The following is a 228,105-nucleotide window of genomic DNA, read 5'->3' on the forward strand; positions in this document are numbered from 1 at the left end:
CATTTGAGGCCGTCGATATCCCCAGTAACCAGGCCGAGCTGGCTGCTATCATGGAAATGGCCCGCAAAGGCATGGATGAGACCGCCAGCCTGCCGCAGATCGCACAGGGCGAGCAGGGCACAGGGGTCACCAAAACCGCCCAGGGCATGGCGCTTCTGATGAACAGCGCCAACGTCGTGTTCCGGCGCATGGTCAAGAACTTCGATGACAATGTGACGGTGCCGATGATCCGGCGCTTCTATCACTGGAACATGCAGTTCAACAGCAAGGAAGAGATCAAGGGGGATTACGAGGTCGATGCCCGCGGCTCCTCGGTGCTGCTGGTGCGTGAGATGATGGCGCAGAACCTGATCATGATCGCCCAGATGTTCGGTGACCACCCAATCTATGGGAAGTGGCTGAAGCACGACAGCCTTCTTAAGCAGATCTTCCGCGCCCACATGATCCCGGCTGATGAGATTGCCAAGTCCAAGCGTGAATACGAGCAGGATGCCGAGAAGGAGGCGAAACAGCCTGACCCTGCCGCAGCGGCGATGCAGGCAGAGTTGGAGCTGAAACAGGCAGAGATAGAGTTGCGCCGGGAGGAGATCGCAAACAAGCGCGAGATCGCCAACCAGGAAGCCGACACCAGGCGCTACATCGCAGAGCGCAACTTCGACGCCCAGATGGAGAAGCTGTCCGAGAGCATGAACATCAGCCGCGAGCAGCTGAACGCCAAACTGGTGGACGCTGAAGCCGAGCGCGAGGCGCGGGAACGTGGTCTGGCGGTCGAGGTGGCCGAGAAGCACCGCACCGGCGTCAGCGCAGGAGGGGCCATCTGATGAGGGTCGATCCGCATAGCGCTGAATGGAAGGCGATGCGCAAGCTGCTTGAAAGGCGCATCGAGGAACAGAAGAAACGGCTGGTGGGGCTCACTGATCCCATCATGATCCACCGGGCTCAGGGTCGCGTCATGGAGGCGAATGACCTGATCGAAGAGGTGGAGCCCAGCACCACACAGAACTCCTGACCGGACGCGCGACGGCGCCTTCGGCATGAGCAAGGGCGAAAGCCCTCTCCCCGCACCGGCCGCCCCCAGGGGCCGCCTTCCGTAACCGGCCGCGCCACTGCGCCGCCGTAATGAATGAGTGCATCATCCAATGAGCAACAAAAGCGACTTTACCGCGCCCGCCGATGAAATGGCCGGCGACACCCAAACCACCGACGAAGAACAGATCTGGAAAGAACTGGACGCCGAGGAAGGCACCGCCGCCGAAGAGAACGACTTCGAGGCCGCGGGCGACAACAAGGCACCAGAGGACGACGCCCTGGACAGCGACAAGGCCGATGAGGCTGGTGGAGCAGAACAGGACGATGGTCAAACCCAGGATCAGGACATCCCGGAGGACGATGGTAGCGGCGAAGGTGCCAAGACGCCTGAAGATGACGCCCAAGCCCCCACGCAAGATGAGCTGCGGGAGCGCGCCGAAAAGTCGGAGCAAAAGTTCCGTTCGGAGCAATCCCGTTCGATAGCACAGCAGAAACGCGCAGACCGGCTCCAGAAAAAAGTGGAAGCCCTTGAACGCCGCCTGAAGACCAAAGATCAACCCAACAAGGAGCGCGAAGAGCGCCTGAACGCTGTCTCCGAAGAATACGGCGATGTCGTCAACCCGCTGGTGGATGAGGTGAAAGACCTCCGCGGCCGGTTGAACGATCAGTCGGAAGCGGATCAGCATCAGCTGGAAGAGGCCAAAGCAGATCTTGCAGACCTGCAGGCTGCCGAGACCACCAAATTCGAAAAAGAGCACGAGGACGGCCTGGACGTTATTGCCCAGAACCCCGGCGTGTTCCGAGATTGGATTGTGGACCAGCCGAAGATCGTTCGGGACGCCTACCAAGCAAACCTCAATGGGATGGTCGATGGAACTGGGGCCGCGATGGTCGTTTCCCGTTTCAAAGCTGCGCTGAGCGAAGCCGCGGCAGGGGCTGAAACCCAAAACGAGACTGAAACCGACACCCAGTCTCATTCCGACACAAAGCTCGCAAGCCGCCGCAAAAGGCAGCTCGACGGCGCCAAATCCGCCCGGTCCACATCCTCTCAGAAAGCCGCAGGTGATATTCCGCCTGATACGGACGACGAAGAGGCGTTGTGGAAATACTGGGACCAGAAGGACGCCAAAGGCTGATCCGCACGACGGCAGAGAAAGTCTAAGGACACACTGTCATGAGCACCACCAAATCCACCTCCACGGGCATCTCCCAGCGTACCAACGTCTGGGCGGCCCGGGAAATGCTGAAGCACGCGGCTCCGGTCACTGTGCTGGAGAAATTCGGCAAAGCCATCCGGATGCCGAAGAACAAGAGCACCACGGCCAAGTTCCGCCGACCCAAGGTGTTCGCCGCGGTGACCACGCCGATGGTCGAGGGTGTGACCCCTACCACCACCGCGTTCCAGTATGAGGACGTTTCCACCACCCTGAACCAGTACGGCATGGTTGTCGGTATCACTGACGTGATCGAGGACACCCATGAAGATCCGGTTCTGCAGGACGCCACCGAGCAAACCGGCGAAAACCTGGGCCGCACCATCGAGGCGCTGACTTACGGCACCGTGAAGGCCGGTACTTCGGTTTTCTACGCCAACGGCTCCACCCGCTCGGGCGTGAACACCGCGATCTCGAAGAACAAGCAGCGCGCGGTGACCCGGTATCTGAAGGCCCAGAAGGCCAAGAAGATCACCCGGATGCTGTCTGGTTCACAGAACTACCAGACCAAGCCGATTGAGGCCTCCTACATTGCGGTGGCGCATACCGACTGTGAGTCGGACATCCGCAATATGACAGGCTTCACCCCGGTGGCTGAATACGGCCAGCGCCAGCCGCTCTGCGAGGAGGAAATCGGTTCGGTTGAGGATGTCCGGTACATTCTGTCGCCGGATCTGGATGCCTTCCTGGGGGCAGGATCCAACACGCTGAACGGAATGGTCGCAGCAGACGATACCAACGTCGATGTCTACCCGGTCCTGTACTTCGGGATGGACGCCTATGGTGTGGTCGCAGTCCGCGGCGCCGGTGCGGTTTCTCCGACCGTGATCCCGGTCAACCAGAAGACCAAGGACGATCCGCTGGGCCAGCGCGGCTATGTTGGCTGGAAGACCTGGTTCGCATCGCTGATCTTGAATCAGACCTGGATGGCCCGCCTCGAAGTTGCGGTCACCGACCTCTAAGTCTGACCTGACAGGGGCCCAAGCGGCCCCTGTTTTCGTTTCACCCTGAATTGAAAGGAGACCCCGCTATGAGCAAGGGTCATTTCGCCACTGGGACCGTGGAAGGCACCGGTTCGGCAATCAACGTGGAGCTTGGCTTCACCCCTGACTATGTGCGCCTGATCAACATTGATGGTGACGCCACTCTGGACTGGACTTCCAGCATGACCAACGGCGAGGGCTACAAGACCGTCGCTGCGGGGGCCAACGCCCAGGTCGGCACCGGGGGCGTCACCCCCTACGCGGGCGCTGAGGCGTCGGCCGCAGCAGGTTTCACCATCGGCACCGATGCCGACGTGAACGTCTCAGGTGAAACCCTCATGTGGGTTGCCTGGGGCAAGGAATAACCTTCCCACCCACCACCTGATCGGGGCGCTTCGGCGCCCCTTTCTTATGCCGAAAGGAACAATTGATGAGCAAACCGGATCAAGCGGCCTATGAAGCCGCTGTTGCCACGCTGACCGCCGAGGACATGACCGCCGACGGCCTGCCGAAGATGAAGGCGCTGAATGCCGCACTGGCCGCTGCTGGCATTGATGCGATCACCGCCGACGAGCGCGATGCCTTCGTCGGCGATGAGGACAATCAGCCCGCCGCCGAAGAGGGTGCTCAGGATGAGGCCGGCTCCGAAACAGCGCCCGCCGGAAAGGTGAACCTCACCCTCAACGACGCCCCGTGCGACCCCCTCCCGCTGTACGTCCACGGCTGCGGCAGCTTCTCGCTGCGCATCGGACAGACACTGGAGGTGCCGCGTGAAGCATTGGACGCCCTGCACAACGCCGGTGGTGTGGATTTCACCGTAGAGGAGATTGAACAGTGAGCGGACTTCCCGTCGAACACGTCGCCATCAGCAAGGCCAACCTCAAACAGCTGCAGGACTTTGCCGGCATCATGATGGGGCTGGATGTCTCTCAAGACGCGAAAAAGGCTGACATCATCGCGCTGATTGAAGCCGCCGGCTGGTCCAAAGACACCATCCCCACGTTGAAGAAATCCTCGGATATCCCCGTGGTCAGCGATGCCGATGGCAAGCCGCGCCCCCGTTCGTTCCAGCACGAGTTCGGCGGCAAAGAACGCGAATGCGTTGCGATCATGATCCCTGAAGAGGACAAGCCGGGCGGCAGTGAGCCAGTTCCGGTTGCCTGCAATGGCGTGCCTCTGTGGATCCCGCGGAACAAACGTGAGGTGATCCCGATGGAGTACGTTGAAATTCTCGAAAACGCCGAAATGTTCGTCTACCCGCAGCTCTCAGCAGCTGCCACCATGCAACAGATGGAAATGGGCCTGCGTGAGCCGCGCGTGGTGAAGCAGTACCCGTTCTCCTACGTGGCGTAACCAGCCATGAGCACCTACCTTCAACTGTGCCAGGACGCGGCCCGTGAAAGCGGGACCGTCTCCAACATCGGCCAGCCTGAGACCACCGAGAACCAGACCGGCCGCCTGCTGCGCATATTGAAGTGGGTGACGAAGGCCTATGAGGATATCCAGCGCTCGCAGAACGCCTGGCGCTGGATGCACGCGGACTTCTCAGCGGAAACCGTGGCTGCGGTGCAGCAGTATGATGCCGAAGCTATGGGTATCAACGAGCGGTTTTCGCGCTGGGTAGTCCACGACGATGACGGTGATAACCAATTCTCGATCTACAAAACCTCTGAAGGGCAGGTGACCGAGGGTTTCCTGAATTTCGTGGACTGGGCCTGGTTCCGGCGCAACCTGATGACGGGCGGCCAAGCGAGCAAGCAGGACAAGCCCTACTACTTCTCGATCGACAACGAGAACAAGCTGCGCCTCTGGCCGACGCCCGACGCAGCCTACACGGTGCGCGGGGTTTACTATAAGGCCCCCCAGTCACTGGCTGCGGACGCCGACACCCCAGAGATGCCCGCAGAGTTTCACGACGTGATCGTGTGGCGCGCACTTATGCTGCTCGGCCAGTTTGATGAGGCATTCAATCAGATCGGCGGCTGGAACGCGGAATACACGCGGATCATGGGCGAGCTTCGGCTGCACCAGCTGCCGCGTATCCAGGTGCGGAGCACGTTGGCCTGATGACCCAGCAGCAGCAAAACATCGTTCTTCAGGGCGGGCTGGACATCGTGACGCCGGCCAACCAGGTGCCGCCAGGCTTTGCCATCGCCGCGCAGAACTACGAGAGCGAGGCGCGCGGCTACCGGCGCGCGGACGGCTACGAGCGGCTGGATGGCCAGCCGAAGCCCTCTGAGGCTTCATACTGGCTCCTCGCCTTCGACCAGGGCAGCACTGCCATCAGCGAGGGCGACACGCTCACGGGGGCCACTTCCGGTGCCACAGGCGTTGTCCTTGAGGATCCGACAGTCAGCAGCGGCAGCTGGGCCGGGTCTGATGCTGCGGGCGAAGTGATCCTCTACAACGTTTCGGGCACCTTCCAGGATAACGAGGCCGTCCAGGTCTCCGCTTCCACTGTCGCCTATGCAGACGGTACAGCAGTTGAAAACGGCGCCAGCGACGATGCCAACGATGACGCCTATCTGCAATCCGCGATAGAGAAGCGCCGAGCCCTGATTGCCGCGGTTCCCGGTTCCGGCGGAGTGCTGGGGATCTGCACCTACAAGGGCGACATTTACGCTTGGCGCAACAACGCGGGCGGCACTGAGGCCGTCATGCACAAGGCTATCGCTTCCGGTTGGGCGGCGCAGAGCTTGGGTCACATGATCGACTTCACCGCGGGCAACAACGCCGCAATGGTGGAGGGCGAGACCGTCACCGGCGGCACCAGCGGGGCCACGGCGACCGTGGAGCGCGTAGGAATGCTTGCTGGGGCGTGGGGTGGCTCCGGCGCTGGGTATCTGGTCCTATCCGGCATTTCAGGCACTTTTCAAGCCGCTGAAACGCTCACAGGAGGAACATCGGGAGGCACCGCCACCGCCAGCGGCGCACAGGCGGCCATAACGCTGCCTGCGGGCGGAAAATACCGCGCCGTGAACCATAACTTCTTCGGAACCTCCAATCTGGAGCGGGTCTATGGGGTGAATGGCGAGGGCCCGGCCTTCGAGTGGGACGGCACAGTCTTCGCGCCGATCCGCAAGAATATCTCCGCCAGCCTTGATAAGCCGCAATTCGTGGCGGTTCATTCAAACCACCTGCTGACCGGATATGCGGGCGGCTCGATCCTCTATGCGGGGACAGGGGAGCCATTGGACTCGCGGGCAGTGGCCGGGGCAGGGGAAATCGGGTTTGGACAGGATCTGACCGGTCTGAAGTCTTCGACCCGCACCGCCACGATCATCACCGGCCGCACCCGGATCGGGTATCTGCAGGGCAATGACACCAGCGATTTCGTCCTCAGCTTCCTGTCAGAAGATTCTGGTGCCGTAGCCGATACGCTTGAAGTGGTCGGCCAGCCATACTTCCTGGACGACCAGGGCGTGCGCAGCATGAGCGCGGCCCAGACCTTCGGGAACTGGAAGGTTGGCACCGTCACGCAGCTGATCGAACCTATGATCCGCGCCAAGAGGGAAAACGGCATCATCCCCGTTGGCGCGCTGCGAGTGCGCGGCAAAGATCAGTACCGGCTGTATTTCACCGATGCGACCTGCATCAGCCTCTATTTCGGCCGCAAGAACCCAGAGGCGATGCCGCTGCTGATTGGCTTCACGCCCACTGTGGTTGTTTCGGGCGAGGACGGCAGCGGCAACGAGATCCTGCTGGCCGGTGCCGATGACGGCATGGTCTACCAGCTGGACAAAGGCACCTCAGCAGATGGGGTTGCGGTGGATGCATATCTGCGTCTGTCATTCCTGCATCAGAACGCACCGACCACAATGAAACGATATCATCGTGGGGTGCTGCAGGTTTCGGACGGTGGTTCCGACATCAGCCTGACCTATGCCAGCGACTTCGATTTCGGGAACCCGGACATTCCATCCGGTTCTGAGGCCGGGCTTTCGTTCAAGGGCGGCGGCGGGTTCTGGGATACTGCCTTCTGGGATAACTTCTATTGGGACTCCGCGGTCCAGGGACAGGCGGAAATGGAGCTGAACGGCATCGGTCAGAATGTCTCAATCGCCCTGGCTTCTGAGGCAATCTACGAGAAGCCTCACGTCCTGTCCTCCCTCACCATAAATTATACTCCGCGGAGGTCGATCCGATGAGCAACGACTATTTCAACAACACCGCTCCCATTGGCCGAAACTCCAAGGCTCGTTCTGCTGAGATCAGGTCGAAGTTTGATGCCATCGCCGCCGGCTTCGCAAAGATTCCCAGAAAGAACGACCTGGAGCAGGGCAAGGCGACCTTTGCCGCGGGAGTTGGCAGCGCGAACACCTACACCGCTTCAATGCCCGCACCGCTAACCGCCTACGCCGCTGGACAGAGGTTCAGCATTCAGATCCCAGTAACCAACACTGGAGCTTCCACGCTGAACGTGGACAGTCTGGGCGCGCGCGCGATTAAGCGGGTAGATGGAACCGATGTGGAAGCCGGTGACCTGACCTCGGGCGACATTTCGGATATGGTCTATAACGGCACCAGCATGGTGCTTCTGGGTGCTTATCGCAGCCACATGGCGGGCATGGCCGCGAACCTGGGCGCCAACTTGGTGTTCTCCGGCAATCCGTCCTTTACCGGCTCGCCTGATTTCTCCAACGCGGGGAACAAAAGCACCATCCGCAGCGCTCTTGGTCTTGCCATCGGCACCAATGTTCAGGCCCAGAATGCCAAGCTGCAGTCCCTCTCTGGGCTGTCTGGGGCCGCCGACAAGCTGCCGTATCTCTCCGGTGCAAGTACCTTTGCCCTGGCCACGCTGACCAGCTTCGGGCGGAGCCTGATTGACGATGCGAATGCAGCGGCCGCACGCACCACATTGGGGCTCGGAGATACTGCGACCAAGACGGTGCAGGGCAGTTGGCTGGATGCCACTCTGGGGAAGGTTCTGACTGCCGGCGCATTTGGCTGGGGGCACGATGCCGCCAGTGGATCGGCAAACACTTTTGCAGGCACAAAGCTTTCGGCGATCACTGTCACCGGCCTTTACCGGTATGCCAGCACTCACACTGATGCGCCCAGCACCGCGGGCCTGCTGATGCATCTGAACCGGATCCCCAGCAGCGCTGCCGGTGGCATGGTGCAGGTTGCGTTCGGCAACAACGGTGAGATGTGGACCCGTCCGAGTAACGGCACTGCTCCGGTTACATTCTCCGCTTGGCAGAAGGTCGCTATTGACGGGCAGTCGGCGAACTTCCTCTCTGCGGTCATCGGTCAGGGGCAGGCCTCGGACATCCCGCTGGCGTTGTACAGCTCTGACTCCTCCTGTTTCCTTTCTTTGAACGACGGCGCTACTTCCAGTGCGGGAAGTGTTGCGGTTGTGGCGACTGGTGACGATCTGAAGCTGCGCGCGGGTGGGGGCAATCACGTCACTATTCTTGATGGCGGCAACGTGGGGGTGGGCGTAGGTGTTCCTGTGTACCGACTGGATGCAAACGGGACTATGCAGGTCATCGAGAGCGACGATCAGTCTGTATCCCGCATCGCTAATACAAACAGTAGTTTCTCCAAGGATTTGAGCTTCTGGTTTCCGTCTCGTGCAGCCTCCCCAGACTGGAACTTCCTGCTGGCCCGCTCCGGCGGCGGGTCGGGTGATGCGGAATTCAAGCTGTCCGGTGACGGCCTTGGCAGTTCTGACTTGGGGTGGCAGGGCGGTGGCGCGGACTACGCGGAATACTTCGAATGGGATGACGGCAACCCGAACGGTGAGGACCGGCGCGGCTTGTCCGTGGTTCTGATGGGCAGCAAGATCCGCCCTGCCCAGTCCGGTGAAAACCCAATCGGTGTTGTTTCGGCAAACCCGTCGGTGGTCGGAGACGGTGATATGGACCGTTGGAAAGGCAAATACCTGCGTGACGAATTCAACGCCACCCTCTGGGAGGATTACGACGTCCTGTCCTGGATTGAGAGCATTATCGAGAGCGAAACAGTTCGAGAACAGGCCACAGAGGGTCAGGAGCGCAGTCGCGAAGTGATCGAGGTGGTGGGCGGTGAAGCCGTTCGCAAAGTGATCACCGAGACAATCCAAGTGCCGCTGTTTGATGAGGTGCCGTTAGTAGACCAGGAAGGCAACAGCCTGGGCACTCACCGGGCGCCGCGCATGGCGGATGTGCAGCGCGAAACCACCAAAGAAGTGCAGCACAGCTACGCCGCTGATGAGGTGCCCGAGGGGGTGATTGTCCCAGCGGATGCTAAGCGTGTGATCCAGAAGCGTCGCAAACTGAACCCGGATTATCACCCGGGCGAAGCATACACTCCGCGTGCTGACCGGCTTGAATGGGACACTGTGGGCCTGATGGGCAAGCTGCGGCTCTGTTGCGGGCAGCCGATCGGTGATCGCTGGATCAAGATGCGGGATATCTCCGCTGATGTTGAAGAATGGCTGGTGAGGTAAGTTCCATGGATGAAACTGGCTTTGTAGACTGGCTGTCCTCCTGGACAGGCGGCGCGGCCACCACACTGATCGGCGCTACTGTGGGGCGTCTGATGTGGCATTCCGGCGAGGTGCGCAAAGGCGCCCGGCGTTTCTTTGGCCCCGAACTGCTGTGGGAAATCCCCGTTGCAGTCGGAATGGCCATCATTGGAGAGAGCATCGCCAGCTATCTGGAGGTCGGCCAGCCAGTATCCACCGGGATTGTTGCCTTTGCCGCCTACATCGGGCCGCGGGGTGCTGAAGTCTTGCTGACGAAGTGGCTCAGTCGAGCCAAACCGTAAAACCCAGTCATCACCGAACTAAACCGACCCTGCCTTGAGCGGGGCTTTTCGCGTTGGAGGTATCATGAGCATTGATTATCGCTGGGTTCAGGCCCGGCTGCGCGAGCTTGGGTATGAACCCGGCCCGATCGACGGTGTGCGCGGTCCTCGCACCGACGCGGCGGTTGTGGCATTCAAACGATCGATCGGATTCCGTCCACGCTCTTTTATCGGCCCTCTGACACTGGAGGCACTGCAGCCGACCCCGGATCCGGAGCGCATCCGTTTGCCGTGGATGCAGGAGGCGGCGAAAATCCGCGGCCTGCATGAACAGCGCGACACAGCCAGGCTGCGCCAGTGGTTCGATAAGTCTGTGAGCTGGATCGACCCGCGGGAAATCCCCTGGTGCGGCGCCTTCACGGCGACATGTCACCGGCTAGCCGATCCCCGGATTACACTTCCAGAAAACCCGCTTGGCGCGCGCAATTGGCGGGACTGGGGCCAGTCCACTGATCCCGTTCATGGTGCCACGCTGATCTTCTGGCGCGTCTCCCGGAACAGTTGGCAGGGCCACGTCGGTTTCTACCACGGCGAAGACACCACCCATTACCACGTCCTCGGCGGTAACCAGTCCAACGCCGTCACCGTCCGCCGTATGGCAAAGGATCGCCTTCTGGCATCCCGCTGGCCCATTGGCGTGCCCGTCTCCGGGCGGCAAATCCACCTTTCACCGGGCGGCATGCCCATCAGCAGAAACGAGGCTTGATATGAGCAAAGTATTCAACGGGCTATCCGTCCGCATGGTGGCCTATTTCATCTTCGCAGCGGTCGCGGGGCAGGGCATCGCAATCTTTGACCCCGTTGCCGGCACGCTGACCTTCCACATCGACCAGATGGAAACGCTGCTCAGTGGCGTGGCTGGCTATGTGGCGACCTTTGGCATCGGACGTCTGGCAAAGGCGCGCGGCGGGTCGTCCTGATGCTGGGCGAGCTGATTGGCGGTTTCTGGGGATACCTGGCTGCCGCCGTTGCCGCAGCGGCCGGCGTCGGCATTACGTTGTTCGGCCGCTCCCAAAAGATAAAGGGGCGGCAGGAAACCTACATTGAAGCAAAGGCGCGAGATCATGAAAAGGCTTCTGAAATCCGTGATCGTGTTGAGCACGATCTTGATGACCGGGTGCGCCGGTTTGACGACGCCGGCTATCGAGACTGAAACGGTAACCGAGGCAGAGCTTTGCCGCCAATGGGGGGCATCGTTACCAACCCGGTCCCGAAACGACACCTCGCAGACACAAGACGAGACCCAGGAAGCATATGCGGCGTTCTCGCTGGCCTGTCCGCTCTGGGAACATCTGATCCCCTAACTTCAAACTTCACAGGAGGCCGCTATGGCTGTTCAGGATGTTTCCAAGCTGCAGGAACGGCTGCAGCGCCATACCCAGGCGAAACCTGGGCAGCAACCCATGAGGCAGACAATGGCACCGGAGGGGGGCTTTGCTGCCGCTGCGGGCATGAAATCCGGCGGGCAGAGCCTGTCGATCACCAGCGCGCCGGGTGGCGGGTTCGGGGCTGCCCTCGGCGGCGAGAAGAAGACTACCGATGTTTCGGACATCGCGGGCGAAATGATGAAGGGCGACAATGCCCTGATGACCCGCGCCAAGACGCAGGGTCTGCAGACCGCTAACCGCCGTGGCATGCTGAATAGCTCTGCCGCCGCCGGCGAGAGCATGAATTCGGTACTCGACAAGATCGTGCCGATGGCGAGCCAGGAGGCGCAACAGCGCCACTCCGAGGTGATGTCAGACCGTGAGGCCGGGCACCGGATGCGCGAGAACGAGCAGCAGTTCGGCTTCCAGTCGGCCTTGTCCAAGCAGGATGCGTCGCAGCGTTCGCAGCTTTCGGAGCAAGAGTTCGGCCAAGCTTCGCAACTGTCGGAGCAGGAGTTCCAACAACAGTTTGGCCTTTCCCGTGAGGAGTACCGCCAGCAGCTGGAAATTCAGAAACGGGAGCAAGGGCACCAGAAGGACCTGTCCCGCCAGGAGTTCGGCCAGGCATCAAGCCTGTCGGATCAGGAGTTCGAACAGCAGTTCAAAATGTCCCGTGAGGAATACCGCCAGCAGTTGGAAATTCAGGAGCGCGACCAAGGCTTCCAGAAAGAGCTGTCGCAGCAGGAATTCGAGCAAGCGAGTTCCTTGTCCGACCAAGAGTTCCAGCAACAGTTCGGTCTTTCCCGCGAAGAATACCGCCAAACGCTCAATCTGCAAAAGGACGAGCAGAAGCACCAGCGCGGGATGCTCAAGCAGGAGCTGTCCAACTCCCTGAAGCTGTCCCGTGAGGAATTCCGCCAGCAGAAAGGCCTGTCCAAGCAAGAGTATCTGCAACAGCTGGGGCTTTCGGAGCAGGAGTTCGAGCAGGCGTCCCAGCTTTCCGGTCAGGAATTCAAGCAGCAGATGGGGATTTCTAAAGAGGAATACCGTCAAGCGTTGAACCTGCAGAAGAGCGAGCAGAAGTTTGAGCGGGGTATGTCCGACAAAACATTCGGACAAGAAAAGTCGCTTCAGAAGATGCAGCTGGCCTCGGAAAAGCAGCTGGCGAAGATGGATGCCAACACCCGCAAGCAGCTCATGAAGATGGAGTCGGACATGCGCGAGAAGCTGGCGACGATGGACGTGGACATGCAGACCCAGGAGAACATGGGCAGCATGATTACCTCCATGAACGGCCAGTATCAGGAAGCGGTGAACACGATCCTTAGCAACCCTGACCTGTCCGCAGAAGAACGCAATGACATGCTATTGTCGGCTGGTGAATTCCTCAATCACCAGGTCGATCTGGTGGAAGACCTTTACGGAACCGAAGTCGACTGGCTGAAAGGCGCCTTTGACATATCTTCCCCGAAGACGAAAAAAGACGACGAGGAAAGTGAAGGCGACAACGGAGACGAAGGCAGTGGTCCTTCCGAGGGTGACAGGAGGGGTGATCAGGTCTACCGAAATGGCGGTTGGCGGTACGTCGGGAAGTAACCGATGGTCACAATCCGCGCCGCCCGGTTTGCCGACATCCCGGAAATCACCCGTCTCTGCAGGCTTGCTCTGGAAAAGTCTCACTACTGCCCGCGCTTCGGTTTGGACAAGGACGCCCTGAAGCGTGTGGCGCTGGAGTGCATCGGACAGCACAGCAACAAGCCCGGATCCGGCCGCATCGTGGTGGCCGACAACGGCGATCAGCTGGAAGCACTGTTCGTCGGCTTTGTGCGACCGCTCTATGAATGCCTGTCTGCGCTTATTGCCAGTAACCTGATCTGGTACGCGCAGCCCGGCGCATCGGCACGCTCTGCAATGGGCGTGCTGGATCATTTCACCGAATGGGCTGACCGGGCCGACTATCCGGTGCTTCATCGCTACGGCGTCTCCGACGCCATTACCAACCACAACGCTGTTGGCGCGCTGCTGACCCGCAACCGCGGGTTCCGGCTGGCTGGCGGGTTCTACGAGAAAGGTATTTGACATGGGTGCAGTTATTCCAGCCCTCGCCACCCTCTTTGCGCCCGCGGCGGCGACCACGGCGGCAGTCGGCACTGGCGCTGTAGCCGCAGGCGCAGCTGCAGGGGTTGGGGCCGGGGCATCAACCATCGGGGCAATAGCTGCCGGGGCCAGTACCGGCGCGATGGGCACAGCGGCTGCGGGCGGCCTGTTGGGGTCCGGGTGGCTGGGCACCATAGGCGGTGGCCTGGTTGCTGGTCTTGGGCAGGGCATGATGGCGAAGCAGGAAGCCAAGGATGAAGAGCGCCGCGAACTGGAATCCGAACAGCGCCGCGAGGACAGCTACAAGGGTGTTGGCCAGTCCATGCGCTTCTGGGAACAGGATAGTCTGGGTGATGACGAAAACCCGAATGCGGTTGATCCAGGGTTCCAGCGCGCCGACGCGAATTCCAACGAAAACCTGCGGGTCGGTCAACGCGAAAACCCGGCCCGTATGGGTGAGAAGTTCCGCAATCGTAAAGCCAGCCGCCCCGAGCGGTTCCGCTATGACCGCGCCGCCGGTCAAATCGTACCGGCATAAGGAGCAGCAAGATGAACGGATTTGCACAGGCCCTTGGCGGCCAGCAACACAAGGAGCAGCCCGGGCCGCCGCAGGATGCAAAGGCACCGCAGGTTCCAGGGACCGAGCCGAAGCAGGCAACCCCGGAACAGCAGCGCGTTTACAACCGCTTTGTCGGCCTGAGTATGGCAATGCTGTGGAGCGAGAAGTTCATGGCCAAAGCCGCGAAGATCATCAAGGCGCATCCGAATGAGACGGATGCAATGGCGATGATCGGCGCGACCATCGTGCAGCGCGTGTTCATGGCGGCGGACGATCAGGGCGAACCAGTGCCGCCGGAGGTGCTTCTGCACGGCGGGCTTGAAGTGATGAACGAAGTGGCGACCTTCGCGCAGGCTGCCGGCGTTCAGGGTATCGAACCTGACGAGATTGAAACCGCCTACTACCTGGCCGCCGATAAAGTGCGCGAAGGCCTCATTCAGGCTGGAAAGCTGGATCCGCAGGAGCTGGCCGGGCAGTTTGAGCAGATCAAGGGCATGGCCGGTGAGGAAAAGCTGGCAAATGTTCAGGGCCGGCTTCAGGGCGCGCAACAGAAGACGCAGGACGCGCTTCTGAGCCGAGGCAAGGGTCAACAGCAGCAGCAAGGGGCGGCGGTATGAGCTACTCATTTGCAGGAGCCTTGCAGGGTTTGGGCGGCAGCATGATGAAGCTGGCCGATGAACGCCGGAAGATGGCTGACGACCTCTTGAAGATGGAGAAGCAGGCCGAGTTGGATGTCCAGGTGGCAGAAGGCCGGGCTGCGGCGACCGCCAAACACCGGAAGGGTGGGTCGGGCAAAGGCAGGACGGGATCCGGCCGTAGCGGCCGTGCCCTGTCCAATACCGAGTCCGACAATTTGTCCCGCATCCACAAAGACTATGTGGAGAACGGTGTCTTTGAAGGGCAGGCGCCGACGCTGGGCGAATTCGAGGCCCAGGTGGAGCGCGTGTTGCCGGAGGCCGGCTCTCTTTCACAGGCCGCCGAAATGGCGCGGGGCATGTGGGGTAGCGAGGAGGTCACATCCACCGAGTTGAAGGAACGTCACGCGCTCAGCCCGGCGCGGATCTGGGATGATGATGGAAAGTATGAAGAGACCAGCACGGACGTTCGGTATGGCTTCAAGGGCGCACTGGGCGGCGATGCCCCAGGCAACACCCCGGCGACACCTCCAACTCAAACGCAACCATTTGGGGCGGCTGCCGCATCACCGGCTCCGGCCACTGATGGCCCGGACCCGGCCCAGGTTCTGGCGGACGCCAAGGCTGCCATTGAGCGTGGCGCCGACCGCGAAGCTGTGAAGGCGCGTCTGCGTGAAATGGGCATAGAAGCGGAAGGTCTCTAAGTGGGCATTTTTGACGACCTGATCCCTGATCAAACCGAACCGGCCGCCCCCTCTGGAGGCGGCTTTTTTGATGATTTGATCCCGGTGGAAGATTCCGCTCCCGAGAACTCTTTGCGACCCGCGTCCCGACCCATTCCGGAGGCAACGGAGCCGCGCCGTGCGTCGTTGGATGAAACTGACGACGCTCGATCGTTGCGCGGTTTCGGCCGGTCCACCTATGACAGCGGTCTGGTTGATCGCCCCGAGATCCCTGGTGCCGACAATCTCGCAAACATCGGCACCGTTGACGAGCAACTTGCCGAGATGAGGGAAGAGAAACCAGAGCAGGACCCCGATGCCCCCGGCTTTCTGGAAGGTAACGCTGTTGGCCGCGCGATTAAGCGTGGCGGCTTGCGTGCCGCCTCATCGCTGCCCACCGGCATGGGCATCAGCGATGCTACAGCTCTTGCCGACTCCGCGCTTACCGATCCGCAGATCATCGCGGACACCGTGAAACAGGCAACTGGTCTCGACCAGCTTCCTCGGGGGATTGATTTATCGACGCCGGAGCGTGCCGCCCAAGCCATCATCGAAATGGGGTTCAGCGCCGACCGGCCCGGCATCTTCCGCCAGATCTACGAGGAGCGCAGTCGGCGCGCCGGTGATGCCCGCGCCAACCCGGACAAGTACCGCCAGCGTGCCGAACTGAACTTTTCGACCGGTTCCGACCTGATCGGGCGCGCCAATGCGTTGCCTATGTCACAGACCGCGGAGCGGATGCGAACAGCCCTGGCCAAGGACACCACTGTCGGTGGCACCATCGCGGCCATGCTCGATGATCCCGCAGCAGCAGCAGCTTTTCTGGGCGAGATCGGGATCGAAAGCGTTCCTGCCATTGCTGGTTCAGCAGCCGCTGGTTTGGCCACCCGCAGCCCAGGTATCGGTGCTGCTGTCATGGGGGGCGGTGCCGTTGCTCAGGAATTCGGCGCATCGGTGAACGAGTTCCTGCGGGAGCAGGGCGTCAAAATCGAAACCCGAGAGGATGCGATTGCCGTTTTGAACAGTCCCGATCTTATGCGGGCTGCTGGTGAGCGCGGGATGACGCGCGGTGTTGTGATCGCGGCCTTTGAAGCAATGGGGCAGGGCGTGGCCGCCAAAAAACTGCTGCACAGCAAAGTCGGCAACGCCTTGATGCAGACTGCTGTCCAGGCCTCAGCAGGAGCTGGTGGCGAAGCCGTGGCCAGGGCTGCTGCTGGCCAGGAGATGAGCGGCCAGGATATCCTGATTGAGGGCCTGGCCGAAATGGTCACCGCCCCGGTGGAGGTAGGAGCCGCGGCGCTGTCCAAGGATGGCGCTGAGGCTGATGCTGATCGCATCAACAGCCCGCGCCTCACTGAGACCGACCGGGCCAGCCCGCTGCCTAACGCCACGATTGACGACGGCAAGGCGATCATTGACGACCTTCTGAGCGGGAAAGCCCCGGCGCTTCCCGCAGCCCCGGCGGAAACTGCCGCCCCGGAGGTGCCTGCCAGCGCCGCTGTTGCTTCAAAACGCCCCGAGGCACCCGCTGTCGCCCTTGGGCAGCCGGAACGGGATGCTGCGCCCCAGCAGACCGCCCAGCCGGTGCAGCCGAGCGTTCAAAGCGAAGCGCCGGAGATGCCTGGCGCTAATGCCGATACCGAGATCCTGCCCGTGATGGACGAAAATGGCCGCGAGACCGGCGAATTCGTCCAGTGGGATGCCGCGACCGGCCGGATGCAGAAAGTATCCCCCGACACTCCCCCGCAGATCGACACCACCCCCGCGGCCCCGACGCAGGCCGTGCAAGAGGAGATTGCGCCCCGTGAAGAGCCCGCGACCCGTCAAGACCTGGACCAGCCTCAAGCCGCTGATGCGGCGCCTGATGCGCCCACTGGCGCCCCTGCGGAGACGGGGGCGTTCCAAGACCTGATCCCCCAGAAGCCCAAGGTGCCCAGCAAGACTTCCCTGCACAAACGCCCCGTGGCAAATGAACTGAAATCCCGCGGCTTGTCGGTGAAGCCTGGTTCTCCACTGGCCCAGGAGCTCAAGTCGCGCGGTATTACCGCTCGGAGCCATCCTGGTCTGTTCAATCGCGATGGGGTGAGTGACTTGGACAACCTGCCGGCGCAGGAGTGGGGTGATTACCGCCACCAGATCGGCGAGGACGGCAATGGGTACCTGAACCGGCAGGGGATCATTGACGCGTTGGAAACCGAGATGCGTGGGGCGCCGGTGCGCGCAGGCGTGCAGGCGGATCTTGCCGAAGAGCAGTCCGCCCGGAACGCGGCCGAAGCAGAGGCCCGTTTTGAGGCCGCCGACCCCGATCCGCATGAGATAGATCTGTCGCATATCCCTGATGCTTCTATCGTCATTGCGCACCCCGAGGAGGACATCTCCACTCCGATCGAGCGGATGGACCATGTAAAGCGAAACGTGGATACCATGTTGCGCGAAACCGGGATCGCCGATGCTGTGCCGACGAAGATGCGGCAGGACATCATCACCGTGCTGAACCAGCGTGGCGGAAACGTTGAAGACGCAGTATGGTGGAACCTCCACAGGAAAGCAGATGGACATGCAGAACAAACTGCCGAGCCGGACCTGGCTGACAGACCCGCAGACAGGCAAACAGAGCGAAGCGGCGATGTTGCACAAGAAATTCCGGGCGATATTGGACGATCCGAAGGCGAGCCCGGAACGCAAAAAGGAAGCCCAGCAGTCGATTCAGATGATCGACGGGTTGATGGACGCCAAGCGCAAGTCACAGCAGCTGCCGAAGTAAACGAGGCTGCCGCCGAAGCGCGTCGGGTCGAACCCGCCCCGCTGCCCTCTATCCCGGCTGATCTGCCGCGTCAGGCAGCAAAGACCTTCCCCAGCATCAAGGAGGCCGCGCCGCTTCCATTCGGGCCTTCTTCGATCCGCCCGCGGTCTATTGCAGAAGGGAAATCCCTTTACCGGGAAACCAGCCCGGACGCGCTGGACGACATTCTGCGCGTAGACGGCCAACCCGACGCCATGCGGACCTTTGTCACAGACAACCGGGATCTGGCAATCGGGCAGGGCGGCAACAAGGGCGTCATGCTCACCTTCCGTTCTGACAGCCTGAGCGGCGAGGTGCATCAGAAGCCGGGCACCACCGCGAAAACGGGCCAGGAGTACCGCACCGACATGCGCGTGGCCCAGGCTTTGGCGAAAGTGGAAATCCCCAAAGCCATGTTGAAGCAGGTCCGCGGCTTGTCGGCGCGCGTCCTCAAGCGGGACTTTGACCGCACCGAAGCGGGAGAAACCGTGGTCTTCACCCGCAAGGGGTATCAGGATCCGGAGCCTGCACCGGCAAAGCCCTCGCCGAAGGAAACGCCTTCAACCGAACGCACCGAGGCCGGCGAGCAGGCAGTGATCCCAGGTGCCGAGCAGAGCGATGAGCGCAGCGCCGAGGCCCGCGAGGCGGATCAGCGCCGTGAGCTGGAAGCCCGCCAGCAGCAGAGCAAGAAGGGCACCACCGTACCTCAGGACGATGCCGGGCCGCTGTTCGACACCCAGGGCAACATGCTCGACACGCAGAAGGCCCGCCAGCCTGATGCCGACGCAGCGAATGCACCTGAACCCGCCCCTAAGCCCAGCAAGACCCAAAAGCGCCTAGCCGACATTCTGCGCGAGGAATGGACCGTGCGGGAGGATCTGCCCGAAGACGCCAACGACGAGTTCATCGTTGCCACAAAACGGGTGCAGGACGCCCGCCGTGCCCTGGCCGACGAATTCGGGGAAGATACGGCAAAATCGGCGCTGGAGGAGATTGAGGCCGGGTACAAGCCGAAGCCAACTGCGGAACCTGTGCAGGAGCGCACGGATCAAGAACCGGTCAAGAAAGAGCGCATCGAAGATTTCGGGGAGAAGATCGGCGGCGCCCGCAAGGACATTGCGGACAAGACCGGCCCGCGCGGCAAGAAGGCCAAGGCCGGCAGCGCGCCCGCCTGGCGCAAGCGCTACGAGGTGAGCGAGATCGTTGCTGACACCGGCGACAAATCCAAGGTCGGCAAGTGGGTCATCACAGAGAAGAAAACCGGGCGCCAGATCCGCGACGGATACCGGGTTAAAGGGTTCGACAGCGAGGCTGAGGCCGAAACTGCCATCCCGCTCTATGAGGTGGCGCGCAACCACCGCGTTCGCTCCAGAGGCGACGGTTTCTCGATTGATCGCGTTACTGGCAAGCGTAGCCACACCTTCAAGGACGGCTTCAAGACCCGCGAGGAAGCGATGGAATACATGGCTAAAAATGCCGTGGAGATCATCGAGACCGATATGCGGCTTGATGACCGCATCCACCCGGCATTGGAAGAGGCGCTGCGCGCTGGTGAGGAGCGCCGCGCGGGCGGCCGGGACGTGACGCCGCAGGATTTCTCTGAGGTGTTTGGGTTTCGCGGCGTGGAGTTCGGCAAGTGGAACAATGCTGCTGAGCGACAGCATATCCTGAACCAGGCCTTCGATTCCTTCCTCGACCTGTCCGAAATCCTTGGTGTGCCGCCTAAAGCGATTTCCCTGAACGGGGATCTGGCGTTGGCCTTCGGTGCCCGCGGGCATGGCCTGACTGGCGGCCGGGCCCACTATGAGCGCAACTATGGTGTCATCAACCTGACCAAGATCCAGGGTGCGGGGGCGCTTGCGCATGAGTGGATGCATGCAGCCGACCACTTCTTCGGTCGTCAGGACGGCAAAGCGTCTTCCGAGAAAATCACCAACGACCGCGGTGACAAGGTATTCGACGCCAAGGACCAGGGCAAAGATTACGCTTCCCACGGCTTCCAGTACCGCAAATCCGGCGTCCGCGAAGAGGTGCGGGAGGCCTACAAGGCGGTGATGCAGGCGATTGCCAAGCGCAAGTCCGAATTCAAGGAGGATGTCAGCACCCGGGAGCGGATCGAAAGCCGCACGGCTGAGCAGCTGGAACAGAAGCTGAAAAGCTTCCGCGACTATCTGGCGCGCGAGGAGCAGTATGCCCGCAAGCAGGCCCCGGCTACCAAGGCGCAGCTCCTGAAGATCGACAAGCTGATCAAGCAGATCCAGGACGGGAAACTGGGCGAGAAAGAAGTGGCGCCCACCAAGTCGCGTTCTTCCTTCCCGCCGATGTTCAACGAGCCTGTGATGAAGCTGGCGGAAATTTACAAGGAAGTGCGCGGGCGGCAGGCATACCGTAAGCATCAGGGCCGTGACACTGGCCCGGCGGTGGATCTGCAGCACGCGATCGAGGCCAAGCTGAGGGCCGATCAGTTCCTGGCTGATGCCAAGAAACAGAAGGTGAAGGAGAAGACCGTCACCACCGAGTTTGTTTCCGAGGCATGGAAACTGGATCAAGGGCGGGCATCGGCCTATTGGGCGACCAACCACGAACTGATTGCCCGGGCCTTCGAAGGCTATGTCTATGACCGGCTGAAGGACATCGACGCACGCAATGACTTCCTTGCCTATGAGAAGCACAACTTGCTTCCCGAATACATGCTTTTCAATGTGAAGCCGTATCCGGAAGGGAAGGAACGCACGGACATCAATGCGGCCTTCCGCAGCCTATTCGACACCATCCAGACCGAGGAGACAGACAAGGGCGTGCGGATGTATCAGCGCCAGGATCCTGTGTTGGTTCTTGAGGGGGATGAGATTTCCGGGAGTGACATCCGTGAGCTGCGCAAGTCTGCGCAGGCATGGTTCAAGGGAAATCTGCTAAACACTACTGCAACGACCAGGGATGGCTGGGAAGTACGTTTCAACAATACCGGGCTGCGCAAGGTCACGTCGAAAGGCGATGAAATCCTGCGCTATGTTCCCGCGATCCGGGAGATTGTTGAGCAAGGTGAGATTGTCGAAACCCGACCCGGGAACAGGGCAGGGATCAACGCCGTCCATGTGCTTTCTGCACCGGTGGAATTGGCAGGTGAAGTCAGGAATGTGATCGTTTCCATCAGGGAAATGTCTGATGGGCGGTTCCATTACGATCTGTCGCTGAGCCGGGATCAGGGCGGGAAGGCCCGGCCTTCTCAGGCCGAAGGGGGTCCGATGCACGCATCGCCCTCACCTGTTTCGAATCAGCCTTCCCTAGAGATCAATCTGGGGTTTGAGACAGAAAAATTCAACCGCCGCGCCAACCCGGCAAAGCTGCAAGATCTGCTGCCTGACCTGAAGGCACGCCTGAACAAGCTGATGATCCGCGGCGTGGATCTGTCGATTGATCCGGACATGCGGGAGCAGGGCGCCGTGGAGTTCGGCCCCGAGGGCATCGAGATCCTGATCGGCAACACGCTCGACGGCATGAACACCGTGAACCACGAAGCTATCCACATCCTGCGCCAGCGCGGGCTGTTCTCGGATGCGGAATGGAACGCGCTGGCTGCCGAGGCCGAAAGCCGCTGGATGGCTGAGTTCGACATCGAGGCGCGTTATCCGGATCTGTCTCAAGAGGCACACATTGAGGAAGCGATTGCAGAAGCCTTTGCCGCCCATGCTGACGGTCGCGCTGCCAAGGGCCGTCTGAAAACCATCTTCGCCAAGATCCGGCGCTTCTTCCGCGCAATGAAGGAGGCGCTGGCCGGGCAGGGCATCCGCAAGCCCGAGGACATCTTCGAGGCGGTGGAGCGCGGCGAGGTAGGCTCGCGTGACGGCCGCGTGACCGGCGAGGAACTGCTGGCGGTGAAGCACCAGCGCCCGTCTGCCGCAGTGCGCACGCTGAAGCCCGCAGGCGTGCAGGCGACGGCGGTATCCACTCATTCGGCTTCGATCCCGGACGACACCCGGTTTGAGCGGTTCCGCCGGCTGGTTCAGGATCGAATGCTGGTTCTGCGCCGGATGTCGGAGGCCACCGAGAAACAGACCGGGCAGCACATCCGCAAGGAGGAAGACCCGTACTTCGCTGAGGAGCGCTACAGCGGCAGGGTCGGCTACCTGTTGGACGAGATCGAGGACAATTATACCAAGCCCATCATCGCCCTGATTGCCGAGCGGCCGATTAAGATCGCCGACCACAAGGGAAAAGTGCGTGAAGGGGCCGAAGCGGTGAGCCTGTGGCTGATGGCGCGGCACGCAAAGGAACGCAACGCGCATATCGCCTCTATCAACGACCAGATGCCCGATGGCGGTTCCGGCCTGACCAATGCCGAGGCCAATGCCATTTTGCAGCAAGCCGGCGCAAACCGGTCCCGGCTGGACCAGATCGGCGCACTGACGGACAGGCTAGGCAAGGAGATGATTACCGCCCGGGAGGCAGCGGGCCTGCTGAGCGCGCAGGAAGCCCACATGTGGCGCACGATGTACAAGCACTATGTGCCGCTGCAGAAATTCGCAGAGGATGACATGTTTGACGGCGTGGTGAATGACGCCCGGACCGCGATGGGCCGCAAGTTCAGCGTCAAGGGCAAGGAAGGGCAGAGTGCTCTGGGTCGCAGCACTGAAGCCTTTGATCCTCTGGCCACCCTGCTGACACAGGCGATGGAAGTGACAGTTCGGACTGAAAAGAACCAGGTCGCGAAGGTGATGTACAACTTTGCGGTTCGCCACCCTAACCCTGCGATGTACGAGATCACTCAGCCGGAATCCCAGCGGTTCTACAACAAGGCCACCGGCAAGGTGGAAACTCGTGTTGTGGGCCCGGCGTCCCGGCAGTTGGCTGAAAACGAAATGGCCCTGAAAGTGGATGGCAAGGAATACCGGATCACTTTCAAGGATCCGCGCCTAGCCGAGGCCTTGGGGCAGCTGGGATCGAATGAGATGGGCAAGGTGACGGCCGTCGCCAGCCTGTTCTCACGCTATTTCAGCACCATCAACACCATGTTGTCACCGCCCTTTGTGATCGTGAACGCCCTCCGCGACATGATGACGGCGCAGGTGAACCTTGGGGCATTTGGCGGCGACATCCAAGGCAAGCTGCGCAAGTCTGCAATGCGGGACTGGGTGAAGGCTATGCGCGGCAGCCATCGCGGGCTCCGCGGCAAGACCGACACCGAATACGCGAAATGGTTCAAGGAGTATTCTGAGGCCGGCGGTCGCATCCATTTTTGGAAAGTGGACAACCCAGAGAGCCAGAGCCTTGATTTCGGAAAGCGTGTAAAGCGGGCTTCCCGCGGCAAATTGACGGGCACGGTATCAAGACTGGCGCTACCTTCAACCCGCGACAACCCGGCGCTGAGCGTGATCGAGACCGTCAACATGTCGGTGGACAACGCGGTGCGCCTGGCGACCTATGCCGAGGCCCGACGCAATGGCTGGAGCAAGGCTGATGCCGCCAGCCTGGCGAAAAATTTGACGGTCAACTTCAATCGCCGCGGCGAGATCGGCGCCACGATGAACGCATGGTATCCCTTCGCTAATGCAGCCATCCAGGGTTCCCATGTGATCCTGAAGGCGATGAGGTCGAAGCAGGTCCAGGGCATTGTCGGCGGCATGGTTCTGTTTGGCTTTGCAAACGATCTGCTTGCAGCGATGCTGTCGGGCGAGGATGAGGACGGAGAGCTGGAGTATGATCAGCTGCCGTCCTATGTCTCAGAGCGTAATATCATCGTGGCAACACCGCTCACGGAAACTGGATACGTGACGATCCCGCTGCCCTATGGCTACAACGTCTTTTTCTTCGCCGGGCAGCAGATGGGTAAGATGATCCGCGGTGTGAAGTCTCCTGACGAGGCGGCCGGTCAGCTTTTGAAGGCGACCGTGGGCGCGTTCTCTCCCATCTCCGGGGAAAGCGGCTTTGAAATGCTGGCGCCGACCGTGCTGGATTTCGCAAATGAGTTCGACAACAACCGCGACTGGCTGGGCCGACCGATCCGGCCCGAAAACCCTTATGGCGACTATGGCCCGCAGTCCTACAAGGAGTTCAACGCCAGCGCGCCGTCCCGCACTGTGGCACAGGGGCTGAACACTCTCACGGGCGGGTCTCCATTGGAGCCGGGTCTGATCGACGTTTCTCCCGAGTACATCGACCACTTCTTCAAGTTTATGACGGGTGGCGCCGGCCGTTTCGCCGGACGTGTCTACGGGCTTGGAGAACGCGCGGCAGAAGGAACTCTCGGTGATGTAGAGGCATATGAGGTGCCGCTTGCTCGCGTGCTGTACACTGAGGCAGGTGACTTCCTGAACCAGAACAGATACTTTGAATTCCGCGAAGCTGTTCAGGAAGCCCGCAAGCAGCGGAAACTGTCCGAGGAAATCGGCTACCCCATGACGCAAGAGATGAAGGATCTCAATGCTCTATGGGTCACTCTGCGGCAGACGGAAAAGCAGCGAAAGGTCGTCAGCGGGCAGATCAACGCGATCTATTCCAATGAAAGCCTGAATGCACGAGAACGGGAACGAAGGATGAAGCCTCTTAAAGACCGCAGAAACGAAATCTATCTGCGGTTCAACAGGAGCTACATTGACAGAATGGGGCCGCAAGCCGAGTGAAGATCAGCAATTTCATATTGGGCGGCACCGTCGCCATATGTCTCTATCTGGCTTACTCGGTGGGGCACAATCAGGGACTAAAAGCCGCCCCTGAATATCTGGCTGCTAAGCAGCTTGAAGATGACCGGAACGACGCTTTCTGGGAGAAGATGGCGGAGTTGGAAACGCCCGAGGATGTGGTGTGTACCCGCATATTCGAAATGGTTGAGGATATGAGGGTTCCTGGCGACTATGATGATCGGGATCCCGACCAGTTCCAGTAGAAGTTTCCTGCCCCACAATGACGAAGCCCCCGGTGTAGTGCCGGGGGCCTTTTCGCGTTTCAAGAGGGGGTGTAGATCACCCATTCCTTGCGAGGCCGGTCTAAGATGGCACAGCTTTCAGCAGTTACGCCTTTCGGCGCACGGTACTTTTCTGGATCTTCCATGAAGGCTTTGTGTTGCGGGACACCGCAAGGCGGCAAGGATACCAGCTGCCAGCCTTTCTTGGCCATGCACTGGCGCAGCACCTGCCAACGAAGACCAGAATTCACATCAACGGTATAGGTCTGACCACCTATAACCTGACCGCCGTTCGAGATGCAGGAGTTGGTCTGCGGGTTGCAATTTAGGTAAGTTGGCGTGGTGTAGGTAGGAGTGCTTCGGACCTGGTTGCTCGCCGGCACTTTCTGAACCGCTTCTACTTGGCAGTCGAGATCATGCGATAGGCTGGACACATGGGGTTTGTTCGGCTGGAACCAGAGGGGAACTGTAGGCGCCGCGCATCCAGAAAGGAGTAGGGCGGAAAGCACCAGTTTTTTCATGTAGGGTAATCTTTCGTTTCGAAAACAATCTACACGAGAATATGCATTGAATTATTTTTCACAATCCCCAAGCGACCGGAGCGCATCCGCGGCCGCTTTGTAACCGGGAAACCCATAGTCGGCGTGCATCTTGTCATAGAAGGCGATCCAGGGCAGTCGGCGGTCCTCTCCGAATTCATCCGCCCAGACTTTGCCGGACAACCGCACGCGCCCTCTTTCAAGCCGCTCTGCCTTCATTCTTCCAGATCCTTCATTCCATTGGCGTATGCCGATTCCATTGGATTGATACCGATGTCCCATGACAGGCGCGACTCTGTTTGCCCGGCCATGCCGCAGTTGGAGCAGCGGAAGGTCATCGGCTTCATCCGCTTCCAGCGTTCTATCGCGCGCTCGTCGGTGACTTTGGCAAAGTGCCCGCAGGCGCATGTAACTTGGATGGTCAGCATGTCAGTTTTCCCGCCTCTCCCTCGCCCTGGATTCTCACCTTTTTCGGGAATTCGAACGTCAAAACTGCGGTACACCTTGCTCATAACTCATTGAAACTTATGAGGCGGTGTCTTGCTGGTGCGGTACACCTTTCACGTTGAAAACACTTAACTTTTTAGGTGGCGTGGTAGGCCCGGCAGGATTCGAACCTGCAACCAAAGCGTTATGAGCGCTCTGCTCTAACCGTTGAGCTACAGGCCCGCCATGGTTTCGTGGTTAGGAAATGGGGCGGGCGAGGTCAAGCGGTGATTGCAGGCCGCGCCGGTGAATTTGCCGTGCGGGGCCGGTGCAGTGCCTCCAGCCGCGCCACCGTGTTCTCGATGGTCAGATCCCGGCGCCGGTCCGGGGTGCGGCGGGAGGGGTAGACGGCAAAGACTTCTTTGAGCGGCGCCTCATAGCCGGGCAACACCAGTTCGTATTCGCCAGCGGCAAGCTGCGCCTCGATCATGAAGCGGGGCGCGCGGGTAAAACCGGTACCGCTGCTGACGGCCCGCATGATCAGATCCGGGTCATCGGCGGTAAAGCCGACCTGCACCGGCGCCGGAAACTCCTGCCCGCCGCGGCGCAGCGGGAAGAAACCGCGGGTCTGGTCCTCGTGGTGCTGGATGAATTTGAGCCGCTGCAGGTCTTCCGGTTTCTGCGGGCGGGTTTCGCGGTCCAGATATTCCGGTGTGGCAAACAGCACCGTTTCCAAGGTCGAGATCTTGCGTCCGAACCCGTCGGTATCCCCCAGCCGCCCGGTGCGGATCGCCAGATCGTAGCCTTCGCGCACCACGTCGACCAGCCGGTCCTCGAGCCGCATCACGATATTCAGGTCGGGGTGCTGCTGGTTCAGCTCCAGCAGCATCGGGCCGATCACGCTGCGGCCCAGGAAAGAATTCACACTGACGCGGAAGGTGCCCGATACACTGCCCTCCAGCGCGTCCAGCTCTGCCGTCATCCGGTTGTAGCCGGACAGCAGCGTCTGCGCGTGGCTGTAGATCAGATCGCCCGCACGGGTGGCATGAATGCCCTTGGCGGTGCGGTGCAGCAATTGCTGGCCTGTCAGGGTCTCCAGTTGCTTGATCTGCTGGCTGACTGCAGATTGGCTGATACCGCGGCGCTGAGCGGCCCGGTTCAGGCTGCCTTCGTCCAGGGCAATGGTAAATGTCTCAAGCAGGGTGAACCGGTCCATCGGATGCCTATCAGTGTTGCTTATAACTGCTATCGGATCTGCTGGGCTGTAAGTACCGGACCATCAGGGTTATTTCCGGCTCACAGGAAAATTCTCCTCAATTGGATATCGGAGTTTCTTATGACAATCAATCGCAGGGTATTTTTGAACGGGCTGGCGGCGGCTCCGGCGGCGGCATTGGCAGGCGGGTTTTGGGGCGGCGGCTCTGCTATGGCTGCGTCAGGGGCAGCAGAGGCGGCGCCAGTTACGCATTCTTTCACTTTGGGAGATGCCCGGATCACGGTTCTTCTGGACGGGCATCTTCCCCTGGGGACGCAGCTGTTCAATGATTACGACGCGGCAAAAGCCGAACCCATTCTGGCGCAGGGGCTGCACCGGGTGCAGGACGGCGCGCTGCAGATCCCGGTCAACGGCTATCTGGTGGAGCGCGGCGGGCAGAAGCTGCTGATCGACACCGGCACTGCCCAGTTGATGGGGCCGGGGCTTGGCGCACTGGGCGCTGGGCTGGCGGCAGCGGGCGTGACGCCTGAGAGCATCAATACGGTGCTGCTGACCCATATTCACCCGGACCATTCCGGCGGGCTGATCACCGCGGACGGAGCCGGGGTTTTTGCCAATGCCGAACTGGTGGTCGCGCAGCGGGAATGGGATTTCTGGCATGATGACGGGATCCTGGCCGGGGTGCCCGAGGCTAGCCGCGGCTTCTTTGACATGGCCCGCAATTCCGTGGCGCCTTATGCCGGCCGGCTGAAATTGCTGCAGGGAGAGGAAGAAGCGGCTCCCGGTTTCACCGCGCTGGAGCTGCCGGGCCATACGCCGGGCCACACCGGCTTCATGCTGGATGCGGGCGGCGAGGGGCTGCTGTTCTGGGGTGACCTGATTCACAGCGCCGCGCTGCAATTTGCCCTGCCGGACTGGACCGTCGCATTTGACACCGATCCGGCGCAGACGGCGGCGACCCGGCGGCGGATGCTGGACCGGGCGGCAGCGGATAATCTGCTGGTCACCGGTGCGCATCTGGATTTCCCGGCGCTGGGCCGGGTGCTGCGCCAAGGCGATGCCTATGCCTATCAGGCGGCACCCTGGCAGTTTGGTATCTGAGATTGGCGATACTGTCGTGAAAACCACCCTGCTGCGCCGTCCGGGATGGCGCAGCAGATTCCCTAGTTCCCTTCTGATGCGCCTTGCGCTAAAGGCTGCGCAACCGATTTGAAGGAGCCAAGTGATGACCAGCGGCAAGAACGGCTTGACCTATGCAGACGCAGGTGTGGACATTGATGCGGGCAACGCCCTGGTTGACCGGATCAAGCCGGCCGCCAAGCGCACCAACCGCTCTGGCGTTGCCAGCGGGCTGGGCGGCTTTGGCGCGCTGTTCGACCTGAAGGCTGCTGGATACAATGACCCGATCCTGGTCGGTGCCACCGATGGTGTCGGCACCAAGCTGCGGATCGCCATCGACACCGGCGTGGTGGACGGCGTTGGCATCGACTTGGTGGCGATGTGCGTCAATGATCTGGTCTGCCAAGGCGCCGAGCCGCTGTTCTTTCTCGACTATTTTGCCACCGGCAAGCTGGAAACCGAAGTTGCGGCACGCATCATCGAAGGCATCGCCGAGGGATGTGTGCGCTCGGGCTGCGCGCTGATCGGCGGTGAGACGGCTGAAATGCCCGGCATGTACCCGGAAGGCGATTTCGACCTCGCAGGCTTTGCTGTCGGCGCGATGGAGCGCGGCACGGCGCTGCCCGAAGGCGTGGCCGAGGGCGACGTGCTGCTGGGTCTGGCGTCCGACGGGGTGCACTCCAACGGCTACTCATTGGTGCGCAAGCTGGTAGACGTTTCCGGCCTCGGCTGGGATGCGGACTGCCCGTTTGGCGAAGGCACCCTGGGCGCCGCACTGCTGACCCCGACGCGGCTCTATGTCAAACAATGCCTTGCCGCGGTGCGGGCAGGGGGCGTGCATGCGCTGGCCCATATCACCGGCGGCGGCCTAACAGAAAACCTGCCGCGGGTGCTGCCCGAAGATCTGGGCGCCGACATCGACCTGAACGCCTGGGAGTTGCCGCCCGTGTTCAAGTGGATGGCAGAGACCGGCAATATCGCCGAAGCGGAAATGCTGAAGACCTTCAACTGCGGCATCGGCATGATCCTGTCGGTTTCTGCCGACCGTGCTGACGCTCTGGCTGAATTGCTGACAGCTGAGGGCGAGACCGTTGCGCGCCTGGGCACGGTCACCGCTGGCGCCGGCATGCGTTATACCGGCAAGCTGCTGTGAGCCATAAGAAGGTCGCCATACTGGTTTCGGGCGGGGGCTCCAACATGGTGTCCCTGGTTGAAAGCATGACTGGCGATCATCCGGCCCGGCCCTGTCTGGTGCTGTCCAATGATGCCGAAGCGGGCGGTCTTAAAAAGGCCGCTGCCGCCGGAATTGCCACCGCAGCTGTTGATCATAGGCCTTTCGATGGCGACCGTGCTGCCTTTGAGGCGGAGCTGGTGAAGCCGATTCTGGAGGCTGGCGCCGATATCGTCTGCCTCGCGGGTTTCATGCGGGTGCTGACCGCCGGATTCGTATCGCAGTTCGAAGGCCGGATGCTGAACATCCACCCCTCCTTGCTGCCGAAGTACAAGGGCCTGCATACCCATGCCCGCGCGCTGGAGGCCGGCGATGTTGACCACGGCTGCACCGTGCATGAGGTGACGCCGCGCCTGGATGACGGCCCCATTCTGGGCCAGGCACGGGTGCCGGTTCTGGAAAACGACACGCCGGATGCGCTGGCGGCCCGGGTTCTGGTGCAGGAACACCTTCTGTATCCGGCCGTGCTGCGCCGCTTCGCCGCGGGAGATAAGACGCCGGTTCAGCTGGGTTGAAGCCCGGTTGATTGCATTGCCCGGGACAAGCGCGTATCACGTCCCGGCCCACATGAGATTGAAAAGCCGGAATTTATGAAAACTCTGACCACCACCGAAGACCTGCAGGCCTTTTGCGAAACCGCCGCACAGTATCCTTATGTCACGGTGGATACCGAGTTTTTGCGGGAACGGACCTATTATTCCAAGCTCTGCCTGATCCAGCTGGCCTTTGCAGGCGACGGCGAAAATGATGCGGTTCTGGTTGATCCGCTGGCCGACGGTATTTCGCTGGAACCGCTTTATACGCTGTTCCGCGACGAGAGCGTGGTCAAAGTGTTCCACGCTGCCCGTCAGGATCTGGAAATCTTCTGGGTCGATGCGAACGTCTTTCCCAAGCCGCTGTTCGACACTCAGGTGGCGGCGATGGTCTGCGGCTTCGGCGATCAGGCGGGCTATGAAACGCTGGTGCGCAAGATCGTCAAGCTGGGCGTCGACAAGACATCGCGCTTTACCGACTGGTCGCGCCGCCCTCTGAGCGAGGCGCAAAAGACCTATGCGCTGGCCGATGTGACCCATCTGCGCAAGATTTATGAGTTCCTGGCCGCGGAATTGCAAAAGAGCGGACGCGCCCATTGGGTGACCGAGGAACTGCAGGTGCTGACCGACCCGGCGACCTATGACATTCAGCCCCAGGACGCTTGGAAACGGGTCAAAACCCGGACCTCCTCGGGCAAGTTTCTGGCGGTTGTGCGCGAATTGGCGGCGTTCCGCGAAACCTATGCGCAATCCAACAATGTGCCGCGCAACCGGGTGTTCAAAGATGACGCGCTGGTGGAACTGGCCTCGACCAAACCGCGCAATCCCGGCGATCTGGGCGGATCCCGTCTGCTGCTGCGCGAGGCGCGCAAAGGCGCGATTGCCGAAGGTATCCTGGCGGCCGTGGCCAAGGGCGCTGACTGCCCGCCCGAAGACCACCCCAAGATGGACCGCAGCAAGGAAAAGCTGCAGGTAAACCCGGCTTTGGCGGATCTGCTGCGGGTTCTGCTGAAGGCCAAGACCGAAGCAGAGGGCGTGGCGGCCAAGCTGATCGCACCCAGCGCGGACCTGGACGCGATTGCGGCGGGGCTGCGCGATGTTCCGGCCCTTAACGGCTGGCGGCATGAGGTGTTCGGCGCCGATGCGCTGCGGCTGTGTGACGGCAAGATCGGTCTTGCCGCCAAGGGGCAGGACGTAAAGGTTGTGGAGCTTTAAGACGCCCCAGCCGCTGTAAGCAATTCTAAAAAAAGAAAAACGCCCGCAAATCCTGCGGGCGTTTTTCTTATCGGTCGATCTTGAAATCAGCGGCGGCGGCTTTCGCGGGCATTCTGCGCGCCATTCACACGCACGGTGCGGATACCGGCCAAGTCCTGATTTGTGACAGTGCGGGCGGCATGGATGGTGCGGCTGAATTCACTGCCGGTTGCGGTGCTGGTTTCCGGGTAGACCACCCGGAAATCCAAGCTCAGGACGCCCTCTTCACTGACGTCGGCGGGGCGCAGAACAACGTCATAGGCGCCCTGGCGGCTGGCAATGGCCGTTGCATAGATGATGGCGCCGGATGCGGTGCGTTCGATCCGCATTTCGGTGATCTGGCCGGCCAGGACAGTGGTGTCTTTGGGCTCAGGCCGGGCAAAGATGCCGCGGGCATTGCTGTCTTGCGGCAGCAGCGGGTTGGTGTTTTCCGCCACCGGCGCTTCGGCAGGCGCGGAGCTGCCGAACCAGTTGGACGGGTTGATCCGCGACTGTTTCCAGCCGCCGCAGCCTGCCAGCATCAGCGCGCAGGCCAATGTAAGAGCCAATGGTTTATGCATCTGTCCCCGCCCATTCAAAATGTCTTTGCAACGGATTACCTGATTGGCCGCGGCTTGAAAAGCGGTTGAAATGGGGCGGGCTGGGGCTTAGGTGCTGATCTGCACCGGATGCGGGTTTTGAGGATGGACGATAATGGCCACTGCCGCCTTTGAAGAGATCGTGGAAGACTTTGAGTTCATGGAGGACTGGGAGGACCGCTACCGCCATGTCATCGATCTGGGCAAGGCGATGCAGCCGCTGGACGACGCGCTGAAAGTGCCCGCAACCAAGGTCGACGGCTGCGCCAGCCAGGTCTGGCTGCATGCCACGATTGACGGCGGAGAGTTCCGGTTCGACGGCGACAGCGATGCGATGATTGTGCGCGGACTGATTGCGGTGCTGCGCTGCCTGTACAATGGTCTGGGGTATAAGGACGTGGTGGCCGTGGATGCCAAGGCAGAGCTGGGACGGCTTGGGCTGAACGATCATCTGTCTTCGCAACGCTCAAACGGGTTGCGGTCGATGATCGAGCGGATCCGCGAAACCGCGATGGCCCAGGCCTGAGGCAGCAGGGCGAGGGGCCGGCCCCTCGCGCTCCCCGGAGTATTTCAGGAAAGATGAAAGGCTAGCCTGCCCAGCCTGAAAGCGTGATTTCCAGATCGCCATAGCCGGTGTGGCGGTGTTCGAATTCCAGACCCATGCGGTCCGCGCATTCGCGCGCCTTTTCCACCAGCTTGGGGTCGCTGATCTGCGACTGGTAGACCAGTTTGGTGTAATTGCCGAACACCATGTCCCGCAATTCTGGGTTCTTGTCTATGCCCATTGGGCGCCAGATAAAGGCATCGAATTGCTTGACCAGGAAATCGGTCAGGTAAAAGGCAGTGATTTCGCCTGCATCCGCATGGGCGGCGAAGGCCTCATTGCCTTCAAAAAAGGAATAGCAATGCGGGCCTGCCACCATTTCAACGCCCAGCTCTGCGCATTTGCGTTCCAGCGCACCGCCGGTTCCGCAATCAGCATAGACCACGAAGATCTTGTCATAAACGGCTGAGTGTTTGGCTACGGCGCCGTCCACGGCATCGACAATCTGGTCCGGATAGAGGTGCAATTTTGCGGGCAGGCAAGTGAGGTCGATGTGATCCAGCCCGTTTTTGTCCTTGATATCAAGGATCTCGCGCGCAAGCGCGCCGCAGGCGATCAGCAGGATGCGGCCGGTTTTCTTTTCAGGGGCAGCCAAGCCCTGTTCGGTGAGGGATGTTTCCTCAAGCGTCCGCCCGGTGGGGGGGCGGAAGGCAGCCCGCTCGGTCAAGCGGGCTGCGCGTCCTTTGCGTGCCAAATCAGGCGCTCATCGAGTTGTGCTTGCGGGCCACCATATCCTTGGCCATTTCCACAGCCACGGCGGCGTCACGGCAATAGCCGTCGGCGCCGATTGCCTTGCCGAACTCTTCGTTCAGCGGCGCGCCGCCAACCAGCACGATGTAATCATCACGCAGGCCTTGCTCGACCATGGTGTCGATCACCACTTTCATGTAGGGCATGGTGGTGGTCAGCAGAGCTGACATGCCAAGGATGTCCGGCTTGTGCTCTCCCAGGGCTTCCAGGTAATTTTCGACCGGGTTGTTGATCCCCAGATCGACAACTTCAAAGCCCGCGCCTTCCATCATCATCGAAACCAGGTTTTTGCCGATGTCGTGGATGTCGCCTTTGACGGTGCCGATTACCATTGAGCCGACCTGCGGGGCGCCGGTTGCAGCCAGCAGCGGTTTCAGGATGGCCATGCCGCCCTTCATCGCGTTGGCCGCCAGCAGAACCTCGGGCACGAACAGGATGCCGTCGCGGAAGTCGGCGCCAACGATGGTCATGCCGCCTACCAGAGCCTTGGTCAGAACATCATACGGCGCCCAGTCGCGCGAGAGAAGAATGCCAACGCCTTCTTCGATTTCCTCTTTGAGACCATCATAGAGGTCGTCAAACATCTGCTGAACAAGTTCCTCGTCATCGAGTTCCGACAGGATGATGTCTTCTTCGTCCGACATTCGCATATTCCTTGCTTACGGGGCGGCGTGCCTCGTGTTGGCCTAGTTTTGGGACTTTTGTGACAGAATGACGCCCCGGGACTGCATTGTTTGCGACATAGCTATTGTCCGAACCGACGTATAAGAGGAAATTCGATGATTTGGTAATGCGGATTATGCATGAAAATCTTCAGTTCTGCGCATTTGTTCTTTATTTGTTCTTGCTGCGGGTGCATAGTGCGGCAATGCCTTATCATGACGGTTCCCAGCCCATGCGACGCAAAGCGCGTGCCAGTCTCAGCAATGCGGCAGGGCGGTTCGATTTGGACCGTTGCCAAGTAGATGAAGGCTGGTTGCCAGAACCGGATACGGAGGTGATTCCCACTGAAGTGCGGCACGAGACGGCGCGGTCGCTGATCAGTTACAACCGGTCGCCGGATCTGCCGTTTGACCGCTCCATCAACCCTTACCGGGGCTGCGAGCATGGGTGTATCTACTGTTTTGCGCGGCCCAGCCATGCCTATCTTGGCCTGTCGCCGGGTTTGGATTTTGAGACCCGGCTGGTCGCACGCCCCAATGCGGCTGCGGTGCTGCGCAACGAACTGTCGGCGCCGCGTTACAAGGCTGCCGTGCTGGCGCTAGGCACCAACACCGACCCGTATCAGCCGTGCGAGCGGGACCATCGCATCACCCGCAGCTGCTTGGAGGTGTTGCGGGATTTCAATCATCCTGTGGCGATCGTCACCAAGGGTGCGATGGTGGAGCGGGACCTGGATATCCTGGCGCCGATGGCAGCCAAAGGGCTTGTGCGGGTGGGGGTTTCCGTTACCACGCTGGATCCTGACCTGTCCCGCCGGATGGAGCCGCGGGCCCCCTTGCCAGCCCGGCGGCTGGCTGCAATCCGGCGGCTGACGCAGGCGGGGGTGCCGGTGCGGGTGATGACCTCCCCTGTCGTGCCGGGGCTGACCGATCATGAGCTGGAGGCGCTGCTGGCAGCCGGGGCGGAGGCGGGTGCGGATGCCGCCAGCTGGATCATGCTGCGGCTGCCGCGGGAGGTGTCGGAGCTGTGGCAGGAATGGCTGGCCAAGCACGAGCCTGGCCGTGCGGCCAAGGTGATGGCGCGGTTGCGGGAAATGCATGGCGGGCGCGACTACGACCCGCGCTGGGGCCACAGAATGCGCGGCGAGGGGCGTTATGCCGAAATGATTGCGCAGCGGTTTAAGGCAGCCTGCCGGCGGCTGGGGCTGAAGGAGCGGACACCGGATCTGCGATGCGATCTGTTTGCCAGGCCGCCGCAGCCGGGCGACCAGCTGGCGTTGTTTTGATCCGCCTTTGATCCTGAGGAGCGGCTTTTTGTGTTAGGCTGTGATCCTTCATGATTGAAAGGAAGGTGTGCTATGACTGCTGTCGCAGTAAAGGCACGTGTCACCGGCCGCGTGCAGGGTGTGGCGTTCCGCACCTGGGCCAGGGCAGAGGCGTTGCGCCACGGCCTGTCCGGTTGGATCCGGAATGAGCCGGACGGGTCGGTGCGGGCGTTGCTGATGGGGCCGGCCGCCGGCGTCGCCGATATGGTGCGCCGGATGGGCCACGGGCCTGGCGCTGCCGCGGTGAAGGATGTGTTGACCGAACGGACAGTTCCCGACCCTGAAGTGAGCGGCTTCACAATCGTCCGCTAGGCCGGTGTGAACAGGCGGCTGGCGTCATATGCTGGGGCTTGCTGCGCAAGTAATACGGGCGGTCGCGCAGATAACATGCGTGTGGCGGCAGGACATCCTGAGGGATTGTGAGGCGCGTTGGAGCCCAAAACAGGCTGAGCAATAAGTACCGAGCGCCGCAAGGCAATTGCGGTGCTCGGTACTTTGCATTCCGGTGCTTCCACTGGCCGCGCTATAGTCCGCGGTGGCGGTGGCCCGAAAGGTCAGGCGCGGCGACGGCGGCGCGAGCGGCGTTCACCGCCTGGGTTAGCGTCTTCACCGGTGCCGTCGCTGTCGGAGGTGAAGGGGCCAAGCACTTCGACGATTTTCTCAAGAGCCGGGCGGTCGCCGCGCAGGCGGCTGTCCAGGGCGTCGCGCATTGCGCGCAGATGATCCGGCATGGTGCCGCAGCAGCCGCCGATGATCCTGGCGCCCGAGTCGCGGGCCATCACTGCGTATTCCCCCATCAGCTCGGGCGTGCCGTCGTAATGAATGTGGCCGTCGACATATTTCGGGATGCCGGCATTGCCCTTGGAGATGATCGGGCGCTCGGTTCCCTGCGCGGCAAAACCAAGCACAGTGCGCAGAATGTCCGACGCGCCGGTGCCGCAATTGGCGCCAAAGGCCAGCGGAGCATTGTCGAATTCCTCCACTAGCTGGGCGAGATCCGCCGAGGTCACACCCATCATGGTCCGGCCTGCGGTGTCAAAGCTCATGGTGCCGCACCAGGGCATATCCGCCAGTTTAAAGGCCTCAGCCGCGGCGCGGAATTCTTCCGGTGCCGAAATGGTCTCCAGCCACAAAACGTCGGCGCCGCCCTCCTTCAGGGCGTCAGCCTGCTCATGGAACATCTCGACCGCCAGGGCATGGGACATGTCACCGATAGGTTCAAAGATTTCTCCGGTCGGGCCGACGGAACCGGCCACGGCGATTTTGCGTTCCGCCTTGTCTGCCACCTCGCGGCCCAGTTCGGCAGCAATGCGGTTCAACTCGCGCACGCGGTTCTGAGCGTCATGCAGTTTCAGCCGCGCGGCGGTGCCGCCGAAGCTGTTGGTCAGGAACAGGTCGCTGCCCGCATCAACCGAGCCCTGGTACAGCGCCAGAATTTTCTGCGGTTCGTCCACGTTCCACAGTTCCGGCGCATCGCCGGACTGCAGGCCCATGGCGAACAGATTGGTGCCTGTTGCACCATCCGCCAGCAGAGCGTCTTTGGTTTCCAGCAGCTGTTTGAAAGTGTTTGTCATCTGTTTCATCCCGTGTCAGCAGGCCGCCCGGGCGGGCAGGGCGGCAAATCGGTCTGTGTCCCCTGTCTCATGCCGGGCGGGCAAGGGCAATTTCATTTTCTTCATCTTCATTATGAGCGGGCGCTGCGGCGGCTGCGGGCTGCACGGCGGGCGGGCGGTGCACCAGGCGCAGCAGCTCGCCGATGCAAAGCGCCATCTGCAGCCAGCTGGGGGCTGCCATATAGCGCGGCTCCCACCTTGGCGCAAAACTGGCCTTGAACCGGCGCAGACCCCGGTCCACGCCCTTGGCCAGGCGGTGACCGGGCACGGCTGCCAGTGACAAGCGCGGGATACTCTCGGCTGCGGCGGCAGCTATGCCGGCCCGCACCAGCGCATGGCCGGTCCCGTCCGGAACATCAGGGCGCATCCGGATCAGATCCAGGCACCATTCGCGGGCGGATGTGTGAAAGCTGGCAAAGCCGATCAGCTGCCCGCCCCGGAACGCCAGGATCACTTCCTGAGCGGCCAGATAGCCGGGTTCAAACCGGCCCATCGTGGTGCCATAGGCGGCACCATGGGCCGATTGCCAGGCTGCATCGGCGTCCCGCATCTGATCAAAGGGCAGCCGGGCCGGGCCGCGGCAGACCTCAATGCCTGCTTTCTCCGCATGACGCAGTTTGCGGCGCAACTGGCGGCGGGAGGAACCGCCCTCGGAGAACTTAAGCGGGTTTAAAACCGCGTCTTCGGCGATCCGCAGGACGCGCCAGCCGGACTTGCGGGCGTGCAGCGCACTGCGTCCGCTGCATTTGTAATAGCAGGCGGCGGCGTTGCGGGTTTGGGCATGGCGGGCCAGCGGAGCAAAGGTTTCGGCTGCAAGGCCTGACAGCGGATCAAACAGCGCAATCGATGCCTGCGGGCTGTCCAGCAGCGCAATCCGGTTCAGGCCAAACATCTGCACATGGCCGCCGTTCTGCCGGATAATCCCGGTTTCAGAGCATGCCCGGCTGCGGGGCAGGGCGGCTGGCGGCAGGCTGCGGCTGCCCATAAGGTCTGTATCGCCAGCGGCTGGAACCCTTGCCGGCAACAGTCCGGGAAAGATCATCAGCAAGGCGGCCAGAACCGCCGGCACTGCATAATAGACCAGACGGAAGGCCAGCAGCCCGGCGATCAGACTGTGGTCGGGGACCGCAGGCAGCAGCGCGCAAAGAGTCAGTTCAAACGGGCCGGCCCCGCCGGGGGCTGACGACACAACTGCAAACCCCAGCGCAATCGCATATACCGTAAGCAGCTGCGCCCAGGAGATCTCAATTCCGCCCGGCAGCAGCAGCCACAACGCTGTGCCGGCGGAGGCGACGTCGACGGCCGCCCAGAACCCCAAAGCGGCCATTGCGGTCAACGAGGGCCAGCGCAGCCGCAGCCGGAACAGCGGTGTTTGCGGATGCAGAAAGCTGAAGGCCGAAACGCTGGCGGCGGCAGCCAGGATCACACCGCCAGCCCAAGCCAGGCCCGGCGACGGCGGCGCCAGGATCAGCGCGGCACCGCAGATTACCGAAAGTGCTGCCAAAAATGTGACAGCCACCAATGCTGTGAGCTGGCCCGCCTGCAGCGGCGACAGGCCGGGCAGCAGGCGCCAGCGGGCATAGCTGCCGGTGATCAGGCCAAACCCGGCAGTCTGCGAAAAAGCGATGGCGGCCATGCCTGCGCGCCGCGCCGCAGGACCATCCATGCCGGTGCCAAGATGGCGGTGGGCCACGGAATCATAACGTCCCAGCGCCCAAAAGCTGAGGCCGGTGGCCAATACGGCAGCCCCCCACTTCCAGGCGGGCAGACTGCCCAGGATGGCGCCAAGTTCCCGCATCGGTGGCAATTCGGTCTTTGTTTGCAGCAGCCAAAGACATCCCCCCATGACAAGAAAAGGCAGGGTCAGCCGGATCAGCCGCACAGCCGGCCTGGGGGCGGTGGATTTTGAAAACAGCATGGCAATCCTTGGAAGGCAGCGCAAAAGGCCCTTGGTTGCCAGTGTACCGGGTGCTGTTTGCAGATCAGTTAACCGCTAAAACTGCGCTGATTACCGTAGTGGCCTTCCCTATCATTGGATAGGCAAGGCAGGCAGGGTGTTGCGGCAGCCGCATGGTGACGCTGCCGGCGGGCTCCGTGCCGGGAAGCGGCGGAAGGCGCCGGGCCGGACTGGCGGTCCGGCCGGGTGATCAGCTGGCTTCGCTCAGAATTTCTTCCTGCGCCTGCGGCATCAGTTCCTGCAGTTTGCCGCGGATCTGTGTTTCGCTTGCCTGAGAGCCGAGGTCGCCTGACAGCTTGCGCACGATATCCTCATGGCCGGCTTCCTCAAGATCAGCAGCAACGACGGACTGGGCGTAATCAGCGGCAGATGAGCCGCTTTTCCCCAGCAGCTCTGCCGCCCAAAGGCCGACCAGCTTGTTGCGCCGCGCACGGGCTTTGAACTGCATTTCCTCATCATGCGCGAATTTGGCCTCAAACGCCTGTTCGCGTTCGTCAAATGTAGTCATGACTGATCCTCATTAACCGTTTGCACCTGTCTAATGATAGGAGCATGATCCCTGCCGAGGGCAAGAAAAAACTGTTCTTGATAAAGCCTTTGTGCCCGGCGCAAGGAGGGCTGGCTGCCGCGGGCAGCGGTTGCCGCTTACCGGGGCTGCAGCTGCAGGGGTGTGATACCGTGCAGCAAGCTTGCGGCTGAAGCCCCCTTGCACTATGAGGGCGGCACATCGCAGGGCCGGATTCCCGGCATTGACCCGAAAGGCTCCCAATGGCGCGTCGCAAGAAAATCTATGAAGGCAAGGCCAAAACACTGTATGAAGGTCCCGAGCCGGGCACCATCGTGCAGTATTTCAAAGATGATGCCACCGCCTTTAATGCTGAAAAGCACGACGTGATCGAGGGCAAGGGTGTGCTGAACAACATCCTGAGCGAGTTTTTCATGCTGGGCTTGGGGCAGATCGGTGTGCCGACCCATTTTCTGAAGCGTTTGAATATGCGCGAGCAACTGGTGCGCAGCTGCGAGATCATTCCGCTGGAAGTGATTGTGCGCAATTATGCTGCAGGCTCGATCTCCAAGCGTTTGGGCATCGACGAGGGCACCCAGCTGCCGCGCCCGATTGTGGAATATTGCTATAAGGACGACGCCCTGGGCGACCCGCTGGTCACCGAAGAGCATATCGCCGCCTTTGGCTGGGCCAGCCAGCAGGACATGGACGACGTCCTGAGCCTGGCGCTGCGGGTCAATGACTTTCTGTCCGGCGTGTTCCTGGCCGTGGGCATCCGTCTGGTGGATTTCAAGATCGAGATCGGCCGCGTCTATGAGGGCGATTTCCAGCGTCTGGTGATCGCCGACGAGATCAGCCCGGACAGCTGCCGCCTGTGGGACGTGAAGACCGGCCAGAAGCTGGACAAGGACGTGTTCCGCCGCGATCTGGGCAGTCTGACCGATGCCTACAGCGAAGTGGCGCGCCGCCTGGGCGTGATGCCGAACAACCCGCCGGCGCCGGGCAAGCCGACGCTGGTCAACTAAGACGGTCCCGCCCTGCGGACAGGGCGGGATTTTGAGTATTTTTGCAAAGAAGAAGCCTGGATGGGGCTTCGCCACCGAAACCTGAGGGATGATGCAATGAAGGCACGGGTGCATGTGATGCTGAAGAACGGGGTTCTGGATCCGCAGGGCGAGGCAGTGCGCCACGCGCTGGGGGCCTTGGGCTTTGACAAGGTTGAAGGTGTGCGGCAGGGCAAGGTGATCGATCTGGATCTGGCAGACGGCGCTACCGAGGCAGACGTGACCGCAATGTGCGAAAAGCTGCTGGCCAACACCGTGATCGAATCCTACAGCATCGAGCTGCAGTGATGAAGGCGGCGGTAGTAGTCTTCCCGGGTTCAAACTGTGATCGCGATTTGGCGGTGGCGTTTGAGCAGGCTGGTTTCGACGTGTCGATGGTCTGGCATAAGGACAGCGCGCTGCCGGAAGGTGTCGATATCGTTGGCGTTCCTGGCGGTTTCTCCTACGGCGACTACCTGCGCTGCGGTGCTATCGCGGCGCAATCGCCGATCTGCAAGGCTGTGGTCGCGCACGCAGATCGCGGCGGCTATGCCGTCGGCGTCTGCAACGGTTTCCAGATCCTGACCGAAACCGGCGTGCTGCCGGGCGCATTGCTGCGCAACGCAGGTCTGAAATACATCTGCCGCACCGTGGACCTGAAGGTGGCGACGTCTGAGAGCGTCTTTACCCAAGGGTACAGCGCGGGCGATGTGATCGGTGTGCCGATTGCCCACCATGATGGCAATTATTTTGCCGATGCAGAGACCGTCAAGGCGCTGCAGGACCAGGACCGGGTGGCCTTCACCTATGCAGACAACCCCAATGGTTCGGTTGCTGATATTGCCGGTATCCTGTCGGACAACCGCCGCGTGCTCGGCATGATGCCGCACCCGGAACGGGCCGCGGATGAAGGGCACGGCGGCACCGATGGCACGGCAGTGTTCCGCGCATTGGCGGGCATGGTCACTGCGGCGTGACTTGAGGATGCGGGGCGGCCGCAATAGGTATAGTTTATGACCGCCCCGCGCTTTGATGTGACCAAACCCAAGCGGAAGACCGGCTCGCGCACGATTTCGTGGCGCGCGCGGCTGTCGCTTGTGCTGTTCATGCTGGTGGCGGCTGTTACCGTGTGGACCACAAACCGGGCGCTGACCCACCGTTTTACCGAAAGCACCCGCAACCGGGCCGAACTGCGGCTGGCGCTGTATTCGGGCAACCTGCTGAGCGAGCTGCGCCAGCATGCGATTGTGCCGCAGCTGCTGGCGCGCGACCAGACGCTGATTTCGGCACTGCAATCCAATGACTTTTCCCTGTCCACCCAGCGGCTGATCTCTTTTGTGGATGAGATCGGCGCAGCCTCGATCATGCTGCTGGCGCAGGATGGCCGCACGGTGGCCGCAACCGACCGCAACCGGCTGGGCGAGACCCATCGCAATGCTGCCTATTTTGTCGATGCGATCCGGGCCAAGTCGACAGTGTTTTCGGTGATCCCGCGGGAAGTGGGCGGCTACCGTTTCACCTATTCGCGGCGGATGATCGATGCGACCGGTGTCCTGGGCGCGATTGTGGTCGAGGTGGACTTGCAGAAGTTCGAACGCGCCTGGGCCGGGATTTCCGACGCGGTTCTGGTCACTGACAGCACCGGCAATATCATCCTGGCCACCGAGGCCCGTTGGCGCGGGCTGCAGGAAGGCGATGCGCTGACCCTGCAGACGCCCGAGGGCGCCATTCAGCGGGCAATCCGCGCCACCACCGACTGGACCGCGCTGCCGCCGGACGCCTATCTTCAGGGCGAGGCGGTGATGCGGCTGGAAACCCGGGTGCCGTTCCAGGGCTGGCGGATGGCGTCCTTCACCACTTATTCCTCGGTGCGCGAGCGGGTTAACGCGGTGCTGGCGCTGGAAATTATGGGATTCGCCATCCTGCTGGCGCTGGCGTTTTATGCGCTGAGCCGGAAAACCGCGCTGCGCATGGCCTTGTTCCAGCGCGAGTCGGCAGAGCTTCGCGTATTGAATGCGCGCCTCCAGCGGGAAATTGCCGAGCGGGAACGGATGCAAAAGACCCTGGCCGTGGCGGAACAGAGCCTGGCGCAAAGCTCGAAACTAGCCGCCTTGGGGGAGATGTCGGCTGCCGTCAGCCATGAGCTGAACCAGCCGCTGGCGGCGATGAAAACCTATCTGGCCGGCGCCCGTCTGCTGCTCAACCGCAACCGTCCGGACGAGGCGCTGGCCTCCTTTGGCCGGATTGATGATCTGATCGAACGGATGGGGGCGATCACCCGGCAGCTGAAATCCTATGCGCGCAAGGGCGGCGATACGTTCAGCCCTGTAAACGTGGGCGATGCGCTGGCCTCCAGCCTGTCGATGATGGAACCGCAGCTGCGTCAGCGGCACGTGAAAATCACCCGGATTTTGCCCGAAGAACCTGTTATGGTGATGGGCGACCGGATGCGGCTGGAACAGGTGATGGTCAACCTCTTGCGCAACGCGCTGGACGCCACCAAATCAGTGGCCGACCCGGAGGTGGAAATCCTGCTGGCGGCGGGTGAAACGGCAACCCTGTCGGTGCGCGACAACGGGGTAGGGATCAACGACTTCGATGAATTGTTCGAGCCGTTCTACACCACCAAGCAGCCCGGCGACGGGGTTGGTTTGGGTCTTGCCATCTCCTCGGGGATCGTCAACGACCTAGGGGGACGGCTGACCGCCCGCAACGGCCAGAACGGCGGCGCGGTCTTTGAGATGCAATTGCCGGTCCTGGTGGACGGCATCGAGGCTGCGGAATGAGGCAGCCCCTGAAGATTAGGAGAGAACGCGCATGGCCCAGGCTATGAAAATCGCGATCGTGGACGACGAACAGGATATGCGGCAGTCGATCAGCCAATGGCTGGCATTGTCGGGTTACGACACCGAGACCTTCTCCAGTGCAGAAGAAGCGCTGAAGGTGCTGGGGCCGGATTACCCGGGGATCGTGATCTCCGACATCAAGATGCCCGGCATGGACGGGATGCAGTTCCTGAAAAAGCTGATGGGCAGCGATTCTGCGCTGCCGGTGATCATGATTACCGGCCACGGCGATGTGCCGATGGCGGTGGAGGCGATGCGCGTGGGCGCCTTCGACTTCCTGGAAAAACCGTTCAATCCGGACCGGATGTCGGAACTGGCCAAGCGCGCCACTGGTGCGCGCCGCCTGACGCTGGACAACCGGGTGCTGCGGCGTGAATTGTCGGATGGCGGCCAGATCATGAAGAAACTGATCGGCCAAAGCCCGGTTATGGAACGCCTGCGCGAGGACATCCTGGATCTTGGCCAGGCGGACGGCCATGTGCTGATCGACGGCGAGACCGGCACCGGCAAAACCCTGGTGGCGCATGCGCTGCACGCGGTTGGCAGCCGCGCGGGCAAGAAATTCGTGCTGATCTCCTGTGCTGCCTTGGAAGAGGAAGCACTTGCCAAACGCCTGTTCGGGCCGATGCAACCCGAAGACAGCATGCTTCCGGCAGTCGAGGAAGCCCGTGGCGGCACCCTGGTGCTGGAAGATATCGACGCGCTGTCTGAGACGTTGCAGGCCAAGCTGCTGAGTGTGATCAACGAGCAGGGCACCCCGGCAGAAACCCGGATTATCGCCATTTCCAACCTGCAGGAAGCGGGCAAGACCTGCGAAGACGCGCTGCGCCCGGATCTGTTCTACCGCCTGGCAGCATTGCGCATCACCGTGCCGCCGCTGCGCCAGCGCGGCGAAGATATCCTGACGCTGTTCACCCGCCTGTCCGAGCAATTCTCGGAAGAATACGGGTGCGAGGCGCCGCAGGTCAGCGCGCAGGAGGCGGCACAGCTGCTGCAGGCACCCTGGCCGGGCAACGTGCGCCAGCTGATCAACATTGCGGAACGCGCGGTCCTGCAGTCGCGCCGTGGCTCGGGCACCATTGCCTCGCTCTTGATGTCCGATCACGAGGAAATGCAGCCGGTGATGACCACCGAAGGCAAGCCGCTGAAGGAATATGTGGAAGCCTTTGAACGGATGCTGATCGACAACACCATGCGCCGCCACAAAGGGTCTATTGCCAGCGTGATGGACGAGCTGTGCCTGCCGCGCCGGACGCTGAACGAGAAGATGGCCAAATACGGCCTGCAGCGGTCCGACTATCTGGCGTAACTGCCGCTGCTGCTGTTTTCGGCACGGGAACCGACTGGGAAAACAAATGCTTGCGCGCCGGAGTTCTATTGGAACTCCGGCAGCCGGCTGAAAACTAACCACAATTTAATGCATTGTCTGCTATGGGCCGGCAGGTTTCATTTTCAATGCCTGTGGTGACGAATGTCCATTGTCATTACCTATCCACAGGCCTTATGCTGACCAAACGGGCCGGAAACCGGTGTATGGTTCCCCCGTTCTTATGAGTTTCGCTGACTGCGGTTTTTGTCCGGCATGATCCGAGAAAGCTGCAGTCAGACCGATTGGCCCTCTGAACTTTGGAGGGCAGTTTAGCGCCCAAGCCGGAATTTAAGCCGGTGCAGGGATAATGTGGCAGGGACGGGCAGCACCCGCCTGCCGGAGAAGAACCGCGATGACGCGCGCGAGAGCGAAAAGCACTGAGGCAGGAAGGCCGGGCATCGACCCCGGGACCACCTGCTGCACCGCGCCGTCCCAGATCGCCCTGACAAGACACCACCCGAAACGTGCGCGGCCGCCTGGAAACAAGAGGCTTGCGGACGCACAGGGCAGGTGCACCAAGGACACATGGCAAAGAAGATGCTTATCGACGCCACCCACGCGGAAGAGACCCGTGTTGTGGTTGTGGATGGAAACAAGGTTGAGGAATTCGACTTTGAATCCGAAAATAAACGCCAGCTTGCTGGCAATATTTACCTCGCAAAAGTAACCCGGGTCGAACCGTCGCTGCAGGCGGCGTTTGTGGACTATGGCGGCAACCGCCATGGCTTCCTGGCGTTTTCCGAAATCCACCCGGATTATTACCAGATCCCCGTCGCCGACCGTGAGGCGCTGATGGAGGAAGAGCGCGCCTATGCCGAGGCGATGCGTGCCCGCGACGAGGAAGACGAAGAAAAACCGGCCAAGCCCAAGCGGTCGCGCCGGTCCAAATCCGCCGCCAAGGCCGCCAAGACCTCTTCTGATGATGCAGTGGAAACCAAGGAGGTTGAGGCCTCTGAGGAGAAGACCGCTGAAATCGCCGGAATGGAGACCATCGACCTGAGCGACAGTGCTGAGGCCGGGGATGATCTGGCGGACGTGCCGGAAGGGTCCTCACCGGTGGAACATGTCGCGGAAACGCCGGTGGAAGAGCCGGAAGACGATGATGCGTCTGCACCTGAGGCAGCCGAAGCCGACGTGCCTGCCGGATCCGCTGAGACGGCTGGCGAAGAAGCACCTGCAGAGGCGGCAGCTGAGGCCGCCGTTGCCGAAGAGGCACCTGCAGAAACTGCGGAAGAACCTGCAGCCAAGGCTGAAGCCGGCTCCGAACCAGCCGCCGAAGCAGCTGAGGACGATGCAGAAACGGCCGCTCCGGAAGCCGCATCTGCCAATGCCGGTGCCGACTCCGCAGACAGCGGCGACAGCGATGAAGACGCGGGCGAAACCGGCCGCGCCGATGCAACCTCCAAAGATGACAGCATCGAATCCGTTGCCGATGAGGACGACAGCGAGGACATCCGTCCGCCGCGCAAGCCGCGTCCGCGCCGTTACAAGATCCAGGAAGTCATCAAAGTCCGCCAGGTCCTGCTGGTGCAGGTCGTCAAGGAAGAGCGCGGCAACAAGGGTGCGGCTCTGACAACCTACCTGTCGCTGGCTGGCCGCTATTGCGTGCTGATGCCCAACACAGCCCGCGGCGGCGGCATCTCCCGCAAAATCACCAACGCGGATGACCGCAAGAAGCTGAAGGATATCGCAACCGAACTGGACGTGCCGACCGGCGCGGGCCTGATCGTGCGCACCGCCGGTGCCAAACGCACCAAATCCGAGATCAAGCGCGACTATGAATATCTGCAGCGGATGTGGGAACAGATCCGCGAGCTGACACTGAAATCCATCGCGCCGGCCAAGATCTATGAAGAAGGCGACCTGATCAAACGCTCGATCCGCGATCTTTACAGCCGCGAGATCGACGAGGTTCTGGTCGAAGGCGAGCGCGGCTACCGCATCGCCAAGGACTTCATGAAAATGATCATGCCGTCCCATGCCAAGAACGTGAAGAACTACCAGGAAGGGCTGCCGCTGTTCGCCCGCTTCCAGGTGGAAAGCTACTTGGCAGGCATGTTCAACCCGACCGTGCAGCTGAAATCCGGCGGCTACATCGTGATCGGCGTGACCGAGGCACTGGTGGCAATTGACGTGAACTCGGGCCGGGCCACCAAACAGGGCTCGATCGAGGAAACCGCGCTGAATACCAACCTGGAGGCGGCTGAGGAAGTCGCCCGCCAGCTGCGTCTGCGCGACCTTGCCGGCCTGATCGTGATCGACTTCATCGACATGGACGAGCGCAAGAACAACGCCGCCGTCGAAAAACGGATGAAGGACAAGCTGAAGACCGATCGTGCCCGCATCCAGGTGGGCCGGATCTCGGGCTTTGGCTTGATGGAAATGTCGCGCCAGCGCCTGCGCCCCGGCATGATCGAGGCAACGACCGCGCCTTGCCCGCATTGCCATGGCACCGGTCTGATCCGCTCCGACGACTCGATGGCGCTGTCGATCCTGCGCCAGATCGAAGAAGAGGGCACCCGCCGCCGCTCCCGCGAGGTGCTGGTGCGCTGCCCGGTCTCCATCGCCAACTTCCTGATGAACCAGAAGCGCGAGCATATCGCCCAGATCGAGGCGCGCTACGGCCTGTCCGTGCGCATCGAAGGCGATCCGCATCTGGTCAGCCCGGATTTTGTGCTGGAGAAGTTCAAAACCGCATCCCGCGTGGTGCCTGCTGCGACTGCTCCGGTGGTGTCCGTTGATACCTCGATCATGGATCAGGTGGATGCTGAGGAAGCCAGCGAGGAAGAGGCAGAAGCTCCCGCAGCCGTAGAGGCCGCACCCGCCGCCGAAGAGGCTGAGCAGGACGACAAGCCCAAGCGCAAGCGCCGCCGCCGCCGCCGCCGGAAATCCGGCAATGGCGAACAGGGCCAGGATGGTGAAAACGGCGATGAGGCGTCTGACGAGCCGCAGCAGCAGGATGACGCAGCTGAGCCTGCGGAGGCTGCCGCCGAAGGTGAAGGCGCTGCCGCAGAAGAGGTGAAGGAAAAGAAACCTTCCCGCAGCCGCACCCGTACCCGGTCGCGCAAACCGAAGGCCAAACCGGCTGAGGCAGAAACCGCGGAGGAGGCTCCCGCCGCTGCGGAGACTGCCGAAGCTTCCGTGCAGGACGCCCCGGCCGCGGCTGACGCTGAGGGTGTCCCTGCAGCGGAAGCCGTTGCGCAGGCACCGTCAGAAGACGCTGCAAAAGGCGCACCAGCCGCTGCTGCCCCGGATGCTGAGCCTGCCGCGGACAGTGCTGCAGAAGCGCAAGATGCCGCTCCTGCAGAAGCCACTGCTCCGGCGGAAGCCACTGCTCCGGCAGAAGCCATTGCTCCGGCAGAAGTCACCGCTCCGGCAGAAGTCACCGCTGTTGAAGTGGAAGCTGCCCCGGCAGAACCGGTTGCCGCTGAAGCCGAGGCTGTACCGGAGGAAGAGCCTGTGGAGACAGAACCGGACGCCGCTGCCGAGGCGGTGGCAGAACAGCCTGCTGCAGAAGAGGCCGCCCAGCCGGAGCCCGCCCCCTCGCAAGAGGAGAAGCAGCCGGAACCTGCAATGGCCGTTGCTGCAGCTGAACCGGAACCGGCGGCACCGCCCAAGCCGAAACGCCGCGGCTGGTGGTCGGTTGGCAGCTGATTGCTAAGTGATAACTAATGGGAGAGGCAGGCCAAAGCGCCTGCCTTTCTTTTTTTGGCGGTACTGCCTGCGAAGGAAACGCAGCCGGCGGCGTGTCAGGAAAGCGCATCCTAGGGCGGGGCTTCGTTCGGAAGCCACGCGGTATCAACTCCGGAATGCGCGTTGAATTCCGTAGCTGTCCGGACAGGGCGCCAAGGCGCCTTTGGTCTTAGCTGCCCTTGCGGATCAGATAGGCTTGGTGGCCAGCGCCGTCGCTGTGGCCGAGGAATTCATGGCCCGCCTCATTGCAGAAATGCGGCACGTCAATCACCGCCGCCGGATCATCCGCCAGCAGTTGCAGCACATGGCCGGGCTGCAGCGATTTCAGCCGCTTGCGGGCCTTCAGGACGGGCAGGGGGCACAGCAGCCCGATGGCATCCAATGTCTCATTGATCTCGGTCATGGTGTGCAGATAAGCGGGATGTTTCATGCTGTCCACAAGGATGTGACCAACCCGCCCCGTGACGTTGGTCAATTGCTGGCATAAGTGTGGGACATGTTTGGAATCGAGATCATAGACGCAGGGCTGCTCCCTGCCATGCTGGTGGCGCTGCTAGGCGGCGTGATCAGTTTTCTGTCGCCCTGCGTCCTGCCGATTGTGCCGCCGTATCTGGCCTATATGAGCGGTGTCACCATTGGCGAGATGCAAGGCACCGGCGCAGCCCGGCGCAAGGCGGTCATCGCAGCGCTGTTCTTTGTGCTGGGACTGTCCACGGTGTTTCTGCTGCTGGGATTCACCGCCTCGGTGTTTGGTGCATTTGTGCTGAAAAATCAGGAGCTTTTTGCGCAAGTTTCAGGTGTGGTTGTGATCATCTTCGGCCTGCATTTCCTGTCTGTGTTCCGCATTCCGCTGCTGGACCGCGAGGCGCGGATGGAGGCGGGCGAGTCCGGTGGTTCCGCCTTGGGGGCTTATGTTCTGGGGCTGGCCTTTGCCTTTGGCTGGACGCCTTGCATCGGGCCGCAGCTGGGCGCGATCCTGTCTCTGGCAGCCTCTGAAGCTTCGGTCAGCCGGGGCACAATCCTGCTCGGCGTTTATGCCGCAGGTCTGGGCATTCCCTTTCTGCTGGCGGCGATGTTCCTCACCCGTTCAATGGTGCTGATGAACAAGATGAAGCGCCACATGGGACTGATTGAAAAGGTGATGGGCGGGCTGTTGCTGGGTGTCGGCATCATGCTGGTCACCGGGTTGTTCACCACCTTCTCCTGGTGGCTGCTGGAGACCTTCCCGGCACTGGCAACACTGGGCTGAGCCTGAGATGTTCAAGGGGGCCTTCGGGCCCCTTTTTCTTTTCCATTCCTGGCCTTACTCTTGCCGGAATGCGCTGTTAGTCTGGCCGCAGAACAAGGATGCAGGCCAAGGCGTGACACAGCAGGAGCACGGTCAACAGCAGGTGCGCAAGCGGCGGGTATTCTACATACCCGGCTATGATCCGATTCATCCGCGCCGGTACCGCGAGCTGTACCGCAAGGAAGGCACCGCGCAGGCCGGGATTTCCGGCTACAGCCTGTCACTGTCCCCCAAACAAACCAAAGGCCCCTATGGCTGGCACGTTGTGTCAGAGATGGATGGTCTTTGCACTGAGGCGGACATCGAGGTGCTGGTCTGGTCCGACATCGTGCGCGGCAGTATGGAGGCAACCATTCCCGGCACCTATTGGCAGCTATTGCGCACAGCCTGGATCTATATCTCCACAGGTGCACTGCGGCGGCTGATGCGGCTGCGCAAAGGGCCGGTGATCGCCGCGCTTTACCCGGTGGGGATGCTGCTGTTGCAAGCGTTTCTGGCGCTGCTGCTGGCCTGGGGTGTTGCCTATGCCTTTGGGACGGTGGCCGGTCGCGCCGGCCTTTCAGGTCCGGTAGCGCTGGCCATTGGCTGGGCCTTGGGTCTTGGTTGCGGCTGCGCGCTGCTGCGCTGGTTCAAAAAGCGGGACGGCAAGTTCTTCGCCTATTACCTGATGCATGATTATGCGCATTCCGCGGCCTCCCGCGGTGCCATCCCGCCGGAGATGGAAGCGCGGATGCGCGCGTTCCGCGCGCTGATCTCGGAGGCGCTGCAAGATCCTGATCTGGACGAGGTGCTGGTGGCGGGGCATTCCTCCGGCGCTCATGTTGGCGTGTCCGTCCTGGCGGATCTGATCCGCGCGGGTCTGCCGTTGAACCGGCCGGCATTGGGGTTTCTGACCTTGGGGCAGGTTGTGCCCATGGTGTCCTTCTTGCCGCGGGCCGAGCGTTTGCGGGCTGATCTGCAGTATCTGTCCCAGCGGCAGGAACTGGCCTGGGTCGATGTCACGGCACCAGGTGATGGCTGCGCTTTTGCACTGTGCGATCCGGTGTCGGTCAGCGGCGTCGCGGTTGAGGGCAAGCGCTGGCCGCTGGTGTTCTCCGCCGCCTTCACCCAGACCCTCAGCCCGGAACGCTGGCAACAGCTGCGCTGGCGGTTTTTCCGGCTGCACTTTCAGTATCTCTGCGCCTTCGACCGTCCTGGCGACTATGATTACTTCCGCATCACAGCCGGACCGCTGACGCTGGCGGAACGCTACAAGGACCGCAAACCGTCGCAGTCCCGGATTGATGCGGCAGTGTCGAAGTTCACGTCGGTGGCAGCTGAATGACCCAAGCCTTGCCGCCGAAACCGCCCGCACGCCCGGACCGCGTGTCGCTGTGGCGCTATGTGAAACTGTTCCGCCAGGATATTCTGTCGGCCCAGCCCGCGCGCCTGTACCGCGCCTGGATGGCCGAGTTCCGCACCCCGTTTTTCCGTTCCTTCCTGGTCAACCAGCCGGAGCTGGTGAAAGTGCTGCTGAAAGAGCGACCCGAAGATTTTCCCAAGTCGGACCGCATTGCCGAGGGGTTGAAGCCGTTGCTGGGGAACTCCGTTTTCCTGACCAATGGCGAGGCCTGGAAACGGCAGCGGCGGATCATCGATCCGGCCTTTGAAGGCGGACGGCTTAAGGACACATACCCGGCGATGCGCGCCGCGGCTGAGGCCGCAGTGGAACGGCTGAAGGAACGGCAAGGACTTGTCGAGATTGAGGAGGAAACGTCGCACGCAGCGGCGGATGTAATCTTTCGAACGCTGTTCTCGATCCCGATCGAGCATCAGGTCGCAGGACAGGTTTTTAGCCGGTTCCGTGACTACCAGCGCAGCCAGCCGCTGTTGAACCTGGCAGCCTTTGTCCCATTGCCGCGCTGGATGCCGCGGTTTTTCCGCCGCGGCACCCGCCGGAACGCTGAGGTGATCCGCGAGCTGATTGCACAGCTGACCCGCGAACGAATGGATGCCATCAAAGCGGGCACGGCACCGGATGACCTGGCCACTAAGATCATGACCACCCGGGACCCGGAAACAGGCAGCACCTTTGATACAGCCGAAATGGTGGACCAGGTCGCGATCTTTTTTCTTGCGGGCCATGAAACCAGCGCCTCGGCATTGGCCTGGGCGCTGTATCTGATGGCGCTTTATCCTGATTGGCAAGAGAAGGTGGCAGCTGAGGCCGAGGCGCTGGCGGATGAAACCTTTGCCGCGGTTTCAAAGCTGAGGGTCAGCCGGGATGTGTTCCGCGAAACCCTGCGGCTGTATCCGCCGGTGCCGATGATGGTGCGCGAAGCAGCCTGTCCGGAGCAGTTCCGAGACCGTGACGTGCCAAAGGGCGCGCAGATGGTGCTCAGCCCCTGGCATCTGCACCGGCATGAGCGGCTGTGGGAGAACCCGGATGGGTTTGACCCTTCCCGCTGGCAAACAGAGAACGGCAAGCAGTGCCAGCGGGACGCGTACATCCCTTTCTCGGCGGGGGCACGCGTTTGTACCGGCGCTGGGTTTGCCATGGTGGAAGGACCGTTGATCCTGTCGATGATCCTGCGCGCGTTCCGCGTAGCTCCGGTTGCGGCGCAGGTGCCGGTGCCCGTGGCGCATCTTACGGTGCGATCGAAGAATGGGATCTGGCTGCAGCTGTCGCGGCGTTAGCCAAGAAAATTGAATTTTCTTGGCAAATTTCTTCGAAGAAATTTGCATCACTGGATGATGCGCACGGCGTCCTGATTGCAGAAGATGACAACCTGACCGGCGTTTTCGACGGCTCGAAATCCACGGCGCTTAAGTTCGTAGTGAAAGCGGTCCCAGCCAAGCAGCCGTTCAATATCGCGCTTCTGGCGGCGGACAACACCGCCTTTTGCAGCAGCCTGGGACCGGAAAAGCTGCTGTATCCAGGCATCAGCGGTGAGAGGAACGGGCACAGGCATAGCAGCACGATGCCAAACCGCGGTTAACGTGCCCTTAACCGGTGCAGCACAAACAGCCTGATCGCTGAGGCCAATCCGCAATCCTCGCCGCGGGCTTCATCAATTCCGGCAGCCAAATCATTGATTGCACGGCCGTCCTGCGCGGCAATCTCGCGGAAGGCGTCCCAGAAGTCATCCTCCAGCGACACCGAGGTCCGGTGCCCGCGCAAGGTCAGTGAGTGCTTCTTGGGCCGGCTGTTCATTCGTCGCGCTTATGGTTTTCCAGGCGCCGGACGTCTTGCACATTGCGCGCCTTGTCCAATTCCTTTTCCGCCTTGGTCCGCCCGAAGGTCACGGCGTTCTGGTCAGCGCGGACCTTTTTCCCGGCCCGCGCTTTTTCCTTTCTGTACCGGTTCAGATTGACCGGGCCTGAACCGGAGCCAGCCATCAGTCCTTGGGGCCGATCATCTGTTCGGGACGGACCACGGAATCAAAAGTCGCCTCGTCCACGAAGCCAAGCGCGACCGCCTCTTCCTTCAGCGTGGTGCCGTTCTTATGCGCGGTCTTGGCAACCTTGGTCGCGTTGTCATAGCCGATGGTCGGCGCCAGTGCCGTGACCAGCATCAGCGACTCTTTCATCAGCTTGTCGATGCGCGGCTCATTGGCCTGGATGCCGTCCAGCATCCGCTCGGTAAAGCTGTCCGCCGCGTCACCCAAGAGCTGGATGGATTGCAGCAGGTTGTAGGACATCATCGGGTTGTAGACGTTCAGCTCAAAATGACCCTGCGAGCCCGCGAATTTGATCGCGGCATCATTGCCCATCACATGGGCGGCTACCTGGGTCAGCGCCTCGGCCTGGGTCGGATTTACTTTACCCGGCATGATCGATGATCCCGGCTCATTCTCCGGCAGGATCAGCTCACCCAGGCCCGAGCGCGGGCCGGAGCCGAGGAAGCGGATGTCATTGGCGATCTTGTAGCAGCTGCCCGCAATGGTAGCCAAAGCGCCGGACAGGAACACCATCGCGTCATGGGCGGCCAGTGCCTCGAACTTGTTCGGAGCAGTGACAAAGGGCAGGCCGGTGATTTCGGCCATATTGGCGGCGACGGTTTCGCCCCAGCCTTTTTGCGTATTCAGACCGGTGCCAACCGCAGTGCCGCCCTGTGCCAGCTCATAGATGCCGGGCATCGCAGCCTCGACCCGGGCCAGACCCTGGCGGATCTGATGCGCGTAGCCGCCGAACTCCTGGCCCAGCGTCAGCGGGGTGGCGTCCTGGGTATGGGTGCGGCCGATCTTGATGATGTCCTTGAACGCCTCGGCTTTTGCCTCCAGCCCTTCGGCGAGCTTGGTCAGGCCCGGCACCAGCACGTCGCGAACGGACATCGCGGTGGCAATATGCATGGCAGTGGGGAAGGTATCGTTGGAAGACTGGCCCATATTGCAGTGATCGTTCGGGTGCACCGGATCCTTGGAGCCGATCACGCCGCCCAGGATTTCAATCGCGCGGTTGGCGATCACCTCGTTGGAGTTCATGTTGGACTGGGTGCCGGAGCCTGTTTGCCACACCACCAGCGGGAAGTTGTCGTCGAACTTGCCCGCGACCACCTCGCTGGCTGCTTGAATAACGGCATCACCGATCCGGGCGTCCAGCTTGCCCGTGGCTTTGTTGGCCATGGCGCAGGCCTGTTTGATCACCCCCAGCGCGCGCACAATGGCGACAGGCTGCTTTTCCCAGCCAATGGGAAAATTCATGATCGACCGCTGGGTCTGGGCGCCCCAATACTTGTCTGCGGGGACTTCAAGCGGGCCAAAGCTGTCGGTTTCGGTGCGGGTTTCGGACATCCGTCTTCTCTCCGTTGAGTATGCGATTGTATGCCGTGTAGCCTGTGCCGGAATGCGGCGCAATTGGCCAGTTGCGCGCAGCATAGCCAAATGGCAGGTAAGGTATAGTGTCGAATTGGCGCAATCCAATCCATGCCATTGTCTCAATCCATGCTATGGTTACACTGCGTGGGACGGGGCGGGAGACGGGCAAATTTGTATCCGGAAAGGAATTGATCGTGCCAATCCGTCTGTGTGAAGTTCTGTCACTGAAATCCCTGGCCGTGCCTGCATTGGCCGTCTGTTTGCTGCTGTGCGGGGCCGTGCAGGGGATTGCTGCCGGTATTTCGCAGTTTGCCGGCGAATATTCCGGCAGCGTCGACGTCGTCAAGACAGATGGCGACACCGATCCCCGGGACATGAGCGTTATCATCCACGAGATGAAGAAGGGATTCACCATCAAATGGACCTCGACCACGGAAAAGGACGACGGCCGCAAAAAGACCAAGACCTATGAAATCGAATTCCAGCAAAGCGGGCGCAATGGCGTCTACTCTGCGGCAATGACACGCAATGTGTTTGGTCATGCGGTGCCGTTGAACCCGATGGAAGGCGAACCCTTCGTCTGGGGCCGGCTGACTGGCGAAACGCTGACGGTCTTTTCGCTGTTTATTCACCCGAATGGCGACTACGAGATGCAGCAGTATGACAGGACCCTGGCCGATGGCGGGCTGGATCTGGTTTACATTTCACGGCTGAACGGCGAACCGCGCCGGCGGCTGGAGACCTTCCTGGCCAGGCAATAGGCCAAGGAACAGGCCGGACATGAAAAAGGCAGCCGGACGGGCTGCCTGATGCTGCGCGATGGGTCAGCCCGCCTATTTGCGGAAGCTGTCCAGCGACACGACATCCGCGTCTTTCTTGTCTTCTTCCGCTGGCTCCTCGGCGCCGTCTTGTTCCTCAGCTGCATCCGTCACCGCGGAAAAGCCTTCCGGCTCTTCATCGGCGGACTCAAACCGCAGTCCGAATTCCACCGACGGGTCCACAAAGGTGCGGATCGCGTCATAGGGAATATAGAGCGGTTCAGGAGAATCGCCGAAGTTCAGTGTGACCGCAAAACCATCCTCATCCACGGTCAGATTGTCGAACCAATGCTGCATGACAACGGTCATTTCACCGGGATACCGGTCGGACAGCCAATCGGCCAGCTCCACATCCGGGTGGGCTGTGTCGAAGGTGATGAAAAAGTGGTGGTTACCGGGCAAGCCATTGTCGGAGATATCCTGCAGCACGGTCCGGATCAGGCCGCGCATGGCAGAGTGCATCAGGTTGCCATAGTCGATTTCACGGGACATGCAGTCACCCTTTGTTCATTTGTCCCCAGCATAGGAGATTCTGGCGGAAACAAAAGAGCAGCCTTTTCGCAGGATCAAATTTTATTGCGGTTGACGGTGCTTTGCGGGTATCGGCAGTCAGCTGATTGCAAACGGGAATTCCGCAACGGCCAGGCCGGCTGCTGCCATCACCGCCAGCAGCAGCAGCATATTGCCGCGAACCATCCAGGCGGCAAACGGCGCCAGCAGAACCAGCAGAACCGCGGTGCCGTTCATACTGCCCCAGACCGGCACAGGCATGTGCAGAATGCCTGCTTCAAACACCTGCGTTCCGGCAAAACCCACATGCATCATGAACCACACGGACAGGTTCAGAATGACACCGGCCACAGTCGCCGTTACCGCCTTTAGCGCCATGCCAAGCCGCGGATGCGCGGCGATACGCTCCACATAAGGCGCGGCGGCAAAAATCCACAGGAAACACGGCATGAAGGTCGCCCAAAGCGCCACCGCGCCGGCGGCCAGGAACAGCCCGGACCCGCCCTGCGTCAGACCTGCCAACATGGCGACAAATTGGGTGACCAGGATCAGCGGGCCAGGGGTTGTCTCGGCCAGGCCCATGGCATCAATCATCTGCCCGGCAGTGATCCAGCCGAATTGGCTGACCACGGTCTGGCTGATATAGGCCAGCACCGCATAGGCGCCGCCAAAGGTCACAACGGCGAGTTTGGAAAAGAACCAGCCGATGTCCGCCAGGAACCCCGCTCCGGACAGCGAAAGGGCAATCAGCGGCAACAGCCACAACCCGCCCCAGACTGCAATGGTGCTCAAGGTACTGCCATTGCGAGCAGGGGTGCTGTGCGCGGGGGCACCGGTGCTGCCATCCTTGCGCAGTAATCCAATGCAGGCGGCGGCCAGCACCACCAGCGGAAACGGCAGGTTGAACAGGAACAGTGCGGCAAAGCCGAACCCCGCCAGCGCCCAGTCCAGCGGATGGTGCAGGGCCTTGCCCGCCAGCCGCCGCAGCGCCTGCAGGATGATGACCACCACCGCCGCCTTGACCCCCAGAAATGCCGATTGCACCGCAGGCAGGGTGCCGTATTGCGCATAAAGCCAGACCAGCGCCGCAATCACCGCCGCCCCCGGCAGCAAAAACAGCAGCCCCGCCAGCAGCCCGCCGGCAGTGCCGCGCATCCGCCAGCCGGTATAGGTCGCCAGCTGCATCGCCTCCGGTCCCGGCAGCAGCATGCAAAAGGACAACCCCCGCAGGAAGCTGTCCTCGCTCAGCCACGGGCGGTCTTCAACCAGCTCCTTATGCATCACCGAAATCTGCGCTGCGGGGCCGCCAAAGCTCAGCACTCCGATGCGCCCGAAGACACGGAACATCTCCGTCCAGCTGGGATGGTTCATGCCTTGCGGTCCGCAGGCCAGTCGTGGCCTTCATTCTGGCCATCGCGGGCCCAGCGGTATAGCGCATCATATAGGGTCATGCCTGCCTCAAGCTGCTGATGGTCGCCTTTGTACTGGCGCGACAATCCGACCGATAGGGCCAAAAGCCCCGCCGCCTCGGGTGCCAGATCATGCCGGTTGGTGTCGGCGCCTCTCACAACCAGGGACAGCCTGTCAAGCGCGGGCGTTCTTAGGCCGAACTCATCCAGCATGGTGTCAAAAGTGCAAAGCGGTCCGCGATGGGACCAGAACACACCCTCGACATCAAACGGCGTGGCGCCAAAGCGGTCCGCAACGCCGGTAACCTCAGACGGCGAGACAAACAGAATGCGCGCCGTCGGATCCGCAAAGCGGCGGATCAGCCAGGGGCAGGCGATGCGGTCGATCTTGGGCCGGTGGCGGGTCACCCACAGGCTGCTGCCGCCCACCGGCGCGGGCAGGATGCTGGCGGGAATGCGCGGCGCATCTTTCAGGGCGCGCCAAGCATACATGCCGCCTTGCAAATATTCCGCCTCAATCCCGTCATTGCGCAGCCAGGCGGCCAGGCCTTGCGACAGTTTGATGCCCTTCTGGCAGATCACCACGCAGCGCCGCCCGTTCAGGCGGGCCTTGAGGCCATCAATATCCTGATGGGAATGGCGGAAAGAGCCGGGGATCAGAAAGGGATCCGCGGCAAAGTCTTCGTCAATGCAGATATCCACCAGAACCGGCGCATTTGGTGTGCCGATCAGACGCAAGAGCTGGGCAGGGGTGATTTCATTCGGGGCAGCCATAAGCATGTCTCCTCGCAAGCGAAGGTTAACATGCGAACCTTGGGCTTGTCGCCTCACGGGGCGTTCGCGGTTGTCCCCATAGCTACTAAGAACCGCATTTACGGCAGTCTTGTCAAGATTACGCAGGCCGGCAATGCGCCATCACTTCAACCGTTCGCCGGTCATGCATACAGCAAAAGCCTCGGGCGGCAACTGGCCCAGTTTCTCGAACATCCGGAAGTAATCCATGTTGGAGTGCAGTTCTGCGATCCTGCCATCCGCCACCCGCGCCATCACCTGACCGGTGATCTGGAAGGGCATACCATCACTTGGGTTGCTGGTGCGTACCAAAAGCCGGACGGTCACCCAGTTTGCGGTTTCCATTGCGTGGGTGAAAGTGACAGTCATCGGCCCCAGCAGGTTGCGCAGCGCTGCGACAACTTCACCATAGTCGCATTCCGGTTCCGCAAGGGCAGAGATTGCGCCGTAAATCAGCGTGTCCGGTGTCATCACCTCGGCAACAGCGTCCATATTGCCTTTGCACCAAACCTCTTCAAACCAGTAATGCAGCAGCCGGGTCAAAGGCATTTCAGCCGGGCATGCGGAGTCAAACGGGACCGCCATGGCCGGGGCGCACTCGGCTGAATGCTGCGGCAGATCGTGCGCAGGCGCCGCCCGGCGCGGGGATACTGCGGTAATCTCGGGTTCAATGATAGGTTTGGGCATTCAGTCCGGGGTGTGTTTGGGGCCGTGCAGGCGGCATCAAGGGCAGGCTGCCTGCAGACAGGCTGCTGTTCAGATGTGCCTGCTACAGGTGCCGCAAGCAGACTTAAAGCGCCAAAAAGGTGATTTTTGGCAGGGTGCCGTAACGGCAGCATCAACACAGGGCGGAAAGTGCAGGTTTCTGTTGCCAGGTACCTGCGAACCCCGCCTTACGCTGCTAGGCGCAAGGGCTTAGTTTCGGCGACATTAACAGCTTACGCTGCTACTGCCATTGCCGGAGCACGATTGTCATTTGCAATTGTACTTTTTGGGCCGGTACGGTGGCACCCCGCCGAGACAAAGCTAACCCCTTTAGACGTCCGTCGATCCTGTTTCGACCCCATGATCCCCAAATGAAGGATGTTTGGTGGAGTCGCCGGGTACCGCCCCCGGGTCCGATCCGTTTATTACGAGCGCGTTTATGTCCATAGCTCCACAAGGGAACACTGCGAATATAGGGGGGGATCAAAGGGAGTTAAAGGCCGAAAATCACACGGGCGGCATTTGGGCCGGGGCTGCTGTTGCGGATTTTGGCAAACAGGATGTGATCACCGCGCGGCTGCCCGTGCTGCAAACACGTCTGCGGCCAGTTTCCGGGTCTCGGTTTCAAGATCCTGCAGGCCGGACACCGCGGCCGGGCCGTCACCGCGCTCAATCGCGTCGGCAATGCAGGCATGAAGCGCAGTGATTGCGGCGCGGTCCCGTGCGGTAAAGGTAATGATGTTCATCAAGGGCTGCATTGCTTCCACCGCGCCGGCCAATTGATAAGACAGCACCGGGTTATGCGCCCCGTCCACCAGCGCCCGGTGAAAAGAGACATCCGAGGCGCAGAAGGCCTCATCGGTCAGGCCAGGCTGGTTTTGCCGGAAGATCTCCGTCCGCATGGTGGCCAGCTGATCCGGGGTGCGGCGCTGCGCCGAAAGCGGCGCGCAAGAGCGTTCCAGCGCATAGCGGGCTTCGCAAGCGGTATCAAAGCTCACCGCGTTCATGCTTAGCAGCAGGGTTGAGGTGGTGATCTGCTGCGAATAGGCGTCCTCAAAGCTGAGCCGGTTTACAAACGCCCCGCCGGTCGCGCCGCGCTGGGTGCGGATCAAGGACTGCGCCGCCAATCGTTTTAGCGCTTCCCGCACGGTGGAACGGGAGACCTGAAACTGCTCCGACAGCTCGCTTTCAGACGGCAGCCGCTCATCCACGATCAATGCGCCCGAGATGATGGCATCCTTGATAGCCTGCGCTATCTGAACCGAAAGATCGGCGGAACTGTTGGGGTCAATCTTCATTCTCAGGGCCCTGACGCAGCACTACGCCGGAGGTGTCCCGGCAAAAAATCATTTGTCTGACATTTAAAAGTCTGACATTTAAAACGTATGGCCTGAGTCGGGAGAAAGCAATGCTCGGATCATCCATGCGCAACGTTCTGTGGTTTGGGTTCCTTGATGATGTAGTCCATGAGCACCGGCATGGGGCCGGACATCATCACGGCAACGGGCCTCAAATCGCGGGTGCGTGATTATGGCCGGGTTTGGAACTTTGGCGGTAAGTCTGCGGAAATCTGCCCGATTGACTGGTCCGGTTCCAAGCAAAGGTGAAACCGGCGGGGGCGGTTCCGGCCGAATCCGCTGTTGGTAAACTATACTGTGTAACGCTCATATGGAGACTTGAGTTTGGCGAACATCTTTCCGTCCCGCCGCATCCGGCGCACGCCCTTTTCCAAAGGGGTCGAGGCCGCAGGCGTCAAAGGGTACACTGTCTATAACCACATGCTGCTGGCAACAGTGTTTGAAAGTCTTGAATACGACTGCGCGCACCTGAAGGAGCATGTGCAGGTCTGGGATGTGTCCTGCGAACGGCAGGTCAGCATCAAAGGGCCGGACGCGCTGCGGCTGATGAAACTGATCAGCCCGCGCGACATGGACCGGATGGCGGACGATCAGTGCTATTATGTGCCGACCGTGGATCACAACGGCGGTATGCTGAATGACCCGGTGGCGGTGAAACTGGCGGCAGACCACTACTGGCTGTCGCTGGCCGATGGCGACCTGCTGCAGTTCGTGCTGGGGATCGCCATTGCCAAGGGCTTTGATGTCGATATCGTGGAGCCGGATGTCTCGCCATTGGCTGTGCAGGGGCCCAAGGCTGACGATCTGATGGCGCGGGTGTTCGGCGATGCGGTGCGCGATATCCGCTTTTTCCGCTACAAACGTCTTGCGTTCCAGGGTGCCGAGCTGGTGGTGGCGCGCTCGGGCTGGTCCAAGCAGGGCGGATTTGAGATTTATGTCGAAGGGGCGGATCTGGGTATGCCCTTGTGGGATGCGCTGTTTGCCGCCGGGGAGGACATGCACGTCCGTGCGGGCTGCCCGAACACCATTGAACGCATCGAAAGCGGGCTGTTGAGTTACGGCAACGACATGACCCGCGGCAACACGCCATATGAATGCGGGCTGGGCAAGTTCTGCAATTCGCCCGAGGATTATGTCGGCAAGGCCGCACTGGCAGAACAGGCAGCAAACGGCCCCGCACGCCAGATCCGCCCGCTGGTGATCGGTGGAGAGATCCCGCCGTGCCTGGATGCTTGGCCGCTTTTTGCTGACGGACGCCAGGTGGGGCAGGTCGGCTCGGCCGTTTATGCGCCGGAGTTTGGAGTGAATGCGGCGATTGGGATGGTGGACAGGTCCCATTGGGTGCCGGGCACAGTGATGGAAGTGGAGACCCCGGCAGGAATGCTGCCCGCAACAGTTCAGGAGAGGTTCTGGCGGTAGGAGCGGGGGCGCTGCCCCCGCCGCGGCAGGCCGCGGCTCCCCCGGGATGTTTTTGGCCAGATGAACATGGGATCTGGCTGGGTTTTTTGGAAAGGGAATGTGAAATGTTCAATGCATTGGTTGTGAACAAGGACGAAGACAGCGGCAAGACGTCTGCCGCGGTACAGCCGCTTAGTTTGGAAGACCTGCCCGAGGGAGAAGTGACCGTGGCGGTGGAGTATTCCACCGTGAACTATAAAGACGGGCTGTGCATCGGGCCGGGCGGCGGGCTGGTGCGCAAGTACCCGCATGTGCCAGGGATAGATTTTGCCGGCACGGTCGAGACGTCCTCGGATGACCGCTACAAAGCTGGCGACAAGGTGGTGCTGACCGGTTGGCGCGTGGGCGAGGCGCATTGGGGCGGATACTCCCAAAAGGCCAACGTGCGCGCCGACTGGCTGGTGCCATTGCCTGAGGGGCTGGATACCCGCCAGGCGATGGCAGTGGGCACTGCGGGCTTTACCGCGATGCTGGCGGTGATGGCGCTGGAGGATCATGGACTGGAGCCCGGGCATGGTCCCGTTCTGGTCACCGGTGCCGCGGGCGGTGTCGGCTCTGTGGCCACCGCGATCCTGGCGAACCTCGGCTATGAAGTGGCCGGTGTCACCGGCCGCCCGGAAACCGCGGACTATTTGAAGTCCCTGGGCGCCACCCGGATTGTGCCCCGCGAGGAGATCAACGAGACCACCAAACGCCCGCTGGAAAGCGAAAGCTGGGCGGGCTGTGTCGATGCGGTTGGCGGCGCCATGCTGGCACGGGTTCTGGGGCAGATGAAATACGGTGCCTCGGTTTCTGCTGTCGGCCTTGCGGGCGGCGCCGGGCTGCCTGCCACCGTTATCCCGTTCCTGCTGCGCGGCGTGAACCTATTGGGCATCGATTCCGTCATGCAGCCTTATGACAACCGCCTGCGCGCCTGGGAGCGGATCGCCAAGGATCTGCCGATGGACAAGCTGGAGGCAATGATCCAACCCGCCGCCCTTAGCGACCTGCCGCAGCTGGGGGCGGATATCCTCAAGGGCCAGGTCAAGGGGCGTGTTGTGGTTGACGTGAACGGCTGAGACCTGATCGGATGGCAACAAAAGGCCCCGGTGCTTTCCCGGGGCCTTTTGCGTGTCAGTCATTGTATTTGAAGAAACCAACCGAGTTGCCATCCGGGTCGGTGGCATAGAAGAACCGCCCGGGCGGGATCTCGATAGTGGGGGAGACTACTTTGCCGCCGGCATCCGTGACCCGCTCCATCACATCTTCCAACTCGCCCTCAGCGGTCAGATGCAGCGTCGGGCCGCGTCCGTCGCCTGCCGGTTTGCCGGGATACAGATGCAGGGCAACGCCGGTTGCCTGGTCCGCAGGCTTGAACATTGCCATCGGGTTGGGACCGCTGGTGTCGATGCTCAATGCGGCACCGGTCACCTTGGAGTAAAACGTCACTGCTGCGTCCAGATCGCTGACGGGAAGCTCGCCCCAGACCAGGAAATCCTTGGGAGTATAGGCCATATCAAATCCTCCGTGTTTGCCTGCGGTCAGCATGACAGGCGCTGTTGTCAGTTTCTGGCATCAGCCTACGGTCCGGTGCATCCGCTGCAGCCAATGTGCTTGCCCGGCGCGGTGTGCGGAAATTCCAGCTTGCAGCCACGTACACCTTCGCCCAATCCTTGCGCAGGAGCGCAGCCTTGGCCGACCGCCTGCCAAGAACCGGGAACACCTGACCGGTGCGCGATTTGAGGAGACAGAAAAGCAATGACCGCATTGGATATTGATTTTGTCCGGGCCCAGTTCCCGGCCTTTGGCGAACCCGGCCTGCGGGATCAGGCGTTTTTTGAAAACGCGGGCGGCTCCTATACCTGCCGCCAGGTGATTGACCGGCTGACCCGGTTCTATACCCAGCGCAAGGTGCAGCCCTATGCCCCCTATGAAGCCTCGCGCCTCGGTGGCGCCGAGATGGACGAGGCCCGCGCCCGTCTGGCCGCGCTGATGGGCGTTGCCGCTGAGGAGCTGAGCTTTGGTCCCTCGACCACCCAGAACACCTATGTGCTGGCGCAGGCCTTCCGCAGCTTCATGAAGCCCGGCGAAGCCATCATCGTCACCAATCAGGATCACGAAGCCAACTCAGGCCCCTGGCGCCGTCTGGCCGAAGCGGGGATCGAGATCCGCGAATGGCGGATCGACCCGCAGACCGGCCATCTGGACCCGGCGCAACTGGAAACCCTGCTGGACGAAAATGTCCGTCTGGTCTGCTTCCCGCATTGTTCCAACGTGGTAGGCGAGATCAACCCGGTGCCCGAGATCACCGCCATGGCCCATGCTGCCGGCGCCTTTGTCTGTGTCGATGGCGTTTCTTACGCACCGCACGGGTTGCCGAATGTGAATGACCTGGGCGCTGATATCTATCTGTTTTCTGCCTACAAGACCTATGGCCCGCATCAGGGTATCATGGTGATCCGCAAGGCGCTGGGCGCGCTGCTGCCGAACCAGGCGCATTACTTCAATGCGGACACGCTCTACAAACGCTTCACCCCGGCAGGCCCGGACCATGCCCAGGTAGCGGCCTCGGCCGGCATGGCGGATTACTTTGAGGCCTTGGCGGCCCATCACGGCCATTCAGGCACAGCGGCGGAAACCGGCGCCTTTGTCCACGACCTGATGCGCGCGCATGAGGTTGCCTTGCTGCAACCGTTGCTGGATGCGCTAAAGGACCGTAACGATGTGCGCCTGCTGGGGCCCTCAACCGCAGAAAACCGCGCGCCCACCGTTGCCATTGCCCTGAACCGTCCGGCGGAACCGGTAGCTGCGGCCATGTCGGAATATGGCATCATGGCCGGCGGCGGCGATTTCTATGCTGTGCGCGCCCTTTCCGCCATGGGCGTTGATCCAAACGAGGGCGTGCTGCGTGTGAGCTTCACCCACTACACGTCCGAGGCAGAAGTGGCCAAGCTGATTGAGGTCTTGGACCGGATACTGTAACGCAGACAGGGCAAGGAAAGCGGCATGAACAGCAGTTCCCCGGTGATCTGGTGGATAAGGCGGGATCTCCGTCTTTGTGACAATCCGGCTCTGACGGCTGCTGCCGCGTCCGGTGCGTCCGTGCTTCCAGTCTATATCCTCGACGAACAGGACGAGGCGCTGGGCGCAGCGCCCAAGTTCCGCCTTGGGCTGGGGTTGGAGCATTTAGCACGGGAACTGGCCAGGGCCGGCTCCCGTCTGATCCTGCGCCGGGGCAACGCTCTGGAGGTGCTGCAGCAGCTGGCTGTGGAAACCGGGGCAGGGGCCGTGCACTGGTCCCGCCTTTATGATCCGCAGGCCATTGCCCGCGACACGGATGTTAAACAGCAGCTCTCGGCGCAGGGAATCACGGCCAAATCCCACGGCGGGCGGCTGTTGTTTGAACCCTGGACGGTCGAGACCAAGACCGGAGGCATGTACAAGGTCTACACCCCGTTCTGGAAGGCCGTGCGGGGCCGCAGCGTCAACAGCCTGCTGCCGGCACCCGCCGCGCTGCCGGCACCGGAAAACTGGCCCGCCAGCGAAGATCTCTCCGCCTGGAATATGGGCGCCGCCATGCGCCGCGGTGCGGATGTGGTCGCCCGCTACTGCCGTGTGGGCGAAGGTGCCGCGCTAAACCGTCTGGGCGAATTCCTTGAATTTTCTGTGGACGCCTACAAGGAGCGCCGCGACTATCCGGGCGAGGATGCCACCTCCGGCCTGTCGGAGAACCTTGCCTGGGGGGAAATCAGCCCGCACCGCATGTGGCACCTGGGCCGTGCGGCGATGGAGCGCGGCAGCCAGGGCGCAGAACATTTCCTGAAAGAGATCGCCTGGCGCGAGTTCGCCTATTACTTGATGTACCACTCACCGCATATGCTGACGGCCAGCTGGCGCGGCGAATGGCAGGCCTTTCCCTGGTCGCAGGACATTACGCGCCAGGTTCTGGCCTGGCAGCGGGGGCAGACGGGTTATGACTTCATAGATGCCGCCATGCGCGAACTGTATGTGACCGGCAAGATGCACAACCGGGCCCGTATGATCGTGGCAAGTTTCCTGACCAAGCATCTGATGACGCATTGGAAAATCGGGATGGACTGGTTTACCGACACGCTGGTGGACTGGGATCCGGCATCCAACGCCATGGGCTGGCAGTGGGTGGCAGGCTCCGGCCCTGATGCAGCGCCTTTCTTCCGTGTCTTCAATCCCAGCGGCCAGCTGGAAAAATTCGACTCATCAGGTGCTTACACGCGACGCTGGATTGCCGAGGGGCAAGGCAATGCAGCGCAACCCGCGCTGGATTTCTTTGACGCTGCGCCGCTGTCCTGGGAGCTGTCGCCGGACACTCCCCGCGCCAAGCCGGTGATCAGCCTGAAAGAGGGCCGCGACCGCGCGCTCGCGGCTTATCACGGTGCCCGTGAAAACCGCTAACGTATAGTTTTCTTGCCGGAAGGCCCCCTGCGGCCTAGCTTTTTCCTTGTAGCCAGTCCGTGTCTCACAGGGGGAAGCGCATGAAGCACACGTCCGTTGAGGGCCAGAAAGATCTGCCGCGCTACTTTGCTGCGGTGTTTGCCAAGGTGAAGGCCATGGAGGTCGGGCAGCTGGATATCCACCTGCCGGACGGGCGCATATTTTCCGCAAACGGGCGCGATCCCGGCCCCACTGCCGACTTGCATATCCGCAATCCCGACTGTTTTGCCCGGCTGATCCGCGAGGGCGATCTCGGCTTTGCCGATGCGTACCTGGAAGGCTGGTGGAGCACATCGGACCTGCAAGCCTTTATGGATCTGGTGCATATGGGCGCCAATACCGTCTATGACGGTTTCCCGGGCCAAGGCCTGGCACGCGCTTATGAACGCTTCCGTTTCTGGCTGCACCGCAATCACCGCAAACAGGCGCAAAAGAATATCTCGTATCACTACGACCTGGGTAATGACTTCTACGGGCTGTGGCTGGATGATACGATGACTTATTCCAGCGCCCTGTTCCGCAGCGGCCAGGACAGTCTGGAGGCGGCGCAGACCGCGAAATACGCCTCGATGGTGGATCAGATGGGGGTGCAGCCCGGCGACCATGTGCTGGAGATCGGCTGCGGCTGGGGCGGCTTTGCCGAATACGCCGCCGGTCAGCGGGGGCTGAAAGTCACCGGTCTGACCATCAGTCAGGAGCAGCTGAACTTTGCCCGGCAACGCATCGAAAAGACGGGACTTTCGAATCAGGTTGATTTGCGTTTGCAGGACTATCGCGATTGCCGCGGCACATTCGACGGCATCGCTTCAATCGAGATGTTCGAGGCCGTGGGGCAGAAATACTGGCCGGCGTATTTCAGCACCATCCGCGACCGGCTTAAACCCGGCGGCAAGGCGACGCTGCAGATCATCACCGTTGCCGACCGGCGCTGGGAGATTTACCGCAAAGGCGTCGATTTCATCCAGAAACACATTTTCCCCGGCGGCATGCTGCCGTCCCCGCATGTCCTGCGCAACCAGGTCGAACGGGCGGGGCTGGGCGTGGTGCGGTCGATTGAATTCGGCGACAGCTACGACCAGACTTTGCGGCGCTGGCACGACACGTTCAACGCCCGCTGGGACCAGATTGCCGGCTTGGGATTTGATGACCGCTTCCGCAAGATGTGGAACTTTTACCTCACTTCCTGCGCCGCGGCCTTTAAGACTGGCAATTGCGATGTAACGCAGATTACAGTTGCGCATCGCTGACTGAACTGGCCGCACGGATTGTAACCAGACATGCCCACCGGAGCCCGACTGACCGCCGCCTTTTGCCTTGCCTTGGTGGCGTTCTTTGTGTCCTTCCTGGTTATGCCGCTGATGCCCGAAGGCACCGATTTCGGCTATTTCGTGCATGTGAATGTGGCGCTGGGACTGCTGAGCGGCTGGATCTTCATGGGCAAACGCGCCGGCCGCGGGCTGGTGCCCGGTATCAACAATGGCCTGACCGGCATGGTGGTGATGGTGCTTTGGGCGCTGTTCATCCAAGGCACATGGGAGATGTTCCGCCTGGCCATGCGCCACCGCTATGGCGGCCCGTTTGAGGCGCTGTCGCAGATCTTTGTGATTGCACTGGAGTATTTCTTTGTTATCGCTGTGCCATCTGTACTGGTGCCATTGGCCGTGGGCGGGGTTCTTGCCGGTCTCGCGACCGAGAACGCCTCCCGCCGCTGGCGCTGAAACGTCTTCTTAACAACAGGTTGTAATCCGTGGCTGATCTCTTTTTCTTTGGCACGCTGCGCCATATCCCTTTGCTTGAACTGGTGCTGGGCCGCAGCGGTGCAGCGCTGAACGCGCAGGGTGCAAAATTGTCCGGCCATGGTGTCTATCAGGTGGTTGGCCAGCCGTTCCCAGCGATTGAGGCACGCGCCGGGGCCACGGCTGACGGCGTACTGGTACAGGACCTGTCGCCTGCCGATCTGGATGCGCTCAACTTTTACGAGGGCGGCTTCGGCTACGCGCTGAAACCGGTTTCGGTTCAGCTGGAGGACGGCAGCACCGCCCCGGCGGAGGTCTATTTCCCCGAACCCGGCCTGTGGCAAACCGCTGAGCCGTGGGATCTGGCGGCCTGGGTGCACAAATGGGGCGCGCTGTCCCTGCGCGCCGCTGAAGAGGTGATGTCTTATCACGGCCGCATGACCGCCGAAGAGGTGGCCCGCTGCTTCCCCTCGGTCCGCCGCCGCGCTGCCGCTTGGCTGGAGGCGCAGGCGCGTCCGGGTGATCCGGAGCATGACCTGTCAAAAGATGTGATCGTGCACAGCCACAACCGCGCCTACCTGAATTTCTTTGCGATGGAAGAAATGAACCTGCAGTACCGCCGCTTTGACGGCAGTCTCAGCCCGGTCATGGAACGCTCTGCCGCGATGGCAGGCCATGCGGCAGTGCTGCTGCCCTATGATCCGGTCCGCGATCAGGTGCTGCTGGTGGAGCAATTCCGCGCACCGCCCTTTATCATGGGCGAGGCGCACCCCTGGATGTGGGAGCCAGTCGCAGGCGTGATCGACCCCGGCGAGACGCCCGAGGACACCGCGATCCGCGAGGCGCAAGAGGAGGCAGGCGTCACTGTCCAGCGCCTGGAACCGGTGGCGCAGGTTTATCCGTCCAGCGGCGCACTGGCGGAATTCATTCATGTTTTCATCGGTATATCTGACCTTTCTGACGTCAATGGCGGCGGCGGTGTCGCCGGTGAGGGCGAGGATATCCGCAGCCAGGTCCTTAGCTATGACGAATTGATGCAGGGCGTGGATGCGCAGATCTATCAGGACATGCCGCTGGTCACTGCTGCACTGTGGCTGTCACGCCACCGTGAGCGGCTGCGCAACGCACCGTCCTGACTGCTTCGCGCCTTGTGAACGCCGGGGCGCTTAGTTACACCTTGGGGGAACGATCGAAAGGGATACCATGCGCATTGCACGCGATCTGGCTGATGCCATCGGCCACACACCTCTTATCCGCCTGAACCGCGTCAGCGAAGAGACCGGCTGCGAGATCCTGGGCAAGGCCGAATTCATGAATCCGGGCCAGTCGGTCAAGGACCGCGCCGCGCTCTATATCATCAAGGATGCCATTGCCCGCGGCGATCTGAAGCCCGGCGGCACCATTGTCGAAGGCACTGCCGGCAACACCGGTATCGGCCTGGCGCTGGTTGGCGCCTCGATGGGGTTCAAGACGGTGATTGTGATCCCGGAAACCCAGTCGGAAGAGAAGAAAGACATGCTGCGCCTGGCTGGCGCCCAGCTGGTCCAGGTGCCTGCGGCCCCTTACCGCAACCCCAACAACTATGTGCGCTATTCCCAGCGTCTGGCAGAGAAACTGGCCAAGAGCGAACCGAACGGTGCGATCTGGGCCAACCAGTTCGACAATGTGGCGAACCGCCAGGCCCATGTGGAAACCACCGGCCCGGAAATCTGGGAACAGACCAGCGGCAAGGTGGACGGCTTTGTCTGCGCGGTCGGATCCGGCGGCACTCTCGCCGGGGTGGCCGAAGCACTGCAGCCCAAAGGCGTCAAGGTTGGTCTGGCCGATCCGCTGGGGGCAGCTCTCTATTCCTTTTACACTACGGGTGAGCTGGCCTCCGAAGGCAGCTCCATCACCGAGGGCATCGGCCAGGGCCGGATCACCAAGAACCTGGAAGGCTTCACGCCGGACTTCAGCTATCAGGTTCCGGATGCTGAGGCGGTGCCTTATGTCTTTGATCTGCTGCACGAGGAAGGCCTGGTGCTGGGCGGGTCCTCGGGCATCAACATTGCCGGCGCCGTGCGTATGGCCAAGGACATGGGTCCGGGCAAAACCATTGTCACCGTTCTGTGCGACTATGGCACCCGCTACCAGTCCAAGTTGTTCAATCCGGATTTCCTGCGGGAGAAGAACCTGCCGGTGCCAGAATGGATGACCCACACGCCCGCGTCGATTCCAGGCGTATTTGAGGACGTATGACACCTATCATAACCGCTTTGCGGACTGCTTTGCTGGGGCTGGCCTTGATGGCCGGCCTCGCTTTGCCTGCGCTGGCTCAGCTGACTGCTGAATCCCGCGCCTATTATCAGGACTGGCTCAAGACCGCCAACCGTGCGGAAGAGGTCATCGACGCCAGACGGGCCTCCAGCGCCGCTATGGAAGCGCTGCGCAAAGAGCTTACCACCTACCGGCAGAATTTCCTGGCGGCGCGCACCGATAACGGCGACCGTATTCAGACGCTCGAAGGCCAGCTTGGCGCGCTTGGCCCGGCGCCCGGCGAGGGCGAGAGCGAGCCTGAGGATATCGCCCAGCTGCGCCGCTCGCTGGAACAGCAGCTGAAGGACCTCAAGGTTCCGCGTATCGTTTCGGAGGAGGCCTACAGCCGTGCCAACGGGCTGATCACCGAGATTGACAAGATCATCCGCGAGCGCCGCACCCGCAGACTGCTGGAACGCGGACCCTCGCCGTTCAACCCTGAAAACTGGGCAGGGGCGTTGCGTTCACTGACCCGCTCCGGCAGCTCCTTGTGGAACGAAACCGCCTCCAGGGCGGGCAGCGCCACCACGGCTGAACGGGTGCAGAACAGCCTGCCGGCTTTGCTATTGCTGCTGCTGATTGCGGCTTTGCTGGTGTTCCGCGGCCGGCCCTGGGCCCATGCGGCGGGCGATTACCTGCGCCAGTTCGGAAGCTCGGGCCGCGGTGTCTGGGGCTTTGTGGTCTCGCTGCTGGAGGTGATCCTGCCCTTTATCGGCATCATCTGCCTGACCGCAGCGGTGGACCTGTCCGGGGTGCTTGGCATCCGCGGATCGATCCTGCTGGACTATGTGCCCGGCTGGGCGCTGCTGCTGCTGTCGTTCCACTGGCTGGGCAACCAGCTGTTCTCCAGCCGCATCGAAAACGATCTGGTTCCGGTGCAAGAGGGGCGGCTGAATGAAACCCGGCTGATGGTCGATATTCTGGCGGTGATCCTGGTTCTGCAGGATGCGCTGACCCAGCTGGAAAACATCGACAGCATCCCGGCTGAGGCCCATGCGGTGGCCAGCTTCCCGCTGATTATGGGCGCGGCTCTGGTTCTGCTGCGCCTGCACCGGATCGGTGCCAAGCGCCGTCAGCAGCAAAGCAGCGATGAGACCGAAGACGACGGCGCCATTGCTGCCGGTGCCAACCGGATCATGAATCTGGTGCGCCGTGCCACCTATTTGCTGGGGTTTGTGTCGCCGGTGCTGGCGGCCTTTGGTTATGTGAACGCAGCTGAGGCGCTGATTTACCCCGCTGTGTCCACCCTGGCGCTGCTGGCCGCGTTGCTGGTGCTGCAGCGCTTCCTGGGCGACCTCTACGGCTGGCTTTCCGGCAAAGGGTCCGAGGCGCGGGACTCACTGTTTGCGGTGATGATCGGCTTTGTGCTGGCGGCTTTGGCCTTGCCGCTGGTGGCGCTGATCTGGGGCGCACGGATCGCAGATCTGACTGAGCTGTGGTCGCAGTTCCTGGAAGGGTTCCAGATCGGCGACACAAAGATCTCTCCAACCGCTTTCCTGACGTTTGCCGTTGTCTTTGCCGTCGGCTATGCGCTGACGCGGCTGGTGCAGGGCTCCTTGCGCAATTCGCTGCTGCCCAAGACCAAGATCGACCCGGGCGGTCAGAACGCGATCACCTCCGGCCTTGGTTATGTCGGCATCTTCCTGTCAGCGGTGATTGCCATCTCGATGGCAGGGCTGGACCTGTCGTCGCTGGCGATTGTTGCTGGTGCGCTGTCGGTTGGCATTGGCTTTGGCCTGCAGACCATCGTGTCGAACTTTGTGTCCGGCATCATCCTGCTGATCGAACGCCCGATATCCAAAGGCGACTGGATCGAGGTCGGCGGGCTGATGGGCTATGTGCGCGACATTTCGGTGCGCTCCACCCGGATCGAAACCTTTGACCGCTCCGACGTGATCGTGCCGAACTCGGACCTGATCTCGGGCACCGTTACCAACTACACCCGCGGCAACACCGTGGGCCGGGTGATTGTGCCGGTGGGCGTCGCCTATGGCACCGATCCGCGCAAGGTGGAGGCAATCCTGAACGAGGTCGCCAAGGCGCATCCGATGGTACTGCTCAACCCGGCACCCAGCGTGGTGTTTCAGGGCTTTGGCGCCGACAGTCTGGATTTTGAGATCCGGGCAATCCTGCGCGATGTGAACTGGGTTCTGTCGGTGAAATCCGACATGAATTATGAAATCTCAAAACGGTTCGACGAAGCAGGGATCGAAATCCCCTTCATGCAGCGCGACATCTGGATCCGTAACCCCGAGGCGCTGACCCCGGACAAACCGGCAACCTCTGCCGCGGCGTCCGCTTCCGCACCTGCTGGCGCACCCGCATCTGCTCCGCTGAAGCCGGATCTGGCGGATGTGCAGCAGGACCCCGAAGAAGATGCTGATGGAGATGCCGATGCCGACAAGTGACCTGCTATTCCGCAAGGACGCCTATGCCCGGATGACCGAAGCACTGGTGCTGGCCCATACGGAACAGGGCGGGCTGATCCTGGACCGGACCCTGTTCTACGCCACCGGCGGCGGCCAGCCTGGCGATAGCGGCCAGCTTTTGTGGGGTGATGGCCAATGCACCATTGCCACCACTGTCAAAGGTGAAGACGGCGCGGTGGTTCTGGTCCCGCATGAGGATGAACCATTGCCCGCCGAAGGCACTACGGTCACCCAGGTTCTGGACTGGGACCGCCGTTATGGCCACATGCGGGTTCACACTGCGCTGCATCTTTTATCAGTGGTGATCCCGCTGGAAGTGACCGGCGGCTCGATCAGCGCAGACAAAGGCCGGCTCGATTTCAACATGCCTGAGGCGCCCGCGGATAAACAGGCGCTGCAGGACCAGCTGCAGGCGCTCATTGACCGTGATCTTGAGGTGACCGAGGATTGGATCACCGATGCCGAACTCGACGCCAATCCGCAGCTGGTGAAAACCATGTCCGTCTCGCCGCCGCGCGGGGCAGGGCAGGTGCGGCTTGTCCGCATCGGCACCGCTGACCAGCAGATTGATCTGCAGCCCTGCGGCGGCACCCATGTGAAACGCACTGGTGAAATCGGCAAAATCCGCCTTGGCAAGGTGGAGAAAAAGGGCAAGCAGAACCGCCGCGTCTATCTGCATCTGGAGACTTGAAAAAGAATGCGGGCCGGAGTGCTTTTTTCCTATTTCGGCCCTTGCATTTCCCCCTGTGATCCTTCAAAAGCCCCCTCACGGAGAGGTGGCCGAGTGGTCGAAGGCGCACGCCTGGAAAGTGTGTAGGCGGGAAACCGTCTCCAGGGTTCGAATCCCTGTCTCTCCGCCATAACCCACATTGTCAAAGAACATCAGTTGCTTCAGGCATGGCTTAGTAGGCAAAGAAAAGTACGTTGCAGCGGCTGTTCTTGCATCAGGGGCAGGCCGGTCAGCGGACAGATGCCGGCGGATTGAATAAACTCTTCAGCGTTATTTACTTTTCCGCACGGCTGCGATGACCTTCCGCATAGGCCGTCTGATTCGAAAGATCTGCCCGGCATTCCGGCCGCATTGAGAAACAAACTTTGCAAACGGCAAGGATTGAAATCAATTCCACGCCATTTCCCTTAGGGCAGCTTGCTGAGGGAGCGGAAAACCGGTGGTGCCGCCGTATTTTACCCTTGTTTCGGATTTGGCAACAATACCACTCCTTCAAACAACGAGTGCGGGAAATTTGTGCTGGAAGTGCAAGTTTGGCCCTCGGATTGTATCCGGTTTCCGAGACAATCATCATAATCCGGCAATGGCTTACGCTGTCTCAATTGCCCCGAATGGCGGAATGGGGGGAATTTTAGGCAATTTTTTGGCTTTGTGGCCGGAGGTACCTAACGTATGCATGTTCTAGCCCATTGGGGGGGCGAGTTCTGCGAGCTGCTGGACTGTGGTGGACTGCTAAAATTTAGCTTAAGTCCCTGGGCTGCTGATGCCTGCATACCACTGATCTAAGAGCTTTTGCTTATCGGCTGTGCGCTGTTCCGGCGTGCACTCCAGAGCGTTTGCGCGTTCTGGCCCTCTCTCCGCTTGGGCTGGTGTTTTGACTGCGAAGTTCCGCATGGCTGTGCGGCTGTCCGGCTGGCCCGAACGGTGGGTTTGGGGCCAGACCGGTGAGGAGAGAGTGATGGCGAAGAGTACCGATATGCCGAATGCGGCCTTGAACGGAATTGTTGAGGGAACCTCGGGGGATGACCTGATCAACGCGGATTACACCGGCGACCCGGAAGGCGATATGGTTGATAACGCCGATGCCACCGGCCCGGCGGCGGGGCCGGATGATGATGTCATCATCGCAGGCAGCGGCAATGACAGCATCTATGCCGGCTCCGGCGATGATACTGTCGACGGCGGCAGCGGCGATGATCTGATCCTGGGCGATGGCGTTTCCGGCAGCAATGAACCGGTCAAGATCACCATCTCCTCGACCAGCGCGGCCTTCCAGAACAAGGTCTTTGCCTACACCATCGATCCGTCGACCGGCGAGATCAGCAATGTCGTGATGCTGTCGCAGAATGCAAATGCAGATGTCGGCGAGACTTTTAGTTACGATGCGCCCGAAGGTGCCTTTGTCGGCGTCGGCATCATCAGCTCGCATGGCACCTATTACTCGTCCGGCTATGGCGCCAACGCCGGCCTGAACACGGACGGGCTGGACCACACCAAAGGGATCTTTGAATTCCCGGACGGCTCGGTTCAGCTGGGGTTCGAAGATACGCGCAACCTTGGCGACAATGATTTCAATGACGTGAAGCTGGTCATTGACCTGGGCAGCTCCGGCACAACGCTCGACAACGCGCATTTCGACTACTCATCGGATCCTTCTGATCCGGTTGTACCGGGCGACGACAGCCTGACCGGCGGCGAAGGCGACGACACCATTCTTGGCGGCGGCGGCGACGACACCATTGACGGCGGCGACGGCTCCGACTCGGTTGAGGGCGGCGACGGCGATGATGTCATCGACACCTCCAAGGACAGCGGCATCCCGCTGCCGGACCGCGGCTTTCCGGGCTACACCGGCACCGATCCCGACATTCCTTTTATTCCGGCGGATGCCGATCCGTTCGACGACCGCGATACTGTTCTGGGCGGCGCCGGCAATGACACCATCTCTACTGGGGATGACGCTGACCTGATCGACGGCGGCTCGGGCATGGACGTGATTGATGGCGGCATCGACGATGACACCATCGACGGCGGCTCTCAGGCAGACGTTCTGACCGGCGGCGAAGGCTCCGACATCCTGCTCGGCGGCGGCGGCAGCGACACCATCTATGGCGGGCTGAACCCATCCTTCCCGGATGGGCTGAACATCACTGATGATGGCAGCGATGGCCGCCCGGCGGATCCGGACCCGACCAACGGCATGGACACGATTGACGGTGGATCGGGCAATGACCTGATCTTTGGCCAGGACGACGACGACGACATTTCCGGCGGCTCGGGCCATGACACCATTGATGCCGGTATTGATGACGATATCGTTCGCGGCGGGGCGGGCAATGACCTGATCACCGGCGGCCAGGGCGCCGATACCCTGTCCGGCGGCGCCGGGCGCGATACCTTCCTTGGCGGCAATGCCGGCGACGAAGTTGACGGCGGCTCGGGCGGCGACGATTTCGACACCCTGGACCTGACTGGCAGCGGCCCGTTTGAACTCAGCGGTGTCACCGTTGACGCGGATGGCAACAGCATCTCGGGGACCGTCAACTTCCTTGATGGCGACGGGGCTGTGACCGGCTCCATGACGTTTGGAGAGATTGAGCAGATCATTCCCTGCTTCACGCCTGGCACGCTGATCGCCACGCCGCTGGGGGAACGCCGGGTCGAAGATTTGCAGGCCGGCGACCGGGTGATCACCCGCGACAACGGCATTCAGGAAATCCGCTGGATCGGTACCCGCAGGCTGCAGGGCCGGGAGCTGCACAGCGCCGCGCATTTGCAACCGGTACTGATCCGCCAGGGCGCCCTGGGCAATGGCCTGCCGGAGCGCGACATGATGGTCAGCCCCAATCACCGGGTGCTGGTCGCCAACGACAAGACGGCGCTGTATTTCGAGGACCGCGAGGTTCTGGTGGCGGCCAAGCATCTGACCGGGCTTACGGGGGTCGACACGGTAGAGACCACCGAGGTGACCTATATCCATTTCATGTTCGATCAGCATGAGGTTGTGCTGTCCGATGGCGCCTGGACCGAGAGCTTTCAGCCCGGCGATCAGTCCCTGCGCGGGCTGGACAACGCGCAGCGCAACGAATTGTTCGAGCTGTTCCCGGACCTTAAGTCGGAGAAGGGCCGGGCGGCCTATTCCGCGGCACGCCGGTCGTTGCGGAAACACGAGGCGCATCTGCTCGTGCATTGAGAGATGCTGCTGCTGTTTTGGGGGAAACGGCAGAGAAGAGCAAAGCGCAGGAAGGCAGGGTCTTGTGCCCTGCCTTCTCTGCATTTGCGGGGGTGTCAGCGATGCAGGCGCCAAGCGGCCCAGTCTTCGGGCGTGTCCAGATCAGTCACCGCATGGTTCTTTGGCAGCGGCACCATCTGCACCGGTTCGGATGTCAGGAGGCTGCGGGCGCCCTGATCCCCGTTAAGGGTTTTCAGCGCAGCAAAGCAGCGGCGCGGAAACAGCACCGGGTGGCCCTGGATGCCGTCCTCGGAAGCGGCGCGCAGGACGGGGCTGTCCGCACCGTGAAAATGCGCAGCCAGATGCAGCATGTCCTGGGTTGTGATATCCGGCATGTCGGCGGGCAGGATCATCACCGCGTCAGTCACATTCGGCAGGGCCGCGATACCGCAGCGGATCGAGGCGGCCATGCCTTCATCCGCGCCGGGCACCGGGACCGGGATCGCGCTGCCGGTTGCGGCCGCACGGGGATGGGTTTCGCGGGGCAAGGTCACAAACACCGGCAGCCCGGTCAGCGCGGCGCGGCGGCACATCAGGGACAGAAGGGGCTGGCCGTCCACATCCTCCATCAGCTTGTCGCGGCCTTGCATCCGTGACGAGGCGCCGGCAGCGAGCAGGAGAATGGTGATGGCGGTCATGCAACCCGGTCCTTGGTTCTTGGCCGCAATGGCGGATGCCTCCGGCGGGAGTATTTTTGCAAAGAAGAAGGGCGGGGGCCAGTGAAAGCCGCATAGGTCAGCAGGGTTGACCGAATGTTTCGCGCGCGAAACATTCGGGTGTGGCCATTGACCTATGTGTTGCGCGGGTTTCGCGGCGTCAGCGTGCGCTGCTGTGGCAACAGGGCGGATTCAGGTCAGGCGGGCTGACCTGAATCCGGTGCTTTTGGCCTCAGCCGCGCATCCGGGCGCCGTCTGCGTCAAACACCGGCTGGGTGATCAGGCGGGCCTTGTACATCTTGCCGAGGATTTCGATCTCCACTTCCAGGTTTTCCTTGGCTGTCCCCGTGGGGACAAACCCCAGCGCGATGGATTTTTGCGCATGGTGCGAATAGCCGCCGGAGGTGCAGAAGCCCACGACTTCGCCGCCGAGCCAGATCGGCTCATAGGCAACCACATCGGCGTCGTCTGCTTCGACCTCGAAGGCGCAGAGCTGGCGCGCGGGGCCTGTGTCGCGCTCGGCTTCGGCTGCCGCGCGGCCGATGAAATCAACGGGTTTCTTGAAGGAGATGAAGCGGTCAAGCCCGGTTTCTGCCGCCGTATAGTCGGGTGAGAACTCGCGCAGCCAGGAGCCGAAGAATTTATCCAGGCGCAGCGACATCATCGCCCGCATGCCGAAGGGTTTCATGCCGTGCGGCTGGCCTGCATTCCAAAGAGCATCCCAGAGGGCACGTTGCGAAGGCAGGTTGCAGTAGATTTCATAGCCCAGATCGCCGGTGTAGCTGACGCGCTGCACGATGGAGTCGGCCATGCCCACAGTCAGGCGGCGCACATCCATGAAGCGCATGTCAGAGATATCGGTCCGGGTGCAGGCCTGCAGCACCTCGCGCGCTTTGGGGCCTGCGATCTGGAAGCCGTTGCGGGTGTCGGAAATGTTTTCCAGGGTCACGCCATCGTCCAGGTTCTGCAGGAACCAGCGCATGTGGTAGGCTTGGCTGCCGTAGGAGGCGGTGAGCTGGAATTCTTCTTCCGCCCCGGATTTTCCAAGACAGGAGATAGTGAAATCCCCGATCAGGCGGCCTTTGGGGGACAGCATCGGGGTCAGCGACAGACGGCCCGGTTTCGGCACCCGGCCGGCCATGATGCGGTCGAGCCAGGCGCGGGCACCCGCACCTTTGATCAGGTATTTGCCGAAGTTGTGGACCTCGTTGATGCCGACGGCTTCGCGGACCGCTTTGACTTCGCGCGCAGTGGCATCGAACGCATTGGAGCGGCGGAAGGACGGGGTCTCATAGCGCGGCTCATCGCCTGTAGCGAAGTAGTTCGGGACCTCCATACCGTATTGCGCGCCCCAGACCGCGCCCATACCATCAAAGATGTCGTACATCGGGGTGGTACGGAACGGGCGGGCAGCGGGCAGCTCCTCGTTCGGATAGGCGATGGAGAATCGTTTCTGATAGTTCTCAATGACTTTCGGGCGGGTGTAGCCCGGGGTAATCCAGCCGCCGAAGCGGGCGCAGTCCATCGCAAAAGTGTCGCGCTCGCATTCGCCGTTGATCATCCACTGGGCCAGCATCAACCCGACGCCGCCGCCCTGGCTGAAACCGGCCATGACGGCGCAGGCGGACCAGTAGTTGCGCATTCCGGGCACCGGGCCGACCAGCGGATTGCCGTCCGGGGCAAAGGTGAAGGGGCCGTGGATCACCGATTTCACGCCAGCAGCCTCCAGCGCGGGGAAGCGTTTGTAAGCAAAGTTGATGGAGTCCTCGATCTTGTCGAAGTCGTCCTGCAGCAGCTCATGCCCGAAGTCCCAAGGCGTGCCGTCCACGGCCCAGGGTTTGCAGGGCTGCTCGTAAAAGCCGATGCAGAGGCCGCGGCCCTCCTGGCGCAGATAGCTTTCGCCGGCCGGGTCCATCACATGCGGGTGCTCGCCGCCGCCGTCGATGATTTCGGCGATCATCGGCACCTCGTCGGTGACGATGTACTGGTGCTCCATCGGGTGCAGGGGCATGTAGACGCCGGCCATGGCGCCGACCTCGCGCGCCCAGAGGCCGCCTGCGTTGACCACATGTTCGGCGTGGATGGTGCCCTTGTTGGTCACTACATCCCAAGTGCCATCGGGGCGCTGGTTGGTTTCAACCACTTTGCAGTGGGTTTCAATTGTGGCGCCGCCCATGCGGGCAGCCTTGGCATAGGCGTGAGTGGTGCCGGAGGGGTCGAGGTGGCCGTCAAGCGGATCATAAAGCCCGCCGATGATGCCATCCACGTTGGTGACGGGCGCGATTTTCTTGATTTCTTCGGGGGAGACAATTTCGGTCTCCAGCCCCATAAAGCGGTGTTTGGCGCGTTCCGCTTTCAGCATGTCGAAGCGTTCCTGGGTTTCGGCCAGGGTGACGCCGCCGACGTGGTGCAACCCGCAGGACATGCCGGTGATGGCTTCCAGCTCTTTATACAGCTTGATGGTGTAGCCCTGAAGCGCCGCCATGTTGGTGTCGCCGTTGAGCGTATGAAAACCGCCCGCCGCATGCCAGGTGGAGCCTGAGGTCAATTCCGAACGTTCGATCAGCATGACGTCGGACCAGCCGAGCTTGGTCAGGTGATACAGAACTGAGCAGCCGACGACGCCGCCGCCGATAACTGCCACGCGGGTAGTGGTTTTCATGTGGGCCTCCCTGAATAGGTGTTGCCCGCATTCTGTACAGAAGTGAACAGTAGTCCAGCAGAAAAACGGCACCGTATGCCGCTTACAGGCAGCCAGGCTGCGGTTTCGTTACTCGGAAGTGCGGAAGCGGCTGTTTTGAATGACAAATATTGCGGTGAGCGGCGCCAGGAGGAGGATTACTCCAACGGTGATCAGCAGTAAGCCCAGCTGGGAATAATCGGCTGGGGTGGTGATAATGCCTGACGAATCTGTCACCTCGCGGGTCACTTGGAAGATTTCGTTCAGGTATTTGGTGCCGAGACTGGAGGCCGACAGCGCTAGATTGGTAAAGGAGGCCATGACCGCAAAGAAGGTGGCTTTCAGCCCCGAGGGCGCGTTGCGGGCGATCCAGGCGAGCATCGGGATCATCGCGACCTGGCCCAGCGGGGATTCGACGGCGGTGTCGACCATGGCGATGAAGCGGGCGTCGACCACGCCGCCGGTTATCGCGGCGGTCCAGTGGTGGGCGCCGTAATAAAGCGCGATGTTGGGTAGGCTGAGGACGGCCTCGGTGATCGCCAGAAAGGCGACAATAAAGGCTATCGGGCGGCTGGCCATCATCGGGCGGAAGATCAGCATGCCCGCCAGGGTCAGTAGCGAGGTGATCAGGGCCAGGACTGACAGGAACTGCTGGTCGAACCCCAGCACGTCGATTTCGAACCAGGTTGCGCCGGGACCGCGGAGCGGCGTGGCGCGGTAGACGAAGATGATGATGGCGGTGCCGATCAGGGCGCGGGCTTGGTCGGTGGGCAGCACCGCAACCAGCTGGCGCATCAGGAACAGCACGATGGCCATGGATCCACCAAAGACGATTTCCTGCGAGTAGGGGACGTCGCCGAGGCCCACGGCCAGGGAGAGTGCGACGAAGGCGCCGCCGCCGATGAAATACCAGTGGTTCGGGGTGACCGGTTCTCGTGGGAGGTCTATGCGGCTGCGGATTTCGGTTTCGGCCAGGCCTTGGCGGCGTAGCCGGGTGGTTTTACGCCACTTTTGCCAGATCGCCAGTGCCACGCCGGACAGGGAAATCACCGGGATCAGCAGAGCGAGGGTGAAGACAAAACCGTAGAGTGCGCCCTTGTCCGCTTGCGGCAGGGCATCGGCGCCGTCGAACAGCGCGACATTCAGCGCGGCAGCGGCGCTGGAACCGCCGATCAGCGCGATACGGCCAAAGGTCTGCATGGTTGTGTGCAGGGATTTGGTTTCAGCCTCGGGCAGGGGGCAGCCGTGATCATCCGTGTGGGGCACGGCCTCGACCGACATGGCGTCGGCCACCACATCCTGCAGCACATATCCGCAAGGGGCCAGCAGCGCGGCGGTGACATACCAGGCGCCCAGCGGCATCACGGTGCCCATCACCACAGGTTCCAGCACAATGGCCGCAAGGATGCCATAGCTGCCGGCCATCAGCCCGGCCCCCAGCAGGATCAGCAGGTATTTCCAGCGCCAGATCAGATCGACCAGATGCCCCAGCGGCATCTTCAGGGCCCAGGGCAGGCCGACCCAAAATGCCAATCCCGCCAGAAAAGCGGCGGAAAAGTCCAGGTATTCCTTAACAAAAAACGACGCGGTGACGGTGGTGATGCCCTGCGCGCCATAGGCGAAATAGATCAGCAGCGGCGGCAGGAAGGACCAGCGCAGCTGGCGGAACAGGTCCAGGATGATGCTGTCGAACCAGCCCCAGGCCAGCACCGCCGCACGGGTCATGCGTGGATCCCGGTCACGATAAGGGCCGGATCTTGAGGCCGGTCACCCGGTTGCCTTCGCGCTCGGTCACTTCAAAGCGGAACCCATGGAAGGAGAACACCTGGCCTGTGGTCGGAATCATCTGCGCCTCGTGGATGACGAGGCCGGCAATGGTATTGGCCTCCTCATCGGGCAGGTTCCAGTCGGTGGCGCGGTTCAGGTCGCGGATGGTGGTGACGCCATCGACCAGATAGGATCCATCTGTGGTTTTCTTGACGATGCTTTCCTCGTCGGGATCGAATTCATCGGTGATCTCGCCGACGATTTCTTCCAGAATATCCTCCAGCGTGATCAGCCCCTGCAGCGCGCCGTATTCATCCACCACCAGCGCAAAATGCGAGCGCATCCGCAGGAACTGGCGCATCTGCTCGTCCAGCGTGGTGGTTTCGGGCACAAAATACGGGGCCTTGGCGACCCCGGAGATGTCAAAGAACTTGAGCTTGCCTGCATCGCCGTCCGCACCGCCGGCTTGTTCATACATCGCCCGGAACAGGTCCTTGGCGTGAACCACGCCGATAATGTTTTCCTGCTCGCCGCGAAACACCGGCAGCCGGGTATGCGGGCTTTGCAGGCATTGCTCCAGGATAGTGTCCGGCTCGGCGTTGGCGTCGATCATCTCGATATGGGAGCGGTGCAGCATGATTTCTTCGACAAAGCGGTCGGAAAGATCCAGCGCGCCCAGAATGCGGTCGCGGTCCTCTTTTTCGACCACACCTTCGGAGTGGCCCAGATGCAGCGCGCCCGCAATTTCCTCGCGCACCGCCATGATGTGGCTGTCGGGATCGATCCGCACGCCGAAGACAAGCAAGACACCACGCACCAGCAGCCGGACCAACCCCACCACCGGCGCCAGCAGGGTGACAAGCACGCCAATCACTGGCGCTACGGCCGCGGCGGCTTTTTCGGCGTTGGAAATGGCATAAGTCTTGGGCAGCACCTCGGCAAAGACCAGCACCAGCACGGTCATCACCAGGGTCGCTAGGGCGACGCCGCTTTCGCCAAACGCCCGGGTAAACAGGGCGGTCGCCAGCGACGTGCCCAGAATGTTGACAAGGTTATTGCCCAGCAGGACCGAGCCGATCAGCTTTTCGCTGTCCTCGGTCACGCTGAGCGCCCTTTGCGCCCCATGCGAGCCTTTATCGGCCTGGCTGCGCAGTTTCCCGCGCGAGGCGGCGGTCAGCGCAGTTTCCGAGCCGGAGAAGAAACCGGACAGGACAAGCAGCAGCACGATGGCCCCGGCAGTGGTCCAGAAGGCGCTGTCGAGTACGGTGGAGGCAGTGTCCATGAGAGGTCCAGAGATCCGGTCAGTTGAAGGTTCGCTGCATTTATGGGGGTTTGCCGCAGGCGCTTCAAGTTCTAGCGGCGCGTCAGCGCGTATCCTTGGCCAGCGGGTGATGCTCCAGCACCAGTTCCTGCAGGCGGGCGTCCAGCACATGGGTGTAAATTTCGGTGGTGGCGATGTCGGCGTGGCCGAGCAGCGCCTGGATTGCGCGCAGGTCGGCGCCATTGGCCAACAGATGCGTGGCAAAGGCGTGCCGCAGCGTGTGCGGCGTGACCTTGTCCGGAGACACGCCGCCGGTGACCGCCAGTTCCTTGATCAGCAGATAAAAGCGGTGCCGGGTCAGGTGGCCGGACTTGCCGCGGGAGGGGAACAGGAAACGCGAGGCGGGCTTGCCCTTTGCTACATGCGCTGCCTCGGTATCGTCGCGGGTGGCCAGCCAGACGGCCAGCGCGTCGCGTGCGGGCGGCGACAGCGGCACCATGCGCTCCTTGCCGCCCTTGCCCATGATCAGCAGCATCCGCGGGTCGCCGCGGGCGGCGGAAACCGGCAGCGAGACCAGCTCGGTGACCCGCATTCCGGTGGCATAGAGTAGCTCCATCAAACAGGTGTTGCGCAGCCGGTCTGCGGTGCTGCGGCCGGTTTGGCGCGCGGCATCCAGCAGGCGGTCGACCTCGATGACCTCCAGTGTTTTGGGCAGGCGTTTTTCACGTCCAGGGCCGCGGATCTGGATTGCCGGATTGTCTTCGCGCCAGCCTTCCTCAAACGCAAAGCGGTAGATCTGCTTGGCCGCCGACAGCCTGCGCGCCCGGGTGGACCGCGCCAGTCCTTGCGCGTCGCAGTTGATCAGATAGGCCTCGATGTCGTCCTGGCGGGCTGTCAGGAAACCCAGGGTGCGGTGTTCCAGCCAGGCGGTCAGGTCCTTAAGGTCGCGGCCATAGGCCAGAAGCGTGTTCTGCGAGGCGCCCGCTTCGGCCGCCTGGGCGTCGAGGAAGGTTGAGATCCATTGGAAATTGTCCCGGGGGGGCGCCATATCACTGATGCTCCAGCAGCATCAGCTGCAAGGCAGCGCGGCGGGCGGTGTCCTCCAGCCCGACAGCCCGGAACGCGGCCAGCGCCGCGGTCAGGTCGCCCAGATTGCCGTCGGCACCTTGGGCAAACAGCACCATGCTGCGCAGGATCGCTTCGCCCAGCTGGCCGTTGTTCAGTATTTGCCGGATCGCGGGCGGCACCGGGGCCGTTGTGTCAAACCCCAATGCTATGGCTTTTGCCATTGGCGACGGGGCGGCAGCGTCACCAGGCCGGCCCTGGGCCAGGGCTGCCAGGAACGGATCATTTGCGCCGGCGGCCTGGGCATCATGCGCGGCCAATTCATAAGACGGCGACAACAGGCGGATGCGCCAGGCCAGCGCGGCGGTCCGGCCGCTCAGGCCTGCCCGCGCCAGCGGCTCGCCAAAGAGGTCGGCAAACACGGTTTCAGTGCCCGCCTGTTGCATCGCATCCCAGGCGCGGGGCAGCGAGCGGGCAATGGCGTCTGCGTTGCCGGAGCCAAGGTCGCTTTCCAGCTGCTGAACCGCTGCAACCCGGTCCCAGATCCCGCCGGAAGCGGCGGGTTTACGGGCGCTGAACAGGCCAAGATACTGATTGGGGTTGAGCGCCCCGGCACGGGCCAGCCGCTCTGCCGCCTCCAGCTGCGCCTTCCAGCCGGCAATGTCGCGCAGATCGGCCGCGGCAAAGGCCGGCGGCAAGGGCGCGGTGGGCATCGCTTCGCCAATGGTCTCGAACAGGCGGAAGGTCAGCGGATCCGGATCCGACGGGCGGCGCAGCGGCGGCGCCTGCTCAAATAGATCGGGGTTCAAAAAACGGTCAAGAAGCTGCATCTGGTTTTCGGGCAGCAGCTCCAGCGCGTGGGCAGTTTCCATCATCAGTGCTGCCGTGGGCCAGTCGCTGCGCCGCGCCGCGCAAAAGATCCTGGCCGCGTAGCTGTCCGACAGATGCGGCGAGGCGGTGAGGGCAGCGCAGGAAGCGTCCTCGCTGCCGGTCAAAAGGGTGGCGTCAAACCAGCGCGTGAAACGGTCCTTGCTGTCCGTGGGGCCTGCATGTTCAACCAGCGCCTGGGAGGGATCCGTGGCCCCCAGCGCCAGCAGCCGATCCAGCCGGGCCAGCAGAATCCGGTCGCCTGCTGCGGACGGCGGCCGGGATTCCGACAGCAGCAGGGTGAACAGCAACGCCTGCATCGCCGGGCTGCCGCGCACTGGAACGGTTTCAATCAGATGGGTCACATCATCGGCAGCGCTGCCGCGCCACAGATCGGCCGGCAGGCCGGTTGCCGAGGCCGGAACCAGCCCGATGGGCGGCACCAGTGTTTCCAAAGGTGTGACCGAAACGGACGGAAATGCAGCCGTGCCTGCCACTGGCGGCTCCAGCAGCACTGTGCCGGGCAGCCCGTTGCGCGGCTGCGGCTGGTTCAGCCAGTCAATCGCCGCCAGGGGTTCATTTGCAAGCGCACTGCCCGCCATCACCACCCCGGCGGCAGCCGCCCTAATCCGCATTCAGCACCACCGGTTTGCGCACCTCGGTGCTGGGCGCGCGGAAATCCGCACCGAACCAAGGCCCCACATAGGCATAGCCCACCAGCCCGATAGCCGCCAGAACCGCCAAATAGACCAGATACTTAATCAATCGCCCCATGATATATCCAAAGCCTGTTTCCTGCTCTTTTGCCCAAGTTATATATTCCCTTTTCCGCAAGATCACGTCATTCACTGAAGAATGAGCGAAAAAGAGCAAAGCAGCGGCCAGAAGGCAGCAGGCCCGGTGCCGGGGAAGTTGAAGAAGACCATCGTGATGGTGGGCATGATGGGCGCCGGCAAGACCGCCGTGGGGCGGGCGCTGGCGGCCCGGCTGGATGTGCCTTTCCTGGACAGCGACCATGAAATCGAGGCCGCTGCCAACATGACCATCCCTGAGATATTTGCCCGCGACGGCGAGCCGTTCTTCCGCCAAAAAGAACGGCAGGTGATCGCGCGCCTGCTGGAGGAGGAACGCGGTGTCCTGTCGACGGGCGGCGGCGCTTTCCTGGCAGAAGAAAACCGCAATGTGATAACCGCCAAAGGGGTCTCGGTCTGGCTGCAAGCCGATCTGGAGGTTCTGTGGAACCGGGTGCGCCACCGCGACACCCGGCCGCTGCTGCGCACAGCCGACCCGCGTGCGACCCTTAGCGGCCTGTACCGCGACCGGGTGCCGCTTTATGCCAAGGCGGATCTGACCGTTGTCTCAGATGGCCAGGCGGCAATTGAAACCATGGTTGACCGGGTGCTTGAGGCCTTGCAGGCACGCCCCGATGTATTGGAGTGGACATGATGGAACGCAGGGTTCACGTGCCTCTGGACGGGCGGGCCTATGATGTGGTGATCGGCCCCGGGTTGCTGGCGCAGGCGGGGGAGCGGATCAAACCGTTGCTGAAGCGGCCGCAGGTGGCGGTGCTGACAGACGAGACCGTGGCGGAAAAGCATCTGGAGGGTTTGCGCGCCGGGCTGGCAGCCGCAGGTGTTGAGATGACCGCGCTGGCGCTGCCGCCGGGCGAGGCGACCAAGGGCTGGCCGCAGTTCACCCGCGCGGTGGAATGGCTGCTGGAGCAGAAGGTCGAGCGGGGCGACGTGGTTGTGGCCTTTGGCGGCGGTGTGATCGGCGACCTGGCTGGATTTGCCGCTGCGGTGCTGCGCCGGGGCGTGCGGTTTGTGCAGATCCCGACCTCGCTCTTGGCGCAGGTCGACAGCTCGGTCGGCGGCAAGACCGGCATCAATGCGCCCCAGGGCAAAAACCTGATCGGAGCCTTTCACCAGCCCGCGCTGGTGCTGGCCGATACATCCGTTCTGGAGACCCTGACGCCGCGCGATTTCCTGTCCGGTTACGGCGAGGTGGTGAAATACGGGCTGCTCGGGGACGCCGGATTTTTTGCCTGGCTCGAAGAACACGGTCCCGCTCTGGCCGAGGGCGACGTCGCAGCGCGGGTTGAGGCCGTGGCGCGTTCGGTGCAGATGAAGGCGGATATTGTCGTGCGCGACGAAACCGAGCAGGGCGACCGGGCGCTGCTGAACCTGGGCCATACCTTCTGCCACGCGCTGGAGGCGGCCACCGGGTATTCCGGCCGGCTGCTGCATGGCGAAGGCGTGGCCATCGGCTGTGCCCTGGCGTTTGAGCTGTCGGCCAAGCTGGGGCTGTGTTCCCAGGAGGATCCCAGCCGGGTGCGGGCGCATCTGAAGGCGATGGGCATGAAGACCGATCTGGCCGACATTCCGGGCGATCTGCCGGGGGCAGAGGTGCTGCTGGATCTGATGGGACAAGACAAAAAAGTTGTTGCCGGTCAGCTGCGGTTTATCCTGGCCCGCGGCATCGGCGAGGCGTTTGTAACGGGAGACGTTCCGCCGGAAACGGTGCTGGAGGTGCTGCGCGGCGCCGGGGCCTGAACCCGGAAAACAATACCGCAAAGCAATTAGGGCAGCCGCAGAGGCTGCCCAATTCATTAACATCTTAACTCCGGTCCTTAGCGGATCAGGCTGCGGCGCTGCTGCCAAAATCCTGATCTTCCCAGTCGTCGGCATCAAAATCGATCGCCGCCACTGGAGGCGCATAAGCCTCCGGACCACCCAGCGCGTTCTGAGCCGGATCAACCTCGCCGACGGCAAACTGCTGGACCAGCTCGCGCAGTTCCTGGGCCTGCTCGGACAGTGAGGTGGTTGCAGCAGTGGTTTCCTCGGCCATGGCGGCATTTTGCTGTGCCATCATTTCCAACTCGCCAACGGCGGTGTTGACGTCGCCCATTTGCGACGACTGCTCCTTCATATTGCTGGCAATCTCAATGACAAGACCGGAAATTTCGGCGACTTGGTCGTTTACCTCCGCCATTGCAGTGCCGGCTTGGTCCACCAGTGCAGCGCCGTTCTTGACCTGTTCCGAACTGCGTGCAGTCAGCCCGTCAATCTGCTGGACTGCATCGGCGCAGCGCTGCGCCAGCATCCGCACCTCGCTGGCGACCACCGCAAACCCGCGGCCTGCTTCGCCGGCGCGGGCGGCCTCGACCCCGGCATTCAGTGCCAGAAGATTGGTTTGGAACGCGATATCCTGAATCACCTTGGTGATCTGCGAGATTTCCTGTGAGGACTCCTGCAGTTTGTCCATGGCGACAATGGTATCCTTGACCACCGCATCACAGGATTTAACCCCGTTCTGGGCGCTGTCCGCCAATTGTTCCGCCCGGCCGGCATTGTCTGCCGACTGCTGAACATTGGCGGTCAGCTCGCTGATCGAATGGGTGGTTTTCTCCAGCGTTGCCGATTCCGCTTCGGTGCGGTGGGCCAGGTCCATTGAGGCTTCGGCGATGGATTTGGTGCTTTCATCCACACTGCTGGTCAGTTCGCCGATGTTGGAGATTGATACGCTCAGCGCCTGCAGCGAGTCGTTCATATCCATCCGGATCGATTTGAACTCTTCCGGGAAGAACTCTTTGATCGGCTTGTCCAAACGCTTGTGCTGGAGGTCCATCAGCGCTTCGCCGATGCGGCGCGCAACAGTCATGACTTCTTCGCGGCGCTGCTTTTCCTCCTCCATACGCTCTTCCTGTTTGCGCTGGGTCACAGTGCGCAGATCCACCACATTGCGGGCCACCGTACCAATCTCGTCCCGGCGGTTTGCACCTGGCACGTCAACGTCTGTTTCGCCGCTGCCCAGTTTCTTCAGCGCGCCATTCAGAACCGACAGGCTCTTGGTCATGTCGCGTGCGATGAGCACGCTAAGGCCCAAAACCGCAACCAGAAGCACGCCGGTGAACACTGCCATTTCCGCCAGCAGAAACTTGTTGTCCGCATCGAATCCGGCCATGTCCCGTTCCAGGTGCTCGATCAGGATCCTCTCTTTTTTCTGGAGCACCTTCAGCGCTTTGCTGGCTGCTTCAAACCACTGTTCAGCCGTCATTTCCGTCCGGGCTCCGCCGTTTAGGATGCCTTTACGGACGTCCTCGAACTTTGTCATCTCAGGCGAGGTGAACAGCCCCTTCACGGTTTCGCGGTCCTCCGCAGTTGCAAAGCCCATGAACATCGACAGACGTTCCTTGAACACTTCATGATAGGCGACAAAGGTCTCCCGGTCGGCCGGTTTCCAGCCATGCTTGAAGCCGACAGCGCCGGCAGCCCGTTCCAGCCCGGCGGCATCAATTGCGCGCATGAAGAAGGACAGCGCGACGGCCTCCTGCGAGATCACCGGATTGTCAATGGATTGTGCCAGCGACAGCCCGGTTTGAATGAGGGCCGCGTTCAACCCCGTATAGTAGGTCAGGGTCCGCTTCAGCGAGAGCGTGTGCCCGTCGATCTTACTGCGGATGTCTTTTTTCTTGGCCAGTTCGGCCCGGGCAAATTGGATGGCCTGCACTGCCTCAATCGGGAGGAGGGATTTATCAATGTGACTGATCTCGGCCAGATAGGCCTCCATCGCGGTATTGTTTTGCAACCGGACCTGGACCAGTTTGTCCGGCGCAGTGGTGGCAGAGCTTTCCAAATAGGAGGCGCTGAGGCCACGCTCCAGTTGCAAGTTGTGAACAAGGCTGCTCATATGCTCGATCACTTCGCCGGCCTCGGCCGTGTTGATCTGCGCGTTTTTGTTCAGCTGAAGCAGTGTCTGCCCCATGAACCACAGTGAGAGCATCAGCGGGGCAGCCACCAGAATGGCGATCTTTGTTTTGACCGGCAGATGCCCTAGAAATCGCATACTCATAGTCTGAATCCTTGCTGCAAAAATACGGTTAGTTGAATTCAGCATATTCGATATGTCTTAATATTTGCCTATTGCACTAACCGCGGGCTGCCGCGCAGGCAGCGGGCTGATATGCTGGCGCCGGCGCACATCCGCTGCCCGGCAAAGCGTTTACTTTGGCGTCAATGGGGCGCGGCACTGCAGGTTTGGCCAATTTTATTGGCGAGAACCCGCAGCATGATGGCCTGCGCCATATGAACAGCCGTATGGTCATCCAGGGCAGTGGCCTGTCCATCAGGATCGGTGGCGCGCTGGTTGGCGGCATCGGGGTTGGTGGCGCACCTGGCGGCCACCTGGACGAAGCCTGCGCACGCGCCGGGCTGGATGCAATCGGCGCCGAATGACCGGAGCGCAGCCTGCCACTCAGGTAGCAGGTGCCCTTACGACATAGAGGTCTGATATGATGAAATGTGTTTTGGCTCTGCTCCTGAGCGTCTTTTCCGCTTCGGCGCAGGCGCAGACTGCTCCCTCAGGGGCCGAGATCGCCAGCTATCGGGGATTGCATCGCGCCGCCCATACCGGAGATCTTGTGGAGATTGCCCGCCTTATCGCGGCGGGCGCCGACCTTAATGCCCAGGACCGCCGGGGCCGCACTCCCGCCCATGTCGCGGCCTACGCTTCACACGATGACGCCCTGCGCGCCTTGGCTGAGGCGGGGGGCGACATGAATGCTCTGGAGGGGCAGGCTTACGACGTGGTGACCATTGCTGCGGTGAACGACGACCCTGAACTTATGTCGCTTGCCATCGAACTGGGCAATGACCCGGGGCTTACCACCAGCCCCTATGACGGCACCGCTTTGATTGCCGCCGCCCATTTGGGACATGTCGAGGTGGTCCGCCGCCTGATCGATGCGGGTGCACCGCTTGATCATGTCAACAACCTGGATTGGACCGCCCTGATTGAGGCCGTGGTTCTGGGCGATGGAGGATCAGATCACCAGGAGGTCGTCCAACTGCTTGTGCAAGCCGGTGCAGATCAGAGCATAGGCGACCGCGACGGTGTCACACCAATTCAGCACGCCAAGGCGAGGGGGTTTGAGCAGATCGTTTCCATTCTGTTGCCCCGCAATTGATATTTCGCAGCGCCCTGCAACCTGTTCTTGCAACGAAGCGCAATAGATGGGCGACAGCAGCATCGCTTCACCAAGATGAAAATCAGCGAGTTCTGCAAGGAGTCCGGTGCCGCTGGCCAAAATGGAAGTTGTTCCCTGTTCAGATATTTGCACCCATGTTCATATGGGGAAGTGTGAAACTAAACTTCGGACTTTGATGGATGGGGCAGGGCGGCTCTGAAACCCCTTATTTTATTGGGGGTCTGGAGTAGTGTCAGATTTTGTAGCACTGGTTGCAGCACCAAGTTTCGTAGCTGAGGCTTGGATTGTGTTTTTGTAACACAGATCAGACGCAGATTCGCGACCAAAACCCCAGAACGTAAAGCCTTCTGATGGAGTTGATAAGCTTCCCCGGCAGATCGGAAATCAATGCATCCTGACCCTAGCGGTGGCCCAAATGTCCACTTCGCGTTGGGTGATTTCAATATTGGCCTTCAAAAGTACATAGCCGGCCTGTTTGAGAAAAAAAGTTGAGCCTGCTGACCCTTACCCAACGTGCAGGATCTCACTTAGGGGCACGTTGCTTGTGCGCATGGCTCTCAGGCTTTCACAAGGCAGGCCGAGTTGAATCGTCCCCCTTTTAATATTTCGCTCAAGGGCCTCAGGTTCGATCCCGAAGTAGTCCTTGGGCATTTGTCGGAATGGGATTTCTTCACACCCATCATGGCTGGCCAACAGCAACATCAGTGTGGTCATGGGTGTCTCAATGCCCCCTCAGCTTCAGCTCTTTCTCGGCGGCAGGGTAGTGGTCCGGCAGTGCTCGAAATGGGGCGCTGGAACTTGGGGCGAAAAAAGTGCTACACGGCGCCGTCGGTGCTACATTCTGTAGCACTGCACTCAAAAACGGGGCTAAATCGGGCCGGAACGGGGAAAACGGTGAAGATGGTGAATTCGAAAAACCAGGAAAAATCAGGGTTTTCGGACGTTCGGCGTGCTGCACGCCTTTCCATCGCGCCGATGATGGATTGGACGACGTCCGATTGCAGGTATCTGCACCGGCTTTTGAGCCGGGAGGCGCTGCTGTACACCGAAATGGTGACCGCGCCGGCACTGGTGCGCGGCGGGGCGTTGCATTTGCTGGACTTCAATACCGCCGAACATCCCGTTGCTTTGCAGCTTGGAGGGTCTGACCCGGACGAACTGGCAGAAGCCGCGCGGCTGGGCGAACAGGCGGGGTATGACGAGATCAACCTTAACTGCGGCTGCCCCAGTGACCGGGTGCAATCCGGCGCCTTTGGTGCGGTGCTGATGCAGACCCCGGAACTGGTGGCAGATTGCGTCGCAGCGATGCAGGCAGCTGTGAAGGCTGAAGTCACTGTCAAATGCCGCATTGGTGTCGATGAGCAGGAGCCGGAAGAGGTGCTGCCGGACTTCCTGGACAAAATCCGCGCGGCGGGCTGCCAGCGGGTGACAATCCACGCTCGCAAGGCTTGGCTGAAGGGGCTTTCTCCTAAGGAAAACCGGGACATTCCACCCTTGGATTATGATCTGGTGCACCGGATGAAGGCGGCGTTTCCTGATCTGCATATCTCGATCAACGGCGGTATTGCGACGCTGGCCGAGGCCAAGGCGCATCTGGACCGCGGTCTGGACGGGGTGATGGTGGGCCGTTCGGCCTATCACCAGCCGGCCGGGGTTCTCTGTGCTGCGGACCCGGAGATTTTCGGGACGGGTTCTGTAAGCGATCCTGCGGAGGCGGTGATGCTTATGCTGCCTTACATCGAAGAACGGCTCGGCGACGGCGCTAAGCTGAACCAGATCACCCGGCATATGCTGGGGCTGTTTGCCGGCCGCCCCGGCGCGCGGCAATGGCGGCGGATGCTGTCCGAGGGGGCCTGCCGCGCCGGGGCCGGGCCGGAACTGGTGGAACAGGCGCTGGCGCAGGTTGCGGACCGCGCGGCTGCATGACGCGGCGGCTCGCTGGCTATCGACTTGTGCAAGCGGATTGCGGCGGCTAACCCTTTGCCGGTGAAGCCAGCCCTGAGGTGCCCTGCATGACTGATCCTGCCCTGACCGCCGCCCTATTGCCAGCGCCTGCGCTGCTGATGCAGATGGCAGGGCTGCTGCTGGTGATCGGCGCATTCGCCGGGGTTCTGGCAGGGCTATTGGGGGTTGGCGGCGGCATCGTGCTGGTACCGGGCTTTTTCTATGCCTTTCAAACACTTGGATATGGCGGCGATCAGCTGATGCAGATCTGCCTTGCGACCTCACTGGCGACCATTATCGTGACCTCTCTGCGCTCGGTTCTGAGCCATAACAGGAAGGGCGCGGTGGATTGGCAGATTCTGCGCAACTGGGGCTTTGGCATTGCGCTGGGGGCAATCGTCGGCGTTCTGGCAGTGTCCTCCTTGCGCTCCACCGTGCTGCAAGGGGTGTTTGGCGGGATGGCACTGGCGATCGGCTGCTACCTGGGGCTGGGTCGCGCCGACTGGCGGCTGTCTGAAGCCATGCCTAAGGGGGCCAAGCGGCTTATGCTGTCTCCCTTGGTCGGGTTCCTGTCGGTGCTGATGGGCATCGGCGGCGGCAGCTTTGGAGTCCCTTTGATGACCCTGCACGGGGTGGCGGTGCATCGGGCGGTGGCGACCGCCGCAGGCTTTGGCGTGATCATTGCGGTGCCGTCGGTCGCGGGGTTCCTGCTGTTGGATCTGGACCCGGCCACGCGGCCTCCGTTCACCGTCGGGGCCGTTAATCTGGTGGCGTTTTTCATTGTGATCGCGATGACGCTGATCACCGCGCCCTGGGGCGTGAAGCTGGCCCATGCAATGGATCCCAAACCGCTGAAGCGGGTGTTCGGGGCCTTTCTGGTGCTGGTGGGGCTCAACATGCTGCGCAAGGCATTTGGATATTGAAGGCTATGAATACGCAATTCGAACAGTTTCAGGGCAAGGGCTGGGTGCGCTTCGCCCAGGACCGCCAAATGGCCGCCTGGGCCGCGGATGCGTTGCAGCATGGCATCCGGTCGCTGGACGACCCGGCCTGCGCTGAATGGTTCCAGTGCGAACGGACATGGTTCATTGGGGTCGATGCGTTGCCGAATGATGCAGCAGGCCGTCTGCCGGACGGGCCGCCGCTGTCAGGCGCGCCGGTGGAGTTCATCACCCGGAACATCGGTCCCATCCCGGACCTGCACCGGGCGCAGGTGTCCTCGGTCTTTCCCGGCTATCCGCGGCCGCGTCCGGGCGAAGGCGAGGCGGCCTTCCGCTACCGCGTCAAACGCGATGCGGCGCATGTGGACGGGGTGAAAATGTTTGGCGAGCACCGCCGCCGCAAGGTCGAGGAGCCGCACGCCTGGGTGCTGGGGATCCCGCTGAATGAAAGCAGCCCCGATGCCGCGCCCTTGGTGATCTGGGAGGGCAGCCACCACATCATGCGCCGCGCCTTTACTGCCGCGTTTGAGGGGGTGCCGCAGGAAGGCTGGGCGGATGTGGATGTGACCGACGCCTATACGGCTGCGCGCGCCGAGGTGTTCGAGACCTGCCCGCGGATCACTGTGCATGCCAAGCCCGGTGAGTCTTACCTGATGCACCGGCTGTGCCTGCACGGGGTTGCACCCTGGGGCGCGGCGGCAAATGCGCCGGAAGAGGGCCGCATGATTGCATACTTCCGCCCGGAGCTGGCGGATTGGACCAAGGGGTGGCTGGCGGAGGGGTGAGCTGCCAAGGTAAGGGGGAGAAATGCGCGTTCTATTGTGGCATTGCTTGACGCTGACGTTTGGTGACGCCACCATACTTCTGCTAGTTTTTCCGCGTGCGGAAACATAGTTGCAACTGGCGGCCTGTTCAGACGCGGAGACTACACGGATGCAAATCTTGAAAACGCAGTTTCGCGCTGCGCGATAGTGTTTGCCGGTGTGCTGCCGATGGTCGTAACTGACCTTCTTGCCTTTGCCCAATGGTGGAAGAGGCTGGGTCCAAATTTGTAGTGTGCAGTGTCCTGGCTGGCAGTTGCGGGCATTCTGGCCTTAGTGGCGTTGGACTTGCTGACCTCGGTTAGCCCGGCAAACTATGGTTTCCTCACGTTGCCTGTTCTGCTGTTTGCGCTCGGGTTATCGGGGTTTCTGATTTCAAAGAGTTTCGAAATGAAGATGGAGGTATAGGATGCCGGGCAGATCCGACTTTTTTGAGTATTTTATAGCGAACGGCGGATGGTCTTGGCTTGTGAAAGTACTGGTAGTTTGTGCAGCGGTTCAGGTTGCAATGATCTACTACGTGGTCTACGAGCCTGACTACTACCTTCAAAGCAGATCAAGTTACATAATCCCGTATTTTGTGTGGCTTTTTCTGCCATTGTTAACAGGGGTGGTGGTCGTTGATGTGAAGAAATTTGCTTCTCGTAACTAGGTGGTGCCTGCCCGCCCTGAACAAGCCGTAGGCGCCGGGCGAGCGCCTGCCCGTTCCGGCGGGCTGGCGCTTGGGAGAGGGCAGGATATCGCCGCGGCCTGGCAAATACTCGGCAGCGATAAAGCGGCAGTTTCCGACTCTTGCAGCGCCACCCCACGTACAGGCGCGCGCCCTCAGCGAATAGGTCAGCAATCCTGCCTGAATGTTTCGCGCGCGAAACATTGGGTCAGTGCTTATTCCGCATGATTTACAGAACCTTACCCCTCCGCGCGCCGCGCTAACTGCGCTTTAACCGGGCGCTGCGGCCGCCGCGGCGCTTGACCAGTTTGCTGGCGCGCTCCGGCAGATCGTTCATGATGCCGGCACGGTCCTCGTTGGTCATTTTCGACCAGTCGCGGATCTCGTCAATTGTGCGGTAGCAGCCGGTGCAGATGCGCGACTCGGGGTGGACGACGCAGATCTTGATGCAGGGGCTTTGGATCTCGTCCCGTTTCCATACGTCGTCAGTCATCATTCACCCGTTCTTCAAATGCCGCATCCGGTCCAATGCCCCCTGAAGAATATAGGAGGCCGCGACGTGGTCGATAACCTCTGCGCGGCGTTTGCGTGTCGTATCTGCCTCAAGAAGCGCTTTTTCTGCCGCAACGGTGCTGAGGCGTTCGTCCCAGAAACCAATAGGCAGTTCGGTGAGCCGGCCCAGGTTGCGGGCGAAGGAGCGGGTGGATTGGCAGCGCGGCCCCTCAGAGCCGTCCATATTGCGGGGCAGGCCAAGGACGATACCGCTGATGTCGCGTATCGTGATGATTTCCAAAAGGCGGGCGGCGTCCAGTGAGAACTTCTTGCGCTTTACAGTTTCCAGCGGCGTGGCCACAGCGCCGATGCGGTCGGAGACGGCGACGCCGATGGTCTTGGTGCCAAGGTCCAGCCCCATCAGCGCGTGCATCGGCGGCAGGGCGGCGGCGAAATCTTCGAAAACATCGTGGATCATTCTGCAAGTCCCGCCTGTGCTGCGATGGTTTCCAGCAGCGCCAGCGCCTCCTGATCGGCGGCAAAGGCATCACGGGCCTCGCCATAGATGGTGCGGGCGCGGTCGGTGTCGCCCAGAACCGAAAGGGCGCCGATGAGCCGGGCCCATTCTTCTGCCGAGCCGCCTTCGGTTGCCAGCCGGTCCGACAGGCGGGTGACCATGCCACGGATCATCTCCTGCCGGTCCTTAGCGCTGAGCTCGCTGGCGCCGGCCATATCCTCGGCACTGGGGCCGGGCAGCGCGGGGGCGGTGGTGCCGCCGGGTGCAATCGGCTGGTACTCAACACCGGCGCGAAAGGCCATCTCCTCGATCTGACCCTGGATGCCCTTGATCCAGGGGGCGTTCGCGGGGCCTGCACGCAGGGTTGCCGCCCATTCGCGGTAGGCCAGGTCCGGGCGGCCGATCTGCCCCAGCATCAGGCCCCAGTAATAGCGGGCAGGCCCGTGTGCGGGATCAATGGCGCGTGCTTTCTGCAGGTCGGTCTGGGCCTCGGGCGAGACATAGCCGCCGGCGGCCATGATCTTCAACTCGGCCAGTTCAGTGAAGTCGCGGGCATTGACCTGACCCTCTGCCAGCCGGATGTAACTGGTCTTGGCAACATAGGCGGCTTTGAAATTGCCAAGGTTCGCCTCGTGCTGCGCCAGCAGGGCCTGGCCCTGGGCATCGCCCGTACGTTCACTAGCCGTCTTGCGCAGCTGCTCCACCAGTGTGACGTAACCTTCCTCGACCTGCGGCTTGGGCAGGGCGGGCACTTCGGCCTCAGCCTCGGTCTGAGAGGGGCGGTTTTCGGCGCGTTGGCCTGCCAGCTGGATACGGTCCTTCAGGCCCAGGTCGCCATAGCCCGGCGCGCCCAGCTGCCAGTAGATCCCCAGGGTGCCGCCGGTGATCAGCAGCGCTGTTGCTATGCCAAAGACCAGCGACAGGGTGCGGGGTTGCGGGCGGCCTGACTGCGCCTGCTGCAGCTGGGTATCGGCGGCCAGGATGCGGCGGGAAATCTCGGTGCGGATGCGGTCGGCGTCGCCAGTATTGATGACGCCGCGGGCCAGATCCTTGTCCACTTCGCGCAGCTGCTGGCGGTAGACACGCAGGTCGTAGGCCGCGGCGGGTTCGCCCAATGTGCGGGCGCGAATAAGGATCATGGCCAGCAGAAAGGCTGCCGAGAACGCGATAAGGGCGGTGACTGTCCAGAAAATCATGCCGTCTCCGAAGTTTGGGTTGCATCTATATGCGGAGGCGGATGAACAAAAGGGCCAAACTGCCGCGCCCGGACGCCTCCCGTCGGATTGCGACCGTTTCTTATGTCGCAATAACGCAGAAACAGGGCGATAAACGGCACTGGTCTGTTATGCATTTCAGGCATACCCGCTACCAGACACGAACCATCGGATTCGCTCATGAAACGCTATTCAGCTTTTGCCGTCGCGCGGGAAGCCCTGCGCTATCACACCGGATGGGAGCGCGCCTGGCGCTCGCCTGAACCCAAACGCCATTATGATGTCGTCATCGTCGGGGCGGGCGGGCATGGCCTTGCCACTGCCTATTACCTGGGCAAGAATTTCGGCATCACCAATGTCGCAATTATCGAGAAAGGCTGGCTGGGGGGCGGCAATACGGGCCGGAACACAACCATCATCCGCTCGAACTACCTGCAGGACCCGTCCGCTGCGATCTATGAAAAGGCGCGCAGCCTGTATGAGACCATGTCGCAGGATCTGAACTATAACGTGATGTTCAGCCCGCGCGGCGTGATCATGCTGGCCCAGACCGAGCATGAGATCCGCGGTTACAAACGCACTGCGCATGCCAACCTGCAGCAGGGTGTCCCGACTGAGTGGATCACCCCTGAGCGGGTCAAGGAACTGGTGCCGATCATCAACCTGCACGGTCCCCGTTACCCGGTTCTGGGCGGCCTGTGGCAGGAACGCGGCGGCACCGCCCGTCACGATGCGGTGGCCTGGGGTTATGCGCGGGCTTGTTCCGACATGGGCATGGACATCATCCAGCAATGCGAAGTCACCGGCGTGCGCACCGAGAACGGCCGCACCGTGGGTGTCGACACCACCAAGGGCGCGATCGACTGCGACAAGATCGGCATGATCGTTGCGGGTAATGCTTCGGTTCTGGCCGAGCGGGCGGGCTTCCGTCTGCCGATGGAATCGGTGGCCCTGCAGGCGATGGTCTCCGAGCCGATCAAACCCTGCATGGATGTGGTTGTGATGGCCAACACCGTGCACGGCTACATGTCCCAGTCCGATAAGGGCGAGATGGTCATTGGCGGCGGCACCGACGGGTTCAACAACTATACTCAGCGCGGTTCGTTCCACCATATCGAGGAAACCGTGCGCGCCCTGGTTGAAACTTTCCCGATGGTGTCGCGTCTCAAGATGCTGCGCCAGTGGGGCGGCATTGTGGATGTGACCGGCGACCGCTCGCCGATCATCTCGAAAACGCCTGTGCAGAACTGCTTTGTCAACTGCGGCTGGGGTACCGGCGGCTTTAAGTCGATCCCGGGGTCCGGCTGGGCGATGGCAGAGTTGATGGCCACCGGCCATTCGCCGCTGACCGAGGAGTTCTCGATGATGCGCTTCAAAGAAGGCAAGTTCATCGACGAGAGCGTCGCTGCGGGTGTGGCACACTGATGCCGCGCGCCGCCGCAAAATTCTTCGAAGAATTTTGCCAAGGATTTTTGAAAATCCTTGGCCCCCAGTTGGAGAGGTCCGCACAATGCTGATCCTTGAATGCCCTTACTGCGGCGTCAAAGCCGAAGAAACCGAACTGGCCGCGGGCGGCGAAGCGCATCTGAAGCGTTTCGGCCCCGGTTCCTCGGATGATGAGTTCCATGACTACCTGTTCATGCGCGAAAACCCCAAAGGCGTTCATTTTGAACGCTGGCGCCATGCCAATGGCTGCGGCAAGTGGTTCCACGCCGCCCGCTGCACCATGACGCTGGAGGTCTTTGGCACCTACACCGCCCAGACCGCCGTGCCGACGCAGGAGATCATGGACAAGATCACCGCAAAACGCCCCGGCTGGTCCTGGCGCGAATTCTCGGACGGTCAGAAATGATCCGCCGCCTGACTGAAACACCTGCTTTTCTTTTGAAAGGTCTGCGCACATGAGCACGCGTCTTGCCAAGCATGGCCGGCTGATCGACCGCTCCAAACAGATCGCCTTCACCTTCAATGGCAAATCCATGAAGGGTTTTGCCGGCGATACACTGGCGTCCGCCCTTCTGGCCAACGGCCAGGTGATGATGGGCCGTTCGTTCAAATACCACCGCCCGCGCGGCGTTGTCGCATCCGGTTCGGAAGAGCCCAATGCGCTGATGCAGCTGGGTGTGGGCGACCGTTACGAGCCGAACCAGCGCGCCACCACCACCGAGCTGTTCTCGGGGCTGTCGGCGAATTCGCAGAACCACTGGCCCAGCCTGGAGTTCGACGTTCTGTCAATCAACAACAAGCTGTCGCGGTTTCTGACGGCCGGCTTTTATTACAAGATGTTCATCCACCCGCGCCCGCTGTGGAAGCATGTGTATGAGCCGATCATCCGCAAATCCGCCGGTTTGGGCAATGCGCCTGACGCCGAGCTGAAGGATGCCGACACCTACGAGCACTTTTACTTCTTTGCGGATGTGCTGGTGATCGGTGGCGGCGTTGCCGGCCTGCAGGCCGCCAAGGCGGCTGCGGCCACCGGCGCCAAAGTGCTGGTGATGGAGCAGAACAACCATTGGGGCGGCCGGGCACCGGTCGACGGCGGCACCATCGACGGTGAAGCCCCTGACGCCTGGATCGCCAAGACCCTGGCCGAGCTGGGTGCGATGGAGAACGTTACGCTCCGCGACCGCTGCATGGGGTCGGGTGTCTATGACCACGGCTATGCCCTGGGCTATGAGCGTCTGACCGACCACGCGCCGGGCCAGGGCGGTCCGCGCCACCGTCTGTGGCGGGTCCGTGCCAGCCAGATCGTCACCGCAACCGGTGCCATTGAACGGCCGCTGTCCTTTGCGGGCAACGATGTGCCGGGCGTGATGCTGGCTGGTTCGATGCGCGACTACGTGGTGAACTGGGGTGTGAACCCGGGCCAGAAGGTTGTGGTTGCCACCAACAACGACGACGCCTATCGCACCGCATTGGTGCTGCATGAGGCCGGGGTCGAAGTGGTCCGTGTGGTTGACACTCGCGAAACCGGCGGCGGCGAACTGATGGAAGCTGTCCGCGAGAAGGGCATCCGGGTTGAGCTGGGCCGTGCCATTGCCAAGGTGAAGGACGGCAAATGCGTGACCCAGGTCTCCATCTGCGCCCAGAACGGTGAAGGCGGCGCCCGCGAAGACGTCGAAGCAGACGCGGTTGCCATGTCCGGCGGCTGGTCGCCGGTGGTCCACCTGTGGTCCCATTGCGGCGGCAAGCTGACTTGGGATGACAAAAACGCCAACTTCCGCCCCGATGCCTCGCGTCCGCCGCTGGGCCATGACGGCAACGGCTTTGTGGTTCCGGCTGGTGCCGCAAACGGCGAATTCGGCCTGGGTGCGCTGCTGGAAGACGCGGCTGCGGCCGGCGCCAAAGCGGCTGAGGCTGCTGGCTTCCCGGCGAAATCCGTGGCGGCTGCCAAGGGTGTCTCTGAGAATGAGGCGCAGATGGAAGCGGTCTGGCTGATGCCGGCCAAGGCGGACATCAAACTGCGTATGAAGTCCTGGCTGGACTATCAGAACGACGTCAAGGTCTCCGACGTGCAGCTGGCTGCGCGCGAAGGCTATGAAAGCGTCGAGCACACCAAGCGTTACACCACGCTGGGCATGGCGACCGACCAGGGTAAATTGTCCAACATCAACGGTCTGGCGATCCTTGCGGACGCGCTGAACTCGGAAATCCCGTCGGTGGGCACCACCACCTTCCGTCCGCCGTACCACCCGATCTCGATCGGTGCGATTGCAGGTGAAGCACGGGCCGAGATTTTCCAGCCGGTGCGCAAGACACCGATCTATGACTGGATGGACAAGAACGGTGCGGATTGGGAACCCGTTGGCCAGTGGCGCCGCCCGTTTGCGATCACCCAACCCGGTGAGGACCGTCATGCCGCGGTGAACCGCGAGGTGAAGAACACCCGCGAGAACCTTGGCCTGCTGGATGCCTCGACCCTGGGCAAGCTGATTGTCAAAGGGCCGGATGCGGGCAAGTTCCTGGACATGCTCTATACCAACATGATGTCCACGCTGAAGGTCGGCAAATGCCGCTATGGCCTGATGTGCTCGGAGAACGGTTTCCTGATCGACGACGGCGTTGTTGCCCGCATCGACGAGGACACCTTCCTGTGCCACACCACCACTGGCGGTGCCGAAAGCATCCATGGCCACATGGAAGAATGGCTGCAGACCGAATGGTGGGACTGGAAAGTCTATGTTGCCAATGTGACTGAGCAGTATGCGCAGGTTGCCGTGGTCGGCCCCAACGCCCGCAAGGTGCTGGAAAAGCTGAACGCGCAGGCAGGCGGCGGCATGGATCTGTCGAAAGAGGCGCTGCCGTTCATGGAATGGCGCGACGGTCAGATCGGCGGCTTTGATGCCCGTGCTTACCGGATCTCCTTCTCGGGCGAGCTGTCATATGAGATCGCGGTTGCGGCCTCGGAAGGCCAGGCGTTCTGGGATGCGCTGATGGAAGCAGGCAAGGAATTCGGCGTCATGCCTTATGGCACCGAGACCCTGCACATTCTGCGCGCCGAAAAAGGCTTTATCATGATCGGCGACGAGACCGATGGCACCGTGATCCCGCAGGATCTGGGTCTGCATTGGGCGCTGTCGAAGAAGAAGGAAGACTATCTGGGCAAGCGCGCGCAGCTGCGGTCCCACATGGCGGATCCGGACCGCTGGCAGCTGGTTGGCCTGGAAACGGTGGACGGTTCGGTGCTGCCCGACGGCGCCTATGCATTGGGTGAAGGCGTCAACGCCAACGGCCAGCGCAATATGATCGGCCGGGTAACCTCAACCTATCATTCCGCGACCCTGGGCCGCGGTATCGCCATGGGCCTGATCAAACACGGCACCAAGCGGATGGGCGAAGTGGTTGAATTCCCGGGCACTGACGGCAAGACCTACAAAGCCAAGATCGTTGATCCGGTCTTCTACGACAAGGAAGGGGAAAAGCAGAATGTCTAAGGCTGTTTCCGTACTGAACGGCGCGCAGTTCTCCGGCCTGGCCAAGGTCGAGGATGCAGGCCTGCAGGGTATGATCACCCTGCGCGGCGATCTGGAGTCATCGGTTCTGAAGGCGGCTGTCAAGGCCGCCACCGACGCCGAAGTTCCGGCCCGGGGTTCCATCACGGTTGCCGAAAACGGTGCCGCTGCCTGGATGTCGCCGGACGAGCTGCTGCTGCTGGTGCCTTATGAGGATGCGGTTGCCAAAACTGCTGAATTGGCAGGGGCGCTGAAAGGCGAACACGCGCTGGCGGCGAATGTCTCTGACGCCCGTGCCTTCTTCCGCCTGTCGGGTGAAGGTGCGCGAGAGGTACTGGGCAAAGTGAGCCCGGTGGACTTTGACGCTGCGGCATTCAAGGCAGGCCAGTTCCGCCGTTCGCGCCTGGCACAGGTGGCTGGCGCCTACTGGTTGAACGAAGACGGCAGTTTTTACATCGTCTGCTTCCGCTCTGTCGGCGAATATGTGTTCAAATTGCTCAGCACGGCGGCGCATCCGCAAAGTAAAGTGGGTGTTTACTAAAGTTTTCACTCGCTTTTTGCTTGTGACGCCATCACGCGTCATTTACGGTGCCCTGGAGACCTTCCAGGGCATCTTTTTTTGTTTTTCACGTCCCTGGAAGTTTACATTTTTACGATTGCAACTGTTTGATTTGATACCCTTTCTTTCTAGTGGGGGTAGGTTTTGTGACGATGTTTCAGGGAGCGGCTGATGGGTCTGCCGGCATGCGGTATTTTAGCACTGGCTATTTCACTGTCCGGGGGCGGGGCAGTGGCCGAAACAAGCTTTCGCTGCAATCTGAAACCGATTTCCGGCGTTACTTGGGTTCCCGGCCGGATTACCGTGCATTTTTCCGATGATCTCACCACTGCAAAGGTCACTGATGCGGCGTTTGGTGTGTCTGTTGCCGCTAAGGTTTCGCAGCGCAGCGAGACATCTTATGCGATCAGCTGGTCATTGCCCGGGCTTGCTGTGCTGACGGACAGCGGGCAGGCAAAGCCGCGCTTCAGGGCTGTGCTGAACACCGCAAACCTGAAGATGAGCATTCAATCAATCCGCCCCGGCAGCACAGAGCAGCCGCCTCGCGGTTCCGGAACGTGCCGCCGGGAGCCGTCTTTGTCGCTGCTGGCCCAGAACCACATCGGTTGGAACTAAACGCGTGTACTGACTTGGCGGGGTTATCTGTTCTGGCGGTGCAACTGCAGATTGCCATTGCATCGAAGCTGGTATCCCTGCATCACTGCGCTGCATCAAAAATGGACCCATCTGAATGAAACAATATCTATTGGCTGCATCCATTGTGTTGACAGCAGCGTCCTCCGCAGCAGCGGGAGATAAGGGCTCGACCACGTATGATTGCGAGGTCAAGTCGTTTACAAATAAGGGCTGGATTCCCCCAAGGGTCATAGTCGTTGTCGACAATCTGGAGCAGACAGCGCAGGTTTATGACGGGATCATTCATACAGTGTACGGCGAACCTCAATCTGCTGAAGTGAAGCCGCGGGACGAAAAGTCGCTGTTCCTGAATTGGCGTGTGGAAGGTATTCCAGTGGGGAATGTCAATACGACCGCAAAGGCACAATATTCAGGCATTCTGAACAAGAAAAACAACACGTTGTCGGTGCGTGCGTTACTCTCCGAGTTCGGCAACGAACCGCGCGGCAGGGGCAAGTGCAAGGTCAAAAAAGGTTAACCTTGCAGATCCGCCCCGGTTATTCATTGCAGCCTGGCGCCTTCCAGTAGAGGAGGTCCGGATTCCGTGGGATTGGTCCGCCGGGGTTTCGGGCTTAGAAGGGCAGAACCCCGGTTCGACGATGAACGTGATGGCCGTGCGCGCAATGGAGCTGAATCTCCTTATGGCCAGCGCCGGATGCCGGTCAGGTTGAAATCTGCACATAGACCTTGCGCGGAAATGGGGCCTTGGCTCTTGACCTGATAGCGCGCGCACAGCATGTATCTGCGCAGGAACGCAAACTTTTTTCACAGGGGGCCCAAATGGCTTTTGAACTTCCCGATCTTCCTTATGCACACGACGCCCTGGCTGCCAAAGGCATGTCGGCCGAGACCCTGGAATACCACCACGACCTGCACCACAAGGCCTATGTCGATAACGGCAACAAGCTGATCGCCGGCACCGAGTGGGACGGCAAGTCGCTGGAGGAGATCATCAAAGGCACTTATGACGCCGGTTCCGTTGCCCAAAACGGTATCTTCAACAACATTTCGCAGCTGTGGAACCACAACCAGTTCTGGGAAATGATGGGCCCGGGCGCCAGCGCAATGCCGGGCGAGCTGGAAAAGGCGCTGGTCGAGTCGTTCGGCTCGGTTGACGAGTTCAAGTCGCAGTTCTCTGCAGCAGGCGCCGGTCAGTTCGGTTCCGGCTGGGCCTGGCTGGTTAAGAACGCCGACGGGTCGCTGGCAGTGACCAAAACCGAAAACGGCGTCAACCCGCTGTGCTTCAACCAGACCGCACTGTTGGGCTGCGATGTGTGGGAACACTCCTATTACATCGATTTCCGCAACAAGCGTCCGGCTTACCTGACCAACTTCCTGGACAATCTGGTGAACTGGGAAAACGTCGCCTCGCGGATGTAAGTCCTGAGCGGCATGAATTCTGGAGCGCCCGGTCACCCGACCGGGCGTTTCTTGTTTGGACCGGCGGCTGGCGCGTATTGCGCACGGCCCGCCGGAACGGGGGGAACGGTGATGACAGAGGCAGCCAAGGGCATACTGGCAATGGTCTCGGCCTGCGTGGTCTGGGGGCTGTCGGGGATCTACTACAATGCTTTGTCGCATGTGCCGCCGGAACAGGTGCTGTCGCACCGGGCTTTGTGGTCGTTTCTGTTTTTTGCCGGCGTGCTGCTGTTTCAGGGCCGGATCGGCACCTTTACGGCAGCTTTCACCAGCAGGCGAAGCACATTGTTTCTGGTTCTCGCAACAGCGATGATCTCGCTCAACTGGTTTGTGTTCATCTCTTCAGTGCAGACCGGTTATGCCACCGAGGCGAGCCTGGGGTATTATATCTTTCCGTTGCTGAGCGTACTTCTGGGGCGGCTGGTCTTCGGTGAGCAGCTGACCCGGGCGCAGGTCGCGGCAGTCGGGCTGGCGGCACTGGCGGTTGCGGTGCTGTCCTTCGGGCTGGGCGCAGCGCCCCTGATTCCGCTGGTGCTGGCGGTTAGCTTTGCCCTTTATGGCGTTGCGAAGAAACAGATTCCATTAGGTCCGGTGGTGTCTGTCACCGCCGAAGTGCTGCTGATCCTGCCGGTGGCGCTGGCGGTGATCTGGTTCACCGGCGGCGCGGGTTTTCTGGACGGCACTTTGACCGCTGTGATGCTGGCGTTTTCCGGCATCCTGACCGGGCTGCCGCTGATCCTGTTCAGCTATGCCGCCAAACGGGTGCGGCTGGGTACGGTGGGTGTGTTGCAGTACCTGAACCCGACACTGCAGTTCCTGGTAGCAGTGCTGGTCTTTGCCGAGCCATTCACCCCCTGGCACAGCGCCGCCTTTGCGCTGATCTGGAGCGCGGTTGCGGTGTTCTCGTTCTCGGCCCTGCGTCAGGAACGTGCGTCGCGCAGGGCGGCAATGGCCGCGACCGGGGTGTCAGCCCAGGCCAGATAATCGGCGGTGTCCTGACCGGCAAAGCCCTGGCTGACGATATGGTCCAGCAGGTCGCGCAGCTTGTCCCAGTAACCAGCGGTGTTCAGAATCACGATGGGCTTGCCGTGCAGGCCCAGCTGGCGCCAGGTGAGCGCCTCGAACAGCTCATCCAGCGAGCCGGCGCCGCCGGGCAGCACCACCACCGCATCGGCGTTCCACAGCATGACCTTTTTGCGTTCATGCATGGTCTCGGTGACGACATAGATGCTGAGATCGGATTTGCCGACTTCGCGCTTTTCCAGGTGGCCGGGGATCACGCCAAAGGTTTCGCCGCCCGCGGCCTGGGCGGCGCGGGCGACCTCTCCCATCAGTCCGACATCGCCGGCGCCATAGACCAGCCGCATCCCGTTTGCAGCGAGTGCAGTGCCAAGATCCTGTGCGGCTTGGGTATAAGCGGGCAGCGCTCCGGCACGGGAGCCGCAATAGACACAGACGGATTTGATGCTCATCGGCCAGCCTTTCCGTGGAATTTCAAAGTGAAACGCAATTGGTGTTTTGACCCGTGATAGCGGGATTGGTAGGTTTGCTCAACTAAGCGGAAGGTAACATTCCGCAAATGCCGAAGGGATCGAAATGGCGGAAGCATCTGGAAGCGGGGGCCTGGGGGCCCTCACAATTGGCGGTATTGCCGGCGTGGCCGTGGTGCTGGGCGGCGTGGTGCTGTTCCAGCTTGGGGTGTTCGGCAGCGGCCAGCCAGGCAGCGGGACGCCGGACGGGCAGGCGGGCGGCCAGGCTGCAAATGGCGGCGCCGCATTCACGGGGGATGGAGATGAATCCGGCCAGCCGCTGCAGAACCGGCCATGGACCGAAGCTGAAAGTGCGGAAACTGAAACTGCAATTGCGGCTCCTGACGCCTCAGGTGATGAGGCTGAACCTGGCACCCCGTCAGCAGCCGCGACGGCTGCGGACCCGGAACCAATGCCGGAGGCCGCCGCTGTAGCAGGATCTGCTGAAACAGCGGCTGCTGACAGCCCGGCGCAATTTGAAGAGCAGCTGGTAACTGCTGAGGCTGAAACTGAAATTCCACCAGAACAAACTGCCGGGGCAAAGGCGCAGCCGGAACAGATCGCCTTGGCCGAACCTGCGGTTGATGCGCCGGACGCCGGTCAAGCGGCACCGCAGGCGCCAGATGCCGAGGACGGTGTTTTTGTTCTAGAGGCCCCCGAACTGGATCTGGTGCGGGTCGATACTGAGGGTGCAGCAGTGATTGCAGGGCGCGCGCAGGCGGGGGTGCGTGTTTCGGTCTTGCTGGACGGCGAAGTGCTGGAGCAGCTGGAAGTGCCGGCGGGCGGTGAATTCGTCTCTCTGACCACGATTGCGCCAAGTGGTGATGCAAGGGTGGTGTCGCTTCTGGCCGAACATGACGGGCAGACAAACGCCTCGGGGGCGTCGTTTATCCTGGCGCCGGCGGGTCCGGTTGCGCCCGTTGAAATGGCGGATGCAGCCGCCCAGACGGCGCAGTCTGCAGAAACCGGAGCTGCACAGGCAGAGGCTGCGGAATCTGACGTCACCGCGCAAACTCAGGAACAGGTTGCGGCCCTGGACCTTGCAGCGGAGGGTGACGCGCAGCAGACTGCTGCCGAAGCCTCGGTTGCAGGAACGCCGGGTGCAGGCAACACTGTAGCGGGCACGGGGCAGTCAGCAGAAGCGTCCGGAGCTGAGGCATCGGCTACTGCAGCAAAGGTTGTGCCAGCCGGCGAACCCGAGGCGCCGCAACCGCAGGGCCAGACCGTGGCCGTTCTGAGGGCGGATGCGGATGGCATCGAGGTGGTGCAGCCGGCAATTCCTGCCGATCCGGAATTGAGCGACGAAGTGGCATTGGATTCAATCAGCTACAACGGCAGCGGCGGGGTTGAGCTGTCGGGACGGGCGCAGCCGCAATCACAGGTGCGGGTCTATGTTGACAACCGGCCGGTGGCCGAGCTGGGTGCCGCGGCAGACGGGCGCTGGAGCGGCCGGCTGGAGGATGTGGCGCCAGGCATTTACACCCTGCGCCTGGACGAGGTCGAACCGGCAAGTGGTGCGGTGGTCAGCCGTCTGGAAACCCCGTTCAAACGCGAAGCGCCCGAAACACTGCCGCAACCGGGCGGCGACGCAACGCCGGATCAGCCAGTGCCATTGATTCAGGCGGTTACAGTGCAGAAGGGCGATACGCTTTGGGCGATTTCGCAGCAGAAATACGGCAGCGGTTTTCTGTATGTCCGGGTTTTTGAGGCCAACCGCGGCGCGATCCGCAATCCCGACCTGATTTATCCGGGGCAAGTCTTTACTGTTCCAGAGTAACACCAAAGAACCGCGCCCCTGCGGCGCGTTTTTCCTGTCCGCCCCTCGCAAATCCGTGAACAGGTGAATATCTGAAGGGGTCAAGCCAGGAACCGCCATGACCCAGACAGACCAGGCCGCCGTGCCGCTGCAAGCCGAAACCGCCGAAGACGAACGCCGCTCCGGCCTGCGCACCTTACGCAGGGTGGGGCCGTATCTGTGGCCCAAGGATAACCGCGCTGTGAAGGTCCGGGTGGTGCTGGCACTTGCGGTGCTGGTCCTGGCCAAGCTGATCGCGGTCTATACGCCGATGCTGTACAAGGACGCGGTCGACAGCCTCGCCGGGGAGGGCGTGCCGCCGCTGGCTTTGGGCGCCGTCGGGCTGACGGTGGCCTATGGCATGTCGCGGGTCCTGACCACTGGCTTTCAGCAGCTGCGCGATGCAATCTTTGCCCCGGTCGGGCAGCGTGCCCTGCGGCGTTTGGCGCTGGAGACCTTTACCCATATCCACCGCCTGTCGATGCGCTATCACATCACCCGCAAGACCGGGGGGCTCAGCCGGATCATCGAGCGCGGGGTGAAGGGCGTCGAATTCCTGCTGCGGTTCATGCTGTTTTCCATCGGACCGCTGATCCTGGAGCTGACGCTGGTGGCGGTGATCCTGACGGTGTTGTTTGACGCCTGGTATCTGGCAGCCGTGGCCGGGACCATCACGCTTTATGTCTGGTTCACTTTTGCGGTGACCGAATGGCGGGTGAAGCTGCGCCGCGAGATGAACAAGCAGGACACCGACGCCAATCAAAAGGCAATCGACAGCCTGCTGAACTACGAGACGGTCAAATATTTCGTTGCCGAGGAACGCGAGGCGGCGCGTTATGACGGGGCGATGCGGGGCTATGCGCAGGCGGCGCTGAAAACAGCCTATTCGCTGGCAGCTCTGAATTTCGGCCAGAGTATGATTATTACTGCGGGCCTTATCGGGGTCATGGTGATGGCCGCGATCGGGGTGGAGCGGGGGGCGCTGACGGTCGGCGATTTTGTCATGGTCAACGCCTACATGATCCAGATCACCGTGCCGCTGAACTTCCTGGGCACAGTTTACCGCGAAATCCGCCAAAGCCTGGTGGACATGGGCGAGATGTTCGATCTTCTGGAGCAGCCCGCCGATGTAAGCGACCGGCCGGGGGCTGGCGAGCTGCAGGTCAATGGCGGCCGGATCACGCTGGAGGATGTGCGGTTTTCCTATGATGCCGGACGCGAGATCCTGAAAGGTGTCTCGCTGGAGGCAGAGCCTGGACAGACGGTGGCGATTGTCGGCTCTACCGGATCAGGGAAATCGACCATCGGACGGCTGCTGTTCCGCTTTTACGACGTCACCGGCGGTGCGCTGAAGATCGACGGGCAGGACGTGCGCGACGTGAGCCAGAAAAGCCTGCACCACGCGATTGGTGTGGTGCCGCAGGACACCGTGCTGTTCAACGACACGATCCGTTACAACATCGCCTATGGCCGCGATGGGGCCACTCAGGCCGACGTGGAGCAAGCGGCGCGCGACGCGCAAATCCATGACTTCATCGCAGCCCTGCCAGAGGGCTACGGCACCCAGGTCGGTGAGCGCGGACTGAAACTGTCGGGCGGCGAAAAGCAGCGGGTTGGCATTGCCCGCACATTGCTGAAGAACCCGCCGGTGCTGCTACTGGACGAGGCAACCTCGGCGCTGGACACCGACACCGAGCAGGAGATCAAGGAAGCGCTGGCGCGGGCCGGGCAGGGGCGCACCGTGATTACCATCGCGCACCGCCTGTCAACCATCGCCGAAGCGGACCGGATTGTGGTGCTGGAACAGGGAGAAATTTCCGAGACCGGCACGCACGACGAACTGCTGGCGCAGGATGGCCGCTATGCCCGGCTGTGGCAGCGCCAGCAGGCGGAAAAGGACACGGCCTGACGATAAGCCGCGGAAAGGACAGCAAACGCAAATCGCTCACGGAAAAAGGCCGGTTCAGCAACCGGCCTTTCCTGCTTTGTGCAGTATAAAACCGGGCTTAGAAATCGTCCCAGCCTGCGTTTGCTGCTTTGGCAGGCATCGGAATTGCTGAATCGAATTCGATATCTTCACCATGTGCGCTGGGACCTGCCGGCGCTGTGTCTGCGGATGTGCTGCGCGCGGCCGGGGCGGCCAGCCCGGCAATTTTGAATTGAGCCACAACCTCTGCCAGCTTACCCGCATCGGTGTGCAGCATATGGCCGGCAGCGGTGGCTTCTTCGACCATGGCGGCATTTTGCTGGGTGACTTGATCCAGCTGGCTGACGCCGGTGTTGATCTCGCTCAGGCCGGTTGACTGCTCGGCAGCGCCTTCGGCAATGTTGGACACCAGTTCCGAGACAGTGTTGACGCGGCCCACAATGCTGGTCAGCGCCTCGCCGGTTTCCCCAACCAGATCGACCCCTTGTTTCACATGTTTGGAGCTGTCGCCGATCAGCGTCTTGATCTCGGTTGCCGCATCAGCAGAGCGCTGCGCCAAAGCCCGGACTTCGGAGGCGACAACGGCAAAACCCTTGCCGGCTTCCCCGGCTCGGGCAGCCTCGACACCTGCATTCAGGGCCAGAAGATTGGTCTGGAAAGCGATATCGTCGATGACCGAGATGATCTGTGAGATTTTGGCCGAAGACTGCTCGATCTCGTTCATTGCGGCAACCGCGTTTCGCACCACTTCGCTGCTGCCTTCGGCTTCCTCGCGGGCTTCCTGCATGGTGTGCTCGACGTCGCGGGCACCCTCGGCTGAGGATTTAACCGAAGACGTCAGCTGTTCCAGCGCAGCGGCGGTTTCTTCCAGCGTGGCGGCCTGGCTTTCTGTGCGGTTCGACAAGTCGTCCGAGGCGGTGCTGATTTCGGTTGCGCCGTTGTGGATGCTGCTGGTGGCCGAGATCACCTGTGTGATGGTTTCCTTCAGCGTGGCGACTGTTGTGTTGAAGCTTTGGCGCAGCTGATCATATTCTTCCGGGAACACCTCGACGATGGTGCATTCGAGATCACGGTTGGAGAGGCGGGCGAGGTTTTCTTCAAGTTTGCCGACGACGGCTCCGCGATCGGCGATGCGGCTGGCCTCGATGGAGGCGAGCTTGTCTTCAGCTTCTGCCAGCGCAGCACGGGTTTGTTCCATTGCCCGGCTGAGCTTGCCGACTTCGGTGTTGGACTGCAGATACGCCGGCTCAAAATCGAATTCCTTGCGGGAGAGTCTGTCAAGGTCTGCCTGAAGGGCGCCGAACTGCCTGGTGAAAGTCATGATCAGGCGCAGACCGATGGTGCCGCTGACAACCAGCGACACGGCGACCGCAACCAGGGTGAGGATCATTGCCTGGCGGGCATTGCTTGCTTCCTCGACCGTGAGGGCAATCATTGCACCGGTGACAGTGTTTTCCACATCCCTGAGAGAGCTGACCCAGCGGGTTGCCCGGTCAAACCAGTTTTGCGACGTATACCCCGGTGCCGGGTTGCCCGGGCCTGCATCCAGAACTTCGGCGCGGATGCCGGGCAGCCCGGTTGCCTCCAGGCCCCCACGGATACCCAGCTCCGGCATCAACCCGTCAAAGGCAAGGCCTGCGATGTCGAGAAGCTGTTTCTCCACGGCTGCGGTTCCGGTGAACCAGCGGTAGATGTTCGAGTTGAAACTGCCCTTGCCAAAGCCGGATGCCCCCGCAGCCCGCTGCTGGCCTGCAGCTTCCTTGGCGTAGGCCAGGCTGACCAGGCCGGCGCTGTATTGCACCACTTCTGCGTTCTTCATTTGCAGCAGCTGTGCGCTGGTATCCCGTAAAAGGCTGGCAATCATTGCGGAATAGCGGGCACCCATCTGACCTGGTGTCAATGTTTGAGCGGTGACGGAGTCACGCAGCGCGGCAAGCTGCTCCAGGTTCTTCAGCGTGGAGGCTGCTGTCTGCGGCACATTTTGCGCCGCCCCGTCCACCTCGGCTCTGGTGCTGTTCAGATCGGCTGCACCCGATCGGTTGCCCGAGGACAGATAAACTGCGGACAGGCCGCGCTCAACCTGCAGGAAGTGGATGACTTTCATCAATGCAACGGATTCGCTGGTCTGTGCCCGCGAGGATTGCGCACTTTGGTAGCGGTCCCAATCCGACAGAGCCTTAAAGCTTCCGATACCGGCGAGCGCGATGAATGGGATAGCGATAAGTGCCAGGATTTGCGATCGTAATGACATTTCATTTCCTCAACAAAAAAACACGCAAAGAGGGATGCAGTACACTTAGATGCATCTCTGACATGTAAGAAATAACATTTTGTGAACTGCGGGAGGGGCGGAATTTCTGCAGCTGAGCAGACGCTTTCTGATGGGAGCCTGGCTGCAACTGCTCCATTGGTTAAACCGCAGCAGATCGGGCCAATCCGCCGCCTAATTGGCAGTTCCGGCAAGTGCTGAAAGGGTGCGAACGATGCGGGCGTGGTCATTGCCTAGATGGTGGCCGCCCTCAAAAACCACCTGCTGCGGTCCTGGCAAGCTGGAAACCGGGCAGGCGCTGACGGTCTCTTTGCGGCCATACAGGCATAAAATCCGTTCGGGCGGCAGGCTGGCGGCCAAGGCGTCAATGGCCGGGGCCACCTCAACCGAGCCGGTCTTCCGGCCCAGCCACCCGCCAACGACGATTTCAAATCCGGTGTGCGTCTCCGGTGCAATCAGGCCGACACCTGCCAGCCGTGCCCGAAAACGCTCCGGCAGCTCAACGGCGGCGAAGGGCAGGGTGTTGGCGCCAAGCGAGAACCCCAGCAGCAGCACCTTGTCCCGCCCGAATACAGTGCGGAAATGTGCGTCTATGCGGACAAGATCCGCGGCGATCTGGTCCGGGCGTTTTTCCTGCCACATGTAACGCAGGCTGGAGATGCCGGCCACCGGAATGCCCCGTGCTGCCAGCCGGTCGGACACCTGCTCGTCAAAATTGGCCCAGCCGCCGTCGCCGGACAGAAAGATGGCGTAGGTGCCGCTGGCAGGCGCATCCGCATCCTGGTGAATAGTAAGAGGCAGACCGTCCAGGCCGGAACCTGCGGCGGCGGTCTGGGTGTCAAAAGCGTGATCGGTGCCCGCAAGGCGCAGGTAGCTTTGATAAAACGCGCGGCGCGGGTCGGATTCCGGATCGACCACGGTGGCGCCGGCAATGCCGTTGGCGGCGGAGACGGTTCCCGGCTGCGCGATGTCCAGCCATCGCACCGGGGCCTTTCCCGCCTGCGCGTCTGTCAGCGCGTTGCCTGCGCAGAGCACAGGGGACGCGTCGAAGTGCACGGTGACCAGCCCCTTGAAGCTGTTGGGCGCGGCGCCGGCGGCGTGGAGGGCGATGGCCGCGCCCTCGCCATAGCCGGACAGAACCGGCGTGCGGGCCAGGGCGCCCTGCTGCTGCTGGGTGCGGCGGGCGAGGCCGGACAAAAGCGGTGCGGCGGCAGCACAATCCCCGCCGGCCTGCGACAGCAGCGCCCGCCCGTCCACGCCGATAACCAGGGTATGCATGTCCGACAGGCGCTGCGCCCGGGCGGCCAGCTCATTGTTCCAGCCTTCGGCGCCGGTGATGATCAGCGCTGTCGAGCGGGCCTCCTTGCCGTCCGGAGTTATGACAGCGGATGGCTGCAGCCCGCGTGCATCCGGTTGTCCGGGATAGGTACCGGCGGTGAGAAACAACAGGGCCGCGGCCCAGGCGAACCCTTTGCGGAGATCAAGTTGCCGTGCCATGTGCTGCTTTCCGGGACTTATCCTCGTTTACCGGCAGAATATGCATAACTTTCCTGCGGAACCGTGAACAGCGCCGGGGTCTTGCCAGGCGGAAGTTTACGCTGGGGAAGCCGTAAGCAGCTTTCCCCATTGACCGGCAAAGCGACGTACCTAAAGTGCTGCCATTCCGGGATCAGCGGCACGGGCGCCGGCTGACCTGATCGAAAGGACAATCAGATGAAGACCCTTCTACCTGCCGCCGCAGCGGCTGCCCTCCTGGCCTTTCAGGCTCCGGCCTTTGCCGAAGACCTGGAATTCCTGCTGATCAATGACAGCAGCGCCGATTTGGTTGAATTCAATGTATCCCCGGCGTCTTCCAGCAATTGGGAAGACAATCTGATGGATGGCGGCTATCTGGCGCCAGGTTATGAGATCGGTGTGGTGATTGCCGATGGCGCAACCACCTGCGTCTACGACATCCGCGGCAGCTTTGACGATGGATCCGAAGCAGAAGACTTTGGTCTCGATCTGTGTGATCTGGGTGAATACACCTTTACCGACTGATCCGGGCAACGGCTGGGCGCGCTCCGGCTGCTGCAAAGAAAAGCCCCGCCGGAGCGGGGCTTTTTTGTGGCCGGTTATTCGGCTGCGCGCAGGCGGCCCTGCGGTGCGGGCGGTTCGGGTTCTCCCTCCTCCGCTGGGGCTTCAACTGATTCGGGGGCTTCGCTTTCGACCCACTGGATTTCCGTCGTCGGCAGCTGGCGCGCCTTTTTGAACAGGCGTGAGTCCTGCGCGATGCGGCTGGAGCGGCCGCGGGTGATCCGCGACAGCGCCCGGCCCAAGGCGCCCATGTAGGTGGCGAACCACACCCGGATGGCCAGCAGCGAGGGGGTGACCACCAAGGTCAGCACTGTGGCGATGCCCAGGCCGAATACCACAGCGGTTGCCAGCTGTTTCCACCACAGCGCGGTGGGGCTGTCGATCGAGTAGCCGCCGTTGATGAAGTCCAGGCTGACGCCGAACATCATCGGGGTGAGGCCGGCCATCGTGGTGATAGTGGTCAGCAGCACCGGGCGGATACGTGCCTCGGCGGTGCGGATGATCGCCTCGATACGCGGCATCTGCTGGCTGAACTCCTGGTAGGTGTCGATCAGCACGATGTTGTTGTTCACCACAATCCCCGCCAGCGCCACGATGCCGGTGCCGGTCATGATGATCGAGAACGGCTGTTGCATCACCATCATGCCGATCAGCACGCCGGTGGTGGACAGAACCACTGCCAGCAGCACCAGCGCCGCGTTGTAGAAACTGTTGAACTGGGCCAGCAGGATCACGAACATCAGCGCCAGCGCGCCGGCAAACGCCTTGGACAGGAAGGCGCCGGATTCCTCCTGCTCCTCCTGGTCGCCGGTCCATTCCCAGCTGATACCGCGCGGCAGCGGGTCGCTTTCCAGCCACTCGGTAATGACGGCGATCCGCTCGTTCGGGTTTACCGGGCTGATCCTGGCACCGTCCTCAAATGCTGCCTTCAGCGCCTCAAGGCTTTCGGCACCCGTCAGCTGGACCAGCTGCAGGGTCTTGCCGTTGGGCGAGACGATGGTTTCTCCGGTTGCCTGCGTGCCTTCGGGCAGGTCCTTCAGCAGCGCCAAGCGGGTCATTTCGCCGGTATCCGGATCTTCGATCACGGCCTTGCTCAGCCCCGCGTCCACGTCGGCCTTCACGTCATAGTAGCGCTCTTGGCCGATGCGGTTGATCTGCGCCAGTTTCGGCACCGGCTGGCGGGTGATGAAATTGGACAGCGGCACCAGCCCGTCGGCAGTGCGGACCTTGAGGTTATCGAGCGTTGACAGCACCCGGTCCTGCTCCGGCAGGCGGACGCGGATGTCGATTTCTTCGTCCGAGCTGTCCATCCGCATGTCGCCCAGCAGCACGCCGCGTGTCACAAGCTGCACCATCGCGCCAACGGTTGCCACATCGGCGCCGTAACGGCCGGCCTTTGTCACATCGACGTCGATCTGCCAGTCAATGCCGGGCAGCGGCAGGCTGTCTTCGATCAGGATCAGTCCGGGGGTGTTTTCAAAATGCTCCCGTGCGGCCAGGGTGGCAGAGGTCAGGTCGTCCCAGCCGTCGCCGCGCAGGCGCAGGTGCACTGGTTTGCCGGAGGCCGGACCTTGCGCCAGGGCGCGGACCTCAACCTCGAACCCGGGCAGCTTGACCATTTCGGCGTTCAGCTCATCCAGAACCGTGTTGCCGTCGTATTCCTCGGCAATGAGTTCTTTTTCAAAGCCCAGGTATTTGCTTAGCAACCCGCCGAACCAGCCGTCCAGCGGCTCGCTGTCGGTGGGGCGGTCTTCCCAGGGGATGATCTCAAACTGGACCTGGCCGATGGTATCAGGCGGCAGCTGCGCGCCCGAGCTGTCGGTGTTCAACCCGCCGTCGCCGGCAAAGGAAAAGACGTTGATCACAGCGTGGTGCTGCAGGATGATGTCTTCGGCGGCGCGGACCATTTCGTCCTTTTCCAGCAACGAGATGTTGCCGCGGGCGCGGACGTAGGCGGTGGCTTGCTCCGGTTCCGAATCCACAAAGAACTCAACGCCCAGGTTGTTCTCACCGAAGGTTTTGAACACCGTCATGATGGAGAAAGCGACCACAGCGATGGTCACGATGGGCATTACCGGGTTGCCGGCGATGAATTTGATCACATGGCCAAAGGGTGTGTGGTGGTAGCCGGGGACGACTTCTTTCTGCTCGCGCTCGATCTTGACCGCGCTAAGGGTGATGGAGGCGGCAAAGGAGGCAAGCGTGAAGACCAGCCCGCCAAACAGCACACCGCCCAATCCGCCGGCCCCGCCGCCCAGCAGGTAAGACGGGTTCAGCATCTGCATGGCGCCTGCAAACATGCCCCACATGGCCACCGGCACCAAAGCGGCGCGCAGCCACCAGGGCGCGACCATGCGCAAGGCGCGGGAGGCGCCTTCAAACGTGCGGCTGATGCGGCCGGTGACGCCGCCCATTACAGGCAGGTAGATCAGCGCCACCACCAGCGAGGCGGACAGCACGAAGATCATCGTGACCGGCAGCATCCCCATGAATTCACCGGGCACACCGGGCCAGAACAGCAGGGGCAGAAATGCACAAAGCGTGGTCGCGGTAGAAGACACCACCGGCCAGAACATCCGCTGCGCCGCCTCGACATAGGCGTGCATCGGGCCGGTGCCTTCCTTAATGCGCTTGTCGGCATATTCCACGATGACAATGGCGCCATCCACCAGCATGCCCACGGCCAGGATCAGGCCGAACATCACCATGTTGGAAATGGTGACGCCCATCAGCGCCAGGAAGGCAAAGCACAAGAGGAACGAGGTCGGGATCGCAAAGCCGACCAGCAGCGCTGCACGGCTGCCAAGCGCGGACAGAACAACGATCATCACCAGCGCTACGGCGGTCAGAACCGAGCCTTCAAGCTGGCTGACCATCGAGCCGACAACGCGGCTTTGGTCGTTGGAGGTGCCGACTTCGACCGCTGCCTGCAGTTCCGGCGGCCATTTGGCCTTGGACGTGTTGATGGTCTCCTTCACCAGGTTGACGGTGTCGATAACGTTGTAGCCCTTGCGTTTGACCACTTGCAGCGCCACCGTGTCGCCGCCGTTAAAACGGGCGGTGCCGACCCGGTCCTCGAAGGTAAAGTTGATCTGCGCCAGCTCCCCAAGGGTAACCACACGGTCGCCGTTGGTTTTGACCGGCAGCTGATAGATATCCTTCACTTCGTCGAACGAGGAGGGGATCTTGACCGCAAAGGTGCCCTGCGCCGTTTCCACTTCACCTGCCGCAATCAGCTGGTTGTTGTTCTGCACAACATTGATCAGCTCAAGTGCTGTGACGTTATAGGCCTCCAGCCGCAGCGGGTCGATCAGCACCTCGACCATTTCGTCGCGGTTGCCGGCGATCCCGGCTTCCAGCACGGCGTCCAAGGCTTCAAGATCGTCCTGCAAGTCTTTGGCAATGCGCGCCATCGTGCGTTCCGGCACCGCGCCGGTCAAGTTCACGATGACAATCGGGAATTCCGAGAAGTTGATTTCGGTGATCGAGTATTTCTCGGCGCCTTCGGGAAACTCTGCCTCGGCTTTGTCCATGGCGTCGCGCACGTCGGCCATGATCGCGGTCTTGTCCCAGCCGAAATCAAACTCCAGCGCCACACCGGCATAGCCTTCGGCGGCGGTGGAGGTCATCTTATCGAGCCCGTCAAGATCGGCCAGCTCGGTCTCCATCACCTTGACCATCAGGGATTCGGAATCCTCGGCCGAGATGCCGGGGAAGGGGACCGAGATGAACAGGGCGGGGATTTCGATATCCGGCTCGCCCTCTTTGGGCAGCATCGAATAGGCGACGCCGCCGACAAGCAGCGAGATTGCTATAAAGGCGAGGACCATCCGGGCACGGCCGGCAGCCCAATCGACGATGCCAATCACTGTTCAGTCTCCCGGTAGGTGGCCGCCACGGCGACGCCTTCGGTCACAAAATCCTGCCCCACCACGATCACATCCGCAGTTTCGGGCAGGCCGCCGAGCCAGACGCCGTCGGCCTCATCCCTGAGCAGTTGCACAGGGTAGAATACCACGGTGCTGTCGGAACCGACAACACGCACGCCCAGCTTGCCTTCGTTGTTCAGCGTCAGCGCCGATTGCGGCAGCTTATGCGCAAGCCGGCCGGCTGAAGAAATCGCAATATCCGCCGTTTGGCCGTCCCGGATGCTGAGATCCGGGTTGGGCACGGTGATTTCCACCTCAAACGTGCGGGTGTTCGGGTCGGCAGAGCGGCTGAGGAAGGTGACTTCCCCTTGCACCTGCTGGCCGGTTGCCAGTTCGGCGCCCGCCGTGGCGCCCAGGGTCACCTTGTTCACTTCGGCCTCGGGCACGTAGCCAACCAGCTTGATGGTGTCGAGCTGGATTACCGTGCTGCACAGGCTGCCGGGCTGCAGCAGGCTGCCCAGCTCGGCGGTGTCGCTTTCCAGCAGGCCGTCAAACGGCGCGGTGATGGTCAGATGGCTGAGTTCTTTTTCTGCTGTGGCCACGGCAGCCAACGCCGTCCGCTCCGCGGCCTCGGATGAAGCCAGCCGGGTTTCCGATGCATAACCGCCCTGCGACAGCTTAGAGGAGGCGGTCAGATTGATCCGGGCTTCTTTCAGTTGGGCCTGCGCCTGCAGCAGCATGGCCGGGCGGGTGCCGGGATCCAGCTCGCACAGAAGGTCGCCCTTCTTAACATGGGACCCTTTGCGCAGAGGTTCGGATATCACGGTCGATGTGATCTCGGCCCGGACTTCGACCTGACGGACCGCCTGGGTCTGGCCGCGCAGGATGACCGCGCTGCCGATGGTGCGCGCCTTGCTTTGCAGGGCCACCACGCCAACGCGCGTGTCTGCGGTTTGGGTCAGCGCCTGGCCGTCATCAGTGCCGGTTTCGGCCTCGGCTGCCTCCGGAGCATTTTCGCCCCGGGCAAAGGCCATCAGATCGTCGCGCTCAAACACCACCAGATAGAGTCCGGCCGTCACAGCCACTGCAGTCAGCATCGGAATGATACGCATATCGGGTCTTCCTGTTTCTTGTCTGGTCCCGGGTGCAAAATGAGCCATAGCCAGAATACGGCGGGGCCTGCTCACAACGGGAGTCGCGCGTATGTGATAAGCCTGATATAGGAGATGTCCATTCTAAACTAAGTGGTTTAGTTCACATTTCTTGCTTTTCTGGCGTAATTGCCGGCGTTTCTGGTTTAAACGCGCCACTTGGCTTGGGCTTTGAGCCGGGTTAAGAGGGGCGCAACGCATTCAATACCGGTTTGGGCGGAACGTCCGGGCCGCGCATATCAGGGGCTTTTCATGAGCGATACCGACAGCTTTATCGACGAGGTGACCGAAGAGGTCCGCCGTGACCGGCTTTTCCTGATGCTGAAGCGCTACGGCTGGATCGGCGGTGCTGTGGTGGCGCTGATCGTCGGCGGCGCTGCGTTCCGTGAGTACAGCAAGGCACAGGACCAGGCAGCGGCCGAAGCACTGGGGGATGCGATCACCGCGGCGCTGGAGATTGACGGCAGCGGCAGCCGGTCCGAAGCGCTGGCTGCAGTTTCAGCCGAAAGCGCAGGCGGCTCGGCCATTCTGAAGATGCTTGAAGCCGGTGCGCTGGCGGACGCGGGGAACACTGCTGAGGCAGTGGCGCGGCTGGAAGCCGTGGCAGTCAATGGCGAGCTGCCGCTGATTTACCGCCATATCGCCAGCTTTAAGGCGCTGGCCCTGCAGTCCGGAACCCTGAGCGCCGGCGACCGGCGTCTGCAATATGAGGCGCTGGCCCAGCCGGGCGCGCCGCTGGCGCTGCTGGCATCCGAACAGCTGGCGCTTTTGGAGATTGAAGAGGGCAACAGCGCTGCCGCAATCACCCGGCTTCGCGGGATTGCGGCGGATGCGGCTGTGAGTGCGGACTTGAAAGAACGGGCCACTCAGGTGATTGTGGCGCTTGGCGGCTCCGTTGAGGATGCCTCTGCGCCTGAGGGGTAAGGCGCTCCGCGGATGGGAACTTGCGGAACACGAACGGCAGACAGGGCAGGGCAATGACAAAAAACAGAACTTTCTCCCGGACACGGGCATTTTTGTGCGGCACCGCAGCGGTGGCAATTCTGGCCGCCTGTTCGGAGGAGGAGATCATCCTGCGCGGCGAACGCGAGGACATCCGTCCAGAGGCCGCAATTGAGGTGGTTAATCAATCCCGCGCAATCTCCTTGCCCAAGCAGGTGGCAAACGCAAGCTGGGCCCAAGGCCATGGCGCCGAGGCCACCCGCACATCGCATCCGGCGCTGTCGGCGGCGCCGCAGCGGATCTGGTCCGCGTCCATCGGCGACGGCGATGGGCGGCGCCAGCGTATCACCGCAACACCAGTTGTTGGCGGCGGGCGTATTTACGCGCTGGACAGCGCAGCACAGGTCTCGGCGGTATCGCCGCAGGGCCAGGTGTTGTGGCGCAGCACGCTGATCCCGGCAGCAGATGACGAGGGCCAGGCAACCGGTGGCGGTTTGGCCTATGACGATGGTGTGCTCTACATCTCCTCGGGCTATGGCGTGCTGACGGCGTTGAACGCCGCCGACGGCAGCCTGATCTGGCGCCAGGAGCTGGACGCCACCGGATCCGGCCAGCCGCGGGTCAGCGGCGGGCTGGTTTATCTGGTGGCTGGCGATGACACCGGCTGGGCGGTCAACACCAAAGACGGCCGCATCGCCTGGCAAATTGAGGCTTCGCCCTCGGCGTCGAACATCCTTGGCGCGCCTGCGCCTGTGGTGACCAATGATCTGGCGGTTTTTGCCTTTGGGTCCGGCGATCTGATCGCTACCTTCCGCCGCGGCGGCTTGCGGCGCTGGAGCGCGTCCGTCTCCGGCCAGCGCACCGGCCAGACCCTGTCGCGGATCAGCGATGTGACCGGTGCGCCGGTGGTTTCGGGCAAGCGTCTGTATGCGGGCAACAACTCGGGCCGCACCGTGGCGATTGATCTGGAAACCGGTGACCGGCTGTGGACCGCGCGCGAAGGCGCCTCTGGAACCGCATGGCCCGCGGGCGGCAGCCTGTTCCAGGTCAGCGATCAGAACCGGCTGCTGCGTCTGGACGGCGGCAGCGGCGAGGTGGTCTGGGCAGTGGATCTGCCTGGGTTTCTGAAAGACAAACCCGGCAAGCGCGGCCGGATCCATGTCCATTACGGCCCCGTTCTGGCGGGCGGGCAGATCATTGTCGCCTCCAACGACGGCCTGCTGCGGTTCTTCAACCCGCAGGACGGCAGCCTGACCCGAACCATTGAAGTGCCGGGCGGCGCCACCACCGCACCGGTTGTTGCAGGGCGGACTCTTTACGTGGTTTCCTCCAAGGGTGAATTGCTGGCATACCGCTGATCCGTGTTTCCGGGTGGCGGAAGCCGCCCGGATGCGTTATGAGCCGCGTCTGAATCGCAGAAAGCTGGTCTGATGTCCTTTACCCTCGCCATCGTGGGCCGTCCCAATGTGGGCAAGTCCACCCTGTTCAACCGCCTTGTGGGCAAAAAGCTGGCTTTGGTCGACGACCAGCCGGGTGTCACGCGCGATTTGCGCGAGGGCGAAGCGCGGCTGGGCGACCTGCGGTTTACAGTGATTGATACTGCGGGTCTGGAAGATGCCACTGACAACTCGCTCGAGGGCCGGATGCGCCGCCTGACCGAGCGGGCGGTGGATATGGCCGATATCTGCATGTTCATGATTGATGCGCGCACCGGCGTGACACCGACCGATGAGCTGTTTGCCGACATCCTGCGCCGCAAATCCGCCCATGTGATCCTGGTTGCCAACAAGGCCGAAGGCAACGCCGCCGAAGCCGGTGTGCTGGAGGCCTACAGCCTTGGCCTGGGCGAGCCCTTGCGCTTGTCCGGCGAGCATGGCGAAGGGATGCCGGATCTGTATTCGGTCCTGATGCCGCTGGCAGAGAAGTTTGAATCCGAAGCGGTGGATCATTCGCCGGTCACCGATGTGGTGCTGGACGAAGAAATCGGTGAGGACGAGGCCGAGAGCATTCCCGAGCCGACCGATGCCAAGCCGCTGCAGGTTGCTGTTGTGGGCCGCCCCAACGCGGGCAAGTCGACGCTGATCAACAAGATCCTGGGCGAGGACCGGCTGCTGACCGGACCCGAGGCAGGCATCACCCGCGATGCGATCTCGCTGCGGATGAACTGGAACGGCGTGCCGATGCGGGTGTTTGACACTGCCGGCATGCGCAAAAAGGCCAAGGTGCAGGAAAAGCTGGAAAAGCTGTCCGTGTCCGATGGCCTGCGCGCGGTGAAATTCGCCGAAGTTGTGGTGGTGCTGCTGGATGCGGATATCCCGTTTGAACAGCAGGACCTGCGGATTGCCGACCTGGCCGAGCGCGAAGGCCGCTCGGTTGTGGTTGCAGTCAACAAATGGGACATCGAAGACAACAAGCAGGAAAAGCTGCGCGACCTGAAGGAAGCCTTCGGCCGCCTGCTGCCGCAGCTGCGCGGCGCGCCTTTGGTGACGGTTTCGGCCAAAACAGGCAAGGGGCTGGACCGGCTGCATGACGCGATCATGCGCGCCTATACCGTGTGGAACCGGCGGGTGCCGACCGCGGCGCTGAACCGCTGGCTGGTTGGCATGCTGGAACAGCACCCGCCGCCAGCGCCGCAGGGCAAGCGGATCAAGCTGCGTTACATGACCCAGGCCAAAAGCCGCCCGCCGGGGTTTGTGGTGATGTGCTCGCATCCCGATAAGCTGCCGGAGAGCTATAACCGGTATCTGGTTAACGGCCTGCGTGAAGATTTCGACATGCCTGGCACTCCGATCCGGCTGTATATGCGCGGCCAGGGCGACAAGAACCCTTATAAGGGCAAGCGGGCCAAGAATGCCGGCGCTTTGGCCAAGCATTTGAATAAGCGCGGCGGCGGATCCAGCTAGGGCAGGGTGCTCCCGCCCGGCCTGCGGCATTTCCAAAGAAATACCTAGGCCCGTTGGGCCCGGCGCCGCCCTGACGGGCGGCGCTTTTGCGTTGCGCGGGGCTGAGCGGCCTTTTGCCTGCTTCATGCGGGGCTTGGCTTCTCTGTGTTTCCTTCACTGCTGCAGATTGATACCTTTCAAGTTGAATGGTTTATCCGGTGATAACCTTGTTTTTGCACAAGGCGGAGTTATCTGGAAATCTACTTTGGACGGGATGCGCGTTTTGCACAGTTGTCACGCATCGGCTTTAGGGACGGGTTCATGGATCTGAGGACACATACGCGTCAATTCACACAACAGGACAACCGGCTGGCGTCGCTCAGCTATTTCGGTACATTTGCGGTCTACTTTGCGGCGCTTACCGTGGCCGTCGCCTATGCGGACCAGTGGTTTGTGATGCTGCCGGCAGGTGTGGTTTTTGCCTTTGCCGCAGTGCGGCTGTATGTGCTTCAGCATGACACCGGGCATCATTCGCTGTTTGAAACCCGGGTCCAGAACGAGATTGCCGGCCATGTGCTGTCGCCCTTCACCTTTGCGCCGTTTGAGGTGATGAAGCAGAACCACAACCTGCATCATTCCAACATCGGTAATCTGGAGCACCGCGAGACCGGCGAGATCCACACCATGACCGTGCGGGAGTGGAAGACGGCCGGGTTCTGGGAGCGGCTGGGCTACCGTTTGTACCGCAATCCGCTTGTGCTGGTGCCGCTTGGGGCGGCATTCACCTATTTCATCCGTTACCGCTGGCCCAAAAATACCCGGCGTTTCGGGGCGCTGGGGGTGGTCCTGCATAATCTGGTGATCGTGGCCATGCTGGCGTTGCTGTACCGGGTGGCAGGGATAACCGGCATCTGGATTTGGCTGGCGTTTTCATTCCTGGGCGGCATGATCGGTGTTTTCCTGGTCTACCTGCAGCATAATTTTGAGGACACCTATTGGGACCGCCGTCCGGATTTGAACCCGCAGGTGGCGGCGCTGCAGGGGTCCTCTTGCCTGGATTTCGGCTGGATCTTCGACATGGCGGTGGCCAATATCACCCTGCATGATATCCATCATTACAATGCCCGCATCCCGTCCTACCGGCTGCGCCAGTGCCACTACAGCCTGCCGCCGGAACTGGGGCTGCGCCGGATCAAATTTGCCGAAGCAGTGCGAGCGCTGACGCTGAAGCTGTGGGATGAAGATAAGAAATGCCTGGTGCCCTTTCCGGGCTGAGGGGGGCATTTGATGTAAGGGGCCGTAACCTGCGCGAATAGTCCAGGCTCATCCGATCTTGCCGGCGTGGGGAAACCGCTGCTGCACAGCATCACGGGTATCGTAACCAGACCTGCGGTGGTACTGCTGGAGGCTGCCAAGGCTTAGACGGCTGCGGCTGCCGGGCCTTGCGTGCCTGAATATCTTGCGTGCCTGAATATAAGGAGACCCGGTTCGTGAACGGAAAGAGTCCAGAGAAGAAAGTGGTCAAACCATCGGCAGGTAAGGCTTCTGATAAGTTGCAGGGTGAGCTGAACGCCAAGCTGGAAGCCGCCGAGGCCGCGCGCCGGGCAGCGGAGGATAAGGCCGCCAAGGCGCAGGCCAAGGCCCGTAAAGCCAAGCGTAAAGCGGCGCAACTGGCGGTGGAATTTGCAGCGGCAAGAATTAAAGCCAAGCAGAAGGCCAAGAAGGTCAAGGCGAAAGCGAAAAAGGCCATCGAGAAAGAAAAGGCAAAGGCCCAGGCAATTCTGGCAGCCAAAGGTGCCGGCAAGAAGAAGATGAAGAAATAGCGCGTAAGGCGTTGAGTGAATAGAAAAAACCGGCACCCATATGGCGCCGGTTTCTGTCTTGCACTGGCGTTTGGGTCAGGCCAGTGCACCATCCGCGGTCAGGGTCAGCTTGCCGCCCAGATAAGGTGCAAGCACCTCGGGCAGCTTCACAGAACCATCCGCCTGCTGGCCATTCTCCAGCACTGCAATCAAGCAACGGCCCACCGCCAGGCCGGAGCCGTTCAGTGTGTGCACAAATTGCGGCTTGCCGCCATCAGCGGGCTTGAAGCGCGCATTCATCCGGCGGGCCTGGAAGTCACCGCAGACCGAGACCGAAGAAATCTCGCGGTAGGTTTTCTGGCCGGGCACCCAGACCTCGATGTCGTGAGTCTTGCTGGCGCCGAAGCCCATGTCGCCAGTGCACAAAACAATGGTGCGATAGGGCAGGCCCAGCCGCTCCAGGATGTTTTCGGCGCAACGGGTCATGCGCTCATGCTCTTCACCGCTTTTGTCCGGATGCGTGACCGAGACCATTTCGACCTTCTCGAACTGGTGCTGGCGCAGCATTCCGGAGGTGTCTTTGCCGGCCGACCCTGCCTCGGAACGGAAACACTGGGTGTGCGCCACATAGCGGCGCGGCAGGTAGCCTTCCTCGACCGTCATGCCATTGACGATATTGGTCAGCGTGACCTCGGCAGTCGGAACCAGCCACCAGCCGTTGGTGGTCTTGTAGCTGTCCTCGCCGAACTTGGGCAGCTGGCCGGTGCCGTACATCATCTCTTCGCGCACCAGAACCGGGGTCCAGGCCTCGGTCAGGCCGTTCTCATCCACATGGGTGTTGATCATGAATTGCGCCAGCGCGCGGTGGATACGCGCCACCGCACCGGACAGCACCACAAAACGGCTGCCCGAGAGCTTGGCCGCGGTTTCGAAATCCATGCCGGGCTTCACGCCTTCGATCTCGAAATGCTCCTTGGCGTCGAAACCGAGTTCCTTCGGGTCACCCCAGCGGCGGATTTCGACGTTGTCGTCTTCATCTTCGCCCAGCGGCACCTCATCGAAGGCCAGGTTCGGGATGGTCATCAGCATATCGGTCAGCTGCTGATCCAACTCTTTGGCCTCGGTGTTCATCACCGCCACTTCGGCCTTCTTCTCGGCCACCAGTGCGCGCAGGCGCTCGAACTCGGCCTCATCGCCGCGGCCCTTGGCGGCGCCGACTTCTTTGGAGGCCTTGTTCTGCAGGGCCTGGGCGGCCTCTGCCGCCTGGATCTTGGCGCGCCGCGCCTCGTCCAGCGCCAGGATCTCGGATGACACGCCCGCATCCCCGCGCCGCGCCACAGCGGCGTCGAATGCGGCAGGGTTTTCGCGGATAGCGCGGATGTCATGCATGAGAGTCTCTCCTAGCGTTGAATTGTGATTTGAATCAGTAGGCCCATCCTATGACGCAAGGGTGAACAAAGGGGAAGGGGCGCGCGCGGTCTATGTGCAACTTGGGGATGCCGGTCACTGGGCAAGCGGATTGGACGGCCTTTCCCGGCACGGTATCCAGGCAATCCTGCAACGGCCTATACCGGCTGCGCTTTTGCTTTGCGGCAGCCTTGCAACCCATCCCCCCAGCGCATAGGTTCCGCTGCAAATTTCCGGCATGAAACCTCATGCCGCTTTGACAGAAGGAAAATCCCATGGACAGTGGCGCAATCGCCCAATTTCTCCCGCTTATCCTGATCTTCGCGATCATGTACTTCCTGCTGATCCGGCCGCAGCAGAAGAAGGTGAAAGAACATCAGAAGATGGTTGATCAGCTGCGGGTGCGTGACCAGGTCGTGACCCAGGGCGGTCTGATCGGCAAGGTGTCCAAGGTCAAGGAAGACGGCGAGATTGAAGTTGAAATCGCCGATGGCGTGAAAGTGCGCGTCATCAAGGCAACCATTGCCCAGGTGCTGAGCAAAACCGACCCTGTGTCGTAAGCTTAGACCTGTAACAAACTGAAAAGGCAGGGCAATGCTGCAAATTGATCTCTGGAAGAGGGTGCTAATCTGGCTGGTGTGCGCGGCCGGTCTGATGCTTGCCCTGCCAAACGGATTCTACACCCGCGTCGAACAGGCCAACGACGCCGCGGCGGATATCATCGCCAAGGGTGAGACGCCGGAACGGTTGCAAGCGGTCGGTCAGTGGCCGTCGTATCTGCCGTCGGGGCTGGTCAACCTGGGCCTCGATTTGCGGGGCGGCGCGCATCTGCTGGCCGAAGTGCAGGTCGAAGACGTCTATGAGGCGCGGATGGATGCCCTGTGGCCGGAAGTGCGTGATGCGCTGCGGCCCGAGCGCGGCACTGTTGGCACGTTCCGCCGCCAGCCGGGGCAGGCGGATGAGATTCGCGTGAAAATCACCAAGCCCGAAGGCATGGCCCGTGCGCTGGAGGTCGTGCGCGAGCTGGCCAATCCGATTACCACATTGACCGGTGTGGGCGCCAACGACATTGAAGTTTCCGCCGAAGCCGGCACCCTGGTGGTGCGCTTGAGCGAGGCAGAGAAAATTGCCTCGGACGACCGCACCGTGCGCCAGTCGCTGGAAATCGTGCGCCGCCGGATCGACGAGGTCGGCACCCGCGAGCCGACCATCCAGCGCCAAGGCGCTGACCGGATCCTGATCCAGGTGCCGGGGATTGGCTCTGCTTCAGAACTGAAGGCGATCATCGGCACCACCGCGCAGCTGACTTTCAACCCGGTTGTGGGCCGCGGCAGCGACGCAGATGCGGCGCCTGGTATCGGCAATAAGATCATCCCGTCACTGGATGAAAGCGGCATTTACTACACGATCGAAGCTGCTGCTGTAGTGACCGGCGAGGACCTGGTGGATGCGCAGCCGTCGTTCGACCAGAACGGCCGGCCTGCGGTGACCTTCCGCTTCAACACCTCCGGTGCGCGCCGCTTTGGCGATTACACGGCGGAAAACATCGGCTCGCCCTTTGCCATTGTGCTGGATGACGAGGTCGTCTCGGCCCCGGTGATCCAGTCGCATATCCCGGGCGGTTCGGGCATCATCACCGGCAATTTCACCATCGAGGAAAGCACTAATCTGGCGGTTCTGCTGCGCGCAGGCGCATTGCCGGCAGGCTTGGAGTTCCTGGAAGAACGCACCATTGGCCCCGAACTGGGCCAGGACAGCATTGATGCGGGCAAGATCGCCACCATCGTGGCCTTTATCGCGGTGCTGGTGTTCATGGGCCTCAGCTATGGTCTGTTCGGCCTGTTTGCCAATGTGGCGCTGATCCTGAACATCGCGCTGATTTTCGGTATGCTCAGCCTCATTGGCGGCACGCTAACGCTGCCAGGCATTGCCGGTATCGTTCTGACGGTTGGTATGGCGGTGGACGCCAACGTGCTGATCTTTGAACGCATCCGAGAAGAGCTGAAGGCGGGCCGCGGCCCGGCCAAGGCGATTGACGAAGGCTACTCCAAGGCGCTGAGCGCCATTCTTGACGCCAACATCACCACCTTCATCACCGCGGTGATCCTGTTCGCCATGGGCTCCGGCCCGGTGCGCGGCTTTGCGATCACCCTTGGGCTGGGCATTCTGACCTCGGTTTTCACCGCGATCTTTGTCACCCGGCTGATGATCATCATGTGGTTTGAACGGCGCCGTCCGAAAACGATTGAGGTGTGATATGCGGTTAAGACTTGTTCCTCAGAAGACCTCATTCGATTTCTTCAAACGCGCCAAGCTGTGGCTGGGCATCTCAGCCCTGATGATGGTGGTGGGGGTTGCCTCCTTCCTGCTGCAGGGGCTGAACTTCGGTATCGATTTCCGCGGCGGCACAACTCTCCGGACCGAAGCGTCTGAAACCGTGGATGTGGGCGCTTACCGTGATGCCATTTCGCCGCTGGGGCTGGGGGATGTGTCGATCACCGAGGTGTTTGACCCGACCTTCGAGGAAGACCAGCACGTCGCGATGATCCGCATCCAGGCACAAGACGACGGCGAGGCGATCTCGGGCGATATGGTCGAGACGCTGAAGGTTTCGCTGGACGCAGTGGCACCGGGCATCAAGTTTGTGTCCGTCGAATCCGTCGGCCCCAAGGTCTCGGGTGAGCTGATCACCACGGCGATTTACGCGGTGGCCCTCGCGATCGGGGCTGTGCTTGTCTACATCTGGCTGCGGTTTGAGTGGCAGTTCGCGCTCGGTGCGGTGGCGGCCCTGGTGCATGACGTGGTGCTGACCATCGGTGTGTTCTCGGAACTGCAGATCAAATTCGACCTGGCCATCATCGCCGCCCTGCTGACCATCGTCGGCTATTCGCTGAACGATACGGTGGTTGTGTTCGACCGGGTGCGTGAGAACCTGCGCCGCTACAAGAAGAAGGATCTGGCCGAGGTTCTGAACATCTCGATCAACGAGACTCTCAGCCGGACGGTGATGACCTCGGTCACCACGCTCTTGGCGCTGATCTCGCTGTATGTGCTGGGCGGCGACGTGATCCGCGGCTTTGTCTTTGCCATGATCTGGGGTGTTCTGGTCGGGACCTACTCGTCGGTCTTTGTCGCCTCCACCATCCTGCTGAAACTGGGGGTGAAGCGCGACTGGTCGAAACAGGCAAACACCACCGGCAACCAGTTCTCGAACATCGATGCTTGAGGCCTTTCAGGCAGCCCTGGCCACGCCGGGGTTGTTCTGGCTTTTGCTGACTATTGGAGCCGCGGGATTAGTCCGCGGCTTCACTGGTTTTGGCACCGCGATGATTTTTGTGCCCGTCGGCGCGCAATTCCTGCCCTCGGCAGATGTGGTGTTTCTGATGGTGCTGATGGGTGTGTTTTCCACCATCACCTTGTTCCCGCAGGCCTGGAGCAAGGCCGACAAGGCCGAGGTCGGCGCGCTGGCAATGGCCGCCGCTGTTACCGTGCCTGCCGGGCTGTGGGTCATGTCGCAACTGGATCCGCTGACCCTGCGCTGGCTGGCGGCAGGCGTGATCGGGGTGACGCTGGCGGCAGTTGTTTCCGGCTGGCGCTGGCAGGGGCGGCTGGGCTGGCCCGGCCGGTTTGGCATCGGTGGGGCGGCTGGCATGGTTGGCGGCATGACCGGTCTGACAGGGCCGGTGATCATTGTCTTTTACCTGGCCAATGTGCGTGATGTGGCGCGGGTGCGCGCCAACACCATCGTGTTTCTGGCGGCGCTGGATGTGGTGATTGCGGTCAACCTGATCTTTGGCGGGCTGGCCAGCCTGCAGGCGGTGATCCTGGCTGCATTGCTGGGCATCCCCTATGTTGTCACCACGCTGACCGGCAAGGCGTTGTTTGATCCCAAGCTGGAGAAGCTCTATCGCTTTGCCTCCTATTCCGTGATTGCGCTGGCCGTGTTATCCAGCCTCCCGGTGTTTGACTGAAAGGACCCCCCATATGCGCCTGAATGAAGTGAGCTTTTCCGACGCGCAGCCGATTGACGGCTATGGCGCAGGATTCTTCCGCATCGGCGGGCAGGTGCATCAGGGCGCGGTGCTGACCTCGGCGGCAGGGACATCGGCCTGGGGCGGCTATGCGGATGACGCACCGCTGCTGGCGCTGGCCGGGGAGATCGACGTCCTGTTCATAGGAACCGGCGCGGAAATCGCGCATATTCCGGCAGGTCTGCGCAAAGCATTGGAAGGGGCTGGGCTGGGGGTTGAGGTCATGAACTCGCCCGCTGCCTGCCGCACCTATAATGTGCTGCTGTCCGAAGGGCGCCGGATTGCCATGGCGGCGCTGGCGGTCTGACTTTCTGAAGATGTATTTGACCTGCCGCAAAGCGGGATGCGGCTGCATGGTCTTTTGATGCGCGGGCACAACGGGATAAGCGAACTTCATGACATTGACTGTGACGGATCTGAGCGTGGCGCGCGGCGGTATACCGGTGCTGGAGGGCCTGAACTTTGCTCTGGCGCCTGGCAAGGCGCTGATCCTGCGCGGCCCCAATGGCATTGGCAAGACAACCTTGCTGCGCACTGTCGCCGGATTGCAGCCGCCACCGAAGGGGCGAGTCGAAGGAGCCGAGGACCAGATTGCCTATGCCGCCCATTCCGACGGGCTGAAGCCGACGCTGACCGTTGCCGAAAACCTGACCTTCTGGGCCAGTGTTTTTGGCCGCAATGGCATTGAACAGGCGCTGGACGGGTTTGATCTGCAAACCCTGCGAGACCGGCAGGCAGGTGCGCTGTCAGCGGGCCAGAAGCGCCGCCTTGGCCTCAGCCGGATGCTGGTTACCGGGCGGCCGATCTGGATCATGGATGAACCGACTGTAAGCCTCGATAAAACCTCGGTAGCGATGTTTGCTGATGCCGTGCGCACGCATCTGGGGCAGGGCGGTTCTGCCCTGATTGCCACTCATATCGATCTGGGGCTGGAGGCCGGGGTGCTGGACGTTGGCCCCTATAAGGCCAGACCGCTGGCGCTGGATGACTTTGACGGAGGCTTCCTGTGATTGCGCTGCTGATACGGGATCTGCGGCTGGCCTTCCGGGCCGGCGGCGGCTTTGGCCTTGGCCTCGCGTTCTTTCTGATCGTAACTGTGATGGTGCCGTTTTCCGTCGGTCCGCAATCGGACCTGCTGTCCAAGATCGCTCCGGGCGTTCTGTGGCTGGGCGCGCTGCTGGCCTGCCTGCTGTCGCTCGACCGGCTGCTGGCGCTGGATTGGGAGGACGGCTCGCTCGATCTGCTGGCCACAGCTCCCTTGCCCCTGGAAAGCACGGTGACGATCAAGGCGCTGGCGCATTGGATTACCACCGGGCTGCCGCTGGTGATGGCGGCACCGGTGCTGGGAGTGCTGCTGAACCTGCCGGCCCAAGGCTTTCAATGGCTGGTGGTTTCCCTGTTGCTGGGCACGCCTGCACTGTCCGTTATTGGCACCTTTGGCGCCGCTCTGACCGTGGGGCTGAAACGCGGCGGGCTGCTGATGTCGCTTTTGGTGATGCCGCTGTATGTGCCGACGCTGATCTTTGGCTCCGAAGTGGCCCGCCGCGGGGCTGAAGGCATGGCTGTTCAAACACCGATGCTGCTGCTGGCCGGCATCTCCGCCGCCTCCATCGCCTTGCTGCCCTTTGCCAGCGCCGCTGTCTTGCGCGTCAATTTGCGCTAGGCGGTTTCAACGAGCCGTGAATTGAGAAACCCGAGAACAAGAGCTAAATAGCCAACATGTCGATCTGGGAATACGCCAATCCAAAGAAGTTCCTGACCACCACCGAAAAGGTGATGCCGGTCTTGTGGATCAGTTCCGCCGTGCTGATCAGCGCGGGGCTGATCTGGGGCTTTTTCTTCACGCCTGACGATTACCGCCAAGGCTCCACTGTCAAGATCATCTTCCTGCATGTGCCTGCCGCGCTGATGGCGATCAATGCCTGGTTCATGATGCTTGTGACTTCGCTCGTCTGGGTGATCCGCCGCCATCACGTCAGCGCGCTGGCCGCCCGTGCTGCGGCGCCCGTTGGTATTGTAATGACGGTTATCGCGCTGATCACCGGTGCGATCTGGGGCCAGCCGATGTGGGGCACCTGGTGGGCCTGGGATCCGCGCCTCACGTCCTTCCTGGTGCTGTTCCTGTTCTACCTCGGCTACATTGCCCTGTGGGAGGCGATCGACAATCCCGACACCGCCGCGGACCTGACCTCAATTCTCTGCCTGGTGGGGTCGGTCTTTGCCGTGCTCAGCCGCTATGCGGTGAACTTCTGGAACCAGGGGCTGCATCAGGGCGCGTCGCTGAGCCTTGATGAAAAGGAAAACGTGGCTGATGCGTTCTCCAACCCGCTTTATGTCTGCATGGCGGGGTTTGTGCTGTTGTTCATAGCACTGGTGTTCTACCGCACCGGAACTGAAATCCGCGCCCGCCGCATCAAGGCATTGATGGCGCGCGAACGGCTGGAGGCCTGATGCCCGATCTTGGAAAATACGCCGATACGGTGCTGTCGGCCTATGGTGCCTCGCTGCTGCTGCTGCTGGCGCTGGTGGTGCTGACAATTCTGCGCGGCCGCAAGGTGCGCCGGGAAATGGAAACCCTGGAAACCCGGATGAAGCGCAATGGCTAAGATCTCTCCGCTGATGGCGGTCCCCGGTATCGTGTTTGCGGGTTTTGTCGGCCTTGCCCTGGTGGGCATGTTCCGCGAAGACCCCAACAGCCTGCCGTCCGCGCGCGAAGGCCAGCCCGCGCCGCCGCTAGCGCTGGACGAATTTCCTGGCAAGGAGATGTTTACAGACGAAACCCTGCGCGATGGCAGTGTGAAGCTGGTGAACTACTGGGCAAGCTGGTGCGCGCCCTGCCGGGCCGAGCATCCGAACCTGGAAGCGCTGTCAAACGAGGGCATCCCGGTTTACGGCATCAACTACAAGGACCAGCTGGCCAATGCCGAGGCCTTTTTGAATGAGCTGGGCGACCCTTACGCAGCGATTGGCCGCGACGAGAAGGGCCGCATGGCCATCGACTGGGGCGTGTACGGCGTGCCGGAAACCTATGTGGTGGACGGTGAAGGCAAAATTGTGCTGCGTTGGGCCGGACCGATTACCCAGCGGGTGATCGAAAGCACCCTGCGCCCGGCGATGGAAAAGGCGGCACGTCAGTAAACAGGCGGCAGCACCTTAGCCAGGATCATGCAGGGTGAAACTGCGGAAGTCCGGTTCCTTTGACGACAGCGCAAAGGCAAGCGTTAGGTCTTCCTGCCTGGAACGCCAAATCAGATACTCGCTGAACGCCTCCGCGCAGGTCCATCTTTGAAATACCGAAATCTCGTCCCGGTCCGGGGCGAGCAGGGTTTCGGCTTGTTGGCATTCCGGAAAACCGCGAGCCGCCTCCACCATCTTTTTCACAAGAACTGCCAGCTCGGTATATTTACCGGGCAGCGGGTGCAGTTGAATGATCACAGCTTCCGTCACGAAACGCTCCATGTTCAGCGGGCTGGGCCAGCTTGACGGGCAACTGGAAATTTCTGGTAAATTTGCGCAAACGTCAGCCGAAGATGCTGAGATCCAGCGCCAGGCCTGTTCCCAGCCAGATCGCGTGATCCCGATGATCCGCCAGGGCGTCACCGGTTTCCGGATGGGCAAAGACAATCAGCCCATCGCGGTTCAATGCCAGCCAAGGCAGCAACTTGGAAAACTGCTCCGGGCTGGCCTCCAGCTGGCAGGACCATTTGGGGTGCGGTCCGACGGGTTTTTCATGCATGCGCCCCATCTCTGCTCCAAAGAGTTCGGCAGCACGCTGGCAAAGAGCGCGGGCCTGCACTGCGGTGTTTTCATCAAAATAGATGTGGGCGTGATAGCCTGTGATGCTGTCTGTGTGTTTCATGCCACCACTTTTTCCTAGGTGTGTGCCCAAGGCAATCTGCAGATTGCGAACAGCCAGTGTGCAATGCAACGCAGTACCCGGCGGCACGGGCGCCATGCCGCGCTTTCAATACGAAGGCCGGGGTCTTATGGTACCGAAAAAGTCCGGAAATCCTGCTCCCGCCGCATGGTGGCGCTGCGGGCGTCCAGATCGCCGCGGTCGGCACGCCAGACCAAATAGCGCTCCAAATGGTCATTCGACTCCCATAGGTGGAAAACGGCAATTTCAAAACGCGCGCGGTTAATACCGGCATGGGCTTCAATGCAGCCAGGAAAACGTCTGGTTTCCGGAAGCATTTCCAGAACTGCCTCAACGTGTTCGTCAAACGTGTCCACATCCGGGTAAACGACTGCTATTACAGCTTCTTTCATGATATTGGACCCGGTCAATCAAGGAGTGTCGCGAGGGATAAAAGATGTATTCAGATTTAATGTTTACACAGCTGAACCGGGCGGTATAGCAGGTATTGACACCAGGAATATATCGTTTTGGTTGTGCCTGCGCCAATTCGGAAGATCGCTGGCAGTGCCATTACAGGTTCTTTCATTTTACTGTGGGATAGGTCGGAAGCATGAGGCAAGCGGGAGCGGTAATTTGCAATCCCGCTAAGCTGGATACCGCCCGTATGGAGAAGGCCAGGAGAGTGGAAAAGCCTACTGGATTCGTCAAAGTGCTGCTGGCATGCTTTGCTGCCCTTAGCGGGTTGGCTGACACTGCGCGTGCCGACTCTGTACTGACATTCTGCTATGATCCCTATCCGCCCTACACGCTGGGATCCGGCGGCATTCCCGACGGCGGGCTGAAGGTCAAGCTGCTGGAGGCCGTGACGGACCGGATTGACGGGCTAAGGGCCGTTGTTGTTCTGCTGCCTTGGCAGCGCTGCCTAGCACAGGCTGAATCCGGGGAGGCCGACGGCATCCTTCCGTTATTTAAATCCACCGCGCGCGCTTCCTATCTGGCCTTCACTGAGCCGACCTTTCTGCAGACCAACACATTCTGGTACAACCGCGAGCGCTATCCGCAAGGGCTGGATCTTGACGAAGGATATGCGCGGATTTCCCGGCTGCGGCTGGGGATGGTGAACGGCAGCGTGATTGATCAGGAGATGGAACGCGCCTTTGAAAACAACAACCGGATCGTTCGCGGCGGCGATGTGGAAGGCCTGATGCAAATGCTGCTGTTTGGTCAGCTTGACCTGGTCGCAATTGATGACGCGGTCGGGCGCTACCACGTCGTGCAAAATGGCTGGCAGGACAGAATTGCGTCTGTTGCCACTCCGATTTCCAGCACCTATTCGCACTTTGGCCTGTCGCGGAGTGCTGGCGCAGATGCCTATTTGAACGTGTTCAACCGGGTGATTTCCGAACTGCAGGCTGATGGCACGATTGCAGAGATCCTGAGCAGCACCATCGCCCCGTAGCCGGGGCTGTCTGCAGCCCCCCTGACATAAGAAGGGCGCCCGGCGGGGCGCCCTTTCACATTTTCGCTTAACTGTTGTCTTACGACTTGGCCAGGTTCCGCAGCACATAGTGCAGCACGCCGCCATGTTCGATGTATTCGATCTCGGGTGCGGTATCGATACGGCACTTCAGCGTGATCTCTTTCACAGAACCGTCCGCCATGGTGATTGCGCAGGGCACTTCCTGCAGCGGCTGGATGGTGTCCAGCCCGCTGATCGACACGGTTTCCTCACCGGTCAGGCCCAGCGATTTGCGGCTGTCGCCGCCGGTGAATTCAAACGGGATCACACCCATGCCAACCAGGTTGGACCGGTGGATACGCTCAAAGCTTTCAGCGATCACAGCCTTGACGCCCAAGAGCGCGGTGCCTTTGGCCGCCCAGTCGCGCGAGGAGCCCGCGCCGTACTGTTCGCCGCCGAACACCACCAGCGGTGTGCCTGCTTCCTGATGCGCCATCGAGGCATCAAAGATGGAAGTCTGTTCGCCATCGGGGCCTTTGGTATAGCCACCCTCAACGCCGTCCAGCATCTCGTTCTTGATGCGGATGTTGGCAAAGGTGCCGCGCATCATGATCTCGTGGTTGCCACGGCGCGAACCGTAGGAGTTGAACTCGCGCGGCTGTACCTGACGTTCCAGCAGATACTGGCCTGCGGGCGTGGTGGTTGCGAACGAACCCGCGGGCGAGATGTGGTCGGTGGTGACCATGTCGCCCAGAACCGCCAGAACCTTGGCATCTTTAATGTTCGAGATGGTGCCCGGCTCGGTGCCCATGCCCTGGAAATAGGGCGGGTTCTGGATGTAGGTCGAGGTTGCGGGCCAGTCATAGGTTTCCGCATCGGTGGTCTCCACCGCCTGCCACTTCTCGTCGCCCTTGAAAACGTCGGCGTATTTCGACAGGAAGGCCTCGCGGGTGACGGTCTGCTCAACCAGTTCCGCAACTTCCTGGGTCGAGGGCCAGATGTCTTTCAGGTAGACGTCATTGCCGTCCTTGTCCTGAGCGATGGGATCGGACGCCAGGTTGATGTCCATGGTGCCGGCCAGTGCATAGGCCACCACCAGCGGCGGCGAGGCCAGGTAGTTGGCGCGCACGTCAGGCGAGATGCGGCCCTCAAAGTTGCGGTTGCCCGACAGCACTGAAGTTGCCACCAGATCGCCCTCGGCAATTGCCTCGGAAATTTCCTGCTGGATCGGGCCGGAGTTGCCGATACAGGTGGTGCAGCCGTAGCCCACCAGGTTGAAACCGACCTTGTCCAGATCTTCCTGCAGGCCTGCGGCCTCCAGATAGGCGGACACGACCTGCGAACCCGGTGCCAGCGAGGTTTTGACCCAAGGCTTGCGGTCCAGGCCCAGGGCCGCCGCCTTGCGCGCGACCAGGCCAGCGCCGATCATCACATAAGGGTTCGAGGTGTTGGTGCACGACGTGATCGAAGCGATCACCACCTTGCCCGATTCCATGGTGTAGTCCTCGCCCTTGACGGCGACTTCCTTGCCTATCGGACGCTTGAAGGTCTCTTCCATCTCTTTCGAGAAGGCCGATTTGGCATTGGTCAGCGCCACATAGTCCTGCGGGCGTTTCGGCCCGGAGATGGCCGGAACGATGGTGCCCATGTCCAGGCTCAGGGTGCTGGTGTAGACCGGGTTGTAATCCGGGCCGCGCCAGAAACCGTTTTCCTTTGCGTAGGCTTCGACCAGAGCGATGCGGTCCTCATCACGGCCGGTGTTGCGCAGGTAGCGCAGGGTCTCGCCGTCGATCGGGAAGAAACCGCAGGTGGCGCCGTATTCCGGCGCCATGTTGGCGATGGTGGCGCGGTCTGCGAGCGGCAGACGGTCCAGGCCAGTGCCGTAAAATTCGACGAACTTGCCAACCACGCCCTTGGCGCGCAGCATTTCCACCACTTTCAGCACCAGGTCGGTGCCGGTGGTGCCCTCAAGCATCTGGCCGGTCAGCTCAAAGCCGATGACCTCGGGGATCAGCATCGAAATCGGCTGGCCCAGCATCGCGGCCTCGGCCTCGATCCCGCCAACGCCCCAGCCCAGCACGGCCGCGCCGTTCACCATGGTGGTGTGGCTGTCGGTGCCAACCAGGGTATCCGGATAGGCGACCTCATCCCCGTTCTGATCCACATCGGTCCAGACGGTTTGCGACAGGTATTCCAGGTTCACCTGGTGGCAGATGCCGGTGCCCGGCGGCACCACGCGGAAGTTGTTGAACGCGTTCTGGCCCCACTTCAGGAACTGGTAACGCTCCATGTTGCGCTCATACTCGCGGTCCACGTTCATCTGGAACGCGCGCGGGTTGCCGAATTCGTCAATCATAACCGAGTGGTCGATGACCAGATCAACGGGGACCAGCGGGTTGATCTTGGCAGCCGAGCCTTTCAGCCCCACGATGCCGTCGCGCATGGCAGCCAGATCGACAACGGCGGGAACGCCGGTGAAATCCTGCATCAGAACGCGGGCCGGGCGGTAGGCAATCTCACGCGGGTTCTTGCCGCCATTGGCGCCCCATTCGGCAAACGCCTTGATATCGTCGGTGGAGACGGAAAAGCCGCCATCCTCAAAGCGCAGCATGTTTTCCAGCACCACCTTCAGCGCGGCGGGCAGCTTGGAGAAATCGCCAAAGCCTGCTTCGGTGGCTGCGGGGATGGAATAATAAGAGATCGACTTGCCGTTGACGCTGAGCGTTTTACGCGCTTTGGCATTGTCTTGTCCGACGGTGATAGGCATGTTTGGCCTCCCTCAAGGATTTGAAATCGGGGAATTCGCTGCCTGCTAAATGCATGAGGAAGATTAAGCATTCAATAGCCCAATCGCCGCAGGGGGCACTTTTGTATGCAATAGTACACATTTTTTGCGGTACAACGGGCCTGCTCCGTTCAATCCCGGCTCAAAAATGATTGATTGGCGTATTTGCAGGCACATCTTTAGACCAGAAGCCTAACAAACGAAGCGGGCGATTCATGAAACTTCTGGCGTCGATCATTGCAGCTTGGGGCCTGGCCCTGCCGGTATACGGCCAATCCGCAGCGGAGCCTGTGGTAGTAGAGCTTTATACGTCGCAAGGGTGTTCGTCCTGCCCGCCGGCCGATGCACTGCTGCATGAGCTGGCTGCGCGCGACGATGTGCTGCCGCTGGCGCTGCACGTGGACTACTGGGATTACATCGGCTGGAAGGATCAATTTGCCAAGCCGTCCCATACCAAGCGGCAAAAGGGCTATGCGCATGCGGGCGGGCGCAGGATGATCTATACGCCGCAAATGATCATCATGGGGCAGGATGATGTGGTCGGCGCCGATGGAATGAAGGTGGCCGATGCCATCGGCAAACACCAATCCCAGCCGCGTCCGGTGTCGCTATCGGTGGAGCGGAACGGGGAGGATCTGGTGATCCGGCTGCAGCCACGGGCGCAGATGGGCGACGCGAGGCTGCTGGTGCAGCTGGTGCGCTATACGCCCGAAAGATCCGTCAATATCACCCGCGGTGAACTGGCCGGTAAAACCTTGAGCTATGCCAATGTGGTGGAAGACTGGCAAATCGCAGCGGAATGGGACGGGGCAGGGGATCTGGAACTGTCAGTCCCGGTGCCGGGCCGCCAGCCTGCTGCCGTCGTGGTGCAAGAGGCGCCCTTTGGCCGGATCATTGCCGCTGCCCGCGCCGAGTAGCAGCCTGGGTCAGCCCGCCTCGGGATTTGCCTTCCTGCCGGGTTTGGGCAGCGGAACATAGGGTTTCCAGCGGCGGTGGATCCAGAACCATTGGCCGGTGTGCTTGCGCACGATGGCTTCCAGATCCGCGCTGAGGGATTTGGTCATGGTGAGCGGATCGGAATGCGGGATCTCAGCGCTCATCACGATCTCGAAGTCCAGACCGTTGTCCTGCCGCACCGCGTAAACAGGGATGACAGCAGCGCCGAATTTCAGCGCCAGTTCGGCCGGCACGGTAGAGGTGACCGCAGGTTTGCCGAAGAAATCGATCAGCTCTCCGCCCTGGGCGTGAAGATCAGTGACGATTGCCGCGATACCGCCCTTCTTCAAATGCCGGACAAGCGCGACCATGCCGCGCTTTCCCTGTTCGAACAGGGGCTCGCCGTTGCCTTTGATTGCTGCCACGTAATGGTCGTTGAAATAAGGGTTGGCCATCCGGCGGTAAAGCGCACCCATCTCGAAACCGCGGGCAAACAGCGCCGCGCGGGCGGCATCGTAATTGCCGAAATGCGCCGTAGCCAGCAGGACCGGACGCCCTGCTGCACGTGCCTCTTCCAGCGCTTTCAGGCCGGGGCCGGTAATGGGGGCAGCCCTGGCGCGGTCGTGAAAAGGGGCGCCGGCATAGATTTCGGCTATCATCCGGCCCGCATTATCGCTGACGTCCCGGTAAAGCTCGCGGGGATCAATTTCCGCCAGCTCGGGGCTGACAAGATCCAGGTTGCTGCGCACCCGCTTTTCGAACCCGGCCAGCCGGCCCATAGCTGTCACCAGCCGGCCCATCATGGGCACCCTCAACCCATAAGGGATCAGCCGCGTGCCAACCAGCAGCCCGCGCAGAAACAGGTTGCTGCCATAATATTTGACATGGCTCCAGGTGGAGAGCTCGGAAGGATCTACGGGCATGGCGTCTGGATGGCTGCGGCGCGGGAATGCGCCCGGAAGCCCGCATCATACGCAGCCGGACCGGCAGGTACAAGCCGCTCGCAGGCACGGGCAGAATGGTCTGCGCGCCTGCCGTCCCGGCGCAAGTTGAGGATCTTAGCCGCCGTCCTCCTCATCCTCGTCGGATTTCAGATCAATCTCGCCTGTTGCCACCAAATCGCGCATCGCCGAGATGATCATGCTGAACGCAGCCTCGCCATCGCTGCGCTTGACCTTGCCGCGCTCGCCCACTTCCTCGCGGATATTGTCTGCCATCCGGCTGGACATGTTCTTGAGCAGGAATTCGTTGGTTGCCACGTCTTCCTCGTCGGTGGCAAAGGCCATGGCAGTGACCAGATCCGGCTGCGACAGCACCCGCATCAGCTTGGGCACGTCGATCGGCTGCATCCGTTCACCGATCAGCGCATAGGTGAAGATTGCCTTGCGCACCTTGGTGGCAAAATCCTCATCCTCTTCATCCAGCGCTGTCAGCACTTCATCACGTTTGGCTGCCGCCGCTTCGGTCAGAATGCCGCCAAGACGCTGTCCCGGAGTCTCATCAAAGGCGAGATCGGGCCGGGCTTCGACCTGAGCGGCAAGCGACAGGCCGATCCGGTCCACGGTGTCGGGCGTCACATTGGCGGTGTGGCTGACGGCATAGGTGATGCGGCGGGCAATCGGGCCGGGCAGATGCACCAGCATTTGCGCCGCTTTGGCGGTGTCCAGCTTGGACAGCAGAACCGCGGCCACTTCTGTGCTTTCCGCCTCGGCCAGACCTGCCAGATCTTCGGGCGGCAGCTGTTTCAAGCGCTCCCATGGGTCACCGAACTGGCGCACACCGGCTTCCTTGCGCAGGCGGCTGTGGGTGTGGCGGCTGATCTTGCCTTGCATCGCATTCAGCGCACCGGCCAGGCCATTGGGGAAATGCAGGCCAACGTTGTCCAGCAGATCGGCAAATTCGCCGACCACTGTATTCAGCGTATCGCGATCGACAATGCTCATCTTGCCCATCTGCTGGGTCAGCTCCAGCTGCAAGTCGTCCGGCAGCTCCTCCAGCGGAATTTCCGCGCCTTCATTCAGCAGCAGCCGGACGATAATTGCGGCCTTTGCCTTGCCGCTCAGCCCGCTGCCGCCCCCGCCGCCCAGAGGGGCCGGGGCGCCGAACCCGCCCAGATCCGGCCCGCCAGAAGCCATCGGAAGCGCCAGCAAATTGTCTTGAGGCATTCTCGCACCCTACCAAAGATTCTTCTTGATCATCGAGGGCAGGATAGGCCGCAAGCCGTAAAGAAAGGCTGAAGCTAGTAGCTGTAAGTTGCACCTGTTTCCAAGGCGTTGCGCAGCGAAGCTTCGGCCCAGGTGCCATCACCGCCCCGTGCCTTGATCTCTTTCCACTGTATCAGGGCCGCGCCGTATTTCCCCTGTTTCACAAGGCCTTGGCCCATATAGGAGCGGGCAAGTATGTTATCCGGATCCTGTTCAAGCGCCTGATCGTAATAGGCCTGCGCCAATTCCAGATTTCCCAGTTTGCGATGGGTGAAACCCCAATAGGTCAGCACCAGGGTATCCTGCTGATCCGGCGCCGCGCTCAGCACTGCCTGTGCATCCTGCTGGCGGCCCGCATAGGCCAGCTCGCGCACCGCATTCAGCAGGTCCTGCTGGTTCAGAGACGATTTCTTGGGCCGCACGCAGCGTTTCTTGTTTGGGTCCCAGATCCGCTTGCCCTTGCAGGTCTTGGTGGTCTCGGAAGGTTTCGGCGGGTTCCAGTCATTGCCGCCTGCGGCATAAGCCGTCATCGGCAGGGTCAAGGCAGCGGCGAGAGCAAAATAACGCATGTCGTCATCTCCTGATGCATGAAATCGTGATCAATGTACCCTTACAACCCGCAGACCGGCCAATTTATTCATATCAAAACAGCGGGAGATGAAAATAGTTCAGAAGTCATTTAGTCGGCAAGCGGTTGTGCAAAGGCGGTTGAGAACCGCGCCAGAAGGAGTTCAAACCGGATCTTTCCTTTCTTCGTCCCAGCCTTGGTGATGCGGCCGCTCCCGACGGCACCAATGTGCCAAGGTGGGTCTGCAACGATCCACAAAGGAGAGCGGTCATGCCGGAGATTATCACGGTCGAACTCGATCTGGCCAAGAATGTGTTTCAGGCCCGACAGGCAGATAGAGCGGAACAGCCTGTTCTGCGCAAGAAGCTGCGGAGGGGTCAGATGCCGGCCTTCTTCAGCGAGTTGCAGCCCTGTGTTTTCTAGATGAGAGACTGCGGTGGCGCGCATCACTTGGGCCGCGGGATCAGCATGCCAGGCCACGATGCACGCCTGATCCCGCCTGCAAATGTCAAACCCTTCGTCAAGCAAGAGAAGAACGATGCCGCCGATGCCCCGGAAAGCGGCCTGCCAGCTGATGCGATCCCCACACTTAAGGTGCTGATCGCGGCCTTGACCCGGATGGAGGCAGAGATTGCCAAGCTCAATGCCGGGCTTCGGCCCGCTGATCTCTACGGCCATCGCCACCCTTGCGCTGCCGCCTGGGACGTTCCGCAAGGCCCGCGATTTTGCGGCTTGGCCCGCCTCACGCGCCGACAGCATTCGACAGGCAGCAAACAGCGGCTGGGGGCTGCGACGAGGTACAACATCACGAACTGGCCTTCGTACAGCGAGCCATTGATGTGCCATTGGTTCGAGCACAATGGCGAGCGCACTAAAGCAACGCGGATTGCTTTCGGTCTTGATTGATCCCGGGATGATCTGGGTGCCGCCACCAAGCGGCAAACGCGGTCGGCTGCGGCAATTCAGTGACGTATCAATCCAGACGTGCCTGACCACTGCCCGGCATCAAAGCTGAGGATGAAGGCGGGCGGCTTGAAGCGCCACACCTGGTGCAAGATACACATCGGTATCGATGAGGAAACACTGGAAGTCAGGGCGATTGAGGTCACCAGCAGCAACATCGGTGACGCGCCCTTGTTGCCTGAACTGATGAGCCAATTCGCGCCAGAGCTGGGCATTGAACGGTCACCGCTGCCGGGGCCTACGACACGCGCAAATGCCGCGACGCGATTGCAGCTCGCAATGCTCATGCTGTCATTCCACCGCGCAAGAACGCCAAGCCGTGAAAACCCGCAACTGCCGGAGCTATCACCCGAGGCGCGGCGGTCAACGCGTCGCGGTTCCTCGGCCGCGAGCTGTGGCGGCGAAGGAGCGGATATCACCGTAGGAGCCGCGTCGAGATATGAGCCGGATCAGAAAACGATCCGGGGAACCGTTTTCCGGGTGATTGGATGAACTGCCTGAAACAGTTGGGCCAGTCGTTGATGGCACGGGACTTCGAACGCCATGCTGCGGAAATCCAGGTCCGCGTTGCCGCGCTCATTCGCTACACCGCTCTGAGCATACCTGTCAAAGAGCCCGTAGGGTAAGCCCGCCCTGGGAAAGGGGGGAGTCTGCCCGTCATCCGATTTGCGCAACAAAGCTGTTTAGGTTCACCGTGGACTTCCGGATGCGCATCAGCTCAATCAGCAACCTGGCCCGCAATTGGATATTCAGCAAAGGGCGGCTGATGGGGCGCCGCTCGGTTTTGTAAAATACTCCACACTGGCTTGCCGCACCCCGCCGGGGCCGATGTCCCGGGTGGGGAGAGGGTTTTTCAAGTCGCTGGTCAGGAAGTCAACCTCGTCGTAGATGGCCGGTTTATTCTCGCGGTAGGCCAGATCCAGACCCAAGGCCGTCCCTTTGCCAAGGATCAGATTGCCGCTGTGAAGGTCGCCGTGGAAAGGCACGCGGTTGCAGGGGGCGGCCTGAAACTGTGGTGATTGACCATGGAGCTGTTCCGGAAATGCAGAGTAGTGATCCGGTTGCGCGCAAACATCGTCACCAGCCGCTAGTTTGTCAATTTCGGTTAAAACCCAGTTCATCCAGATGTTTTGCGGTTCGCAAGGCTGGTATTTAGGAAGATGGTAAAGCCATTTTCCGCAACGCCGGAAACCTGATTGGCCTGTGCTTGTGATTGCGAGGTCCGCAAGGCATCCGAGGCGGTCCGGCCTTCGGCAAATTTGGTGATCTGAAAGTTCTTGTCTGCTCACAGGTAGACTGGGCCGGCAACCTCGCAGCCATCTGCCGCCGTGAAACGGGGGCGGAGCTGTTCGAACGGGCGGAACTCCCTTTCGATCCATGGGGTGCTGGAATTGACGTCTTTCTTGAGGGTCAGAACGGTGCCGCTCTCATGCATGAGGGAGAACACCATCTGCTGCCGTCCTGGATCAGTGGACTAATGGATACAATTTACGCTGAAACAGCATTCCGGGCCTATGGCCGCCTGAAATTACTGCAGGTGGCGCCGGATCAGGGCTTCGCCAAATTCTGCAAGCAATTGCATGGGCGGTATGAGCGATGCCTGGGTTAAAGTTTCCGTACCATTCCCTTTCAGGTGCAGGATGAACCCCGGATGAAGAAACGCCCCGCCATGCTGACGGGGCGTTCACATTGGTTTCCAGGAGCCGGTTTACTCGCCGAACACCCGGCGGAAGATCGTGTCGACATGTTTGGTGTGATAGCCCATGTCGAACTTCTCGTTGATCGCCTCTTTGCCAAGGGCCGCAACCACATCGGTATCCGCAAGCAGCAGCTCGCGGAAATCAACCCGGTCTTCCCAGACTTTCAAGGCGTTGCGCTGTACCATGGCATAGGCGTCTTCGCGGTTGACGCCGGCCTGGGTCAGTGCCAGCAGCACCCGCTGCGACATTACCAGACCTGGGAATTTGTTCATGTTGTCCAGCATGTTCTCGGGGAACACCAGCATCTTGTCGATAACACCAGCCAGGCGGTGCAGGGCAAAGTCGAGGGTGACAGTCGCATCAGGGCCGATGCCGCGTTCCACGGAGGAATGCGAGATGTCCCGCTCGTGCCACAGCGCTACGTTCTCCATCGCTGGGACCACGGTCATGCGGACCAAGCGCGCCAGGCCGGTCAGGTTTTCGGTCAGAACCGGGTTCTTCTTGTGCGGCATCGCCGAGGAGCCTTTCTGGCCCATCGAGAAGAATTCGGCGCCCTCCAGCACCTCGGTGCGCTGCATGTGGCGGATTTCCACGGCAACGTTTTCGATCGAGGATGCGATGACACCGAGGGTGGCAAAGAACATCGCATGACGGTCGCGCGGGATCACCTGGGTCGAGATCGGCTCAGGCCGCAGGCCCAGCTGCTCGCAGACGTGATCCTCGACCGCGGGGTCAACATTGGCGAAGGTGCCGACGGCGCCGGAGATTGCGCCGGTGGCGACTTCCCATCGGGCTTTTTCCAGGCGGTTCTTGTTGCGGTCCATTTCGGCATAGAAACGTGCAAAGGTCAGACCCATGGTGGTGGGCTCGGCGTGGATGCCGTGGCTGCGGCCGACGCGCACGGTGTTCTTATGCTCCAGTGCGCGTTTCTTCAGCGCCGCCAGCAGTTTGTCCATGCCGTCCAGCAGAATATCGGCGGCACGCACCAGCTGCACGTTCAGGCAAGTGTCCAGCACATCAGACGAAGTCATGCCCTGATGCACAAAGCGGGCTTCTTCAGAGCCGACATGCTCAGCCAGGTGGGTCAGGAAGGCGATGACATCGTGCTTGGTGACGGCTTCAATCTCGTCAATGCGGGCGACGTCGAATTCGACGTCCTTGGCTTTCCATACGGCATCAGCGTTTTCGCGCGGGATCACGCCGAGGTTGGCCATGGCTTCGCAGGCATGGGCCTCGATCTCGTACCAGATCTTGAATTTGGTTTCGGGCGACCAGATGGCGACCATTTCAGGGCGGGCATAGCGCGGGATCATGGGCGAAAGCACCTTTATGTGATTGTGCAGCAGATGCCGGGCCTATTAGATCAGGTAAGGCGTGACAGCAAGGCTGGGAGACGGACATGAGGCACATTGCCCTGATGATTGCGGTATCATTGACCGTTTCACCGCTTGCGGCGGCGGAATGGCGGGCGTTGAGCGGAGAGGACGTGCAAGCCGCGCTGGCAGGGCGCAAGCTGGTCTATGGCAGCGGCGCCTGGCAGGAGTTCCGGACGTCGGGACGGACGTTGTACAATGCCGGCCATGACAGCTGGGGCTACTGGGGGGTGCGGGACGGCAAATACTGCTCCACCTGGCCGCCGTCGGACCTGTGGGCCTGTTTTGTTTTGGAAAGCGATGGAGCGGCAATGCGGTTTGTGGATGAAAGCGGAGGCATCACTGCTGGCCGCTACTCTGAATAACAGCAAGGGCGGTCTCCCGCCTGCGCTGCGGCCTTCTGGCGAAGGCCTGCCGCAGTTGGGCCCGGCGCCGCGCCTTGGCGCGGCGCCGGGCCCAAGGCCGCTGCCGTTGCAGGTTTCCTGCAAGGGCCGGGCGCGGGAGATCCGGGAATATTGAAAGTTAGGCAGTCGCCGCCTGGGGTGTGGTCTCCAGATGCGTCACCACCTTGGCGCCGCTCTCAAGTGTCCGGTGCACCGGGCATCTGTCTGCAATCTCCATCAGCTTGGCCCGCTGTTCCCCGCTCAAAGGACCGCAGAGGTGGATCACACGGGTGAACTGGTCGATTTTGGCAGGTCCCGTCGGCTGGGCATCCTGGGCGTGCACCTTGTCATGGCTGACATCTACGCTGATCCCCTCCAACGGCCAGCCCTTGCGGCGGGCATACATGCGCAGTGTCATCGAGGTACAGGCACCCAGCCCGGCCGCCACAAAGCCGTAAGGCGACATGCCCCGGTTGGTGCCGCCATAGGCCAATGGCTCATCCGCAAAGGTGTGGTGATAGGGACCGGATTGCACATCCTGCAGGAACCCCTCCGGGTCCGCCTCGGTCACCCGCAGGATGCCTTCGGGGGCACCGGGCGGCGGCGCGGGCGGGGCCATTCTGACATAGCGCCCGGCCCAGGCGGCAATCACTTCGGCGGCATATTCCGCATCCGCAGCACGGCTGATCAGGTGATCGGCATCATCCAGGGTGACAAAGCTTTTGGGGTGTTTGGCCGCGGCAAAGATCGAGGCCGCATTGTCGATGCTTACTGTTTCATCCCGCGGGGCATGCAGCACCAGCAGTGCAGCCTTGAGGCCGGTAATTGCAGGCTCCAGCGCTTCGGCGTTGATATCGTCGACGAATTCCCTGCCAATGACAAAAGGCCGCCCGCCCAGGCAGACTTCGGCACGGCCTTTGGCTTCAATCTCGGGCAAGGCAGCGTCGAAATGATGCGAGACATGGCCGGGATCAAACGGCGCGCCCAGTGTCACCACGCCTTTGACAGACGGGATGCCTGCCCGCGCCCGCAGCACCGCCGCGCCGCCCAGGGAATGGCCGATAAGCAACGCGGGCGCCATGCCGCGCGAGGCCAAATATTGCGCCGCCATGATCAGGTCCGTGACGTTAGAGCTGAAGGAGGTGTTTTCGAACTCCCCTTCGGAATGCCCCAATCCGGTAAAGTCGAACCGCAGCACCGCGATCCCCATCGCCGCCAGCCGCCCGGCAATCCGCCGTGCCGCCGGGATATCTTTGGAGCAGGTAAAACAATGGGCAAACAGCGCCGTTGCAAGGACCGGTCCCTCGGGCAGGTCAAGGCGGGCAGCAAGGGGTGTTCCGGCATGGCCGGGAAAGGAGATGCGTTCAGCGGGCATGGGCGTGGCCTTTGTTGGGTGTTCTGCATAGATTGAGCGCGCAATGAGCCCTGAACAAGGCGGCAGCCCGCAACGTCACGGGAAGGTGAAGGCAGATGAGCGCAATAACTCTGAGCGGCGTTGGATATTACAAACCCCGGACAGCCCGTGACCGGGAAATGTGGCGGCGTTTGCGGAGGTTTTGCGAAAGCTAGCCTCAGGCCTTTGGCCGCAATGCTGAGACCGGCCATGTGACCGGATCAGCCTTTGTGATGTCACCGGACATGAAATGCGTTCTGCTTACCCATCACCGGAAGCTGGACCGCTGGCTGCAGTTGGGCGGCCATTGCGACGGCATTGCCGACGTGCCTTTTGTCGCGCTGAAAGAAGCTTATGAGGAAAGCGGGCTGTCCCGGATCAAGCCGTTGTCCGGCCAGGTGTTTGATGTGGATATTCACGAAATCCCGCAAACTGAGAAGGACCGCGCGCATCTGCATTATGATGTGCGTTATCTGTTTCAGGCGGAGGCCGGGGAAATTGCGGTGAGCGGGGAATCCCATGCGCTGGCCTGGGTGCCGCTGGACCGGCTGCAGGAGGTGACGGAGTCACCGGGTGTTTTGGTGCTGCGCGAAAAGCTGGCGCTGTTCTTAAGCGGAGGCGCCTGACGGCGCCGCAGGGTATCCCGGCCCCGCCTGTACAGGCGGGGCCGGCAGTTCAGGTCAGGCTTCCCCCATGAGTGCCTTGTCGAACGGGTATTTGGTCAGGTTCTCGTAGCCGTCATCAGTGATCAGCACCTGGTCTTCCAGCTTGATCGAAAAATCGCCGCCTTCAGGGGAGATCAGCGCTTCGACACACAGAACCATGCCCAGTTCCAGGTCATAGTCAAAGGCGCCCTCGACCATCTGGTCCGGATAAGCAACCAGCGGCCATTCATCGCACAGGCCGACGCCGTGCATCATGCAGCCGTATTTCTGCTTTTGGAACTGCGCATCCAACACATGGCAGCCGCGTGACAGTTCCTGGATGTTCACGCCGGGTTTCAGCATCTCCATATTGTGGCGGATGTGTTCGACGCCGTGCTGCATGGCATAGACCATATCGGCGCGGGGTTTCTCATCGCCGATCCACCAGCTGCGCGAGATATCTATGCAGATCCCGTAGGACCCCACCAGATCGGTGTCAAAGCTGATCATCTCGTTGTTCTGGATGATGCGGGGGCCGCATTCCTGGAACCACGGGTTGGTGCGCGGGCCGGAGGCCAGCAGCCGGGTTTCGATCCACTCGCCGCCGCGGCGGATGTTTTCCGCGTGCAGCACCGCCCAGACGTCGTCTTCCGAGATATTGCCGCCGGGCACCTTTTCGCGGGCGAACCGTTCCATCGCGGCCACTGCGGTTTCGCAGGCGTGGCTGGCGCAGCGCATTGCCAGGATCTCGTCCGGGCCTTTCACCGCGCGGCATTTTTCGGTCAGCTCTTCGCCAGGGAGGATATCCAGGCCTTGCGCCTCCAGCGCGCGCAGCCCGTGCAGCATGACCTTGTCCACTGCCAGGCGCTTGTTGCTGCCGCTGTGTTCCTCCAGCAGTTTGCGGACCTCGTTGGAGAACACATCGGCGGCCACATCCACCTTGTCGCCGCGGTCGAAGTAGAACAGATCAGCGCCGGCGCGCTGTTCGCGCACCAGCGGGTTGAATTCGCTGAGGAACGGCGACTGTTTATAATCCCACAGCACCATATAGCCGTCAGCGCAGATCAGCAGGGCGCGAAACGGGTTGTGGGTGTTCCACAGCTGCATGTTGGTGCTGTCGGTGGCATAGCGGATGTTCAGCGGATCAAATACCAGAAGGCCGGCATAGCCGCGGTCGTTGATGAAACGGGTCAGCCGCTCCCAACGGAATTTGCGCATGGCCTGCAGGTCAGGAAGCTGCAGACCGGCCTCGGCCCATTCACCAAAAGCCAGCTGGGTCGGGCCGATCTCAACCCGGTCATTGTTGTTCGGGGTGTTGTCGCCCAGATTGGCGCCGCGGGTTGGATCAATTTTGCGGATGTCGCGGTAATGCTCGTTCATGCGTGGCCTCCGTCGCTGCACAGGTTTGTCCAGTGTGCAGCCGTCTATTGGCGGAAGCGCCGCAGAAAACGACGGGTTTTACAGTCGTTTCTGACCCTTGGGCATCGGATAATGTGAACCGTGAAGGTGGGATATCATCAAACGTGGCAGTCCGTGTTGATACACAGGGCCTATGGCACCAGCGGGCGGGCAGCCTGCACCATTCCGGCACTTTCCAAATACAGCAGCAAAGCTGTCAGAAGCATAAGATGGCTGATGAAGCGCAATCGGCGGGTGCCCGCAGTGCTGAAAGCGGCAATCGCCGTCGACCTGAGTTGATACGCCCAGCCGCGGTAGGGGCTTTGGGCTTGTTCCGGTTTACGGGCCCTGGCCTGAGCGCGATCCGTTTTCTGGATTTCTTCTGGTTCGCTTTGGGTAAGTCTGACGGCTTGGAACGCTTGGTCGCAGTGGGCATCAAGAGCCAGCGCAGCTTGATCAACCGGAGTGAAACATGCCCGGCCGCGCAGCCTGACAGGAGCGGGTTGTTCCCGCCGGGTTTCGGCTGGCCCTGGTGTGGCTTGCAGGCTGCTTTCCGGATTTGGCTCGAACACGCTCAGGAACTGTTCGCACGTCAGTGCCACATCGGATTCGCGCCATTCAACCGAAGTTGCCTCGACAGCAGGAAGCAGCCGCCGCAGCATTTCGGCCAGGAACAGCTCCGAAATCTCCTGATCGCAATAATCGGGAAAGGCGGGTGTCAGCGAAAGTTCCAGCAGTGCCGCGGGCTGCAGCATCGAGTTTGTCAGCCGGCTGGCGCGCCGCAAGGGGACCCTGCGCAGCCGTACAGTCACCAGGTAATGGTCACATTGAATTTTGGCTGTGTTTTCTGCCCGTGCCTCAATTGTTTCTGCCGGATGGCCGAAATCCTCGAGCGTGTCCACAACAGCCGAAACCGCTGCTGAAAGGGTCCCGGTATCGCGGGCTTCCAGTCCAAGCCTGCCTGTATACTGCACTTTCTCTGCCACCGTCCGGATCCTCCATTCAGGGTGCCGTTAAAAGAAGGATAAAATTTGAACGAGTTGAAAGTGGGGCGGAAAACACGGCGTCAGGCGAAACAGCGCGAACAGAGTTGCAGGAAACAGGGCGTTGTTGATGCTCTTGTTTTTATTGGGTTTAATTCGATGGGTTCGATTTGGGTGGCTGGATTGCGGCCCAATTGCGGCGGCCGGCGGACACATTGATGCCCTAGAGCCTACAATGGCGCGGGAATCATCTTCACTGTTCCTGGCGGTCAAAAGGGCAGACGCAATACAGCCAAAGGAGCAGGCAGAAACCTTGCCTGAAATTTTCTTGGTTGCGGCTTAGCCGTCGATCTGCCGCCCCATGATTGCGAGAGACTGCTGATAAACAGTTGCGGCGTTCCATTCTTTCAGAACCCGGTAGTTCGGCTCGCCCTGCTGATAGCCCTTGCCGGGTTTCCAGCCTTTTTGGCGCAGGTAATTGGCGGTGGAGGCCATCGCGTCCCCCATATTGTAGAAATCCACCCGCCCGTTACCGTCCCAGTCGATCCCGTATTGCAGCGCATTGCCGGGCAGGAACTGGGTATGGCCCAGCTCGCCGTGCTTGGCCCCCAGCGTGGCCGGGGTGATGGCGCCCTGATCCACCAATTTCAGCGCCCCTAGCGCATGCGGGCGGAAAAAATCGGAGCGGCGGCAATCATAGGTCAGCGTCACGATGGCGGAAACCACCTGGCTGTCGCCCATATAGTTGCCGAACGCGGTCTCCATCCCGTGGATTGCAATCAGAACGCCGGCGGGCACGCCGAATTTCCGCTCAAGTGCGGCATAAAATTCCGGGTTGCGCGCCTTGCGCTTGCGGCCCTGCGCCACGATGGTCGCCGAGCCGCGGATCTGCATGAATTTCTCCAGCGAGTATTTAAAGCTCTTCTGGTTGCGGTCAGCAGAAATCGTGCGGCGGGCATATTGCGCATTGGCCAGCGCCTGCAGCCCTGCCTTGCGCACGCCTGCGCGCTTGGCCTCGTTCTGAAAATCCCGCTTCCAGGCGTCAAACCCGGATGAGGTATTGCCGCAAGGCGCGGCCAGGGCAGGGGAAGCTAGCAGAGTGGAAATCAGGGCAGAGGCCAGCAGACGGCGCATGAAAGAATCTCTCAAATGTGACTCGTAGCTTTCAGCCTAACGTGCTGGCCGCGCGTGTCTAACGGGAAAAGCCGTGCATGGTTCCCATTTACCTAAGCAAAGGCTGTTCCGGCGGCCAGGGCAAGCCCGTCCGCCACCGCTGTCATGGCATTTCCTGTTTCAACGCGGGCGTTTGGACAGATGCTGCGCATTTGCGCCTGAACCGCCCCCAGCAGCGAAGAGCCGCCGACCAGTACGATCCGGTCCACCTTGCCAGCAGTAAGACCGGCCTGCGCCAGAGTCTCGGCAGCGCAGGCCCCGATGGCTGCGGTCTGTTCTGCCAGAGTCTGGTTCATTTCTGCGGCGGGCAGCGGCACCGACAGGCCGCGCTGCAGCAGCTTCAGGTCGATCGCCGCCGCGCCGCCTGCCGTGTTGGCCTGGATCTTGCCGCGCTCAACCGCAAAGGCCAGTTCGTGCCCCAGTTCGTCCTCCAGCACGTCAACCAGCCGGGCCAGCCTGTCCGGTTCAACCGCATTGGCGGCCAGGTCCTTTGCGGCCCGGCGGTTCTCTGGACTGTAAAGGAACGGGATCATTTGCCAGGTGGCCAGATCGTTGAACAGCCGGTTCGGGGCCGGCAGGGTGCCGCCGCCAAAACTGTTGCGGATCTGGCTGCCGCGTCCCAGCAGCGGCATCACATGATGGATGCTCAGCTGCCGGTCAAAATCGGTGCCGCCCAGCCGCACCCCATGCGAGGCCAGGATGCGGGTTGCGCCGTTTGCGTCCTGTTCAAAGGCGGTAAAGTCCGAGGTGCCGCCGCCGATATCGACAATCAGCCCGCGGCCCGGCGCAGGTGCTGCAGCGCGCAGGGCGGCTTCGGGTTCATACATGAACAGCACGTCTTGGAAACCTGCTTCCAGATAACAGGCGCGCAGGTCCTTTTCGGCCTGGATATTGCGGGCTTCATCCTTGGAATGAAACCGCACCGGCCGGCCGGACAGCGCGTGGGTGAATTCCATATGCGTCGCCGTCTCGGCGCGGGTTTTCATCTCGGCCAGAAAGCGGGCGATGAGGGTGCCGAAACTGATCCGCTCGCCGCCCAGCCGCCGTTCCTCATGCAGCAGCGGCGTGCCCAGCAGGCTTTTCAAGGCGCGCATGAAACGCCCCTCGTCACCGTTGATCAGCGCCCGCGTGGCGCTGTGGCCGATCCGCATGGCACGCGCGCCGTCCTCAAAGAACACAGCGGTAGGCAGGGTCTGCTCGCCAGGTTCCATCTCGACCAGCCAGGGCCGGCCGGCCACGGCAATCCCCGCCGCCGAATTGGAGGTGCCAAAGTCGATACCAAGGGTGTTGGGGGCAGTCATGGGAAGGCTCCTGTCTGCTGGGCTGAGCCGGGCGGAATACTGAAAGTGCCGCCCAAGAGCAAGAGGTGCAATAGAAAAGGGCGCCCCGAGGGACGCCCTTTCTAAACATGGTGCTGCAGCTTAGCAGCTGTAGTACATGCCGAATTCAACCGGATGGGGGGTGTGCTCGTACTTGTGCACCTCTTCCATCTTCAGCTCGATGTAGCCGTCGATCTGGTCTTTGGTGAATACGTCGCCCTGCAGCAGGAAGTCGTGGTCGGCGGCCAGCGCGTCAACAGCTTCACGCAAGCTGCCGCAGACGGTCGGGATGCCTTCCAGCTCTTCGGCCGGCAGATCGTACAGGTTCTTGTCCATGGCTTCGCCGGGATCGATCTTGTTCTTGATGCCGTCCAGGCCGGCCATCAGCAGCGCGGCAAAGCACAGGTAGGGGTTCGCCGCCGGATCGGGGAAACGTGCCTCGACGCGCTTGGCTTTCGGGCTTTCGGTCCACGGGATCCGTACGCAGCCGGAACGGTTGCGGGCGGAGTAGGCGCGCAGAACCGGGGCTTCAAAGCCCGGGATCAGGCGCTTGTAGGAGTTGGTGGACGGGTTGGTGAAGGCATTCAGGGTCTTGGAATGCTTCAGGATGCCGCCGATGAAATACAGCGCTTCCTGGCTGAGGTCGGCGTATTTGTCACCTGCAAACAGCGGCTTGCCGTCTTTCCAGATCGACATGTTCACGTGCATGCCGGAACCGTTGTCGCCATAGATCGGCTTCGGCATGAAGGTCGCCGATTTGCCATAGGCATGCGCCACGTTGTGGATCACGTATTTGTATTTCTGCAGCTCGTCGGCCTGTTTGGTCAGGCTGTCAAAGATCAGGCCCAGCTCGTGCTGGCAGGAGGCAACCTCGTGGTGGTGCTTGTCGACCTTCATGCCCAGACGTTTCATGGTCGACAGCATTTCGGAACGCAGGTCCTGCGCTTCGTCGGTCGGGTTCACCGGGAAATAGCCGCCCTTCAGGCCCGGGCGGTGGCCCATGTTGCCCATCTCAAATTCGGCGTCGGTGTTCCATGAGCCGTCGGTTGCGTCAACCTCGTAAGACACCTTGTTGATGGTGTTGGAGTAGCGCACGTCGTCAAACAGGAAAAACTCCGCTTCGGGGCCCATATAGGCCACATCGCCGATGCCGGAGGACTTCAGGTAGGCTTCAGCCTTCTGGGCGGTGCCGCGCGGGTCGCGCTCATAGGCTTCGCCGGTGTCGGGCTCAACAATCGAGCAATGGATGCAGAGGGTTTTCTCGGCATAAAACGGATCGATATAGGCAGACGTGGTGTCGGCCATCAGTTTCATGTCGGAGTTTTCAATCGACTTCCAGCCGGCGATCGAGGAGCCGTCGAACATGAAGCCTTCTTCGAGAAAGTCTTCGTCAACCAGGTCCACGTCCACGGTCACGTGCTGCAGGCGGCCGCGCACGTCGGTGAAACGGATGTCGACATAGGCGACGTCGTCTTCACGGAGAGTCTTGAGAACTGCGTCTACGCTCATTCCCTTGGTCCTTCTTTAGAGATGTCTTGGAGATTTTCTGTTAACTTACAACGCGTCCGGGCCGGTTTCGCCGGTGCGGATGCGGATGGCTTGCTCGACGGGCGAAACAAAGATTTTGCCGTCGCCGATCTTGTCGGTTTTGGCGGCGTCGACGATGGCCTCGATCGCTTGGTCGACCTGATCGTCGTCCAGCACAACCTCGACCTTCACCTTGGGCAGGAAGTCGACCACATATTCAGCACCGCGGTACAGCTCGGTGTGGCCCTTCTGACGGCCAAAGCCTTTGACCTCGATGACGGAAAGACCCTGGACGCCGACGTCCTGCAACGCTTCCTTCACCTCATCCAGTTTAAAAGGCTTGATGATGGCTTCGATCTTTTTCATCGGAATGGCTCCTCGCAAGCTTGTTGAGGGTGTCATTTCACTTCTAAATGAAGGCAGCAATGCGCGGCTGTGCAGCTGCGGCAATTCTGGCCAGGATTTGATGGTCGCCGCCTAAAAATTAAGCACTGCGCCCAAGGATTGCGCAAAAATGAATCGGGAAAGAAGACGAAATGACCGAACTGCTGACCGCCGCCCAGATGCGGGCCATCGAACAGGCCGCCATTGAGTCCGGCGAAGTGACCGGGCTGGAGCTGATGGAGCGGGCCGGGCAGGGGGTGGTTGAGGCCATTTTCGAAGAGTGGCCGGAGCTGGTAGAAGAGCGAGGGGCCAGCCCCTCGCGCTCCCCGGAGTATTTTGGGAAAGATGAAAAGCCGCGCCGGGCGGTGGTCCTGTGCGGGCCGGGCAACAACGGCGGCGACGGCTTTGTGGCGGCGCGGCTTTTGAAGGAGCGCGGCTGGGAGGTGGAGGTGTTTCTTTACGGCGACCCGGACAAGCTGCCGCCGGATGCGAGGGTGAATTATGAGCGGTGGGGGGAGTTAGGCGGTGTCAGTGAATGGGATGATAAAGGTATCCGGGATGCTTACGAAGGAGATGAAGTAAGCCAGTTTCTCGTGATTGACGCCTTATTCGGAACCGGGTTGACGCGGAAAATGCCCGATGACATGGATGAAGCTTGGAATGGCTTTATGCCAACCCCACTGATTGTGGATGCCCATGAACCCGGCGAAGACCGTTTAGTGGCAATTGACTTTCCCAGCGGTATTTGCAGCGACAGCGGGCGAGACTTTGGCGCGCTTCCAACCCATCTAACCGTTACTTTTCATAGTGCCAAAATTGGCCACTATATGAGCCAGAATTGCGGAACCTACGGCGGGGCAAAGGGCTGTGGGAAGCTTAAAGTTGTGCCGCTAGGTTTGCCCCAAGTTTTCCCCAAAGGCTGCGTCGAGTTGCTTGACGGTCGAAAAGGCAATCTGAACAAGAAATATTCAGGCCACAAATACACTAACGGCCACGCCCTCATCCTCTCCGGCGGCCACGGCAAAACTGGCGCCGCCCGCCTCGCAGCTCGCGGCGCCCTGCGGATCGGGGCAGGGCTGGTTACCGTCGGCTCGCCGCGCTCGGCGATGTTCGAAAATGCCGCCAACCTCACCTCCATCATGCTGCGGCAGATTGACGGGGCGCATGGGCTGGTGGAGCTGATGGAAGACGAACGGCTCAGCGCTATTTGCCTTGGCCCCGGTATGGGACGCGGGGCGGATACGCAGGCGATGGTATTTGCCACATTGAAGGAAAAACGGGCAACCGTTTTGGATGCAGATGCGCTTACCCGGTTCGAGATAAAGCCGGAGGTGCTGTTTGAGGTTTTGCATGAAGACTGTGTGATCACCCCGCATGGCGGTGAATTTGCCAGGCTGTTTCCGGATCTGGCCGAGAAACTGAATGCGCCAGCCACCACAGGCCCGGCTTATTCTAAAGTGGATGCCACCCGCGAGGCGGCAATACGCGCCGGCTGCGTGGTGCTGTTCAAGGGGCCGGATACGGTGATTGCCGCGCCGGACGGCCGCTGCTCGGTCAATTCCGCGCATTACGAACGTTCTGCCCCCTGGCTGGCCACCGCCGGGTCGGGCGATGTGCTGGCGGGCTTCATCACCGGGCTGATGGCGCGCGGGTTCTCTCCGATGCAGGCGGCGGAAACTGCCGCCTATGTCCATGTGGAATGCGCACTGGAATTTGGCCCCGGCCTGATTGCCGAGGACCTGCCAGAGCAGATCCCCGCCGTGTTCCGCAAACTGGGGCTGTAACGCTCCGGCTCAGGCTGCCGGGCGCAGATCTTCGTCCGGTGCGGCTGCCGCGGCCAGTTCCAATCCGCCTGCATAAATCACATGCGGGCGGGAAAACTCCAGGATCGTCAGATCCATCATCTGCAGACCCAGATCACGGATGAATTCGCCATCCACCAGCTCATAGGCCGGCACCACTGCCTGCGGCTGGCCGAACATTGCCTTGGCGCGCCAATCACGGACCAGGACCCGCTGGTCCCAAGGGACGGTCAGGTCGCTGTCTGCGCGGGTGTCGCCAAGCGATCCGGCAGAAATGCACACGGCTTGCAGCATGGCGCGGCGGGTGCGGACCGCTTCTACCCGGGCCATGCCCTGGGTGCGGGTGATGACGCTGCCGCCTGCTTTAACCTCTTCCGCTGCGCGCTCGCCCTCGCGGGTCAGCACCAGGGTGCCGCGCAGCAGGCTGATGTTCTGGCTGCCCTGATACAGGCGCCGGGGCTGTGCTTGGCCGCGCATCGCCAATTGCGCGCGCAAGGCCGCATTACCAAACGGTTTCATGTTGTTACTCGCTCTGTCTGCCTCAGACTTTTTTGTGAATCTATGCCAGAACCGGATTCTAGGCCCAGCCTTTTCCGGCGAATGTCTGCCCATTGTTGCAATTATGCGGACGGATTGTTGCTGTTTTGCACAGGGCGCCCGAGGACGCGTTTTCCGCTCGCATCCGCCGCTGTCCTTTGATAATCACCGCGTCACACAAAGCATTTTTGTGTGCGTGCGGGTGTGGCGGAATTGGTAGACGCACCAGATTTAGGTTCTGGCGCCGCAAGGCGTGGGGGTTCGAGTCCCTTCACCCGCACCAGCTTGATTTTACGGGTAAATTCCTACAAACTCAGCGCGGCGAGTGTTCTGCGCTATGTTTTATACTCTTGATCATGTTCTTATTATGTTCCGGCGTGGCCGGGCTGTCTTGGATAGCTGCCTTTGCTTGGCCTGTTTTCATCCCAGCGGGTGGCAGGATCGACCCCAAGGTGCCGGATCCTGCGAGGTGGGCGAACGGCAGCTTTGGTAAAATTCCTGGTACGCTGCATCGCTTGTTCCGAAACGATCCCCGGATCATTTAATTGAGGCCGGTCAACAGGTTCAGGGCGGCTCTACCCCAAACAGGTTGCGCTCTTTGGCCAGATAGGCGAGGCGCGCGGTTGACTTGCAGCCGAACTTTTGCCGCATCCGCAGAAAACTGGTTTTCACTGCTGATAGAGAAAGCGAAAATTGCTCGGCGATCTCATCATAAGACATCTCCTGCTGGATATGCAGGCGCAGCATCTCCAGTTCTTTCCCGGAAAGGGACGGGGGTGGAAGCAGCGAGTCAAAAAACTCGGTGACAACCATGCTCAGCCTGCGCATCTCGGTGTCCGAAAGCTCCCTGTCCTGCCGGGAAACAAACACCATTGATCTTTTTGACCCCGTCAGAGCCGCAAAGGCAGCGCCATACACCAGACCGTACCGCTGAGACTTTTCGAGTATCTGCAGAGGGTCGGGCAGCTGAATGGCCGACCAGCGTATGGCGCCTTCGTTCTTCAGCGCCCAATTGAATACAGGGTCATGAAGGAAGTAGTTTTCCCGGTCATACTGTTCCTTCCATTTTTCGTGGAACGAACATTCAAAGTGCTCATACCCCATGATTGAAAAGTTGACCATGAGGGTGAAACCCGTGGTGCTCACCTCGTTGATCGCGGATCTGCAGGCCGAAAAAGCCTCGGCAATCTTTGTGCTGTTTGCTCCGTCCGAGGGCAGATTCGTTGTAATCACAGATTTTGGCATCTCAACCTTCCACCCCGAATGATTTGCGACTTAAGTCTCTCTGCCGGCAACCTTGGTTGTCTTGCCCGCAACCTAGGTCGCATTTGATGTGACCAGAGTTGCAAATAGAATGCAACAGTCAGGTAGTTATGGACAGACGAAAATCTACCTTTAGGTGTAATTTCTGCGCAGGGAAGGTGGAAACCTGTACTGGAGATACATTTATGCAAAACGGATACGCCAGGAGCGAGGCCAAGGCCCGGACAGGTATTGAAACTATGGTTGTCCGGTTTGAGCCGGTGCGGCTGCCAAAGTCACTGAGAAGTCCAGATCAGGATGTGCTGGACGCCTTTATGTCGTTGCGCAAGAGAGTGTTTGCGGACGGCAAAAACTGGCGCGTGTGGCTGTCCTGCCGAAGCGATCTGGATCAATACGATCATCTGGACGCCTACTACATTATCGCATTTGATCCTGCCACAGGCGAAGCGCTGGCCGGTGCGAGGCTGCTGCGCACAGATCGCGGGGGCCGCCATCCAGGCAGATCCGAAATGACTTATATGGTGCGTGATGCGGTCCGCGGCATGCTTCCCGGGCTGCCCACGGACCTGTGTGATGAAGAGCCGCCGTGCGATCCCGCGGTCTGGGAACTCACCAGGTTTGCATCGAATGGTGCCGCGGGAGCAGGGCAGCTGGTGTTGCAGCGGCTGCGGACATTCCTGCAAGAGCTGGGCGGAGAACGTTTCGTGTTTCTGTCTCCGCCGGTTGTCGCACGGCTTGCCAAGTCCTCAGGCTTTGCAAATGTCGTCCCGCTTGGTCCGCTCAGAGGCGATCAAAACGGCAAGTACCGCGTTTACTCTGCCGATGTGCCCCAGCCAGGAAGCAGCGAAGCGTGAAGAGCTTTCTGTTTTTCCGCAGACAGCACCACCACGACGGCACTCACGGCCCCAGACGGAAATCCGAGCACTCCCGCATGTCAAAGATCAACACTCAGCAAAGTATTTCCGACTGGCGCATCCTGTCCGAGCTTCAGGGCATCCCGCGGGCGTCTCAGTTCGTCATGATGGGCGGCGAAGTCAGGCTGGTGCGCGGAAAACAGACAGCTGCGCCCGAATGCCGGTGGTCAGTTCAGCTGCACGGGTTTTCCGCACGCGGCGCCACATTGCGCGATGCGCTGGACAACTGGATAGTGATAGCTGGACTAAGCCCCTTCGGCATGCCGTAAGCGCTGGCCCGGCGTTCCAAGCGTATCGCCTTGGAACAGGCTGGCCGCGGATGGCGCAGGCATTCCGGAAGCCTCGCCGCGCAGCGGCTTATCAGGATCTGACCATATGGGTTCAAGACGCAGGTTGGAAGTTCTGATCCTTGCGGGACGCAGCGCACTGAAGTGCCCCGTTTGTCCGAGGCGTTTTTTTGCCGGGTTCCGCTGCGCTGTTCTGTGCAAAAATGAATGCAGTATTGAGCGTGTGCGCAGGGTTGCAGAAATTGCATGCCCCCTCTGAGCCTGGTGATTGGGTGAAAGTGACCTTTTTCACCTAACGCATTGCCCATAGGCGGTTTCTTGCAGGCTTAAAGTCGCTGTAGGCAAAAATCCGCCTATTCATTTCTCCTGATCCCGGGGTGAATTTTCAACCCTGAAGGGGCGGAAAAACGCGTGATAACTCCTGGCTCAAGCGGCGGTCTCAGGGATGGAGAGACATGCTGCTGACGGAACAGGAGACTTGAAGAAAATGAGCATTAAATTTGCAGCGTGCGCAGGCGCGGCCACTTTGGCAGCAGCGCTAGCAGCCCCGGCATTTGCGGGCCCGACTTACACCAATGACACTGGCGGCAGCTTCCGCTGGTACGGGCAATTCAACCCGTCGTTCCAGTCCTTTGATGACGGGCAGGAAGACTTTAACCGTCTGGTGGACAACGAGGCGTCAAACTCGCGCATCGGTTTTGAGCTTGAGCAAGCTTATGGCGAAAACACTCTGCGGTTCCGCTTCGAGACTGCCTTTGGCTTTCGCGGCTCCGACGGGGTCAGCCAGCTGACCACCGGCGACAACATCAGCTGGGACCGCACCAACATCCGCCATGTTGATTTCCAGTTCGACACTGCCAGCTATGGCCGCTTCTCGGCAGGTCAGGGCTCGATGGCAACCGACGGCATCACCGGCGCGGATTTTTCGGGCACCGGCCTTGGCGCCTCCAACTCTGTTGCCGACTCTGCGGGCGGCTATGCTTTCCGCACCACCGGCGGCGCTCTCAGCGGTGTGGATATCGGCGATGCCTTCACCGATCTGGACGGCGGCCGTCTGGGCCGGGTCCGCTATGACACCCCGGAACTGGCGGGTTTCACTCTGTCCACCTCTTACGGCACTGACGTGCTGAAGGACGCAAACGACCGCGAAAGCTATGACGTGGCGGTGCGTTGGGCCAATGATGACGCGGCAGGTTTTGCCATCGACAGCGGCATCGGCGCCTCCTGGACCGAAGAAACCGGCAAGGCCGACCAGCGCGATATCTCCGGCTCCTTCGCGGTGCTGCACAAGGCAACCGGCCTGTCGCTGAACCTGGCTGCAGGCGAGCGCGACATTGCGGGCACCTATGCCTATGCCAAGCTGGGCTACAAGGCAGATTTGATCGCGGCGGGCTCCACCGCGTTCTCGGTTGATTACTACGATGGTTCGGACATGGTGACCGCCGGTGACAGCGCCGAGTCCTGGGGCATTGCCGCGGTCCAGAAGATCGACGCTTACAATGTCGAAACCTATCTGGCCTACCGTGACTATTCCTATGCTGATACCAGCGCCGCCACCTATCAGGATGCCAATGTGATCCTGGCCGGTGCCCGCTGGAAGTTCTGAACCTTCCTCCCTCGGTTGCAGAACGGAAAACACGCCCCTTTGCGGGCGTGTTTTTCATTTTCGGGCACCGGAAATCCGCGTGATTGCGCGGCAAACCGGCAATGCCTCTTGCGCCGGGGCGCCGGGGGAAATAGAAGACCGCAAATTGTCTGGGGGCGCCTGCGCGCACGCGCCCCGAATCTCTATGGGGTATAGGATGCAGGTCACCGAGACGCTGAACGAAGGTCTGAAACGCGGCTACGCCATCACCGTTACGGCTGCTGAGCTGAACGAGAAGGTCAACGAAAAGCTCGTCGAAGCGCAGCCGGAAGTCGAAATGAAAGGTTTCCGCAAGGGCAAGGTGCCGATGGCGCTGCTGAAAAAGCAGTTCGGCCAGCGCCTGATCGGCGAAGCCATGCAGGAAGCTGTTGACGGTGCCATGAACAAGCACTTCGAGGACAGCGGCGACCGTCCGGCGCAGCAGCCCGACGTGAAAATGACCAACGACGAATGGAAAGAAGGCGACGACGTCAATGTCGAGCTGGCCTATGAGGCGCTGCCGGAAATCCCCGAGGTCGACTTCTCCGGTGTTGAACTGGAAAAGCTGGTTGTGAAGGCAGAAGAAGAAGCCGTCACCGAAGCGCTGACCAACCTGGCCGACACCGCCAAGGAATTCGAAGCCCGCGAAGACGGTGCGGCTGCGGAAGACGGCGACCAGGTTGTGATCGACTTTGTCGGCCGGATCGATGGCGAAGCCTTCGAAGGCGGCGCAGGCGACGACTACCCGCTGGCGCTCGGCTCCAACTCCTTCATCCCCGGTTTTGAGGAGCAGCTGATCGGCTCCAAAGCCGGCGAAGAAAAAGACGTGACCGTGTCCTTCCCGGAAGAGTACGGCGCCGAGCATCTGGCCGGTAAAGAAGCCGTGTTCTCCTGCACCGTGAAAGAGGTGAAAGCCCCGAAAGCGGCCGAGATCAACGACGAGCTGGCCACCAAATTCGGCGCTGACGATCTGGACGCGCTGAAAGCTCAGATCACCGAACGTCTGGAAGCTGAATATGCCGGTGCAGCACGTGCCGTGATGAAGCGTGCGCTGCTGGACCAGCTGGACACTCTGGTCTCCTTCGATCTGCCGCCGTCGCTGGTCGAGGCCGAAGCCAAGCAGATCGCGCATCAGCTGTGGCACGAGGACAACCCGGAAGTCGAAGGCCACGATCACCCCGAGATCGAAACCACCGACGAGCACAACACCCTGGCCGAGCGCCGCGTGCGCCTGGGCCTGCTGCTGGCCGAGCTGGGTCAGAAAGCCGAAGTCGAAGTGACCGACGCCGAAATGACCCAGGCGATCATGGCGCAGGCGCGTCAGTATCCGGGCCAGGAACGCCAGTTCTTTGAATTCATCCAGCAGAACGCTCAGATGCAGCAGCAGCTGCGGGCGCCGCTGTTTGAAGACAAGGTTGTCGACCACATCGTCGCACAGGCGAAGGTTACGGAGAAAGAAGTCTCCAAGGATGATCTGCAGAAAGCTGTCGAGGCGCTGGACGAGGAGTAATCCTCTTAAGCCGTCAGTATTACGGAAAGGCCGCCTTTGGGGCGGCCTTTTTTGTTGCGGCCGGCCTTACAGAACAACCCGGTCCTGCAGCCATAACAAGGACGGGTAGGCGGCCAGCCAGATCCAGAAGAACCGGTTCAGCCCGAACAGGCAGGCATTTGCCAGATGGAACAGCGCGGCGGTGAACAGCGCCAGCACCAGTGCCTCGCGGCTGAGCAGGGCCAGCGGAAACAGCACCTCGAACGACATCACAGCCCAGCCCATGACCCACAGCAGCCGCGGGCGGTCCGCCAGCCCGCGCAGGTCCTCGCTGACCGGATAGGCGGAGAAGCGGAACACGTCCTGAAGCGCGCGGCCGGAGCGCCACTCGGGGTTCACGATCTTCACCTGGCCGGAAATGAAGTAGCAGATCACCAGCTGCCCGGCGAGATAGGCGAACGCGTATTCCTGCCACTGTTTGGAGGGCAGCCAGCGGGCTGCAGTGAGGCAGCAAAGAACCAGAAGGCTCATCTTGTCGCTGCCGCCGTTATAGGGGCCTTGGAACCGCTGCAGAATCAGCAGGCCCAGTCCGAGCAGTCCCAGCAGCACCCAGGGTGTGGCAATGCCGAACAGCAGGAACCCGGACATTATCAGGCGGGGTCCGTAAATCACCTGTTCATCCCGGAACCCGGCCAGATGCTCGGTGCTTTGCTGCATAAAGGCGAGCGCCAGCAGGATCTCGGTCAGGCGCAGGGCCAGCTCCAGTGTCATGCGGAGGCCACCCCAGCCACCAGATGCGGTTCGGATAGGTAGGTTACGGCCCTGACCAGCCGGCCATCCCCGGCGCGGTCGGTGAAAACCAGCCGGAACTGCAGATAGGGCAGCCGGGCACCGGGCGGCAACGTGCGCTCCAGCTCGGCGGTGATCCGGCGCAGGATCTCCTGTCGGCTGTGGCTGCTTGGCGCCAGCGTCAGCCGTTCCGCGCAACTGACTAGGAACAGGTTTTCGTTCCAGCGCGGGTTCCATAGCATCCGGCAGGCCATTGCCCAGGGCGTCAGGTTCTGCGGGCGCGGCCGGAATTCATGCCATTGGGCTGGCGTGCTGGCGGCATTGGCAAGCATGGCCCATTCCACTCGCGGCGACGGATCCACCGCCTTGAAGAACCGCCAGGAGGGCATCAGGGCAGGAAGAAGGAGTTTGATCAGGCTCAGCATGACGCCAGTTAAGCGGCTGCTGATTACAATTCCCCTAAAATGCAGGCCGCAGCCGGGTGCTCCCGCCCGTCCTTGCCGTCTTGCTGCGCAAGACAGCGCGTCCCGTTGGGCCGGGCAGCGCCCTGCCGGGCGCTGCAGCCGCCTGCGTCACCGGGGCTTCAGGGGCGCAGGCCGGTTTCTTTCAGCATGCCGCGGCGCTTGGCCTCGTGGTAGTAGCCGCGCGAATAATGTTTGACGGCCTGGTCCTGGCTGCCGTCCGAGATCAGCCAGGCGCCGCGCAGGTATTTCACTGAGTATTGCAGGTTGGTGCCGGCATCCAGCAGGTCCTTGGGCTTGCCCTGGAACCCCATCGAGCGCGCGGTGGCAGGAAGGATCTGCAGCAGCCCGTAATAGGGCCGGTTCACCGCATGCGGGCGGTGAGTGCTTTCGCGCACGGCCAGCCGGTGCACCAGGCTGCGCGGCACCTCGTAATGATCGGCCCAATAATTGATCTTTTGCCGCAGTTCGGGCGTTTCATTGGGGTACAGCGGGGGGGCGGTTCTGCTCACCTCAGGTGGAGAGGCGGTGCTGCTGCAAGCTGTAAGAACAGCAGTTGCAAAAATAAAGATCAGAGTGGTCCGGCGCGTCATGCGGCCTCCGAAAATTGTTATCCGGAACCAGATTAGCCGCATCGCCGCAAGCTGCAACGGCGGCGTTGCCGGGTGTTCCCCGGACCGGCAGAGAACTGCCGGAACCAAGCTGATGTCCGCCTGTCCCAGCTCCGATCAGACGGCGGAAGGGTCGATCAAACTTTAATCATTAGAGATTTGTTAAATATGGATTCCTACTACATATTGAGGATGCGCATTGAGGCAGAAACAACCCTCAGGGCAGTTAGCCCCTCACGCCTGTGGGGCTGCTGACCAAATCGGGCAGAGGGGGCCGCGGCTGTTTCCCAACTTTTCCGCGGTCCCTATAAGCGCCGGGTTCTACCTGAAACACGCATCACACCAGCAGATTCACCTGGAGCCGGTCATCGGATGGCCGCGGTTCTTCCTGCTGTTGGTGTTCATCATGCGCAGGCTGCATTCTCTGCCAACCGTGCCGTCTGCCGCGCTGAATACCCCGCGGATGACAGCACCTGCATCAGATCCTGCTTTGCCCGGCGCCTTGACGTTGTTCAGCGCCATCCTGGCGGCACTGGAACAGGTTCGTGCCAAACCGGGCGGCATCATGCGCGTGCACAGGCGTGCGTCTTTGCTGCGATCCGCAGTTCCTTGACCTGTCAGCCTGGCGGCACTCCGGAGTTATGGGCTGCAGGACTGGGATCCGTCCTGAGAAGGGGGCTGCGCAGCAGACCCCGAAGGCGTGAATAGCCCGTTTCCAGGTTTGATCATCCCCTGCGGCACCGGGTCGGAAATCGCCTCGGTTTTGAAGACCGGCGTGTCGAACCTGTGCCCGCGCAGCAACCGGAACAACAGCCGGCGGCGCAAGGCCAGTTCCTCTTGCTCCAATGATTTTTCCATATCACGGCCCCGTTTTTTTCCTTCTCCCGGCACCATCCTGCCAAAGGAAGGCAAACGGGAGGTTTATGGGGGAGGTGTATGTTCCTACAACTTAGGACATCTTTTCAAACTGTTAAGATAAAAAAGAAAAGGCCGCTCAATCGAGCGGCCTTTTCCCTGTTTCCCTGATCCGGTTGGATCAGTTGATTTCTTCGCCAGCGGCGTCAGCAACCGGCGCGTCGTCGTCGTCAGACGCAGCGGAACCGATATCGTCGAACAGTTCCGAGATCTCGTATTCAGCAGCGGCTTCCTCTTCGGCGGCCAGCTCCTGGATCGATTTACCGGATGCCTGCAGTTCGGCTTCTTCGACCGAGCGGGCAACGTTCAGATTGATGACGGCTTCGACTTCCGGGTGCAGGCGCACGGAGACAGAATGCAGGCCGAGGTATTTGATCGGAGCGATCAGGGCGACCTGTTTCTTGTCGACGGTGAAACCGTCTGCGGTTGCAGCATCGGCTGCGTCGCGCGGGGTAACCGAGCCGTACAGCGCGCCCGCGTCCGATGCGGAGCGAATCACGATGAACTGCTGGCCGTCCAGCTTTGCTGCCAGAGCCTCGGCCTCTTTTTTGGTTTCCAGGTTGCGCGCTTCCAGCTGCGCTTTCTGGTCCTCAAAAGATGCGATATTGGCCTCAGAGGCGGTTTTCGCCTTGCCCTGCGGCAGCAGGAAGTTGCGGGCGAACCCGGGCTTTACGTCAACGACGTCGCCCATCTGGCCCAGCTTCGCAACGCGCTCAAGAAGGATAACTTGCATGTGCTTATCTCCTTACTTCACGGCGTAGGGCAGCAGGGCGAGGAAGCGGGCGCGCTTGATAGCACGGGCCAGCTCACGCTGCTTCTTGGCCGAAACGGCGGTGATGCGCGACGGTACGATCTTGCCGCGCTCGGAAATGTAGCGCTGCAGAAGACGGGTGTCTTTGTAGTCGATCGCCGGTGCGTTGTCGCCCGAGAAGGGGCACACTTTGCGGCGGCGGAAAAACGGTTTGGCTGCCATGGTTTAGCGTCCTTTTCTCAAGCTAAGATCAGCGGCGCTCGCGACGGGTGTCGCGTTCATCGCGTTTCTGCATCTGGACCGAGGGGCCTTCCTTGTGCTCGTCGACCTTGATGGTCAGGACGCGCATCACGTCGTCATGCAGACGCATCAGGCGTTCCATTTCCTGAATGGCGCCGGCAGAGGCGTCAGTCTTCAGGAAGGAGTAGTGCCCCTTGCGGTTCTTGTTGATCTTGTAGGCCATCGTTTTGACGCCCCAGTACTCCTGCTCGACCAGCTTGCCGCCGTTGTCGGACAGTACAGCACCGAAATGTTCGATGAGGCCTTCAGCTTGCGAGTTGGACAGGTCCTGACGCGCAATCATGACATGCTCATAGAGTGGCATGCGAACTCCTGTTTGTGTCTAGGCGCATTTCATAGAACGGGCATCAAAGCTTCCGCTGCCCGGTCACGAGAGGCTGCGCGGATCGAAAATGTCGCGGAAGCAGGGCCTCCTATACAGGCTGCGGCTGAAAGAGCAAGGCAAAAGGGCGGTTTCACGCCGCCAGCCGCTGCCGCCGCTGCAATACCGCTAGCCCGCCGTATTGATGCCCCAAAGCAGGTCTTCACTGATTAACGAAGCCTTAACGCGGGCAGAAACCGCGGAGCCGGGCCATCCGGCAGGTGCAGCTTGAAAAAGGGCAATCAAATGGCAGTGACAGACCAAACCCCGCCGCAGGTTACCAAAACCCCCGGAGCCGCTGCGTTTGGTGCGATGGCAGCAGCTGTGCCGCTTAGTCTCAGACTGGAGGCCAACTGGAAGCTCCGGGTTGCGCTGCTTCGGGTTTTGGGGGCCGCGATGATCCTCAGCTCCACCGGATTGTGGCTGGTGCCGGGTTCTGGCGCCGATCCGGAAATGAACCTGATCAGGATCGGTATCTCGGTTGCCTTTTTGCTGATTGGTCTGGTGCTGATGACAACGCATGAACCGGGCAACCGGCCCGAAGCCTGCTTTGATCCGGTGCGGCGCGAACTGCGGGTGCTGCAGCGGGATGGCCGGGGCCGTCCGTGTACCGTGTTGCGCCGCAGCTATGACACCTTGGGCGGGGCGCGGCTGACGGCGGTGTCGGTGCAATTGTATGAGACCGACGGCAGCCTGCTGATCGAGCTGCCCATCGGCTCTGCCGCGATGCGCAGCCAGCTGCGCGACCAGCTCAGCGGTGCGGTGCGGATTCTGACCTGACCCGCCTTCACATTTGCGCGAGGAAAATCCGCCGGCCTGTCCGGCGGGTTTTGTGTTCGCCCGTTCACAGGTAATGTTGGTTTTTGCGGGCTTCCCTTTCGGGCGCATGCGCCGCATCTGTTGCCTCATGATTTATTCTGACGGAGCTTTTCCCATGAAAACGACCCTGATTGCTGCCGCCCTGGCCGCTGTTGCTGCAACCGGCGCTGCTGCCGCCCCGGAAAAATACGTGCTGGATTCCAGCCACAGCCAGATCCTGTTTGATTACAACCATCTGGGCTACTCGACTACCTATGGTATGTTCGCCGGCTTTGAAGGCGAGATCATGTTCGACCAGGAAGACCCGGCAGCCTCCAGTGTCGCGGTGTCCATGCCGCTCAGCATGATGTTCACCGGCTGGCAGGCCCGTTTCGACCATTTCATGACCAAGGATTTCTTTGACGCAACCGAAGACGAAACTGTCAGCTTCACCTCCACCGCGATCGAAGTGACCGGCGACAACACTGCCAAGATCAGCGGTGATCTGACCCTGAACGGCGTGACCAAACCGGTGGTGCTGGACGCCAAGCTGAACCAGACCGGCGACCACCCGATGGCGAAAAAGCCCTGGGCCGGTTTTGACGCCACAACCTCGGTGCTGCGGTCGGACTACAATCTGGGCCAGTTCGCGCCTTTCGTCAGCGACGAGGTGAACATCAAAATCTCGGTCGAAGCGATGAAGGCCGACAGCTAAGGCTGAGCCTCTGCTTTGAAAGGCTTGCCGCCAGCTCCTCCGGGGCTGGCGGTTTTTTGTTGCCCGGCCACCAACCCGTCTTCTAGCCCGGACATAGATCCGGCGTTGGATCCGGCGCCGGGCCCCTCGCCAAAGCGTGACAGAAGTTCATTGGTGTTCTCCTAGCTGCTGCGGCAGGCTGTAACCGGCCCCTCCGGCCGCTTAAGAAAGGAGGCATCATGTTTCGCCTAGGCTACTTCGTTTCAGCCGGTGCGGCATTGGCCCTCGCTGCCAACCTGGCGTTCACACCACCGGCTGCCGCACATGACACAGGCCGTGATACGGCCCGCGCCATTGCCGGGCTGATTGCTCTAGGTCTTATTGCCAAAAACCTGAATGACCGTAATGACCGTCACCGCGGCTACACGCATTCGTATCAGCCGCGCACCTACTACCGGCCGCATCGCGGCCGCGGCCATTACGCGGGCCGCCACAGGAACCATGACCGCGGCATACACCGCCACCGCACCCGCCACGGCGGCTACTACCGGCACCGTCACTGACATCTCGATGCGGTAAAACCTGTTGCGCAGAAACAGACCGGCTGAAACGGCACAGCGCCGCGCGTCAGCGCGGCGCTGTGCCCAAGGCTGCCAGGGTGATCAGCCCGCTGATCACCCGCAGGCGCGGGAGGGCTCCGGCCCCGGATCAACCGGCACCCGGATCTGCCAGCGCCCGGATTATTCCGCCCGTTTGGCCTCCAGCTCCACCGGAACCTCCACGGCAAACCCCAGCGAACTTTCATCCGGCAAGCTTTTGCCAATGCCGAAATCGAGACGGTTCAGGGTCAGCGTGCCGGCCATCATTGCGGTGCCGCCCTGCAGATCCAGGCTGAAGGGCAGGGTGACCGGCACCGTCTGGCCCTTGATGGTCAGGGTGCCTGATGCCTGATATCCTGCGGCCAGCTTTTCGATATCCGCCTTGAACAGGGCAGTTGGGAAATTTGCGCTGTCAAAGTAATCGGCGCCCATGGCCTGACCGGCAACCGATCCCAATTCCAGAGACGGGATCGACACTGTCACCTCCACATCACCCGCCGGACCCGGGGCCGCGGGTTCCTGAAAGTTGATCACCGCAGACCACTCGCTGAAACTACCCGAAATGACGCTGCCCATCTGGGTGACGGACAGGCCTAGTGTACCGGACTGCACCATCCAGCCGCCCCCGGCCGCAGGGTCCACTGCCACAACTGGGGCCACGGTGCCTTCCGTGCCGTGATCCTGCGCGTTCCCGTGGCTGTGGTCATGACCGCCAAAGACACCAATGGCCGCGCCGCCGCCCATGGCGCCGGCCCAGACCGCCAGCGCTGCCAGCACCGGCATCAGGCTGTGGCTTTGCGCGGGCGGCTGCGGCAAGTCAGCACGGCCCGGCAGCATCCGGCGCAAAGTGGCGTCGCGGTCCATCACATGATGTTTCACTGCCCCGGCGATATGCAGGCCCAGCGAGGCGGCCAGGGTCCAGACCAGAACCCAGTGCAAGCCGCCGAAAAAATCCGCCGTGTGGTCGGATTTCGGCACAAACGGCAGGCTCTGCCCGAACGGCCACCAGATCGGCGCAAAACCGGTGGTCGCGGCGTGATGGATCCACCCCGACAGCGGCACCGCCACCAGCGAGCCGTACAGCAGCCAATGCACCATCTCGGCCGCCAGCGCCTCGGCCTTACGATCGGGATGCAGCAGGCCGGGTTTCGGCTGGCTCAGCGCCCACAGGATCCGCAGCAGCGCCGTAAAGAACACAGCAACCCCCACAGTCTTATGCAATGAGAACAGCAGGGTGGCCCTTGCAATCACCGCCTGGCTGCCGTCAAAGCCGGGGCTTTGGATCTCATGCGCCAGCTCATTGGCGAAATACCCCAGCGGAAAGGCCGAGAAAATCAGCAGGGCGGTCAGCCAGTGAAACGTTTTGGCGACACTGCCGTAAGAGGTGAACGTGTTGGCACGGGACATTGGCGCGCATTTCCTTGTCAGATTCCGGTGGCTCTAACCTAACCGCGGGGGGCTGCGTTGCAACGGCAGGAATTGTCAGCCGGTGCACAGCTTTGGTGCGCAAAGTGCGGCTTTGCTTGTACGCAAGGGAAAGGCCCGCTAAATCAGGCAAAACGTTAAAACAGACGAGGTCTTCAATGACGATCGCATTTGTGTTCCCGGGACAGGGTGCCCAGACCATCGGTATGGGCAAAGCACTGGCCGAGGCTTATCCAGCCGCCAAAGCCATCTTTGACGAGGTGGATGACGCTTTGGGTGAAAGCCTGAGCCAGCTGATCTGGGAGGGCGATATTGAAACCCTGACCCTGACCCAGAACGCTCAGCCCGCGCTGATGGCCACCTCGATGGCCTCCATGCGCGCGCTGGAGGCCGAAGGCGTCACCATCGGCAAGGCCTCCTTTGTGGCCGGCCATTCCCTGGGTGAATATTCGGCGCTGGCTTCGGCGGGGTCGATTTCGGTCGCTGACACTGCGCGCCTCCTGCGCACCCGCGGTCTCGCGATGCAGAGCGCGGTTCCGGTGGGCGAGGGCGCCATGGCCGCGATCCTGGGCTTGGATCTTGAGGCTGTGCGCGCCGTGGCAGAGGAGGCCGCGCAGGGCGAGGTTTGCCAGGCGGCCAACGACAATGACCCGACACAGGTGGTGGTCTCCGGAACCAAGGCAGCGGTCGAACGCGCTGCGGTGATCGCCAAGGAAAAGGGCGCCAAACGCGCGGTGATGCTGCCGGTCAGCGCCCCGTTCCACTGCGCCCTGATGCAGCCCGCAGCTGACGTCATGGCCGAAGCGCTGGCGGGTGTGGACATCAAATCCCCGGCGGTGCCGCTGATCGCCAATGTGCGCGCCGACGCAGTGACCAACCCGGATGAAATCCGCGCATTGCTGGTGGAACAGGTGACCGGCTCGGTCCGCTGGCGCGAAAGCGTGCAGGTGATGGCCGCCAACGGTGTGACCGAATTCTGGGAAATCGGTGCGGGCAAAGCCCTGTCCGGCATGATCCGCAAGATCGACCGTGCGCTGGTTTGCCGCCAGGTGGGCGCCCCCGAAGACGCCAAGGCTGCCGCCGAAACATAAAGGGATTTAGCCGGCGCGCGCCCGTGCCGCGCCGGCCTCTGATATAAAGGACAAGAAAATGTTTGATCTGACTGGCAAGAACGCCCTTGTGACCGGCGCTTCGGGAGGCATCGGCGGCGACATCGCCCGCGCCCTGCACGCCGCAGGCGCCACCGTGGCCCTGTCCGGCACCCGTGAAGAGCCGCTTAATGCCTTGGCCGAGGAGCTGGGCGAGCGCGCCCATGTGCTGACCTGCAACCTGTCGGATGCAGAGTCGGTTGAGGCTCTGCCGAAACAGGCGGCTGCCGCCATGGGCTCGGTCGACATTCTGGTGAACAACGCGGGCATCACACGTGACAACCTGTTCATGCGCATGAAAGACGAGGAATGGGAGAGCGTGCTGAACGTGAACCTCACCTCGACCATGCGCCTGTGCCGCGGCGTTCTGCGCGGCATGATGAAGGCACGCTGGGGCCGCATCATCAACATCTCCTCGGTCGTGGGCGCCACCGGCAACCCGGGCCAGGCCAACTATGCGGCATCTAAGGCCGGCATGGTCGGCATGTCCAAATCGCTGGCCTATGAGATCGCCAATCGCGGCATCACCGTGAACGCGGTTGCCCCGGGCTTTATCGCAACCGCAATGACCGACAAGCTGAACGATAGCCAGAAAGACGCGATCCTGACCCAGATCCCGGCCGGCCGCATGGGGGAATCGAAAGAAATCGCCTCAGCCGTTCTGTATCTGGCCAGCCAGGAAGCGGGTTATGTCACCGGCACCACGCTGCATGTGAATGGCGGCATGGCAATGATCTAAGCCCCGCGCCCACCTGTGCCCTGCAGCCTGCCTGCAGGGATTTTCCATGTCTGCCCCGGCCTGACCGGGCCGTAGGAACGGTGCAGGTTTCGCTGCCAAGCAATTGAAAAGGAGCGGATTTGCGAAAAATTTGCTCTGCCCCTCTTGCAAGCACTTGATTACGGGGCCATCTGCACCCTTCATAGCCGCCAGAAGCCATCTGGCCCCGGCTGCTGTGACCAAGCGAAACCGTTTGCCTTGGCCGCGGTCTATGTTATAGGCGGCGCATATCTGTACTGGTGTTTCCCCAAGGGAGCCGCCGCACTGTCCCCGCCCGGCGGGGATTACAACGCCCGCTCCGGGCAATAACCACGCCGCCCGAACGGGCAAGGGCAGAACTGGGCAGAGTGCCCTGAAAGACGAGGAATAGACATGAGCGACGTCGCAGACCGCGTAAAAAAGATCGTTGTTGAGCACCTGGGTGTAGAAGAAGACAAGGTCACCGAAAACGCTTCCTTCATTGACGATCTGGGCGCAGACAGCCTGGACACCGTGGAACTGGTGATGGCGTTTGAAGAAGAGTTCGGCATCGAGATCCCGGACGACGCAGCCGAAACCATCCAGACCTTCGGCGACGCGGTTAAATTTATCTCCGAAGCGTCCTAAGCCACGCTTCCGGAGAACCGGACCCAGCGGCGTCTTCCCATCGGGGAAGGCGCCGTTTTCGTTTGTCCGGCAGGGTTCTGATTCCCATTTTGCCGGAAAATTTGCGGGGTGTTTGTTTGCGCTATCAAGCGACAACTCCGCTGCGCCGCAATTGTTCCATAAATCGTCATGATACGGCGTTCCGGCGGCAGCGTTCCGTGCTAATCTCTTTGTAAGAGGCAAAACTTAGGAGATAGGCATCATGATGATTTACCCCACTATGGAGATTCAGAACGGCCGCTGCGTGAGCCTCGAAAAGGGCCGCCTGGATGAGCCGATGATCTGGCATGTGGATCCGGTGGAAACCGCCAAGGGATTTGCGGCCGCCGGGGCGGAATGGATGCATGTGACCGACTTCAACGCAATTGAAGGCGATCACTGCAACGAGGAGCTGATCTGCGACATCATCCGCGGCGCCGGCATTCCGGTGCAGCTGGGCGGCGGCATCCGCTCACGCGAGCATGCCGAGCATTGGATCGACAAAGGCGCAGGGCGCGTCGTGATCGGCACGCTGGCCGCGCGCGATCCGCAGCTGGTTCAGGAACTGGCCAAACACCACCCGGACCAGATCGTGCTGGCCGTGGATGTATACCAGGGCCAGGTGATGACCGATGGCTGGCGCCAGTCCGGCGCAATCTCGCCCGAGGACTTTATCGCAGCGTTTGATTCCGCGCCGCTGGCGGGAATCATTGTCACCGATATCGACAGCGACATGTCGGATCTCGAAGCTCAGCTTGGCCTGATTTCCGCCCTCGCGGAAAAGTCCCGCACGCCGGTGATCGCCAATGGCGTTGTGCGCAGCTCGGATGATGTTTCGCGCCTGAAATACATCTATAATATTTCCGGTGCGATGATTGGCCGGGCGCTGTTCCGCAAAACAGTGACTGTCGAGGAAGTTCTGGAAGTGGCCCGGCCCGAACCCGAGCCGGTCGCCGAGTTCCAATAAATCAATGCCTGCGGATTTTGGTCCGCAGGCTTTTTTGCCCCTGTTGCGGCCATCCTTCGAGTCGCCCGGTACTGAAGGCAGGGATCCGGAAGGCCGGCAGCATGTTGCTGGATCATGCTTCGTTGGCGGCGGGTTCCGGTTGTTGCTGATCCGGTTGATTTGAATTGAGCAAGGCTTTCAAATCGGCACGCAGCAGTTTGGCATTGAATTTGATGCCGAAATAGTCGGCGTTTTGCCACATAATCTGCGCGTCAAAAGACGCCACACCGGGCACCGAGGCGATTACAGCCTCTTTGATATTGAACTGCGGTTCGCGCGGTTCTTGCGGTTGCTCCAGCACCCGGATTTTTGCACCCACCCGGCTGATGTCCACAATTTTTGCAGGGAACCGGCGCTGGCGGCAGTGCAGGGTGCACGGCAAAGAGCAATGGTAACGGCGCCTTAGCCGCAAGCGTTTGCGCGTGACTCGCTCTGCCAAAAACAGGCCGGCGCCGGCGAGAAGCAGAGCTAAGAGAGAACTGGCAATAGCGGTCCTCCGCCGGTACGGCAGCAATGGGCCGAGGTTTGCCTGTGCCTGACCGATTTGCATGTCTTTCGGTACGAAATCGCAGGGCAAAGAAACGATCTGTCGGGATAAATTCTCCAGCAAGGCCCGTGCGCCCAGCCGCCGCGCACTGACCTCCGCCCGTTCCCGTCCATGGATACGGTATACTTCGAGAAGGCCTTTTTGTTGTGTAATCAACCTCATGGTAAGCGGTTCATAGGCCCCCATGCCCGACCTGCGCATCCGCATGCGTAGCGGTACGGCCGGGTGGTCAGCCATCCAATGGCGAAGGTTCTTGGCCTGGCCGTCCTGTTGCCCGGTCCGCAAATAATCCAGGAATTCACGCATCTCATGCCGCATAAGCGCGAGATCCGATTGCAGCATGCAGGTCGCCCTGGATGATGCGGCAGCCATGCCTGCACTGCCGCAAACCACAGCCGGGGCAATGGATAGAGCGATAATCAATGGCCAGTGTTTCAATACAGGACCCTTCCGGTCATGAGAGGAAGTGCAGTCGCGGTGTTGGATGCAGTAGAACCACTCAATGGATAATTGGATACCGTTAACACCCTCTATGCGGGTATATAATTCACCATAAAACCGGCAACACCGTCCGGAGTTGCACCTTACGGTGTGTGACATTGGCCGGTGATTTCGGAACTGAAAAGACACGCAATGCGCCTGCCGCCTGGCAAGTCCGTGCGGGACATGTCAGGTTCGCGTGTCTTTTCCAGGCGGTTTCATTTGGAAGGGCAGTTGAATTGCACAGTTTTTGTGCTGGACCCGCCGGATCCTTTGGCGCGCCGGAGGGCTGTTATATACCGAGCCGCACTTCTTCACGCAGGCCGTCGCCCTGAAGCGGGAAGGCCTCAAGCAGGCGGTGCAATTGCATGAAGTTGAAATCCTTGGAGAATTGGACGCCGCAATAGCCGGGGGTTTGCCAGCGGACCTGGGCGTCCATTGTGTATCCGCCGAAATTGAGGGTCACCCGCCCAGACACTTCGCAAGGGCTGTCCGGGCGCACCTTGGCGCCGGCCCGGCTCAGATCGACCAGATGAGCTTGGACTGTCCGGCCGCCCGCCTGCAAGACGCAAGGCACTGCGCAGGGGTAGCGTTTCGTGCGGCGGATTTTGCGGATGCCGATCCGGTCCAGGAAATACAGCGCACTGCCGCCCAGAACCAGAAACGACAGCCAGGCAATTGCGGCATTTCTGATTTGCTGGCTCTGCCGTGCATCGCCCGCAGCCACGGCAACCAGCTTGCTGCCATTGCCGCTTTCCTTCACCCGGTCGCAGGGCAAAGCTTCGACACGGATTCCGAATTCCGACGCCAGCACCGGGGTGCCCATATGGCGCGCAGTTTCAAGCGCGGCGGCCCGGCCCTGGCTGGAGAGGATTTTCAGCAGGACCTGCTGCTGCTGTAAAAGCTCCTGCATGCCGGCAGCGACGGATTGAATGCCAACCGCTTTCATCCGCTGCCGCATCGGCGCGGGCGGGTTTGTGCTGATCCAGCTGCGCAGATGCTGCACATAAAATGCATTCTGGCCGGAGCTGAGATAGGCGAGGAACCCCTTGGACGCCCGGTGCAGGTTCGACAAATCTTGATGCACAGCGCAACTGGCGGCTGCGCGTTCCGGCAGCAGTCCAATAACCAGTAAAAATGCAGTTAGCGGGAGCCAATTGCGCATGGCGGGGCCGTTCCTTTATGCCTTTGGACTAAAAGAATGACGTATAAATGCAAATGTGCCGTTAACGCAGGCGGCTTTTGGGGGCCGCCCAGACCATCCAGGCTGCGCAGGGCACAGTGCACAGGCAGCAGCCGCAGGGATGCTCCGGCGACCAGAGGCGCCTCGAAGCGCAATTTCCGCCGGCCTTGGCCTTGATCTTCCCAGTGGCGGAAATTTGCCGGTCTCTGGCGGCTGGCCGGCGCCCGGGTCTGAACCGCGGCTGGCAACGCCGGGACAGCAACATGGAAACCGGCGGAGCAGAGGGCAAACAAGTCAGGGCACGGATCGCCGGTGAAACGAGCATAAGCAATGTGCTGTCAGCATTGCTGGGAGAAAAAGACGGGCTGGAGGAAAATTGGCCCAGACCTCCAGCCCGGTTTTGGCAATCCACGAGGACGGATGCCGAGTTCTGTCATCATCGCGATATCAACCTAGGGGGTATTGGTTAACAATAAATTCTACTCTCGCAATTTCTCCGTGAAATGCACATTGCACATGGCGGCACTGCAGATCAGCCCGCTCTTGCACCCAGCCGCCATTCCAAGCTATTTGAACGGACGGATTGCCGAGGCAAAGGAGAGCAAGGAATGCGTCGAGTAGTTGTCACCGGACTGGGCCTGGTCACCCCGCTGGCCAGCGGAGTCGAAGAAACCTGGTCCCGGTTGCTGGACGGCCAGTCGGGCGCGGGCCCGATTACCCTGTTTGATGCCGAAGCCAGCGGTGTAACCACCACATATGCCTGTGAGGTGCCGCGCGGCGATGGCTCCGAGGGTACATTCAACGCGGATGACTGGGTCATCAAGAAAGACCAGAAGAAGATTGACGACTTCATTCTATATGGCATCGCTGCTGCGGATATGGCTGTGCGGGACGCCGGCTGGACGCCCGAGGATGAAGAAAGCCGCCTGCGCACCGGCGTGATGATCGGCTCTGGTATTGGCGGGTTGTCGTCGATTGCGGACACCGCCGTGATGATCAAGGAAAAAGGCCCCCGCCGGGTGTCCCCATTCTTTATCCCCGGTGCGCTGATCAACCTGATCTCGGGCCAGGTGTCGATCCGCTTTGGCTTCAAGGGCCCGAACCATTCGGTTGTGACCGCCTGTTCGACCGGCGCCCACGCCATCGGCGATGCGGCGCGGCTGATCAAATCCGGCGACGCCGACGTGATGATCGCAGGCGGTGCCGAGGCCGCGATTTGCGAGATCGGCATTGCCGGTTTCAACGCCTGCAAGGCGCTGTCCACCAAACGCGCCGACGACCCCAAGGCGGCCTCGCGCCCCTATGACGCCGACCGTGACGGTTTTGTCATGGGCGAGGGCGCCGGCATCGTTGTGCTGGAAGATTACGAGCACGCCAAGGCCCGCGGCGCCAAGATCTATGCCGAGGTGCTGGGCTATGGCATGTCGGGCGACGCCTACCACATCACCGCGCCGTCCGAGAATGGCGAAGGCGGTGAACGCTCGATGAGGGCGGCGCTGAAAAACGCGGGCCTGGAGCCGTCTGCCATTGACTATATCAATGCGCATGGCACTTCGACCATGGCCGACACAATTGAATTGGGTGCGGTTGAACGGCTGTTGGGCGACCACGCCGCCAATGTCACCATGTCTTCGACCAAATCGGCCACCGGCCATCTCTTGGGCGCGGCCGGCGCGATTGAGGCGATCTTCTCGATCCTGGCGATCCGCGATCAAGTCGCACCGCCGACCATCAATCTGGACAACCCCGCCATCGAAAGCCAAGTGGATCTGGCCCCCAACGCCAAACGTGAGCGTAAGGTTGAGATTGCGCTGTCGAACTCCTTTGGGTTTGGCGGCACCAATGCCTCGGTGATCTTCGGAAAGGCCGGCTGATGTGGCGCAGCCTCGCCTCCAACATGCTGACAGTGCTTATTGCGGCTTTGTTCCTGCTGGGCGGTCTGATCCTGTGGGGCAAATCGCAATACACCGCTGAAGGCCCGCTGGAGACAGCGATCTGCCTGCGGGTCGAGCGGGGCTCGAACATGGCACGGGTCAGCCGCGATCTGGAAACCCAGGGCGCGGTCGCCTCCGCCGCCATCTTCCGCCTCGGCGCCAAATACAGCGAGAAGACCGGCCAACTGAAGGCCGGCAGCTTCCTGCTGGAACCGGGCTCCTCGATGGAGCGGATCATCGACGGGATCACCCATTCCGGCGCCTCCACCTGCGGCACCGAGATTGTCTATCGCGTCGGCGTGACCCGCACTCAGACCGTGGTGCGCGAATTGGATCCGGCGACCAATAAATTCGAGGAAAAGGCCGCCTTCATCCTCGGCGAAGGGGAGGTTCCTGCTGCCTATACCGAGACCCGCCAGGAGGCCGACACCCGTTACCGGATTGCGCTGGCCGAAGGCGTGACCAGCTGGCAGGTGGTTGAGGCGCTTAAGGCCATGGATGTGCTGAACGGCGACCCCGGCGAACGCCCGGGGGAGGGCCTCCTGGCGCCCGACAGCTATGAGGTCACCACCGGCACAGACCGTGCCGCCGTTCTGGCTGAGATGCAGGAGCGCCAGCAGCTGCGCATCAACGCCGCCTGGGAAAGCCGGTCCGCGGATGCTGCGGTCGGCAGCCCCGAAGAAATGCTGGTCCTCGCCTCGATCATTGAGAAGGAGACCGGCGTTGCCTCTGAACGCGGCGTGGTCTCCTCGGTCTTCACCAACCGCTTGAACCGCGGCATGCGGCTGCAGACGGACCCGACGGTGATCTACGGCGTCACCAAGGGCGAAGGTGTCCTGGGCCGTGGTCTGCGCCAAAGCGAGCTGCGCAAAGCCACGCCCTGGAACACCTATGTGATCGAAGGCCTGCCGCCGACTCCGATCGCCAATCCCGGCATGGAAAGCCTGGAGGCCGCGGTGAACCCTGAAGCCACGGATTATGTGTTCTTTGTTGCCGACGGCACCGGCGGCCATGCGTTTGCCGAGACGCTGGACGAGCACAACAGGAATGTGGCCAAATGGCGCGAGATCGAAGCCCAGCAGCAGAACAACTGAGGCTGATGCCAGGGCCGGAATTAGGGCTGGAATTCGTGCCGGGAAACAGTCTGCGGTGAGATATCCATGAGCAGGAAGGGCGCCCTTGGGGCGCCCTTTTTGGTGCAAGCTTTGGGGCCGCCGTTATGACAGGCCGGCTTCACGTGTAGATGCAGATGTAGAAATTTGTCCCGCTCTGGTAACCGCCGCATTTATCATAGAATTCAATGGTCGCCTTGACGGTTTTTCCAGCCAGCGCGCTGAACTGCGCGCTTAGGTCCACTGGCTGCATCGGCGTCACCACACCGGAACAGCCATTGCTGTAGTCATGTGAATATGTGGCGGTGTTCTCTGGATCACTTTGGTCCGTCATGGTCAGTTTGACCACATCGTCAACGGATGTCTGGCCTTCGCCGCTGGGGCCGCCGGACATCACGATTGTGGCGTTTGCCGGAATGTTCACATAGTGGAGTGTGGCATCATAAAAGATCTTTCCGGCATCCCCCGGTACAGGTGTCGATTCCTGCGCGGTGGCGATCTGGTAGTTGGTCCAACCCATGTGCGGTTCCTCGTTATCAAAAAAAGACGTTGCTGCACGGCGTCGTGCAGGGTTGACGCTACAATCCTGGATTGCATTTCGGGAAGGGTGATTTTGTGAAAGATGCGCATCATTTAAATCACCTCCGATTTATGGGAATCCGCCCTTGCCGTCTTCATTTACAGGGGTTTGGTCTGCTTTGCCCAAAGATGTGTGCCGCCCGCCTGTCCGGCTGTCCGTTGCGCACCCACCGTACGCATGCCTCGCCATAACCCTTGACTTTTCCGATATAATACCGTATAGGTTGCATTGCAGCTGGAAGAAACATGGACGGCCCCGGACTCCTCCGCCGGTGGCCGCCGTTCTTTCTCTTGTGCGGACAAAAAACGCATGAGGCAGACAAATTCATGACAGATCACCCAACAGACCAGGACGGCGCCGCTGTGCTGACGCGGCAGGTGCATTACACCGCCGATCTCCTGCGATCCCTGCAGGAGAGCATCCACCGCTTGCGCAACGAGGCAGAGGAGCTGCGCGCGCAGCTCGACGCGGAAGGCGCCGATGAAGTGACCGGCGCCAAAAGCCAGATCAGCAAACTGGAACAGCTGATCCGCGATTGCCAGAAAGTGGAGAGACTCCTTGCAGAACAAAGCACCGAATTCGCCCGCATGCTCAAATCCGAACATGAACTCGATCTCGTCGCAGCACGCGCTGCTGTCGAGCGCGGACTTTCTGGCCTGCGTTCCGCTCTCGCTCCAGAACTGGTTCTTGAATGAGCTGGACCGCAAGTCGCTCTGCGCGCTGCCGCATCTCTTTGACATCTGGGCGCTGGACCACCAGCGGCCGCCGCCGGGCGGCTGGCGTGCCTGGGTGATCCTGGGCGGCCGCGGGGCCGGCAAGACAAGGGCAGGGGCCGAATGGATCCGCACCCTTGCCGAAGGGCCGCGCCCGCACGATCCCGGCACCGCCCGCCGCATTGCGCTGGTGGCGGAAACCTATGACCAGGTGCGCGACGTGATGATCCATGGCGACAGCGGTATCCTGGCCTGCTCGCCGCCCGACCGGCGGCCCAAATGGAAAGCCTCCGAACGCAAGCTGATCTGGCCCAACGGCGCCGAGGCGCAGGCGTTTTCCGCACACGACCCCGAGGCCCTGCGCGGACCGCAATTCGATGCCGCCTGGGCGGATGAGCTGGCCAAGTGGAAAAAGGGGCAGGAGTGCTGGGACATGCTGCAGTTTGCCTTGCGGCTGGGCCAGGACCCGCGCGTCTGTGTCACCACCACACCGCGCAATGCGCCGGTGCTGAAACGGCTTCTGGCCGCCCCCAGCACGGTGCAGACCCACGCCGCGACCGAGGCCAACCGTGCCAACCTCGCACCGTCCTTCCTGGAGGAGGTGCGTGCGCGTTATGCCGGCACCCGTCTGGGGCGGCAGGAGCTGGACGGGGTAATGCTGACCGATGTGCAGGGGGCGCTCTGGACAAACGCCGCGCTGGTCGCTGCACAGGTGGCAGAGGCTCCGCCGCTCGACCGGGTGGTGGTGGCGGTGGATCCAGCGGTCAGTTCGGGGAAATCCTCGGACGCCTGCGGCATTGTAGTGGCCGGTGCTGTCACCCAAGGCCCGCCGCAGGACTGGCGCGCCTATGTTCTGGCGGATTGCACCGTGCAGGGCGTCGGGCCGCTGGCCTGGGCCCAGGCCGCAATTGCCGCCCGCAATATCCATGGCGCCGACCGGGTTGTGGCCGAGGTCAACCAGGGCGGTGCCTTGGTGGAGACCGTGCTGCGCCAGGCCGACCCCATGGTGCCGTTCCGCGCCTTGCACGCAAGCAAAGGCAAGTCCGCCCGCGCCGAACCGGCTGCCGCGCTGTATGAGCAAGGCCGCGTCAAACACTTGCCGGGGCTGGGAGAGCTGGAGGATCAGATGTGCCTGATGACCCCGCAAGGTTACCGCGGCAGCGGCTCGCCCGACCGGCTGGATGCGCTGGTCTGGGCCCTGCATGAGCTGATCATTCATCCAGCGGCGAAACTGCAGCTGCCGCAGGTGCGGGTCTTATAGACACAGCCCCGCCGCAGGCTGGGGGAACTGCGGAAATGAAGGGCCAGGGAATGGCAGCGTGCAACGCTGCCATTTTTATTTTTTACAATGGGTTACATCAAGGTGTTGCGCCCCCTGCGTACGCACCGCTGGCCAAATCTTCAGGCCTCTCTGTCATTAATCATCCTCAGCAAAGGCGCAACGGGCCCTCCGGCACAGAGCGCCCCAAACAGCAACCATGAGGAGCGGACAATGGTCTTTGACCTGCTGCGGCGCAACAAGCCCGAAACCCCGGAAACCGCCCTGGAACAGAAGGCCAGCCAGACCGCCCGCGTGGTCTCCTGGCAGGGCGCAGGCCGCACCGCCTGGAGTCCGCGCGACAGCGTCTCCCTGACCCGCAGCGGTTTTGCCGGCAATCCGGTCGGCCACCGGGTGATCCGTATGATCGCCGAGGCCGCCGCCGCGGTGCCGCTGGTGCTGCAGGACAGCCGCCAGCGCTATGACAGCCACCCCTGGCTGGCGCTTCTGGCCCGCCCCAACCCGGCGCAGGGCCAGGCCGAACTGCTGGAAGCGCTGTATGGCCATCTCCTGCTGTCCGGCAACGCCTATATTGAGGCGGTCACGGCAGAGGACAGCGCCCCGGCAGAGCTGCATGTGCTGCGCTCCGACCGGATGAACGTGGTGCCGGGGCCGGACGGTTGGCCCGCGGGTTTTGACTATGTTGTGGGCGGGCGCAAGCACCGCTTTGCCAACGATCCTGCCCAATCCCCGATCTGCCATATCAAAAGCTTCCACCCGCAGGACGACCACTATGGCCTGTCATCGCTGCAATCGGCGGCAATGGCGATAGATGTGCACAACGCCGCCTCCCGCTGGTCCAAGGCGCTGCTGGACAACGCAGCCCGTCCCTCCGGTGCGCTGGTCTGGAAAGGCTCGGATGGCCATGGCCGCATGTCCGAGGAACAATTCCGCATCCTAAGTGACGAGATTCAATCAAACTTTCAGGGTGCCAAAAATGCCGGCCGTCCGATGGTTCTGGAAGGCGGTCTGGACTGGAAGCCAATGGGTTTCTCACCCTCCGACATGGAATTCCAGAAAACCAAGGACACCGCCGCCCGCGAGATTGCGCTGGCCTTCGGGGTGCCGCCGATGCTGCTCGGCATTCCCGGCGATGCAACCTACGCCAACTACCAAGAGGCCCACCGCGCCTTTTACCGGCTGACCGTGCTGCCCCTGGTCTCCAAGGTCACCGCCGCGCTGGCCGATTGGCTGACCGGCTGGACCGGCGAGGTCCTGACCCTGAAACCCGACCTTGATCAATTGCCCGCCTTGGCGGCCGAGCGCGAGGCGCAGTGGCGCCGGGTGTCTGGCGCGGATTTCCTCAGCACCGCGGAAAAGCGGCAGCTGCTGGGTTTGCCCGCAGAAGCCCCCGCCGCGCCGCAAGCGGGGGGCGGACAGGATGACTGAGCACCCGATGCACGCATTTGATTGTTCACCGGGACTGCGCCTGTCCGCCCATGAGCGGGTCGCCCAGATCCAGAACGAGGCTGTGAACCGCCGTCTCGACCGGATCGAACAAATGATGGAACGGCTGGAGAAACGCCTCTGGCTCACTGTCTATGGCGTTGCCGCGGTGATCCTGGCGCAGGCCTTTCAGTCCTTCTTGACGGTTCAATTGCCGTAACAACAACAACTTGCGAGGCAAATATCATGCAGGGACCACCCCGGCTTGAACATAAATTCGCACGCTTCGGCGAGGATCTCTCGCTGAAGGACGCAACAGAAATCAGCGGCTACGCCAGCCTGTTCGGCCAGACCGATCAGGGCGGCGATGTGGTGGTGCGCGGCGCCTATACCGCGTCCCTCAAGGCGCTTCAGGATCAGGGCCGCACCGTCAAGATGCTGTGGCAGCACGACCCGGCGCAACCCATCGGCGTCTGGGACGAGGTGCGCGAGGACAAGCGCGGGCTTTACGTCAAGGGCCGCATCCTGACCGCCACTCCCAAGGGGGCCGAGGCCGCCGCACTAATCGGGGCCGGCGCCATCGACGGCCTGTCAATCGGCTATCGAACCGTGAAATCCGGCCGTGGTCAGGACGGCATCCGCCAATTGACCGAGGTGGAGCTGTGGGAGGTGTCGCTGGTCACCTTCCCGATGCTGCCCGCGGCGCGGGTGGCGGGCAAATCCTCCGCCCTGGATGCCGAGGCAGACGCATTGCGCGCACTGGCCACAGGCCTGCGCCAGATCACCAGTGACCTCAAGGCAGGACAACAATCATGAGCAACCAAGACCTCCCGGACATCTCCGGGGACACAGCGCCCCTGGCGCATGAAGTGAAACAGGCCGTCACCGGCTTTCTTCATGAATTCAAGGGCTTTCAGAACGACGTGCAATCAAGGCTGAAACAGGCAGAAGAGCGAGTGAACATGCTGGACCGAAAGACAATCTCTCAGAACCGCCCCCATCTGGCAGCCAGCCAGGACGCGGGCGCGCCGCATCAAAAGGCGTTCAACGCCTACCTGCGCAGCGGCGACGACGACAGCCTGCGCGGGCTGGAACTGGAGGGCAAGGCGATGTCCACTGCCGTGGGCGGCGACGGCGGCTATCTGGTCGATCCGCAGACCTCAGAAACCGTCAAGGCGGTGTTGAACGCCTCCGCCTCGATCCGCGCCGTGGCCTCTGTGGTGCATGTGGAGGCATCGTCATATGACGTGCTGATCGACCACAGCGAAATGGGGGCCGGCTGGGCCAATGAAACCGGCCCGGCGGCAGAGACCTCCACCGGCACTATCGACCGCATCTCGATCCCGCTGCACGAACTCAGCGCGCTGCCCAAGGCGTCGCAGCGGCTGTTGGATGACAGCGCTTTTGATATCGAGGGCTGGCTGGCCGGCCGCATCGCCGACAAGTTCTCCCGGTCCGAGGCCGACGCCTTTATCAACGGCGACGGCGTCGACAAGCCCCGCGGTTTCCTTGACTACACCGTGGCTGAAAACGACATCTGGAGCTGGGGCAGCATCGGCTACAAGGCGACCGGCGTGGACGGCGAAATCGGCAACGGCGACGCGATCATCGACCTGGTCTATGCGCTGGGGGCGGAATACCGCGCCAATGCCACCTTCATTCTGAATTCCAAGACTGCGGGGATGCTGCGGAAACTGAAAGACGCCGATGGCCGCTTTCTGTGGTCCGACGGCCTGGCCGCGGGTGAGCCCGCACGCCTGATGGGCTACCCGGTGCTGATCGCCGAGGACATGCCGGATCCGGCCGCCAACAGCTACCCGATTGCATTCGGCGATTTCCGCGCCGGTTACACGATTGCCGAACGCCCGGATCTGCGGGTGCTGCGCGATCCCTTCAGCGCCAAGCCGCATGTGCTGTTTTACGCGACCAAGCGGGTCGGCGGCGACGTCAGCGACTTTGCTGCGATCAAGCTGATGAAATTCGGCGCGAGCTAACGCTTTGCGCTGATGGCGGACCGGCAGACCGGTCCGCCGGCGGGCATGCACCCTACAGTCTTTTGCCGTCCAGCTGCTCCCCTCCGTCCGAGCGGCAAGGGATGGTGCATGCCCGCCGAACCCCACCCGGACAGCAGATCAGGGCCGCAGCAGGGGAAGGCCCGCAGGAGTGAGATGATGATGCTGAGCGAAGTGACACCCGTGCCCGAGGCCGCCCTGCCGCTGGCCCAGTTCAAGGCGCATTTGCGTCTGGGCACCGGCTTTGGCGAGGACAGTCTGCAGGATGAGGTGCTGTTTGGCTTTCTGCGCGCCGCCCTGGCCGCGATCGAAGCCAGGACCGGCAAGGCGCTGATAACACGTGAATTCGAGCTGGAGATCCGCCACTGGCGCGACCGCGCCCGGATGATCCTGCCCATCGCCCCGGTGCAATCGGTGACCGGCGTTGCAATACGCGACGCCGGCGGTACCGAAACGGTTCTGGATGCCTCCCTTTATCACCTGGAGCGCGACAGCCAGCGCCCGCGTTTGTGCCCGGCAGGCAGCCTGCTGCCGGCCATTCCAACCGGCGGTCTGGCGCGGATTTCCCTGCAGGCTGGCATGGCCGCGGACTGGGGCGGCTTACCCGCCGATCTGGGTCAGGCGGTGATGCTGCTGGCCGCGCATTACTACGAATACCGGGCCGACACCGGCCTGCACGGCGGCTGCATGCCCTTTGGCGTGACCAGTCTGATCGAACGCTACCGCAGCCTGCGGCTGACATTGGGAGGCCTGGTATGAAAATCCCTCCGAAACTCACCCGCAAGCTGGTGCTGGAAGACCCCCAGCGTGAGGCCGACAGCGCCGGCGGCTTTACCGAGACCTGGGTGGCGCTTGGCACCCTTTGGGCTGAGGTGAAGTCGCTCACCGGGCGTCTGAGCGGGGACAGCCTGTCATTGCAGAAATACCGGATCACCCTGCGTGCAACACCCGAAGGCTTTGCATCCCGGCCCCGCCCGGATCAACGATTCCGCGACAGCAACAGGATCTACCGTATTGATGCAATTGCAGAATCTGATCCAGATGCCCGCTACCTGACGTGTTTCGCGGTTGAGGAGGTGAGCGGATGACCTATGCCATCGCAGGCGGGCTGCAATCCGCCGTCTACACCCATCTGACCGGCGACGCGGGCCTCACCGCTCTGGTCGGCGGCGCGATCTATGACGCGATCCCTGCAGGCCCCTTGCCGCAGACCTATGTGGCATTGGGATCAGAGGAGGTGCTGGACCGTTCCGACAAATCCGCGGGCGGCGCCGAGCACCGGTTCTTCATCACCGTCACCACCGACACCGCCGGTTTTGCGGGCGCCAAGGCCACCGCCGCGGCGGTCTGCGACGCACTGGTTGGCGCCTCGGTACCACTGACCCGCGGCCAGTTGACCGGCCTCTGGTTCGACCGGGCCAAGGCGGAACGGCTGAACACCGGCGGCCGCCAGATCACCCTGCGGTTCCGGGCGCGGGTGGATGACGTCTGAATATCAGGACACCCTTAAAATCAATTGAAATACCGGGAGAAAACCCATGACAGTTCAAAACGGCAAGGACCTTTTGGTCAAAGTGGACATGAACGGCGCAGGCCTGTTTGAGACCATCGCTGGCCTTCGCGCCACGCGGATCAGTTTCAACGCCGAAAGCGTCGATGTGACCAGCCTTGAAAGCCAGGGCGGCTGGCGAGAGTTGCTGGCTGGTGCTGGCGTGCGCTCGGCGAGTATCTCCGGTTCCGGCATCTTCCGGGACGAGGCAACGGATGAACGCGCCCGGCAGTTGTTTTTCGAAGGGCTGACGCCGGAATTCCAGGTGATCATCCCGGATTTCGGCATCGTGCAGGGCAGTTTTCAGGTGACTGCGCTTGAATATGCCGGCAGCCACAACGGCGAAGCGACCTATGAGCTGTCGCTGGCCAGTGCCGGTCAGCTCAGCTTTGCAGCGGTTTGATCAATGGTGAACCCGCACGCAGGTGAAGCGGAATTGCTCGTAAATGGAACACCTTACGCGCTGAAGCTGACTCTTGGCGCGCTGGCAGGGCTGGAGGCCGCGCTGGAGGAAGGCGCGCTGGTGGATCTGGTGCAGCGGTTTGAGCAGGGCCGGTTTTCCGCCCGCGACGTGCTGGCGCTGCTGGCGGCCGGCCTTGAGGGCGGCGGGCATGACCTTAGCCGTGATGACCTGGCATCGGCCGCCATTACCGGCGGTCCCATGCAGGCGGCGCGGGTGGCGGCAGAGCTGCTGGTGCGCAGCTTTGCTGTGCCGGAAGGCAAATGATCGCGCTCGACTGGCCTGCCCTGATGCGCGCCGGCATGGCAGGCCTCAAGTTGCTGCCGCGCGACTTCTGGCAACTGACCCCGGCAGAGCTGCGGCTGATGCTGGGCGAGGCCGCAGCACCGCAGCCGCTTGGCCGGGACCGGCTGGCGGCGCTGATGCAGGACTTCCCCGACGTCCCGGGCCCTCAGGAAAAGGAGACAACAGATGGCTGACTCGTCATCAATGGCAGAACTGGAATTGCAAGGCGAAGCTTTGGGAGAAGCGCTGGACGGTGCCTCTGGAATGGCTGCTGCCTTTGCAGAAACGCTGGGCCGTGTGAAGGAAGGGTTTTCCGAAACCGGCCGCGACGCGCAGATATTGGACCGCAGTCTTTCCAAGGGCTTGCGGCGTGCTTTTGACGGGCTGGTTTTTGACGGCGACAGCCTGTCGGAGTCGATGGACACGCTGGCACGCTCGATGATCCGCACCACCTACAACGCGGCCATGAAACCGGTGATGAACCATGCCGGCGGGTTGCTGACTGACGGCCTCACCTCGCTGATCGGAAACATCCTGCCTTTTGCCGATGGCGCCGCCTTCAGCCAGGGCAAGGTGATGCCGTTTGCTAAGGGCGGCGTTGTCACCGGACCAACCGCATTCCCGATGCGCGGCGCGACCGGGCTGATGGGCGAAGCGGGGCCGGAGGCGATCCTGCCGCTGACCCGCGGCGCTGACGGGTCGCTTGGGGTGCGCAGCCAGGGCGGCGGCGGGGTCAATGTGGTGATGAATGTCTCCACCCCCGACGTCAAAGGCTTTGAACGCAGCCGCAGCCAGATCGCCGCACAGCTGTCCCGCGCGTTGTCACGCGGCGGGCGCAACCGTTAACTACGGAGGGTAACAAGATGAATTTCCACGAAGTCCGCTTTCCTGCTTCGCTCAGCTTCGGCTCGGTCGGCGGGCCTGAACGGCGCACCGATGTGGTGACGCTTGCTAACGGGTTTGAAGAACGCAACACCCCCTGGGCGCACTCCCGCCGCCGTTATGATGCCGGTCTGGGCCTGCGCGCGCTGGAGGATATCGAAACCCTGATCGCCTTCTTCGAAGCCCGCCAAGGGCAGCTGTACGGCTTTCGCTGGAAGGACTGGAGCGACTACAAATCAGCCCGGCCCAGCGCCGAGGCGGATTTCCGCGATCAGGTGATTGCCACCGGCGACGGCAGCACCGTAACGTTCCAGCTGGCCAAGACCTACCGGTCGGGGGAGTTCACCTATCAGCGCCCGATTGCCAAACCGGTAGCGGGTTCTGTGCGGATCGGCATCGAACAGGATGAGCTGCGTGAAAGCGTGGATTACCAGTTGGACACCGCCACCGGGTTGATCACGCTGGCGCATCCGCCCGAGGTCGGCCTTAGCATCAACGCCGGCTTTGAATTCGACGTGCCGGTGCGCTTTGATACCACTGGCATCCAGACCAGCGTGGCGTCGTTCCAAGCGGGTGAGGCGCCGGCGGTGCCGGTGGTGGAGGTCCGGGTATGAGCTGTCTTTCCAACGCATTGCAGGCCCATCTTCAGACCGGCGTCACCACGCTCTGCCGGGCCTGGGCGCTGGAACGGCGTGATGGCACGGTGCTGGGGTTCACCGATCACGACTGTGTGCTGAGCTTTGACGGGTTGCGCTTTCAGCCAGGCAGCGGGCTGACGGCACGGGCCGTGAGCCAGGCCACCGGTCTGTCTGTCGACAACACCGAAGCGCTGGGGGTTTTAAGCGACGCCGCCGTGCGCGAGGTGGACATTGAGGCAGGACGTTTTGACGGTGCTGAGGTACGCTGCTGGCTGGTGAACTGGCAGAATGTCTCAATGCGCTGGCTGCAGTTCCGCGGTTCGATCGGCGAGATCCGCCGTGCGGGCGGTGCGTTCGAGGCTGAGCTGCGCGGGCTGACGGAGCTGCTGAACCAGCCGCTGGGGCGGATCTATCAGAAACCTTGCACGGCGGTTCTGAGCGATGCGGCCTGCCGCTTTGATCTGGAGACGCCCGGCTACGCGGTTGAGCTGCAAACCGTCGCAGTTGAGCGCAACGAGGTGTTCCACTGGGACGCGCTGCCGGGGTTTGAACCGGAATGGTTCGCCGGCGGGCGGTTGACGGTGCTAAGCGGTGCGGCTGCGGGACTGTGGGGCGCCGTGAAGGCGGATCAGACCAAGGCCGGCGGGCGCCGGATCACCCTGTGGGAACCGATCCGTGCGGCAGTGGCACCGGGGGATACCGTCCGGCTGGAGGCCGGTTGCGACAAGCGCATGGAGACCTGCCGGCTGAAGTTCAACAATTTGGTGAATTTCCAGGGATTCCCGGACATCCCCGGCGAGGACTGGGTGATGGCGGTGCCGCGCCAGTCCGGCATGAACACCGGGGGCAGCAGACGATGAGCAGGGTGGTTCAGGCCGCCCGTGGCTGGATCGGCACGCCTTATGTGCATCAAGCCGCCTGCAAAGGTGCGGGCTGCGATTGTCTGGGCCTGATCCGGGGCCTGTGGCGGGAACTGTACGGGGCCGAACCCGAGGCGCCGCCCGCCTATACCATGGACTGGTCCGAACCGCAGGGGGCTGAGGCGCTATGGCGGGCCGCGGCGCGGCATTTGATGGCGAGACCTTTGTCTGAGGCCGCCGCCGGCGATGTGATCCTGTTCCGGATGCGCGATGGCTCGGTGGCCAAGCATTTGGGGGTGCAGTCGTCCGTATCAGAATTGAGGGCTGGCGTGCGGGGCGCTCTCAAACCAGGCCCCGCCTTCATCCACGCCTATGCGGGCCATGGGGTGGTCGAAAGCTCGCTGAGCCCGCCCTGGCAGCGCCGCATCGTGGCGCGGTTTCAATTCCCAAAGGAGCTGATCTGATGGCAACCATTCTTCTTTCTGCCGCCGGTGCTGCGATTGGCGGCACAATCGGCGGCACCGTGGCGGGGCTGTCCTCGGCGGTGATTGGCCGCGCGGTGGGCGCGACTTTGGGCCGGGTGATCGACGAGCGGCTGCTGGGCAGCGGCGCCGACCCGGTGGAGACGGGCAAGATCGACCGTTTCCGCCTGACCCAGGCCAGTGAAGGCACGCCAGTGACGCAGGTCTATGGCCGGATGCGGCTGGGCGGACAGGTGATCTGGACCTCACGGTTTCTGGAAACAGCCTCCACCACCAGCGGCGGCGGTGGCAAGGGACGGCCCAGCCAGCCGCAGGTGACCAGCTACAGCTATTCCGTCTCGCTGGCGATTGCGCTGTGCGAGGGCGAGGTCGCGCATGTGTCCCGCGTCTGGGCCGATGGCGAGGAAGTGGCGCCCAAGGATCTGAACATGACCGTCTACACCGGCAGCATGGACCAACTGGCCGATCCGGTGATGGAAGCGGTAGAAGGTGCGGGGCAGGTGCCCGCCTACCGCGGCACCGCTTATGTGGTGATGGAAAACCTGGACCTTGGGCGTTTTGGCAATCGGGTGCCGCAGTTTTCATTTGATGTGCTGCGCCCTGAACAGCCCGCCAGCAGCAGCCATACGCAGGATCTGGGCCGGCTGGTGCAGGGGGTAGCGCTGATGCCCGGCACCGGCGAATACGCGCTGGCATCGGATGTAGTGCAGTATTCCGGCGGGCCGGGGGATGCCAAGCCGGCCAATGAGCATACTCCCTCCGGCCTCAGTGATCTCAAGACCTCGCTGAATGCGCTGGAGGCTGAGCTGCCGGCCTGCGGTGCGGCCTCGTTGATTGTGTCGTGGTTCGGTGGGGATTTGCGTTGCGGTGAGTGTTCGCTGAAGCCCAAGGTGGAGCATAAGCACGCCGAGGGCAGCATGCCCTGGTCCGTCAGCGGCGTGACCCGCGCGGGTGCTGAGGAGGTGCTGAAACAGGACGGTGAACCGCTCTATGGCGGCACCCCGGCGGATGCCTCGGTGGTCCAGTCGATCCGGGAGATGCAGGCGCGCGGCCTGCGGGTGATGTTTTACCCTTTCATCCTGATGGATCAGGCCGAGGACAACACGTTGACCGATCCCTGGACCGGGGCGGCCAGCCAGCCGCATTTGCCCTGGCGCGGGCGGATCACACTGTCAGCGGCACCGGGGCAGCCTGGCTCTCCCGATGGTACCGCGGCAGCAGAGGCTGAGGTGGCGGCGTTTATTGGCACTGTCACGGCGGCGGATTTCACTGTGGGCGACGGTACTGTCACCTATACCGGGCCGCAGGAATGGAGCCTGTCGCGCTTCATCCTGCATAATGCAGCGCTGTGTGCGGCGGCGGGCGGAGTGGAAGCGTTTTGCATCAGCTCGGAAATGCGGGCGCTGACGCAGATCCGCGGTGCCAGCGGCTTTCCCGCAGTTGCGGCGCTGAAGGCATTGGCAGCAGAGGTGCGCGCGCTTTTGGGGGCGGAGACCAAAATCGGCTATGCCGCCGACTGGTCGGAATACTGGGGCTATCAATCGCCCGGTGGCGACCGCTATTTCCACCTCGACCCGCTGTGGGCGGATGCGAACATCGACTTCATCGGCATCGACAATTACATGCCGCTCAGCGACTGGCGCGAGGGCGAGGACCATCTGGACGCACAATCCGGCGTGCCGGCGATCTATGACCCGGATTATCTGCGCAGCAATGTCGAGGGCGGTGAGGGGTTTGACTGGTATTACCACTCACCGGAAGCCCGCGAAGCGCAGATCCGCACCCCGATCACCGACGGCGCCCATGATGAGCCTTGGGTGTGGCGCTATAAGGATATCCGCAGCTGGTGGGCAAGCGAGCATCACGAGCGGATCGGCGGGGTGCGGCAGGCGGTGGCGACCGAATGGGTGCCGCAATCAAAACCGGTCTGGTTCACCGAACTGGGCTGTGCGGCGATCGACAAGGGCACCAATCAGCCGAATAAATTTCTGGATCCGAAAAGCTCGGAATCAAAACTGCCTCGCTATTCCAACGGCTTGCGAGACGACCTGATGCAGATCGCCTATTTGCGGGCGTTTCTGGGCTATTGGGGGGAGGCCGCCAACAACCCGGTGTCTGAGGAATATGAGGGGCGGATGCTGGACATGGCCAACGCCTATGTCTGGGCCTGGGATGCGCGGCCGTTTCCGGCCTTTCCCAGCCGCATTGAAATCTGGAACGACGGCGAAAACTACCTGCGCGGTCATTGGCTGAACGGCCGCGCCGGGCAGCGGACACTGGGATCGGTGGTGGAGGAGGTCTGCCACCGCTCCGGTCTGTATGACATTGATGTCACTGGTCTTTACGGCGTGGTGCATGGGTTTGCGAACCCGGATGTCAGCGACGCGCGCACGGTGCTGCAGCCCCTGATGCTGCGGCACGGGTTTGATGCGGTGGAGCGTGACGGGCTGCTGAAGTTCCGGATGCGCAAAGGGACAGGCGCCGAGGCGCTGGCGCTGGCGCAGTTGGCCGAGAATGACGAGATGGACGGCAGCCTGGAGCTGGCCCGCGCCAGCGAGGCGGAACTGGCGGGCCGGGTGCGGCTGCGGTTCACCGAATGGGGCGGCGACCATGCTGCCGGCTCGGTTGAGGCAGTGCTGCCGGATGAGGAAACGCATAGTGTCAGCCAGAACGAACTGCCGCTGGCGCTGACCCGTGCCGAGGCGCGCCAAGTGGTCAGCCGCTGGCTGGCCGAGGCGCGGATTTCGCGCGATGCGGCGCGGTTTTCGCTGCCGCCCTCGATGCTGCATCTGGGGGCGGGGGATGTGGTCTCCCTGCCGGTGGAAGGCGGTGACCAGCTGTACCGGATCGACCGGGTGGAGCAGGCCGAGGCGCAGATGGTGGAGGCGGTTCGGATCGAACCCGGCGTCTATGATCTGGCTGCGGTGGCCGAAGAGCTGCCGGGCGTCAATGCCTTTGCCGCCCCTGGACCGGTGCTGCCGTTGTTCATGGATCTGCCCCTGATGCGCGGGGATGAGGTGCCGCATGCGCCGCATCTGGCGCTGACCGCGCAGGCCTGGCCCGGCAGCGTTGCGGTTTATGGCTCCGGGGCGGATGAAAATTATGCGCTGGAACAGGTGGTTGCGGCGCGGCAGGTGGTCGGGGTGACACAATCGCCGCTGTTCGCCGCCGGCTCTGGGCGCTGGGATTTGGGGGCGGATCTGCAGGTCAGGCTGATCTCCGGCTCGCTGGAAAGCCGAGCGGCGGAGGCCGTGCTGAATGGGGGCAACGCGGCGGCCATCGGGGACGGCACATCCGGAAACTGGGAGCTGTTCCAGTTCCGCGAGGCAGAGCTGATTGCGCCGCAGACGTATCTGTTGCGCGGCCGGTTGCGCGGACAGCAGGGCACGGATGCGCTGATGCCTGAGGTCTGGCCTACGGGATCATTTGTGGTGCTGCTGGACGGAACGCCGGTGCAGATGGAACTGGCGCCGGAACAGCGGCGCCGGCTGCGGCATTACCGGATCGGCCCGGCGCGGCGGGCGCTGGAGGATCCGTCTTATCTGCATCTGCAGGAGGCGTTTGAGGGCGTTGGCCTGCGCCCCTATGCGCCGGTGCATTTGCGGCTGGCAGGCGGCTTGGGGGCGGACATTACGGCTTCTTGGGTGCGCCGGACGCGGATTGAGGGTGACAGCTGGGAGCTGGAGGAGGTGCCGCTGGGCGAAGATATCGAATCCTACCGCATCCGGGTGATGCGCGGGACCACGGTGCTGCGGGAGGAGATTTCCGGAACGCGGGGCTGGACCTATCCGGCGGCACTGCAATCGGCGGACGGGGTGCAGCCGGGTGACAGTCTGGAAATCGCGCAGCGCTCCGCTCGGTTCGGCGCCGGACCTGCGGCCAAACATGTGCTGGGATGAGGCTTCCGGTGCTGCCGGGGGATGTGTCTGCCGTTGCACGGGCGCTGCTGGCGGTGCCGGAGAACGAACGGCTGCACCTGTGCCGCCGTATCTTAGGCGGCGCGGCGGAGGCGGCGGCGCATTGCCGCCGGATGGGCCGTCTGCATCCGCGCTGGGGCGATGGGTCTCTGAGTGCGGCAGCCCGGCGGTTCGCACTGGCCGGCGAGCCGTTTCTGGATGATCCGGATTACCTCAGCTGCACCCGGCTGGTGCTGCGGGAACTGGCGGCTGCGATGGACGCGGAGCGGAGCGCTCCCGCCCGCTGATCCATGCAGGGAACCTGCCCGGCCAGCCGTTGGGCGCAGCGCCGCCTGGCGGCGGCGCGGGTGTATTGCGACTAAGGGCAGGCGCTCGTCCGGCGCTTGCGGCTTGATTCCGGGCGCAAAAGCCTGTCACCCCGAAGCGCATCTGATACAGTTGAGCGCCGCCGGCTCCAGCGCCAGCCGGGCGGTGATCTGCTGTTTCAGATGCGCCTGATCCGACTCATTCATTTCAAAAATATGCCTCATCACGGGTTTGCGTTTGCTGCATTCCCCCTTAGATGGGTAGTCTGAGCGGAGAAAGGACGTTGACCCATGGCAAAAACACAGCAAGCCGTTACTCCGGTGGATCCCGTATGGGACCGCATCACCCGCGAAGCTGAGGAGGCCGTTGCCACCCAGCCGCTGATGGGCGGCCTGGTCCATGCCTGTATCCTGCACCACAAGACGCTGGAAAAAGCGCTGTCCTACCGGATTGCCGCCAAGCTGTCCTCAAACGAGATGTCGATGACAATCCTGCGGGAAATTGTCGATGACGCCTATGCGGACTGCCCGGAACTGGTCGAGGCGGCCCGTGCCGACCTGATGGCGATCAACGAGCGTGACCCGGCCAGCCACCGGCTGCTGCAGCCGATCCTGTATTTCAAGGGGTTCCAGGCGGTACAGGCCTACCGGGTCAGCCATTATCTGATGGAGCAGGGGCAAAAGGATCTGGCCTATTTCTTTCAGATGCGCACCTCGGAGATTTTCGGCATCGACATCCACCCCGGCGCTCGCATCGGCAAGGGGATCATGATCGACCATGCCCACTCCATTGTGATCGGCGAGACCGCGGTGGTGGGCGACAATGTGTCGATGCTGCATTCGGTGACCCTGGGCGGCACCGGCAAAGAAGAGCAGGACCGCCACCCGAAAATTGGCGATGGCGTGCTGATCGGTGCCGGGGCCAAGGTGCTGGGCAACATCAAGGTCGGCCATTGCAGCCGGATTGCTGCCGGGTCGGTGGTGTTGCAGGAGGTTCCGCCCTGCACCACGGTGGCGGGTGTGCCGGCCAGGATCGTTGGCGAAGCGGGCTGTGATCAGCCTTCGGTCAATATGGATCAGGTGGTGCCGGCGGGGTCCCCTGCTGCGGAGTGAGGCACCCGGCTCTGGCCACAGAATTTGAGTATTTGTAAGAAAGATGAAGGGGCGTTTGGCGCCCCTTTTTTGATGGCCGGACTTGTGGGGTAAGGGACTGGGATCGCGCTTCTTTTCTCAGGCTTTCCAGCCTTGTTTCCGTCTGCGCTTGGGCGCTGGCTGAGCATCTGGTTCTGCTTCGGCTGCAACGCTTTGAACACCAGTCTTTCCTTGCATGGCTGCGGCGGTCTTTCCTTGATCACAGGGGCGGTGATGGGCATATGTTTTGGAAGCAATTGCAAACTGAGACGACAGGAACGGGGGAAAGACGATGATTTACACAACCGAAGGCCGCGGCCGTTTGTATGGGTCGATCCTGGAAACCGTGGGTGACACGCCGGCCATCCGGCTGAACCGGATCGCACCGGATCATGTGCAGATGTATGTGAAGTTTGAGGCGTTCAATCCGGCGGGATCGGTGAAGGACCGGCTGGCGCTGAACATCATTGAGGCTGCTGAGCGCGAGGGCCGGCTGGCACCGGGGCAGACCGTAGTCGAGGCGACCAGCGGCAATACCGGGATTGGCCTTGCGATGGTCTGCGCCGCCAAGGGCTATCCTTTGGTGATCACCATGCACGACGGGTTTTCCGTCGAGCGGCGGCGGCTGATGCGGATGCTGGGCGCCAAAGTGGTGCTGACCCGCAAGGAGGACAAGGCCGTCGGCATGGTGGTGAAGGCTAAGGAGCTGGCCGAAGCAAACGGCTGGTTCCTGGCGCATCAGTTTGAGACCAAGGACAATGCCGACATCCATGAGAGCACAACTGCGCGGGAGATCCTAGGGGATTTTGACGGGCAGCGGCTGGATCATGTGGTGCTGGGCTATGGCACCGGCGGCACGGTCACAGGCCTGGGACGGGTGCTGAAGGGCGCGCGGCCGGATCTGAAGATCACCCTCGGCGAGCCGGCCAATGCGGCATTGGTGCAGTCGGGTGAAGCGCAGGCGCGCAATGATGAGGGCGAGCCGGCGGCGACGCATCCGGCGTTTAATCCGCATCCCATTCAGGGCTGGACCCCGGATTTTATCCCGCTGGTGCTGCAGGAGGCGCTGGACAAGGGCTATTTCGATATGCTGGAGCCGGTAAGCGGCGACGAGAGCATTGCTTGGTCCAAGCGGCTGGCGGCGGAGGAAGGGATCCTGACCGGCATTTCCGGCGGTGCCAGCCTGGCGGCGGCAATCAAGGTGGCGGAAAGCGCGCCGGAAGGTTCCGTTCTGCTGGCGATGCTTCCGGATACTGGTGAGCGCTATCTGTCGACGCCGCTGTTTGACGGCATCGCGGCGGAGATGGACGCGGATGAGGCGGCGCTGTCGGCCTCGACGCCCGGCTATCAGTATTGAGAGGTTAGCGCGCCGCCGCTGATGGCGCGGGCGCGGCGGGTGTTGCGCAGGTGAGTATTTTTGAAAAGGTGAAAGGGAGCGGGGCCGCTCCTTTTTCCGTTTGTGTTCAGCTGCTTGGCCGCGTGCCTTGAGGCAAAGAAAAAGCCCCGGTTTCGACCGGGGCTTTTTACGTGTTCCTGGGATGGCGGATCAGGCCAGCATCACCATCGGGTTTTCTAGGTTGTCCTTGATCGCGTTCAGAAGTTCCGCGCCAAGGGCGCCGTCGATCACCCGGTGGTCCACGGACAGCGTGACAGACATTACGGTGGCCACCGCCAGTTCGCCGTCTTTGCCGACGATGGGCTTTTTAACGCCGGCGCCAACCGCCAGGATGCCGGCATGCGGCGGGTTCACGATGGCGTCGAAATTGTCGATGCCGAACATGCCGAGATTGGAGATCGCAAAGGAGCCGCCCTGGTATTCATGCGGCGCAAGCTTGCGGTCGCGGGCGCGTTTGGCCAGGTCCTTCATCTCGGTTGACAGCGCAGAGAGCGACTTCATGTCGCTGTCCTGCAGAACCGGGGTGAACAGGCCGCCTTCGATGGCGACGGCAACCGCCACATCCGAGGCTTTCATCTTGAGCACCCGGTCGCCGGCCCAGACAGCATTGGCATCCGGCACCGATTGCAGCGCCAGGGCGCAGGCCTTGATGATGAAGTCGTTGACCGAAAGCTTCACACCGCGGCTCTCAAGCTGTTTGTTCAGATCGCCGCGGAATTTCAGCAGCGCATCCAGCTGGATATCGCGGCGCAGGTAGAAATGCGGCACCGTCTGCTTGGCCTCGGTGAGGCGGGCGGCGATGGTTTTGCGCATGCCGTCCAGTTTGACCTCTTCGAAGTCGCGGCCCTCGTACATGCGGGCGACCATGTCTGCCGAAGCGCCGGTTGCCGGTGCTGCGGCAGCCGGGGCTGTGGCGGCGGGTGCAGCGTCTGCTTTCGGGGCAGCGGCTGCTTGCGGCTTGGCGTCCACCACGTCGGCCTTGACGATGCGGCCTTTGGGGCCGGAGCCCTTAATCTGGCTCAGGTCCAGGCCCTTGTCCGCGGCAATGCGGCGCGCCAGCGGTGACGCGAAGATCCGGCTGCCATCAGACGCAGCGGGGGCTGCCGGGGCTGGCGAGGCCGCGGCAGGAGAGGGTGCGGCAGCGGGCCCCGGCTCTGCTGCGGCAGTGGCAGGCGCCGCGGCTGCTGCCGGGACGGAACCAATATCATCAGCGCTTTCGCCGTCTTCCAGCAGCACCGCAATTGGCGTGTTGACCTTCACGCCTTCAGAGCCTTCGGGTACCAGGATCTTGCCGACCACGCCTTCGTCCACGGCTTCGAACTCCATGGTGGCCTTGTCGGTTTCGATCTCGGCCAGCAGGTCGCCGGAGGAGACAGTGTCGCCTTCCTTGACCAGCCATTTGGCAAGGGTGCCTTCCTCCATGGTGGGGGACAGCGCGGGCATCAGGATTTCAGTGGGCATCTTGAGGCTCCTTACCGGTAGGTCACTTGCTTCACGGCTGCGACCACCTCATCCGTGGTGATCAGCGCGTGGCGTTCGAGATTGGCTGCATAGGGCATGGGCACGTCCTTGCCGGTGCAGGTGATGATCGGCGCATCGAGGTAATCGAAGGCCTGTTGCATCACTTCCGAGGCGATGTAGCTGCCGACCGAACCCTGCGGCCAGCCTTCCTCAACGGTGACCAAACGGTTTGTCTTCTGCACGGATGCGATCACCGTGGGCAGGTCCATCGGGCGGATGGTGCGCAGGTCTATGACCTCGGCTGAGATGCCGTCTTCTGCAAGTTTATCAGCCGCTTCCAGCGCATAAGTCATGCCGATGCCAAAGGAAACGATGGTGGCATCGGTGCCTTCCCGCCAGATTCGGGCCTTGCCGAAGGGGACGGTGTAATCATCCAGCTTGGGCACGTCGAAGGCGCGGCCATAAAGGATCTCGTTCTCGAGGAAGATCACCGGGTTGTTGTCGCGGATCGCGGTTTTCATCAGACCCTTGGCGTCAGATGCCGAGTAGGGCATCACCACTTTCAGGCCGGGGATCTGCATGTACCAGGCGGCATAGTCCTGGGAGTGCTGGGCGCCGACGCGGGCGGCCGCACCATTGGGGCCGCGGAACACCATCGGGGCGCCCATCTGGCCGCCGGACATATAAAGCGTCTTGGCCGCCGAGTTGATGATGTGGTCAATCGCCTGCATGGCGAAGTTGAAGGTCATGAACTCGACAATCGGGCGCAACCCGCCAAAGGCGGCACCGGTGGCGATGCCGGCAAAGCCGTGTTCGGTGATCGGCGTGTCGATCACCCGCTTGGCGCCGAATTCATCCAACAGACCCTGGGAGATTTTGTAGGCGCCCTGATATTCGGCGACTTCCTCGCCCATCAGGAACACGTCTTCGTCGCGGCGCATTTCCTCGGCCATGGCGTCGCGCAGGGCTTCGCGGACCGTGGTTTGCACCATTTCGGTGCCCTCCGGATAGTCCGGTTCCAGTGTCACAGAGGCGACCGGCGCAGGCGCGGCAGCAGCGGCGGGGGCTGCGGGCGCCGCAGGTGCCTCGGCCGCCGGCGCTTCGCTGGCTGCGGCGGATGCCGGCGCGGCGGACGCGTCGTAGCTCTCGCCGTCCTCGACCAGCACCGCGATGGGCGTGTTCACCTTGACGCCCTCGGTGCCTTCACCGATCAGGATCTTGCCGACGATGCCTTCGTCAACAGCTTCGAACTCCATCGTGGCCTTGTCGGTTTCGATCTCGGCCATGATATCGCCGGAGTTCACGGTATCGCCTTCCTTGACCAGCCATTTGGCCAGCGTGCCTTCTTCCATGGTCGGCGACAGGGCGGGCATAAGAATTTCGGTTGCCATATCAGTTGCTCTCCGCAGGAGTGATCATTCCGACGATGTTGCCTTGACCGTCCTCAACATAGGCGCAGCGGCCAATGCCGGGGTAGTCCTGGGGCGGCAGCGCCTCGGCGCCGCCGTTGCCAAGCGCCCAGTTGTAGCGCTCGTCACAGTCGCCGACTTCAAAGGTCATGGTGCCGCCGCGGACCGGGCTGCCGGCGGCAGGGGCATCGCCCATACGTTTCATCAGGCCGCCGGTCACGCCATGGGCCATGCCGATATCGGCGCCTTCGATCAGGTGATACGCCATATCTTCGCCGCCCGGCATCGGCTCAAACTGCCAGCCGAACAGACCGCTGTAAAAGGCCTTTGCGGCCTCAACATCCGTTGCGTGGATTTCGAAATGCGGCATCAGGCACTGGCCTCCTGCGGGACGTCGTCCGCATAGATGTCGGTCCAAAGCTCGTCCAGCGCGGGTTCCGGGCTTTCCTTGGCGAAATCTGCGGACTTGGAGACGATCTCCTTGATCTCCTTGTCGATCGCCTTGAGGTCGTCCTCGGTTGCGTGTTTGCCGGTCAGCAGCATCTCGCGGACCTGCTCGATCGGGTCGCGCTCCTCGCGCATTTTCTGGACCTCTTCGCGGGTGCGGTATTTTGCCGGATCCGACATCGAGTGGCCGCGGTAGCGGTAGGTTTTGACTTCCAGGATATAGGGGCCGTCGCCGCTGCGGCAGTGGGAGACGGCGCGCTCGCCGGCCTCTTTGACGGACAGCACGTTCATGCCGTCCACCGCTTCACCCGGAATGCCGAACGCCTTGCCGCGTTCCCAGATTTCGGCGCTGGAGGTGGAGCGCTGCTGCGAGGTGCCCATGGCGTATTGGTTGTTCTCGATCACGAAAACCACCGGCAGTTTCCACAGGGCGGCCATGTTGAAGGTCTCGTAGACCTGGCCCTGGTTGGCAGCACCATCGCCGAAATAGGCAAATGTCACGCGGCCGTTGCCCTTGTATTTGTCGGCAAATGCGAGACCGGCGCCGAGCGGCACCTGGGCTCCGACGATGCCGTGGCCGCCATAGAAATGCTTCTCTTTCGAGAACATATGCATGGAGCCGCCCTTGCCCTTGGAATAGCCGCCTTCGCGCCCGGTCAGTTCGGCCATGACGCCGTCCGGGTCCATGCCGCAGGCCAGCATGTGGCCGTGGTCGCGGTAGGAGGTGACGCGCTTGTCGCCTTCCTCGGCTGCGGCCTCAAGCCCGACAACAACCGCTTCCTGGCCGATGTAGAGGTGGCAGAAGCCGCCGATCAGACCCATGCCGTAAAGCTGACCCGATTTTTCCTCGAATCGGCGGATCAGCAGCATTTCGCGGTAGTGTTTCGTCAGCTCTTCGGCAGAAACGTTTGGTTTCTTTGCGCTTTTCCTAGCGGCCATGGTGGTCGACTCCCCCTGCAGGCTAGATAGTTTAGTGTTAAACCAATTGATACCCGGTTTTGACCCGGCTGAATAGTGTTATTCTGCCGCGGGGTTTCCGCCGCGTAAAAATCCGCCCATGGAACGCAAAAATGCCACGCAGCAAACAGCAAGCGCGGCACAAGCGGGGGCGGACCGGAGGGCGTTTAGCGGATGACAATCTCGTCCGCGCGGACAAGGCCAAGCACCGATCGGGCCTGCTCATCCAGGAGATCAAGGTCGAGATAGTCGTCGGACAGGCGGCGGGTCAGGTTTTCCATGCCGCCGATCCGGGACTGGAGACGGTCGAGATCCAGCCGCAGTTCTTCTGCTTCGGCTTGGATCTCGACCCGTCTGAACAGACCGAAGTCGCCCTGTACCGCCGCAAAGGTGAAATACGCGCTGAGCGCGAAGGCGATGGCAAAAAAGGCGATGGCGCCCAGCGACGGGCGATTGCTTCGGGTCACTTTGGAGGTGCCTGTATGTTACTGCTCAAGTTTTTGTTTTTGCGCCGTTTCCCGGCGTCTGCCCTTGTTATGCCACAACCGAATCGGCTTGTGAATCCTAAAACTGTCCACAGGGTGATTTTTCTCGGGGCGGCCGGCAGCGCAAGAGTGTTCCTGAACCCGGAACCCGCAGAAGGCGCCCGCCCGGCTGACCGGGCGGGCGTTCCCGGTTACTGGTCCAGCGCCGCGACGCCGGGCAGCTCCTTGCCTTCCATCCATTCCAGGAAGGCGCCGCCGGCGGTGGAGATGTAGGTGAAATCACCCGCAGCGCCGGAGGCGTTCAGGGCGGCCACGGTGTCGCCGCCGCCCGCAACCGAAATCAGCTGGCCGGAGCGGGTCATGGCCGCGGCTTTCAATGCGGCTGCGTTGGTGGCGGCGTCAAACGGTTCCAGCTCAAACGCGCCAAGGGGGCCGTTCCAGATCAAGGTCTTGCTGTTTGCAAACACCTCGATAATGCGGGCGACGCTGTCGGGGCCTGCGTCCAGGATCATGCCGTCCTCAGGGCACTGGTCGGCGGGCAGGATTTCATGGGGCGCGTTGGATTCGAACTTCTTGGCGACCACGATGTCGGAGGGCAGGATGATCTCGCAGCCTGCGGCTTCGGCCTTGGCCAGGATCTCGGCTGCGGTGTCCTTCATGATGCGCTCAGCCAGCGAGATGCCAACCGGCAGGCCTTTGGCCACCAGGAAGGTGTTGGCCATGCCGCCGCCGATCACCAGGTGGTCGACCTTTTCAATGAGGTTGCCCAAGAGTTCCAGCTTGGTGGAGACCTTGGCGCCGCCGACCACGGCGGTCACCGGGCGCTGCGGCTGGCCCAGGGCGCTTTCCAGCGCTTCCAGTTCAGCTTGCATCAGGCGGCCGGCGCAGGCGGGCAACAGGCGGGCGATGGCCTCGGTGGAGGAGTGCGCGCGGTGGGCGGCTGAGAAGGCGTCGTTGCAGTAGACCTCGCCCAGGCGCGCCATGCCGGCGGCCAGGTCGGGGTCGTTCTTGGTCTCGGCGGCATGGAAGCGGGTGTTTTCCAGCAGCAGCACTTCACCCGGCTGCAGCGCATCCGCGGCGGCCTCGGCCCCGGCACCGATGCAGTCGGCGGCAAACAACACGCGGGTTTCAAAGGCGCGCTCCAGCGTCGGCACCAGCTGGTTCAGCGACAGGTTTTCGCGGCGCTCGCCGCCGGGACGGCCGAAGTGGGCCAAGAGGATCGGCTTGCCGCCCGCAGCCAGAATATCGCGCACAGAAGGGGCAATGCGGCGGATGCGGGTGGAGTCGGTGACAACCCCGTCGACGATCGGCACGTTGATATCCACGCGCACCAGCACGCGCTTGCCGTTCAGATCCATGTCGTCGAGTGTTTTCCAGCCCATCAGCGAGACCCCTTATGGTGAAAATGCAGGTAAATCCGCGGGCTGTTTCGGGGGTTTTTGCGCATCAGTCAATGCTCCCTTGGCATTTCCGGGCGCGGGCCTTAGGTATCTGTGCAAATTTCGACGACAGGAGAGCCAGATGGCCGAGATTAAAGATCCCGAAAACACCGTTATTGTTGAACTGAAAGACGGCAACGTCGTGATTGAGCTGCTGCCCGACGTGGCGCCGAAACACGCCGAGCGGATGAAGGAACTGGCCCGTGCCGGCGAATATGACAACGTCTGTTTCCACCGGGTGATCGACGGCTTCATGGCGCAGACCGGCGACGTGGCCAATGGCGACATGGAAGACGGTTTCAACATCCGCATGGCGGGCACCGGCGGTTCCGACCTGCCGAACCTGCCGGCTGAGTTTTCCAAGCTGCCGCATGACCGCGGAACCCTGGGTGCTGCGCGCTCGGCGAACCCGGATTCGGCAAACTCGCAGTTCTTCATCAACTTCAAGGACAACCACTTCCTGAACGGCCAGTACACCGTTTACGGCCGTGTCATCGAGGGCATGGAGCATGTGGACGCGATCACCAAAGGCGAGCCGCCGGCAAACCCGGACCGGATGATCTCGGTCAAGGTTGCTGCGGATGCTTAAAAGCCTGTCCCTGGTGGCCCTGCTGGCGGCAGGGCCTGCCTTTGCCACCGGCCTGGAGGTTCAGGTCGAAGGCGAAGCCAACGGCACCATCAAGATCGACCTGTTCGAGGATGTGGCCCCCGCCCATGTGGCGCAGATCACCGCACTGGCCACTGAGGGCCAGTATGACGGGGTGGTGTTCCACCGGGTGATCGAGGGCTTCATGGCGCAGACCGGCGATGTTGAGTTCGGCAAGGCCGGCGGCGACATGAGTGCTGCCGGGCGCGGCGGCTCCAGCCGTCCCGATCTGCCGGCCGAGTTCTCGGACCTGCCGTTTGACCGCGGTGTGGTTGGCATGGCCCGTTCGCAAAGCCCTAACAGCGCCAATTCGCAGTTCTTCATCATGTTTGATGCGGGCCACTTCCTGAACGGCCAGTACACGGTTGTCGGCAAGGTGACCGGCGGCATGGATGTGGTTGACGCGATCAAGCTGGGCACAGGCGGAAACGGCGCGGTGATCGGCCAGCCCGACGCCATGACCAAAGTGACCGTCACCGAGTAAGCACCTCCGGTTTTCCGGAAAATCCAAGGCCCGTTCCCGGTATCCGGGGGCGGGCCTTTGCCGTTGCAGCCCTGCGCTGTGCAAGACCTCTGACATGATGTCACAAGCCTGTGTTTCCCACTGTTCAGTCCCGGCTTGTCCCGAATACTGGGGGTTCAGCGGGGAGCGTGTGATGCTGAGACGTTTGTTAATGAGTGCGGCTGTGTTTTTGCCCTGGATGGCGCAGGCCAGTCCCGCAGAGTGGAAACGGGAATGGCCGAAAACCGATTTCAGCCGGACGAGTGTCGGGGATTGGGGTCAGATCCGCTCCGGCGGGGTGCCCAAAGACGGCATTCCGGCGCTGGATGCGCCGCAGTTCACGGCGGCGGCCAAGGACCGGCGGCTGATGCCGCGAGAGCCGGTGATCGCACTGGAGATAGAGGGCGCGCCGGCCCGTGCCTATCCGCTGCGCTATCTCACCTGGCATGAGATCGTGAATGATGTGGTGGCAGGGGTGCCGGTGGCGGTGACCTATTGCCCTTTGTGCAATTCCGCGATGACATTCGACCGGCGCACCCGGGTGGGGGTGCTGCGGTTCGGGGTCACCGGCAAGCTGCGCTATTCCGATATGGTGATGTATGACCGCGAAACCCAAAGCTGGTGGCAGCAGGCGATCGGCACCGGCATTGCCGGCGAGATGAGCGGCCAGCGGCTGGCCAGCCTGCCCAGCTGGGTCGAAAGCTGGCAAGAGTTCAAAGCGCGCAACCCTGATGGTCTGGTGATGGCGCAGCCTGGCTATAACCGGCGCTACGGGCAAAACCCTTACCGGGGGTATGACACGTCGGACTGGCCGTTTCTGTATGACGGCACCCCGCCGCCGCATGGGCTGGCGCCGCTGGACCGGGTGGTGAGGGTCGGCAGCCGGGCCTGGCCGCTGGCGCGGCTGGCAAAGACGGGCGAGATCCGTGAGGCAGGCGTGGTGCTCAGCTGGCGGGCCGGGCAGGCCTCGGCGCTGGATGCGGGCACGCTGGCCAAGGGGCGGGACATCGGATCAGTCAGGGTGCGTGACGCAAGCGGATTTGACGTGGCGCATGATGTGATGTTTGCCTTTGCCTTTCACGCCTTCTGGCCGGACGGGCGCTGGATGCTGAAATGACAAATGGCGCGCCGCCGGGGCGCGCCTTGAGCAGGTCAATGACCGTGATGGTCAGAACAGGAAGTTGTCCGCGTCCTGCAGCTGCGCCACGGTGATGTCTTCCACCAGAATGGTGACATTGGCAAAGGAGACCAGGACATCGTCGCCTTGGCTGTCAAAATCCAGCTGGCTCAGCCGGCTCGCGCCGCGGCCGATGGCAATATGGTCCTCACCGGCGGTGAAATCGGTGATAGTGTCGTTACCGTGGCCTTTGTGGAAGACGAAGGTATCCGCCTGGCTGCCGCCGGTCAGCACGTCGTTGCCCTTGTGGCCCAGCAGCATGTCGCGCCCGGACTCGCCCTTCAGTGTATCGCTGCCGCCGCCGCCGACCAGCAGGTCGTTGCCCGAATTGCCGATCAGAACGTCCTTGCCATGGCCGCCCTTCAGCTCATCGCCGCCGCCGCCGCCCAATAGCCTGTCGCCGTGTTTGCCGCCAATCAGCAGATCATCGCCCATGCCGCCAATCAGCAGGTCGCGCCCGCTGCCGCCCCAAAGGTCGTCATCGCCATCGCCGCCGTTGAGCGTATCGCGGCCGGCGCCACCCAGCAGGCGGTCATTGCCATCTTCGCCCAGCAACAAGTCGCTGCCGGACAGACCGGATAAGGTGTCATTGCCGGCACCGCCCAAGATCAGGTCGCTGGAAAGCCCGGCGGATTTGTCTCCGGTCAGGGAATTGCCGCTGTAGCTGCCGGCTGTCAGGGCAAAGGTCCGGTTGGAAAACTCCAGCTGTTCGATCGAGGACACAATATCGCGGCCATCGCCCGAGTCGATTGTGACCGTGCTGAAATTTGAGGAGAAAGACGCATTGCCGAACGTGTCGGCAATGATCAGGCGATCCGTGCCGCTGCCACCGTACAGCGTGTCGTCGCCGGTTCCAAGCTTGATTGTATCATTGCCGCCATGGGCGAGCCAGCGCTGTCCCTCGGCCATGTTGGAGGTGATTGTATCGCTGCCGGCCAGAATGGATGCTTCCAGACGTGCGCCGCTGGAAGATGCGAACGTGTAGAAGTTCATCGAAAAGCCGGAGAACGAAAGAACTGGAGTTCCGTAGGATGTGATGCTGAGAGATTTAAGCGTCCAGGAATAGGGGGACGCGGAGGAAAAATCCCCGGTCAGGCTGAAGCCAGCCCCGTTGGTGCCGGTAAAGACAATCAGGCTGGAAGTTTGCGTTGTAATGCTTGCGTTGGCAAAATCCGGAGAATTCAGGTCATTGAGCGACCATGTTCCGCTCGGATCATTCAAGTTTACTGTCGCCATTTCCTTTAAGTACCCTTCTCGTTGTGCCGCGTGCCGGGCCGCAGCCCTGTATTTTCCGTGTTAACTACCGATCTCAACTCGTGGCTGCAAGGTAAGGAATACAAGATACCGTTGCGGGACTGGCAGAATGCAGAGCTGCCCCGGTACAAAAAAGCCGCAGGCGTTGGCCTGCGGCTTTTGAAATGGTCATGCCGGATCCGGCAGTAACGGCGGATCAGCCCTCGGCTTTATGCGCGGCGGTGGCAGCTTTTACCGCTGCGGACGGGGCCGGGGCAGGCGCGGCTGCCGGGGCGGCCGCCGGGGCGGATTTGCGGCCGCCCGGGTTCAGCGGATCGTCCTGGCGCTGCACGGAGCCTTCGAAGTGGGCGCCGCTTTCAATGGCGATGGTCTTGTGGATGATATCGCCTTCGACGCGGGCGGTGGCGGTCAGGCGCACCTTCAGGCCGCGCACGCGGCCAACGATGCGGCCGTTGATGACCACGTCATCGGCGGTGACTTCGCCCTTGATGGTTGCGGTTTCGCCTACCGTCAGCAGATGCGCGCGGATGTCACCTTCAACCGTGCCTTCGACCTGGATGTCGCCGGTGGTCTTGACGTTGCCGGTGATGTGCAGGTCCGAGCTGAGCAGCGACGCGGCGGGCTTGGCCTTGGGGGCGCTGGACCTGTAGTCGCTGACCGGAGCCGCCGGCGCCGCAGTGGGTGCCGGGGTCGCTTCGGCCTGTTTCGGCCCGGGCTCGTTGATTTTGCTCTTAGAAAACATTTCTCGCAGCCTTGATGTAGATCATGGGGTTTACAGGTTGCCCGTTGACCCTGACCTCGTAATGGAGGTGGGTCCCGGTGGACCGTCCGGTGTTACCCATATCAGCAATGTGATCCCCGCGCGAGACCCTTTGGCCCTTTGTCACGCGGAGTTTCGAGTTATGGGCGTATCTGGTTTCGATACCGAAGGCGTGGCGGATGGTGACCATCCTGCCGTAGCCCGACTGCCAGCCGGCATGGGTGACGACGCCGTCGGCAGTGGCAAAGATATCGGTGCCGGTGCTGCCGGCAAAATCCGACCCTTTATGCAGGCGGCGGCCGCCGGTCTTGGGGTCGCGCCGGTAGCCGTAGCCGGAGGTCTGGCGCACTTGGCCCAGGTTCACCGGCGTGGCAAAAGGCGCCTGCTGGGCGGCCAGGCGGTAAAGGTTCAGCTGATCCAGCTTGGCCAGGATGCTGTTGGCCCGCAGCGCCTCGGCTGTGGGTTCTTCACCGCGGGTCGACATTGCCAAAGGGGCAAGCGGCCCGCCCTGGCCGTTATAGCCGCGGCGGACCTGTTCCAGAATGCGCTCAGGCGGCATGCCGGCGTTGCGGAACATCTTGTCGAGCGGGGTGACAGAGACCGCCACCGCTTCTTCCAGCTGGCGGAAAATCTGGCTGTTGCGCTCGTCCATCAGCTGCAGTTCCAGTTCCAGCTCGTCGCGCTGGCCGATGGCGTCGCGGGCATCGGCCATGATCCGGTCGCGCTCGGCTGCGGTGTCCGACAGCACTCCGGCCAGCAGGTCCATCTGCGCCGAAGCGCTGGCGATGACGGCGTGGGGGGCGTTCTCGTCCTGGGTGTCTGCCTTGAGCTGCGCCAGGGATTTGCGGGCGGTGTCGCGCTGGCGCATAGTGTCGCGCAGGGTGGACTGGATAACCTCGATGCCGGTTTCCAGCTCGCGGCGGCGGGTTTCCGAGGCTAGAAGCTCGGACTGCATCATAGAAATCTGTGTCAGCGCGGCATTGAAACGGTCCTGCGCCGCCAAGGCCTCAACGGCGCGGATGTCGCGTTCATCGGAGATAGCGTTAAGCCGCTCGCGGTAGGTCTGCTGATCGCGTTTGGCCAATTCGCGGAAATTGCCTGACCCGATACTGTCCATCAGCACAATCGCGGTGGCGACAATGGTCCAGGCGGTAAACAGGGTAACGCCAGCGACGGCTGCCAGCTGGGTTTCCGAGCGCAGCCGGATGAAGCGTGTATCGTTGTCGGACTTCAGGAAAACCCGCCGCTCGGGGAAGCGGCGTTCAAGGAAGCTGTGGATTCTGATCGCGAGCCGTGTGCGCAAAGTCTGGTCCCTGTCCCGTTCTGCACAGACCCCTCAAGGCGGAGCCGGTGCCTTGGGCGAAGTGAATAGACAGGGCGGGGCAATTGGGCAAGCCTGTTGACCCTTTGGGCAGGGAAGCGGCGGGAGGAGCCGCTTGATAGGCGGAAATTTGCCGAAGAAACCGGGGCTTGCGTCGGGAGAACCCGGCTAAGTTGCCGGGTTCTATCCGGACCTCAATCCGGGGAGCGGCCGATCAGGCGCAGGATAGCCACTAGGACAATCCCGTAAAGCACGTGGCCAGCCAGGGCGACCCAGGCGATTCCGGTGAAGTTCAGGAAGAACGGCAGCCCGGCGATGGCGGTGATGCCGCCGATGGCAAATACCCAAAGGCCAAAGCCATAGAGCGCAGGCGGCAGCAACCAATGGGTGCCGCCTGCCACCCGGTTCCAGACGGGAGCAAATAGGAACAGCCAGCCCGCCGGGTAGCCGATCAGGCCGACCAGGTAGAAATGAACAAAATAACCGGCAAAATCGCCGTTTGGCAGGCCCAGGCTGCCCAGAAGGCTGCGGGCCAGCCCGTGCGGTGAAAGGCTGGCGAATCCCATGCCAGGGCTGATCACCTGCCCCCAAAGGTCAAAAGCGTTGGTGGCAAAGAAGCCGGAAATGAACATCAGGCCAAGGGTTTGGACATTGAACCCGGGGCAGGCGGGAAGGGTGCGGCGGTCGGCGGACGTCATGGCGGTTGGTCTTCCTGTGCAGGGGTAAGCTGGCGCTTTGCTTCAGCTGAGCATCGGGACGGGGGCCGCAACGTCAATTCGCTGCGGCGCGATCTCACTGATTGGTGATCCGGCCCGGGCCTCGTTGCGAGGAGTGTTACAGGACCCTTTGGTGCAGCGGCGGTAGCAGGCAGCAGGTCCGGTTCAGCTGCCGGGCAGCACCCGGTCCTGATCCGCCAGCGGCCAGTAGAAATCCGGCGGCAGGCCGGCATCGGCGCGTTTTTCCTCGTTGAACGGCGGTTTGAGTGCCCCGTGGAAATACTTGCGCACCAGCGCGTGGAACACTTCCTTGGGATCCAGATTGTCCCGTCCGCAGAGGAAATTGAACCATTTGGAGCCATAGGCGACATGGCTGACTTCCTCGGCATAGATCACTTCCAGAGCGTCTACCGCCTGGGTGATGCCGGCCTTGCGGAAGACCCCGATCATGCCGGGAGTGACGTCCAGCCCGCGCGCCTCCAGCACCATCGGCACCACCGCGAGGCGGCCCATCAGGTCTTGCGCGGTGTCCTCGGCGGCGCGCCACATGCCGGCATGGGCAGGCAGGGCGCCATACTGGCTGCCCAGCGCTTCAAGACAGTCGCACATCAGGTTGAAATGTTTGGATTCCTCATCCGCCGCCTGGACCCAGTCGTCAAAGAATCCCATTGGCATCGGCACATGGGAAAACCGCGCGATGATGTCCCAATGAAGGTCAACGGCATTGAGCTCGATATGGGCCACCGCGTGAAGCAGGGCGATGCGGCCGGCCTCGGATCCCGGTTTGCGCTTGGGCACGTCGCGCGGATGCAGCAGCTCTGGCCGTTCCGGGCGGGCCGGGTGCATCGGCGGCGCGGCGGTGCCGATGGCGATCTCCGGCGCATCGCCTTTGCGGTAAGCGAACCACTCGGCGGCATGGCGGCGGGACAGCTCGGTCTTGGCGCGCCCATCTGCGATGGTCAGCACCTCGGCGGCGCGTTCAGCAAGCGAAAGGGGCTGATGGGTCATGCGGCGTCTCCTCAATCGGCGGGATGCGCCGGGTTCACCTGATTTGGCCGCCGGAGTCCAGAGCTGAAACCGGGGCGCTCCCGCGCCTGCGGGTGATCAGCAGGCTGATCCCCCTGGCAGCCTTGGGCCTGGCAGCGCGCGGAATGCGCGCTGCGCGCCGCCCGGAAGGGGCGGCGCCGGACCCAACAGTGGCGGTTGCGCCCGGCAGGGCGCGGGCTGAGCTGGCGGGAGTGCACCGCCCGGACGGGCGGTGCGGGATCAGAGGGCGCGGACGGCTTCCAGGACTTCTTCCACGTGACCGTCGACCTTGACCTTGCGCCAGACGCGGGCGATGCGGCCATCGGCGCCAATCAGAAAGGTGGAGCGTTCAATGCCCCAGTGCTTCTTGCCGTACATGTTCTTTTCCTTCCAGACGCCGTAATCCTCGCAGACGGTGCCCTCTGCATCCGACAGAAGCGGCGTGGTCAGCCCGTGTTTGGCGGTGAAATTCTCATGCTTTTTCAGGCTGTCCTTGGAAATCCCGAAAACGTGAGCGCCGGCATCGGCGAATGCCTGCAAAGCCTCTGAAAAGCCGATGGATTCTTTGGTGCAGCCGGGGGTATTATCGCGGGGATAGAAAAACAGCACCACAGGTGCGCCCTGGAGGCTGGACAAAGCGACCTCTCCGCCGCCGCCGCGGGGCAGGGTAAAGGAAGGGGCGGGATCTGAAACGTCGAGCATTGGCCTGTCTCCGGTCATTTGCGCACATCATTGCGCGGCAAACATAACCCATGAGCAGCAAAGGGAAAGCTGAGATCAAACCTGCCGGCGAGAATAACCGCGCTGCTGCTGAGGCGGTGCCCGTGAAGGGTCCGGGGCCGGGTGCTGAAGCCGTGCCTGGATGCGGTTCGGAGCCAGGTGCGGAACCGGGCGCGGTGTCAGGTCATGGCACGGTGCAACGGCCTGCACGCCGCCGCTGGAGCTGGCGGCTGCTGCGCGGGTGTATCTGGATGCTGGCGCTGCTGAGCTTTCTGGCAGCAGCTGCGGTCTATTTCGGGATCGGCACCCGGCTGGATGCGCCGGATTGGGTGCGGAGCCGGGTGGAAACCCGGATTGAGCGGCATCTGAACGGGCTGCAGATCGAATTCGGCGCTATTCACGTGGTCGTGAACAAGGGCTTGCGGCCGCGGGTCAGCCTGAAGGATGTGGTGCTGCGGCACCCGGATGGCACCCTGTTTGCACAGCTGGCCGATGCTCAGGCCAGCCTGGCGATGCGGCCGCTGCTGCGCGGCAAGCTGCAGCCCAAGCAGATTTCGCTGAACGGCTTGTTTGCGGCCCTGCGGCGCAACAAGGACGGTTCTTTTGCGATCAGTTTTGCCAGCGGCGGCCTGCCGTCGCGGCAGGCGGGCAATCTGGCTGAGCTGATTGAGCAATGGGACAGCCAGCTGCAAAAACCGGTGCTGGCCGCGCTTGCCGGCATGGAGACCAGCGCGCTGACGCTGTCCTACACCGACGACCGGCTGGGCCGGGCCTGGACCTTGGACGGCGGGCGGATCGGTTTGAAGCGCGACGGCAGCACGGTGTCCCTGTCGGCGGTGTTTTCGGTCCTGAGCGGACGCGGCGGCGTGGGTACGGTGGAGGCGAGTTACACCTCTGAGATCGGCAGCCCCGGCGCCGAGTTCGGGTTTCTGGTGTCGGACATCGCCAGCGAGGATATCGCATTGCAAAGCCCGGCGCTTGGCTGGCTGGGAGTGCTGCGGGCGCCGATTTCCGGTTCATTGCGCGGCGAGGTGTTCAGCGACGGCGGGATTGCGCCGGTGCAGGCCAGCCTGCGCATCGGCGAAGGTGTGATCCAGCCGGCCGCCCAGACCCGGCCGGTGCCGATCACCGGCGCGCGCAGCTATTTCACCTATTACCCGGCAGAGCAGGTGCTGAAGTTCTCGGAGCTCAGCGTGCAAAGCGGCTGGGGGTCCGGGGTGATGCAGGGGCAGGCGAGCCTGGCCGGGGTGCAAAACGGGCAGCTGACCGGGTTGGTGGGGCAGCTGCGGTTTTCCGATCTGGAACTGAACCCGCGCCGTCTGTTTGAAACACCCGTCAAATTCCCCGTCGTTGATGCGGATTTTGACCTGAGCCTTGCCCCGTTCCGGCTGCGCCTGGGCGAGATGCTGGTGCGGGACGGGGACAGCCGCATTCATTTTGACGGCGATATCGGCGCCGGGCCTGAGGGCTGGGATTACGATCTGAACGGCAGCGTTGACCAGGTTTCTGTTCAGCGGGTCAAGGAACTGTGGCCAGAGCCGCTGGCGCCGAACCCGCGTCTTTGGGTGCGGGAAAACCTGCGGGACGGGAACGTGCGCAATGTCGGGTTTCACATGCGCGGGCGGGGCAGCGGCAAGCCCTTTGTCAGCCTGGATCTGGCCTTTGACGGCGCCGAGGTGGTGTTTCAGAAGTTCATGCCGCCGGTGCGCAAGGCCGCGGGCCAGCTGAGTCTTTACGGCGACCGCTTTGTGGTGACGGCCTCCGGCGGAACGGTGACGGCTGAGCAGGGCGGCGCGGTTGAGGTGGCAGGCACGTCCTTCATCATTCCGGATGTGTCGGCCAAGGACGGGACCCCTGGCATTGCCCGGATCATGGCGCGCGGGACGGCGACGGCGGCGCTGTCGCTGCTGAACCGGGAACCGCTGCAGGTGATGGAAAAGGCCGGCCTGCCGGTGGATCTTGCCGAAGGGCAGGTGGAGGCGGAGGGCACGCTGGCGCTGCCGCTGCAAAAGCAGGTGCCGGTAGAGGATATCCTGTATCATTACCGCGGTACGATTCGCGCAGTGGAAAGCAGAATACTGGTGCCGGGCCATGTCGCGGCGGCCCCGGTGCTGGACGTGGAAGGCAATCAGAGCCAAGTGCGCCTTAGCGGCGCAGGCAGCCTGTCGGGGGTGCCGCTGACGGCCAGCTGGCAGCAGCGGATCGGCAAGGACGCGCCGCCGGACAGCCGGGTGGAGGGGACTATTGAACTGTCGCCGCAGGCGGTGGAGGCCTTTAATCTTGGCCTGCCGCGCGGGGCAGTCTTTGGCAAAGGCCAGGGGCAATATTCCGTGGATCTGGCCCCAGGAGCGCCGCCGCGTCTGGAACTGCAGTCGGATTTGGCGGGGCTTGGTCTGCGGATCCCTGAGATCAGCTGGCGCAAGGGCGAAGCGGCAAAGGGGGATCTGTCGGTTTCGGCGCTGCTGGGTGAGACCGCCACGGTAGAACAGCTGACGTTGCAGGCGCCTGGGCTGGCTGCCACCGGGAGTGTGGCCACGCGCAAAGGCGGCGGGCTGGATCAGGCGGTGTTTTCATCCGCGCGGGCAGGGGATTGGTTCCGCGGCTCCGTCACGTTCCGCGGGCGCGGCGCAGCACCGCCCGCAATCGAGGTGACCGGCGGCCGGCTGGATCTGAACCGTTCGCCGTTTTCGGCAACCTCAGCCAGCGGTGGCGGCAGCAGCAGCGGCGGGTCGAGCCCGGTAACCCTGCGGCTGCAGAACCTGCAGGTGACCGACAGTATCGGACTGCAGAATTTTCAGGGCCGGTTTTCCACCCAAGGCGGCATGAACGGCGAATTCACCGCCCGCCTGAACGGCCAGACCCCGGTGGCGGGCACCGTGGTGCCGCAGAACGGCGGCACCGCGGCGCGGATCCGGGCCAATGATGCAGGGGGCGTGTTCCGCTCGGCAGGCATGTTCGAGCATGGCCGCGGCGGCAGTTTTGAGATGACCCTGATCCCGGCAGACAAGCCGGGCGAATATGACGGCAAGGTCAATGTGCGAAACATCCGGATCCGTAACGCGCCGTCAATGGCGGCGATCCTGAACGCGATCAGCCTGATCGGGCTGCTGGATGAGATGACCGGCCAGGGCATCCTGTTCACCAGCATGAACGGACGGTTCCGGCTGGGCGCCTCGCATCTGATCCTGCATCAAAGCAGCGCGGTCGGCCCGTCGATGGGGCTGTCACTGGACGGCAATTTTGACCTGGAAAACAGCCGGCTGAACATGCGTGGCGTGATTTCACCGATTTACCTGGTCAACGCAATCGGCAGAATTCTGGCACCGCGCGACGGCGAGGGGCTGATAGGTTTTACCTTCACCCTGCGCGGCACGGCGGATGATCCTGCGGTCTCGGTCAACCCGCTGGCGGGGCTGGCGCCGGGTTTTCTGCGCGAGATTTTCCGCGGCCCGGCGCCAAAGGTTCCAGGCCAGCAGCGCGCCTTTACGGCGGAAGAAGAAGAAGCGCAAGAAGAGCGCAGGCAGTTCCGGACACCGCGGGGCGCTGACAAGTGACCCTGACAAACGGCGAAAAACACCGTAGATTTCCCCTGCAGCACAGCCTATAGCGCGCGACATGAAACTCAGCGATTTCGACTTCGACCTGCCCGACGATCTGATTGCCACCCGGCCTGCCAATCCGCGCAGCGCGGCGCGGCTGCTGGTGGCTGCTGGCGGGGAACTGCATGATGGCCGGGTGACCGATCTGGTGCAATGGCTGCAATCCGGCGACCGGCTGGTGCTGAACGACACCAAGGTGATCCCGGCCCGGCTGAGCGGGCTGCGCCACCGTGACAGCGCGCAAGGCGCCGTGGCGGCCAAAATCGAGGCGACCCTGCTGGAGCCGCGCGCCGATGGCACCTGGGCGGCGCTGCTGAAACCGCTGAAAAAGATCAAGCCGGGTGAGGTGATTGTTTTCTCGGACGATCTGAGCGCAACGCTGGAAGGGATTTCCGAAGGCCAGGGGCATCTCCGTTTCAATCTGAGCGGTACGGATTTCGACACAGCGCTGGCTGAGGCCGGCGCGATGCCGCTGCCGCCCTATATCGCCGCCAAACGCGCCGCGGATGAGCAGGACAAGACAGATTACCAGACCGTCTGGGCCCGCAATACCGGTGCGGTGGCGGCGCCGACCGCCTCTTTGCATTTCGACGCAGCGCTGCTGGATGCGCTGACCGCGCGCGGGGTGGACCTATCCTATGTCACCCTGCACGTGGGCGCGGGCACCTTCCTGCCGGTCAAGGTCGAGGATGTGACCACCCACCGGATGCACGCGGAATGGGGCAAGGTCAGTGAGCAGGCTGCGGCAGAGATCGCTGCGACCAAGACCGCAGGAATGCGGGTGATCCCGGTTGGCACCACCGCGCTGCGGCTGATCGAAAGTGCCGCCAAAGACGGGCAGATCCACGCTTGGGAAGGCGATACGGATATCTTTATCTACCCCGGATTTGATTTCCAGGTGGCGGATGCGCTGATGACCAATTTCCACCTGCCGAAATCGACCCTGCTGATGCTGGTGTCAGCGCTGATGGGGCAGGAAGAGATCCGCCGGATCTATGAACATGCTGTCGGCAACCGCTACCGGTTCTTTTCTTATGGCGACGCGTCGCTTTTGATCCCGGCTAAGGCGGATACACCTTAGAAAAGCGGCGCGAATCCATAGACAAGCGCCGCAACCATGACCCCGTATAGCGCAATCCGGGTCATGAAATTGAAATCTGAATCAGCGATACCGGCCACGCGAGCCTTGATCGCCCGTACATAACATTCAAATGTGATGGCAGCCCGTCCCTTGTGGAGGGCTGCTTTGCTTTCAAAGGAGGCATAAAATGCTGCAGGTGCTGTCGAGCGCATGGGCGCTGCTCTTGGGTATGATGCTGCTGATGGTCGGCAACGGCTTGCAGGGCACCATGCTGGGTGTGCGGGGCGAGCTGGAAGGGTTTTCCACCTTCCAGATGTCGATTGTGATGGCGGCCTATTTCGTCGGCTTCCTGGGCGGCTCGCGGCTGGCGCCGGAGATGATCCGCCGGGTTGGCCATGTGCGGGTGTTTGCGGCCTTGGCCTCATTCATTTCGGCGGTGATGATCCTGTATCCGGTGCTGCCGAATACCGTGGCCTGGGGACTGGGGCGCGTGATCATCGGGTTTTGCTTTTCCGGCGTGTATGTGACGGCGGAAAGCTGGCTGAACAACTCTGCCGACAATTCCAACCGGGGCAAGGCGCTGTCGCTTTACATGATTGTGCAGATGGTCGGTATCATCGCTGCGCAGGGGCTGATTCAGGTCGGCGATCCAGCCGGTTACGAGGCGTTCATCATCGCCTCGATCCTGGTTTCGATCTCCTTTGCGCCCATTTTGCTGTCGATCTCGCCGACCCCGGCGTTTGACACCACCAAGCCGATGACCCTGCGCGAGATCATGCGGATTTCGCCGCTGGGCTGTGTTGGCATGTTCATTTTGGGCGGCGTGTTTTCCGCCCAGTTCGGGATGAGCGCGGTTTACGGCGCCGCAGCGGGGCTGAGCCTGGGCAATCTGTCGCTGTTTATCGCGACCTTCTATATCGGCGCCACCATCCTGCAGTATCCGCTGGGCTGGGTCTCGGACCGGATGGACCGGCGGCTGCTGATCATGGTGGTGGCGGCTGCAGGCGGCTGCGGCGCGGTGCTGGGCTTTTTCTACGGCATGGACTTTAAGATGCTGCTGGTTGCGGCCTTTATCATCGGCGGCCTGTCGAATCCGCTGTATTCGCTGCTGATCGCCTATACCAACGACTACCTTGAGCATGAGGACATGGCGGCGGCATCAGGCGGGCTGGTGTTCATCAACGGGCTGGGCGCCATTGCCGGCCCGATGATCACCGGCTGGCTGATGAGCGACGCGGTGTTTGGCCCGGCTGGCTTCTTTGCGCTGATTGCGGCGCTGATGTTCTTGATGGCCGTCTATGCGGCTTACCGAATGACCCAACGCGCTGCGACGCCGGTTGACGAGACCGGGAGCTTTGCCGCGATGTATCCCAGCTCGACGCCTGTGGCGGTTGAGTTTGCCCAGGAGTACGCGATTGAGATCGAGCTGGAAGAGCAGGAAACCGCCGGCGAGGAGAATTGATTGCGCTAACCAGCCGGAATTGTGAGGATTATTTCACACAGAGGTCTTGCCTGTCGCAATTTGTGACCCAAGGTTACTTGTAATGGTAATGTAAAATGGCCTGAAGTTAGGGTCAGGAAAAACTTGGAGTTACGACCGATGACTGGTCCCGAAGAGATACTTGCATTCTGGCTCGATAAGGTTGGGGAAAAGGGATGGTATCTGCAGGATGACGCGCTGGATCAGGAGATCCGCACGACGTTTCAAAAGACCTGGGAGGAGGCCTGCGAGGGCAGGTTTTCCTTCTGGCTGACCTACCCCAGCGGTACCCTGGCCTACATCCTCCTGATGGACCAGTTTCCCCGCAACATGTTCCGCGGCGAAGGCAAGGCGTTTGCCTCTGACCGGGCGGCGCTGTCGGCGGCCAAGGTGGCGATCAACAAGAAGTGGGACAAGAAGATCGACGAGCCGGCGCGCCAGTTCTTCTATCTGCCCCTGATGCATTCCGAAAACCTGTGCGACCAGGAACGCTGCATCCGGCTGATGCTGGAGCGGATGCCCCGCACCGGCACCAGCAACCTGCTGCATGCCCGGGCCCACCGCGAGGTGATCCGCCAGTTCGGCCGCTTCCCCTACCGCAACGAGGCGCTGCACCGCGCCAGCACCGCACCGGAGCTGGATTACGTGATGGCGGGCGGCTACGGCGAGACCGTGCGGCAAGTGCAAGCTGCCGGCTGAACCCGGATCTGAAGCAATAGAAAACGCCGCGCCCTGAAAGGGGCGCGGCGTTTTCTATTGGGGGGCGCCTGCCGCTGTCTTTCCCCGGTGAATGCAAAATTGTGCTGGCAGGATGTTTGCCTGCAGCATAGCCTGTTCAGACGGCGTTGCGCTGTTTCTTGCATGGCCGCTATGCCGCAGCAGAGGATGATTGCAGCGCAAAAAAAAATAGTTTAACGGTAAACTAGTTTTGGAACCTGTTCGAGGGCGAGGGAGTACCATGGCCGCACAATCTTATGACGTGATCGTAATCGGCGCCGGGCCGGGGGGCTATGTCGCGGCCATCCGTGCCGCACAGCTGGGTCTGAAAACCTGCATTGTCGAGCGCGAGCATATGGGCGGTATCTGCCTCAATTGGGGCTGTATTCCGACCAAAGCGCTGCTGCGCTCCTCTGAGGTGTTCCACCTGATGGAGCGGGCCAAGGATTTCGGCCTGAAGGCGGAAAACATCGGCTATGATCTGGACGCGGTGGTGAAACGCTCGCGCGGGGTGGCGAAACAGCTGTCCTCGGGCATCGGCCATCTGATGAAGAAGAACAAGATCGACGTGGTGATGGGCGAGGCGTCCCTTCCGTCCAAGGGCAAGGTGTCGGTTAAGACCGACAAAGGCACCGAAGAACTGACTGCCAAGAATATCGTGCTGGCCACCGGTGCACGGGCGCGTGAGCTGCCGGGGTTGGAGGCCGACGGCGATCTGGTCTGGACCTACAAGCACGCGCTGCAACCGCCCCGGATGCCCAAGAAGCTGCTGGTCATCGGCTCTGGCGCCATTGGCATTGAATTTGCCAGCTTCTATAACACGCTGGGTGCTGACACCACGGTGGTTGAGGTGATGGATCGGGTGCTGCCGGTGGAAGACGCCGAGATTTCGGCCTTTGCCAAGAAGGCCTTTGTCAAACAGGGCATGAAGATCATGGAGAAAGCCATGGTCAAGCAGCTGGACCGCGGTAAAGGCAAAGTCACCGCCCATATCGAGGTTGGCGGCAAGGTAGAGAAACAGGAGTTCGACACCGTGATCTCTGCCGTGGGCATCGTTGGCAATGTCGAAGGCCTGGGTCTGGAAGAGCTGGGCGTCAAGGTCGACCGCACCCATGTGGTGACCGACGAATACTGCCGCACCGGAGTTGATGGGCTTTACGCCATCGGCGACATCGCCGGCGCGCCCTGGCTGGCGCATAAGGCGTCGCACGAGGGTGTGATGGTGGCCGAGCTGATTGCAGGCAAACACGCCCATCCGGTAAAACCCGAAAGCATTGCCGGCTGCACCTATTGCCAGCCGCAGGTCGCCAGCGTTGGCTATTCCGAGGCGAAGGCCAAGGAACTGGGGTATGACATCAAGGTCGGCCGCTTCCCCTTCATCGGCAACGGTAAGGCGATTGCGCTGGGAGAGGCGGAGGGCATGGTGAAGACCATCTTTGACGCCAAGACCGGTGAGCTGTTGGGCGCCCATATGGTCGGTGCCGAAGTGACTGAGCTGATCCAGGGCTATGTGGTGGGCCGCCAGCTGGAAACCACCGAGGAAGATCTGATGAACACCGTCTTCCCGCATCCGACGCTGTCCGAGATGATGCATGAGAGCGTGCTGGATGCCTACGGCCGGGTGATCCATATGTAAGCTGCCGGTTAAACCGGAGTTTGGAAAGGCGGCCTGCTGAGGGGCCGCCTTTTTTCTTTGGCGGCGGCGCTCTGGTTTCCGGGCCGGGTCCGGGATAACCAGATGCAGAACAACGGAAACAACAGGGGCAGCGGCCATGACGGCATCCGGAAATTCGCGCTGGGGGCTGATCCTGGCGGTCTGGGGCGCAGGCCTGGGGGCGGCTGCGCAATACGGCAAGATCAGTGTGATCTTTGGCCGGATGGGGGAGCTGTACCCGGAGGCGGGAAACGCGATCAGCTTTTCCGTGTCGCTGGTCGGGACTTTGGGCATTCTGCTGGGGGCTGTGGCGGGGCTGTATGTGGCGGCCTTTGGCTACCGGCGCACGCTGGTCTGGGCGCTGTGGGCGGGGGCGGCGATGTCTGCTCTGCAGGCGCTGCATCTGCCGTTCGGGGTGTTTCTGGCGTCCCGAATGGTCGAGGGGTTGTCGCATCTGGGTATTGTGGTTGCCGGGCCGGTGCTGATTGCGCAGCTTAGCTCAAACAGTGGGCGCGGGCTGGCGATGACCCTGTGGAGTACCTTCTTTGCCGTCGCCTTTACCCTGCTGGCCTGGTTCGGCCTGCCGCTGGCTGATGCCTGGGGTCTGCTGGCGTTGTTTGGTGCTCATGCGGGGGTAATGGCGGGACTGGCGCTGCTGCTGGGATTTTCTTTGCGCGATGTACCAGTGCCGGAGCGGGAGCCGCTGCCGCGTCTGGCGGAATTGCCGGGGCTGCATCTGCCCATTTACCGGTCTCCCTGGATTTCGGCGCCGGCCGCGGGCTGGCTGTTTTACACCTGCTGTTTTGTGGCGGTTCTAACGGTGATCCCACCTTACATCGCCGCGGACATGCGCGCCTTTGTGCTGGGGATGATGCCGCTGGCCAGCATTGCGGTGTCGATGACCCTGGGGGTGTATCTGCTGCGGTTCCTGCCGGGGGTGCGGCTGGCGCAGCTGGGGTTCCTGGCCTGTGCCGCTGCCGCCCTGTGGCTGTGGGCCATGCCCGGCGCGCCGGCCGCCTGTATCGCCATGGCGGGGGCTATGGGGCTGGTGCAAGGCGGCTCCTTTGCGGCGGTTCCGCAGCTGAGCAGCAGTGCGGCAGCGCGGGCGCAGTCCAGCGGTGCGATGGCGCAGATGGGCAATCTGGGCAATACCATCGGCACGCCGCTGATGGTGCTGGCACTGGCTGGCGGCGGCTTTGGCGGCATGATGGCGGTGCTGCTGGTACTGTTCCTGAGCGGTGCTGCGGTGCATGGTCTGCTGTCAGCGCGGCGGCGCAGCATGGCTTAAGGGGGCCTCTCCCGCCCGTCACCGGCCCCCGTGCCGGGGGCCGTCGCCCGTTGGGCCTGGCGCCGCAAGCGGCGCGCCGGATTCCGGCTGAAATCCGGTCCGGAAAACGGGTGTTTTCCGGTTTGATCCGGGGGCGGCGCAACCTGCTGCCAGCTGCTGTCAGCAAGTTTTGTCTTGTTCGCCCTATGTTCTCATTTGGGGCTTGGCGTTTCCCGGTGCATTCCCTATTTGTATGGCGGGCGTTTGCCGCTGGTTTGGCAGGCGCGGGCACGGGGGCATTATGGCTGAGCTGAAATCCATCGAAGTACGCGGCGCGCGCGAGCATAATCTGAAGAACATCGACGTGGACATTCCGCGCGATGAGCTGGTGGTGATCACCGGCCTTAGCGGCTCGGGCAAGTCCAGCTTGGCGTTTGATACCATCTATGCCGAGGGCCAGCGCCGCTATGTCGAGAGCCTGTCGGCCTATGCCCGCCAGTTCCTGGATATGATGGAAAAGCCGGATGTCGACCACATCAGCGGCTTGTCTCCGGCGATTTCGATTGAGCAGAAGACGACGTCGAAGAACCCGCGCTCAACCGTTGGCACGGTGACCGAGATTTATGACTATTTGCGGCTGCTGTTTGCCCGCGCAGGCACGCCCTATTCCCCCGCCACCGGCAAGCCGATCGAGGCGCAGCAGGTGCAGGACATGGTCGACCGGATCATGGAGATGGAGGACGGCACCCGCGGCTTTCTGCTGGCGCCGATCGTCCGCGACCGCAAGGGCGAATACAAAAAGGAATTCCTGGAACTGCGCAAGCAGGGCTTCCAGCGGGTGAAGGTGGACGGCGAGTTCTATGAGCTGGACGAGCCGCCGACGCTGGACAAGAAGTTCCGCCATGACATTGATGTGGTGGTCGACCGGCTGGTGGTGCGGGAAGGCATGGAAACGCGGCTGGCGGACAGTTTGCGCACCGCGCTGGATCTGGCGGACGGCATCGCCATTTTGGAAACCGCACCCAAGGAAGGCGATCTGGAGCGGATCACCTTCAGTGAGAATTTCGCCTGCCCGGTCAGCGGCTTCACCATTCCCGAGATCGAGCCGCGGCTGTTTTCCTTCAACGCGCCGTTCGGGGCCTGCCCGGAATGCGATGGTCTGGGGGTGGAGCTGTTCTTTGACGAACGTCTGGTGGTGCCGGACCAGTCGTTAAAGGTCTATGACGGCGCCCTGGCGCCCTGGCGCAAGGGCAAGTCGCCCTATTTCCTGCAGACGATTGAGGCCATCGCCAAGCATTACCAGTTCAACAAGAACACTGTCTGGAAGGACCTGCCCGAGAAGGTGCAGCAGGTGTTCCTGTATGGTTCCGGCGAGGAAGAGATCATGTTCCGCTATGACGAGGGCGGGCGGGTTTATCAGGTCGAACGCACGTTCGAGGGCGTCATTCCGAATATGGAGCGGCGCTACCGCGAGACCGATTCCAACTGGATCCGCGAGGAGTTCGAACGCTATCAGAATAACCGCCATTGCCACCATTGCGAGGGCTACCGGCTGCGCGCTGAGGCGCTGGCGGTGAAGATTGCCGGTGTGCACGCCGGTCAGGTGGTGCAGCTGTCGATCCGCGAGGCGCTGGCCTGGATCGAGGATGTGCCGAACCATCTGAGCCAGCAGAAGCAGGAGATCGCCCGTGCTATTGTCAAGGAGATCCGCGAGCGGCTGGGATTCCTGAACAATGTCGGGCTGGAGTACCTGTCTCTCAGCCGTAACTCCGGCACCCTGTCCGGCGGCGAGAGCCAGCGGATCCGGCTGGCGTCGCAGATCGGCTCTGGCCTGACCGGGGTGCTCTATGTGCTGGACGAGCCCTCGATCGGGCTGCACCAGCGCGATAACGACCGTCTGATCGGCACCCTGAAGAACCTGCGCGATCAGGGCAATACGGTGATTGTGGTGGAGCACGACGAGGACATGATCCGCCAGGCGGATTATGTGTTCGACATCGGCCCCGGCGCCGGGGTGCATGGCGGCGAGGTGGTAAGCCACGGCACGCCCGGAGCGGTTGCCTCGGACGTGAATTCGATCACCGGCCAGTATCTGTCGGGCACGCGGGAAATCGCGGTGCCTGCCAAGCGCCGCAAGGGCAACAAGAAGAAGATCAAGGTGGTCAAGGCCACCGGCAACAACCTGAAAGAGGTCACAGCCGAGTTCCCGCTGGGCAAGTTCGTCTGCGTGACCGGTGTGTCCGGCGGAGGCAAGTCGACGCTGACGATTGAGACGCTGTTCAAGACCGCTTCCATGCGCCTCAACGGCGCACGCCAGACCCCGGCGCCCTGCGAAAGCATCAAGGGGCTGGAGCATCTGGACAAGGTGATCGACATCGACCAGCGCCCGATCGGCCGCACGCCGCGGTCGAACCCGGCGACCTATACCGGCGCCTTTACCCCGATCCGCGACTGGTTTGCCGGCCTGCCGGAGGCCAAGACGCGCGGCTACAAACCCGGGCGGTTCTCCTTCAACGTCAAGGGCGGGCGCTGCGAGGCCTGCCAGGGCGATGGCGTGATCAAGATCGAGATGCATTTCCTGCCCGACGTTTATGTGACCTGCGAAACCTGCAAGGGCGCGCGCTATAACCGCGAGACGCTGGAAATCAAGTTCAAAGGCAAGAGCATCGCCGATGTGCTGGATATGACGGTGGAAGACGCGCAGGAGTTTTTTCAGGCGGTGCCGTCGATCCGCGACAAGATGGATGCGCTGATGCGGGTTGGTCTGGGCTATATCAAGGTGGGCCAGCAGGCGACAACGCTGTCCGGCGGCGAGGCGCAGCGGGTGAAGCTGTCGAAGGAACTGTCGAAACGTTCGACCGGACGGACGCTGTATATTCTGGATGAGCCGACCACGGGTCTGCATTTCGAGGATGTGAAGAAGCTGCTGGAAGTGCTGCACGAGCTGGTGGAGCAGGGCAATTCGGTGGTGGTGATTGAGCATAATCTGGATGTGGTCAAGACCTCCGACTGGATCATCGACATCGGACCCGAGGGCGGCGATGGCGGCGGAGAGATTGTTGCGGCGGGCACGCCCGAAGCCGTGGCAGATGAGCCGCGCAGCCACACCGGGCGGTACCTGAAGGACATTCTGGCGGCACGGAAGGTGGCGGCGGAGTAAGGGCAGGGCACTGCCCCTCACGTTGGATGGAAGAGGGGCGCTGCCCCTCTTGGCCTTTGGCCAATTCACCCCGGAGTATTTGCGCAAAGGTGAATAAAAGGCTGTGGCGCCCCTTTCTCAGGCGGTTTGCAGTGCAGCCCGGCGTGCCAGCATCAGCGGCACCAGAAACAGTGCCAGGAAGGGTGTGTTCATCACCACATTGAACCAGGCGCCCGCAGCGAGCGAGCCGAGGCTGTCGGGGATGTACCAGGCCAGCAGTGCCGGGATCAGCAGGCGGCGGCCAAGCGCCGGGTCGGCGCTGTAGATATGCTCTGTGACCAAATAAATCAGCAGGCAGAAGCCGCACATCAGCCCGCCGCCGATGGCGGTCATCAGGGAGGCCGCGCCCGGGGTGAGCGCCTGGGCGCCGTCCAGCGGCAGGAAGGCGAGATCGATGAACAGGCTTAGTGCAGTGCCGAGCGGGGTGGCCAGCGCCAGCACCATGGCGAGGCCGAAAGCGGCAGAGAGAATCGAGACGATCTTAAGCATGCGGATTGATGCGGCGTGGGTCATTGGAAGCTCCTGATGATGTCTGCACGCAGAATGCGGTCAGGTGCAGAAGCGAAACAATTACCTTGGAGGTAAATGAACTTCTGATTGTGGCCGTCTATGCTGCGGGAAAAGGAGTCAGCTCATGGCGGAAGGTTTCGGCGCGGTTCTGAAGAAATGGCGCGGGCTGCGGCGGATGAGCCAGATGGCGCTGGCGCTGGAGGCCGGGGTCTCGGCGCGGCATCTGTCTTTTCTGGAGAGCGGAAGGTCGCGGCCGAGCCGCGGCATGGTGCTGCGCTTGAGCGATGAGCTGCAGGTGCCGGGCGGGGCGCGCAATCAGCTGCTGGCGGCTGCCGGTCTGGCACCTGCCTTTGCCCGGCGGAAACTGAACGATGCGGAATTGGCGCCGCTGAAACATGCCGCTGAACAAATGATGATCGCGCATGAGCCGTATCCGGCGCTGATGATCGACCGGCATTGGCGGCTTTTGCGCCTGAACCGGCCTGCGGCCCTAATGCTTGAAGGCGTTGGGATCCGTGCGGGCTGCAGCCTGATTGAGGCTCTGCTGGAGAACGCCGGTCTGCGGGAAGCGCTGGAGAACCTGCAGGATATCGAACGGCTGAGCCTGGCCCGGCTTAGAACCGAGCTGGACCATTTCGGCGAGGATCCGGTGCTGGAACAGGCGGTGGAGCGGCTGCAGCGGATGGTGGCGGCCTCGGGCAGCGCACCGGAGGGGGAACTGCCCGCGGTGATCCCGGCCCGCTACCGGTTGGGCGGGCAGGTGCTGTCGTTCTTTTCCACCATTACCCAGTTCGGCGGCACTGGGGATCTGGCGATGTCAGAGCTGCGGATCGAAATGCTGTTTCCGGCTGATGAGGCCACGCGGGAGGCGATGGCCGCTATGGGCGGCCGCTAGCAGGCAGTGCGACCGGTCTAGTTCGCCAGGTCAGCCTCTGCACCGATCAGGCGCAGCACTTTCTGGGTCTCGCGGTTCACCTGATAGACATAGCCGCCGGCCTGAACATAGCTGCCAAATGGGTCCGGTGCCCATTCGCCGGGAGTCCCGATCCAGATGTACTCATCCAGAATATGGTCGCCGCGGCGGTAGAACTTCTTGGCATGGTCCGGCGGCACGCAATGCGATGAGGTCTTGGCCAGGCCCGCCGGGCAGTGCAAACCTGCCTGGTCAGACTTGCCATGTCCGATGCCATTGCCTGCAGCAAGCGGAATAGCCACGGCACATGCGGCAGTGAGAACTATGATAGAAACAAAGTAACGGCGTACCATTTACAACGGGTCCTTTCCTGGTCGCCTTTGACATAACGGGCCAGGCGCAAAATCCAAGAGGGCGATAAAGCCGACGGCGGCGGCCCGCCTGCAGCTGCTTACGCGGCGGCAAGAACCCGCGCTTCATGGCTGCGCAGGGCCAGCCGCGCCGCATTTCCGTATCCGCGGCCGGTTTCAGCGCGGAGTTCCGGGAACAATTCGCGGATTTCCGCCAAGGTGCCTGCGTCAAATCCTGCCGCTGTTTGCGGGCCGGGCTGGTAGCTTTCGCTGAGGGCGCCATCGGCCCAGAGAATCTGGTGGCGGCCGAACAGCAGGTGGACATACTGCGCTTCCTGCATCTCCAGCGCCGGGCGGATGGTGCTGTCGTTCACCAGATCCTTGGCCTTGACCAGTACCTCACCCTCGCCGAACAGCAACTCGGCGCGGCTGCCGGAAACCAGCATCCGGTGCTGCGGCGACACATAAAGATCGCGGGTATTGCCGCAGCTGCCTTTGGCAAAGCGGATCGGAGCAGTTTGCGGCGTGCAGGCGATACGGCGGCTGCCCGCCCATTGCAGAACCTGAGGGCCGTTGTCGTAGGTCAGAACCTCCATGCCGGGGCGCAGATCCTCGACCCGCATCTCGCCGCCGGGCACCCGGATCATGGTGCCGCGCAGGAAGCAGGGCACCGTCTGGTTGATCTCAACCAGACCGGTGTCGGAGTTGCCCAGCCCGTTGTCCGCCGTATAGTTGAAGTATACGGTTTCCAGGTCGCCGTCGGTGACGACGGTCAGGGTGCCGTCGGCGTTCAAAGTGATCTGCTGGCCGGTGGCCAGGGTGACGGTATCCCCGGCCGAGACGGCCTGGTCGTTGATATGGGTGATAGTCAGCGTGCCGGCGGCGGCGGTGTCGTTGTCCAGAACATCCACCACACGGGTCTTGTTGATCGCGATGTCTTCCTGATCATCCTGCGCAACCACCGCTGTCTGCACTGAGCCGCCGGCAATCAGCAGGTTGGTGTCATAGCTGCTGTCCACAGTATCGGCGACGCCGATCTTGAGGGTGTTGATCTCCCCTGCATTCACCGGAGCGACAAAGGTCAGGGTGATGGTGAACCCGTC

The 228,105-nt window shown here is 61.8% G+C and carries 218 protein-coding genes, 3 tRNA genes, 1 other RNA gene and 2 pseudogenes (2 of these 224 running past the window's edge); 136 read left to right on the forward strand and 88 right to left on the reverse strand.

What is annotated here, in order from left to right:
• From K3557_RS06905 to K3557_RS07005, 21 genes are all read left to right on the forward strand, one after another.
• Positions 1–821, forward strand: partial view of a hypothetical protein gene (locus tag K3557_RS06905; RefSeq protein WP_259998681.1) — the 3' end only. It extends 1,540 nt beyond the left edge of the window; only the last 821 of its 2,361 coding nucleotides appear in the window; the start codon falls outside the window, past its left edge; its stop codon occupies positions 819–821.
• Complete coding sequence (locus K3557_RS06910) at positions 821–1,009, forward strand: hypothetical protein (protein WP_259998683.1); 189 nt, start codon at positions 821–823, stop codon at positions 1,007–1,009. Before K3557_RS06905 ends, K3557_RS06910 begins: the two co-directional genes overlap by 1 nt.
• Positions 1,010–1,139: 130 nt before the next feature.
• On the forward strand, positions 1,140–2,165 hold the full coding sequence (locus K3557_RS06915) for a hypothetical protein (RefSeq protein ID WP_259998685.1): 1,026 nt from the start codon (positions 1,140–1,142) through the stop codon (positions 2,163–2,165).
• Between the two features lie 38 nt (positions 2,166–2,203).
• The gene (locus K3557_RS06920; RefSeq protein WP_259998687.1) at positions 2,204–3,205 is read left to right on the forward strand and encodes a N4-gp56 family major capsid protein; all 1,002 of its coding nucleotides are present in this window, start codon (positions 2,204–2,206) and stop codon (positions 3,203–3,205) included.
• A gap of 68 nt (positions 3,206–3,273) precedes the next feature.
• Positions 3,274–3,591: a hypothetical protein gene (locus K3557_RS06925; RefSeq protein WP_259998690.1), complete on the forward strand. Its 318-nt coding sequence runs from the start codon at positions 3,274–3,276 to the stop codon at positions 3,589–3,591.
• Positions 3,592–3,656: 65 nt separating this feature from the next.
• On the forward strand, positions 3,657–4,064 hold the full coding sequence (locus tag K3557_RS06930; RefSeq protein ID WP_259998692.1) for a hypothetical protein: 408 nt from the start codon (positions 3,657–3,659) through the stop codon (positions 4,062–4,064).
• On the forward strand, positions 4,061–4,579 hold the full coding sequence (locus tag K3557_RS06935; RefSeq protein WP_259998694.1) for a hypothetical protein: 519 nt from the start codon (positions 4,061–4,063) through the stop codon (positions 4,577–4,579). Before K3557_RS06930 ends, K3557_RS06935 begins: the two co-directional genes overlap by 4 nt.
• A gap of 6 nt (positions 4,580–4,585) precedes the next feature.
• Entirely contained in the window at positions 4,586–5,293 is a 708-nt protein-coding gene (locus K3557_RS06940; RefSeq protein ID WP_259998696.1) for a hypothetical protein, read from the forward strand.
• Positions 5,293–7,374, forward strand: coding sequence for a hypothetical protein (locus tag K3557_RS06945; protein ID WP_259998698.1), 2,082 nt, complete (start codon positions 5,293–5,295; stop codon positions 7,372–7,374). The genes K3557_RS06940 and K3557_RS06945 overlap by 1 nt, the downstream gene beginning before the upstream one ends.
• Positions 7,371–9,659 (forward strand): peptidase G2 autoproteolytic cleavage domain-containing protein, encoded by a 2,289-nt coding sequence (locus K3557_RS06950; RefSeq protein WP_259998700.1) that lies wholly within the window; start codon positions 7,371–7,373, stop codon positions 9,657–9,659. Before K3557_RS06945 ends, K3557_RS06950 begins: the two co-directional genes overlap by 4 nt.
• Before the next feature lie 5 nt (positions 9,660–9,664).
• A complete protein-coding gene (locus K3557_RS06955; RefSeq protein WP_259998703.1) occupies positions 9,665–9,979 on the forward strand; it encodes a phage holin family protein in 315 nt (104 codons plus the stop codon).
• Between the two features lie 64 nt (positions 9,980–10,043).
• Entirely contained in the window at positions 10,044–10,724 is a 681-nt protein-coding gene (locus tag K3557_RS06960) for a peptidoglycan-binding protein (RefSeq protein WP_259998705.1), read from the forward strand.
• 1 nt (position 10,725) lies between these two features.
• Positions 10,726–10,938, forward strand: a complete 213-nt coding sequence (locus K3557_RS06965) for a hypothetical protein (protein WP_259998707.1) — start codon at positions 10,726–10,728, stop codon at positions 10,936–10,938.
• On the forward strand, positions 10,938–11,171 hold the full coding sequence (locus tag K3557_RS06970; RefSeq protein ID WP_259998709.1) for a hypothetical protein: 234 nt from the start codon (positions 10,938–10,940) through the stop codon (positions 11,169–11,171). Before K3557_RS06965 ends, K3557_RS06970 begins: the two co-directional genes overlap by 1 nt.
• Before the next feature lie 175 nt (positions 11,172–11,346).
• The gene (locus tag K3557_RS06975; RefSeq protein WP_259998711.1) at positions 11,347–12,981 is read left to right on the forward strand and encodes a hypothetical protein; all 1,635 of its coding nucleotides are present in this window, start codon (positions 11,347–11,349) and stop codon (positions 12,979–12,981) included.
• A 3-nt stretch (positions 12,982–12,984) separates the two neighbouring features.
• The gene (locus K3557_RS06980; RefSeq protein WP_259998714.1) at positions 12,985–13,464 is read left to right on the forward strand and encodes a hypothetical protein; all 480 of its coding nucleotides are present in this window, start codon (positions 12,985–12,987) and stop codon (positions 13,462–13,464) included.
• 1 nt (position 13,465) lies between these two features.
• A complete protein-coding gene (locus tag K3557_RS06985) occupies positions 13,466–14,020 on the forward strand; it encodes a hypothetical protein (protein WP_259998716.1) in 555 nt (184 codons plus the stop codon).
• Positions 14,021–14,031: 11 nt separating this feature from the next.
• Positions 14,032–14,658: a hypothetical protein gene (locus K3557_RS06990; protein WP_259998718.1), complete on the forward strand. Its 627-nt coding sequence runs from the start codon at positions 14,032–14,034 to the stop codon at positions 14,656–14,658.
• 44 nt (positions 14,659–14,702) lie between these two features.
• Positions 14,703–15,380, forward strand: coding sequence for a hypothetical protein (locus tag K3557_RS06995; RefSeq protein ID WP_259998720.1), 678 nt, complete (start codon positions 14,703–14,705; stop codon positions 15,378–15,380).
• 165 nt (positions 15,381–15,545) lie between these two features.
• The gene (locus K3557_RS07000) at positions 15,546–24,800 is read left to right on the forward strand and encodes an LPD38 domain-containing protein (RefSeq protein ID WP_259998722.1); all 9,255 of its coding nucleotides are present in this window, start codon (positions 15,546–15,548) and stop codon (positions 24,798–24,800) included.
• On the forward strand, positions 24,797–25,063 hold the full coding sequence (locus K3557_RS07005) for a hypothetical protein (RefSeq protein WP_259998724.1): 267 nt from the start codon (positions 24,797–24,799) through the stop codon (positions 25,061–25,063). Before K3557_RS07000 ends, K3557_RS07005 begins: the two co-directional genes overlap by 4 nt.
• A 59-nt stretch (positions 25,064–25,122) precedes the next feature.
• Here K3557_RS07005 and K3557_RS07010 read toward each other — a convergent pair whose 3' ends face one another.
• The 5 genes from K3557_RS07010 to K3557_RS07030 form a co-directional block, all read right to left on the reverse strand.
• Positions 25,123–25,602: a hypothetical protein gene (locus K3557_RS07010; protein WP_259998726.1), complete on the reverse strand. Its 480-nt coding sequence runs from the start codon at positions 25,600–25,602 to the stop codon at positions 25,123–25,125.
• A gap of 51 nt (positions 25,603–25,653) precedes the next feature.
• Positions 25,654–25,839, reverse strand: a complete 186-nt coding sequence (locus K3557_RS07015) for a hypothetical protein (protein ID WP_259998728.1) — start codon at positions 25,837–25,839, stop codon at positions 25,654–25,656.
• Entirely contained in the window at positions 25,836–26,048 is a 213-nt protein-coding gene (locus K3557_RS07020) for a hypothetical protein (RefSeq protein ID WP_259998730.1), read from the reverse strand. Before K3557_RS07020 ends, K3557_RS07015 begins: the two co-directional genes overlap by 4 nt.
• A 165-nt stretch (positions 26,049–26,213) precedes the next feature.
• Positions 26,214–26,289: transfer RNA gene (locus K3557_RS07025), tRNA-Ile, on the reverse strand.
• Between the two features lie 37 nt (positions 26,290–26,326).
• Complete coding sequence (locus tag K3557_RS07030) at positions 26,327–27,262, reverse strand: LysR family transcriptional regulator (protein ID WP_259998732.1); 936 nt, start codon at positions 27,260–27,262, stop codon at positions 26,327–26,329.
• Positions 27,263–27,382: 120 nt separating this feature from the next.
• Between K3557_RS07030 and K3557_RS07035 the strand changes: the two genes are divergently transcribed.
• The 4 genes from K3557_RS07035 (at position 27,383) to rnd (ending at position 31,360) form a co-directional block, all read left to right on the forward strand.
• Positions 27,383–28,363: an MBL fold metallo-hydrolase gene (locus tag K3557_RS07035; RefSeq protein ID WP_259998734.1), complete on the forward strand. Its 981-nt coding sequence runs from the start codon at positions 27,383–27,385 to the stop codon at positions 28,361–28,363.
• 124 nt (positions 28,364–28,487) lie between these two features.
• Entirely contained in the window at positions 28,488–29,534 is a 1,047-nt protein-coding gene (gene purM / locus K3557_RS07040) for a phosphoribosylformylglycinamidine cyclo-ligase (RefSeq protein ID WP_259998736.1), read from the forward strand.
• Positions 29,531–30,127: a phosphoribosylglycinamide formyltransferase gene (gene purN, locus K3557_RS07045; protein ID WP_259998738.1), complete on the forward strand. Its 597-nt coding sequence runs from the start codon at positions 29,531–29,533 to the stop codon at positions 30,125–30,127. Before purM ends, purN begins: the two co-directional genes overlap by 4 nt.
• A 75-nt stretch (positions 30,128–30,202) precedes the next feature.
• The gene (rnd, locus tag K3557_RS07050; protein WP_259998740.1) at positions 30,203–31,360 is read left to right on the forward strand and encodes a ribonuclease D; all 1,158 of its coding nucleotides are present in this window, start codon (positions 30,203–30,205) and stop codon (positions 31,358–31,360) included.
• 86 nt (positions 31,361–31,446) lie between these two features.
• Here the strand turns inward: rnd and K3557_RS07055 are convergent, their stop codons facing one another.
• Positions 31,447–31,959 carry a hypothetical protein gene (locus K3557_RS07055; RefSeq protein WP_259998742.1) on the reverse strand — a complete coding sequence of 171 codons (513 nt, stop codon included), beginning with the start codon at positions 31,957–31,959 and terminating at the stop codon, positions 31,447–31,449.
• Positions 31,960–32,092: 133 nt separating this feature from the next.
• On the opposite strand from K3557_RS07055, the gene K3557_RS07060 reads away from it, so the two are divergent.
• Entirely contained in the window at positions 32,093–32,503 is a 411-nt protein-coding gene (locus K3557_RS07060) for a SufE family protein (RefSeq protein WP_259991684.1), read from the forward strand.
• 61 nt (positions 32,504–32,564) lie between these two features.
• On the opposite strand, the gene K3557_RS07065 is transcribed toward K3557_RS07060, so the two are convergent.
• Positions 32,565–33,275 (reverse strand): DUF1638 domain-containing protein, encoded by a 711-nt coding sequence (locus tag K3557_RS07065; protein WP_259998743.1) that lies wholly within the window; start codon positions 33,273–33,275, stop codon positions 32,565–32,567.
• Between the two features lies 1 nt (position 33,276).
• Complete coding sequence (locus K3557_RS07070) at positions 33,277–33,975, reverse strand: B12-binding domain-containing protein (protein WP_129371145.1); 699 nt, start codon at positions 33,973–33,975, stop codon at positions 33,277–33,279.
• Between the two features lie 224 nt (positions 33,976–34,199).
• On the opposite strand from K3557_RS07070, the gene K3557_RS07075 reads away from it, so the two are divergent.
• Together K3557_RS07075 and K3557_RS07080 are read left to right on the forward strand one after the other, a co-directional pair.
• Entirely contained in the window at positions 34,200–35,279 is a 1,080-nt protein-coding gene (locus K3557_RS07075; RefSeq protein WP_259998745.1) for a PA0069 family radical SAM protein, read from the forward strand.
• A 72-nt stretch (positions 35,280–35,351) separates the two neighbouring features.
• Positions 35,352–35,630 (forward strand): acylphosphatase, encoded by a 279-nt coding sequence (locus K3557_RS07080; protein ID WP_129371143.1) that lies wholly within the window; start codon positions 35,352–35,354, stop codon positions 35,628–35,630.
• Between the two features lie 242 nt (positions 35,631–35,872).
• On the opposite strand, the gene bmt is transcribed toward K3557_RS07080, so the two are convergent.
• The 3 genes from bmt to K3557_RS07095 form a co-directional block, all read right to left on the reverse strand.
• Positions 35,873–36,892, reverse strand: coding sequence for a betaine--homocysteine S-methyltransferase (gene bmt, locus K3557_RS07085; protein ID WP_259998747.1), 1,020 nt, complete (start codon positions 36,890–36,892; stop codon positions 35,873–35,875).
• A gap of 67 nt (positions 36,893–36,959) precedes the next feature.
• Entirely contained in the window at positions 36,960–38,849 is a 1,890-nt protein-coding gene (locus tag K3557_RS07090) for a phosphatidylglycerol lysyltransferase domain-containing protein (protein WP_259998750.1), read from the reverse strand.
• Positions 38,850–39,078: 229 nt separating this feature from the next.
• Positions 39,079–39,396, reverse strand: coding sequence for a DUF1476 domain-containing protein (locus K3557_RS07095; RefSeq protein WP_259998752.1), 318 nt, complete (start codon positions 39,394–39,396; stop codon positions 39,079–39,081).
• Between the two features lie 260 nt (positions 39,397–39,656).
• Here K3557_RS07095 and purC point away from each other — a divergent pair, with 260 nt between their 5' ends.
• The 6 genes from purC to K3557_RS07125 all read left to right on the forward strand — a co-directional run bounded on the left by purC (position 39,657) and on the right by K3557_RS07125 (position 48,305).
• Positions 39,657–40,418: a phosphoribosylaminoimidazolesuccinocarboxamide synthase gene (gene purC / locus K3557_RS07100; RefSeq protein WP_259991698.1), complete on the forward strand. Its 762-nt coding sequence runs from the start codon at positions 39,657–39,659 to the stop codon at positions 40,416–40,418.
• A gap of 96 nt (positions 40,419–40,514) precedes the next feature.
• Positions 40,515–40,745, forward strand: a complete 231-nt coding sequence (purS, locus tag K3557_RS07105; RefSeq protein ID WP_027258722.1) for a phosphoribosylformylglycinamidine synthase subunit PurS — start codon at positions 40,515–40,517, stop codon at positions 40,743–40,745.
• Positions 40,745–41,413 carry a phosphoribosylformylglycinamidine synthase subunit PurQ gene (gene purQ / locus K3557_RS07110; RefSeq protein WP_259998754.1) on the forward strand — a complete coding sequence of 223 codons (669 nt, stop codon included), beginning with the start codon at positions 40,745–40,747 and terminating at the stop codon, positions 41,411–41,413. Before purS ends, purQ begins: the two co-directional genes overlap by 1 nt.
• Positions 41,414–41,449: 36 nt before the next feature.
• A complete protein-coding gene (locus K3557_RS07115; RefSeq protein ID WP_134830032.1) occupies positions 41,450–43,222 on the forward strand; it encodes an ATP-binding protein in 1,773 nt (590 codons plus the stop codon).
• 31 nt (positions 43,223–43,253) lie between these two features.
• Positions 43,254–44,591, forward strand: coding sequence for a sigma-54 dependent transcriptional regulator (locus K3557_RS07120; RefSeq protein ID WP_259991703.1), 1,338 nt, complete (start codon positions 43,254–43,256; stop codon positions 44,589–44,591).
• 585 nt (positions 44,592–45,176) lie between these two features.
• Positions 45,177–48,305, forward strand: coding sequence for an Rne/Rng family ribonuclease (locus K3557_RS07125; RefSeq protein ID WP_259998756.1), 3,129 nt, complete (start codon positions 45,177–45,179; stop codon positions 48,303–48,305).
• A gap of 208 nt (positions 48,306–48,513) precedes the next feature.
• Here K3557_RS07125 and K3557_RS07130 read toward each other — a convergent pair whose 3' ends face one another.
• Positions 48,514–48,747, reverse strand: coding sequence for a sulfurtransferase TusA family protein (locus tag K3557_RS07130; RefSeq protein WP_259992595.1), 234 nt, complete (start codon positions 48,745–48,747; stop codon positions 48,514–48,516).
• A gap of 93 nt (positions 48,748–48,840) precedes the next feature.
• Between K3557_RS07130 and K3557_RS07135 the strand changes: the two genes are divergently transcribed.
• From K3557_RS07135 to K3557_RS07145, 3 genes are all read left to right on the forward strand, one after another.
• A complete protein-coding gene (locus K3557_RS07135) occupies positions 48,841–49,593 on the forward strand; it encodes a cytochrome c biogenesis CcdA family protein (RefSeq protein WP_134830030.1) in 753 nt (250 codons plus the stop codon).
• A gap of 112 nt (positions 49,594–49,705) precedes the next feature.
• Positions 49,706–50,956 carry a hypothetical protein gene (locus K3557_RS07140; RefSeq protein ID WP_259998758.1) on the forward strand — a complete coding sequence of 417 codons (1,251 nt, stop codon included), beginning with the start codon at positions 49,706–49,708 and terminating at the stop codon, positions 50,954–50,956.
• A complete protein-coding gene (locus tag K3557_RS07145; RefSeq protein ID WP_259998760.1) occupies positions 50,953–52,308 on the forward strand; it encodes a cytochrome P450 in 1,356 nt (451 codons plus the stop codon). Before K3557_RS07140 ends, K3557_RS07145 begins: the two co-directional genes overlap by 4 nt.
• Before the next feature lie 47 nt (positions 52,309–52,355).
• Here the strand turns inward: K3557_RS07145 and K3557_RS07150 are convergent, their stop codons facing one another.
• Genes K3557_RS07150 through fumC form a run of 4 tightly spaced genes read right to left on the reverse strand, consistent with a single transcriptional unit; the run spans position 52,356 to position 54,404 of the window.
• The gene (locus K3557_RS07150; protein WP_311198496.1) at positions 52,356–52,664 is read right to left on the reverse strand and encodes an N-(5'-phosphoribosyl)anthranilate isomerase; all 309 of its coding nucleotides are present in this window, start codon (positions 52,662–52,664) and stop codon (positions 52,356–52,358) included.
• Complete coding sequence (locus tag K3557_RS07155; protein ID WP_129371131.1) at positions 52,607–52,825, reverse strand: ribbon-helix-helix domain-containing protein; 219 nt, start codon at positions 52,823–52,825, stop codon at positions 52,607–52,609. The genes K3557_RS07150 and K3557_RS07155 overlap by 58 nt, the downstream gene beginning before the upstream one ends.
• The gene (locus tag K3557_RS07160) at positions 52,822–53,010 is read right to left on the reverse strand and encodes a DUF4169 family protein (RefSeq protein ID WP_259998762.1); all 189 of its coding nucleotides are present in this window, start codon (positions 53,008–53,010) and stop codon (positions 52,822–52,824) included. Before K3557_RS07160 ends, K3557_RS07155 begins: the two co-directional genes overlap by 4 nt.
• Positions 53,010–54,404 carry a class II fumarate hydratase gene (fumC, locus tag K3557_RS07165; RefSeq protein WP_259998765.1) on the reverse strand — a complete coding sequence of 465 codons (1,395 nt, stop codon included), beginning with the start codon at positions 54,402–54,404 and terminating at the stop codon, positions 53,010–53,012. Before fumC ends, K3557_RS07160 begins: the two co-directional genes overlap by 1 nt.
• Before the next feature lie 218 nt (positions 54,405–54,622).
• Between fumC and K3557_RS07170 the strand changes: the two genes are divergently transcribed.
• On the forward strand, positions 54,623–55,189 hold the full coding sequence (locus K3557_RS07170; protein WP_311198497.1) for a hypothetical protein: 567 nt from the start codon (positions 54,623–54,625) through the stop codon (positions 55,187–55,189).
• A gap of 72 nt (positions 55,190–55,261) precedes the next feature.
• On the opposite strand, the gene K3557_RS07175 is transcribed toward K3557_RS07170, so the two are convergent.
• The 6 genes from K3557_RS07175 to K3557_RS07200 form a co-directional block, all read right to left on the reverse strand.
• A complete protein-coding gene (locus K3557_RS07175; RefSeq protein ID WP_259998769.1) occupies positions 55,262–55,738 on the reverse strand; it encodes an SspB family protein in 477 nt (158 codons plus the stop codon).
• Positions 55,739–55,855: 117 nt separating this feature from the next.
• A complete protein-coding gene (chrA, locus tag K3557_RS07180) occupies positions 55,856–57,127 on the reverse strand; it encodes a chromate efflux transporter (protein WP_259998771.1) in 1,272 nt (423 codons plus the stop codon).
• Positions 57,124–57,939 (reverse strand): sulfurtransferase/chromate resistance protein, encoded by an 816-nt coding sequence (locus tag K3557_RS07185; RefSeq protein WP_259998773.1) that lies wholly within the window; start codon positions 57,937–57,939, stop codon positions 57,124–57,126. The genes chrA and K3557_RS07185 overlap by 4 nt, the downstream gene beginning before the upstream one ends.
• A 141-nt stretch (positions 57,940–58,080) precedes the next feature.
• Positions 58,081–58,644, reverse strand: coding sequence for a nuclear transport factor 2 family protein (locus tag K3557_RS07190; protein ID WP_259998775.1), 564 nt, complete (start codon positions 58,642–58,644; stop codon positions 58,081–58,083).
• Positions 58,645–58,811: 167 nt separating this feature from the next.
• Positions 58,812–59,164, reverse strand: a transfer-messenger RNA (tmRNA) gene (gene ssrA, locus K3557_RS07195).
• Between the two features lie 64 nt (positions 59,165–59,228).
• Entirely contained in the window at positions 59,229–59,960 is a 732-nt protein-coding gene (locus K3557_RS07200; protein WP_259991725.1) for a FadR/GntR family transcriptional regulator, read from the reverse strand.
• Positions 59,961–60,128: 168 nt separating this feature from the next.
• Between K3557_RS07200 and K3557_RS07205 the strand changes: the two genes are divergently transcribed.
• The 3 genes from K3557_RS07205 to acuI all read left to right on the forward strand — a co-directional run bounded on the left by K3557_RS07205 (position 60,129) and on the right by acuI (position 62,536).
• A complete protein-coding gene (locus K3557_RS07205) occupies positions 60,129–60,269 on the forward strand; it encodes a hypothetical protein (RefSeq protein ID WP_259999724.1) in 141 nt (46 codons plus the stop codon).
• A gap of 75 nt (positions 60,270–60,344) precedes the next feature.
• On the forward strand, positions 60,345–61,439 hold the full coding sequence (locus K3557_RS07210) for a dimethylsulfoniopropionate demethylase (RefSeq protein ID WP_259998777.1): 1,095 nt from the start codon (positions 60,345–60,347) through the stop codon (positions 61,437–61,439).
• A 104-nt stretch (positions 61,440–61,543) separates the two neighbouring features.
• On the forward strand, positions 61,544–62,536 hold the full coding sequence (gene acuI, locus K3557_RS07215; protein WP_259998779.1) for an acryloyl-CoA reductase: 993 nt from the start codon (positions 61,544–61,546) through the stop codon (positions 62,534–62,536).
• Between the two features lie 55 nt (positions 62,537–62,591).
• Here the strand turns inward: acuI and K3557_RS07220 are convergent, their stop codons facing one another.
• Positions 62,592–63,005, reverse strand: coding sequence for a VOC family protein (locus tag K3557_RS07220; protein ID WP_409201205.1), 414 nt, complete (start codon positions 63,003–63,005; stop codon positions 62,592–62,594).
• Positions 63,006–63,215: 210 nt separating this feature from the next.
• On the opposite strand from K3557_RS07220, the gene K3557_RS07225 reads away from it, so the two are divergent.
• The 10 genes from K3557_RS07225 (at position 63,216) to K3557_RS07270 (ending at position 76,310) form a co-directional block, all read left to right on the forward strand.
• Positions 63,216–64,439: an aminotransferase class V-fold PLP-dependent enzyme gene (locus K3557_RS07225; protein ID WP_259998781.1), complete on the forward strand. Its 1,224-nt coding sequence runs from the start codon at positions 63,216–63,218 to the stop codon at positions 64,437–64,439.
• 24 nt (positions 64,440–64,463) lie between these two features.
• A complete protein-coding gene (locus K3557_RS07230) occupies positions 64,464–65,888 on the forward strand; it encodes a deoxyribodipyrimidine photo-lyase (RefSeq protein WP_259998783.1) in 1,425 nt (474 codons plus the stop codon).
• 80 nt (positions 65,889–65,968) lie between these two features.
• A complete protein-coding gene (locus tag K3557_RS07235) occupies positions 65,969–67,174 on the forward strand; it encodes a cyclopropane-fatty-acyl-phospholipid synthase family protein (RefSeq protein ID WP_259998785.1) in 1,206 nt (401 codons plus the stop codon).
• A 30-nt stretch (positions 67,175–67,204) separates the two neighbouring features.
• The gene (locus K3557_RS07240; RefSeq protein WP_259991738.1) at positions 67,205–67,645 is read left to right on the forward strand and encodes a TrgA family protein; all 441 of its coding nucleotides are present in this window, start codon (positions 67,205–67,207) and stop codon (positions 67,643–67,645) included.
• Positions 67,646–67,674: 29 nt separating this feature from the next.
• Positions 67,675–68,799: an NUDIX domain-containing protein gene (locus K3557_RS07245; RefSeq protein ID WP_259998787.1), complete on the forward strand. Its 1,125-nt coding sequence runs from the start codon at positions 67,675–67,677 to the stop codon at positions 68,797–68,799.
• 67 nt (positions 68,800–68,866) lie between these two features.
• The gene (locus K3557_RS07250) at positions 68,867–69,901 is read left to right on the forward strand and encodes a cysteine synthase A (RefSeq protein WP_259991741.1); all 1,035 of its coding nucleotides are present in this window, start codon (positions 68,867–68,869) and stop codon (positions 69,899–69,901) included.
• Positions 69,898–72,366, forward strand: a complete 2,469-nt coding sequence (locus K3557_RS07255; protein ID WP_259998788.1) for a DUF3772 domain-containing protein — start codon at positions 69,898–69,900, stop codon at positions 72,364–72,366. The genes K3557_RS07250 and K3557_RS07255 overlap by 4 nt, the downstream gene beginning before the upstream one ends.
• Positions 72,353–73,078 carry an alanyl-tRNA editing protein gene (locus tag K3557_RS07260; RefSeq protein WP_259991745.1) on the forward strand — a complete coding sequence of 242 codons (726 nt, stop codon included), beginning with the start codon at positions 72,353–72,355 and terminating at the stop codon, positions 73,076–73,078. Before K3557_RS07255 ends, K3557_RS07260 begins: the two co-directional genes overlap by 14 nt.
• A gap of 79 nt (positions 73,079–73,157) precedes the next feature.
• Positions 73,158–73,247, forward strand: a tRNA-Ser gene (locus tag K3557_RS07265).
• Between the two features lie 828 nt (positions 73,248–74,075).
• Positions 74,076–76,310, forward strand: a complete 2,235-nt coding sequence (locus tag K3557_RS07270; RefSeq protein WP_259998790.1) for a Hint domain-containing protein — start codon at positions 74,076–74,078, stop codon at positions 76,308–76,310.
• A gap of 95 nt (positions 76,311–76,405) precedes the next feature.
• On the opposite strand, the gene K3557_RS07275 is transcribed toward K3557_RS07270, so the two are convergent.
• The 7 genes from K3557_RS07275 to K3557_RS07305 all read right to left on the reverse strand — a co-directional run bounded on the left by K3557_RS07275 (position 76,406) and on the right by K3557_RS07305 (position 85,419).
• Entirely contained in the window at positions 76,406–76,987 is a 582-nt protein-coding gene (locus K3557_RS07275; RefSeq protein WP_259998792.1) for an NTP transferase domain-containing protein, read from the reverse strand.
• Between the two features lie 250 nt (positions 76,988–77,237).
• A complete protein-coding gene (locus K3557_RS07280; protein WP_259998794.1) occupies positions 77,238–79,667 on the reverse strand; it encodes an FAD-dependent oxidoreductase in 2,430 nt (809 codons plus the stop codon).
• Between the two features lie 108 nt (positions 79,668–79,775).
• A complete protein-coding gene (locus tag K3557_RS07285; protein ID WP_259998796.1) occupies positions 79,776–81,410 on the reverse strand; it encodes a hypothetical protein in 1,635 nt (544 codons plus the stop codon).
• A 13-nt stretch (positions 81,411–81,423) separates the two neighbouring features.
• The gene (locus K3557_RS07290; protein WP_259991755.1) at positions 81,424–82,734 is read right to left on the reverse strand and encodes an HlyC/CorC family transporter; all 1,311 of its coding nucleotides are present in this window, start codon (positions 82,732–82,734) and stop codon (positions 81,424–81,426) included.
• Positions 82,735–82,816: 82 nt separating this feature from the next.
• Complete coding sequence (locus K3557_RS07295) at positions 82,817–83,761, reverse strand: site-specific tyrosine recombinase XerD (protein ID WP_259998798.1); 945 nt, start codon at positions 83,759–83,761, stop codon at positions 82,817–82,819.
• A 1-nt stretch (position 83,762) separates the two neighbouring features.
• A complete protein-coding gene (locus K3557_RS07300) occupies positions 83,763–85,280 on the reverse strand; it encodes a hypothetical protein (RefSeq protein WP_259998800.1) in 1,518 nt (505 codons plus the stop codon).
• A complete protein-coding gene (locus tag K3557_RS07305; RefSeq protein ID WP_169730813.1) occupies positions 85,270–85,419 on the reverse strand; it encodes a hypothetical protein in 150 nt (49 codons plus the stop codon). The genes K3557_RS07300 and K3557_RS07305 overlap by 11 nt, the downstream gene beginning before the upstream one ends.
• A gap of 81 nt (positions 85,420–85,500) precedes the next feature.
• Between K3557_RS07305 and K3557_RS07310 the strand changes: the two genes are divergently transcribed.
• Complete coding sequence (locus K3557_RS07310; RefSeq protein WP_259991762.1) at positions 85,501–86,091, forward strand: shikimate kinase; 591 nt, start codon at positions 85,501–85,503, stop codon at positions 86,089–86,091.
• Entirely contained in the window at positions 86,091–87,197 is a 1,107-nt protein-coding gene (aroB, locus tag K3557_RS07315) for a 3-dehydroquinate synthase (RefSeq protein ID WP_259998802.1), read from the forward strand. Before K3557_RS07310 ends, aroB begins: the two co-directional genes overlap by 1 nt.
• Before the next feature lie 85 nt (positions 87,198–87,282).
• Here aroB and K3557_RS07320 read toward each other — a convergent pair whose 3' ends face one another.
• The gene (locus tag K3557_RS07320; RefSeq protein WP_259998804.1) at positions 87,283–89,496 is read right to left on the reverse strand and encodes a methyl-accepting chemotaxis protein; all 2,214 of its coding nucleotides are present in this window, start codon (positions 89,494–89,496) and stop codon (positions 87,283–87,285) included.
• Positions 89,497–89,660: 164 nt separating this feature from the next.
• On the opposite strand from K3557_RS07320, the gene K3557_RS07325 reads away from it, so the two are divergent.
• Both K3557_RS07325 and K3557_RS07330 read left to right on the forward strand, forming a co-directional pair.
• Positions 89,661–89,879, forward strand: a complete 219-nt coding sequence (locus K3557_RS07325) for a heme-binding protein (RefSeq protein WP_259998806.1) — start codon at positions 89,661–89,663, stop codon at positions 89,877–89,879.
• 71 nt (positions 89,880–89,950) lie between these two features.
• On the forward strand, positions 89,951–90,610 hold the full coding sequence (locus K3557_RS07330; protein ID WP_259998808.1) for an ankyrin repeat domain-containing protein: 660 nt from the start codon (positions 89,951–89,953) through the stop codon (positions 90,608–90,610).
• 525 nt (positions 90,611–91,135) lie between these two features.
• Here the strand turns inward: K3557_RS07330 and K3557_RS07335 are convergent.
• A complete protein-coding gene (locus K3557_RS07335; protein ID WP_259998810.1) occupies positions 91,136–91,345 on the reverse strand; it encodes a hypothetical protein in 210 nt (69 codons plus the stop codon).
• 186 nt (positions 91,346–91,531) lie between these two features.
• On the opposite strand from K3557_RS07335, the gene dusA reads away from it, so the two are divergent.
• From dusA to K3557_RS07350, 3 genes are all read left to right on the forward strand, one after another.
• Positions 91,532–92,557: a tRNA dihydrouridine(20/20a) synthase DusA gene (dusA, locus tag K3557_RS07340; protein ID WP_259998812.1), complete on the forward strand. Its 1,026-nt coding sequence runs from the start codon at positions 91,532–91,534 to the stop codon at positions 92,555–92,557.
• Between the two features lie 86 nt (positions 92,558–92,643).
• A complete protein-coding gene (locus K3557_RS07345) occupies positions 92,644–93,498 on the forward strand; it encodes a sulfite exporter TauE/SafE family protein (protein WP_259998814.1) in 855 nt (284 codons plus the stop codon).
• A gap of 5 nt (positions 93,499–93,503) precedes the next feature.
• Positions 93,504–94,301 carry a hypothetical protein gene (locus K3557_RS07350; RefSeq protein ID WP_259998816.1) on the forward strand — a complete coding sequence of 266 codons (798 nt, stop codon included), beginning with the start codon at positions 93,504–93,506 and terminating at the stop codon, positions 94,299–94,301.
• A 965-nt stretch (positions 94,302–95,266) separates the two neighbouring features.
• On the opposite strand, the gene K3557_RS07355 is transcribed toward K3557_RS07350, so the two are convergent.
• From K3557_RS07355 to ccmI, 3 genes are read right to left on the reverse strand one after another with little or no spacing between them, the layout of a single operon-like run.
• Positions 95,267–95,500 (reverse strand): DUF1289 domain-containing protein, encoded by a 234-nt coding sequence (locus K3557_RS07355; protein WP_027259205.1) that lies wholly within the window; start codon positions 95,498–95,500, stop codon positions 95,267–95,269.
• 3 nt (positions 95,501–95,503) lie between these two features.
• Positions 95,504–95,977 (reverse strand): Holliday junction resolvase RuvX, encoded by a 474-nt coding sequence (gene ruvX, locus K3557_RS07360; protein ID WP_259998820.1) that lies wholly within the window; start codon positions 95,975–95,977, stop codon positions 95,504–95,506.
• A complete protein-coding gene (ccmI, locus tag K3557_RS07365) occupies positions 95,974–97,212 on the reverse strand; it encodes a c-type cytochrome biogenesis protein CcmI (RefSeq protein ID WP_259998822.1) in 1,239 nt (412 codons plus the stop codon). Before ccmI ends, ruvX begins: the two co-directional genes overlap by 4 nt.
• A 198-nt stretch (positions 97,213–97,410) precedes the next feature.
• On the opposite strand from ccmI, the gene K3557_RS07370 reads away from it, so the two are divergent.
• From K3557_RS07370 to rarD, 8 genes are all read left to right on the forward strand, one after another.
• Entirely contained in the window at positions 97,411–98,655 is a 1,245-nt protein-coding gene (locus K3557_RS07370) for a sarcosine oxidase subunit beta family protein (protein WP_129371094.1), read from the forward strand.
• Between the two features lie 85 nt (positions 98,656–98,740).
• Positions 98,741–99,082 carry a sarcosine oxidase subunit delta gene (locus tag K3557_RS07375; RefSeq protein ID WP_259991778.1) on the forward strand — a complete coding sequence of 114 codons (342 nt, stop codon included), beginning with the start codon at positions 98,741–98,743 and terminating at the stop codon, positions 99,080–99,082.
• Positions 99,083–99,131: 49 nt separating this feature from the next.
• The gene (locus K3557_RS07380; protein ID WP_259998824.1) at positions 99,132–102,164 is read left to right on the forward strand and encodes a sarcosine oxidase subunit alpha family protein; all 3,033 of its coding nucleotides are present in this window, start codon (positions 99,132–99,134) and stop codon (positions 102,162–102,164) included.
• Positions 102,157–102,723: a sarcosine oxidase subunit gamma gene (locus tag K3557_RS07385; RefSeq protein WP_259998827.1), complete on the forward strand. Its 567-nt coding sequence runs from the start codon at positions 102,157–102,159 to the stop codon at positions 102,721–102,723. Before K3557_RS07380 ends, K3557_RS07385 begins: the two co-directional genes overlap by 8 nt.
• Before the next feature lie 249 nt (positions 102,724–102,972).
• The gene (locus K3557_RS07390) at positions 102,973–103,356 is read left to right on the forward strand and encodes a hypothetical protein (RefSeq protein ID WP_259998829.1); all 384 of its coding nucleotides are present in this window, start codon (positions 102,973–102,975) and stop codon (positions 103,354–103,356) included.
• A 115-nt stretch (positions 103,357–103,471) separates the two neighbouring features.
• A complete protein-coding gene (locus K3557_RS07395) occupies positions 103,472–103,894 on the forward strand; it encodes a hypothetical protein (RefSeq protein ID WP_259998830.1) in 423 nt (140 codons plus the stop codon).
• A gap of 302 nt (positions 103,895–104,196) precedes the next feature.
• Positions 104,197–104,796: a superoxide dismutase gene (locus K3557_RS07400; RefSeq protein ID WP_129371089.1), complete on the forward strand. Its 600-nt coding sequence runs from the start codon at positions 104,197–104,199 to the stop codon at positions 104,794–104,796.
• 111 nt (positions 104,797–104,907) lie between these two features.
• Positions 104,908–105,819 carry an EamA family transporter RarD gene (gene rarD / locus K3557_RS07405; protein ID WP_259998832.1) on the forward strand — a complete coding sequence of 304 codons (912 nt, stop codon included), beginning with the start codon at positions 104,908–104,910 and terminating at the stop codon, positions 105,817–105,819.
• Here the strand turns inward: rarD and K3557_RS07410 are convergent.
• Positions 105,756–106,307 carry a TIGR00730 family Rossman fold protein gene (locus K3557_RS07410; protein ID WP_259998834.1) on the reverse strand — a complete coding sequence of 184 codons (552 nt, stop codon included), beginning with the start codon at positions 106,305–106,307 and terminating at the stop codon, positions 105,756–105,758. The two genes, rarD and K3557_RS07410, sit on opposite strands and share 64 nt — an antisense overlap.
• Positions 106,308–106,431: 124 nt before the next feature.
• On the opposite strand from K3557_RS07410, the gene K3557_RS07415 reads away from it, so the two are divergent.
• Entirely contained in the window at positions 106,432–108,141 is a 1,710-nt protein-coding gene (locus K3557_RS07415; RefSeq protein ID WP_259998836.1) for a LysM peptidoglycan-binding domain-containing protein, read from the forward strand.
• Positions 108,142–108,238: 97 nt separating this feature from the next.
• Positions 108,239–110,068 carry an ABC transporter ATP-binding protein/permease gene (locus tag K3557_RS07420; RefSeq protein ID WP_259998839.1) on the forward strand — a complete coding sequence of 610 codons (1,830 nt, stop codon included), beginning with the start codon at positions 108,239–108,241 and terminating at the stop codon, positions 110,066–110,068.
• Positions 110,069–110,165: 97 nt separating this feature from the next.
• Here the strand turns inward: K3557_RS07420 and K3557_RS07425 are convergent, their stop codons facing one another.
• Both K3557_RS07425 and K3557_RS07430 read right to left on the reverse strand, forming a co-directional pair.
• Positions 110,166–112,337, reverse strand: a complete 2,172-nt coding sequence (locus K3557_RS07425; protein WP_259998841.1) for a methyl-accepting chemotaxis protein — start codon at positions 112,335–112,337, stop codon at positions 110,166–110,168.
• A 192-nt stretch (positions 112,338–112,529) separates the two neighbouring features.
• Complete coding sequence (locus K3557_RS07430) at positions 112,530–113,852, reverse strand: AcvB/VirJ family lysyl-phosphatidylglycerol hydrolase (protein ID WP_259998843.1); 1,323 nt, start codon at positions 113,850–113,852, stop codon at positions 112,530–112,532.
• Positions 113,853–114,068: 216 nt separating this feature from the next.
• Here K3557_RS07430 and K3557_RS07435 point away from each other — a divergent pair, with 216 nt between their 5' ends.
• A complete protein-coding gene (locus K3557_RS07435; protein ID WP_259991801.1) occupies positions 114,069–114,395 on the forward strand; it encodes a hypothetical protein in 327 nt (108 codons plus the stop codon).
• Between the two features lie 74 nt (positions 114,396–114,469).
• Here K3557_RS07435 and K3557_RS07440 read toward each other — a convergent pair whose 3' ends face one another.
• A complete protein-coding gene (locus K3557_RS07440) occupies positions 114,470–118,300 on the reverse strand; it encodes an efflux RND transporter permease subunit (protein ID WP_259998845.1) in 3,831 nt (1,276 codons plus the stop codon).
• Positions 118,297–119,412: an efflux RND transporter periplasmic adaptor subunit gene (locus K3557_RS07445; RefSeq protein WP_259998847.1), complete on the reverse strand. Its 1,116-nt coding sequence runs from the start codon at positions 119,410–119,412 to the stop codon at positions 118,297–118,299. Before K3557_RS07445 ends, K3557_RS07440 begins: the two co-directional genes overlap by 4 nt.
• A gap of 291 nt (positions 119,413–119,703) precedes the next feature.
• On the opposite strand from K3557_RS07445, the gene K3557_RS07450 reads away from it, so the two are divergent.
• The 5 genes from K3557_RS07450 (at position 119,704) to K3557_RS07470 (ending at position 125,098) form a co-directional block, all read left to right on the forward strand.
• A complete protein-coding gene (locus tag K3557_RS07450; RefSeq protein WP_259998849.1) occupies positions 119,704–120,375 on the forward strand; it encodes a hypothetical protein in 672 nt (223 codons plus the stop codon).
• Between the two features lie 53 nt (positions 120,376–120,428).
• Complete coding sequence (locus tag K3557_RS07455) at positions 120,429–121,751, forward strand: PQQ-like beta-propeller repeat protein (RefSeq protein WP_259998851.1); 1,323 nt, start codon at positions 120,429–120,431, stop codon at positions 121,749–121,751.
• 72 nt (positions 121,752–121,823) lie between these two features.
• The gene (der, locus tag K3557_RS07460; protein ID WP_259991810.1) at positions 121,824–123,296 is read left to right on the forward strand and encodes a ribosome biogenesis GTPase Der; all 1,473 of its coding nucleotides are present in this window, start codon (positions 121,824–121,826) and stop codon (positions 123,294–123,296) included.
• Between the two features lie 300 nt (positions 123,297–123,596).
• A complete protein-coding gene (locus tag K3557_RS07465) occupies positions 123,597–124,550 on the forward strand; it encodes a fatty acid desaturase (RefSeq protein ID WP_259998853.1) in 954 nt (317 codons plus the stop codon).
• 188 nt (positions 124,551–124,738) lie between these two features.
• Positions 124,739–125,098 carry a hypothetical protein gene (locus K3557_RS07470; RefSeq protein WP_259998855.1) on the forward strand — a complete coding sequence of 120 codons (360 nt, stop codon included), beginning with the start codon at positions 124,739–124,741 and terminating at the stop codon, positions 125,096–125,098.
• Positions 125,099–125,173: 75 nt separating this feature from the next.
• Here the strand turns inward: K3557_RS07470 and serS are convergent, their stop codons facing one another.
• Entirely contained in the window at positions 125,174–126,466 is a 1,293-nt protein-coding gene (gene serS / locus K3557_RS07475; RefSeq protein WP_259991816.1) for a serine--tRNA ligase, read from the reverse strand.
• A 293-nt stretch (positions 126,467–126,759) separates the two neighbouring features.
• Here serS and yajC point away from each other — a divergent pair, with 293 nt between their 5' ends.
• The 10 genes from yajC (at position 126,760) to K3557_RS07525 (ending at position 133,653) form a co-directional block, all read left to right on the forward strand.
• On the forward strand, positions 126,760–127,044 hold the full coding sequence (yajC, locus tag K3557_RS07480; RefSeq protein ID WP_024089858.1) for a preprotein translocase subunit YajC: 285 nt from the start codon (positions 126,760–126,762) through the stop codon (positions 127,042–127,044).
• Between the two features lie 34 nt (positions 127,045–127,078).
• On the forward strand, positions 127,079–128,740 hold the full coding sequence (gene secD, locus K3557_RS07485) for a protein translocase subunit SecD (protein WP_259991819.1): 1,662 nt from the start codon (positions 127,079–127,081) through the stop codon (positions 128,738–128,740).
• 1 nt (position 128,741) lies between these two features.
• Positions 128,742–129,710 (forward strand): protein translocase subunit SecF, encoded by a 969-nt coding sequence (secF, locus tag K3557_RS07490; protein ID WP_259991820.1) that lies wholly within the window; start codon positions 128,742–128,744, stop codon positions 129,708–129,710.
• Complete coding sequence (locus tag K3557_RS07495) at positions 129,703–130,455, forward strand: sulfite exporter TauE/SafE family protein (RefSeq protein ID WP_259998857.1); 753 nt, start codon at positions 129,703–129,705, stop codon at positions 130,453–130,455. The genes secF and K3557_RS07495 overlap by 8 nt, the downstream gene beginning before the upstream one ends.
• A gap of 13 nt (positions 130,456–130,468) precedes the next feature.
• Entirely contained in the window at positions 130,469–130,822 is a 354-nt protein-coding gene (locus tag K3557_RS07500; protein WP_259998859.1) for an Mth938-like domain-containing protein, read from the forward strand.
• Positions 130,823–130,910: 88 nt separating this feature from the next.
• A complete protein-coding gene (gene ccmA, locus K3557_RS07505) occupies positions 130,911–131,525 on the forward strand; it encodes a heme ABC exporter ATP-binding protein CcmA (RefSeq protein ID WP_259998861.1) in 615 nt (204 codons plus the stop codon).
• The gene (gene ccmB, locus K3557_RS07510) at positions 131,522–132,178 is read left to right on the forward strand and encodes a heme exporter protein CcmB (protein ID WP_259998863.1); all 657 of its coding nucleotides are present in this window, start codon (positions 131,522–131,524) and stop codon (positions 132,176–132,178) included. The genes ccmA and ccmB overlap by 4 nt, the downstream gene beginning before the upstream one ends.
• A 56-nt stretch (positions 132,179–132,234) precedes the next feature.
• A complete protein-coding gene (locus tag K3557_RS07515; protein WP_259991830.1) occupies positions 132,235–132,966 on the forward strand; it encodes a heme ABC transporter permease in 732 nt (243 codons plus the stop codon).
• Positions 132,966–133,121 (forward strand): heme exporter protein CcmD, encoded by a 156-nt coding sequence (ccmD, locus tag K3557_RS07520; protein WP_035920135.1) that lies wholly within the window; start codon positions 132,966–132,968, stop codon positions 133,119–133,121. The genes K3557_RS07515 and ccmD overlap by 1 nt, the downstream gene beginning before the upstream one ends.
• Entirely contained in the window at positions 133,114–133,653 is a 540-nt protein-coding gene (locus K3557_RS07525) for a DsbE family thiol:disulfide interchange protein (protein WP_259998865.1), read from the forward strand. Before ccmD ends, K3557_RS07525 begins: the two co-directional genes overlap by 8 nt.
• Before the next feature lie 15 nt (positions 133,654–133,668).
• On the opposite strand, the gene K3557_RS07530 is transcribed toward K3557_RS07525, so the two are convergent.
• The 3 genes from K3557_RS07530 to K3557_RS07540 all read right to left on the reverse strand — a co-directional run bounded on the left by K3557_RS07530 (position 133,669) and on the right by K3557_RS07540 (position 134,784).
• Positions 133,669–133,974, reverse strand: a complete 306-nt coding sequence (locus tag K3557_RS07530) for an antibiotic biosynthesis monooxygenase (protein WP_259991835.1) — start codon at positions 133,972–133,974, stop codon at positions 133,669–133,671.
• Positions 133,975–134,035: 61 nt separating this feature from the next.
• Positions 134,036–134,374, reverse strand: coding sequence for a DOPA 4,5-dioxygenase family protein (locus K3557_RS07535; RefSeq protein ID WP_259998867.1), 339 nt, complete (start codon positions 134,372–134,374; stop codon positions 134,036–134,038).
• A gap of 125 nt (positions 134,375–134,499) precedes the next feature.
• Positions 134,500–134,784, reverse strand: a complete 285-nt coding sequence (locus K3557_RS07540) for an antibiotic biosynthesis monooxygenase (protein ID WP_129371064.1) — start codon at positions 134,782–134,784, stop codon at positions 134,500–134,502.
• 272 nt (positions 134,785–135,056) lie between these two features.
• On the opposite strand from K3557_RS07540, the gene K3557_RS07545 reads away from it, so the two are divergent.
• Complete coding sequence (locus K3557_RS07545) at positions 135,057–135,833, forward strand: ABC transporter substrate-binding protein (RefSeq protein WP_259991839.1); 777 nt, start codon at positions 135,057–135,059, stop codon at positions 135,831–135,833.
• Between the two features lie 79 nt (positions 135,834–135,912).
• Here the strand turns inward: K3557_RS07545 and acnA are convergent, their stop codons facing one another.
• A complete protein-coding gene (gene acnA / locus K3557_RS07550; protein ID WP_259998869.1) occupies positions 135,913–138,600 on the reverse strand; it encodes an aconitate hydratase AcnA in 2,688 nt (895 codons plus the stop codon).
• A gap of 233 nt (positions 138,601–138,833) precedes the next feature.
• Between acnA and K3557_RS07555 the strand changes: the two genes are divergently transcribed.
• A complete protein-coding gene (locus tag K3557_RS07555) occupies positions 138,834–139,535 on the forward strand; it encodes a thioredoxin family protein (protein WP_259998871.1) in 702 nt (233 codons plus the stop codon).
• A gap of 9 nt (positions 139,536–139,544) precedes the next feature.
• Here the strand turns inward: K3557_RS07555 and K3557_RS07560 are convergent, their stop codons facing one another.
• The 3 genes from K3557_RS07560 to K3557_RS07570 form a co-directional block, all read right to left on the reverse strand.
• The gene (locus K3557_RS07560) at positions 139,545–140,477 is read right to left on the reverse strand and encodes a lysophospholipid acyltransferase family protein (RefSeq protein ID WP_259998873.1); all 933 of its coding nucleotides are present in this window, start codon (positions 140,475–140,477) and stop codon (positions 139,545–139,547) included.
• 135 nt (positions 140,478–140,612) lie between these two features.
• Positions 140,613–141,719 (reverse strand): flagellar motor switch protein FliG, encoded by a 1,107-nt coding sequence (locus K3557_RS07565; protein WP_259991847.1) that lies wholly within the window; start codon positions 141,717–141,719, stop codon positions 140,613–140,615.
• 74 nt (positions 141,720–141,793) lie between these two features.
• A complete protein-coding gene (locus K3557_RS07570; RefSeq protein WP_259998875.1) occupies positions 141,794–142,327 on the reverse strand; it encodes a tetratricopeptide repeat protein in 534 nt (177 codons plus the stop codon).
• 269 nt (positions 142,328–142,596) lie between these two features.
• On the opposite strand from K3557_RS07570, the pseudogene K3557_RS07575 reads away from it, so the two are divergent.
• Positions 142,597–143,124, forward strand: a pseudogene (locus tag K3557_RS07575) (transposase); the annotation flags it as partial.
• Between the two features lie 61 nt (positions 143,125–143,185).
• Positions 143,186–143,915, forward strand: a pseudogene (locus tag K3557_RS07580) (transposase).
• A 123-nt stretch (positions 143,916–144,038) separates the two neighbouring features.
• On the opposite strand, the gene K3557_RS07585 reads toward K3557_RS07580, so the two are convergent.
• The 3 genes from K3557_RS07585 to purB form a co-directional block, all read right to left on the reverse strand.
• Positions 144,039–144,410 (reverse strand): hypothetical protein, encoded by a 372-nt coding sequence (locus tag K3557_RS07585; protein WP_259998877.1) that lies wholly within the window; start codon positions 144,408–144,410, stop codon positions 144,039–144,041.
• Between the two features lie 164 nt (positions 144,411–144,574).
• Positions 144,575–144,739, reverse strand: a complete 165-nt coding sequence (locus tag K3557_RS07590; RefSeq protein ID WP_259998880.1) for a hypothetical protein — start codon at positions 144,737–144,739, stop codon at positions 144,575–144,577.
• 258 nt (positions 144,740–144,997) lie between these two features.
• Complete coding sequence (gene purB / locus K3557_RS07595) at positions 144,998–146,302, reverse strand: adenylosuccinate lyase (RefSeq protein ID WP_259998882.1); 1,305 nt, start codon at positions 146,300–146,302, stop codon at positions 144,998–145,000.
• Positions 146,303–146,388: 86 nt separating this feature from the next.
• On the opposite strand from purB, the gene K3557_RS07600 reads away from it, so the two are divergent.
• On the forward strand, positions 146,389–146,727 hold the full coding sequence (locus K3557_RS07600) for a hypothetical protein (RefSeq protein WP_259998884.1): 339 nt from the start codon (positions 146,389–146,391) through the stop codon (positions 146,725–146,727).
• A gap of 157 nt (positions 146,728–146,884) precedes the next feature.
• Here the strand turns inward: K3557_RS07600 and K3557_RS07605 are convergent, their stop codons facing one another.
• Complete coding sequence (locus tag K3557_RS07605) at positions 146,885–148,120, reverse strand: bifunctional alpha/beta hydrolase/OsmC family protein (RefSeq protein WP_259998886.1); 1,236 nt, start codon at positions 148,118–148,120, stop codon at positions 146,885–146,887.
• A 230-nt stretch (positions 148,121–148,350) separates the two neighbouring features.
• Here K3557_RS07605 and K3557_RS07610 point away from each other — a divergent pair, with 230 nt between their 5' ends.
• Positions 148,351–148,764 (forward strand): NUDIX hydrolase, encoded by a 414-nt coding sequence (locus tag K3557_RS07610; protein ID WP_259998889.1) that lies wholly within the window; start codon positions 148,351–148,353, stop codon positions 148,762–148,764.
• 54 nt (positions 148,765–148,818) lie between these two features.
• On the opposite strand, the gene dddP is transcribed toward K3557_RS07610, so the two are convergent.
• The 6 genes from dddP to K3557_RS07640 all read right to left on the reverse strand — a co-directional run bounded on the left by dddP (position 148,819) and on the right by K3557_RS07640 (position 155,548).
• Positions 148,819–150,162: a dimethylsulfonioproprionate lyase DddP gene (gene dddP / locus K3557_RS07615; protein WP_259998891.1), complete on the reverse strand. Its 1,344-nt coding sequence runs from the start codon at positions 150,160–150,162 to the stop codon at positions 148,819–148,821.
• Positions 150,163–150,332: 170 nt separating this feature from the next.
• The gene (locus K3557_RS07620) at positions 150,333–151,166 is read right to left on the reverse strand and encodes a hypothetical protein (RefSeq protein WP_259998892.1); all 834 of its coding nucleotides are present in this window, start codon (positions 151,164–151,166) and stop codon (positions 150,333–150,335) included.
• Between the two features lie 336 nt (positions 151,167–151,502).
• Positions 151,503–152,297: a lytic transglycosylase domain-containing protein gene (locus K3557_RS07625; protein WP_259998894.1), complete on the reverse strand. Its 795-nt coding sequence runs from the start codon at positions 152,295–152,297 to the stop codon at positions 151,503–151,505.
• A gap of 92 nt (positions 152,298–152,389) precedes the next feature.
• The gene (locus K3557_RS07630; protein ID WP_259998896.1) at positions 152,390–153,637 is read right to left on the reverse strand and encodes an Hsp70 family protein; all 1,248 of its coding nucleotides are present in this window, start codon (positions 153,635–153,637) and stop codon (positions 152,390–152,392) included.
• 120 nt (positions 153,638–153,757) lie between these two features.
• Positions 153,758–155,164 (reverse strand): type I glutamate--ammonia ligase, encoded by a 1,407-nt coding sequence (gene glnA / locus K3557_RS07635; protein WP_027259157.1) that lies wholly within the window; start codon positions 155,162–155,164, stop codon positions 153,758–153,760.
• Between the two features lie 45 nt (positions 155,165–155,209).
• A complete protein-coding gene (locus tag K3557_RS07640; protein ID WP_008554830.1) occupies positions 155,210–155,548 on the reverse strand; it encodes a P-II family nitrogen regulator in 339 nt (112 codons plus the stop codon).
• Positions 155,549–155,718: 170 nt separating this feature from the next.
• Here K3557_RS07640 and K3557_RS07645 point away from each other — a divergent pair, with 170 nt between their 5' ends.
• Positions 155,719–157,350, forward strand: coding sequence for an NAD(P)H-hydrate dehydratase (locus K3557_RS07645; RefSeq protein WP_259998897.1), 1,632 nt, complete (start codon positions 155,719–155,721; stop codon positions 157,348–157,350).
• Between the two features lie 9 nt (positions 157,351–157,359).
• On the opposite strand, the gene K3557_RS07650 is transcribed toward K3557_RS07645, so the two are convergent.
• Positions 157,360–157,887, reverse strand: a complete 528-nt coding sequence (locus K3557_RS07650) for a Hint domain-containing protein (protein ID WP_259998899.1) — start codon at positions 157,885–157,887, stop codon at positions 157,360–157,362.
• A gap of 216 nt (positions 157,888–158,103) precedes the next feature.
• Here K3557_RS07650 and K3557_RS07655 point away from each other — a divergent pair.
• Positions 158,104–158,188: transfer RNA gene (locus K3557_RS07655), tRNA-Leu, on the forward strand.
• Positions 158,189–158,469: 281 nt separating this feature from the next.
• Here the strand turns inward: K3557_RS07655 and K3557_RS07660 are convergent.
• A complete protein-coding gene (locus K3557_RS07660) occupies positions 158,470–159,150 on the reverse strand; it encodes an autoinducer binding domain-containing protein (protein ID WP_259998900.1) in 681 nt (226 codons plus the stop codon).
• A 128-nt stretch (positions 159,151–159,278) separates the two neighbouring features.
• Here K3557_RS07660 and K3557_RS07665 point away from each other — a divergent pair, with 128 nt between their 5' ends.
• The 4 genes from K3557_RS07665 to tig all read left to right on the forward strand — a co-directional run bounded on the left by K3557_RS07665 (position 159,279) and on the right by tig (position 163,503).
• Entirely contained in the window at positions 159,279–160,022 is a 744-nt protein-coding gene (locus K3557_RS07665; protein WP_259998902.1) for an acyl-homoserine-lactone synthase, read from the forward strand.
• A gap of 77 nt (positions 160,023–160,099) precedes the next feature.
• The gene (locus tag K3557_RS07670) at positions 160,100–160,351 is read left to right on the forward strand and encodes a hypothetical protein (RefSeq protein ID WP_259998904.1); all 252 of its coding nucleotides are present in this window, start codon (positions 160,100–160,102) and stop codon (positions 160,349–160,351) included.
• Between the two features lie 505 nt (positions 160,352–160,856).
• The gene (locus tag K3557_RS07675) at positions 160,857–161,975 is read left to right on the forward strand and encodes a porin (RefSeq protein ID WP_259998906.1); all 1,119 of its coding nucleotides are present in this window, start codon (positions 160,857–160,859) and stop codon (positions 161,973–161,975) included.
• A gap of 196 nt (positions 161,976–162,171) precedes the next feature.
• Positions 162,172–163,503, forward strand: coding sequence for a trigger factor (tig, locus tag K3557_RS07680; protein WP_259998908.1), 1,332 nt, complete (start codon positions 162,172–162,174; stop codon positions 163,501–163,503).
• Positions 163,504–163,569: 66 nt separating this feature from the next.
• On the opposite strand, the gene K3557_RS07685 is transcribed toward tig, so the two are convergent.
• The 8 genes from K3557_RS07685 to rpsF all read right to left on the reverse strand — a co-directional run bounded on the left by K3557_RS07685 (position 163,570) and on the right by rpsF (position 167,613).
• A complete protein-coding gene (locus K3557_RS07685) occupies positions 163,570–164,253 on the reverse strand; it encodes an HTTM domain-containing protein (RefSeq protein WP_259998910.1) in 684 nt (227 codons plus the stop codon).
• Positions 164,250–164,696 (reverse strand): hypothetical protein, encoded by a 447-nt coding sequence (locus K3557_RS07690; protein WP_259998912.1) that lies wholly within the window; start codon positions 164,694–164,696, stop codon positions 164,250–164,252. Before K3557_RS07690 ends, K3557_RS07685 begins: the two co-directional genes overlap by 4 nt.
• Positions 164,697–164,854: 158 nt before the next feature.
• A complete protein-coding gene (locus K3557_RS07695; RefSeq protein ID WP_259991901.1) occupies positions 164,855–165,325 on the reverse strand; it encodes a lytic transglycosylase domain-containing protein in 471 nt (156 codons plus the stop codon).
• 369 nt (positions 165,326–165,694) lie between these two features.
• On the reverse strand, positions 165,695–165,865 hold the full coding sequence (locus tag K3557_RS07700; RefSeq protein ID WP_259998914.1) for a hypothetical protein: 171 nt from the start codon (positions 165,863–165,865) through the stop codon (positions 165,695–165,697).
• A gap of 117 nt (positions 165,866–165,982) precedes the next feature.
• Positions 165,983–166,201 carry a hypothetical protein gene (locus tag K3557_RS07705; protein ID WP_259998916.1) on the reverse strand — a complete coding sequence of 73 codons (219 nt, stop codon included), beginning with the start codon at positions 166,199–166,201 and terminating at the stop codon, positions 165,983–165,985.
• A gap of 178 nt (positions 166,202–166,379) precedes the next feature.
• The gene (gene rplI, locus K3557_RS07710; RefSeq protein ID WP_259998918.1) at positions 166,380–166,991 is read right to left on the reverse strand and encodes a 50S ribosomal protein L9; all 612 of its coding nucleotides are present in this window, start codon (positions 166,989–166,991) and stop codon (positions 166,380–166,382) included.
• A 12-nt stretch (positions 166,992–167,003) separates the two neighbouring features.
• Entirely contained in the window at positions 167,004–167,231 is a 228-nt protein-coding gene (gene rpsR / locus K3557_RS07715; RefSeq protein WP_005852865.1) for a 30S ribosomal protein S18, read from the reverse strand.
• 28 nt (positions 167,232–167,259) lie between these two features.
• The gene (gene rpsF / locus K3557_RS07720; RefSeq protein ID WP_027259123.1) at positions 167,260–167,613 is read right to left on the reverse strand and encodes a 30S ribosomal protein S6; all 354 of its coding nucleotides are present in this window, start codon (positions 167,611–167,613) and stop codon (positions 167,260–167,262) included.
• 303 nt (positions 167,614–167,916) lie between these two features.
• Between rpsF and K3557_RS07725 the strand changes: the two genes are divergently transcribed.
• From K3557_RS07725 to K3557_RS07735, 3 genes are all read left to right on the forward strand, one after another.
• Entirely contained in the window at positions 167,917–168,450 is a 534-nt protein-coding gene (locus K3557_RS07725) for a hypothetical protein (protein WP_259991906.1), read from the forward strand.
• Between the two features lie 154 nt (positions 168,451–168,604).
• Complete coding sequence (locus K3557_RS07730) at positions 168,605–169,183, forward strand: YceI family protein (protein WP_259991908.1); 579 nt, start codon at positions 168,605–168,607, stop codon at positions 169,181–169,183.
• 218 nt (positions 169,184–169,401) lie between these two features.
• Positions 169,402–169,725, forward strand: a complete 324-nt coding sequence (locus K3557_RS07735; RefSeq protein WP_259998920.1) for a hypothetical protein — start codon at positions 169,402–169,404, stop codon at positions 169,723–169,725.
• 177 nt (positions 169,726–169,902) lie between these two features.
• Here the strand turns inward: K3557_RS07735 and K3557_RS07740 are convergent, their stop codons facing one another.
• Positions 169,903–171,168, reverse strand: a complete 1,266-nt coding sequence (locus K3557_RS07740; RefSeq protein ID WP_259998922.1) for a cytochrome b/b6 domain-containing protein — start codon at positions 171,166–171,168, stop codon at positions 169,903–169,905.
• 176 nt (positions 171,169–171,344) lie between these two features.
• Between K3557_RS07740 and fabD the strand changes: the two genes are divergently transcribed.
• The 4 genes from fabD (at position 171,345) to K3557_RS07760 (ending at position 174,703) form a co-directional block, all read left to right on the forward strand.
• A complete protein-coding gene (fabD, locus tag K3557_RS07745; RefSeq protein WP_259998925.1) occupies positions 171,345–172,277 on the forward strand; it encodes an ACP S-malonyltransferase in 933 nt (310 codons plus the stop codon).
• A gap of 58 nt (positions 172,278–172,335) precedes the next feature.
• Positions 172,336–173,073: a 3-oxoacyl-ACP reductase FabG gene (gene fabG, locus K3557_RS07750; RefSeq protein WP_259998927.1), complete on the forward strand. Its 738-nt coding sequence runs from the start codon at positions 172,336–172,338 to the stop codon at positions 173,071–173,073.
• Positions 173,074–173,484: 411 nt separating this feature from the next.
• A complete protein-coding gene (locus K3557_RS07755) occupies positions 173,485–173,718 on the forward strand; it encodes an acyl carrier protein (protein WP_005982462.1) in 234 nt (77 codons plus the stop codon).
• Between the two features lie 241 nt (positions 173,719–173,959).
• On the forward strand, positions 173,960–174,703 hold the full coding sequence (locus K3557_RS07760; protein WP_259991918.1) for a 1-(5-phosphoribosyl)-5-[(5-phosphoribosylamino)methylideneamino] imidazole-4-carboxamide isomerase: 744 nt from the start codon (positions 173,960–173,962) through the stop codon (positions 174,701–174,703).
• Positions 174,704–174,815: 112 nt separating this feature from the next.
• On the opposite strand, the gene K3557_RS07765 is transcribed toward K3557_RS07760, so the two are convergent.
• Together K3557_RS07765 and K3557_RS07770 are read right to left on the reverse strand one after the other, a co-directional pair.
• Complete coding sequence (locus K3557_RS07765) at positions 174,816–175,712, reverse strand: PilZ domain-containing protein (RefSeq protein ID WP_259998929.1); 897 nt, start codon at positions 175,710–175,712, stop codon at positions 174,816–174,818.
• Between the two features lie 349 nt (positions 175,713–176,061).
• The gene (locus tag K3557_RS07770) at positions 176,062–176,856 is read right to left on the reverse strand and encodes a PilZ domain-containing protein (RefSeq protein WP_259998931.1); all 795 of its coding nucleotides are present in this window, start codon (positions 176,854–176,856) and stop codon (positions 176,062–176,064) included.
• 704 nt (positions 176,857–177,560) lie between these two features.
• On the opposite strand from K3557_RS07770, the gene fabF reads away from it, so the two are divergent.
• Positions 177,561–178,826: a beta-ketoacyl-ACP synthase II gene (fabF, locus tag K3557_RS07775; protein ID WP_259991924.1), complete on the forward strand. Its 1,266-nt coding sequence runs from the start codon at positions 177,561–177,563 to the stop codon at positions 178,824–178,826.
• The gene (gene mltG / locus K3557_RS07780) at positions 178,826–179,980 is read left to right on the forward strand and encodes an endolytic transglycosylase MltG (RefSeq protein WP_259991926.1); all 1,155 of its coding nucleotides are present in this window, start codon (positions 178,826–178,828) and stop codon (positions 179,978–179,980) included. The genes fabF and mltG overlap by 1 nt, the downstream gene beginning before the upstream one ends.
• A gap of 139 nt (positions 179,981–180,119) precedes the next feature.
• Here the strand turns inward: mltG and K3557_RS07785 are convergent, their stop codons facing one another.
• Positions 180,120–180,518 carry a hypothetical protein gene (locus tag K3557_RS07785; RefSeq protein ID WP_259998933.1) on the reverse strand — a complete coding sequence of 133 codons (399 nt, stop codon included), beginning with the start codon at positions 180,516–180,518 and terminating at the stop codon, positions 180,120–180,122.
• A 305-nt stretch (positions 180,519–180,823) separates the two neighbouring features.
• Here K3557_RS07785 and K3557_RS07790 point away from each other — a divergent pair, with 305 nt between their 5' ends.
• From K3557_RS07790 to cysK, 20 genes are all read left to right on the forward strand, one after another.
• Complete coding sequence (locus K3557_RS07790; RefSeq protein ID WP_259998935.1) at positions 180,824–181,273, forward strand: hypothetical protein; 450 nt, start codon at positions 180,824–180,826, stop codon at positions 181,271–181,273.
• Positions 181,266–182,552, forward strand: a complete 1,287-nt coding sequence (locus K3557_RS07795; RefSeq protein WP_259999575.1) for a DNA-packaging protein — start codon at positions 181,266–181,268, stop codon at positions 182,550–182,552. Before K3557_RS07790 ends, K3557_RS07795 begins: the two co-directional genes overlap by 8 nt.
• Positions 182,553–182,783: 231 nt before the next feature.
• Positions 182,784–183,998, forward strand: a complete 1,215-nt coding sequence (locus tag K3557_RS07800; RefSeq protein ID WP_259998936.1) for a phage portal protein — start codon at positions 182,784–182,786, stop codon at positions 183,996–183,998.
• Positions 183,991–184,215 carry a hypothetical protein gene (locus K3557_RS07805; RefSeq protein ID WP_027259106.1) on the forward strand — a complete coding sequence of 75 codons (225 nt, stop codon included), beginning with the start codon at positions 183,991–183,993 and terminating at the stop codon, positions 184,213–184,215. The genes K3557_RS07800 and K3557_RS07805 overlap by 8 nt, the downstream gene beginning before the upstream one ends.
• Before the next feature lie 26 nt (positions 184,216–184,241).
• Complete coding sequence (locus tag K3557_RS07810) at positions 184,242–184,811, forward strand: HK97 family phage prohead protease (RefSeq protein ID WP_259998937.1); 570 nt, start codon at positions 184,242–184,244, stop codon at positions 184,809–184,811.
• The gene (locus K3557_RS07815) at positions 184,808–185,989 is read left to right on the forward strand and encodes a phage major capsid protein (protein WP_259991937.1); all 1,182 of its coding nucleotides are present in this window, start codon (positions 184,808–184,810) and stop codon (positions 185,987–185,989) included. The genes K3557_RS07810 and K3557_RS07815 overlap by 4 nt, the downstream gene beginning before the upstream one ends.
• A gap of 177 nt (positions 185,990–186,166) precedes the next feature.
• Positions 186,167–186,766 (forward strand): head-tail connector protein, encoded by a 600-nt coding sequence (locus K3557_RS07820; protein WP_259998938.1) that lies wholly within the window; start codon positions 186,167–186,169, stop codon positions 186,764–186,766.
• Positions 186,763–187,095 (forward strand): head-tail adaptor protein, encoded by a 333-nt coding sequence (locus K3557_RS07825; RefSeq protein WP_259998939.1) that lies wholly within the window; start codon positions 186,763–186,765, stop codon positions 187,093–187,095. The genes K3557_RS07820 and K3557_RS07825 overlap by 4 nt, the downstream gene beginning before the upstream one ends.
• Positions 187,092–187,499, forward strand: a complete 408-nt coding sequence (locus K3557_RS07830) for a DUF3168 domain-containing protein (RefSeq protein ID WP_259998940.1) — start codon at positions 187,092–187,094, stop codon at positions 187,497–187,499. Before K3557_RS07825 ends, K3557_RS07830 begins: the two co-directional genes overlap by 4 nt.
• Before the next feature lie 46 nt (positions 187,500–187,545).
• The gene (locus K3557_RS07835; RefSeq protein WP_259991941.1) at positions 187,546–187,959 is read left to right on the forward strand and encodes a phage major tail protein, TP901-1 family; all 414 of its coding nucleotides are present in this window, start codon (positions 187,546–187,548) and stop codon (positions 187,957–187,959) included.
• A gap of 3 nt (positions 187,960–187,962) precedes the next feature.
• Complete coding sequence (locus tag K3557_RS07840) at positions 187,963–188,283, forward strand: gene transfer agent family protein (protein ID WP_259998941.1); 321 nt, start codon at positions 187,963–187,965, stop codon at positions 188,281–188,283.
• Complete coding sequence (locus K3557_RS07845; RefSeq protein ID WP_259998942.1) at positions 188,280–188,495, forward strand: rcc01693 family protein; 216 nt, start codon at positions 188,280–188,282, stop codon at positions 188,493–188,495. Before K3557_RS07840 ends, K3557_RS07845 begins: the two co-directional genes overlap by 4 nt.
• Entirely contained in the window at positions 188,488–189,147 is a 660-nt protein-coding gene (locus K3557_RS07850; protein WP_134829938.1) for a phage tail tape measure protein, read from the forward strand. Before K3557_RS07845 ends, K3557_RS07850 begins: the two co-directional genes overlap by 8 nt.
• 17 nt (positions 189,148–189,164) lie before the next feature.
• Positions 189,165–189,797 carry a DUF2460 domain-containing protein gene (locus tag K3557_RS07855; RefSeq protein WP_259998943.1) on the forward strand — a complete coding sequence of 211 codons (633 nt, stop codon included), beginning with the start codon at positions 189,165–189,167 and terminating at the stop codon, positions 189,795–189,797.
• The gene (locus K3557_RS07860) at positions 189,794–190,681 is read left to right on the forward strand and encodes a DUF2163 domain-containing protein (protein WP_259998944.1); all 888 of its coding nucleotides are present in this window, start codon (positions 189,794–189,796) and stop codon (positions 190,679–190,681) included. The genes K3557_RS07855 and K3557_RS07860 overlap by 4 nt, the downstream gene beginning before the upstream one ends.
• Positions 190,678–191,145 (forward strand): NlpC/P60 family protein, encoded by a 468-nt coding sequence (locus tag K3557_RS07865; protein WP_259998945.1) that lies wholly within the window; start codon positions 190,678–190,680, stop codon positions 191,143–191,145. Before K3557_RS07860 ends, K3557_RS07865 begins: the two co-directional genes overlap by 4 nt.
• Positions 191,145–195,062 carry a glycoside hydrolase/phage tail family protein gene (locus K3557_RS07870; RefSeq protein ID WP_259998946.1) on the forward strand — a complete coding sequence of 1,306 codons (3,918 nt, stop codon included), beginning with the start codon at positions 191,145–191,147 and terminating at the stop codon, positions 195,060–195,062. Before K3557_RS07865 ends, K3557_RS07870 begins: the two co-directional genes overlap by 1 nt.
• On the forward strand, positions 195,059–195,367 hold the full coding sequence (locus K3557_RS07875; RefSeq protein ID WP_259998947.1) for a hypothetical protein: 309 nt from the start codon (positions 195,059–195,061) through the stop codon (positions 195,365–195,367). The genes K3557_RS07870 and K3557_RS07875 overlap by 4 nt, the downstream gene beginning before the upstream one ends.
• Positions 195,368–195,676: 309 nt before the next feature.
• On the forward strand, positions 195,677–196,498 hold the full coding sequence (gene cysE, locus K3557_RS07880; RefSeq protein ID WP_259991958.1) for a serine O-acetyltransferase: 822 nt from the start codon (positions 195,677–195,679) through the stop codon (positions 196,496–196,498).
• 310 nt (positions 196,499–196,808) lie between these two features.
• A complete protein-coding gene (gene cysK / locus K3557_RS07885) occupies positions 196,809–197,873 on the forward strand; it encodes a cysteine synthase A (protein WP_259998948.1) in 1,065 nt (354 codons plus the stop codon).
• Between the two features lie 189 nt (positions 197,874–198,062).
• Here cysK and K3557_RS07890 read toward each other — a convergent pair whose 3' ends face one another.
• The 6 genes from K3557_RS07890 to K3557_RS07915 form a co-directional block, all read right to left on the reverse strand.
• A complete protein-coding gene (locus K3557_RS07890; protein WP_259998949.1) occupies positions 198,063–199,373 on the reverse strand; it encodes a pyruvate dehydrogenase complex dihydrolipoamide acetyltransferase in 1,311 nt (436 codons plus the stop codon).
• 11 nt (positions 199,374–199,384) lie between these two features.
• Complete coding sequence (locus K3557_RS07895; protein ID WP_259991964.1) at positions 199,385–200,764, reverse strand: pyruvate dehydrogenase complex E1 component subunit beta; 1,380 nt, start codon at positions 200,762–200,764, stop codon at positions 199,385–199,387.
• 1 nt (position 200,765) lies between these two features.
• Positions 200,766–201,152, reverse strand: a complete 387-nt coding sequence (locus tag K3557_RS07900) for a VOC family protein (RefSeq protein WP_259998950.1) — start codon at positions 201,150–201,152, stop codon at positions 200,766–200,768.
• A complete protein-coding gene (gene pdhA / locus K3557_RS07905; protein WP_259991967.1) occupies positions 201,152–202,168 on the reverse strand; it encodes a pyruvate dehydrogenase (acetyl-transferring) E1 component subunit alpha in 1,017 nt (338 codons plus the stop codon). The genes K3557_RS07900 and pdhA overlap by 1 nt, the downstream gene beginning before the upstream one ends.
• Before the next feature lie 185 nt (positions 202,169–202,353).
• Positions 202,354–202,653 carry a septum formation initiator family protein gene (locus K3557_RS07910; protein ID WP_129371000.1) on the reverse strand — a complete coding sequence of 100 codons (300 nt, stop codon included), beginning with the start codon at positions 202,651–202,653 and terminating at the stop codon, positions 202,354–202,356.
• A gap of 209 nt (positions 202,654–202,862) precedes the next feature.
• Complete coding sequence (locus K3557_RS07915) at positions 202,863–204,053, reverse strand: phosphoglycerate kinase (protein ID WP_259998951.1); 1,191 nt, start codon at positions 204,051–204,053, stop codon at positions 202,863–202,865.
• Positions 204,054–204,192: 139 nt separating this feature from the next.
• Between K3557_RS07915 and K3557_RS07920 the strand changes: the two genes are divergently transcribed.
• From K3557_RS07920 to K3557_RS07930, 3 genes are all read left to right on the forward strand, one after another.
• Positions 204,193–204,699: a peptidylprolyl isomerase gene (locus K3557_RS07920; RefSeq protein WP_129370998.1), complete on the forward strand. Its 507-nt coding sequence runs from the start codon at positions 204,193–204,195 to the stop codon at positions 204,697–204,699.
• Complete coding sequence (locus tag K3557_RS07925; protein WP_259998952.1) at positions 204,692–205,240, forward strand: peptidylprolyl isomerase; 549 nt, start codon at positions 204,692–204,694, stop codon at positions 205,238–205,240. The genes K3557_RS07920 and K3557_RS07925 overlap by 8 nt, the downstream gene beginning before the upstream one ends.
• Positions 205,241–205,412: 172 nt before the next feature.
• The gene (locus K3557_RS07930) at positions 205,413–206,375 is read left to right on the forward strand and encodes a DUF3179 domain-containing protein (RefSeq protein WP_259998953.1); all 963 of its coding nucleotides are present in this window, start codon (positions 205,413–205,415) and stop codon (positions 206,373–206,375) included.
• A gap of 51 nt (positions 206,376–206,426) precedes the next feature.
• On the opposite strand, the gene K3557_RS20465 is transcribed toward K3557_RS07930, so the two are convergent.
• From K3557_RS20465 to K3557_RS07970, 6 genes are all read right to left on the reverse strand, one after another.
• Positions 206,427–207,671, reverse strand: a complete 1,245-nt coding sequence (locus K3557_RS20465) for a calcium-binding protein (protein WP_311198498.1) — start codon at positions 207,669–207,671, stop codon at positions 206,427–206,429.
• A gap of 214 nt (positions 207,672–207,885) precedes the next feature.
• Positions 207,886–208,431, reverse strand: coding sequence for a polymer-forming cytoskeletal protein (locus K3557_RS07950; protein WP_259991977.1), 546 nt, complete (start codon positions 208,429–208,431; stop codon positions 207,886–207,888).
• Positions 208,421–209,752 carry a M23 family metallopeptidase gene (locus K3557_RS07955; protein ID WP_259991979.1) on the reverse strand — a complete coding sequence of 444 codons (1,332 nt, stop codon included), beginning with the start codon at positions 209,750–209,752 and terminating at the stop codon, positions 208,421–208,423. The genes K3557_RS07950 and K3557_RS07955 overlap by 11 nt, the downstream gene beginning before the upstream one ends.
• Positions 209,753–209,964: 212 nt before the next feature.
• A complete protein-coding gene (locus K3557_RS07960) occupies positions 209,965–210,468 on the reverse strand; it encodes a hypothetical protein (protein WP_259998954.1) in 504 nt (167 codons plus the stop codon).
• A 183-nt stretch (positions 210,469–210,651) separates the two neighbouring features.
• Positions 210,652–211,494, reverse strand: coding sequence for a ferritin-like domain-containing protein (locus tag K3557_RS07965; protein ID WP_259998955.1), 843 nt, complete (start codon positions 211,492–211,494; stop codon positions 210,652–210,654).
• Positions 211,495–211,752: 258 nt separating this feature from the next.
• The gene (locus K3557_RS07970) at positions 211,753–212,214 is read right to left on the reverse strand and encodes a peroxiredoxin (RefSeq protein WP_259998957.1); all 462 of its coding nucleotides are present in this window, start codon (positions 212,212–212,214) and stop codon (positions 211,753–211,755) included.
• A 50-nt stretch (positions 212,215–212,264) separates the two neighbouring features.
• Here K3557_RS07970 and K3557_RS07975 point away from each other — a divergent pair, with 50 nt between their 5' ends.
• Both K3557_RS07975 and queA read left to right on the forward strand, forming a co-directional pair.
• Positions 212,265–215,786 carry an AsmA-like C-terminal region-containing protein gene (locus K3557_RS07975; protein WP_259998959.1) on the forward strand — a complete coding sequence of 1,174 codons (3,522 nt, stop codon included), beginning with the start codon at positions 212,265–212,267 and terminating at the stop codon, positions 215,784–215,786.
• Between the two features lie 61 nt (positions 215,787–215,847).
• Positions 215,848–216,912, forward strand: a complete 1,065-nt coding sequence (queA, locus tag K3557_RS07980; protein WP_259998961.1) for a tRNA preQ1(34) S-adenosylmethionine ribosyltransferase-isomerase QueA — start codon at positions 215,848–215,850, stop codon at positions 216,910–216,912.
• On the opposite strand, the gene K3557_RS07985 is transcribed toward queA, so the two are convergent.
• Positions 216,909–217,124, reverse strand: a complete 216-nt coding sequence (locus tag K3557_RS07985) for a hypothetical protein (RefSeq protein WP_259991990.1) — start codon at positions 217,122–217,124, stop codon at positions 216,909–216,911. The genes queA and K3557_RS07985 overlap by 4 nt on opposite strands.
• On the opposite strand from K3557_RS07985, the gene K3557_RS07990 reads away from it, so the two are divergent.
• From K3557_RS07990 to uvrA, 5 genes are all read left to right on the forward strand, one after another.
• A complete protein-coding gene (locus K3557_RS07990) occupies positions 217,100–218,374 on the forward strand; it encodes an MFS transporter (RefSeq protein WP_259998963.1) in 1,275 nt (424 codons plus the stop codon). The two genes, K3557_RS07985 and K3557_RS07990, sit on opposite strands and share 25 nt — an antisense overlap.
• A 138-nt stretch (positions 218,375–218,512) precedes the next feature.
• Positions 218,513–219,091 carry a DUF924 family protein gene (locus K3557_RS07995; protein ID WP_259991994.1) on the forward strand — a complete coding sequence of 193 codons (579 nt, stop codon included), beginning with the start codon at positions 218,513–218,515 and terminating at the stop codon, positions 219,089–219,091.
• A gap of 259 nt (positions 219,092–219,350) precedes the next feature.
• The gene (gene lpdA / locus K3557_RS08000; protein ID WP_259998965.1) at positions 219,351–220,745 is read left to right on the forward strand and encodes a dihydrolipoyl dehydrogenase; all 1,395 of its coding nucleotides are present in this window, start codon (positions 219,351–219,353) and stop codon (positions 220,743–220,745) included.
• 136 nt (positions 220,746–220,881) lie between these two features.
• Positions 220,882–222,051 (forward strand): MFS transporter, encoded by a 1,170-nt coding sequence (locus tag K3557_RS08005; RefSeq protein WP_259998967.1) that lies wholly within the window; start codon positions 220,882–220,884, stop codon positions 222,049–222,051.
• A 280-nt stretch (positions 222,052–222,331) separates the two neighbouring features.
• The gene (uvrA, locus tag K3557_RS08010) at positions 222,332–225,190 is read left to right on the forward strand and encodes an excinuclease ABC subunit UvrA (RefSeq protein ID WP_259998969.1); all 2,859 of its coding nucleotides are present in this window, start codon (positions 222,332–222,334) and stop codon (positions 225,188–225,190) included.
• Between the two features lie 117 nt (positions 225,191–225,307).
• Here uvrA and K3557_RS08015 read toward each other — a convergent pair whose 3' ends face one another.
• Positions 225,308–225,742, reverse strand: a complete 435-nt coding sequence (locus tag K3557_RS08015) for an excinuclease ABC subunit A (RefSeq protein ID WP_259998971.1) — start codon at positions 225,740–225,742, stop codon at positions 225,308–225,310.
• Positions 225,743–225,863: 121 nt separating this feature from the next.
• Between K3557_RS08015 and K3557_RS08020 the strand changes: the two genes are divergently transcribed.
• Positions 225,864–226,634 (forward strand): helix-turn-helix domain-containing protein, encoded by a 771-nt coding sequence (locus tag K3557_RS08020; protein WP_259998973.1) that lies wholly within the window; start codon positions 225,864–225,866, stop codon positions 226,632–226,634.
• Positions 226,635–226,651: 17 nt separating this feature from the next.
• On the opposite strand, the gene K3557_RS08025 is transcribed toward K3557_RS08020, so the two are convergent.
• On the reverse strand, positions 226,652–226,954 hold the full coding sequence (locus K3557_RS08025) for an excinuclease ABC subunit A (protein WP_259998975.1): 303 nt from the start codon (positions 226,952–226,954) through the stop codon (positions 226,652–226,654).
• A gap of 149 nt (positions 226,955–227,103) precedes the next feature.
• Positions 227,104–228,105, reverse strand: partial view of a Hint domain-containing protein gene (locus tag K3557_RS08030; RefSeq protein ID WP_259998977.1) — the 3' portion only. The gene runs 570 nt beyond the window's last position; the window shows 1,002 of its 1,572 coding nt (coding positions 571–1,572); the start codon falls outside the window, past its right edge — the gene reads right to left on this strand; it ends in the stop codon at positions 227,104–227,106.

The organism is Leisingera sp. M523 (genome assembly GCF_025141335.1).
Classification (GTDB): Bacteria; Pseudomonadota; Alphaproteobacteria; order Rhodobacterales; family Rhodobacteraceae; genus Leisingera.

Coding starts and splice junctions, on each gene's coding strand:
- purC (WP_259991698.1), top strand. CDS start 39,657: ATGGCGCGTCGCAAGAAAATCTATGAAGGCAAGGCCAAAACACTGTAT.
- aroB (WP_259998802.1), top strand. CDS start 86,091: ATGGAACGCAGGGTTCACGTGCCTCTGGACGGGCGGGCCTATGATGTG.
- K3557_RS06990 (WP_259998718.1), top strand. CDS start 14,032: ATGAACGGATTTGCACAGGCCCTTGGCGGCCAGCAACACAAGGAGCAG.
- K3557_RS07675 (WP_259998906.1), top strand. CDS start 160,857: ATGAGCATTAAATTTGCAGCGTGCGCAGGCGCGGCCACTTTGGCAGCA.
- K3557_RS07895 (WP_259991964.1), bottom strand. CDS start 200,764: ATGGCAACCGAAATTCTTATGCCCGCCCTGTCGCCGACCATGGAAGAA.
- K3557_RS07960 (WP_259998954.1), bottom strand. CDS start 210,468: ATGACGTCCGCCGACCGCCGCACCCTTCCCGCCTGCCCCGGGTTCAAT.
- K3557_RS07305 (WP_169730813.1), bottom strand. CDS start 85,419: ATGGGGCGATTGATTAAGTATCTGGTCTATTTGGCGGTTCTGGCGGCT.
- K3557_RS07810 (WP_259998937.1), top strand. CDS start 184,242: ATGCAGGGACCACCCCGGCTTGAACATAAATTCGCACGCTTCGGCGAG.
- cysE (WP_259991958.1), top strand. CDS start 195,677: ATGGCAAAAACACAGCAAGCCGTTACTCCGGTGGATCCCGTATGGGAC.
- K3557_RS07975 (WP_259998959.1), top strand. CDS start 212,265: ATGAGCAGCAAAGGGAAAGCTGAGATCAAACCTGCCGGCGAGAATAAC.
- purQ (WP_259998754.1), top strand. CDS start 40,745: ATGAAGGCGGCGGTAGTAGTCTTCCCGGGTTCAAACTGTGATCGCGAT.
- K3557_RS07665 (WP_259998902.1), top strand. CDS start 159,279: ATGGACAGACGAAAATCTACCTTTAGGTGTAATTTCTGCGCAGGGAAG.
- purM (WP_259998736.1), top strand. CDS start 28,488: ATGACCAGCGGCAAGAACGGCTTGACCTATGCAGACGCAGGTGTGGAC.
- K3557_RS06975 (WP_259998711.1), top strand. CDS start 11,347: ATGGCTGTTCAGGATGTTTCCAAGCTGCAGGAACGGCTGCAGCGCCAT.
- K3557_RS07820 (WP_259998938.1), top strand. CDS start 186,167: ATGATGCTGAGCGAAGTGACACCCGTGCCCGAGGCCGCCCTGCCGCTG.
- K3557_RS07220 (WP_409201205.1), bottom strand. CDS start 63,005: ATGCTGACCGCAGGCAAACACGGAGGATTTGATATGGCCTATACTCCC.
- K3557_RS06950 (WP_259998700.1), top strand. CDS start 7,371: ATGAGCAACGACTATTTCAACAACACCGCTCCCATTGGCCGAAACTCC.
- rpsF (WP_027259123.1), bottom strand. CDS start 167,613: ATGCCACTCTATGAGCATGTCATGATTGCGCGTCAGGACCTGTCCAAC.
- serS (WP_259991816.1), bottom strand. CDS start 126,466: ATGCATGACATCCGCGCTATCCGCGAAAACCCTGCCGCATTCGACGCC.
- K3557_RS06920 (WP_259998687.1), top strand. CDS start 2,204: ATGAGCACCACCAAATCCACCTCCACGGGCATCTCCCAGCGTACCAAC.
- K3557_RS07640 (WP_008554830.1), bottom strand. CDS start 155,548: ATGAAAAAGATCGAAGCCATCATCAAGCCTTTTAAACTGGATGAGGTG.
- K3557_RS07060 (WP_259991684.1), top strand. CDS start 32,093: ATGGCCACTGCCGCCTTTGAAGAGATCGTGGAAGACTTTGAGTTCATG.
- K3557_RS07760 (WP_259991918.1), top strand. CDS start 173,960: ATGATGATTTACCCCACTATGGAGATTCAGAACGGCCGCTGCGTGAGC.
- pdhA (WP_259991967.1), bottom strand. CDS start 202,168: ATGGCCGCTAGGAAAAGCGCAAAGAAACCAAACGTTTCTGCCGAAGAG.
- K3557_RS07890 (WP_259998949.1), bottom strand. CDS start 199,373: ATGCCCACTGAAATCCTGATGCCCGCGCTGTCCCCCACCATGGAGGAA.
- K3557_RS07410 (WP_259998834.1), bottom strand. CDS start 106,307: ATGAGCATCAAATCCGTCTGTGTCTATTGCGGCTCCCGTGCCGGAGCG.
- K3557_RS07430 (WP_259998843.1), bottom strand. CDS start 113,852: ATGGCACGGCAACTTGATCTCCGCAAAGGGTTCGCCTGGGCCGCGGCC.
- K3557_RS07325 (WP_259998806.1), top strand. CDS start 89,661: ATGGGGCGCGGCACTGCAGGTTTGGCCAATTTTATTGGCGAGAACCCG.
- K3557_RS07840 (WP_259998941.1), top strand. CDS start 187,963: ATGGTGAACCCGCACGCAGGTGAAGCGGAATTGCTCGTAAATGGAACA.
- dddP (WP_259998891.1), bottom strand. CDS start 150,162: ATGAACGAGCATTACCGCGACATCCGCAAAATTGATCCAACCCGCGGC.
- K3557_RS07380 (WP_259998824.1), top strand. CDS start 99,132: ATGAGCACGCGTCTTGCCAAGCATGGCCGGCTGATCGACCGCTCCAAA.
- rpsR (WP_005852865.1), bottom strand. CDS start 167,231: ATGGCAGCCAAACCGTTTTTCCGCCGCCGCAAAGTGTGCCCCTTCTCG.
- K3557_RS07020 (WP_259998730.1), bottom strand. CDS start 26,048: ATGCTGACCATCCAAGTTACATGCGCCTGCGGGCACTTTGCCAAAGTC.
- K3557_RS07420 (WP_259998839.1), top strand. CDS start 108,239: ATGACCCAGACAGACCAGGCCGCCGTGCCGCTGCAAGCCGAAACCGCC.
- K3557_RS07570 (WP_259998875.1), bottom strand. CDS start 142,327: ATGCGTTATTTTGCTCTCGCCGCTGCCTTGACCCTGCCGATGACGGCT.
- K3557_RS07900 (WP_259998950.1), bottom strand. CDS start 201,152: ATGCCGCATTTCGAAATCCACGCAACGGATGTTGAGGCCGCAAAGGCC.
- K3557_RS07515 (WP_259991830.1), top strand. CDS start 132,235: ATGTCGATCTGGGAATACGCCAATCCAAAGAAGTTCCTGACCACCACC.
- K3557_RS07425 (WP_259998841.1), bottom strand. CDS start 112,337: ATGTCATTACGATCGCAAATCCTGGCACTTATCGCTATCCCATTCATC.
- K3557_RS07725 (WP_259991906.1), top strand. CDS start 167,917: ATGGCAGTGACAGACCAAACCCCGCCGCAGGTTACCAAAACCCCCGGA.
- K3557_RS07865 (WP_259998945.1), top strand. CDS start 190,678: ATGAGCAGGGTGGTTCAGGCCGCCCGTGGCTGGATCGGCACGCCTTAT.
- K3557_RS07385 (WP_259998827.1), top strand. CDS start 102,157: ATGTCTAAGGCTGTTTCCGTACTGAACGGCGCGCAGTTCTCCGGCCTG.
- K3557_RS07455 (WP_259998851.1), top strand. CDS start 120,429: ATGACAAAAAACAGAACTTTCTCCCGGACACGGGCATTTTTGTGCGGC.
- K3557_RS07075 (WP_259998745.1), top strand. CDS start 34,200: ATGCCTTATCATGACGGTTCCCAGCCCATGCGACGCAAAGCGCGTGCC.
- K3557_RS20465 (WP_311198498.1), bottom strand. CDS start 207,671: ATGGCGACAGTAAACTTGAATGATCCGAGCGGAACATGGTCGCTCAAT.
- K3557_RS07280 (WP_259998794.1), bottom strand. CDS start 79,667: ATGAAAACCACTACCCGCGTGGCAGTTATCGGCGGCGGCGTCGTCGGC.
- K3557_RS07030 (WP_259998732.1), bottom strand. CDS start 27,262: ATGGACCGGTTCACCCTGCTTGAGACATTTACCATTGCCCTGGACGAA.
- K3557_RS07500 (WP_259998859.1), top strand. CDS start 130,469: ATGCGCCTGAATGAAGTGAGCTTTTCCGACGCGCAGCCGATTGACGGC.
- K3557_RS07355 (WP_027259205.1), bottom strand. CDS start 95,500: ATGACTGACGACGTATGGAAACGGGACGAGATCCAAAGCCCCTGCATC.
- K3557_RS06925 (WP_259998690.1), top strand. CDS start 3,274: ATGAGCAAGGGTCATTTCGCCACTGGGACCGTGGAAGGCACCGGTTCG.
- K3557_RS06955 (WP_259998703.1), top strand. CDS start 9,665: ATGGATGAAACTGGCTTTGTAGACTGGCTGTCCTCCTGGACAGGCGGC.
- K3557_RS06930 (WP_259998692.1), top strand. CDS start 3,657: ATGAGCAAACCGGATCAAGCGGCCTATGAAGCCGCTGTTGCCACGCTG.
- K3557_RS07695 (WP_259991901.1), bottom strand. CDS start 165,325: ATGACGCGCCGGACCACTCTGATCTTTATTTTTGCAACTGCTGTTCTT.
- K3557_RS07670 (WP_259998904.1), top strand. CDS start 160,100: ATGTCAAAGATCAACACTCAGCAAAGTATTTCCGACTGGCGCATCCTG.
- K3557_RS06910 (WP_259998683.1), top strand. CDS start 821: ATGAGGGTCGATCCGCATAGCGCTGAATGGAAGGCGATGCGCAAGCTG.
- K3557_RS07585 (WP_259998877.1), bottom strand. CDS start 144,410: ATGAACTGGGTTTTAACCGAAATTGACAAACTAGCGGCTGGTGACGAT.
- K3557_RS07690 (WP_259998912.1), bottom strand. CDS start 164,696: ATGCTGAGCCTGATCAAACTCCTTCTTCCTGCCCTGATGCCCTCCTGG.
- K3557_RS07815 (WP_259991937.1), top strand. CDS start 184,808: ATGAGCAACCAAGACCTCCCGGACATCTCCGGGGACACAGCGCCCCTG.
- K3557_RS07600 (WP_259998884.1), top strand. CDS start 146,389: ATGAGGCACATTGCCCTGATGATTGCGGTATCATTGACCGTTTCACCG.
- K3557_RS07160 (WP_259998762.1), bottom strand. CDS start 53,010: ATGGCTGGCTCCGGTTCAGGCCCGGTCAATCTGAACCGGTACAGAAAG.
- K3557_RS07155 (WP_129371131.1), bottom strand. CDS start 52,825: ATGAACAGCCGGCCCAAGAAGCACTCACTGACCTTGCGCGGGCACCGG.
- K3557_RS07755 (WP_005982462.1), top strand. CDS start 173,485: ATGAGCGACGTCGCAGACCGCGTAAAAAAGATCGTTGTTGAGCACCTG.
- K3557_RS06970 (WP_259998709.1), top strand. CDS start 10,938: ATGCTGGGCGAGCTGATTGGCGGTTTCTGGGGATACCTGGCTGCCGCC.
- K3557_RS07445 (WP_259998847.1), bottom strand. CDS start 119,412: ATGCGTATCATTCCGATGCTGACTGCAGTGGCTGTGACGGCCGGACTC.
- K3557_RS07740 (WP_259998922.1), bottom strand. CDS start 171,168: ATGTCCCGTGCCAACACGTTCACCTCTTACGGCAGTGTCGCCAAAACG.
- K3557_RS07225 (WP_259998781.1), top strand. CDS start 63,216: ATGACCGCATTGGATATTGATTTTGTCCGGGCCCAGTTCCCGGCCTTT.
- K3557_RS07035 (WP_259998734.1), top strand. CDS start 27,383: ATGACAATCAATCGCAGGGTATTTTTGAACGGGCTGGCGGCGGCTCCG.
- K3557_RS07120 (WP_259991703.1), top strand. CDS start 43,254: ATGGCCCAGGCTATGAAAATCGCGATCGTGGACGACGAACAGGATATG.
- K3557_RS07985 (WP_259991990.1), bottom strand. CDS start 217,124: ATGCGCTCGACAGCACCTGCAGCATTTTATGCCTCCTTTGAAAGCAAA.
- K3557_RS07785 (WP_259998933.1), bottom strand. CDS start 180,518: ATGGGTTGGACCAACTACCAGATCGCCACCGCGCAGGAATCGACACCT.
- K3557_RS07320 (WP_259998804.1), bottom strand. CDS start 89,496: ATGAGTATGCGATTTCTAGGGCATCTGCCGGTCAAAACAAAGATCGCC.
- K3557_RS07125 (WP_259998756.1), top strand. CDS start 45,177: ATGGCAAAGAAGATGCTTATCGACGCCACCCACGCGGAAGAGACCCGT.
- K3557_RS07370 (WP_129371094.1), top strand. CDS start 97,411: ATGAAACGCTATTCAGCTTTTGCCGTCGCGCGGGAAGCCCTGCGCTAT.
- K3557_RS07630 (WP_259998896.1), bottom strand. CDS start 153,637: ATGACTGCCCCCAACACCCTTGGTATCGACTTTGGCACCTCCAATTCG.
- K3557_RS06940 (WP_259998696.1), top strand. CDS start 4,586: ATGAGCACCTACCTTCAACTGTGCCAGGACGCGGCCCGTGAAAGCGGG.
- K3557_RS07735 (WP_259998920.1), top strand. CDS start 169,402: ATGTTTCGCCTAGGCTACTTCGTTTCAGCCGGTGCGGCATTGGCCCTC.
- K3557_RS07055 (WP_259998742.1), bottom strand. CDS start 31,959: ATGCATAAACCATTGGCTCTTACATTGGCCTGCGCGCTGATGCTGGCA.
- queA (WP_259998961.1), top strand. CDS start 215,848: ATGAAACTCAGCGATTTCGACTTCGACCTGCCCGACGATCTGATTGCC.
- K3557_RS07395 (WP_259998830.1), top strand. CDS start 103,472: ATGAAACAATATCTATTGGCTGCATCCATTGTGTTGACAGCAGCGTCC.
- K3557_RS07290 (WP_259991755.1), bottom strand. CDS start 82,734: ATGGACACTGCCTCCACCGTACTCGACAGCGCCTTCTGGACCACTGCC.
- K3557_RS07875 (WP_259998947.1), top strand. CDS start 195,059: ATGAGGCTTCCGGTGCTGCCGGGGGATGTGTCTGCCGTTGCACGGGCG.
- K3557_RS07705 (WP_259998916.1), bottom strand. CDS start 166,201: ATGGAAAAATCATTGGAGCAAGAGGAACTGGCCTTGCGCCGCCGGCTG.
- K3557_RS07560 (WP_259998873.1), bottom strand. CDS start 140,477: ATGCCCGTAGATCCTTCCGAGCTCTCCACCTGGAGCCATGTCAAATAT.
- fabD (WP_259998925.1), top strand. CDS start 171,345: ATGACGATCGCATTTGTGTTCCCGGGACAGGGTGCCCAGACCATCGGT.
- K3557_RS07400 (WP_129371089.1), top strand. CDS start 104,197: ATGGCTTTTGAACTTCCCGATCTTCCTTATGCACACGACGCCCTGGCT.
- K3557_RS07790 (WP_259998935.1), top strand. CDS start 180,824: ATGGACGGCCCCGGACTCCTCCGCCGGTGGCCGCCGTTCTTTCTCTTG.
- K3557_RS07925 (WP_259998952.1), top strand. CDS start 204,692: ATGCTTAAAAGCCTGTCCCTGGTGGCCCTGCTGGCGGCAGGGCCTGCC.
- K3557_RS07555 (WP_259998871.1), top strand. CDS start 138,834: ATGAAACTTCTGGCGTCGATCATTGCAGCTTGGGGCCTGGCCCTGCCG.
- K3557_RS07300 (WP_259998800.1), bottom strand. CDS start 85,280: ATGCGGATTAGGGCGGCTGCCGCCGGGGTGGTGATGGCGGGCAGTGCG.
- der (WP_259991810.1), top strand. CDS start 121,824: ATGTCCTTTACCCTCGCCATCGTGGGCCGTCCCAATGTGGGCAAGTCC.
- K3557_RS07590 (WP_259998880.1), bottom strand. CDS start 144,739: ATGGTGTTCTCCCTCATGCATGAGAGCGGCACCGTTCTGACCCTCAAG.
- K3557_RS07250 (WP_259991741.1), top strand. CDS start 68,867: ATGCGCATTGCACGCGATCTGGCTGATGCCATCGGCCACACACCTCTT.
- acuI (WP_259998779.1), top strand. CDS start 61,544: ATGTTCAATGCATTGGTTGTGAACAAGGACGAAGACAGCGGCAAGACG.
- K3557_RS07295 (WP_259998798.1), bottom strand. CDS start 83,761: ATGGCGCCCCCCCGGGACAATTTCCAATGGATCTCAACCTTCCTCGAC.
- K3557_RS07540 (WP_129371064.1), bottom strand. CDS start 134,784: ATGAAAGAAGCTGTAATAGCAGTCGTTTACCCGGATGTGGACACGTTT.
- K3557_RS07335 (WP_259998810.1), bottom strand. CDS start 91,345: ATGACCACACTGATGTTGCTGTTGGCCAGCCATGATGGGTGTGAAGAA.
- ccmA (WP_259998861.1), top strand. CDS start 130,911: ATGACATTGACTGTGACGGATCTGAGCGTGGCGCGCGGCGGTATACCG.
- K3557_RS07950 (WP_259991977.1), bottom strand. CDS start 208,431: ATGTTTTCTAAGAGCAAAATCAACGAGCCCGGGCCGAAACAGGCCGAA.
- K3557_RS06980 (WP_259998714.1), top strand. CDS start 12,985: ATGGTCACAATCCGCGCCGCCCGGTTTGCCGACATCCCGGAAATCACC.
- rplI (WP_259998918.1), bottom strand. CDS start 166,991: ATGCAAGTTATCCTTCTTGAGCGCGTTGCGAAGCTGGGCCAGATGGGC.
- K3557_RS08020 (WP_259998973.1), top strand. CDS start 225,864: ATGGCGGAAGGTTTCGGCGCGGTTCTGAAGAAATGGCGCGGGCTGCGG.
- K3557_RS07070 (WP_129371145.1), bottom strand. CDS start 33,975: ATGTCGGACGAAGAAGACATCATCCTGTCGGAACTCGATGACGAGGAA.
- K3557_RS07625 (WP_259998894.1), bottom strand. CDS start 152,297: ATGCGCCGTCTGCTGGCCTCTGCCCTGATTTCCACTCTGCTAGCTTCC.
- K3557_RS07310 (WP_259991762.1), top strand. CDS start 85,501: ATGAGCGAAAAAGAGCAAAGCAGCGGCCAGAAGGCAGCAGGCCCGGTG.
- K3557_RS08005 (WP_259998967.1), top strand. CDS start 220,882: ATGACGGCATCCGGAAATTCGCGCTGGGGGCTGATCCTGGCGGTCTGG.
- chrA (WP_259998771.1), bottom strand. CDS start 57,127: ATGAACCATCCCAGCTGGACGGAGATGTTCCGTGTCTTCGGGCGCATC.
- K3557_RS07175 (WP_259998769.1), bottom strand. CDS start 55,738: ATGTCCCGTGAAATCGACTATGGCAACCTGATGCACTCTGCCATGCGC.
- K3557_RS07835 (WP_259991941.1), top strand. CDS start 187,546: ATGACAGTTCAAAACGGCAAGGACCTTTTGGTCAAAGTGGACATGAAC.
- yajC (WP_024089858.1), top strand. CDS start 126,760: ATGGACAGTGGCGCAATCGCCCAATTTCTCCCGCTTATCCTGATCTTC.
- K3557_RS07275 (WP_259998792.1), bottom strand. CDS start 76,987: ATGACCGCCATCACCATTCTCCTGCTCGCTGCCGGCGCCTCGTCACGG.
- K3557_RS07205 (WP_259999724.1), top strand. CDS start 60,129: ATGAGCACCGGCATGGGGCCGGACATCATCACGGCAACGGGCCTCAAA.
- rnd (WP_259998740.1), top strand. CDS start 30,203: ATGAAAACTCTGACCACCACCGAAGACCTGCAGGCCTTTTGCGAAACC.
- K3557_RS07015 (WP_259998728.1), bottom strand. CDS start 25,839: ATGAAGGCAGAGCGGCTTGAAAGAGGGCGCGTGCGGTTGTCCGGCAAA.
- K3557_RS07080 (WP_129371143.1), top strand. CDS start 35,352: ATGACTGCTGTCGCAGTAAAGGCACGTGTCACCGGCCGCGTGCAGGGT.
- fumC (WP_259998765.1), bottom strand. CDS start 54,404: ATGTCCGAAACCCGCACCGAAACCGACAGCTTTGGCCCGCTTGAAGTC.
- K3557_RS07970 (WP_259998957.1), bottom strand. CDS start 212,214: ATGCTCGACGTTTCAGATCCCGCCCCTTCCTTTACCCTGCCCCGCGGC.
- K3557_RS07185 (WP_259998773.1), bottom strand. CDS start 57,939: ATGGCTGCCCCGAATGAAATCACCCCTGCCCAGCTCTTGCGTCTGATC.
- K3557_RS07285 (WP_259998796.1), bottom strand. CDS start 81,410: ATGACCCGTGCGGCGGTGCTGGCCTGGGGCTGGTTCGACAGCATCATC.
- K3557_RS07095 (WP_259998752.1), bottom strand. CDS start 39,396: ATGACTACATTTGACGAACGCGAACAGGCGTTTGAGGCCAAATTCGCG.
- K3557_RS07565 (WP_259991847.1), bottom strand. CDS start 141,719: ATGCCTCAAGACAATTTGCTGGCGCTTCCGATGGCTTCTGGCGGGCCG.
- K3557_RS06995 (WP_259998720.1), top strand. CDS start 14,703: ATGAAGCTGGCCGATGAACGCCGGAAGATGGCTGACGACCTCTTGAAG.
- K3557_RS07525 (WP_259998865.1), top strand. CDS start 133,114: ATGGCTAAGATCTCTCCGCTGATGGCGGTCCCCGGTATCGTGTTTGCG.
- K3557_RS07800 (WP_259998936.1), top strand. CDS start 182,784: ATGGTCTTTGACCTGCTGCGGCGCAACAAGCCCGAAACCCCGGAAACC.
- K3557_RS07535 (WP_259998867.1), bottom strand. CDS start 134,374: ATGAAACACACAGACAGCATCACAGGCTATCACGCCCACATCTATTTT.
- K3557_RS07345 (WP_259998814.1), top strand. CDS start 92,644: ATGACTGATCCTGCCCTGACCGCCGCCCTATTGCCAGCGCCTGCGCTG.
- glnA (WP_027259157.1), bottom strand. CDS start 155,164: ATGAGCGTAGACGCAGTTCTCAAGACTCTCCGTGAAGACGACGTCGCC.
- K3557_RS07660 (WP_259998900.1), bottom strand. CDS start 159,150: ATGCCAAAATCTGTGATTACAACGAATCTGCCCTCGGACGGAGCAAAC.
- K3557_RS07115 (WP_134830032.1), top strand. CDS start 41,450: ATGACCGCCCCGCGCTTTGATGTGACCAAACCCAAGCGGAAGACCGGC.
- K3557_RS07270 (WP_259998790.1), top strand. CDS start 74,076: ATGGCGAAGAGTACCGATATGCCGAATGCGGCCTTGAACGGAATTGTT.
- uvrA (WP_259998969.1), top strand. CDS start 222,332: ATGGCTGAGCTGAAATCCATCGAAGTACGCGGCGCGCGCGAGCATAAT.
- tig (WP_259998908.1), top strand. CDS start 162,172: ATGCAGGTCACCGAGACGCTGAACGAAGGTCTGAAACGCGGCTACGCC.
- K3557_RS07645 (WP_259998897.1), top strand. CDS start 155,719: ATGACCGAACTGCTGACCGCCGCCCAGATGCGGGCCATCGAACAGGCC.
- K3557_RS07190 (WP_259998775.1), bottom strand. CDS start 58,644: ATGCCCAAACCTATCATTGAACCCGAGATTACCGCAGTATCCCCGCGC.
- K3557_RS06915 (WP_259998685.1), top strand. CDS start 1,140: ATGAGCAACAAAAGCGACTTTACCGCGCCCGCCGATGAAATGGCCGGC.
- K3557_RS07010 (WP_259998726.1), bottom strand. CDS start 25,602: ATGAAAAAACTGGTGCTTTCCGCCCTACTCCTTTCTGGATGCGCGGCG.
- secD (WP_259991819.1), top strand. CDS start 127,079: ATGCTGCAAATTGATCTCTGGAAGAGGGTGCTAATCTGGCTGGTGTGC.
- purS (WP_027258722.1), top strand. CDS start 40,515: ATGAAGGCACGGGTGCATGTGATGCTGAAGAACGGGGTTCTGGATCCG.
- K3557_RS07965 (WP_259998955.1), bottom strand. CDS start 211,494: ATGACCCATCAGCCCCTTTCGCTTGCTGAACGCGCCGCCGAGGTGCTG.
- K3557_RS07605 (WP_259998886.1), bottom strand. CDS start 148,120: ATGCCCGCTGAACGCATCTCCTTTCCCGGCCATGCCGGAACACCCCTT.
- K3557_RS07685 (WP_259998910.1), bottom strand. CDS start 164,253: ATGACACTGGAGCTGGCCCTGCGCCTGACCGAGATCCTGCTGGCGCTC.
- K3557_RS06945 (WP_259998698.1), top strand. CDS start 5,293: ATGACCCAGCAGCAGCAAAACATCGTTCTTCAGGGCGGGCTGGACATC.
- K3557_RS07530 (WP_259991835.1), bottom strand. CDS start 133,974: ATGGAGCGTTTCGTGACGGAAGCTGTGATCATTCAACTGCACCCGCTG.
- K3557_RS07860 (WP_259998944.1), top strand. CDS start 189,794: ATGAGCTGTCTTTCCAACGCATTGCAGGCCCATCTTCAGACCGGCGTC.
- K3557_RS06965 (WP_259998707.1), top strand. CDS start 10,726: ATGAGCAAAGTATTCAACGGGCTATCCGTCCGCATGGTGGCCTATTTC.
- acnA (WP_259998869.1), bottom strand. CDS start 138,600: ATGCCTATCACCGTCGGACAAGACAATGCCAAAGCGCGTAAAACGCTC.
- fabG (WP_259998927.1), top strand. CDS start 172,336: ATGTTTGATCTGACTGGCAAGAACGCCCTTGTGACCGGCGCTTCGGGA.
- secF (WP_259991820.1), top strand. CDS start 128,742: ATGCGGTTAAGACTTGTTCCTCAGAAGACCTCATTCGATTTCTTCAAA.
- K3557_RS07130 (WP_259992595.1), bottom strand. CDS start 48,747: ATGACCGAGATCAATGAGACATTGGATGCCATCGGGCTGCTGTGCCCC.
- K3557_RS07805 (WP_027259106.1), top strand. CDS start 183,991: ATGACTGAGCACCCGATGCACGCATTTGATTGTTCACCGGGACTGCGC.
- purB (WP_259998882.1), bottom strand. CDS start 146,302: ATGATCCCGCGCTATGCCCGCCCTGAAATGGTCGCCATCTGGTCGCCC.
- K3557_RS07825 (WP_259998939.1), top strand. CDS start 186,763: ATGAAAATCCCTCCGAAACTCACCCGCAAGCTGGTGCTGGAAGACCCC.
- K3557_RS07135 (WP_134830030.1), top strand. CDS start 48,841: ATGTTTGGAATCGAGATCATAGACGCAGGGCTGCTCCCTGCCATGCTG.
- ccmI (WP_259998822.1), bottom strand. CDS start 97,212: ATGATTTTCTGGACAGTCACCGCCCTTATCGCGTTCTCGGCAGCCTTT.
- K3557_RS07200 (WP_259991725.1), bottom strand. CDS start 59,960: ATGAAGATTGACCCCAACAGTTCCGCCGATCTTTCGGTTCAGATAGCG.
- K3557_RS07870 (WP_259998946.1), top strand. CDS start 191,145: ATGGCAACCATTCTTCTTTCTGCCGCCGGTGCTGCGATTGGCGGCACA.
- K3557_RS07845 (WP_259998942.1), top strand. CDS start 188,280: ATGATCGCGCTCGACTGGCCTGCCCTGATGCGCGCCGGCATGGCAGGC.
- dusA (WP_259998812.1), top strand. CDS start 91,532: ATGGTGAATTCGAAAAACCAGGAAAAATCAGGGTTTTCGGACGTTCGG.
- K3557_RS07920 (WP_129370998.1), top strand. CDS start 204,193: ATGGCCGAGATTAAAGATCCCGAAAACACCGTTATTGTTGAACTGAAA.
- ccmD (WP_035920135.1), top strand. CDS start 132,966: ATGCCCGATCTTGGAAAATACGCCGATACGGTGCTGTCGGCCTATGGT.
- K3557_RS07495 (WP_259998857.1), top strand. CDS start 129,703: ATGCTTGAGGCCTTTCAGGCAGCCCTGGCCACGCCGGGGTTGTTCTGG.
- K3557_RS07435 (WP_259991801.1), top strand. CDS start 114,069: ATGAAGACCCTTCTACCTGCCGCCGCAGCGGCTGCCCTCCTGGCCTTT.
- K3557_RS07730 (WP_259991908.1), top strand. CDS start 168,605: ATGAAAACGACCCTGATTGCTGCCGCCCTGGCCGCTGTTGCTGCAACC.
- K3557_RS07350 (WP_259998816.1), top strand. CDS start 93,504: ATGAATACGCAATTCGAACAGTTTCAGGGCAAGGGCTGGGTGCGCTTC.
- K3557_RS07240 (WP_259991738.1), top strand. CDS start 67,205: ATGCCCACCGGAGCCCGACTGACCGCCGCCTTTTGCCTTGCCTTGGTG.
- K3557_RS06960 (WP_259998705.1), top strand. CDS start 10,044: ATGAGCATTGATTATCGCTGGGTTCAGGCCCGGCTGCGCGAGCTTGGG.
- K3557_RS07995 (WP_259991994.1), top strand. CDS start 218,513: ATGACTGGTCCCGAAGAGATACTTGCATTCTGGCTCGATAAGGTTGGG.
- rarD (WP_259998832.1), top strand. CDS start 104,908: ATGACAGAGGCAGCCAAGGGCATACTGGCAATGGTCTCGGCCTGCGTG.
- K3557_RS07375 (WP_259991778.1), top strand. CDS start 98,741: ATGCTGATCCTTGAATGCCCTTACTGCGGCGTCAAAGCCGAAGAAACC.
- mltG (WP_259991926.1), top strand. CDS start 178,826: ATGTGGCGCAGCCTCGCCTCCAACATGCTGACAGTGCTTATTGCGGCT.
- K3557_RS07465 (WP_259998853.1), top strand. CDS start 123,597: ATGGATCTGAGGACACATACGCGTCAATTCACACAACAGGACAACCGG.
- K3557_RS07090 (WP_259998750.1), bottom strand. CDS start 38,849: ATGCTGTTTTCAAAATCCACCGCCCCCAGGCCGGCTGTGCGGCTGATC.
- K3557_RS07255 (WP_259998788.1), top strand. CDS start 69,898: ATGACACCTATCATAACCGCTTTGCGGACTGCTTTGCTGGGGCTGGCC.
- K3557_RS07145 (WP_259998760.1), top strand. CDS start 50,953: ATGACCCAAGCCTTGCCGCCGAAACCGCCCGCACGCCCGGACCGCGTG.
- bmt (WP_259998747.1), bottom strand. CDS start 36,892: ATGACAAACACTTTCAAACAGCTGCTGGAAACCAAAGACGCTCTGCTG.
- K3557_RS08015 (WP_259998971.1), bottom strand. CDS start 225,742: ATGACCCACGCCGCATCAATCCGCATGCTTAAGATCGTCTCGATTCTC.
- fabF (WP_259991924.1), top strand. CDS start 177,561: ATGCGTCGAGTAGTTGTCACCGGACTGGGCCTGGTCACCCCGCTGGCC.
- ruvX (WP_259998820.1), bottom strand. CDS start 95,977: ATGATCCACGATGTTTTCGAAGATTTCGCCGCCGCCCTGCCGCCGATG.
- cysK (WP_259998948.1), top strand. CDS start 196,809: ATGATTTACACAACCGAAGGCCGCGGCCGTTTGTATGGGTCGATCCTG.
- K3557_RS07230 (WP_259998783.1), top strand. CDS start 64,464: ATGAACAGCAGTTCCCCGGTGATCTGGTGGATAAGGCGGGATCTCCGT.
- K3557_RS07930 (WP_259998953.1), top strand. CDS start 205,413: ATGCTGAGACGTTTGTTAATGAGTGCGGCTGTGTTTTTGCCCTGGATG.
- K3557_RS07855 (WP_259998943.1), top strand. CDS start 189,165: ATGAATTTCCACGAAGTCCGCTTTCCTGCTTCGCTCAGCTTCGGCTCG.
- K3557_RS07650 (WP_259998899.1), bottom strand. CDS start 157,887: ATGAAACCGTTTGGTAATGCGGCCTTGCGCGCGCAATTGGCGATGCGC.
- K3557_RS07990 (WP_259998963.1), top strand. CDS start 217,100: ATGCTGCAGGTGCTGTCGAGCGCATGGGCGCTGCTCTTGGGTATGATG.
- K3557_RS07850 (WP_134829938.1), top strand. CDS start 188,488: ATGGCTGACTCGTCATCAATGGCAGAACTGGAATTGCAAGGCGAAGCT.
- K3557_RS07700 (WP_259998914.1), bottom strand. CDS start 165,865: ATGGCGCTGAACAACGTCAAGGCGCCGGGCAAAGCAGGATCTGATGCA.
- K3557_RS07260 (WP_259991745.1), top strand. CDS start 72,353: ATGCCGACAAGTGACCTGCTATTCCGCAAGGACGCCTATGCCCGGATG.
- K3557_RS07915 (WP_259998951.1), bottom strand. CDS start 204,053: ATGGGCTGGAAAACACTCGACGACATGGATCTGAACGGCAAGCGCGTG.
- K3557_RS06985 (WP_259998716.1), top strand. CDS start 13,466: ATGGGTGCAGTTATTCCAGCCCTCGCCACCCTCTTTGCGCCCGCGGCG.
- K3557_RS07235 (WP_259998785.1), top strand. CDS start 65,969: ATGAAGCACACGTCCGTTGAGGGCCAGAAAGATCTGCCGCGCTACTTT.
- K3557_RS07450 (WP_259998849.1), top strand. CDS start 119,704: ATGAGCGATACCGACAGCTTTATCGACGAGGTGACCGAAGAGGTCCGC.
- K3557_RS07830 (WP_259998940.1), top strand. CDS start 187,092: ATGACCTATGCCATCGCAGGCGGGCTGCAATCCGCCGTCTACACCCAT.
- K3557_RS07415 (WP_259998836.1), top strand. CDS start 106,432: ATGGCGGAAGCATCTGGAAGCGGGGGCCTGGGGGCCCTCACAATTGGC.
- lpdA (WP_259998965.1), top strand. CDS start 219,351: ATGGCCGCACAATCTTATGACGTGATCGTAATCGGCGCCGGGCCGGGG.